General features: G+C 61.1%; 183 protein-coding genes, 2 tRNA genes, 1 other RNA gene and 2 pseudogenes (2 of these 188 only partly in view). 81 read left to right on the forward strand and 107 right to left on the reverse strand.

Going from position 1 to position 230,686, the window contains the following annotated elements; translation table 11 throughout:
- From GLS_RS02635 to GLS_RS02645, 3 genes are all read left to right on the forward strand, one after another.
- Positions 1-2,462 carry the 3' portion of a TonB-dependent receptor plug domain-containing protein gene (locus GLS_RS02635; protein ID WP_226986613.1) on the forward strand. 427 nt of this gene lie to the left of the window's left edge, so the window shows 2,462 of its 2,889 coding nt (coding positions 428-2,889); its start codon lies beyond the left edge, outside the window; it ends in the stop codon at positions 2,460-2,462.
- A 103-nt stretch (positions 2,463-2,565) separates the two neighbouring features.
- The gene (dacB, locus tag GLS_RS02640; RefSeq protein WP_052327426.1) at positions 2,566-4,080 is read left to right on the forward strand and encodes a D-alanyl-D-alanine carboxypeptidase/D-alanyl-D-alanine endopeptidase; all 1,515 of its coding nucleotides are present in this window, start codon (positions 2,566-2,568) and stop codon (positions 4,078-4,080) included.
- 24 nt (positions 4,081-4,104) lie between these two features.
- Positions 4,105-5,403, forward strand: a complete 1,299-nt coding sequence (locus tag GLS_RS02645; protein ID WP_148295878.1) for an exo-beta-N-acetylmuramidase NamZ family protein — start codon at positions 4,105-4,107, stop codon at positions 5,401-5,403.
- 182 nt (positions 5,404-5,585) lie between these two features.
- Here GLS_RS02645 and GLS_RS12900 read toward each other — a convergent pair whose 3' ends face one another.
- A complete protein-coding gene (locus GLS_RS12900) occupies positions 5,586-6,476 on the reverse strand; it encodes a helix-turn-helix domain-containing protein (RefSeq protein WP_052327427.1) in 891 nt (296 codons plus the stop codon).
- A 207-nt stretch (positions 6,477-6,683) separates the two neighbouring features.
- Here GLS_RS12900 and GLS_RS02655 point away from each other — a divergent pair, with 207 nt between their 5' ends.
- Genes GLS_RS02655 through GLS_RS02665 form a run of 3 tightly spaced genes read left to right on the forward strand, consistent with a single transcriptional unit; the run spans position 6,684 to position 10,324 of the window.
- A complete protein-coding gene (locus GLS_RS02655; RefSeq protein ID WP_041110983.1) occupies positions 6,684-8,684 on the forward strand; it encodes a TonB-dependent receptor in 2,001 nt (666 codons plus the stop codon).
- Position 8,685: 1 nt separating this feature from the next.
- Complete coding sequence (locus tag GLS_RS02660) at positions 8,686-9,939, forward strand: MFS transporter (protein WP_052327428.1); 1,254 nt, start codon at positions 8,686-8,688, stop codon at positions 9,937-9,939.
- Positions 9,905-10,324 (forward strand): cupin domain-containing protein, encoded by a 420-nt coding sequence (locus GLS_RS02665; RefSeq protein WP_226986614.1) that lies wholly within the window; start codon positions 9,905-9,907, stop codon positions 10,322-10,324. The genes GLS_RS02660 and GLS_RS02665 overlap by 35 nt, the downstream gene beginning before the upstream one ends.
- 54 nt (positions 10,325-10,378) lie before the next feature.
- On the opposite strand, the gene GLS_RS02670 is transcribed toward GLS_RS02665, so the two are convergent.
- The 5 genes from GLS_RS02670 to GLS_RS13060 all read right to left on the reverse strand — a co-directional run bounded on the left by GLS_RS02670 (position 10,379) and on the right by GLS_RS13060 (position 17,578).
- Positions 10,379-11,998, reverse strand: a complete 1,620-nt coding sequence (locus tag GLS_RS02670; protein ID WP_226986615.1) for a tannase/feruloyl esterase family alpha/beta hydrolase — start codon at positions 11,996-11,998, stop codon at positions 10,379-10,381.
- A 303-nt stretch (positions 11,999-12,301) separates the two neighbouring features.
- On the reverse strand, positions 12,302-13,087 hold the full coding sequence (locus GLS_RS02675; RefSeq protein WP_041112583.1) for a siderophore-interacting protein: 786 nt from the start codon (positions 13,085-13,087) through the stop codon (positions 12,302-12,304).
- 255 nt (positions 13,088-13,342) lie between these two features.
- Entirely contained in the window at positions 13,343-15,805 is a 2,463-nt protein-coding gene (locus tag GLS_RS02680) for a TonB-dependent siderophore receptor (RefSeq protein ID WP_041110986.1), read from the reverse strand.
- Positions 15,806-15,990: 185 nt separating this feature from the next.
- Positions 15,991-16,923: a FecR family protein gene (locus GLS_RS02685; RefSeq protein ID WP_041110988.1), complete on the reverse strand. Its 933-nt coding sequence runs from the start codon at positions 16,921-16,923 to the stop codon at positions 15,991-15,993.
- A gap of 148 nt (positions 16,924-17,071) precedes the next feature.
- Positions 17,072-17,578: an RNA polymerase sigma factor gene (locus GLS_RS13060; RefSeq protein ID WP_226986616.1), complete on the reverse strand. Its 507-nt coding sequence runs from the start codon at positions 17,576-17,578 to the stop codon at positions 17,072-17,074.
- A 379-nt stretch (positions 17,579-17,957) separates the two neighbouring features.
- Here GLS_RS13060 and GLS_RS02695 point away from each other — a divergent pair, with 379 nt between their 5' ends.
- The 5 genes from GLS_RS02695 (at position 17,958) to GLS_RS02720 (ending at position 22,076) form a co-directional block, all read left to right on the forward strand.
- The gene (locus tag GLS_RS02695) at positions 17,958-19,205 is read left to right on the forward strand and encodes a PepSY-associated TM helix domain-containing protein (RefSeq protein ID WP_041110990.1); all 1,248 of its coding nucleotides are present in this window, start codon (positions 17,958-17,960) and stop codon (positions 19,203-19,205) included.
- Between the two features lie 217 nt (positions 19,206-19,422).
- Positions 19,423-20,172 (forward strand): tonB-system energizer ExbB, encoded by a 750-nt coding sequence (exbB, locus tag GLS_RS02705; protein WP_226986617.1) that lies wholly within the window; start codon positions 19,423-19,425, stop codon positions 20,170-20,172.
- Positions 20,173-20,177: 5 nt separating this feature from the next.
- Positions 20,178-20,645: a TonB system transport protein ExbD gene (gene exbD / locus GLS_RS02710; RefSeq protein WP_041110991.1), complete on the forward strand. Its 468-nt coding sequence runs from the start codon at positions 20,178-20,180 to the stop codon at positions 20,643-20,645.
- A 77-nt stretch (positions 20,646-20,722) separates the two neighbouring features.
- Positions 20,723-21,502 (forward strand): energy transducer TonB family protein, encoded by a 780-nt coding sequence (locus tag GLS_RS02715; protein ID WP_226986618.1) that lies wholly within the window; start codon positions 20,723-20,725, stop codon positions 21,500-21,502.
- Between the two features lie 163 nt (positions 21,503-21,665).
- Positions 21,666-22,076 (forward strand): Fur family transcriptional regulator, encoded by a 411-nt coding sequence (locus GLS_RS02720; protein ID WP_226986619.1) that lies wholly within the window; start codon positions 21,666-21,668, stop codon positions 22,074-22,076.
- A 61-nt stretch (positions 22,077-22,137) separates the two neighbouring features.
- On the opposite strand, the gene GLS_RS02725 is transcribed toward GLS_RS02720, so the two are convergent.
- On the reverse strand, positions 22,138-24,432 hold the full coding sequence (locus GLS_RS02725; RefSeq protein WP_148295879.1) for a TonB-dependent siderophore receptor: 2,295 nt from the start codon (positions 24,430-24,432) through the stop codon (positions 22,138-22,140).
- A gap of 339 nt (positions 24,433-24,771) precedes the next feature.
- Between GLS_RS02725 and GLS_RS02730 the strand changes: the two genes are divergently transcribed.
- Positions 24,772-25,860 carry a DUF3500 domain-containing protein gene (locus GLS_RS02730; protein WP_226986620.1) on the forward strand — a complete coding sequence of 363 codons (1,089 nt, stop codon included), beginning with the start codon at positions 24,772-24,774 and terminating at the stop codon, positions 25,858-25,860.
- Complete coding sequence (locus tag GLS_RS02735; RefSeq protein ID WP_041110999.1) at positions 25,857-26,402, forward strand: hypothetical protein; 546 nt, start codon at positions 25,857-25,859, stop codon at positions 26,400-26,402. Before GLS_RS02730 ends, GLS_RS02735 begins: the two co-directional genes overlap by 4 nt.
- A gap of 11 nt (positions 26,403-26,413) precedes the next feature.
- Here GLS_RS02735 and GLS_RS12905 read toward each other — a convergent pair whose 3' ends face one another.
- Positions 26,414-28,108: a glycosyltransferase family 4 protein gene (locus GLS_RS12905; RefSeq protein WP_052327430.1), complete on the reverse strand. Its 1,695-nt coding sequence runs from the start codon at positions 28,106-28,108 to the stop codon at positions 26,414-26,416.
- On the reverse strand, positions 28,080-31,616 hold the full coding sequence (locus GLS_RS12910; protein WP_052327431.1) for a Hint domain-containing protein: 3,537 nt from the start codon (positions 31,614-31,616) through the stop codon (positions 28,080-28,082). The genes GLS_RS12905 and GLS_RS12910 overlap by 29 nt, the downstream gene beginning before the upstream one ends.
- Positions 31,617-31,928: 312 nt before the next feature.
- Between GLS_RS12910 and GLS_RS02745 the strand changes: the two genes are divergently transcribed.
- The 3 genes from GLS_RS02745 to GLS_RS02755 are packed head-to-tail and all read left to right on the forward strand — an operon-like array spanning position 31,929 to position 37,920.
- Positions 31,929-35,126 carry an efflux RND transporter permease subunit gene (locus tag GLS_RS02745; protein ID WP_041111001.1) on the forward strand — a complete coding sequence of 1,066 codons (3,198 nt, stop codon included), beginning with the start codon at positions 31,929-31,931 and terminating at the stop codon, positions 35,124-35,126.
- Complete coding sequence (locus GLS_RS02750; protein ID WP_024716543.1) at positions 35,126-36,337, forward strand: efflux RND transporter periplasmic adaptor subunit; 1,212 nt, start codon at positions 35,126-35,128, stop codon at positions 36,335-36,337. Before GLS_RS02745 ends, GLS_RS02750 begins: the two co-directional genes overlap by 1 nt.
- Positions 36,337-37,920, forward strand: coding sequence for an efflux transporter outer membrane subunit (locus GLS_RS02755; protein WP_041112587.1), 1,584 nt, complete (start codon positions 36,337-36,339; stop codon positions 37,918-37,920). Before GLS_RS02750 ends, GLS_RS02755 begins: the two co-directional genes overlap by 1 nt.
- A 26-nt stretch (positions 37,921-37,946) precedes the next feature.
- Here GLS_RS02755 and GLS_RS02760 read toward each other — a convergent pair whose 3' ends face one another.
- Positions 37,947-38,927, reverse strand: a complete 981-nt coding sequence (locus GLS_RS02760) for a GlxA family transcriptional regulator (protein ID WP_041111002.1) — start codon at positions 38,925-38,927, stop codon at positions 37,947-37,949.
- Between the two features lie 109 nt (positions 38,928-39,036).
- On the opposite strand from GLS_RS02760, the gene GLS_RS02765 reads away from it, so the two are divergent.
- Positions 39,037-39,501, forward strand: a complete 465-nt coding sequence (locus tag GLS_RS02765) for a nuclear transport factor 2 family protein (RefSeq protein WP_041111004.1) — start codon at positions 39,037-39,039, stop codon at positions 39,499-39,501.
- A gap of 18 nt (positions 39,502-39,519) precedes the next feature.
- On the opposite strand, the gene GLS_RS02770 is transcribed toward GLS_RS02765, so the two are convergent.
- The 5 genes from GLS_RS02770 to GLS_RS02790 all read right to left on the reverse strand — a co-directional run bounded on the left by GLS_RS02770 (position 39,520) and on the right by GLS_RS02790 (position 43,204).
- Positions 39,520-40,410: an aldo/keto reductase gene (locus tag GLS_RS02770; protein ID WP_041111006.1), complete on the reverse strand. Its 891-nt coding sequence runs from the start codon at positions 40,408-40,410 to the stop codon at positions 39,520-39,522.
- A gap of 42 nt (positions 40,411-40,452) precedes the next feature.
- Positions 40,453-41,166, reverse strand: a complete 714-nt coding sequence (gene bdcA, locus GLS_RS02775; protein WP_041111008.1) for an SDR family oxidoreductase — start codon at positions 41,164-41,166, stop codon at positions 40,453-40,455.
- Complete coding sequence (locus GLS_RS02780) at positions 41,163-41,615, reverse strand: SRPBCC family protein (RefSeq protein WP_041111010.1); 453 nt, start codon at positions 41,613-41,615, stop codon at positions 41,163-41,165. Before GLS_RS02780 ends, bdcA begins: the two co-directional genes overlap by 4 nt.
- Before the next feature lie 31 nt (positions 41,616-41,646).
- On the reverse strand, positions 41,647-42,408 hold the full coding sequence (locus GLS_RS02785) for an SDR family NAD(P)-dependent oxidoreductase (protein ID WP_041111011.1): 762 nt from the start codon (positions 42,406-42,408) through the stop codon (positions 41,647-41,649).
- A 157-nt stretch (positions 42,409-42,565) separates the two neighbouring features.
- A complete protein-coding gene (locus tag GLS_RS02790) occupies positions 42,566-43,204 on the reverse strand; it encodes a TetR/AcrR family transcriptional regulator (protein ID WP_041111013.1) in 639 nt (212 codons plus the stop codon).
- A gap of 106 nt (positions 43,205-43,310) precedes the next feature.
- Between GLS_RS02790 and GLS_RS02795 the strand changes: the two genes are divergently transcribed.
- Complete coding sequence (locus GLS_RS02795) at positions 43,311-44,549, forward strand: MFS transporter (RefSeq protein WP_052327432.1); 1,239 nt, start codon at positions 43,311-43,313, stop codon at positions 44,547-44,549.
- A 235-nt stretch (positions 44,550-44,784) separates the two neighbouring features.
- On the opposite strand, the gene GLS_RS02800 is transcribed toward GLS_RS02795, so the two are convergent.
- On the reverse strand, positions 44,785-46,014 hold the full coding sequence (locus GLS_RS02800; protein WP_052327433.1) for an acyl-CoA dehydrogenase family protein: 1,230 nt from the start codon (positions 46,012-46,014) through the stop codon (positions 44,785-44,787).
- 229 nt (positions 46,015-46,243) lie between these two features.
- On the opposite strand from GLS_RS02800, the gene pgm reads away from it, so the two are divergent.
- The 3 genes from pgm to GLS_RS02815 all read left to right on the forward strand — a co-directional run bounded on the left by pgm (position 46,244) and on the right by GLS_RS02815 (position 51,416).
- Positions 46,244-47,890 carry a phosphoglucomutase (alpha-D-glucose-1,6-bisphosphate-dependent) gene (gene pgm, locus GLS_RS02805; RefSeq protein WP_041112590.1) on the forward strand — a complete coding sequence of 549 codons (1,647 nt, stop codon included), beginning with the start codon at positions 46,244-46,246 and terminating at the stop codon, positions 47,888-47,890.
- Positions 47,891-48,459: 569 nt separating this feature from the next.
- Positions 48,460-49,851: an NAD-dependent succinate-semialdehyde dehydrogenase gene (locus tag GLS_RS02810; protein WP_041111015.1), complete on the forward strand. Its 1,392-nt coding sequence runs from the start codon at positions 48,460-48,462 to the stop codon at positions 49,849-49,851.
- A gap of 272 nt (positions 49,852-50,123) precedes the next feature.
- Positions 50,124-51,416, forward strand: a complete 1,293-nt coding sequence (locus GLS_RS02815; protein ID WP_041111017.1) for an NAD(P)/FAD-dependent oxidoreductase — start codon at positions 50,124-50,126, stop codon at positions 51,414-51,416.
- Between the two features lie 464 nt (positions 51,417-51,880).
- On the opposite strand, the gene GLS_RS02820 is transcribed toward GLS_RS02815, so the two are convergent.
- Both GLS_RS02820 and GLS_RS02825 read right to left on the reverse strand, forming a co-directional pair.
- Positions 51,881-52,966: a zinc-binding metallopeptidase family protein gene (locus tag GLS_RS02820; RefSeq protein ID WP_041111019.1), complete on the reverse strand. Its 1,086-nt coding sequence runs from the start codon at positions 52,964-52,966 to the stop codon at positions 51,881-51,883.
- A complete protein-coding gene (locus tag GLS_RS02825; RefSeq protein WP_080691985.1) occupies positions 52,953-53,843 on the reverse strand; it encodes a transglutaminase family protein in 891 nt (296 codons plus the stop codon). Before GLS_RS02825 ends, GLS_RS02820 begins: the two co-directional genes overlap by 14 nt.
- 381 nt (positions 53,844-54,224) lie before the next feature.
- On the opposite strand from GLS_RS02825, the gene GLS_RS02830 reads away from it, so the two are divergent.
- Positions 54,225-55,655 (forward strand): circularly permuted type 2 ATP-grasp protein, encoded by a 1,431-nt coding sequence (locus tag GLS_RS02830; protein ID WP_052327434.1) that lies wholly within the window; start codon positions 54,225-54,227, stop codon positions 55,653-55,655.
- Positions 55,637-56,686, forward strand: coding sequence for an alpha-E domain-containing protein (locus GLS_RS02835; protein WP_193363836.1), 1,050 nt, complete (start codon positions 55,637-55,639; stop codon positions 56,684-56,686). Before GLS_RS02830 ends, GLS_RS02835 begins: the two co-directional genes overlap by 19 nt.
- Here GLS_RS02835 and GLS_RS02840 read toward each other — a convergent pair.
- Positions 56,673-57,494 carry a DeoR/GlpR family DNA-binding transcription regulator gene (locus tag GLS_RS02840; protein ID WP_041111023.1) on the reverse strand — a complete coding sequence of 274 codons (822 nt, stop codon included), beginning with the start codon at positions 57,492-57,494 and terminating at the stop codon, positions 56,673-56,675. The genes GLS_RS02835 and GLS_RS02840 overlap by 14 nt on opposite strands.
- Positions 57,494-58,282, reverse strand: coding sequence for a triose-phosphate isomerase (locus GLS_RS02845; protein ID WP_041111025.1), 789 nt, complete (start codon positions 58,280-58,282; stop codon positions 57,494-57,496). Before GLS_RS02845 ends, GLS_RS02840 begins: the two co-directional genes overlap by 1 nt.
- A 313-nt stretch (positions 58,283-58,595) precedes the next feature.
- Between GLS_RS02845 and GLS_RS02850 the strand changes: the two genes are divergently transcribed.
- The 3 genes from GLS_RS02850 to GLS_RS02860 all read left to right on the forward strand — a co-directional run bounded on the left by GLS_RS02850 (position 58,596) and on the right by GLS_RS02860 (position 61,491).
- Positions 58,596-59,075 (forward strand): aminoacyl-tRNA deacylase, encoded by a 480-nt coding sequence (locus GLS_RS02850; protein ID WP_041111027.1) that lies wholly within the window; start codon positions 58,596-58,598, stop codon positions 59,073-59,075.
- 20 nt (positions 59,076-59,095) lie between these two features.
- Complete coding sequence (locus tag GLS_RS02855) at positions 59,096-60,292, forward strand: DUF2075 domain-containing protein (protein ID WP_041111029.1); 1,197 nt, start codon at positions 59,096-59,098, stop codon at positions 60,290-60,292.
- Positions 60,293-60,366: 74 nt separating this feature from the next.
- Positions 60,367-61,491, forward strand: a complete 1,125-nt coding sequence (locus tag GLS_RS02860) for an SMP-30/gluconolactonase/LRE family protein (protein ID WP_041111031.1) — start codon at positions 60,367-60,369, stop codon at positions 61,489-61,491.
- A gap of 21 nt (positions 61,492-61,512) precedes the next feature.
- Here the strand turns inward: GLS_RS02860 and GLS_RS02865 are convergent, their stop codons facing one another.
- Positions 61,513-61,812, reverse strand: coding sequence for a hypothetical protein (locus tag GLS_RS02865; protein WP_041111033.1), 300 nt, complete (start codon positions 61,810-61,812; stop codon positions 61,513-61,515).
- 300 nt (positions 61,813-62,112) lie between these two features.
- Here GLS_RS02865 and GLS_RS02870 point away from each other — a divergent pair, with 300 nt between their 5' ends.
- Positions 62,113-67,365: a Hint domain-containing protein gene (locus GLS_RS02870; protein WP_041111035.1), complete on the forward strand. Its 5,253-nt coding sequence runs from the start codon at positions 62,113-62,115 to the stop codon at positions 67,363-67,365.
- Positions 67,366-67,420: 55 nt separating this feature from the next.
- Here the strand turns inward: GLS_RS02870 and GLS_RS02875 are convergent, their stop codons facing one another.
- Positions 67,421-67,828: a tautomerase family protein gene (locus GLS_RS02875; RefSeq protein WP_041111037.1), complete on the reverse strand. Its 408-nt coding sequence runs from the start codon at positions 67,826-67,828 to the stop codon at positions 67,421-67,423.
- Between the two features lie 144 nt (positions 67,829-67,972).
- Positions 67,973-68,362 carry a winged helix-turn-helix transcriptional regulator gene (locus GLS_RS02880; protein ID WP_041111039.1) on the reverse strand — a complete coding sequence of 130 codons (390 nt, stop codon included), beginning with the start codon at positions 68,360-68,362 and terminating at the stop codon, positions 67,973-67,975.
- A gap of 201 nt (positions 68,363-68,563) precedes the next feature.
- Between GLS_RS02880 and GLS_RS02885 the strand changes: the two genes are divergently transcribed.
- From GLS_RS02885 to GLS_RS13230, 8 genes and pseudogenes are all read left to right on the forward strand, one after another.
- Positions 68,564-69,934: an NAD-dependent succinate-semialdehyde dehydrogenase gene (locus GLS_RS02885; RefSeq protein WP_041111041.1), complete on the forward strand. Its 1,371-nt coding sequence runs from the start codon at positions 68,564-68,566 to the stop codon at positions 69,932-69,934.
- A gap of 205 nt (positions 69,935-70,139) precedes the next feature.
- Positions 70,140-70,855, forward strand: a pseudogene (locus tag GLS_RS13065) (IS5 family transposase); the annotation flags it as partial.
- Positions 70,856-71,187: 332 nt separating this feature from the next.
- Positions 71,188-72,015: a phosphogluconate dehydrogenase C-terminal domain-containing protein gene (locus tag GLS_RS02900; RefSeq protein WP_041111043.1), complete on the forward strand. Its 828-nt coding sequence runs from the start codon at positions 71,188-71,190 to the stop codon at positions 72,013-72,015.
- A gap of 62 nt (positions 72,016-72,077) precedes the next feature.
- On the forward strand, positions 72,078-73,349 hold the full coding sequence (gene oiaX / locus GLS_RS02905; RefSeq protein WP_196756961.1) for a 3-oxo-isoapionate-4-phosphate decarboxylase OiaX: 1,272 nt from the start codon (positions 72,078-72,080) through the stop codon (positions 73,347-73,349).
- A 22-nt stretch (positions 73,350-73,371) separates the two neighbouring features.
- Positions 73,372-74,691 (forward strand): four-carbon acid sugar kinase family protein, encoded by a 1,320-nt coding sequence (locus GLS_RS02910; protein ID WP_041111045.1) that lies wholly within the window; start codon positions 73,372-73,374, stop codon positions 74,689-74,691.
- A 32-nt stretch (positions 74,692-74,723) separates the two neighbouring features.
- Positions 74,724-75,974 carry an MFS transporter gene (locus GLS_RS02915; protein WP_041111047.1) on the forward strand — a complete coding sequence of 417 codons (1,251 nt, stop codon included), beginning with the start codon at positions 74,724-74,726 and terminating at the stop codon, positions 75,972-75,974.
- A 92-nt stretch (positions 75,975-76,066) separates the two neighbouring features.
- Entirely contained in the window at positions 76,067-77,110 is a 1,044-nt protein-coding gene (locus GLS_RS02920) for a Gfo/Idh/MocA family protein (RefSeq protein ID WP_196756962.1), read from the forward strand.
- A gap of 26 nt (positions 77,111-77,136) precedes the next feature.
- Positions 77,137-79,065 carry a hypothetical protein gene (locus GLS_RS13230; protein ID WP_148295880.1) on the forward strand — a complete coding sequence of 643 codons (1,929 nt, stop codon included), beginning with the start codon at positions 77,137-77,139 and terminating at the stop codon, positions 79,063-79,065.
- A gap of 21 nt (positions 79,066-79,086) precedes the next feature.
- Here the strand turns inward: GLS_RS13230 and nanR are convergent, their stop codons facing one another.
- From nanR to GLS_RS13235, 7 genes are all read right to left on the reverse strand, one after another.
- Positions 79,087-79,794: a transcriptional regulator NanR gene (nanR, locus tag GLS_RS02930; RefSeq protein ID WP_041111051.1), complete on the reverse strand. Its 708-nt coding sequence runs from the start codon at positions 79,792-79,794 to the stop codon at positions 79,087-79,089.
- 221 nt (positions 79,795-80,015) lie between these two features.
- Positions 80,016-81,095 carry an IS5 family transposase gene (locus GLS_RS02935; RefSeq protein ID WP_041111054.1) on the reverse strand — a complete coding sequence of 360 codons (1,080 nt, stop codon included), beginning with the start codon at positions 81,093-81,095 and terminating at the stop codon, positions 80,016-80,018.
- 498 nt (positions 81,096-81,593) lie between these two features.
- On the reverse strand, positions 81,594-83,378 hold the full coding sequence (locus tag GLS_RS02940) for an endonuclease NucS domain-containing protein (RefSeq protein WP_041111056.1): 1,785 nt from the start codon (positions 83,376-83,378) through the stop codon (positions 81,594-81,596).
- Positions 83,379-83,764: 386 nt separating this feature from the next.
- Positions 83,765-85,195 (reverse strand): hypothetical protein, encoded by a 1,431-nt coding sequence (locus tag GLS_RS02945; RefSeq protein WP_041111058.1) that lies wholly within the window; start codon positions 85,193-85,195, stop codon positions 83,765-83,767.
- Between the two features lie 828 nt (positions 85,196-86,023).
- Positions 86,024-86,797, reverse strand: a complete 774-nt coding sequence (locus GLS_RS02955) for a hypothetical protein (protein WP_041111061.1) — start codon at positions 86,795-86,797, stop codon at positions 86,024-86,026.
- A 701-nt stretch (positions 86,798-87,498) separates the two neighbouring features.
- Entirely contained in the window at positions 87,499-87,864 is a 366-nt protein-coding gene (locus tag GLS_RS02960) for a hypothetical protein (protein WP_148295881.1), read from the reverse strand.
- A gap of 4 nt (positions 87,865-87,868) precedes the next feature.
- Complete coding sequence (locus GLS_RS13235) at positions 87,869-88,366, reverse strand: hypothetical protein (RefSeq protein ID WP_155721042.1); 498 nt, start codon at positions 88,364-88,366, stop codon at positions 87,869-87,871.
- 394 nt (positions 88,367-88,760) lie between these two features.
- On the opposite strand from GLS_RS13235, the pseudogene GLS_RS13605 reads away from it, so the two are divergent.
- A pseudogene (locus GLS_RS13605) lies at positions 88,761-89,024 on the forward strand (HipA N-terminal domain-containing protein); the annotation flags it as partial.
- A 60-nt stretch (positions 89,025-89,084) separates the two neighbouring features.
- A complete protein-coding gene (locus tag GLS_RS02970; RefSeq protein WP_226986666.1) occupies positions 89,085-90,005 on the forward strand; it encodes a type II toxin-antitoxin system HipA family toxin in 921 nt (306 codons plus the stop codon).
- Positions 90,006-90,298: 293 nt separating this feature from the next.
- On the opposite strand, the gene GLS_RS02975 is transcribed toward GLS_RS02970, so the two are convergent.
- Positions 90,299-90,384 (reverse strand) — tRNA-Tyr (locus GLS_RS02975).
- 69 nt (positions 90,385-90,453) lie between these two features.
- On the opposite strand from GLS_RS02975, the gene rlmB reads away from it, so the two are divergent.
- A complete protein-coding gene (rlmB, locus tag GLS_RS02980) occupies positions 90,454-91,302 on the forward strand; it encodes a 23S rRNA (guanosine(2251)-2'-O)-methyltransferase RlmB (RefSeq protein WP_172491939.1) in 849 nt (282 codons plus the stop codon).
- Between the two features lie 42 nt (positions 91,303-91,344).
- On the opposite strand, the gene GLS_RS02985 is transcribed toward rlmB, so the two are convergent.
- Positions 91,345-92,430, reverse strand: coding sequence for an alkene reductase (locus GLS_RS02985; protein WP_041111069.1), 1,086 nt, complete (start codon positions 92,428-92,430; stop codon positions 91,345-91,347).
- A gap of 126 nt (positions 92,431-92,556) precedes the next feature.
- On the opposite strand from GLS_RS02985, the gene GLS_RS02990 reads away from it, so the two are divergent.
- A complete protein-coding gene (locus GLS_RS02990) occupies positions 92,557-92,856 on the forward strand; it encodes an ArsR/SmtB family transcription factor (RefSeq protein ID WP_041111071.1) in 300 nt (99 codons plus the stop codon).
- A gap of 22 nt (positions 92,857-92,878) precedes the next feature.
- On the opposite strand, the gene GLS_RS02995 is transcribed toward GLS_RS02990, so the two are convergent.
- Together GLS_RS02995 and GLS_RS03000 are read right to left on the reverse strand one after the other, a co-directional pair.
- Positions 92,879-93,355, reverse strand: a complete 477-nt coding sequence (locus GLS_RS02995) for a TspO/MBR family protein (protein WP_041111073.1) — start codon at positions 93,353-93,355, stop codon at positions 92,879-92,881.
- A 76-nt stretch (positions 93,356-93,431) separates the two neighbouring features.
- Complete coding sequence (locus tag GLS_RS03000; protein WP_052327438.1) at positions 93,432-93,806, reverse strand: hypothetical protein; 375 nt, start codon at positions 93,804-93,806, stop codon at positions 93,432-93,434.
- On the opposite strand from GLS_RS03000, the gene GLS_RS03005 reads away from it, so the two are divergent.
- On the forward strand, positions 93,805-94,773 hold the full coding sequence (locus GLS_RS03005) for an RluA family pseudouridine synthase (protein WP_041111075.1): 969 nt from the start codon (positions 93,805-93,807) through the stop codon (positions 94,771-94,773). The two genes, GLS_RS03000 and GLS_RS03005, sit on opposite strands and share 2 nt — an antisense overlap.
- Before the next feature lie 244 nt (positions 94,774-95,017).
- Positions 95,018-95,911: an RNA polymerase sigma factor RpoH gene (rpoH, locus tag GLS_RS03010; RefSeq protein WP_011252084.1), complete on the forward strand. Its 894-nt coding sequence runs from the start codon at positions 95,018-95,020 to the stop codon at positions 95,909-95,911.
- A 382-nt stretch (positions 95,912-96,293) separates the two neighbouring features.
- Here the strand turns inward: rpoH and GLS_RS03015 are convergent, their stop codons facing one another.
- Together GLS_RS03015 and gap are read right to left on the reverse strand one after the other, a co-directional pair.
- On the reverse strand, positions 96,294-97,508 hold the full coding sequence (locus tag GLS_RS03015; RefSeq protein WP_041111077.1) for a phosphoglycerate kinase: 1,215 nt from the start codon (positions 97,506-97,508) through the stop codon (positions 96,294-96,296).
- Between the two features lie 3 nt (positions 97,509-97,511).
- Complete coding sequence (gene gap, locus GLS_RS03020) at positions 97,512-98,534, reverse strand: type I glyceraldehyde-3-phosphate dehydrogenase (protein WP_041111080.1); 1,023 nt, start codon at positions 98,532-98,534, stop codon at positions 97,512-97,514.
- Between the two features lie 187 nt (positions 98,535-98,721).
- On the opposite strand from gap, the gene GLS_RS03025 reads away from it, so the two are divergent.
- Positions 98,722-99,174 (forward strand): hypothetical protein, encoded by a 453-nt coding sequence (locus tag GLS_RS03025; RefSeq protein WP_011252087.1) that lies wholly within the window; start codon positions 98,722-98,724, stop codon positions 99,172-99,174.
- Positions 99,175-99,324: 150 nt separating this feature from the next.
- Here GLS_RS03025 and GLS_RS03030 read toward each other — a convergent pair whose 3' ends face one another.
- Positions 99,325-100,359, reverse strand: coding sequence for an exodeoxyribonuclease VII large subunit (locus tag GLS_RS03030; protein ID WP_041111082.1), 1,035 nt, complete (start codon positions 100,357-100,359; stop codon positions 99,325-99,327).
- 93 nt (positions 100,360-100,452) lie between these two features.
- Here GLS_RS03030 and GLS_RS13075 point away from each other — a divergent pair, with 93 nt between their 5' ends.
- Entirely contained in the window at positions 100,453-100,851 is a 399-nt protein-coding gene (locus tag GLS_RS13075) for a DUF4186 domain-containing protein (protein ID WP_080691881.1), read from the forward strand.
- Between the two features lie 4 nt (positions 100,852-100,855).
- Here the strand turns inward: GLS_RS13075 and GLS_RS03040 are convergent, their stop codons facing one another.
- Both GLS_RS03040 and GLS_RS03045 read right to left on the reverse strand, forming a co-directional pair.
- A complete protein-coding gene (locus tag GLS_RS03040; RefSeq protein ID WP_041111086.1) occupies positions 100,856-102,154 on the reverse strand; it encodes an amino acid permease in 1,299 nt (432 codons plus the stop codon).
- Between the two features lie 53 nt (positions 102,155-102,207).
- A complete protein-coding gene (locus GLS_RS03045; protein ID WP_011252091.1) occupies positions 102,208-102,669 on the reverse strand; it encodes an Lrp/AsnC family transcriptional regulator in 462 nt (153 codons plus the stop codon).
- A 134-nt stretch (positions 102,670-102,803) separates the two neighbouring features.
- Here GLS_RS03045 and GLS_RS03050 point away from each other — a divergent pair, with 134 nt between their 5' ends.
- On the forward strand, positions 102,804-104,279 hold the full coding sequence (locus tag GLS_RS03050; RefSeq protein ID WP_041111087.1) for an aminotransferase class V-fold PLP-dependent enzyme: 1,476 nt from the start codon (positions 102,804-102,806) through the stop codon (positions 104,277-104,279).
- 14 nt (positions 104,280-104,293) lie between these two features.
- Here the strand turns inward: GLS_RS03050 and GLS_RS03055 are convergent, their stop codons facing one another.
- Together GLS_RS03055 and GLS_RS03060 are read right to left on the reverse strand one after the other, a co-directional pair.
- Positions 104,294-105,184 carry a transporter gene (locus tag GLS_RS03055; protein ID WP_041111088.1) on the reverse strand — a complete coding sequence of 297 codons (891 nt, stop codon included), beginning with the start codon at positions 105,182-105,184 and terminating at the stop codon, positions 104,294-104,296.
- A gap of 77 nt (positions 105,185-105,261) precedes the next feature.
- Complete coding sequence (locus GLS_RS03060) at positions 105,262-107,733, reverse strand: membrane-bound PQQ-dependent dehydrogenase, glucose/quinate/shikimate family (RefSeq protein WP_041111089.1); 2,472 nt, start codon at positions 107,731-107,733, stop codon at positions 105,262-105,264.
- Between the two features lie 429 nt (positions 107,734-108,162).
- On the opposite strand from GLS_RS03060, the gene GLS_RS03065 reads away from it, so the two are divergent.
- A complete protein-coding gene (locus tag GLS_RS03065; RefSeq protein WP_041111090.1) occupies positions 108,163-109,068 on the forward strand; it encodes a helix-turn-helix domain-containing protein in 906 nt (301 codons plus the stop codon).
- Here the strand turns inward: GLS_RS03065 and GLS_RS03070 are convergent.
- On the reverse strand, positions 109,043-109,423 hold the full coding sequence (locus GLS_RS03070; RefSeq protein WP_041111091.1) for an ArsC family reductase: 381 nt from the start codon (positions 109,421-109,423) through the stop codon (positions 109,043-109,045). The genes GLS_RS03065 and GLS_RS03070 overlap by 26 nt on opposite strands.
- Positions 109,424-109,616: 193 nt before the next feature.
- Here GLS_RS03070 and GLS_RS03075 point away from each other — a divergent pair, with 193 nt between their 5' ends.
- Positions 109,617-112,928 (forward strand): Hint domain-containing protein, encoded by a 3,312-nt coding sequence (locus tag GLS_RS03075; RefSeq protein ID WP_041111092.1) that lies wholly within the window; start codon positions 109,617-109,619, stop codon positions 112,926-112,928.
- 108 nt (positions 112,929-113,036) lie between these two features.
- On the opposite strand, the gene GLS_RS03080 is transcribed toward GLS_RS03075, so the two are convergent.
- The gene (locus GLS_RS03080) at positions 113,037-114,347 is read right to left on the reverse strand and encodes a lipase family protein (RefSeq protein WP_041111094.1); all 1,311 of its coding nucleotides are present in this window, start codon (positions 114,345-114,347) and stop codon (positions 113,037-113,039) included.
- Positions 114,348-114,392: 45 nt separating this feature from the next.
- Positions 114,393-116,096 (reverse strand): gamma-glutamyltransferase, encoded by a 1,704-nt coding sequence (gene ggt, locus GLS_RS03085; RefSeq protein ID WP_041111095.1) that lies wholly within the window; start codon positions 116,094-116,096, stop codon positions 114,393-114,395.
- 224 nt (positions 116,097-116,320) lie between these two features.
- On the opposite strand from ggt (GLS_RS03085), the gene GLS_RS03090 reads away from it, so the two are divergent.
- From GLS_RS03090 to GLS_RS03100, 3 genes are all read left to right on the forward strand, one after another.
- Entirely contained in the window at positions 116,321-117,259 is a 939-nt protein-coding gene (locus GLS_RS03090; protein WP_226986623.1) for a LysR family transcriptional regulator, read from the forward strand.
- A 20-nt stretch (positions 117,260-117,279) separates the two neighbouring features.
- On the forward strand, positions 117,280-118,518 hold the full coding sequence (locus tag GLS_RS03095; protein WP_226986624.1) for an MFS transporter: 1,239 nt from the start codon (positions 117,280-117,282) through the stop codon (positions 118,516-118,518).
- A gap of 176 nt (positions 118,519-118,694) precedes the next feature.
- On the forward strand, positions 118,695-121,184 hold the full coding sequence (locus GLS_RS03100; RefSeq protein ID WP_052327439.1) for a TonB-dependent receptor: 2,490 nt from the start codon (positions 118,695-118,697) through the stop codon (positions 121,182-121,184).
- A gap of 42 nt (positions 121,185-121,226) precedes the next feature.
- Here the strand turns inward: GLS_RS03100 and GLS_RS03105 are convergent, their stop codons facing one another.
- On the reverse strand, positions 121,227-121,958 hold the full coding sequence (locus GLS_RS03105; protein WP_041111098.1) for an SDR family NAD(P)-dependent oxidoreductase: 732 nt from the start codon (positions 121,956-121,958) through the stop codon (positions 121,227-121,229).
- 136 nt (positions 121,959-122,094) lie between these two features.
- Here GLS_RS03105 and GLS_RS03110 point away from each other — a divergent pair, with 136 nt between their 5' ends.
- The gene (locus GLS_RS03110; RefSeq protein ID WP_052327440.1) at positions 122,095-123,783 is read left to right on the forward strand and encodes a SulP family inorganic anion transporter; all 1,689 of its coding nucleotides are present in this window, start codon (positions 122,095-122,097) and stop codon (positions 123,781-123,783) included.
- Here the strand turns inward: GLS_RS03110 and GLS_RS03115 are convergent.
- Positions 123,770-124,120 (reverse strand): zinc ribbon domain-containing protein YjdM, encoded by a 351-nt coding sequence (locus GLS_RS03115; RefSeq protein ID WP_041111100.1) that lies wholly within the window; start codon positions 124,118-124,120, stop codon positions 123,770-123,772. The two genes, GLS_RS03110 and GLS_RS03115, sit on opposite strands and share 14 nt — an antisense overlap.
- A 152-nt stretch (positions 124,121-124,272) precedes the next feature.
- Between GLS_RS03115 and GLS_RS03120 the strand changes: the two genes are divergently transcribed.
- Positions 124,273-125,202, forward strand: a complete 930-nt coding sequence (locus GLS_RS03120) for a Dyp-type peroxidase (protein ID WP_041111102.1) — start codon at positions 124,273-124,275, stop codon at positions 125,200-125,202.
- Here the strand turns inward: GLS_RS03120 and GLS_RS03125 are convergent.
- The 8 genes from GLS_RS03125 to GLS_RS03160 form a co-directional block, all read right to left on the reverse strand.
- A complete protein-coding gene (locus tag GLS_RS03125; RefSeq protein ID WP_041111104.1) occupies positions 125,178-126,044 on the reverse strand; it encodes an NmrA family NAD(P)-binding protein in 867 nt (288 codons plus the stop codon). The genes GLS_RS03120 and GLS_RS03125 overlap by 25 nt on opposite strands.
- A gap of 38 nt (positions 126,045-126,082) precedes the next feature.
- Positions 126,083-126,916: an energy transducer TonB gene (locus tag GLS_RS03130; RefSeq protein ID WP_041111106.1), complete on the reverse strand. Its 834-nt coding sequence runs from the start codon at positions 126,914-126,916 to the stop codon at positions 126,083-126,085.
- Complete coding sequence (gene exbD / locus GLS_RS03135; protein ID WP_041111108.1) at positions 126,916-127,350, reverse strand: TonB system transport protein ExbD; 435 nt, start codon at positions 127,348-127,350, stop codon at positions 126,916-126,918. The genes GLS_RS03130 and exbD (GLS_RS03135) overlap by 1 nt, the downstream gene beginning before the upstream one ends.
- A 6-nt stretch (positions 127,351-127,356) precedes the next feature.
- Positions 127,357-128,082 carry a tonB-system energizer ExbB gene (gene exbB / locus GLS_RS03140; protein WP_041111110.1) on the reverse strand — a complete coding sequence of 242 codons (726 nt, stop codon included), beginning with the start codon at positions 128,080-128,082 and terminating at the stop codon, positions 127,357-127,359.
- A 160-nt stretch (positions 128,083-128,242) separates the two neighbouring features.
- A complete protein-coding gene (locus GLS_RS03145) occupies positions 128,243-128,818 on the reverse strand; it encodes a DUF4405 domain-containing protein (protein ID WP_193363838.1) in 576 nt (191 codons plus the stop codon).
- Between the two features lie 58 nt (positions 128,819-128,876).
- Complete coding sequence (locus tag GLS_RS03150) at positions 128,877-129,482, reverse strand: O-methyltransferase (protein WP_041111112.1); 606 nt, start codon at positions 129,480-129,482, stop codon at positions 128,877-128,879.
- Between the two features lie 104 nt (positions 129,483-129,586).
- Positions 129,587-130,312 (reverse strand): tetratricopeptide repeat protein, encoded by a 726-nt coding sequence (locus GLS_RS03155; protein ID WP_041111113.1) that lies wholly within the window; start codon positions 130,310-130,312, stop codon positions 129,587-129,589.
- 76 nt (positions 130,313-130,388) lie between these two features.
- Positions 130,389-132,710 (reverse strand): TonB-dependent receptor, encoded by a 2,322-nt coding sequence (locus GLS_RS03160; protein ID WP_193363839.1) that lies wholly within the window; start codon positions 132,708-132,710, stop codon positions 130,389-130,391.
- A 285-nt stretch (positions 132,711-132,995) separates the two neighbouring features.
- Here GLS_RS03160 and pstS point away from each other — a divergent pair, with 285 nt between their 5' ends.
- The 3 genes from pstS (at position 132,996) to ppk2 (ending at position 136,550) form a co-directional block, all read left to right on the forward strand.
- Positions 132,996-133,985, forward strand: coding sequence for a phosphate ABC transporter substrate-binding protein PstS (pstS, locus tag GLS_RS03165; protein WP_041111116.1), 990 nt, complete (start codon positions 132,996-132,998; stop codon positions 133,983-133,985).
- Between the two features lie 90 nt (positions 133,986-134,075).
- Complete coding sequence (locus GLS_RS03170; RefSeq protein ID WP_041111117.1) at positions 134,076-135,530, forward strand: carbohydrate porin; 1,455 nt, start codon at positions 134,076-134,078, stop codon at positions 135,528-135,530.
- 102 nt (positions 135,531-135,632) lie between these two features.
- Positions 135,633-136,550 carry a polyphosphate kinase 2 gene (gene ppk2, locus GLS_RS03175; RefSeq protein WP_052327441.1) on the forward strand — a complete coding sequence of 306 codons (918 nt, stop codon included), beginning with the start codon at positions 135,633-135,635 and terminating at the stop codon, positions 136,548-136,550.
- Between the two features lie 70 nt (positions 136,551-136,620).
- Here the strand turns inward: ppk2 and GLS_RS03180 are convergent, their stop codons facing one another.
- From GLS_RS03180 to GLS_RS03195, 4 genes are all read right to left on the reverse strand, one after another.
- The gene (locus tag GLS_RS03180) at positions 136,621-138,927 is read right to left on the reverse strand and encodes a TonB-dependent receptor (protein WP_193363840.1); all 2,307 of its coding nucleotides are present in this window, start codon (positions 138,925-138,927) and stop codon (positions 136,621-136,623) included.
- Positions 138,928-138,993: 66 nt separating this feature from the next.
- Entirely contained in the window at positions 138,994-140,328 is a 1,335-nt protein-coding gene (locus GLS_RS03185; RefSeq protein ID WP_041111119.1) for an MFS transporter, read from the reverse strand.
- Positions 140,329-140,425: 97 nt separating this feature from the next.
- The gene (locus GLS_RS03190; RefSeq protein ID WP_041111120.1) at positions 140,426-141,580 is read right to left on the reverse strand and encodes a M24 family metallopeptidase; all 1,155 of its coding nucleotides are present in this window, start codon (positions 141,578-141,580) and stop codon (positions 140,426-140,428) included.
- A gap of 170 nt (positions 141,581-141,750) precedes the next feature.
- On the reverse strand, positions 141,751-142,395 hold the full coding sequence (locus GLS_RS03195; RefSeq protein ID WP_041111122.1) for a TetR/AcrR family transcriptional regulator: 645 nt from the start codon (positions 142,393-142,395) through the stop codon (positions 141,751-141,753).
- Positions 142,396-142,685: 290 nt separating this feature from the next.
- Here GLS_RS03195 and GLS_RS03200 point away from each other — a divergent pair, with 290 nt between their 5' ends.
- On the forward strand, positions 142,686-144,839 hold the full coding sequence (locus tag GLS_RS03200) for a TonB-dependent receptor (RefSeq protein ID WP_226986625.1): 2,154 nt from the start codon (positions 142,686-142,688) through the stop codon (positions 144,837-144,839).
- Between the two features lie 8 nt (positions 144,840-144,847).
- On the opposite strand, the gene GLS_RS03205 is transcribed toward GLS_RS03200, so the two are convergent.
- From GLS_RS03205 to GLS_RS03225, 5 genes are all read right to left on the reverse strand, one after another.
- Positions 144,848-146,056, reverse strand: coding sequence for a DUF1501 domain-containing protein (locus GLS_RS03205; protein WP_041111126.1), 1,209 nt, complete (start codon positions 146,054-146,056; stop codon positions 144,848-144,850).
- A 3-nt stretch (positions 146,057-146,059) separates the two neighbouring features.
- A complete protein-coding gene (locus GLS_RS03210) occupies positions 146,060-147,373 on the reverse strand; it encodes a DUF1800 domain-containing protein (RefSeq protein ID WP_080691883.1) in 1,314 nt (437 codons plus the stop codon).
- 107 nt (positions 147,374-147,480) lie between these two features.
- On the reverse strand, positions 147,481-148,680 hold the full coding sequence (locus tag GLS_RS03215; RefSeq protein WP_041111128.1) for a glutathionylspermidine synthase family protein: 1,200 nt from the start codon (positions 148,678-148,680) through the stop codon (positions 147,481-147,483).
- 9 nt (positions 148,681-148,689) lie between these two features.
- Positions 148,690-149,004, reverse strand: a complete 315-nt coding sequence (locus GLS_RS03220) for a hypothetical protein (RefSeq protein ID WP_041111130.1) — start codon at positions 149,002-149,004, stop codon at positions 148,690-148,692.
- An 81-nt stretch (positions 149,005-149,085) separates the two neighbouring features.
- Positions 149,086-149,880 carry a deaminated glutathione amidase gene (locus tag GLS_RS03225; protein WP_193363841.1) on the reverse strand — a complete coding sequence of 265 codons (795 nt, stop codon included), beginning with the start codon at positions 149,878-149,880 and terminating at the stop codon, positions 149,086-149,088.
- A 526-nt stretch (positions 149,881-150,406) separates the two neighbouring features.
- On the opposite strand from GLS_RS03225, the gene GLS_RS03230 reads away from it, so the two are divergent.
- Entirely contained in the window at positions 150,407-152,386 is a 1,980-nt protein-coding gene (locus GLS_RS03230) for a hypothetical protein (RefSeq protein ID WP_041111132.1), read from the forward strand.
- Positions 152,387-152,407: 21 nt separating this feature from the next.
- Here the strand turns inward: GLS_RS03230 and GLS_RS03235 are convergent, their stop codons facing one another.
- The 3 genes from GLS_RS03235 to GLS_RS03245 are packed head-to-tail and all read right to left on the reverse strand — an operon-like array spanning position 152,408 to position 157,827.
- Positions 152,408-155,485: an efflux RND transporter permease subunit gene (locus GLS_RS03235; protein WP_041111134.1), complete on the reverse strand. Its 3,078-nt coding sequence runs from the start codon at positions 155,483-155,485 to the stop codon at positions 152,408-152,410.
- 9 nt (positions 155,486-155,494) lie between these two features.
- A complete protein-coding gene (locus GLS_RS03240; protein WP_080691884.1) occupies positions 155,495-156,658 on the reverse strand; it encodes an efflux RND transporter periplasmic adaptor subunit in 1,164 nt (387 codons plus the stop codon).
- On the reverse strand, positions 156,655-157,827 hold the full coding sequence (locus GLS_RS03245; protein WP_052327609.1) for a TolC family protein: 1,173 nt from the start codon (positions 157,825-157,827) through the stop codon (positions 156,655-156,657). Before GLS_RS03245 ends, GLS_RS03240 begins: the two co-directional genes overlap by 4 nt.
- 268 nt (positions 157,828-158,095) lie before the next feature.
- Between GLS_RS03245 and GLS_RS03250 the strand changes: the two genes are divergently transcribed.
- Entirely contained in the window at positions 158,096-158,779 is a 684-nt protein-coding gene (locus tag GLS_RS03250; RefSeq protein WP_041111136.1) for a Fe2+-dependent dioxygenase, read from the forward strand.
- A 273-nt stretch (positions 158,780-159,052) separates the two neighbouring features.
- Positions 159,053-160,789: a putative bifunctional diguanylate cyclase/phosphodiesterase gene (locus GLS_RS03255; protein WP_226986627.1), complete on the forward strand. Its 1,737-nt coding sequence runs from the start codon at positions 159,053-159,055 to the stop codon at positions 160,787-160,789.
- Between the two features lie 29 nt (positions 160,790-160,818).
- Here the strand turns inward: GLS_RS03255 and GLS_RS03260 are convergent, their stop codons facing one another.
- Entirely contained in the window at positions 160,819-163,125 is a 2,307-nt protein-coding gene (locus GLS_RS03260; protein ID WP_041111140.1) for a TonB-dependent receptor, read from the reverse strand.
- 235 nt (positions 163,126-163,360) lie between these two features.
- Here GLS_RS03260 and GLS_RS03265 point away from each other — a divergent pair, with 235 nt between their 5' ends.
- Complete coding sequence (locus tag GLS_RS03265; RefSeq protein WP_041111142.1) at positions 163,361-165,709, forward strand: TonB-dependent receptor; 2,349 nt, start codon at positions 163,361-163,363, stop codon at positions 165,707-165,709.
- 15 nt (positions 165,710-165,724) lie between these two features.
- On the opposite strand, the gene GLS_RS13495 is transcribed toward GLS_RS03265, so the two are convergent.
- The 3 genes from GLS_RS13495 to GLS_RS03275 all read right to left on the reverse strand — a co-directional run bounded on the left by GLS_RS13495 (position 165,725) and on the right by GLS_RS03275 (position 166,981).
- Positions 165,725-166,048: a TetR-like C-terminal domain-containing protein gene (locus GLS_RS13495; RefSeq protein WP_226986668.1), complete on the reverse strand. Its 324-nt coding sequence runs from the start codon at positions 166,046-166,048 to the stop codon at positions 165,725-165,727.
- A complete protein-coding gene (locus GLS_RS03270) occupies positions 165,940-166,377 on the reverse strand; it encodes a TetR/AcrR family transcriptional regulator (RefSeq protein WP_226986628.1) in 438 nt (145 codons plus the stop codon). Before GLS_RS03270 ends, GLS_RS13495 begins: the two co-directional genes overlap by 109 nt.
- 127 nt (positions 166,378-166,504) lie before the next feature.
- Positions 166,505-166,981 carry a c-type cytochrome gene (locus GLS_RS03275; protein ID WP_041111145.1) on the reverse strand — a complete coding sequence of 159 codons (477 nt, stop codon included), beginning with the start codon at positions 166,979-166,981 and terminating at the stop codon, positions 166,505-166,507.
- Positions 166,982-167,145: 164 nt separating this feature from the next.
- On the opposite strand from GLS_RS03275, the gene petA reads away from it, so the two are divergent.
- The 3 genes from petA to GLS_RS03290 are packed head-to-tail and all read left to right on the forward strand — an operon-like array spanning position 167,146 to position 169,658.
- A complete protein-coding gene (gene petA, locus GLS_RS03280) occupies positions 167,146-167,778 on the forward strand; it encodes a ubiquinol-cytochrome c reductase iron-sulfur subunit (RefSeq protein ID WP_041111147.1) in 633 nt (210 codons plus the stop codon).
- A 12-nt stretch (positions 167,779-167,790) separates the two neighbouring features.
- Positions 167,791-168,969: a cytochrome b gene (locus GLS_RS03285; RefSeq protein WP_052327442.1), complete on the forward strand. Its 1,179-nt coding sequence runs from the start codon at positions 167,791-167,793 to the stop codon at positions 168,967-168,969.
- Complete coding sequence (locus tag GLS_RS03290; RefSeq protein ID WP_041111148.1) at positions 168,966-169,658, forward strand: cytochrome c1; 693 nt, start codon at positions 168,966-168,968, stop codon at positions 169,656-169,658. Before GLS_RS03285 ends, GLS_RS03290 begins: the two co-directional genes overlap by 4 nt.
- A 15-nt stretch (positions 169,659-169,673) precedes the next feature.
- On the opposite strand, the gene GLS_RS03295 is transcribed toward GLS_RS03290, so the two are convergent.
- Together GLS_RS03295 and GLS_RS03300 are read right to left on the reverse strand one after the other, a co-directional pair.
- Entirely contained in the window at positions 169,674-170,069 is a 396-nt protein-coding gene (locus GLS_RS03295) for an STN domain-containing protein (RefSeq protein WP_052327443.1), read from the reverse strand.
- A gap of 177 nt (positions 170,070-170,246) precedes the next feature.
- A complete protein-coding gene (locus GLS_RS03300) occupies positions 170,247-170,789 on the reverse strand; it encodes a cupin domain-containing protein (RefSeq protein WP_011252146.1) in 543 nt (180 codons plus the stop codon).
- A gap of 285 nt (positions 170,790-171,074) precedes the next feature.
- On the opposite strand from GLS_RS03300, the gene GLS_RS03305 reads away from it, so the two are divergent.
- Positions 171,075-171,425 (forward strand): hypothetical protein, encoded by a 351-nt coding sequence (locus GLS_RS03305; protein ID WP_011252147.1) that lies wholly within the window; start codon positions 171,075-171,077, stop codon positions 171,423-171,425.
- A 6-nt stretch (positions 171,426-171,431) separates the two neighbouring features.
- On the opposite strand, the gene GLS_RS03310 is transcribed toward GLS_RS03305, so the two are convergent.
- The 3 genes from GLS_RS03310 to GLS_RS03320 are packed head-to-tail and all read right to left on the reverse strand — an operon-like array spanning position 171,432 to position 174,875.
- Positions 171,432-172,199, reverse strand: a complete 768-nt coding sequence (locus GLS_RS03310; protein ID WP_041111151.1) for a sulfite exporter TauE/SafE family protein — start codon at positions 172,197-172,199, stop codon at positions 171,432-171,434.
- A 7-nt stretch (positions 172,200-172,206) separates the two neighbouring features.
- A complete protein-coding gene (locus tag GLS_RS03315; RefSeq protein ID WP_041111153.1) occupies positions 172,207-173,895 on the reverse strand; it encodes a bifunctional protein tyrosine phosphatase family protein/NAD(P)/FAD-dependent oxidoreductase in 1,689 nt (562 codons plus the stop codon).
- 53 nt (positions 173,896-173,948) lie between these two features.
- Positions 173,949-174,875, reverse strand: coding sequence for an MBL fold metallo-hydrolase (locus GLS_RS03320; protein ID WP_041111155.1), 927 nt, complete (start codon positions 174,873-174,875; stop codon positions 173,949-173,951).
- A 108-nt stretch (positions 174,876-174,983) separates the two neighbouring features.
- On the opposite strand from GLS_RS03320, the gene GLS_RS03325 reads away from it, so the two are divergent.
- The 4 genes from GLS_RS03325 to GLS_RS03340 all read left to right on the forward strand — a co-directional run bounded on the left by GLS_RS03325 (position 174,984) and on the right by GLS_RS03340 (position 177,711).
- Positions 174,984-175,631 carry a peroxiredoxin gene (locus GLS_RS03325; protein WP_041111157.1) on the forward strand — a complete coding sequence of 216 codons (648 nt, stop codon included), beginning with the start codon at positions 174,984-174,986 and terminating at the stop codon, positions 175,629-175,631.
- A complete protein-coding gene (locus GLS_RS03330; protein WP_011252152.1) occupies positions 175,628-176,011 on the forward strand; it encodes an ArsR/SmtB family transcription factor in 384 nt (127 codons plus the stop codon). The genes GLS_RS03325 and GLS_RS03330 overlap by 4 nt, the downstream gene beginning before the upstream one ends.
- A 127-nt stretch (positions 176,012-176,138) precedes the next feature.
- Positions 176,139-176,396: a hypothetical protein gene (locus tag GLS_RS03335; protein WP_080691885.1), complete on the forward strand. Its 258-nt coding sequence runs from the start codon at positions 176,139-176,141 to the stop codon at positions 176,394-176,396.
- A 241-nt stretch (positions 176,397-176,637) separates the two neighbouring features.
- Entirely contained in the window at positions 176,638-177,711 is a 1,074-nt protein-coding gene (locus GLS_RS03340; RefSeq protein WP_041111159.1) for a LacI family DNA-binding transcriptional regulator, read from the forward strand.
- A 20-nt stretch (positions 177,712-177,731) separates the two neighbouring features.
- On the opposite strand, the gene GLS_RS03345 is transcribed toward GLS_RS03340, so the two are convergent.
- The 5 genes from GLS_RS03345 to GLS_RS03365 all read right to left on the reverse strand — a co-directional run bounded on the left by GLS_RS03345 (position 177,732) and on the right by GLS_RS03365 (position 183,486).
- Positions 177,732-178,403: an HAD family hydrolase gene (locus GLS_RS03345; RefSeq protein WP_041111161.1), complete on the reverse strand. Its 672-nt coding sequence runs from the start codon at positions 178,401-178,403 to the stop codon at positions 177,732-177,734.
- Positions 178,404-178,465: 62 nt separating this feature from the next.
- The gene (locus GLS_RS03350) at positions 178,466-180,640 is read right to left on the reverse strand and encodes a family 20 glycosylhydrolase (RefSeq protein ID WP_041111163.1); all 2,175 of its coding nucleotides are present in this window, start codon (positions 180,638-180,640) and stop codon (positions 178,466-178,468) included.
- Between the two features lie 28 nt (positions 180,641-180,668).
- A complete protein-coding gene (locus GLS_RS03355) occupies positions 180,669-181,676 on the reverse strand; it encodes an ABC transporter substrate-binding protein (RefSeq protein WP_052327444.1) in 1,008 nt (335 codons plus the stop codon).
- The gene (locus GLS_RS03360) at positions 181,673-182,455 is read right to left on the reverse strand and encodes an ABC transporter ATP-binding protein (protein ID WP_041111167.1); all 783 of its coding nucleotides are present in this window, start codon (positions 182,453-182,455) and stop codon (positions 181,673-181,675) included. Before GLS_RS03360 ends, GLS_RS03355 begins: the two co-directional genes overlap by 4 nt.
- Positions 182,452-183,486: a FecCD family ABC transporter permease gene (locus GLS_RS03365; protein ID WP_052327445.1), complete on the reverse strand. Its 1,035-nt coding sequence runs from the start codon at positions 183,484-183,486 to the stop codon at positions 182,452-182,454. Before GLS_RS03365 ends, GLS_RS03360 begins: the two co-directional genes overlap by 4 nt.
- A 474-nt stretch (positions 183,487-183,960) precedes the next feature.
- On the opposite strand from GLS_RS03365, the gene GLS_RS03370 reads away from it, so the two are divergent.
- The 4 genes from GLS_RS03370 (at position 183,961) to GLS_RS03385 (ending at position 188,894) form a co-directional block, all read left to right on the forward strand.
- Positions 183,961-185,295: a cytochrome c gene (locus GLS_RS03370; RefSeq protein ID WP_041111168.1), complete on the forward strand. Its 1,335-nt coding sequence runs from the start codon at positions 183,961-183,963 to the stop codon at positions 185,293-185,295.
- Positions 185,296-185,321: 26 nt separating this feature from the next.
- On the forward strand, positions 185,322-185,798 hold the full coding sequence (locus tag GLS_RS03375; RefSeq protein WP_041111171.1) for a (2Fe-2S)-binding protein: 477 nt from the start codon (positions 185,322-185,324) through the stop codon (positions 185,796-185,798).
- Positions 185,791-188,106, forward strand: a complete 2,316-nt coding sequence (locus tag GLS_RS03380) for a xanthine dehydrogenase family protein molybdopterin-binding subunit (RefSeq protein WP_041111173.1) — start codon at positions 185,791-185,793, stop codon at positions 188,104-188,106. Before GLS_RS03375 ends, GLS_RS03380 begins: the two co-directional genes overlap by 8 nt.
- A 194-nt stretch (positions 188,107-188,300) precedes the next feature.
- A complete protein-coding gene (locus tag GLS_RS03385; RefSeq protein WP_011252165.1) occupies positions 188,301-188,894 on the forward strand; it encodes a DUF4339 domain-containing protein in 594 nt (197 codons plus the stop codon).
- A gap of 4 nt (positions 188,895-188,898) precedes the next feature.
- On the opposite strand, the gene GLS_RS03390 is transcribed toward GLS_RS03385, so the two are convergent.
- Positions 188,899-189,939, reverse strand: a complete 1,041-nt coding sequence (locus GLS_RS03390; protein WP_193363842.1) for a glycosyltransferase — start codon at positions 189,937-189,939, stop codon at positions 188,899-188,901.
- A gap of 50 nt (positions 189,940-189,989) precedes the next feature.
- A complete protein-coding gene (locus tag GLS_RS03395) occupies positions 189,990-190,526 on the reverse strand; it encodes a hypothetical protein (RefSeq protein ID WP_024716855.1) in 537 nt (178 codons plus the stop codon).
- A 165-nt stretch (positions 190,527-190,691) separates the two neighbouring features.
- Here GLS_RS03395 and GLS_RS03400 point away from each other — a divergent pair, with 165 nt between their 5' ends.
- Positions 190,692-193,406 (forward strand): M16 family metallopeptidase, encoded by a 2,715-nt coding sequence (locus GLS_RS03400; protein WP_041111175.1) that lies wholly within the window; start codon positions 190,692-190,694, stop codon positions 193,404-193,406.
- Positions 193,407-193,560: 154 nt separating this feature from the next.
- On the opposite strand, the gene GLS_RS03405 is transcribed toward GLS_RS03400, so the two are convergent.
- The 6 genes from GLS_RS03405 to aroA form a co-directional block, all read right to left on the reverse strand.
- Complete coding sequence (locus GLS_RS03405) at positions 193,561-194,601, reverse strand: CgeB family protein (protein WP_370543876.1); 1,041 nt, start codon at positions 194,599-194,601, stop codon at positions 193,561-193,563.
- Positions 194,602-194,649: 48 nt separating this feature from the next.
- The gene (locus GLS_RS03410; RefSeq protein ID WP_041111177.1) at positions 194,650-197,640 is read right to left on the reverse strand and encodes a glycosyltransferase; all 2,991 of its coding nucleotides are present in this window, start codon (positions 197,638-197,640) and stop codon (positions 194,650-194,652) included.
- 24 nt (positions 197,641-197,664) lie between these two features.
- Complete coding sequence (locus tag GLS_RS03415; RefSeq protein ID WP_041111179.1) at positions 197,665-201,012, reverse strand: glycosyltransferase family protein; 3,348 nt, start codon at positions 201,010-201,012, stop codon at positions 197,665-197,667.
- Positions 201,013-201,256: 244 nt separating this feature from the next.
- The gene (gene rpsA / locus GLS_RS03420) at positions 201,257-202,969 is read right to left on the reverse strand and encodes a 30S ribosomal protein S1 (protein ID WP_041112613.1); all 1,713 of its coding nucleotides are present in this window, start codon (positions 202,967-202,969) and stop codon (positions 201,257-201,259) included.
- Positions 202,970-203,223: 254 nt separating this feature from the next.
- Complete coding sequence (cmk, locus tag GLS_RS03425) at positions 203,224-203,865, reverse strand: (d)CMP kinase (RefSeq protein WP_041111181.1); 642 nt, start codon at positions 203,863-203,865, stop codon at positions 203,224-203,226.
- On the reverse strand, positions 203,862-205,190 hold the full coding sequence (aroA, locus tag GLS_RS03430; protein ID WP_041111183.1) for a 3-phosphoshikimate 1-carboxyvinyltransferase: 1,329 nt from the start codon (positions 205,188-205,190) through the stop codon (positions 203,862-203,864). The genes cmk and aroA overlap by 4 nt, the downstream gene beginning before the upstream one ends.
- 172 nt (positions 205,191-205,362) lie before the next feature.
- Between aroA and GLS_RS03435 the strand changes: the two genes are divergently transcribed.
- Positions 205,363-205,689, forward strand: coding sequence for a TIGR02300 family protein (locus GLS_RS03435; protein ID WP_024716857.1), 327 nt, complete (start codon positions 205,363-205,365; stop codon positions 205,687-205,689).
- Between the two features lie 43 nt (positions 205,690-205,732).
- Positions 205,733-206,236, forward strand: coding sequence for a chorismate--pyruvate lyase family protein (locus tag GLS_RS03440; protein WP_041112614.1), 504 nt, complete (start codon positions 205,733-205,735; stop codon positions 206,234-206,236).
- A gap of 4 nt (positions 206,237-206,240) precedes the next feature.
- On the opposite strand, the gene GLS_RS03445 is transcribed toward GLS_RS03440, so the two are convergent.
- From GLS_RS03445 to GLS_RS03475, 8 genes are all read right to left on the reverse strand, one after another.
- Positions 206,241-206,999 carry an SDR family oxidoreductase gene (locus GLS_RS03445; RefSeq protein ID WP_041111186.1) on the reverse strand — a complete coding sequence of 253 codons (759 nt, stop codon included), beginning with the start codon at positions 206,997-206,999 and terminating at the stop codon, positions 206,241-206,243.
- 2 nt (positions 207,000-207,001) lie between these two features.
- Positions 207,002-207,598, reverse strand: coding sequence for a recombination mediator RecR (gene recR, locus GLS_RS03450; RefSeq protein WP_041111188.1), 597 nt, complete (start codon positions 207,596-207,598; stop codon positions 207,002-207,004).
- Positions 207,599-207,623: 25 nt separating this feature from the next.
- Positions 207,624-207,947, reverse strand: a complete 324-nt coding sequence (locus tag GLS_RS03455) for a YbaB/EbfC family nucleoid-associated protein (RefSeq protein ID WP_041111190.1) — start codon at positions 207,945-207,947, stop codon at positions 207,624-207,626.
- A gap of 10 nt (positions 207,948-207,957) precedes the next feature.
- On the reverse strand, positions 207,958-209,916 hold the full coding sequence (locus GLS_RS03460; RefSeq protein ID WP_041111192.1) for a DNA polymerase III subunit gamma/tau: 1,959 nt from the start codon (positions 209,914-209,916) through the stop codon (positions 207,958-207,960).
- Between the two features lie 95 nt (positions 209,917-210,011).
- An RNA gene (gene ffs / locus GLS_RS13080) (signal recognition particle sRNA small type) lies at positions 210,012-210,108 on the reverse strand.
- A 74-nt stretch (positions 210,109-210,182) separates the two neighbouring features.
- Positions 210,183-211,982 (reverse strand): gamma-glutamyltransferase, encoded by a 1,800-nt coding sequence (gene ggt / locus GLS_RS03465; protein WP_041111194.1) that lies wholly within the window; start codon positions 211,980-211,982, stop codon positions 210,183-210,185.
- Entirely contained in the window at positions 211,979-212,779 is an 801-nt protein-coding gene (gene map, locus GLS_RS03470) for a type I methionyl aminopeptidase (protein ID WP_041111196.1), read from the reverse strand. Before map ends, ggt (GLS_RS03465) begins: the two co-directional genes overlap by 4 nt.
- A 91-nt stretch (positions 212,780-212,870) precedes the next feature.
- Entirely contained in the window at positions 212,871-213,917 is a 1,047-nt protein-coding gene (locus GLS_RS03475) for a D-alanyl-D-alanine carboxypeptidase family protein (protein WP_011252184.1), read from the reverse strand.
- Between the two features lie 243 nt (positions 213,918-214,160).
- Between GLS_RS03475 and clpS the strand changes: the two genes are divergently transcribed.
- Both clpS and clpA read left to right on the forward strand, forming a co-directional pair.
- Positions 214,161-214,604, forward strand: coding sequence for an ATP-dependent Clp protease adapter ClpS (gene clpS / locus GLS_RS03480; protein WP_193363843.1), 444 nt, complete (start codon positions 214,161-214,163; stop codon positions 214,602-214,604).
- 129 nt (positions 214,605-214,733) lie between these two features.
- Positions 214,734-217,049, forward strand: coding sequence for an ATP-dependent Clp protease ATP-binding subunit ClpA (gene clpA, locus GLS_RS03485; RefSeq protein WP_041111199.1), 2,316 nt, complete (start codon positions 214,734-214,736; stop codon positions 217,047-217,049).
- Between the two features lie 56 nt (positions 217,050-217,105).
- Here clpA and GLS_RS03490 read toward each other — a convergent pair whose 3' ends face one another.
- Positions 217,106-217,600, reverse strand: coding sequence for a DUF3465 domain-containing protein (locus GLS_RS03490; RefSeq protein ID WP_041111201.1), 495 nt, complete (start codon positions 217,598-217,600; stop codon positions 217,106-217,108).
- 119 nt (positions 217,601-217,719) lie between these two features.
- Complete coding sequence (locus tag GLS_RS03495; protein WP_226986629.1) at positions 217,720-218,412, reverse strand: bactofilin family protein; 693 nt, start codon at positions 218,410-218,412, stop codon at positions 217,720-217,722.
- Positions 218,413-218,710: 298 nt separating this feature from the next.
- Here GLS_RS03495 and GLS_RS03500 point away from each other — a divergent pair, with 298 nt between their 5' ends.
- Positions 218,711-219,691, forward strand: a complete 981-nt coding sequence (locus GLS_RS03500) for an adenosine kinase (RefSeq protein ID WP_041112616.1) — start codon at positions 218,711-218,713, stop codon at positions 219,689-219,691.
- A gap of 32 nt (positions 219,692-219,723) precedes the next feature.
- On the opposite strand, the gene hpnK is transcribed toward GLS_RS03500, so the two are convergent.
- From hpnK to GLS_RS03520, 4 genes are all read right to left on the reverse strand, one after another.
- Positions 219,724-220,560, reverse strand: a complete 837-nt coding sequence (gene hpnK / locus GLS_RS03505) for a hopanoid biosynthesis-associated protein HpnK (RefSeq protein ID WP_041111205.1) — start codon at positions 220,558-220,560, stop codon at positions 219,724-219,726.
- 75 nt (positions 220,561-220,635) lie between these two features.
- The gene (hpnJ, locus tag GLS_RS03510) at positions 220,636-222,060 is read right to left on the reverse strand and encodes a hopanoid biosynthesis associated radical SAM protein HpnJ (protein WP_011252191.1); all 1,425 of its coding nucleotides are present in this window, start codon (positions 222,058-222,060) and stop codon (positions 220,636-220,638) included.
- Positions 222,057-223,268: a bacteriohopanetetrol glucosamine biosynthesis glycosyltransferase HpnI gene (hpnI, locus tag GLS_RS03515; protein WP_041111207.1), complete on the reverse strand. Its 1,212-nt coding sequence runs from the start codon at positions 223,266-223,268 to the stop codon at positions 222,057-222,059. Before hpnI ends, hpnJ begins: the two co-directional genes overlap by 4 nt.
- A gap of 58 nt (positions 223,269-223,326) precedes the next feature.
- Complete coding sequence (locus tag GLS_RS03520) at positions 223,327-223,995, reverse strand: ABC transporter substrate-binding protein (RefSeq protein WP_041111209.1); 669 nt, start codon at positions 223,993-223,995, stop codon at positions 223,327-223,329.
- Positions 223,996-224,318: 323 nt separating this feature from the next.
- On the opposite strand from GLS_RS03520, the gene hpnH reads away from it, so the two are divergent.
- A complete protein-coding gene (hpnH, locus tag GLS_RS03525; RefSeq protein WP_011252194.1) occupies positions 224,319-225,512 on the forward strand; it encodes an adenosyl-hopene transferase HpnH in 1,194 nt (397 codons plus the stop codon).
- A gap of 155 nt (positions 225,513-225,667) precedes the next feature.
- Positions 225,668-226,960: a hemolysin family protein gene (locus tag GLS_RS03530; RefSeq protein ID WP_041111211.1), complete on the forward strand. Its 1,293-nt coding sequence runs from the start codon at positions 225,668-225,670 to the stop codon at positions 226,958-226,960.
- Between the two features lie 9 nt (positions 226,961-226,969).
- On the opposite strand, the gene GLS_RS03535 is transcribed toward GLS_RS03530, so the two are convergent.
- From GLS_RS03535 to GLS_RS03545, 3 genes are read right to left on the reverse strand one after another with little or no spacing between them, the layout of a single operon-like run.
- A complete protein-coding gene (locus GLS_RS03535) occupies positions 226,970-227,404 on the reverse strand; it encodes a flagellar protein FlgN (protein ID WP_041111213.1) in 435 nt (144 codons plus the stop codon).
- Positions 227,401-227,703 carry a rod-binding protein gene (locus tag GLS_RS03540; protein WP_011252197.1) on the reverse strand — a complete coding sequence of 101 codons (303 nt, stop codon included), beginning with the start codon at positions 227,701-227,703 and terminating at the stop codon, positions 227,401-227,403. The genes GLS_RS03535 and GLS_RS03540 overlap by 4 nt, the downstream gene beginning before the upstream one ends.
- On the reverse strand, positions 227,703-228,845 hold the full coding sequence (locus GLS_RS03545) for a flagellar basal body P-ring protein FlgI (RefSeq protein WP_041111215.1): 1,143 nt from the start codon (positions 228,843-228,845) through the stop codon (positions 227,703-227,705). The genes GLS_RS03540 and GLS_RS03545 overlap by 1 nt, the downstream gene beginning before the upstream one ends.
- A 234-nt stretch (positions 228,846-229,079) precedes the next feature.
- Here GLS_RS03545 and dksA point away from each other — a divergent pair, with 234 nt between their 5' ends.
- Together dksA and GLS_RS03555 are read left to right on the forward strand one after the other, a co-directional pair.
- Complete coding sequence (gene dksA / locus GLS_RS03550) at positions 229,080-229,493, forward strand: RNA polymerase-binding protein DksA (RefSeq protein ID WP_041112617.1); 414 nt, start codon at positions 229,080-229,082, stop codon at positions 229,491-229,493.
- Positions 229,494-229,545: 52 nt separating this feature from the next.
- Positions 229,546-229,620: transfer RNA gene (locus GLS_RS03555), tRNA-Thr, on the forward strand.
- Positions 229,621-229,852: 232 nt separating this feature from the next.
- Here the strand turns inward: GLS_RS03555 and GLS_RS03560 are convergent.
- Both GLS_RS03560 and rnd read right to left on the reverse strand, forming a co-directional pair.
- Positions 229,853-230,545 (reverse strand): GcrA family cell cycle regulator, encoded by a 693-nt coding sequence (locus GLS_RS03560; RefSeq protein WP_041111217.1) that lies wholly within the window; start codon positions 230,543-230,545, stop codon positions 229,853-229,855.
- A 135-nt stretch (positions 230,546-230,680) separates the two neighbouring features.
- A protein-coding gene (gene rnd / locus GLS_RS03565; RefSeq protein ID WP_041111219.1) for a ribonuclease D crosses the window boundary here: on the reverse strand, positions 230,681-230,686 show its 3' end. Its footprint extends 1,185 nt past the window's final position; only the last 6 of its 1,191 coding nucleotides appear in the window; its start codon lies beyond the right edge, outside the window; it ends in the stop codon at positions 230,681-230,683.

Consider the following 230,686-nt stretch of genomic DNA (forward strand, 5'->3'; position numbering starts at 1 on the left):
GCGCCGTCCGTTCGCTCGTGCTGATGGATGGCCGACGGATTACGCCCTCTGCCATCACCGGCATCGTCGACATCAACACGATCCCCCAGCAGTTGATCAAACGCGTGGACGTGGTGACGGGCGGTGCTTCCGCGCAGTACGGTTCCGATGCCGTTGCGGGTGTCACGAACTTCGTGCTCGACAAGACCTATACGGGCCTGAAGGTCACGGCGGATTCCGGCATCTCGGATTATGGGGACGGAGAGAACGAACATGCCGCCATCGCCGGTGGCTTCGGCTTTGCCCACGGAAAAGGCCACGTCCTGCTCAGCGGCGACATTGCCCATCAGGACGGCATTTTCCATGTCTCCCGAAGCTGGAACGTGAACGGCGACCGTATTGTCAACAATCCTGACTATGTCGCCGGAAATGGTCAGCCTTACTATCTCCGTGTCAGCGATGCCGGCACCAACAACGTCATGCCTGGCGGCATCATCAACGCGTCCACGGGCGGTGTAACCAACTCCCTGCGCGGAATCTATTTTGGTCCCGGCGGAAGCGTGAACCATTACAATTACGGCTCCCTCTCGACCTCCAGTGTGTCTGTGGGGGGGGATCAGAACCTGGCCAACAACAACAAGGACATCGGCCTGGAGCCCCAGAGCGACCGCAAAAATCTCTTCGGACGTCTGAGCTACGACGTCGCCCCCTGGATGACCCTCTATGCGGAAGGCGCCTACAACGATAGCGAATACGTTTACAACTCCGGTCCCCAGTATCTCAGCTCGATTTCGCTGAAGGGAACAAACCCCTATCTCGTGGACGCTCTGGGCGCCGATGCCCTGCAGGACATCTCGTCCGTCACGGTCGGCACGACCGCGCTCGACATGCCTTACCGCCGGACCGACAACCGCCGCAACGTCCAGCGTTATACGTTTGGCGGCGAAGGCAATTTCCAGATGTTCGGAAAACGGGCATCATGGAGCGCTTACGCCCAGTATGGGGTCACCCATACGCATGAGCAGATCTATAACGTCATGAACACGGCAAAGATCGCCAACGCGACCGACGCCGTGCGCAATTCAGCCGGACAGATTGTCTGCCGCTCATCCCTGACGGATCCCGGGAATGGCTGTTCCCCCATCGACTGGCTGGGAACGGGCGTCATGTCCTCTTCGGCCATCGATTACGTCCTTGATTCGCCGTGGCGGAACCAGCGTTTTCAGGAAATCGTCTCGGGCGTGAACCTCTCCACGATCCCGTTTGCAACCTGGGCAGGCGATGTGAACGTCGCCGTGGGTGGCGAATACCGTGACGAACGCGCCTCGGGATATGTCCCGACCGAATACCAGTCGGGCTGGTCCGTCGGCAATTACCGGCCGACATTCGGCCATTATAACGTCAAGGAAGCCTATCTCGAGACCGCGGTCCCGCTAGCCAAAGGCCTGTCCTTCAACGGCGCCGTCCGCGGAACGGACTACTCGACCTCCGGTTATGTCACCACCTGGAAAATCGGTGGGACCTGGCAGCCCATCAGAGATGTCCTGTTCCGTGCCACCCAGTCGCATGACATCCGCGCACCCAACATCAACGAACTCTACAATGCCGGAACGTCACAGACGACAACCGTGCTCGATCCGGTCACGGGCAAGACGGACACCGTCCTCGCCACAACGACGGGCAATACGAAACTTCGCCCTGAAACGGCCAATACGACAGTCGTCGGCGCCGTCATCACACCGCGCTATGTGTCCGGTCTGGCCGTCTCGGTCGACTGGTTCCACACCAAGATCAAGAACGCGATCGAACAGTTCTATCCGCAGTCCATCATCAATGAATGTTACTCGGGATACACCACGTTCTGCTCGGCCATACGCGCCGATCCGACAGGGACGCGTGATCTTCTGATCAGCGCCTCTCCCTTCAACTTTGCCAAACTCGAAACCAGCGGCATCGACATTGACGCCTCATACAGCTTCCCGCTCAGCCGCTTTCTGCGCGATGCCGACGGGACATTTACGATCCATGGGCAGGCCACGAACTACCTGAAATATATCTCTGATTCCGGCATGGGCTATACGGTCGATACGTCGGGAGACATCGCCTCTGGGCCGCCGCGCTGGATCTACCGTTTCTCGGCCACGTACAGGACGTCAAAATACAGCCTCACGGCCATCGCCCGGGGTATCAGCGCGGGAAATTACTCCAACAGCTACATCCAGTGCTCGGGAACATGCCCGGCCTATAACGCCAACTATCCCACGATCAACAATGATCACGTGACGGGCATTTTCTACTTCGACATGAACGCAACCTATAATCTGCCCGTCGAAAAAATCGGTAAAATGCAGCTCTTCCTGACTGTCACCAACCTCGCAAACACTTCCCCGATCCTGCTGCCGGAAGGGGGACTTGAGGCCGACGAAACCTATAGCAGCCTGCTCGGCCGGTCCTATCGCGGCGGCATCCGCATGGAGTTCTGATCCGAACCCTCACTTGACCTACCCACGAGGCTGCCTGTTCACCCGATACAGGCAGTCTCGTGTCTTTTCAGCCCCTCACAATCTCCACTCAGACAGGGCCTTCATGCGTCAGCTTTCCAACCATGCTCCGGGATTTTCATCCCGGCTCTCCCGAAAGCTTCTCCCGTACGCAGCCGCCGGACTTCCCATCGCCCTGAGTGCCTGCGCTGTCCAGAACTCCCCGCCCCCGCTAGGCCCGCATGCGCTGGCGGAACGCCTTTCTCCCATCCTGCAGACCTCGCAGGACCAGGGCATGCGCTGGGGGATCGTCATTGCCACTCAGGACGGCAAAGTCCTGTTCTCCCGCAACCCCAGCGGACGCTTCATCCCGGCCTCGAACACCAAACTGTTCACAACAGCCGCCGCAATGGCAGAGCTTGCAGAACTGGACCACGAAGCAGCCGAACACCCCACGACACTCCTGCTCGCACCCCGCCGTCATGGAACACCGGATCTCATCCTGCGCGGCTCGGGCGATGCCGTCCTGTCCGATAATGCGGCCTGCCAGACCGACTGCCTGAAAACACTGGCGGATGCCGTCGCCGCCAAGGGACTCAGACGCATTCATGCCATCATCGCAGATGACCAGCTTTTCGCGGACGAACGCTGGGGTGATGGTTGGAGCTGGAACAACCTGCCAACCCAATGGGGAACCGCCGTCTCCGCCCTGACGCTGAACGACAACACCGCCGAACTGACCGTCCAGCCCGGAATATATCCCGGTGACCAACCTTTGCCCAAATGGTCCGCACCCGACGAAGGACTGATGCTGGTCAATCAGGCCCTGACAGTCCCGGACGGCAAACCCGAACTGGGCCTTGAAAAGAAGCCCGGCGACACCCGCGTCGTCCTGACAGGAACACTTCCGATAGGCGCGCCCGTCCAGACACTGAAAATCGGGATCGACGATCCGGCCCTCTCAGCCGCCCGACACTTCAGGTCCCTGCTGCGCGAAGCAGGGATCCGGGTCCAGACCATACAGGTCAGACACCGCCTGACGAAAACCGCTGTCGACACTCCTGGGGCAGACGCCCGCATCCTCGCCACCCTCCCCGCCCCGGATCTGAAAGACGACATCCGCCATCTGCTGAAAGTCAGCCAGAATCTCCATGCCGAACTCCTTCTGCGCCGTCTGGCCCTTGTCCATGGCAACGGTTCTGTCGAGGACGGCATCGCCGAACGCAAACAGGTTCTGACCACTTTGGGCCTGCCCGCTGCAGGCTTCTCGCTCTATGACGGCTCGGGAATGTCTCCCTACAACCGCGTGACACCCCAGACCATCATCCAGCTTCTGCGCCTCTCCAACAACCAACCTTGGGGCGCAGACTGGCGGGACGATCTCCCTCTCGCGACCCGCGACGGAACGCTCGCGCACCGCTTCATAGGCACGTCCGTTGCGGACCACCTGCACGCGAAAACAGGCACCCTCGCAGCCACCCATTCCCTGTCCGGCTACCTTCAGACCACACGCGGCCAGACCCTCCTGATCGCCATCTTCGCAAACGACATCCCGGACGATCTGCCTCATCCGACCAAAATCATGGATGATCTGGTCACTGCCGTCGCCGAAGCCGAATAGCCAAATCCCGGAAGCCCGCACGACATGCCTCACCGTCCTTCCGCGACACCCGCCCGAAAAACGTCCATTAGCCGCCGTACCTTCATGGGTCTGTGCGCAGGAACCGCCGTATCCTCATGGGCCACCGCTTCGGGAATGCCCGCGGGATGCCCTTCCCCGGTCAAAGTCCGAACCGGCTATGACGCTCTCGAAGCCGATGGCTATCAGGCGCTCAAAGGCCGGAAACTGGGCCTGATCGCCAACCCCACAAGCGTGGACCGACAGCTGCGCCATATCGCAGACCGGCTGCACGCCGCCCCCGGCGTAAACCTCAAAGCCATTTTCGGCCCTGAACACGGCTTCCGCGGATCAGCGCAGGCGGGCCATTCCGAAGCCAGAAGTATCGATCCCCGCACGGGTATCCCCGTTTACGACATGTACACGCTCTCCGGTCCGAAGCTGGATGCGCTCCTGAAATCAGCAGACATCGATCTTCTCGTCTTCGACATTCAGGATATCGGCGCCCGGTTCTATACCTATATCTGGTCCATGTTTGACGCCCTCGCCGCCTGCGCGCGCTGCGGCATCGCGTTCATGGTGCTGGACAGACCCAACCCCATCACGGGCCTGCACGCCAGCGGCCCCACCCTCGACCCAGCCTTTTCATCCTTCGTAGGCAGGGTCCCGCTCCTCCTGCGACACGGTATGACCGTGGGCGAACTAGCCCGGCTGTTCAACAGCCACTTTGTGCCGCAGCAGGCAGGACGCCCTGCCCGACTGAGTGTCATTCCCATGACCGGCTGGCACCGGGATCTCTATCAGGATGAAACCGATCTCGTCTGGGTACCTCCCAGCCCCAACATGCCCGACGTGACGACAGCCATCGCCTATCCGGGAACCTGCCTGTTCGAAGGCACGACCCTCTCGGTCGGGCGCGGCACAGCCTCCCCCTTCCTGACACTCGGCGCCCCCGGTCTTGATGCAACCCGCTGGGTGGGAGAGCTGAATAACGCTGACCTGCCAGGTTGCCTGTTCAGGGAAGACTGGTTCACTCCAGGGTTTGAAGTCGCAAAAGACCAGCTCTGCCACGGGCTCCAGCTTGCCATCACCGACCGGAAATCCTTCGATCCCCTGCTAACGGGCGTGACGATGCTTCAGACCGTGCTGAAAATATCAGAGAGCCCGATATGGAGAAAATCCGGCTCAACCTTCGACATTCTGGCGGGCAGCAACACTCTCCGCAGACAGCTTTCACAGGGCATGTCGGCACCCGATATCCTGACCAGCTGGAAACCGGATGAAGCCGAGTTCAATCAGCAACGCCGCTCCTTCCTGCTGTACTAACGCTGCAGGTTCTATCTTTCAGGCTTGGAACTTATCACCAGAACATAAGATTTACTGTGAGACAGAGGTCCGAGAAAAACGGTGGGGCATCTGTGCTCCCATCAGCGAGAAGAAATCACTCATTTGCTCTTCTCGCAGAACCTGAATCAACGTCATGCTCCCAAAATCAATACATCAGGCACCTATCGTATCTGACGCTGCCACTGGCTTGGGGTGCATCCGAACTGCCGCTGGAACGCGGCGCTGAAATGGCTGATATTGCTGTAACCCAGTTGCATTGCCGTTTCGGTTACATTCTTCCGACATAAAAGCTGACGTGCATATTCCATACGATGCGCCTGATAGAAGGCATAAGGAGCGCATCCGAACTGCTGACGGAAAAGCTCCTTGAAGCGCGTCGGACTCAGGCCACAGAGCGCAGCCAGTTGCGGAATGGTCGGAACCTTGTCGAAGCGTTCCAGCAGGACCTGACGGGCGGCTTCAAGACCCGTAGCAGTCTTATCCACCCCCTTGCTTCGGTGGTCCTGCCCGTCTTCAGAAAAAGCATAGCCCAGCGTCGTTATGGCCAGTCCATAACCCACCAGCACATGCGGACTGGTAGCCGTAGCCGGGCTTGAAGACGTCGCGCGCAGATATCCCAGAAGCTGCCGGGCGGTCTGCAGACCTGGCTCCTGACAGCCCAGAAACCGGCTGCGAAGCCCGGCGGGCGGCGCAATGTTCATCTGATCGAGGATCCCCTGCGGAACATGCAGTTCAAGTGCTGAGAAATCCGCACTGTTCTCGAACGTGAATGTCTCCGCCGACGTGGGGGCCAGCACGAGATCACGGGCCTGGAAATGATAGGTCCGTCCCCTGATCCGCATGCTGCATGCTCCGGACAGGATAACCGTGCAACGGGTGGTCAGGCCCGGCTCATCAAAATATCCCTTCAGACCGCCAGCCTGAGCGACCAGAAACGCACTCGCCTGCAGCCCACCGGAAAAACTGCGCGAATACGGGTAGCGCAAGGCCGTTCCGGCCAGATTGCAAGGATGAGGCTGATGGACCTGCGTTGAGCTGATGTCTGCCGGCACGGCATGGTCTTTCCTGTCCGATCGGGGCAAGGCGGCCGATCCGGGTAGCGGAGATAATGAGAATTATTATCATCTCACCGCATGAAAGAAAACCTCTCCCTTCCAGAGCGCAGAACCGGCTCCAGCCTGCGGGGCGTTCGATCCGTCACGGTTGTCTGTACCGCCCTCACGGCGTTTCCCGTTTCTGGTTGGGCGGCAGGCGGGTCATTGCCCGCATGCGTTCAGAAGCCGGCTGCAGAAAGCCCCGCCACCTGTCCGTCCGGCACGGAAAACCTGACCGTCTGGGGCAAACATGCGGCGTTCACCACGCCCGTCAGCACAACACATATTTCCGCCCAGGACATGGCTGCTTACCGGATGCAGACACTGGGGGATATTGCCGAACGGGTACCCAATCTCTCCTTCACCAACACCACGCCCAACAATCCGGTCCTGATGGTGCGCGGACTGGGCGGGGCGGAAGATGAAGGCCCGGTCCTTTACACACCGGTCCTGATCGACGGCATTCCCGTTCCTGGCTTTGCCATGGGGCAGATGTTCGACTTCAGTAACGTCGATGTCCTGCGCGGCCCCCAGTTGACGGAAGGGATCAACGCGTTTGCCGGCATGGTCTCTGCCCAGTCCCGCGATCCCGGGAACAGACTAGGGGGTGCACTGGATTTCGAATACGGGACCGGTAACCGCAAACGGGCAACGTTTTCGGGTGACCTTCCCATTGATGCGTCCACCAGTCTGCGTGTGTCTGTCGGTGGCGAGACGGCCGATGGTTACATCCACAACCGCACGCTTGGCCGCCGTGACACGGGCGGCTGGCACGGATGGTTCGGGCGCCTCAAGCTGCTGCACAGGGATCGGGATGGCGGCGAATGGCGTTTCAGCCTGCATCGCATGCTCAATCACGGCGGCAACGATTATTTCGAAACGCCTGCGAACGCGCGCAACCATATTTCTTACAACACGTCGGAAGGCGTGAACGACACCGCATATCTGCTCGGATCCGCCCAGTATCATCGGCGCTTCAACCCACGCATGATTCTGGATGTGACGTTCGGTGGCGTCTCGACCGACTGGACTTACAGCAACCCCTATTCGGTGTTTTCCGCCAGTTCCGGCTTCACACTGCCCACGCGACAGATTGGTGGCTCCGTCATGCTGTCAGGAGCATCCGGAACGCTTGACTGGAAAGGCGGCATCTACGGCCAGCAGGTCAAACGCTGGGCTCCCTATGAATTCGACATGTCTCCCACTTACGCCAGCCGGACCACGGCGACGCTGGGGACAGCCAATGTCGCTTTCATGGGAGAACTGGGCTGGCATTTCGCGAAAAGCTGGCGGCTGGTGCCGTCCCTACGCATCGAGCATGTCGACAGTTCGCTGAGCCACTGGACAAGCTCCATGAGCGGCGACATGCCTTATGCCTACAGCATGCAGGACAGCCTGCCCCGGCAGAACCTCTCGAAAACAGCGCCTCTTCCGGGTCTGAAACTGGAATATAATCCACAGCCTTCGGGGGTACTCAGCCAGTTTGGCTGGCTCAGCTACACGCGATCGTTCCTGCCGCCGAATTACAGCCCTTATGGCTCGTATGGCAGCACGGTGTCGCTTCCCTATGCTTCCAGCTACGGCAACACGGTCGAAGCAGGCTACAGGCTCGGGGATCTGGCAGGGCGCTGGTCCGTGGAAGCCACGGGGTTTGCGAGTTTCCTCTCCAATCTTCAGGTCGCCGCAACAAACGGCGCAGGGGAATCCCTGATCGGGACGGCCGGCACAGCCCATTCACGCGGCATGGAAGCCTCCGCGCACTGGAAGCCCGTCGGAACGCTTCAGCTCAATGCGTTTGTCGGCCTCACCTATGCCGCCTATGACCGGTTCGTATTCGGCGGAACAGATTACAGCGGCAGGCAGATGGCCGGGACCCCGCGCAGCAGCTTCGGCTTTTCGGGCGACTGGCATCCGGCCGCAGGATGGACGGTCAACGCCAGTGTCGTCCGGCGCGGCAAGACAACGCTTTACCCCAGCAGCAGCATCCAGAACGCCCCTTATGTTCTCGTCGATGCGCAGATCGAGAAGCGCTGGAAACACTGGAACGTGGCGCTCTACGGGCACAACCTGACCAATTCGAGCTATTTCACGCGTGGCCTGTCAGCCGGCTATGTCGTGGCCGCCAATCCGCGGCAGCTCGGGTTCCGTGTCGGTCTGGATTTCTGACATGGACACGCCTCCGCCAACCGCGCCGCACGCGGTGTTCAGACGGTTTCTGGCCATCAGCCTCATGTACGGCTCCCAGGGGATTCCAGCAGGGCTGGCGTTCAGCGCCCTGTCCACCATCCTGCGCCACAGCGGCGTTCCCCTGAAGCAGATTGGCCTGACGGGACTGCTGTTCCTGCCCTGGGCACTTAAATGCTTCTGGTCGGGCTGGACCGATAATGCCGGCAAGAAATGGGGCTATGGGCGCCTTGCCCTGTGGACGCATGCTGCGGCAATCATGCTGTGTCTCGTGCTGGGGCTGATCGCGCCCGACCGGCACTTCCTTCTGTCGCTGTCAGGCGTGCTCCTGCTGAACACGATCTTTGCCACGCAGGATATCCTGACCAATGCCTGTGCCGTGTCTCACATGAAGGGACGCAACGCAGGGCTGGCGAATGCATTGCAGGTCATTTCCTTTCTGCTGGGAATGGTGGTGGGCGGGGCCGGATCGCTCCTGATCTATGACCGTCTCGGCTGGGCGGGTGCGATGTGGAGCATCGCCGGCGAACTCAGCCTCCTGTGGGCGGCACTTCTGCCGCTCCGGGACTGTGTGGAACCCGCCCTCCGTCACACACGGCAGATCCCCTCGCGACTGGCAGACCTTTTCCGGCGCCCCGATTTCCGCTGGGCGATGCTTCTGTCGGTAGCTTTCAAATTCGCCAGCTCGGCACTCGCCATGCTGCTCCAGCCATGGCTGATCGACCGGTCTTTCAGCCTCGACTTCGCAGGCACATTGCAGATGTCCAATATCATGTGCGGTGCGCTGGGCGGCGCTTTGATCGGCTTTCCGGCCGTTCGGATAATGGGGAGCCGTCGCGCTATTGGCCTGCTGATCTGGCCATCCACCCTGCTTCTCGGAACCCTGTTTCTTCTTCAGGCCACGGGAACGCCAAGCCGCTGGCTCCTCTATGTCGGCCTGGGAGCGGAGAACATGCTGGATGGCGGATTTTACGTCTCGGTCTGGGCCCTGCTCATGGACTGGTCATCAGACGAGCGCCCTGGAACCGATTACAGCTTTCTTCAGTGTGGAGAGAGCCTGACCAATGTCTTTGCCGGTCTTTCGCTCGTACCTCTGGCCTCCCTGATCGGATACAGCCAGACGCTTCTGATCACCTGGATCACCGGCATTCTCATGCTGTTTTTCGTCATGTCTGCCACCCGGAAACTTGAGGGCCAGAGACATGACGGCCGTGTTCTTTCAAAATCACCCATGTGAGATCGTTATGAAAATTTCCAATATCCTTCAGGAATCTTCCGATCTGTCGGTTGTCGATATCGGCAAAAAAACCGAGACCGTTTCGATGAACGGTCTGAAAATGCTTTTCCCGTTCGGACATCTCGACGTCGGACTTCTACGCTTCAGGGGGGCCACCCCTTGGGAAGAACATCCGAACGAGGAGTTCCTTCTTGTAATCGAAGGAGAAACAACGCTGACCCTCCGCACTGAAGACGGCGAGATCAGTTCGACCGCCAGAAAAGGCGATGTGCTGGTGGTCCCCGCAAACACCTGGCATCGACAGGATGTGCCGGATTCAGTGACCGTCATGTTCATGACCAGTCATGAAGGCAACCGCCACAAGTCTGACTTCTCTGCAGCCTGAGGGAGAAGGAGGGTCAGGCCGCCCGATCTCTGACGTCGGGCGGTACGGTTGCTCTTACTGTGCGCCTTTCACGACAAGCTTTCCGGCACGGACAGCATATTGTTTCTGGTTATCCGGCCCAATCAGCGGCGTGGCATGACTTGTAAATACCATCGGCAGGGACACAGGTGATTTTACCGGCCGATAGTTCTGAGCCTCGTTCACGTCGCCTGCTCCGACATATTTGGCGATATACGGGTACGGATAAACCGGACGGCTTGCGGTCGCCGTGGCATTGGGGCGCGCATAGGGCTGGCTGGGCATGGGAGCCATGTGAATCTGCCCACCTGCCGGCGGCTTGCCCGAAGCGCCAGGAGGCGGGCCCATCGGCCCGTCACCCTGCGCAGTTCTCTCGGTGCAAATGGCGGCAGGTGCAGTACCCGTTTCGGTCCATGCCATGAGTGGAGAAAGAAAATCGACCTGCGGGAAACCCTCGCCATTCCCGCAGTGCCCCACTCCGGGAAGCAGATAGAATTTCAGGAAACTGTCCGTCTGCTCCACGCCCATTTCTTTCTGCACACCCTGATAATAGGCGATGGTGTTGAGCGGAGAAATCGACTGATCCGCCAGACCATGCCACAGGATCAGGCGACCACCATGCTTGCGGAACGGACGCAGATCCGTGTTCTCGGCATTATACAGCGGAGCCAGTTCGCTCATGTTAGCGAAAGATGGGTCGTCAAAATGGAAACGGTCCAGATTTGCTGCTTTTTCATCCACGTTTCGCGGAATGATATAAGCAATCGCAGAGGCCGCGATGCCCTGACTCATGGACGTTCCACGTTCCGTCGCAGGGAGCGCCCACTGCAATTCCGATCCCGGCAAAGGGCCGCCGATAATATACGGATGGCCTGAAGCATCCGTCGCTCCGGCATAAAGGCGCACTGCCGCCTGCGTTTCTTCCGCTGTCAGGCAATGTGACGTGTCGCTCTGGCCTGCGGGACACTGCACCCATGCCGGGTCAAAATGACAGGTACGGGGCTCCTCCAAAATACCGTCTTTTACACCGGAAAGCGTCCCGCAATGCTGGATCACCGCGTCATGTAACACACCCACGCGCCCTTGCAGGAGGATGCTGCTGCCATCCGCTCGCTGATTCCCGCGCACGTTCCACGCATGGTAGAAAGAGTTCTGTACGGTAAACAGGGCAGCCGGCGCGCCAGCTGAAATCCCGTCAAAATCCTCGGGGAAACGCTGGGCTTCCATCAGCGCTTCACGGCCTCCATCGGAACAGCCAACAAAATAGGAATATTTCGGGGCCTGTCCGTAGAAAGCTGCCGTCAGCGCTTTGGCAGCGAGAGCGGTCACATGGTTCGCGCGATAGGCGAAATCGATCCGCTTTTGCGGGTCCCTACCGAATTCCCCCTGCACAAGACCCATCATCGGGCCAGTATGACCCATGTCATCGCCTGCCATGACAAATTCCCCGTTCAGGGCTGGAGCACAGGCCCCGGCGTTACTCACGCCCACACGCGTCATGCCACACAGACCACCACATCCGCCCTGCAGGAAGCGCTGTGTCCAGTGCTCCATCGGCAGATCGACTTCAAAGGAAATCGCTGGCGCAATCTGGCCTGTGACTTTGCAGAACCCGCCTTTGGGGGTGTCGAGCACACTTGCTTTCTGGGTATGCACGGGCGCTCCGACACTGGGCGCGAGGTCAAAATGAGCGAGAGCGTCGCAGGATATGACGGGAGCCACCGCTGGAAGGGCGGCCCTGTCCGCGGCCCGGGCCGAAGTAGCAAGAAGCGGTCCAGTTCCTGTACTCAGGATCGCGAGAAAAACAGTCAGCGTCAGCAGTATTTTCTTCATATCAGGCGAAATGTCCTGTTCAGTCATTGCCTCTTCATGCACCGAAATCACGTCATGTCACACGGAACGGAATGTATGAATTTGTAAGGGGAGTGCCAGAATCCTGGCACTCCTGCCGCCTGGCGTTCAGCGGCCCTCTCCCACATCCTTGACGGAAGCATCCGCTTGTCCCTTGCTCCAGTAGCCGGATGCCTTGATCCATTGGGCTGAAATCCGGCGCTCATCCAGAAGATACTGACGTACAGCTTTTGCCACATGGCTTTCAGCACCAACCCAGACAAAAGTCCGGTCCGGAATCTCCAGATTTTTCAGAGCAGCAAGAATGTCCGCAGCGTCATCCGCCTGTTCCATCGGTCGATGAACCCAATGGGCGACATGACAGGCTGTAGTGGCAAACACCTGTTCGTCCTCTTTCCCCGGCACTGTTACAAGAGTGGTGACAGGCATTTGAGCAGGCAGTTCCTCAACGCGTCGCCCGATCGCGGGAAGCGCCGTTTCGTCGCCGATAAGAAGCCAGTGTTCAATTTGACCGGAAACAATCTGCGACCCACGCGGACCGCCGATTTCCAGATAATCACCGGGTTTGGCTGCCCTCGCCCAGGCCGCAGCCGGTCCGCCAGGGTGGTTGACGAAATCCAGACATAACGTCCCCTTCTGCGGGTCATACTGACGCGGTGTATAATCACGCCGGGTCAGTGTCCCATCCGGCCCCGGCACAAAGATCTTGATGTGATCATCAGGAGCCAGACTGGTAAAACCGGCAAGCTCTCGTCCCCCCAGAGTAATACGGATCATGTGGGGAGTAAGATGCTCGACAGCACGGACCTCGAGATGACGTCGGACAATTTCATGTCGCACACGCCGGATTTCGGGACAGGCACCACGATTTGAAAAAGACTGGAAAAGCTTCATGACCATGTATCCCTATCTGCCGGCAAACCGGTGACTGTGGATACACAGACGCACAGGCTGCCAGCATACTGCTGTCAGTTTCTGCGCGTTGTTTCACGTTAACGCATACGAAAGTGCGGTCGTACAAAGACCACCCTTAACTCCCCAAGCAAAGCCTTCAGAACCAGTGTCTGTCAACGATTTTCCTGGCATTCCCTTTGCCGCTATCAAGGCCAATGGGGAGCAATAGAATGTGGATATCGAAGCGCTATAAAATTACCACCGATAACCAATCTGCCCCGTCACACGGCGAAGCTGTCCCCAGGCACAAGATGTACTGGATGAACATTCGACCACGTACTGTTTGTTAAAGCCGTTGACGAGGCTTGCCCGCACATTGAGCCCCTTGAGACGTCGGCTCAGTTTTCCGAAATCGTAACTCATGCCCCCGTCAAACACTGTGTAGGCCGGAACATGAAATGAGTTCGCCTGGTCACCCATTGAAAAGCCCACGTATCGCATTCCCGCATTCAGAGACAATCCATCCAAAATGCCGTTCAGGGTATTTTTCTGGAACTTATAATCAACGAAAAGATTGAAGGTGTTGCGAGGAAGCTCAGTGGGTGACTTGCCTTGCAGTGATACTGTTTTTCCGTTGATATCTGTCGATGTCAGCGTCGTATGACTGTTATATATCGACATGTAGGTATAGTTGGCATTCAGATTCAGACCTTGCGTAATATTGACATTCGCTGACAGTTCAACGCCGCGCGCACGCACCTGACCAATTTCAAGATAAAAATTTGCGTGGTCCGGATCGCTTTCGAGAACATTGTTCTCCTTCATGTCGTATGCAGCGGCAGTAAATAGCATTTTCGTATTAGTCGGCTGGTATTTCAGCCCCACTTCCCACTGCTTTCCTTCGAGCGGATCCGCAATTCCTTTTCCATAGATATTTGATGTCTGAGGAAAAAATGACGTCGCATAAGAGAAATAGGGCGCAAGGCCAAATTTCGTCTTGTATGAGACACCGACATGCCAGGTAAACGCCTTTTTAAACGTGCTGTAATAATCATCCCAGTCCTGACGACCACCAATCATGACACTGAGTCCTTTCCATTTCATCTGATCCTGGAAATAAACCCCTGTCTGAGAGAGGGAGTCGTTCTCAGTGTACCATTTGTTACCAGTCTGCTTGATGAAATCGCTATAATTGTACTGATAATATTTTGGACTCAACAGATTCAATGTCGGAACAGTAGAAAAGTCAAATGCATAAGTCCCTGCGTCCGGTTGATCCCTGTAATCAACACCTACCAGCAGCGTATGATGGATGGGTCCCGTATCGTAGTCACCTTGGAGATGGGAATCGAGTAGAGCAGCCCAGCCCTTGAAATGATCAACGAGCGCATAGCGCTTCATATTGGACGTTCCTGCCACTATTCCACTACTGAAAAGTTGGGCAAAATAACTATCATCATATTCGTACCGGAAATTCTGGCTGAACTGGAGATGACGATTGAATTTATGAGAGAAAATATATTCAAATAAGTGGCTCTTGTCGTACGATCGGTCAAAACCCGGATCACCGGTATCAACAGTCGGGCTGTATCTTCCATATTTCTGCGGAAAAAGAGAACCAATTGCCGGGCCACCCGCAGCATATCTTAAAGATGGCGTATAGTTATACTGCCCGATCAGTGTAAGCTTCGTATTATTGTCAATGTTCCATGTCAGGGCAGGCTGAATGATCAGTCTTTTATATTTTACATACTGGACCTGATCGCCCTGCGTGTTTCCAACTGCTACAACACGATAGAGAAGCTGGCCATCCTTTGTAAGCGGCCCACTGCTATCGAACTGTCCTTCATAACGACCATAACTGCCGAACCCCACGTTGAACTGATGCTGTGCCTGTTCCGTCGGGCGTTTGAGATCCTCATTGATGATTCCCCCTGGCGCTGCCTGTCCGTACATCACCGAGGCCGGCCCACTCATGGCCTCTATGCGATCAAGCATGAACGGCTCTACCGTGGAAGGCGCGACACCTGTCATCAAGCCATCCACAAACGTATCAGTCTGGAAGCCACGCTGGTAAATGTCGTGCGAATTGATTGACGGAATCCCACTTCCTCCCATCGGATCCGTAATTCCGGGCATATAGCGAAGAACTTCATCCACATTCAGCGGTTGCAGGTCATCCATCTGCTGCCGTCCAATTACGTAAACGGACTGGGGAATATCGACGATGGCTGTATCGGTCTTGGTCGCCGCAGTTGAATGACTCACAAAAAATCCCTCACCCGGACCATAAGGCGCCTGGGGATTGGACATACGAGCGGCCGTCCCGCCCACACGTACGGGACCCAGCGTGATCGCTGCTGATCGGGTCGCAGGGACAATCTGGACAGCCGCCGATCCCACAGACCGCCAGGACAGCCCACTTCCCTGCAAAAGACGGGCCAGAGCTTCATTAGCCGTGAAGCTGCCATGCAGACCGTTTGTTCGATGTCCCGCCAACGCGGGCGCCTGTGACGTAATCTGAAGACGGGATTGCGCGCTGAAAACAACCAGCGCATCCGAAAGTGAGCCGGCGGAAATATCGAAACGGGATTTTGACTGCGCCGGTTCAGTCTGCGCCAGGGCATTTCCGCAAACAGCCACGGTCAGGGCCGTCGTAGCGCCAAGCATCAGAACCGATGCAACAAGAGGTGTCTTCAAAAATCCTGATGAACGCATGGGCGCAGCACTTCCTGTCTCTGCGGCTTATTGATAATGCAAGTCATTTGCATCTTTTGCCTGTGACAGTGAGATGCTTGCCGTCATCTTTTTTTCGAAAAAAAATACTCTTCGAAGATCATTTCCCTTCGAAGATATTGATTCATATCAATTTTATTTCTGACCGCACCAAGATTCCATCGGTCTCAATGCCCTGTCACGATCGCAAGCCACGGAGAAAAAGACGCAACCTCTCCTCCATACGGCCTCACGATCAATGCAAGAGATTCTTTCGGGTGGTGCAGATCGTAAGATCCCGTTACGCGCTTTTCCGTCAGGCTCCCATGTGCCACCACAATCCGTGCGGGTGTCCAGGGCTGAAGGGCTGCCACCATCTCGCCTATGGTACTGTCCCGGGCAATGAGCGTACCGTTACGCCAGAGCGCAACCATGTCCGGACTCTGGCTTCCTGTCACGGCCTGTGTGGTTCCCACATGCGCCCAGTTTCCAGCCCGCAGGTCCTGCTCGAAAGGAACTCCGCTTCGGGCAGAAACATGCACTTCCCCTTCCTTTACAGCGACCGTCGTATCCGCACCGTCCGTCCGTGCATCGAACTCCGTTCCGATATCCATTGTCGTAACGCGCCCTGCAGTCACGGAAAACGCTCGGGCCACGTCATGTTTCACGACGAAATAGGCTTCTCCTCGCAGAAGTTCGATACGTCGTTCCCGAGACGTAACATGCACCGCGAGCGCTGTTCGGGGAGCCAGAACAACCTTGCTTCCATCCGCCAGACAGATATCACGCGTCATCCCGGGGGGGGCGTAATAATCCGCCCGAAGCCGGAGCATCACGTCGGGCACCAGAAACATGATCGCCAGACAGGCGGCGGCCAGCCCACCCATCGCAACATACCACCTGCGATGCCGCCGGCCACGCTGCACTTCCCCGCGTTGCACAACTGGAACAGCCGCCATCAACCGGGCCGTAACATTCATATCCTCCCAGGCCTGGCGATGTTGGGGGGCCTGCGCGAGCCATGCCTCGAAAGCACGTTTCAGTTCCGGATCATCACTGTCCTCACGCAGTGCGATATACCACCCCGCCGCCGCTTCCTCGGCACTTCGATAGTCACCCATGGGCCATGCTGTTCCGATCAGACTGGGGTCCCTCAGGCGCAGGGCCGTACCAACGCGTCAGGAACGAAAAGGCGGACAATGACAGGTCATGCCTACAGGATGCGCGAAGCCGCGCATTTTTCATGAAATTCGTGATGCGCACCGAGGCTTACTGCCCTTCCCTGCGGATCCGGTTACAGACTGCCATGCCCTCCGCAATCAGGCCATGCACCAGAGGTATGGAAATTCCCAGAAGGGCAGCAACCTCGCGCAGCTTCATGCCCTCGAAATGATACATGCGGATTGCCCGGGCCTGACGATCCGGCATCGCATCGATTGCCTCCATGATCCTGACGACGATTTCACGCGCCGCCACGGTATCCTCCGGTGAAACCGTATTATCGACAATGGTGGAGACAGTCACGTCAAAGTCACTGGTACTGACCCGTTCAATCGCGGCCCGGCGCAGACGCCCCAGCAGCAGATTGCGAATAATGGTCCGCAGGTAACTGACCGGCGAAACCACACTCCCGACAGGCTGCCGGGAAAACAGCAGCCATGCATCATGGACGATGTCTTCAGCCAGCACGCCGTCTCCCGAGAGACGCCGGGCATAAGCCAGAAGCCCCGCGCGATGGGTTTCGTACAGATCCACAGGCAAGGATTCAGATTTCAAGAGACAGCTTCCCGGTGCCAGACTCAAACCGGCAGAAGGCAGTTGAGAACGACTTGCAACTCTGATGACACACAGTTCTCCATTTCGCAAGATGTCTGACCGCGGGGCTTCTCCAACCAGCACTCCGGACTGTTTTTTGGCCGGCCAGTATCACGTCCCCGTTATTTTTCATTCTCAAGCGTGAAAAAAGAGGCTGCCCGAACGTCTGAAAAAACAGGGGCATACAATGGCCCATCCCGGTCTCCATGCTGCAGGCCGCCTATCGGATAAGGCAAGAGAAGGTTCAGATGACGGAAAGGTGGCTTTTTCTCCGGAATATAGATGCAAATAAGTATCATTATAAAATCTGCATCAAAGTTCCTGGCACGGTCCGCCCGTCATGACCACCCGGAGCCTTCGCCGCTGGTTCGTGGTGCACAAATGGACGAGCCTGATTTGCACCCTGTTCCTTTTGGTTCTCTGCGTAACTGGCCTGCCGCTGCTGTTTTCGGAACAGATCTGGGACACTTTTGTCGGCGACGACGATCCTCCTTACGAGACAGTGCCGCCCGGGACACCGAACGCCAGCCTGGATACGATCGTGGCGAAGGCACGCAGTCTGTTCCCCGGCCAGATCATCACGGACATCTCCCCCGACGATGATGAACCGGCAGTTCTGGTTTCCATGGCCCCAAGCTGGCAGGCCCTGAAGGACGACGAAAAATATCCTGACCGGAATTCCGGCCACTGGATCAAGTTCGATGCCCGGACCGTGAAAGTCCTGAAACTGTCACGGCCGGCAGATGCCCCGCGTCCACCCCAGACCTGGACCGGTCTCATCATGGGAACATGCAGCCGGTTGCATGTCAGCCTGTTCGCATATCTGCCCGGACGCCTGTTTCTTGGACTGATGGGCGGTGTTTTCGTTGCATCGCTTGTGTCGGGTACCGTGCTGTATGGCCGCTTCATGAAGCGGCTTCCCTTCGGGGCTGTCCGGCGCGATCGTGCACGCCGCCTCACCTGGCTGGATCTTCACAACCTGCTCGGCGTGGCCACACTGGTCTGGGCCAGCGTGGTTGGGTTTACCGGACTGGTCAACGAACTTCAGACACCGCTGTTCGGTCTGTGGCGCCTAACGGATGTCCGACAGATCCTGAGACCCTATGCGAGCCTCCCGGTTCCCTCCCAGGACCATCTCTCTTCCGTTCAGAAAGCGTTTGAAACTGCGGCGAAAGCAGCTCCTGGGAATGTGGTCACCGGATTGTCTTTCCCTGGTGCCTCTTTTGGCAGTCCGGTTCATTACGTTCTCTGGACGCATGGAGCCACGCCACTGCGCGCCCGTCTCTTCACCCCGGTTCTGGTAGATGCCCGGACCGGAGAACTGACCGGTGCCTATCCCATGCCATGGTATCTGCGCTTCCTGGAAATTTCTCGTCCCCTGCATTTCGGCGACTACGGCGGAATGCCGCTGCGCATCCTCTGGGCACTGCTGGATATCGTAGTGATCGGCGTGCTGGTCAGCGGTCTCGTTCTATGGGCCGCCAAACGCAGGATCAGCCCCGATACACGCCTGCGCGCGCTTGGTTATGAACTCGACGGCGATACGGGGCTGGCCGTCCATCGCATCCCGACGCGTGCCGCTCCATGAATACCGGAGCCAGACCTTCATCCCCTTCAGCGCCTGCTATCTGGCCGTGGCCGGTGGTGCTTGGGGGGCTCACCCTGTTTGGCCTCATGTCCGCACTTCTGGGCCAGCATGGCATCTGGCTTGTCCTGTCATGGACCAGCCTCTCCACACCCCTGGCAGTCATGACCCTCTGCCTGATCCGCGCCTGGCGCAGACCGTCTTCCAAAGGAGGTCCCCTGTGACCGATCTCACAACGATGTCTTTCTCCCCCTGGGAGATGTTTCTCAATGCCGGCCCCGTTGTGCGCGGCGTGATGACCCTTCTGGCAGTGGCCAGCCTCCTGACATGGACGGTCTTCATCGCCAAAACGGTTGAGCTGCTTCGTGCATGCGGGCGGCTTCGGAAGGCTGAGAATGCTCTCGCCGAAGCCGACACGCTTGATCTGGGAGAAGAATGGACCAGGGAGAACAGATCCATTGCCCATGCGCTTGTTCTTGCGGCGGAAACCGAACGCCAGCGTTCGCAGGATATCCTCGATGACCGTGACGGCCTAAAAGAACGTATCGTCCTGCATCTCGAACGTCTGGAAGCCGCGGAGGGACGTCATCTCATGCGCGGGACCGGCCTGCTGGCGACCATTGGAGCCACGGCCCCCTTCGTCGGGCTGTTCGGCACGGTCTGGGGCATCATGACCTCGTTCACCGGCATTGCCGCCAGCAAGGCGACCAGTCTGGCCGTGGTTGCGCCTGGCATCGCCGAGGCCCTGCTGGCGACGGCGCTTGGTCTGGTCGCGGCCATCCCGGCCGTCGTGATCTACAATCATCTGGCGCGGCAGTCCGCCGCCTGCCGGGCGCAGGTCGCGGATCTGACGTCACTCGTCATGCGGCTTGTCTCGCGTGACCTGAGCCGGATGCAGCCACCGGGTCCCGGCGCGCAGGTGGTCCGCCTCGATATGTCGCGTGACGCGCGCTCTCTTGCCGCGGAATAAACAGCATGATCCGCATCCGCCACGCTGATGAAAGCCCGCATGAAGCGAGCGAGATCAATGTCACGCCGTTTATCGACGTGATGCTGGTCCTCCTCGTGATTTTCATGGTGACAGCCCCGCTGACCACAGTGAACGTGCCTGTGGACCTGCCATCTTCCAGTGAAAAACCCGCCCCGCGACCTGATGATCCCGTCTTCCTGACGGTCAAGGCCGATCACAGTCTGGCTCTCGGCGAAGATCCGGTGGAAACCAGCGGACTGAGGCCTGCACTGGAGCGCGCGACAAAGGGAAATCACGACGAACGGCTCTTCCTGCGTGCGGATAAGAGCGTTGATTACGGAACGCTGATGGGCGTGATGGACAGGCTTCGTTCGGCTGGATACCTCAAGGTGGCGCTCGTCAATCTGCAGGGACAGGAAGAAGGCAGCGAGGCCGCTTCGCAACCAATCTCGGCCGCAGGTGGCGCACCGTGAGCGGGAGAGTACAGGCGCCGGGAGAGCCCTCTGATGGGCTTCCTTCTTTCAGCAAATGGCAACGCGACCAGTTCAGGTTGACCCGTCGTGAAGACGCACTCCGCTGGGGACTGTCCTTTCTCGCTGTTCTTGGCGTCAGTGGCGGCACCATCTGGTACGTCATGCGCCTGCCGCCCCCGGTCATGGCGATCCCTGCGCCTCCGCCCGCCGCCATTGCCATCGACATGGCACCTGAACCGGTTTCCACCCCCACTCCGCCGACGGATGTTCCCCCCGGCCCGCAACAGACACAGTCCATTCCCGATCCGGCTCCCGTAGATCCGCCCAAGGTCACAGCGCCACCATCGCCGGCACCTCACCCACCGGTGCCCGTGCCAAAACCGGAAAAACCCCGTAGGCTCGTGAAGAAACACCCGCCTGTCCCGCCGCACAGAAAGCCGATCCCGGACAAGACACCGCCGGCAGACCGGACAACCGCGCCACCATCATCGGAGGCACCCCCCGCTCCGACACAGGCCGCTCCTGCACCAGGCGCATCCTCGTCCAGGGCATCGCATGACCCCGTCACGTGGCAGGGCGCGCTGCTGGCGCAGCTTGAGAAATTCAAACGCTACCCGACCGATGCCATGGCCGATCATCAGGAAGGCGTCCCGACCGTTACTTTTTCAATGGATCGCAAGGGCCATGTGCTTTCGGTGACCCTCGCCGGCAGTTCCGGTCACACGCTTCTGGATCAGGAAGCCGTGGCTCTCCCCCGGCGTGCCCAACCTCTTCCCCCACCGCCCGATACTGTCGAAGGGGATCCCATCACCCTGACAGTTCCGGTCGAGTTCTACATTCATCCCGACAGGAACTGAGGTTTCTCGTCATTTCTTTGATCGTGACAGGATCATCGCCATGCCCGCTTTCCCCGAACATCGCCGCTCACCTCCTGACATCCGGCAAATCCTTCCCGGCATGGGGGCAAGCCACACGCGGGTTCGCCAACTGGAAGAGCGATGCCGGGACGGTGGCTTGAAGATGACTGATCTGCGTCGGGTACTGCTGCATGGCATTCTTGAAGCAGGAAAAGGCGCAACGGCTGACGAAATCTGGAAAATTCTGGATAGGATGCTGGGCGGTCATGCACCCAGTCATGGTTCAATCCAGCGTAATCTCAACCTGCTGGTCCAACATGGCGTATTGCGTCGCAATGTCGGGCCAAACCGGGTCTGGCGTTACGACATTGCCTCGGCATACAGGAAAACGTCTCCAGCCATTACGTTTGTCAATGCCGAGACAGGCCGCCACATTCCTCTCCGCTCCCTCAAGATCGCCGCCCTGTTATATCGCGCTGCAGCCGAATACGGCCTGATCCTCAAAAGCGCAGCCATCACAGTTGCACCAAGCAGCGACGAGCGGGACTGTCAGGCTCCTTCCCCATCGATTTGAGCAGAAAAAACCACTTCAGGCTCTGCGGGGTCAGTTCCCGGAGGGATACTCACCAAAGATTTCAGAACGTGCTGCGCAGTGTGGCCATGAAATTCCGGGGTTCTCCGTAATAATTGTAGTAATAGATATTGCCGAGGCGCTGATAGTAGCGTGTGTTGGAAATGTTGTTGATGTTGACGGCGACATCCAGTCTGGGATTGAACTGGTAGCCGATCTGGGCATTGGCGACCACGTAGGCGCCCTGTCTGACGGTGCGTGTCGTGCCGAAGGTGCTGCTCTGCGCGGTCAGGCCGCCGCCCACGCTCCAGACGTTTCTGGTCTGCTCGGGGGCTGCGAAGCGGTAGTGGCTCCAGAGTTTGAAAAGATGCCGGGGTGAGTTGGACGCATAGGGCTGGCCTTCCAGGGACGCCGTGCTGTCTTTCAGGATGACATTGTCATTATAGGTGTAGCTGGCGTTGATATCCCAGCCTGGCAGGATACGGCCGATCATCTCCGCTTCCGCGCCCTGGCTGCGCACCTTGCCGGCCGCACGGTAGCAGTCGCCGGTTCCGCTGCGGCCGCAGGTGGGGGCGAGATCGCCATCGATCATGGCCTTGTTGCGTTCGATCACGCGGTAGCCGGCCAGCGTGACGCTCAGATTATGATGGAAGAAGTCGCCTTTCAGCCCTCCCTCGATCTGCTGGCCGAGATCCGGTTTCAGGCGGCCGGTCGGGGTGTAGCCGGACTGGGGGGTAAAGGTGTCGGTGAAGCTGACATAGGCGGAGATCCCGGATGTCACGTTCCAGACCAGTCCCAGATACGGCGTCGGGACGGCGTTGTTCTTCAGGCTGGTGACATAGGGGCTATTGGTGGAGATGTTTCGGTATTTGTATTCGTAAAAGCTGATTCGGCCGCCCAGGAGCAGATGCAGTGATCTGAGCAGTTCGATCCGCAGGGACCCGTAGACGCCTTCCTGACGTGTGGGTTCGCGGTACATCGTGGTGATGTCGGGCTGGATTGTGCTTGAAATGACGGGCGAGAAGATGTCGAGCCCCGCGAGGCCGGTATTGACGCGCGAACTCTGCGTGGCGCCACCGTCTGTCATCACGTCGGAATCATAATTCCCGCCGATCACCAAGTCATGCTTGCGGTGAAAGGCATGGATGGGGCCGGTGACATACAGGTCCACGCCATCGTACTGGTCATGGATCAGGGAGTTCGCGACGACGAAATTGGCGGTTTTCTGAGCTGTGACGGCACTGTTGAGGTAGGTGTAGTGCAGGCTCGTATCGGTCACGCGGTGCCGGCCGGTCAGACGCGCGCGCCATCCGCCACCGAAACGGTGTTCCAGTTCGCCGCCGAGTTCATACATGGGGGACGTCGTATGGCCCCAGTCGGCGCCGACAAAGCTGTTGCGGCTCAAGTGCAGGTCGCTGCCGTCGGCCGCGCGGGGAAGGCCCATGAAACGGGTGGTGTCATTTTTCTGCCCGGTTGCGCTCATGGACAGGGTCGTATGGTCGGTGATGTGCACATCGACATCGGCATAGGCCGTCCAGCGGCGGTCATGGGCGTGCTGATAGAAGTAGCCGCGGTCGGTTCCGGCGATCACGAAACGGCCTGTCACCCGTTTGGACGCGCTTAATGGCCCGGTGACATCGGCATCGGCATGGTAATTGCCCCAGGAACCGCCGCTGAACGATCCCTGAGCCCTGAACTGGTCCAGGGGGCGTTTGCGGACGAAGTTCACGCTGCCGCCCGGGGGAGCAGAGCCCTGAAACGTGCCGTTGGGGCCACGGAGCACTTCGAGCCGGTCGTAAATCGCGAGGTCGAACTGCTGGGCCATCTGCAGACCGCCGGTTGAGGGCACACCGTCGAACTGGGGCGTGAGCGCATAGCCGCGGGCCGTCATGCCGGCAGTGCCATCCCCGTAGAGATTGACGTTCACGCCGGGCACCTGTTTGAGCGCGTCGTCGACGCTGTTGAGGTTCTGGTCGTGCATCTGCTGGCTGCTGAGCACAGAGACGGATTGCGGGATTTCGTTCAGGCGCAGGAGCATCTTGCCCATGGACACCGCCTTGACGACGTAACTCCCCGTCCCGTCGGTGGTCGCGTTTTTGCGTCCCTCCCCCCAGACAACCAGACTTTCCACGCTGGAGGGCATCTCGTTTGTTGTGGAGGACTGCTGTGCCTGCAGAGCCTTTGCCGGGCCTTTCTTTTGGGCGTTGCCCGTGGCGTAGGGAGAGGTGGCTTTTTTGTCCTCTTTGTCCGGGAGGTCGGCGGCGTGGGCCAAGGTGACCGGAAATCCGGCGCTGACCGTCCACAGGAGAACGCCGTAGCGGTACAGGCTCTGTATCGTGCTGCTGGTTTTCCCGTGCATGTCCACCTGACCGCTCCGCCGTGATTTCTGCAAATGAAATTCGCAAATGAGAATTAGTCTCATATAACGGAGATGTGAGGTTTGTAAATTTTCTTACTTTTGCTGGCGCGTGGCTGGACGGTCTGCGGCCCGGACGGGCGGGTCTTGATCGCTCCATCGGGGGCATGCAGTGTTGCGCGTCCGCCTGATGGAACAGGATGCGGGCGGCAGGAAAACCAGCGGGGTCAGAGCAGCGTGAAGAACAGATTCTGGATGTTGGGCGGGCTGTTTCTGGCGGTTTTTCCGGTTGTGGGAGCCGGATTTTCCCAGGCCCGGGCGACCTCGCCGTCAGGAGAGACCATGCCTGCGAACCAGACCCATGATGCCGTCATTGCGGCCCGCGCATTTCTCGCCAGCTTCGATTCACAGGGCCGGACGAAGGTACAATTTCCATTTGTTGCACAAAAATCCGGCACGCTTGCCCGCTTCCGCAGGAGTGCTCCGGGGCAGCCCGTTGTGCCTGTGACGGGCGATCAGACGGCGGCTCCGGCCGCGCGCGGACCGGGTATGGGGCCGCCGGGAGGATTTGTCGGAGAGCGTTACGGCACGTCCGTGTGGTCCAATTTTCCGGTCAGTGACGTGCTGCGGCCCGGGCTTCAGATGGGACAGTTGACGCCGGCCCAGCGTGCGGCGGCATTTCATCTTTTGCAGACGCTTCTGAGCGCACGGGGCTATCAGAAGGTTCAGGACATCATGGACGGGGATCAGGCACTGGCGGATGCCGGGACCGATTTTGCGTCCGGCAGGGCCGTCTACACCATTGGCATTTTCGGGGAGCCTTCGGAAACGGCGCCCTGGATGGTGCAGTTCGGCGGGCATCATCTGGGTCTGAACCTTGTGATCGATGGTCCGCATGGCGTGATGACCCCGACCCTGACCGGCGCGCAGCCTGCGATCTACAAGCGGGGCGGCAGGACGGTGCGTGTTCTGGCGGGGGAGAACGACAAGGCCTTTGCGCTGCTGGATGCTCTGGATGCGCAGCAGCGCAAGCAGGCGATCCTGCCCTATGCCGTGGATGATCTCGTGGCAGGGCCCGGGCATGAGGGCGAAACCATTGTGCCCGAAGGCATCAAGGGGTCTGCGCTGAATGCGGCGCAGAAAGAGATGCTGATGGACATCATTGGCGAATGGGCCGGGATCATCAACGACACCTATGCCGCGCCGCGCCTGAAGGAAATCCGCGAGGGGCTGGACGAGACGTGGTTTGCCTGGAGCGGTCCGACCACTCATGAGCCTGACCGCAACGGCTCATCCTATTATCGTATTCAGGGCCCGCATCTGCTGATCGAGTTTTCTCCGCAGGGCGTCGGCGGCGATCCGACGCTGCACGTTCATACGGTTTACCGGGACCCGACCAACAGTTACGGCAGCCGGTTTACAGCGCCATGAGCAGGATACGGAGCATGGTGCTGGCGGGTGTGGCCCTGCTGCTGCCTGTGGCGGCTCCGGCGCATCGGCTGGACGAGTATCTTCAGGCCACGACGATTGCTCCGGCGCGTGATCATATCGCCCTGCATCTTCGGCTTGTGCCGGGGGTGGATGTGGCCGGGGCTGTGATCGGGCAGATCGATACCGATCATGACGGTCGGCTGTCTCCCGCGGAACAGCAGGCCTATGTGGCGCGGGTTGCGCACGGCCTGTCCGTCTCCCTGAACGGGGAGCCTCTGGCGGTGGTGCCGGAAGCTGCGACCTTTCCGTCACTGGAGGCCATGCGCGGGGGGACAGGTGTTCTGGATTTCCGCTTCCGGGTGCGTGCCGCGCTGAAGACCGGGGCCAATCATCTGGCGTATCGCAATGCCGGGGCCGGCCCTGATACGGTGTGGCTCGTGAACTGTCTGGTCCCGCAGGATCCGGGGCTGCATGTGTTGCGGCAGATACGTTCGCAGGACCAGTCGGATTATCAGCTGGATCTCATGGCCGATCCGGCCTGAGTTGTGAGGCTTCAGCGGGGCTGTCGCGCAATCTGGATGGCTTTACGCAGGGCGGTCTGGGTGTGATCGGCGCTGAATGTGCGGGCGACATGCGCCTGAGCCGCCTGCCCCAGTGTGCGGCAGGCATCGGAATCGGCATACAGGGCGCTGATGCGGGCGCTCTGGCTGGCGGCGTCCTCCGCGACGAGTGCGTTCAGAGACGGCGGAAGGTCCAGCCCTTCAGCGGCGGTCGGTGTCATGACGCAGGGGATGCCGGCCATGAGGCTTTCCAGAACCTTGCCCTTGATCCCTGCCCCATATCTTAACGGCGCGACCGTCAAACGCACATGGTCGAAAACGGATGTCTCAAGGTCTGCGACATGGCCCAGCACCCGGACACCTTCGGGCCAGTGCAGATGGGGCGGCAGGTGCGGGCCGACCAGCCAGAGTTCGCGTTCCGGATCTGCGGCGCGCAGCTCCGGCCAGACCTCACGGGCGAACCAGAGGGCGGCATCAAGGTTCGGGGCGTGGCGGTAATTTCCGATGAAAGCGATGTGACGTCGGCGTCGGGCCGCGAAGTCCGACGTCCGGTCGCGTTTGCGGATTGCCCAGGGGACGCAGGCGACGCGGGCCTGCGGGACGGCCTGACGGAGCCATGCGGCTTCTGTGGGCGAGTGCGTCAGGACGGCATCGGCCTGCCAGGCGGCCGTGCATTCCTCAAGGCGGGTTCTTCTGCTGAGCGCGTGGAGTTCGGGGCGTTTTTCGGTCTCGGCCTGTCCCGCGATGCGGCGGTGGTGCAGGTCGGCGACGCTGTAGAGCACCGTGGCACCTGGCTGGTGATGACGGGCGAGGCTCAGATAGCGGGAGGCTGTGCCGATCCGGTGCAGATAGACCAGATCGAACGCACCGGACTGACGCCGCAGGATTTCTTCCACCGAGGCGTAATGCGGCGCACGCCAGATTGTGAAGCCTTCTGCTTCCAGCGCGTGCTGCACACCGGCTGGCGGGGAGAGGTCATCGGCGGCGACAAGGCTGACGTCGTAGCCGAGCGCCTGAAACGCGCGGGCGTGGGACAGCAGGGCCTGTGAGCCGGCATCCTGCCCGGCCACCGGCAGGTGTTCGTCAATGAGCAGCGCGCGCGGGGCCCGGGGTTTTACGTCGATTTCGGGGCCGTGCCGACGGGCCAGTCTGCGGTAATGGTCATGCTGTTCCTGACCGCCCTGCGCACGGGCGTGATCGGTCAGCAGGTCGTCAGCGATCCGTGCGAGAAAGGCCAGGATGGTCTCGCGCTCGTCATTCGTCTGGGCACCGCCTGCGACCTGCCGCAGGAGTTCGCGCAGGTCGTCGTCGAATGTGCCGGTGGCTTCGAGGACGACGGGGGAGCCGATCAGCTCCGTTCCGTCGGCTTCGCGGCGCACCTGAATGATGTGCCGTTCATGGGCGCTCAAGGGCGCGGGGATCAGCAGGTCGAAGCCGAGGCGCCCATCCCCGAACCCCGCCTGTTTCAGGTCAGGACGATGCTGGTTGGCGATGACCCGCGCGATCAGCCTGCCGTTATCGAGAACCTGCAGGGCGGCGGGGTCTCCGCTCTCCCCCGCCTGCGCCCAGCCCGCGATCCGTCGGCGCGTTGCAATGTCCAGATAGCCAGGCAGCACGGTGGGGCGCGCCGGGACGACATACGGCTCGGCCATAAGCTCTTCAGGCTGCCAGGCGGACGGGGCGCGCATCCGGGACCGGCTCGACGACGAGGGCGGCAAGCTGCTCTTCGGACAGGCCGCCGATGAGGTCGATGTCGAAGGCATGAAAGCCGTCGCCCTTTCCGGCGGCTTGCAGATCCGCACGGTGACGGTCGGCCGTTACTTCGCACAGGACCAGCTCGTTGGTGCGGATTCTCAGGCGCAGTCTGCTGTGAGGGCGCAGGGTATCACGCGCCCAACCCGCGACCCGGCCGCGCGTGGCGAGATCCACGTAAAGCTCGATCGATGACGTGTCGGTACGCGGGGATGCAGCATCCAGTCTGCGGCGGATGGCTTCGAGCTCTTCCCCGCTCTCCACACGCGGGGCGCAGTAGCGGGCGGCGACGGGTTCGGCATCGGGGTAGAGTTCGGCGTATTCGCGGGCGTTGTGGAACATTCCGCGGCTGCCATCATCAATGAAGGTTTCGGATGCGGCCCCTTCAGCGAAGATGATGTCGTGAGTTTCCAGCTCGATATGGATGTATTCGACGACATCGACCTGTTCGGCCTGTGTGATGGTCCGGTTGTTGACCAGCGCGTGGACGGGGACCAGCACGCCGTCGAGGAACATGGCGTGCAGCGGCGAAATGACCAGATCGCGGCGCGGCAGCCCCTCGCCCAGAGCGCCTGCGGCAATGCGCACGGGCATGATGTCGCTGCGACCGGCGGCAAAGCGGCCGTCATAGGCGCGGCGTCCGATCCAGCGGATCGGGCGGATGGCGCCATTGCGGGTGATGAGGCGATCTCCGATTTCCAGCGTTTCGACCGGGCGTTCTCCCGTTTCGGTCAGGATGGCCGTGCCCGGGCAATAGCAGGGCGTGCCTTCTGCCGTAACGGTCAGGCCGCCTGCACTGTCGGCGCCCAGGACGAAGAAGTCAGCTGCGTAATCGCCGGCGAAGGTCAGGGTTTCGCTGGTCTTGCCGTCCATAACCGTGACGAGGGTGTTGCCGCCGGAGGTGACGCTGCTCAGGGTCGCGGCGGACCCCATGCCTTCCAGATCGATCGTGTCGTCCGCTTCGAAACCGGAAATAACGGCCTGCACGCCATAAGCCGTGGAGGACGGGGCGACGCTCTGGATCAGGGTGCCCGCACCGGCAAATTCCAGGCTTCCCGTGACCGAGGCCTTGGGGGACAGGAGATCGAGCGTGCCACCGTCTTTAAGGACGGTATTGTTGGCGACGGAATTGCCATCGATGGAGAGGCTTCCCCCGTCGAGCGTGATCCCGGTTGCCGTGACGCCCTTGATGGTAATGTCGACCGTCCCGCCCGACAGCACGGTTTCATTGCTGATCGAAGCGCCGGAGGTGGCCAGTGTCTGCGTGCCGTAGACCGTGCCGCCCGATGCGTGGCCGGTGATGTTTTCCACACCGCCCGCCGAGATGACCGAGCCGCTGTCCGTGCCTGCGACGTCGAGCATGCCGCCGGACAGGACGGTGGCGCCGACGATGGTGCCGCCCGCGCTGACGGTCAGGGTGTCACCGCTGGAGACCACCGCGCCGGAGAGTGTGGCTCCGCTGGAGACGACGTTTGAACTGTCGCTGCCGGACGAGGCGGCGGATGAGGTGGTGAGTTCGACGCCGTCCGTGCTGTCTGCTGAAAGTGTGAGGGACGCGGCGAGTGCGCTGCCTGCGAAGGTGAACTGCTGGCTGACCGAGCCGCTGCTGAGGGTGGCGATTGTGTTGCCGCCGCTGACCGTTGTGTTCAGCGTCGTGCCGGTTCCCATGACCCTATCGTCGATGACGTCTGCGGCGCCGAAGCCCGAAATCGTGGCCAGCGTGCCGTAGCCGGAACTTGCGATGCTGTCGATCTGAAGCGTGCCCTGTCCCGAGAACAGTACCGTTCCGGACAGGGTAGCCTTGGCGGATTCAAGTTCGATGGTGCCGCCGGACAGGATGGTGGTGTCCGTTGCTGCGGCGTTGCCGTCGATCGAGAGGATGCCGCCGTTGTTTAGCGTAATACCGCTGGCCTGAGCACCCTTGATCGCCAGGGCGACCGAGCCGCCGTTATAGACGGTCTCGTCCGATACGCTGGCCCCGGCAGCGCTGACGATCTGGGTGCCGTCAATCTGCGTCCCGGAAACCGATCCGAGGACGGTTTCGGTAGCGCCATGGGCCAGTACGCCGCCGGATGCGGAACCGCCTGCCGAAATCGTGGCGGAACCGCCGGACAGAATGCTGGCACCGGTGGCCGTGCCGCCCGACTGCACGACGATCGAACCGCCATTGGAAATGGTGGCGGAAGTGCTGGTGCCGCCATTGGCGACCGTGACCGCGCTGGCTGTAGACGTATCAGTCGGGGCGAAGGAGACGCCGCGGATATTGGTGTCGGCGGCGGCTGTTACGAGCGTCGTGAAGCTCTCATCCGCCGGCGCGGTCGTCGCATCCAGGTCATCGGTGATGGTGAAAAGATAGGTCTGATCGAGGTCGCCGATCGTGGCATTCGTGGCGTAGAGAACGACGTCGTCCCCTTCCACTTCGCCCGTCAGTCCGATCAGGCCCGTGGTCCCGGATGTGGAGGTGTTCGAGACGAGATTGAGTCCCACCGAGAGCGTGTAATCGAGGGTCCAGGCGGTGCCATTATAGGTCCATTTCTGCAGGCCGCCATCGCCCACGCCGCCTGCCTTGGGGTTGCCGCTATCGGCCACATACAGGACGGTCGGGCTTGCGAAGAAATAGGATTCCGGGCTGAGGCTGACCGTTGTGCCGACTGCGGAAGCGTTGAGGGAGTTTTCTTCGGCGGCCGTCAGGGTGACCGATCCGTCAATGGCGGGCAGGACTTCGGACTGCGTGGCCGAGACCGGGAGGGTTGTGCCGTAGCTGGCGATATTGGACGTCCCGCCGCTGCCCTGTGTGCTGTCGCGCGAGACATAGAGGACGCCGTTGACGATCTCGGTCACGCGGGTGTCGGTGGATGTGTCGATGGCGGTTGCAACGCTGGCGCCATCGTCCGCATAGAAGACGCCCTGGGTCGTATCGCCCTTCACGCCCTGACCGGTGATGTAAAACGAGGTTCCGTCCACCGTGGCGACGCTGCGGATGTTGTTGGTGTTGAACACGCCATACAGGGCCGTGCTGGTATCGACCGTTCCGTCATAGCTGATATCGGCGACGACGCGGGGAACGGCTGTATAGCTTGTTCCGGTCAGGCTGGTGGACTGGGCCAGACGGGCATCGCCGTAAACGGCCGCGCCGCCTGCGTTATAGGTTGCGGCATTGATGCCGTAGCCGCCGATGACAAGGGATTCTCCGTCCTGCGAGAGCTGGAGTTCGCCTTCGGACGAGGAGCCGTATTCGCCTGAGACCGCATATTCCGTGACACCATCGACCACCGTGGTGGTCTGGGGCAGGACCATCGTGCCGACGACTTCACCGGTGGTCGTGATTTCTTCCAGCGTAATGGGAGACGCCTGATTGTCCGTATAGGTGCCACTTCCGTCACCATCACCGACTACGCTGATGACAAGATCGCCTTCAGTGAAGGATTTTAGCGTCGAGGACATGCAGGGTCTTCCATTCCGGGATTTATGACTATCCCGTTACTCCAATGACCCTTCTTCATCGTGTGAAATTAATTTGACACATATCCAGTCCGACAGGCTGATGATTTCATTTATGAAAATAGGAAATTTCTGTTTATGAAAAAACAGTCATGACTTTATAAAAAATTGGAAATGTTGGTATAAATAATTTGTTACTTTAACAACAATAGTAAAAAATATTCCATAAATCACGATTTAAAAGACGTTGTATTTCAAGGCCCGTATCGTCCCGGTTTCCCTTCCTTGCTGAAACCCTGTCGGGAACCGAGCTGAATGAATGCCATTGTCATCACCGCGCTGAGGCGACCGCTCACCTTTGTCGTCCTGTCGATCATGATCGTGATGCTTGGCGTCATGTCCATTTTCAAGACGCCGACTGACGTCTTTCCGAACATCAACATCCCCGTCGTCTCGGTCGTCTGGACCTATGGCGGGATGCTGCCAGAGCAGTTCGCCGGGCGTATCATTTACAATTACGAACTCAATGTGACCTCGACCGTCGAAGGCATCGAGCACATGGAGTCCAACTCCTATTACGGACGTGGAATCGTCAACATCTACTTCCAGCCCGGGACCGATATCGGTCCGGCGGAGGCGGATGTCGTCGCCATTTCCCAGACCGTGATCCAGCAGTTGCCGACGCATATTCCCGCCCCCATGGTCATGCGGCTTGAAGCGTCGTCCGTGCCGGTCATTTCGCTTCAGATCACGTCCGACAAGCAGACGCCGTCGGACCTGTTCAAGCTTGGCGTTATTTCCGTAAGGCCGCTTCTAGTTACGGTTCCCGGTTCTGTCGTGGCGCATCCCTATGGCGGCATGGACAGCTTCGTGATGATTGCTCTGAACCAGGCACAGCTGAGGGCGCATCATCTGTCCGCCATGGATGTTCAGGCCGCGATGCGTGACCAGAACATCGTTCTACCGGCCGGTGACCAGAAGATCGATGCGACCGACTGGATGGTGCAGACCAACGCCACCCCCACCAGCATGAAAGCCATCGGCGACATTCCGGTGAAGCGCGTGGGCAATGCGGTCATCTACATCCACGACGTGGCGGATGTGTATCGCGGGGGCCATCCGCAGACGAACGTGGTTCTCGTCAAGGGGCGTCAGGGCGTGGAAATCGTCGTCATGAAGGGCGGCGGGGCCTCGACGCTGGATGTCGTCAACGGTGTGAAGAACCTGCTTCCCCGCCTGCGTCGTATCCTGCCGCCTGACGTGCATGTCTCGGTCCTGACGGATGCCTCGACCTTCGTGAAGGATTCCATCAAGGACGTCGTGCGTGAAATGGTCACGGCCGCGTTCCTGACGGGGCTTGTCGTGCTGCTGTTCCTGGGGTCCTGGCGTTCGACGATCATTATTGCGACGTCGATCCCGCTGGCCATTCTGTGCTCCATCATCGGGCTGGGCTGGGCCGGGCAGTCCATCAATGTCATGACGCTTGGCGGTCTGGCGCTGGCGGTTGGTATTCTCGTGGATGACGCGACCGTCATGATCGAGAACATCGACACCCATCTTGAAATGGGGAAGGGCCTCGAGGACGCCATCATCGATGCGGCAAACCAGATCGTGGTGGCGACCTTCGTTTCCACGACCTGCATCTGCATTGTCTGGCTGCCGCTGTTCGAGCTGGATGGCGTGGCGGGCTTCCTGTTCCGGCCGATGGCGATGGCCATCATGTTCGCCATGATCGCGTCCTTCATCCTGTCGCGGACGCTGGTCCCGACGATGGCGAAATATCTGCTGACGGATCACGTCAACAGCGGTCTGCATGGTCAGGAGCATGAAGCCCTTCACATGGACCAGACGGTTGCGGGTGGGCCGCGCAAGGGATTCCTAGGCCGCTTCCAGCAGGGGTTCGAGCGGGGTTTCACCCGCTTCAGGGAAGGCTATAACCGCATCCTGACCCGCTGCGTCGAGCGTCGTATCGCCTTCGTGGGCGTGTTCCTCGGCGTTTCAGTGCTTTCGCTTGGGCTTTATGCCACGGCGGGGCGGGACTTCTTCCCCGAGACGAAATCCGGCCTTCTGCAGATGCACATGCGTGCGCCTCTGGGCATGCGGATTGAGGTTGCGGGGCGGATTGCGGCACTTGTGGATGACCGTATCCACAAGATCCTGCCCGGCAAGGTCGAGGATATCATCAGCAACTGCGGCCTGCCGGAAGGTCCGCACAACCAGGCCTTCATTCCGACGCCCAGCATCGGAACGCAGGACTGCGACCTGACCATCACGCTCAAGGACGAAGCCTCGCCGGTCTGGGATTATCGCCGCCTGCTGCGCAAGGATCTCTCGGCGCAGTTCCCTGGCACGGTCTTTACGTTCCAGCCGGCTGATCTGACGGCCAAGATCCTGAATTTCGGGGCACCGTCTCCGATCGATATCCAGGTTTCGGGTCCGGATATCCGCCAAAACTATGCCTATGCGCGCTCCATCCTCGGTCAGCTCCGGCATATTCCGGGGGCGGCGGATGTCGTGATCCAGCAGACGATGAAGACGCCGACCCTTATGGTTCAGGGCAACCGGACTTTCAGCCAGGCGACCGGCCTGACCGAGGCTGATCTTGCCAATAACGAGCTGATGGCGCTGTCGGGAAGCTCCACGGTCGATCCGCAATACTGGCTGGACCCGAGCGACAACGTCACCTTCCCGCTCAATGTCTATGTCTCGCAGGACCAGCTGACCCATCTGACGGACCTGATGACGATCCCCGTGGACAAGGGCGATGGAGACCCGAGCGGTACCCAGACCCAGCTTCTTGGCGCCATCAGTGCGATCAAGGCGACGGGCACGCCGGGTGAGGTCTCGCACTACAACTCCATGCCGGATATCGACATCTATGTGTCGGCGGAAGGCACCGATCTGGGCTCCGTTCTTGATGGGGTGCACAAGGTCCTGAACGACACGGCAAAGACTGTTCCGGTGTCTGCACAGGTGGATGTCCGCGGTCAGGCCACGACCATGCACGGGGCTTACAACCAGCTCGTGCTCGGGCTCGCCGTCTCGGTGGTGCTGATCTATCTGCTGATCGTGGTGAACTTCCAGTCCTGGCTGGACCCGTTCATCATCATCACCGCCCTGCCCGGCGCGCTAGCCGGGATCGCCTGGGCGCTGTTCCTCACCCATACGCGCCTCTCCGTTCCTGCGCTGACGGGTGCGATCATGTGCATGGGAACCGCGACCGCGAACTCGATCCTTGTCGTGTCCTTTGCCCGTGAGCGGATCGAGGAACATGGCGATGCCCTGCGCGCCGCCGTGGAAGCCGGTTACGGGCGTATCCGTCCCGTCATCATGACAGCTCTGGCCATGGTGGTCGGTATGGTGCCGATGGCGATTTCCAACTCCACCAATGCTCCGCTCGGCAAGGCCGTGATTGGTGGGCTGATCGTCGCCACCATCTCGACGCTGCTGTTCGTCCCCTGCGTCTACGCAATCCTCCATAACCGTCCCGCGCGCCACAAGGAGACAGTCTGATGGCCTCCCTTTCCCGTAAGTTCATTCTTGGCGCGGGAGCCTGCGCCGTGGGCCTCTACGTCGCATTTCTCGTCGTCGACCGCGTCCATGCCGTCAGCACTCTGCGCGCCGAAACCAATGCCGGTGCCATTCCTGACGTGTCGGTCGTCTCGCCGCACCGGACCAGCCCGAAAGTGTCCCTGACGCTGCCTGGCAATATCGATGCCTGGTATCAGGCGCCGATTTATCCGCAGGTCTCGGGCTATGTGAAGATGTGGTACAAGGACTATGGCGCGCATGTGAAACAGGGCGATGTTCTGGCGGAAATCAACGCGCCAGCGCTCGATGCCGAATATGCGCAGGCCAAAGCCAGTCTTGCCTCCGTCATGGCGAAATACAATCTGGCGTCCGTTACGGCGAACCGCTGGCGTGCGATGGGCAAGTCCCAGTCTGTTTCCGGCCAGTCGGTTTCGGTCGCCAATGCGAATGAACAGTCCGCCAATGCCGAAGTGCAGGCCGCACAGCGCAATGTGGATCATTTCGAGGCGCTCGAACGCTTCAAGCAGCTTGTCGCTCCGTTTGACGGGATCGTCACGGCGCGTTCGGTCAATGTTGGCGATTACGTCCATAATGGTGGCGGTGGCCTGAATGCCACGGGGAGTGCGTCCGAACTCTTTACCGTGGCGGATACGGACAAATTGCGCCTGTTCGTTTCCGTACCGGAAGTTTTCTCGTACGTCCTGCAGGACGGCATGACCGCGCAGGTCACCGTGCCGCAATATGCGGGGCGGACCTTTACGGCGAAGTATCTGACGACGTCCAAAGGCTATGACCCCAACACGCGCACGGCCATTGCGGAATTCGTGCTCGACAATCCGGGCAATCTGCTCTGGCCCGGCACCTTCGCTTCCGTCGCCCTGACAGCGAAGAACACCGATGCCAATCTGTATGAAATCCCGAGCGGCAGCCTCGTTTTTGAAGAAAAGGGCATGCAGGTCGCGGTCGTGGATGCCACCAGCCATGTCCATTACGTCAATGTGCAGGTGGGGCGCATGGCGGACAGTTCGACGGAGATCCTGAGCGGCCTCAAACCGACGGATCGCATCATCAACAATCCGCCTGCCGATCTGCTGGAAGGCGATGTGGTGCATGTCGTGACCCCGGCGCGGGGCTACAATGAAAGCGGCTTCGCGTCTGACACGGACTCCTCCGACAATGACGGGGACGAATGATGATCCCAGCCACCTTCCGACGCCTCGCGCTCACCGGTGGATCAGTGCTTGCGCTGATCAGCCTCTCTGCCTGCGATCTGGCCCCGGCTTACAGAACCCCGAACTTTGTCGTGCCCTCGAACTGGCAGGGACAGGCGCCTTTTGCCGTGGCAACGCCTGCGGATACGGCACTGCCCGCTGACTGGTGGACCATGTTTCAGGACCCGCTGCTGAATGATCTTGAAGCACGCGCCACGGCCGATAATGGTGATATTCAGGCCGCGGCCGAGCGCTTCATTCAGGCGCGCTCGCTCGTTGTGGCGGCACGGTCCGAACTGCTGCCCCATGCCAGTCTGGATGCGGGGGCTTCGGACAACAAGCAGTCCGCCGACCGGCTGTTCCGCAATGGCGCCACCCTGACGCAGACCAGCGAGGATTATGGTGGTCTGGTGTCGTGGGAACCTGATTTCTGGTCGTCCATCCGCAACCGCGTGCGGGCGCAGAAGCAGTTCGCCCAGCAGCGTGCCGCCGATTTTGCCATGGCGCGTCTGAGCACGCAGGCCGAACTGGCCCGCGACTACATCCAGCTGCGCGGGTATGACGCGCAGGATGCGATTTATGAGCAGTCCATCGGATACTATGAACGCGCCGTTCGCATTACGGAAAATCAGGTCCAGAATCAGGCGGCGCCGCGCCTCGATCTGGCGCGGGCGCAGGCGCAGCTCTACACAACGCAGGCTGCACGGCTGGACATTCAGGCGGCGCGGCAGGTCATGGAACATGCGATCGCGGTGCTGACCAATACATCGCCGTCGAGCTTCCATATTCCCGCCAGCCCGGAGTTCCATTTCATCCAGCCGACGATCCCGACGAACGTGCCTTCAACCCTGCTTCAGCGCCGCCCGGACATTGCGGCATCCGAGCGTGAAATGGCGCAGGCCAACCGGGAGATCGGCATTGCGCGTGCGGCGTTCTATCCGCATATCGCGCTCAGGCTGAATGGCGGGTTTGAAGCCAACGGATTTGATCTGGCCAACCTGGCCAACTCGCTGTGGACCTATGGGGCGAGCCTGCACATGCCGCTGTTCGATGGCGGGCTGCGCCGGGCGGAGCTTCAGAGAACATGGTCGGCCTATCGCGAGACCCGCGATACATATCGGATGAAGGTCCTGTCAGCGTTTCGCGAAGTGGAGGACGGTCTGTCCCTCACCGAGCGTCTGACGAAGGAAAACGCGGCGCTGGAACAGGCGGTGAAGGCCAATCTCGCCACGCAGAACATGACCATGACGCTCTATCAGGGCGGTGTTGGCACCTATCTTGAAGCCATCGTCAGCCAGGAAAACACGCTGGAAAGCCGCATCCATCAGGTCGAGGTCGCAACCCGGCTGTATCACGCGGATGTGGACCTGATCCGCAGCCTTGGGGGCGGCTGGAACGTGAAGGACCTGCCGACCATGGACCAGACCCTCTCGATCACTCCGCTGCAATACGACAACCTGCACCACCCGAAACCGGTTGGAGACGTCACGGCATCCCAGCATCCGGAACAGTTCGAAAACCTGACGCTCCCTGCCGGGGCCTCCGGTTTTCAGCCCCGGAACTAGGCTTTGAGGTTTCGTAGCGCCCGATCCTAGACTGCGCGCAGCCTTGGGGGAGTGCAACCACGGCTGTCCGCGGCATTCCGCCGGACGGCCTGAGGCGGCTGGTGAAACTCGCGCAGGAAGGCGCGACGCATCCGCTCGGGATCATGAAAGCCGGTCATGACGGCAATGGCTTCGATGGGGAGTGTGGATCGCTCGACCCGCTCGCGCGCGGCTTCCAGACGCAGTTTCTCGACGGCTCTGGCGGGGCTCATGCCCACCGCGCCCCGGAAACTGCGTGAAAAATTCCGCGGGCTCATACCGACCTGACTGGCAAGAACATCCACGGTCAGGCGCTGCTGAAGGTTGGACCGGATCCATCCCAGAAGCCCGGAAAAGCGATCCTGGGTGCTGGCCATTTCCAGCAGGGCCGAGAACTGGGACTGCCCTCCGGGGCGGTGATAGAACACCACCATCTGCTGCGCCGTACGACGCCCGATCTCCGCCCCGAGATCTTCGGTCACCAGCGCCAGCGCCATATCAATACCTGCGCTGATGCCAGCCGACGTCCAGACCGGACCATCCTGAACATGAATGGCCTCTGCCGAGACCCTGATTCCGGGAAACCGTGCTTTCAGGGTTCCGGCCTGTTGCCAGTGCGTGGTTGCCCGACGTCCATCAAGCAGTCCGGCCGCCGCCAGCAGGAAAGCGCCCGTACACACGCTGCAGATCCGCCGTGCTGTGCCGGCGTGATGGCGGATAAAACCCTGCAACGCCGGGCAGTCCATGGCCGTTGCATGACCCTCGCCCCCGACAACGACGAGCGTGTCGAAGAAGCCCGCCTTCGCAAGCGGGACAGTTTCGAGCGCCATGCCCGAAGACGACCGGACCAGCCCTCCATGCCGGGAGACGGCCATCGTCTCGTACGCAGCCTCCCCCAGCGTCCCGGCGATTTCGAAAGCCGCGGTAACTCCGGCGGCATCGAGCAGCTGGAAGTCGGGATAAAGCAGGAGACCGATCCGTATGGGCATGGCCTGAAATGAGGGATCATTGTCCTTTCGTCAAATGCTCTTGTGGAAAACACTGACAGGCACCGGGTCAGCCCGTGATCCATTCCCGAACCAGAGGCGGAATTTCCCAATGTCCCGACCCCCTTTCCCCTCCTTCAATGCCGAAACCGCTGCCCAGAAGGTCCGCCTCGCGGAAGACGCCTGGAATACCCAGGACCCTGAAAAAGTGTCGCTGGCCTATACGCCCGACAGCCAATGGCGCAATCGCTCGGACTTCATCCGGGGGCGGGAAGAAATCGTGACGTTCCTGACGCGGAAATGGCAGCGCGAACAGGGGTATCGCCTCATCAAGGAACTCTGGGCTTTTCGGGATAACCGGATTGCAGTCCGCTTTGCGTATGAATGGCGGGATGCGTCCGGGCAGTGGTTCAGATCCCATGGAAACGAGAACTGGGAGTTCGATGAAAACGGGCTGATGCGTTACCGCGCCGCATCCATCAACGACCAGCCCATTTCAGCCGACAGCCGCCTGTTCCACTGGTCTGAAACGAGACGCCCGGACAGCCATCCCGGCCTTTCGGCGCTGGGGCTGTAACGGTTCCCAAGCGATCTCCTACGGTGTGGAGCGGAACGCCTTGCGGCCTTCCGCATCCAGGGCCGCGAAGTCCTCGTCGGAGAGTGTGATGCCGGCGGCGGCTACATTCTGTTCAAGGTGGGCGACCCTGGACGTACCCGGAATGGGCAGCATCACCGGGCTGCGTTTCAGGATCCAGGCCAGTGCGATCTGGCTCGGCTGAGCCTCATATTTCCGGGCCATGACATCGAGGATCGATCCCGGCTTCGCAAGATCACCGGCCGCCAGCGGAAACCACGGGATGAAGCCGATGTTCCGGGCGGCACAATAATCGAGCACGTCCTCACTGGTGCGGTCGACGAGATTGTAGCGGTTCTGAACGGTCGCCACGTCAAAGAACTTCGACGCCGCCTTGATGTCATCGACGGAAACCTCACTCAGCCCCGCATGACGGATCAGTTTCTGGTTGATGAAGGATCTGATCGCATCGAACTGCTCGTCCGCCGGCACTTTGGGGTCAATCCGGTGCAGCTGCCACAGATCGATCTGTTCGACGCCGAGATTGCGCAGGCTTTTGTGCACCTGCTGGAGCAGATATTCCGGCCGCCCGACCGGCTTCCAGATATCCGGCCCAGAACGGGTCAGACCGCCCTTTGTCGCGATCACGAGCCCCTCGGGATACGGATGCAGCGCCTCCCGGATCAGCCATTCCGAGACATCCGGGCCATAGGAATCCGCCGTGTCGATGAAGTTGACGCCGAGTCCGGGAAGACGTTTCAGCGTGCGGACAGCCTCATCATGATCGGCGGGCGGGCCCCATATCCCCGGCCCCGTAATGCGCATGGCGCCGAAACCAAGCCGGTTGATCTCAAGATCGCCACCAATCCTGAATGTGCCGGATCGGGAGGCGTTGGAAGCTGAAGCGGTCATGTCTTCGGTCCTTGTTTCCAGTAGGGGAAAGCAGCCGTTCCGTCAGGCTGCGAAGCCACCATCGATGTTGTACGCGGCGCCCGTGATGATGCCAGCCTCGGGCCCGGCAAGATACGCCACCAGCCCCGCGATCTCCGAGACCGTGGCATGGCGTTTGATTGCCATGAAACCATGCATCACGTCCTTCAGCGGACCCTCGGCAGGGTTCATGTCGGTATCGGTCGGCCCGGGCTGGACGACATTGACGGTGATTCCGCGCGCGCCGAAATCCCGCGCCAGTCCCCGGGTCATGCCCTGTAAAGCCGATTTGCTGGCGCTGTAGGCCGCAAGCCCGGCCATCGGCATACGGTCGGCATTGGCGGAACCGATGAAGATGATGCGCCCCCCGTCAGGCATGGTCCGGGCGGCCGCAACGGCGGCATGATAAGGCGCATGGATGTTGATGCGAAACAGCCGGTCGATCTCATCCGGGGGGATCTCCAGCGGATCGCCCGCGCCAAGAATGCCGGAATTGACGACCAGAACGTCGAGCGGACCAAGTGAACTAATCAGCGCGATGAGAGCGTCACGATCGCCACTATCGACACGCAGAGCCTTGCTGCCGGTCTCGGCAGCAAGGACTTCAGCATCGTCCGGGGAAGACAAATACGTAAAAAGGACTTTCGCTCCATCCGAAGCGAAACGGCGCACGATGGCGGCTCCAATCCCGCGACTGCCGCCAAGCACGAGAACGGATTTACCCTCAAAACCGCTCATGACTGCGTCTCCAGCGAGATCAGAATTTCTGCCAGTCTGTCGAAAGCCGGCTGATAGATTTCTGTCGGCATCCGGGCCTCCATACTGGCGGCATGTTCGACGGGTGCCTCGAACTGCCCCCGCCACTGAATGAACGTGCGGTCACCATCCGTTATGGGAAGAAGGCTGATCGTCGACCGATAGTTCCCAACCGGCAGGGCAGACTCAATAATCGAGAACGTCACCGCATGATCCATGTCGGACAATGCAAGAAGCTGTTCCCGGATCACACCAACATCGCCCATTTCAAAACGGCGGATCGCGCCCACCCGGTCACCGGGCTCATCGCCCTCAATCACGCAGCTTTTCACACCCGGCAGCCAGTTCCCAAGAGCGCCGAAATCCCGGATCACCCCCCAGACGGACGAAACGGAGGCAGGAAGAACGCTGCTGGCCATCACATGGATCATGACGCGTCTCCCGATCGTGTCTGTCCGGCCGTCATAGCGACTGCCCTCCCGTCACTTCGATGCGCTGGCCATTCACCCAGCGCATGTCGTCAGACAGAAGCGCACGGACCGCGGCCCCGATATCATCGGGTTGCCCGACACGTCCCAGCGGCGTGATGTCTGCAAGGCTTTTGTTGACCGTGGCATCGTCGCGGACCAGCCCCCCGCCGAAATCCGATGCGACCGCACCGGGTGCGACGGCATTGACGGTAATACCCCGCTCCCCCAGCTCTTTCGCCATGTAGAGCGAAATGACTTCGGTCGCGGCCTTCATGGCCGAATAGGGACCATGATCCGTCAGATAGAACCGGGTCGCGGCAGAGGTGATGTTGAGAATACGCCCACCATTCCGGATCAGGGGCAGAAGGGCCACTGTCAGCAGATAGGGGCCCTTGAAATGGATATTGTACTGGTTGTCGAGCTGTTCGGACGTCGCGGCATCGAAACGGGTGTGAATGATGTTGCCCGCGTTCTGCACCACATAACGCAGCGTCTGCTGTCCGAACTCACGGGAGAGAAGCGCCTCGACCTGCCCGGCAAACGCCACGAACGACGCATGATCCGCAATATCCAGCCGAAGCATCCGCAGTTTCGCACTCACACCGCCCAGCGCGGCTTCAGCCGCTTTCGCCTCGTCTTCGTTGGAATGATAGGTCCCGATCACGTCGATGCCCGAGGCGATCAGATGCTTTGCGATACTGTATCCGATGCCACGATTGGCCCCCGTGACGAAGGCAATGTCCTGTCTGCTCATAACCGGATTCCTTGGCCGAGTGCGGCGATATGTTCCGGAATTCAATTTCCGTATCGATCAGTCCATAATAGGCGCACAGGACAGCGTCAAGGAATTATGGATCGGACGATACGGAAAAGGATTATGGAACTCCGGCGCCTGCCATTGCCGCAAGGCGTCAGGAGTTTTTCGGGTGTTTCCCTGTTCCGGACACCACGGCACTGGCATCCCACAGCGTCAGGAGAGAGGTGATGGCCGCATCCAGATTGTCCGACGTCACCCCGTCGCGGGCTTCGCAGGTCATGCCATGCAGGAAGGTCGTGAAAATATCGGGCAGCACCTGTGTTGCCGCGCAATCCCGCAGTTCCCCGCTGGCAATGGCGCGTTTCACGCAGGCCCTGAATCCGGCCCGCGTCCTCTGCCGCTCTTCGGCGAGCAGGGCCTGAACGGGTTCGTTTTCGGGCGAGCAGTTGCTGGCACCTGCGACGATCAGACAGCCGCAGGGATGCGTCCGGCCCGACTGCATGCGCGCCGAACCGCGCAGCGTCCGTTCGATCGCATCACGCGGCGCCAGACTTTCATCCCCCAGCGGCGCCATAACCTGCCCGTAAGTCGCCAGATAATGCTGCACGACTTCACGGAACAGGGCTTCCTTGGAGCCGAACGCGGCATAGAAACTCGCGGGCGAAATATTGCCCATGCAGGACTTGAGCTGCGTCAGGGACGTCGGTTCGTAACCCTGCGACCAGAACAGCGCCATGGCGGCGTCAATCGCCCTGTCCCTGTCAAACTCACGAGGACGCCCTGTCCGCGCCATGCTGCCGCTCCTTCCGAAAAGACTTCCATATTAAGTGATCCAGAAGTAATTGCCAAGATTTTGCGGCTCTCATATATGTACCAATCGATCCATATATGAGAGCCGCATGACCCCCGAGACAACATCTCCCCGCAGGCACCCCGATGACGGACTGCCTGTCGCCGGCCTGCTCGCGCTGGCCATGACCGGCTTCATCTGCATCATGACCGAAACCCTCCCAGCGGGTCTGTTGCCCCAGATCGGAGCCGGGCTACACGTTTCCCCCGCGCTGGCAGGACAGATGGTCACGGCGTATGCCCTGGGCTCACTGAGTGCCGCGATCCCCCTGACACTCGCCACGCAGCGATGGCGGCGACGGCGGGTCCTGCTGCTGGCGATCATCGGCTTTGTGCTCTTCAATTCCGTTACGGCATTTTCAACGCATTACGGTCTGACCCTTGTGGCCCGCTATGGCGCCGGTGCGGCCGCCGGGCTCGCCTGGGCCCTGCTGGCGGGCTATGCGCGCCGGATGGTGACACGTTCCCAGCAGGGGCGCGCCCTGGCCATCGCCATGGTCGGCACGCCAATCGCGCTCTCGCTGGGTGTCCCGGCGGGAACATGGCTGGGCGCTGCCGTGGGATGGAGACTGGCCTTCGGGGTCATGTCGGCCTCGACGTTGCTGCTGATCGTCTGGGTTCTGGCAAAAGTGCCCGATTTTCCGGGCCTGGCGCATCATGAGCGCCTGCCGTTCGGGCATGTCCTGCGAACGCCGGGTGTGCGGTCTGTCCTGGGCGTCGTGATGACATGGATGCTCGCGCATAATGTGCTCTACACCTATATCGTGCCGTTCATCGCACCCTCCGGACTCGCAGGACAGGCCGATCGCATCCTACTGCTGTTCGGTCTTGCCGCCCTTGCCGGCATCTGGCTGACCAGCCGCACGGTTGATCATGCCCTGCGTCTCTCCGTTCTGGCCAGTCTCGCAATTTTTGCCGCTGTCGCAGGTGTGTTTGCCATCGGGTCCGCATCGCCTGCAGTGATCCTGATCGGTGTGGCGATCTGGGGCCTGACATTCGGCGGTGCTGCGACGTTGCTTCAGACCGCCCTCGCGGACGCGGCCGGTGATGGCGCGGATGTCGCCCTGTCAATGAATGTCGTCGCCTGGAACAGCGCCATCGCAGGCGGCGGCCTGCTGGGCGGGATCATGCTGGACATCTGGGGAGCAGCCTCGTTCCCCTGGGCCGTGGCAATACTCGCCGCCGCCGGTTTTCTGATCACATGGCAGGCCCGCACGCACGGCTTCCCCTCAGGCCACCGCCTCGGACAGAGGCAGACGCACGAGGATCGGGACCCATTGATTTTATAGAGCTGACGGACGAGCAAAATGGTACGACTTGAGCCATATTGGCAGGATCCGCCGAAAGCCTATGGACCACACAAAACGCTCTACAATCACTAAAAGCGCTGAGATGAGAAGAGCATCTTCCTAAGACAAGGTCTGGCGCCGCGTTGAACCCCACTATGACAGACGCTCCACCGCCTTCTTCTCCGCCATTGCGCTGCACTTCTGATTTCAAAAAAGTCGCCCGGGCCAGCTTTTCCTACTGGTACAGGCCCGGTGCCGGGTTCCAGCCGGTCAGGAGGTGGCGGCCGATTTCTTCGTGTTTCCATTCCACGGGATCGTGCAGCGAGAGTGTTCGCGCGTCGCGCCAGTAGCGGTCGAACCCGTACGTCGCATCCGTTACGCGCGCACCGAGGGCTGACATGAGGTCTGACCCTGCCCGCAGGGAGGCCCGGGATGCCGAGGAGCGCGCGGCGTAGACGGGGATGGCCACATCCGTCCGCGAGCAGCCGCCATGTTCGAAAACATCCAGCAGTCCGGCTGCTGTCCGCGCACTTGCGCAGGCCGCGGCCAGTTCCGCGCCGATCTCTCCGAACAGGCGACGGACCAGCAGATCATCCGCGGCTTCATTCACCCCCGCAGACGCCCAGGGGCGGCTGTGTTCACGCACGAAGGCCGCCGCCGCCTCCAGCGCGGCCAGTCCGATCCCCACGAGGATCATCGAAAAACCGTTCTGATAGCGCAGGGGGGCATGGACCTGCGGCGCGGACTGTGGGGTCAGTACCGACCATTCCGGTCTGGTCTGGACACGGTCCAGAATGACGCTGCCGGACTCCGTTGCCCGCTGTCCCAGCCGGTTCCAGTCTTCCTCGAAGCTTACGCCCGGCGTTCCAGAAGGCAGCAGGTCCAGACGCATCGTCTGCGCGACCACGTCATAGGACGACACCAACAGCAGATCCGCGCCCACGGCCCCTGTCGCATAGATCTTGCGGCCGTCGATGAGGTGCCCCTCGCCTTCGGGACGCGACACGACATGCCCGAAATCGACCGCCCGCTTTCCGTTTTCCGCCAGCGCCATGCCGATCATGGCCTGATCCGCACAGATCCGCTCCGCCAGATGGCGGCACATTTCCGGCGTGGCCACGGACAGCAGTTCCCGCACCGCGTCGTCATGCACCTTGTAAATCTGAGCTACGGACGGGTCCGCCATGCCAAGTTCCAGAAAAACTTCCTGCGACAGAGCCTGCGAAAACCCGAGCCCTCCGAGCGCCACTGGCAGAGGGGCCTTCATCAGAGCGCAGCGTTTCAGCGCCTGAATGGACGCGTGCGGATAGCGCCCTGCCCGGTCGTTTTCCGCAGCACGGGGAGTAATCTCGGATCGGATCACGTCTCTGAGGGTTCGGAAAAACGCTTCCAGAGCGGGCGGGGTGGAGCAGACCGGCACAAGACTGCGCAGTCCGCCAAAAACATTCCCACAGGAGTGTCGCATCAGTCCGTCTCCGTTTCTGGCTGTTTCGCGGGGCCATCATGCACCCTGCATGGCGTCCGTTCCAGCCAGGCTGCTCGCGGTGCAATCTTCACAGAACTGACGCGCCTCTCTGGACATCGACCCGGATACAAGTTTTCCTGCCCGAACGACGCGCCCTGACCGGGCGTTCATGCGTTACGGCCGTTAACCGACGGCAATGCCCAACGGCGAATGCAAGGATTTTGAAGCAATGGCCCATCTCAGCCCCCTGGCCGGCAAAACGCTTTCCCCCGACCAGCTGACCGATATTCCCGCCCTAATCGCGGCTTATTATGACCGCAAGCCCGACCCTTCGATTGCCACGCAGCGCGTTTCGTTCGGCACTTCCGGCCACCGGGGCTCTTCGTTCCATACCAGCTTCAATGAAAACCATATCCTCGCCATCTGCGAAGCCATCTGCCGCCATCGCAAGGCCGAAGGCATCGACGGCCCGCTCTTCATCGGCATGGACAGCCACGCCCTGTCCGGCCCGGCGCAGAAATCCGCCATCGAGGTCTTTGCAGCCCACGGAATCGACGCCCGGATTGACGAAAACGGCGGCTACACGCCGACGCCCGTCATTTCCCATGCCATTCTGACCTACAACAAGGGCCGCACCACGGGTCTGGCCGATGGTGTGGTCATCACACCGTCGCATAATCCGCCGTCCGATGGCGGATTCAAATACAACCCGACCAATGGTGGACCGGCTGATACGGCCATCACCAAAGCCATTCAGGACATGGCCAATGACTTCCTCGCCAACGATCTGAAGGACGTCAAACGCCTGCCCTACGAACAGGCGCGGCAGGAAGCCTGCATCAAGGGCTACGACTTCATCACGCCCTATGTGAATGACCTGGATTCCGTCATCGACATGAAGGCGATCCGCGATGCCGGCGTAAAGATCGGCATTGATCCGCTGGGCGGGGCTGCCGTGGCTTACTGGAAGCCCATCATCGACCGCTACGGCCTGAACGCCACCGTCGTCAGCGATGTGGTGGACCCGACGTTCTCCTTCATGACCGCCGACTGGGATGGACAGATTCGCATGGACTGCTCTTCGCCTTATGCCATGGCGCGTCTGATCGAGATGGGCGACCGTTTCGACGTTGCATTCGCCAATGACACCGACGCGGACCGTCACGGCATCGTCGCCATGCCCGACGGGCTGATGAACCCGAACCATTATCTTGCGGTGGCGATTTCCTACCTGTTCCGGAACCGCCCGGACTGGAGCCCGGAGCTGGGTGTTGGCAAGACGCTCGTCAGCAGCGGGCTGATTGACCGCGTTGCGAAAGACATGGGCCGCAAGCTCGTTGAAGTACCGGTCGGGCTGAAATGGTTCGTCCCGGGGCTGATGGATGGCTCGCTGGGCTTTGGCGGTGAGGAAAGCGCGGGTGCCACGTTCCTGCGTCGGGATGGCACCGTCTGGACCACGGACAAAGACGGTCTCATTCTGGGGCTGCTGGCGGCGGAAATCACGGCCAAGACCGGCAAGAACCCCAGCGTGCATTATCACCAGATCATCGCCCGCCTTGGCACGCCCTATTACGAGCGCATCGATGCCGCCGCCAATCCGGAACAGAAGGCCAAGCTCAGCAAGCTCACGCCCGAGCAGTTCCCGCTGGAGACGCTGGCAGGCGACAAGATCATCAGCAAGCTGACCCGTGCGCCAGGCAACGACGCGCCCATCGGCGGGCTGAAGGTCGTGACCGAAAACGGCTGGTTCGCCGCCCGTCCGTCCGGCACGGAAGATGTTTACAAGATCTATGCCGAGAGCTTCGTCAGCGAGGAGCATCTGCGCGCGATCCAGCAGGAAGCGCAGGACGCCATCTCCAAGGTTTTTGCTTCTTAAATCACGCCTCTCCCCGGGACATGACGCATGTCCCGGGTCACACCGGCCTGATCGCGCGCCTGCATCTCCGCAGACCGGCGACTCCCCTTTTCGACTCTGAAAACCTGTCCTGCGCCCTTTAAGGCGCGACCCGATCCTCTCCTGCGATGAGAAAATCCCGCATGGCTGGACGATCGGATTTTCTGCGCATTTTCAGCGGTCTTGCATTTCCTGCACCACTCCCGGTCCCCGGTTCTGCCGCTGAGCCTCACACCCATGTGATGCTCGCGCTCTGGTCATCATCCGCGATTTGGATAATACCCGTTTCTGGCACTCGGTGTCATATTTTGACAACAACCTGTTTCTCGACAGTCTATCTGTTTTCAATCCGGATAAAGGACGAAATGGATGTTGAAGATCGGCCATAATCCCGTGAGGTCTTTTTGCCCACGACATGATCTTCGTCGCTCCATTATTCCATCCGGGGCCGCGTATACTGTCCTTTTCCAGCATAAAATCCAGAAACAGAGCCTCTCACGCCCGGACGCCCTGCGCCCTGTCGCCTTCTCCCAATCGGTAACGAGGTAAAAATGGCCTACGCAACGACAAATCCCCTTACTGGCGAAGTCCTCAAGACCTTCCCCAACGCAACGGATGAAGAAGTCCAGGCGGCCCTTTCCGAAGCGCATGCGGCTTTCGAAAGCTGGCGCGACACCCCCTTTGCCGAGCGGGCAAAGATCATGAATGCCGCCGCAGCCATCCTGCGCCGCGACATCGACAAATACGCCCGCCTCGGCACGCTGGAAATGGGCAAGCTGTTCACAGAGTCGAAACTGGAGATCATTCTCTCCGCCGAGATCTTTGAATATTACGCCAAATATGCCGAAGAACTGCTGAAGCCCGAGACGCTTCCGGTCGCCAATCCGGCCGAGGGCAAGGCCACGCTGGTTCACGAACCTCTCGGGATCGTGCTGGCCATCGAACCCTGGAACTTCCCGTTCTATCAGGTCGTGCGCATCATCGCGCCGCAGCTTTCGGCCGGTAATGCCGTGCTGCTCAAGCACGCATCCAACCTGCCGCAGTGTGCCGCCATCTGCGAGGACCTGATGAACGAGGCCGGACTGCCCAAGGGCCTGTTCCGCAACCTCTATCTTGCCCGTCCCCATACGGAAATGATCCTGAACGATCCCCGCGTGTGTGGCGTGGCGCTGACGGGTTCTGAAGGGGCTGGCGTCATCATCGCGGGCACGGCCGGCAAGGCGCTGAAGAAGGCCACGATGGAACTCGGCGGCGCCGATGCCTTCATCGTGCTGGATGATGCGGACGTCGAAAAGGCCGCGAAATGGGCCGTCATGGGCCGCCACTGGAATGCCGGTCAGGTCTGCGTTTCGGCCAAGCGCATCATTGTCGCGGATGCGATCTATGACCGCTTCCTGGAGCTCTACAAGAAGGGCGTTTCCGAGCTGAAGGCCGGTGATCCAATGGACCCGTCCACCACGCTTGCCCCGCTCTGCTCGCAGGGTGCGGCGGATGATCTGCGCAGGCAGGTCGAGGAAGCCAAGAAGCATGGCGCGACGGTCGAACCCATCGGCGCACCGGTTCCCACGAAGGGTTCCTTCTTCCAGCCGCTGCTGATGACCAACCTGCACGAGAATAATGAAGCCCGTCACTGGGAATTCTTCGGCCCGGTCACGCAGCTCTATCGCGCCAAGGACGAGGCCGATGCCATCCGCATCGCCAATGACTCCCCCTATGGTCTGGGTGGTGCGGTCTTCACGAAGGACGAGAGCCGCGGTGCGCGGGTGGCGTCGAAGATCCGCACGGGCATGGTCTACATCAACCATCCCCTGATCCCGAAGGCCGATCTTCCGTTCGGCGGCATCGCCCGTTCCGGCTATGGCCGCGAGCTGGTGGGGCTGGGGATCAAGGAGTTCGTGAACCACAAGCTCATCAACATCGTGGATATCGACGCCCCGATCTGAGGACAGCAGGGATGTGCCGGGAGACTCCTTCCCGGCACATCCCGCCCCTGGCACATCACGTTCATTTGAGTTCTTTACTGAATTCGGGAAAGAATTCGTCGCTCTTTATTACAGTCACCTGAATATGATTTTCGGCATATCCGGAATTCCCATAACAGTCTGTGCGGACTCTACCGTTTAATAAGCGCGTTTACTGCCGCCATGCGCGGTAAACGTCTCTTCCCTCGTGTCTTTTTCTGTTGCCCATCCCCTGAACGGAGGCCTGAAAACCGATGGCGTCTCGATCTGAAATTCTGATTGTCGGTGGCGGTGTTGCCGGTCTTTCCCTTGCAACCCGCCTCGGCAAGTCAATGGGAAAATCCGGAAAGGCGCGCATCACGCTGATCGACAAGAGCTTTTCCCATGTCTGGAAACCGATGCTGCACTGCTTTGCCTCCGGCACGGTCAGCAACGAAAACGACAAGGTGAACTTCATCTCCCAGGCCAGCGGGCACCATTTCGAGTTCTGGCCCGGCGAGGTTGCCTCCATTGACCGCGAGAACCGCGAGGTCGTTCTCAGCCCGCTTCTGGAAGCCGACGGCACCGTCATTCTGGAAAGCCGGCGCATGAAATACGACACGATCGTCATCGCGATCGGCAGTACCGCCAATGATTTCGGCACGCCCGGCGTCAAGGAACACTGCATGTCCATCGACAATCTCGTGGACGCCAATGCGTTCAACGAGAAGTTCCGGATGGAGCTGCTCCGCGCCTTCGCCAACAATTCCGAACTGGACATCGCGATCGTCGGCGGCGGGGCCACCGGTGTGCAGCTCGCCGCCGAGCTTCACAAGGCGCTGGAAATCGTGGGGCCATACAACCTGCATGCTTTCGGCAAGGCCCCGCCCAAGCTCCATGTCACGCTCCTGCAGTCCGGCGCGCGCATCCTGCCCGCTTTTCCGGAATCCGTCTCCGCCGCGGCACAGCAGGAACTCGAACATATCGGCGTTACCGTCCGCACCAATGCGCGCGTCGCGGCGGCCGATGAGCATGGTTTCACGCTCAAGGACGGATCCTATGTTTCGGCCAAGCTGCGCGTCTGGGCGGCTGGCGTCCGAGCCCCTGAGGTCACGACTGCCTATGGTGGCCTGACGATCAACAAAACCGGTCAGATCCTCGTCAATCCGAACCTGTCCTCCATTGATGACGAGCGGATTTTCGCCATGGGAGACTGCTCCTTCATCCAGGACGATCCCCTGCCCGCCACGGCGCAGGTTGCCCGGCAGCAGGCCCGGCATCTGGCGCGCCATCTGCCGGCCTGGATCGAGCATGGCCAGAAAGTCCCGGGCTGTATTTTCCACAACAAGGGCGCGATCGTGGCTCTGGGAAAATACAATGGCTGGGCGGCTCTTCCCGGCGGTACGGTCTGGGGAGGAGGCATTTCGCACGGCTTCTCGGCGCGGATGGCCCATCTCATGCTCTATCGCCAGCACCAGATCGAACTGTTCGGCTATTACCGGGGGCTGATGTCCTTTTACTCCGACTGGGTCGAGACCTTCGTCCGGCCTTCCGTGCGGCTGGACTGAGCACCATCCGCGCCTGAGCAACCCGCCTGACAGCAAAAAAAAAGCCCGCGGCCTACGCCACGGGCTTTTTGTCCTAGAAGTCCGCCCGTACGCTGCCGAAGAACATCCGGGGTGCGCCGATCTGCATGGACTGATCCGTCAGCGCGCCCGAGGCGATATCCGCCGGATTGCCGTTCTGACCCATCGTGGAAATGTAGCGTTTGTTCGTCAGGTTGGAGCCGGGACTTTTGACGTCTCCCGGTAGCTGTAATTGCGCGTGCCGGTGTGCTGATAGCCGATCGCTTGGGGGCCGCTTATCTCGGGGGAATTGAGAACTTCAGCTCGTCATAGGCAGTCCAGGAGACTGCAAAGGGTGAGTTCGAGAGCTTGTAGCCCGATGAAGGACTGCGGCCATGAGAAACAGAGAAAAAACGGCAGACCGCAGCGTCATCGCTAAAAATGCGAAGTGCAGGACACCGGGTCGTTTAGTCCCGCTGAGCGGGCTGGCTCTCGCGGATCAGGCGGTGGATGAAGGCCAGCTTGTGCATGATCCCGGCCGTCAGCACGAACGGGTAGAAATCCGCCAGCCCCATGGAGCGGTTCAGACTGTTCACCGCATAGGTCAGCGGCAGCCAGGCCTGCATGATGTCTTCGAAGGAGGCTTGCGTGTACGGGTCACCCAGTGTGCGGCCCGAGGCATGGCCGATCCCCGGCACCCGCGGATCCACGCTCACGCCGAAGGCACAGGCCGTCTCCAGCGTGGAGACGATATGCAGGTAATGCGCCCAGGTCTCGGCAAAGTCCTCCCAGGGGTGGGACGTGGCGTAGACGCTGACATGGCTGTCCTGCCAGTCGGGCGGTGTGGGGCTGTCGTAATAGATCTGGAGCGCCTTCTGGTAATCCGCGCGGTCATCGCCGAACACAGCCCGGCACTCATCGAGCCGCCCGGCGTCGCGCACCAGCACATTCCAGTAATAATGCCCGATTTCGTGCCGGAAATGCCCCAGAAGGGTGCGGTAATATTCCCCCATCTCGACGCGCATCCGCTCACGCGATGCATCATCGGCTTCGCGCATGGCGATGGTGATCATGCCGTTGGCATGTCCGGTCATGACGGAGGATGAGCCGTCCGGCGCGTCGTCGAGGAAATCGAACACCAGCCCGTTTTCGGGGTCCTGACGCCGGTCCTTCAGCGGCAGCTTCAGCCGCAGCAGCGTGTAGAACAGGCGGTGCTTGGCGACCTCGATCTTCCGCCAGCGCTCAAGATTTCCGGGGATGTCGAGGTTCGGGATCGTCCGGTTGAACCGGCAGGCCAGACAGAACGACCTGCCCCCTGTCGCATCCGGGGTCGTCAGCCAGTTGCAGACGTCATCGTCATGATTGGAACAGTACAGAACCTGTTCGTGTTTCACCGATGGCTCCAGCGGATGCCACAGCCGGTCCCCGGCCGGGTCCAGCGCCGTCAGCAGCGACTGCTCGGGCAGATATCCGACGGCACGGCGGCAATGCTCGCAGACCGTATTTTCAAAAAAGAGGATCTGGCCGCAGGACTGGCACTCAAAGAGCTTCATGGGATCGCATTACACCGGGTTGCCCGATCATGGCCAGTTCCGGGGCCAGTTCCGGGGCCTCGTGCCCGGACAGAAGGGGCTCCGCGCGCATCGTCACGTCGAACGTGGCGCGACAGCGGTCCAGCATTCCGGAAATGGGCGCGGCTTCCTCGGGTCGGCCAGCCACCGCCAGCGGAATGTGATGCTGCGCCACCACCAGCCCCGAGGTCGTATCAAAGCCGACCCAGCCGTCTCCGGGGATCCAGGCTTCGGCCCAGGCATGCAGATCGCAGTTCAGGCCGTCGGTGACGTCCGACTGGATCAGATAGCCGGACACGAAGCGCGCCGAAAACCCCAGATGGCGCAGGACTGTCACCAGCAGCCACGCACTGTCCCGGCACGATCCGCTTTGCCGCTGCAGCGTCTCTTCAGGCGTCCAGACTCCCGGCTCAAGCCGGCGCTGATAGGTCAGGTGCTCCGCCACGGCGCGGTTGAGATCCGCCACTGCTTCCGAGGTCTTTTCCTCTCCCGCCATCCGCCAGGATTCGACGAAGCGCGACACCTGCGCGCCGGCCGCGTCCACATCGCGATAGGCGGTACAGACCGGCGCTTCCGCAAGCGCGGACAGGGCCGGCCGGGCGCCCAGATCCACATCCATGCGGACCGAAACATCGAAACCCGTCACACGCTCCGGGACCCGCACTTCCGCCACCCGGTTGCCATAGGCGTCCTGCCGCCAGGTCACCTCCGCGTTCTCCGGGGAAACCTCGAGCGCGTAATCGCGGATCGCGGAGCGCACCCGCGGTGCGGGGCACAGGCGCACGGTCTGACGTCCCAGGAAGACGGGCCGGTCATACTGATATCGGGTCTGGTGGCGCAGTATGACGCGGGAATTCATGCTCAGGAGGCCCTGTGGAAACGGTTTCAGATACTCGTATTCAGACACGTGATTTTCGGGCCATCCCGTTCCGGCAACCATTGGGTCTGACAGCAGTCGAAACATTACCCTATCAGTCTTCCCGGGAACCGCAACAATTTCCGCCGGACTTTTCCCGATCCGTCCAAATGGAAAATTTCACGCTTGGCAAAGCGCTGGAATCTTGCTCCGTTAATAAAATATCGTAATGAACCGGCACGGCTGATCGGGTTTTCCATCGGCACAGGGCCGGCGATGAACAGGGTTGTGAGGCAGAGAATGAACAGGCCGGTTTTGCAGTCTCCCAGTCCCGCTTCTGCCAGCGCTTCTCCGGCCAGTGCTGCTCCCAAAAGTGCGGCCGGGATGTTCGCTGCCTATGACACGCCGGATTTCTTCTGCGAACTCATGAACCGGACGGATGCGCTCCCCCCGAGCCTTCAGACCGTTCGTGACCGTCTCGCGGGGTTCGATCTTGCCGAACTGCGCCACCGCACCAACACGGCGGAAGCGCAGCTCTATCGTCTGGGCATTACTTTCACGGTCTATTCCGACCGCGAAGCGATCGACCGCATCCTGCCGTTCGACATGATCCCGCGTGTCCTTACGGCTGCGGAATGGGACCATATCGACCGTGGCGTGCAGCAGCGCGTCAAAGCGCTCAATCTGTTCCTGCGGGACATCTATCATGAGCGCCATGTCCTGCGGGATGGCATCATCCCCGCCGATCTGGTGCTCAACAATCCGAATTACTGCGAAGCCATGGTCGGCGTGCGCGTGCCTGGCGACGTCTATGTCCATATCAACGGGACCGATCTGATCCGCGACCGCAGCGGGCGTTTCATGGTGCTCGAAGACAATGCCCGCACGCCGTCGGGTGTGTCTTATGTCATCGAGAACCGGCACATGATGCTGCGGCTGATGCCGGATCTGGCGTCGGGCATGCCTCTGCGATCGGTCGAAGAATATGGGCTGAGGCTGCACCAGACGCTGTGCGAGGTTGCACCCGAGGGCGTGAGTGATCCGCAGGTCGTGCTGTTCTCGCCGGGTATCTATAATTCCGCCTATTTCGAGCATGTTTTTCTGGCGCGCGAGATGGGAGTGCCGCTTGTTGAAGGGCGGGATCTGATCGTTGAGAACCATCGCGTCTATATGCGGACCGTGGCAGGACTTCGCCCGGTCCATTCGATCTACCGGCGCCTGAACGACGAGTTTCTGGACCCGCTGGCCTTCAACCCCGACAGCATGCTCGGCGTGCCGGGGCTTGTGGAAGCCTATCGGCGCGGGAATGTCACGCTGGCCAATGCGCTGGGAACGGGTGTGGCGGACGACAAGGCCGTTTATGCCTATATGCCGCGTCTTATCCGTTACTATCTGGGGGAAGATCCCATTCTCGACAGCGTGCAGACCAATATCTGCGCCGAAGAGGAAGGTCTCGCTTACACTCTGGCCAATATGGACAAGCTGGTCATCAAGCCGGTTGGCGAGTCCGGCGGTTATGGTCTGCTGATCGGCTCGCAGGCCACGCAGACCGAACTGGACGAGTTCCGCGCCAAGCTGCTTGAGGACCCGTCCAACTATATCAGCCAGCCCGTCATCGATCTTTCCGTCTCCCCGACGCTGTGCCCCAGCGGTGTCGAGGCGCGGCATGTGGATCTCCGGCCGTTCGCCCTGACCGGACACAACACATGGGTTCTCCCCGGCGGACTGTCCCGCGTGGCCCTGCGCAAGGGCTCGCTGGTCGTCAATTCCTCTCAGGGCGGCGGCTCGAAAGATACATGGGTGATGGCCCGATGACACAGACCGGCACACGTTTTCCCGCCATGCTCGCCAATCTGAACATGCTGCTGTCGCGCTATGGCGAAAGCATGATGTGGCTTGCCCGCTATATGGAGCGGATCGAGAATCTCGCGCGTCTTCTGGAAGTCACGGAAGCCTTCGTCCGCAATCCCGATGGCAGCCCTGGCTGGGATTCGATCCTTCAGATCAATTCGGACGAGGAGCGCTACGCCGCGATCTATCCCCTTCCCGCGACGGAAGAGAACATCCTCGCCTTCTACATCACGGAAAGTGCGAACCCGACCTCCATCCGCGCCATGGCGCACATGGTCCGCGAGAATGCACGCTCGGCGAGGCCGCTGATTTCCACCGAGATGTGGATGCAGCTCAATGTTTTCACCCGGAGCATGATGGAGCTCTCCACCCCCGATATCCGGCGCAACGGGTTGTCCGGGCTGTGCAACCGCCTCAAACAGGACTGCCAGACGCATTTTGGCGTCACGGAAGGCACGCTGTACCGCGATCAGGCCTGGCTGTTCTATCTGCTGGGGAAATATCTCGAACGGTCCGACCAGATCACCCGTCTGATCGACATCCGCTACCATACGCTTCTGCCCGGCGGTGAAACCTCGGGGTCGCAGATGGATATCACGCAGTGGGGCTCTGTCCTGCGCTCGGCGGCTGCGTATCACGCGTTCCGGCGTCTGCAGCCCGTTACGACGACGCCGGCCAATGTGGTGGGTTTTCTGCTCAAGAACGAAGGTTTTCCGCGCTCCCTGATGCTCAATCTGCGGCAGGTGGACAACACGCTCAACGCGCTGTCCACACATTATAACCTGCGTCACCAGTGCAGCCCGCTTCAGGAGCGCATCATCAATCTGCGCGCAACGCTTGAGGACCAGACGGCCGAGGACATCATTTCCCGCGGGCTGCATGAATACATGACCTATATCCAGGACCAGCTTGCGGCCCTGCAGGCGGAAGTCTCGGTCACATTCTGGCCCGCGGCCCCGGTCATGACGCGTGAGGAGACGCTCACCCCGCAGTGAGGGCGTTCTCCACAGGCGGGGATACGGCTGCGATCTTCAGCGTTACACCGGCATCGCGCAGCATTGCGGCGTAAGCGGGATCGATGCCGTCATCGGTGATGACCACGTCGAACTCGGAAAGTGACGCCAGCCGGCTCATGGCCGAGTTGCCGAACTTTCCGCTGTCCACCAGAAGCACGCGGGAGTCCGCCACTGCCATCAGGGCCTGCTTGGCGCGGATGACTTCCTCGACCTGATGATAGGCCGTCAGGCCGTGGATGGCGGCAGCGGAGACGAAGGCCAGGTCGATGCGCATGGACATCACGCTCTGTTCGCAGACCATCCCCACGAAGGCTTCGAATGTCGGGCTGTACCGTCCGCCCAGGCCGATCAGGCCGAGCGTCTCGCAGGCTCCCAGACGCGTGCCGAGCCCCAGGCTGTTGGTCACGACCGTCAGCGGCGCGATGGCGGAAAGGCTGTCTGCCATCGCCCGCACCGTTGTGGAATCATCGAGCGCCACCGTATCGCCCGGGCTGATCAGGGAGGCTGCGAGCGCGGCGATGGCCTGTTTCTGCGCAACGGCCTGCCGCGCGCGGTACACCACGCTCCCCGATGAACTTGCGCTCGGCAGGGCCGTGATGTCCGGCCCGATCCGGCGGAGCAGTCCCTGGGCGGACAGGGCCAGAAGGTCCCGGTTGATCGAGGCCCGGCTTAGCGAAAACCGCTCCAGCAGGTCCCCGACCGGCACCACGCCCCGCTCCGTGACATAGTCAAGGATCCCGCGCCGGCGGCCAGACAGAACCTGCCCTTCCACGAGCACGGCATTCATCAGGCATCCACCCTGGCAGAGACCAGCGTGCTGACGCTGTCGATCAGTTTCATGAAATCCGCAGGCTCCCAGCCTGCGCGGCCGATCAGCACTCCGTCCACGTCCGGCAGCGCGACATAGTCGCGGATATTGGCCTGCGACACGCTGCCGCCATAGAGCAGCGGGATCCGCACGGTGCTGTCGGGGCCGGTGATGTCCTGCATCACGGCGCGCAGTTTCGTATGGATCTGCGACACGAACGGGGCTTCTGCCGGGCGGCCTGCCGCACCAATGGCCCAGACCGGCTCATAGGCGATCAGAACCCGGGCGAAATCCTCCTGCGACAGCCCGTGCAGTGCGATTTTCGCCTGCCGGGCCAGCGTTTCCTGCGAGACCCCGAACTCGAACTCGTCCAGCGTATCGCCGATGCAGACCAGCGGCTGCAGACCGTGTTTCAGCGCCGCGCGGACCTTGAGGTTCACCGTCCAGTCCGTCTCTCCGAAATGCTGCCGGCGTTCCGAATGGCCGATCACCACCATGGACGCGCCGCATTCGGCGATCATCGGCGCGGAAATTTCCCCGGTCCAGGCGCCGCTGTCTTCCCAGAACATGTTCTGCGCGCCCACGATCATAGGGCTGCCCTGAAGGACCGCGCTCACGTCTTTCAGGGACGTGAACGGCGGATTCACGAAGGTCCGAACGCCCTCGGGGGGACGAAAGGCCGCAAGGGCCCGGGCCGCCGCAACAGCTTCGGCGGGGCCCTTGTTCATTTTCCAGTTCGTCCCGATCCAGACGGTCTTCTGATCCACGGTTAACCTCACGACAGGGTTTCAACTGGCCGGGCACTCATGCCGATTCTCCCGGATCCCGACTTCTCCGGAATATCTTTACCGCTAAACCATAACAGAAAAAATGGCAGCCGTCCCATGAATAACGATACATCTCTCCGCCCCTGAAACAGGCCCCGGGGCGGGGATGCTCCCTGAGTAAAGCGTCGTGTTGCCAATCCGGTTCCAGGCCTCCATATAGATGTCAGAATATTGCAGGTCCTGCCGGGACTGATCCTGACCGGTTTCAGCCGCCCGGCCTGTGGAGACCTGTTTCTGGCAACGGAGCGCTCACATGACCCGCGAAACAGCTGCAACGGCCTTTCTGGCAGCGAAAAATATTCCCTTCAGCGTCCATGATTACGAATACGCCCCCAATGGCGGGCTGATCGGGATGCAGGCGGCCGAGGCCATCGGCGTAGCCCCCGAAGACGTGCTCAAGACGCTGGTGGTCGAAGTGGACAAGAAGCAGCCGGTCTGCGTGGTGGCCCCGGCCCATCAGCGAATGAACCTGAAGAAGGTGGCGGCGCTGTTCGATGGACGCAATGCGCGGATGATGAACCCCGAGAAGGCGCAGGAACTGACGGGGTTCCAGTCCGGCGGGACCAGCCCGTTCGGTTCGAAAACGCCGATCCCCGTGGTGATCTCGCAGGCTGCCATGCCGCGTGAACATGTCTATATCAATGCGGGCGGTCAGGGTTTTGTGGTGCGGATCACGCCGGCAGATGCCCAGCGCGCCACGGATGCCAAAGTGGCTGATATCGCCGCGGACTGAGCCGCGTGACCGCTTCCCCCATGGCGCTGGACAATGCCGCGACGCACAAGCTCTCCCCCGAGCTTGCGCTGTCCGGGCCGCAGACAGAGCTGCTGCATCGGGTGGTGTCGTTCTGCGAGCGGCATCAGGCGGATGACAGCGCGCTTTTCGTCATCGAGGGTGCGGCGGGCACGGGGAAGAGCGTTGTCCTGAACGCGATCTTCAATACGCTCCAGACCCGGGCGCGAAGTGGCGCGGCGGATGATCCGCTGCGCGGTCTGCGGAATATGGTGATCGTCAACCATCCGGAGATGCTCAAGCTCTATCGCAATATCGCGGCCACCATGCCCAACCTGCGCAAGAGCGATTACGAACGCCCGACGACCTTCATCAACAAATCCGCCAAAACCGGGAAGCGCGCGGATATCGTTCTGGTGGACGAGGCGCATCTGCTGCTGACGCGGCCGGACCGTTACAACCATTTCGCACAACAGAACCATCTGGAAGAAATCCTGCGCTGGGCGCGGATCGTGGTGGTGGTGTTCGATCCGTTGCAGGTCCTGAAGTTCAAGAGCCACTGGTCCACCGATCTGCTGGAGAGTTTCCGCAAGGGGCGCCCTTCGGAGACGTTCCATCTCGACACGCAGTTCCGCGTTTCGGCCAGTCCGGCGACATGTTCGTGGATTGATGCGCTGGGCCAGGGGGAGATCCTGCCGCGGCCGGAAGATCCTTCTTTTGATCTTCGCATCTATGATGACTGCGCGAAGCTCTATGCGGATCTGTGTGCGTGCAATGCGAAATACGGCCTGTGCCGCCTGCTTTCGACCTATGACTACCCCTACACGCTCAACGGTGAGGATCATTTCATCACCGAAGGCGATTTCCGCCTGCGCTGGGACCGTTCCCTGCCGAGCGAGAAACTGCCCTGGGCCGAGCGGCCGGATACGATCGACGAGGTGGGGTCCGTCTATACGATCCAGGGCTTCGATCTGAATTATGCGGGCGTCATTCTCGGGCCGTCGCTGTTCTATGACGCGAAGAATGACCGGATCGGGGTGCGGCCGGAGCGTTACGAGGACAGCGCGGCGTTTCAGGGGCGCGACGGGATTGCGACGCCGGAAGAGGCGAAGAAGCGCGTCATTCTCAATGCGCTGAATGTCATCCTCACACGCGGCATCCACGGGCTGTTCCTGTATGCCCATGATCCCGCCCTGCGTGAGCGCCTGCTGCGAACCTGACCTCTGTGCTCGCGTTTGCGTGAGTTGTCATCATGCAGCCGCTCTGGTCCTGTGCGGCAAAGGAGATTTCACCCATGCCCCGTCAGACACTTCTGGCCCTCACTTTCAGCGCCGGTCTCGCCGCGCTGTCCGCTGCGTCCCCTGCCCTCGCCGCACAGACGGTGGACAAGGGCACGCTCCCTTCGGGCAATGTGCAGATCATCGGGCGGTTTTCCAACGCCCAGCCGTCCGGCATTGCGGTCCTGCCCGACGGGCGGCTGGTGCTTGGCTTTCCGCGCAGTGCGCATGAACATTCCGGGCCGCGTCTGGCGCTCTATGCCAATGGCAGGCTGACGCCCTTCCCCGATGCGGCCGCGCAGGAGCAGTTTGTCTCCCCGCTTGGCATGACGGTTGATGCGAAGGGGCAGCTCTGGGTTCTGGATGAAGGTATGGTCGCGGGAACGGGGACTGTTGCGGGCGCGCAGAAGCTCTTCCGGATCGATCCGGCAAGCGGGAAGATCGCGCAGGTCATTCCGCTGGGAGCGCCGGCCCTGCTGCCGGACAGCCACGTCAATGACGTGCGCATCGATCTGACGCATGGCGCCGCTGGAACGGCCTTCATTACAGATACGTCCACCGATGTGCATCCGGCGCTGATCGTCGTTGATCTGGCGACGGGGCATCAGCGGCGTATTCTGGCCGATACGGTTTCCGTCATGCCGGTGCAGGGTTTTGTTGCCGTGATGGACGGTGTTGCGGGGCGTTATGACCCGAACCATGCCGTGGTGCCGCAGGGTGGTGTGAACGGCATTGCCATCAGCCCGGACCAGCAGACGCTCTACTGGCAGCCGCAGACCAGCCGCCGCCTTTATTCCGCACCGACGGCCGTGCTGTCCGATCCCAAAGCCAGCGAAGCGACGCTGGAGCGGGCCGTGAAGGATGAGGGCGAAACCGGTATGGGCGATGGCATGGCGACCGGGCCGGACGGGTCGCTCTACATCACGGATGACGAGCGTCATGCCATCCTGCGCCGCAAGCCGGATGGAGAAATGTCCGTCGTGGCCCATGATCCGCGCATGACGGAGCCTGATGGCCTGACCTACGCCAATGGCGCGCTGTACGGCACGATCGGGCAGTGGGCGCGGCTGCCGGTTTTCCATGGCGGCAAGGACTTGGAAGTCATGCCGTATATCGTTGTGAAGATCGCCCCTCTGAACTGAGGGCACGCAACGCCGGGGGCTTTACCAGCTCTCCGGCGTCAGCCCCATCCCGCCCGTACCGGTGCCCGTCATGCTCCCCAGACCGGACTGCAAGCCGGACTGGGGGCCAAGGCCGTAATTTCCCCCGCCGCCGAAACCTGTTCCGACGCTGACGGCGCCATGGATCTTGTGGTCCGACCTGGTGGTGTCTTTCTGGTTGTCCGAACCGCTGGTCGCGAGGGGGCGCAGCAGCGCCGAGCGGCTGTCGGCCGGTTGCGGGCGCGGATGGGAACATCCCGCCAGACCCGCCAGAATCATCACGACAAAAATCCGCTGTGTCACACGCTGCTCCTTCCCGGACCGGGGCTGATACGGGGCGTCTGTCATAACCGACATGAACCGTTGGCACAGCAACGAACAATGACACAGATTTACGGCAACAGATGTCCCGACGTCAGAAACCATGCCGGAACGTGACACACAGGATCATATATTTGAAATACAAAGTCACATAATGAAGGTTATGTGATTCATTTCGTATTTTAAATGAAACATATTGACTCTTTACTTCACATTCCTCCGAATAGGCGTTTACCGTTTAGTAACACTTACGGAAAACCCCTTTCGTCAGGATGATATGCAATGGCGTCAAAGCTTCTCATAAATGAGTTCATGTTCAACCCAAGTGTAGCCGGTGATCCTGACGAATTTATTGAAGTAAAGGGCGATGCCAGCACGGATTACAGCGCCTGGTCCCTGATTGTCGTCGATGGTGACGGCACTGCGGCGGGCAAGATCGACAATGTCTTTACACTGGGCGTTACGAACAGCGACGGTTACTGGGTCACGCCTTTCCAGACGAACACGCTGCAGAACGGCACGCAGACTGTTCTTCTCGTCAAGGATTTCACCGGCAAGGTCGGCGATGACCTCGATACGGCCAATGCGGGGACGTTCACATCCACCCCCTGGTCCGAAATCGGAGACACGATTGCCGTGTCCGATGGCGGCAAGGGCGATCCGACCTATGCCGGCGCGCCTGTCCTGACGGGTTCGATCATCAACGGCGCCTCGCGCATCCCCGACGGGACGGATACGGACAGCACCTCGGACTGGGTTGCGGATGATCCGTCCCTCGCCGGGATCGACGGCTATGGCACCGTTGCCGCGGCAGGCAAGGTTCTGGTCACGCCCGGTGCGGCGAATGACGGTACCTCTTCGGGGGGCAGCACCGGTGGATCGGGCGGTTCGGATACGGGTGGCAGCGGTTCTGGCGGCAGCGACACGGGAGGAAGTGACACGGGGGGAAGCGGGTCCGGATCGGGCAGTGATACGACGACGCCGCAGGACCTGACGATCCAGCAGATCAATGGCACCGGCTATTACAGCCCGTATGCCAACACCTCCGTCATGACCACGGGCGTTGTGACGGCTGTGGACACGAATGGCAGCATCGGTTTCTGGATCCAGCAGACGAATGCCGACAAGAACACGGTCGGCAGTGCGGGCATCTTCATCTATGCGGGCAAGACGGCGACGCTGCCGACGGTGGGCGAGACCGTGTCCGTCACGGGAACGGTCACGAACTATTCCGGCACGTCATGGAGCAAGTCCCTCACCCTGCCGGAAATCAACCTCGTCTCCTATACCGATACCGGCGCGGCCTATGTGAACGTGACGCCGACGGTTGTTGGCCAGGGCGGTCTGACGGTTCCGGCGGCGTCCTATCTGGGCGATCTGACGCAGGCGATCGACCTGAACAAGAGCACGGCCTCCCTCAGCCCCGACACTAATGCGCTCGATTTCTACCGCAACCTGATTGGTCAGGTCATCACGATCCATGATGCCGTGGCTGTTGGCGCCACAGCCTCGAACGCGACCTGGGTCGTGCCCGATGGTGGTGATGGACTGCTGACGCCCACTGGCGCGCTTCAGGAAACGGCCGACAGCGTCAATACGCAGCGGATCGAGCTTTATTACGACAGCGGCGTCACGCCGGGGTCTGCCATCAGCGCGGAAGTCGGGGACAAGCTCGGCGACATCACGGGTGTGCTGACCTATTATAATGGCGTCTATGAGCTGGTCCCGACCACGCAGGTCACGGTTGTGCATACCGACACGCCGGCGCCGGTCACGTCCCTGCACAAGGACGACCAGAACCTGCTGGTCAGCGACTACAACATCGAGAACTTCAACGCGCTGGACCCTGCGAATGCCGACCGTCTGAAGCAGGTCGCGCAGATCATCGTCAACAATCTCGACAGCCCGGACGTGCTGGCGCTTCAGGAAATCCAGGACGACAGCGGCACGACCAATGACGGGACGGTCAGCGCGGAACAGAACCTGGCGGCCATCGTCAAGGCCATCGCGGATGCGGGCGGTCCGACCTATTCCTGGGCCGAGGTGGACCCGACCAACAATGCCTCGGGCGGCGTTTCGGGCGGCAATATCCGCAGCGTCTTTCTGTACAATCCAGAGCGCGTCACCCTTGCCGCGCCCGTCACGACCATCGGTGACGAGGAACTGGCCAGCGGCACTTTCAAGAATACCCGTCTGCCGCTGGTCGGCACGTTCGAGTTCAATGGCCAGTCGGTCACGCTCGTCAACGTACATCTGTCCTCGCAGGCCGGCAGCAGCGAGCTTTATGGTTCGACCCAGCCGCCCGTGAACCATGGCGGCACGACGGGGACGGTCAACAACCGCATCGCCCAGGCGCAGTACATCACGAACTACGTCAACGGACTGCTGACCAGTGACCCGACCGCCAAGGTGGGTATCCTCGGGGATTTCAACGACACCGAATGGAGCGATGCCCAGCAGGTCTATGCCAATGCCGGCCTGACGGACATGAGCACCACGGAAGATCCGTCCAACCGCTACACCTATATCTTTGAGGGCAATGCGGAATCGCTGGATCACACGATCGGCAGTTCGGCTTTTGCCAGCGCCGGGAAGTTCGAGACGATCCACGTCAACACGGGGTCGCTGACGGGCGAGTCCGATCATGATCCGTCCGTTACCCTGCTGGAAATGACGGATTACAGCGCAACGAACGGTGCGGCCCTGTCGAATGTCAGCCTGGCTTCCGGGCAGACTGCCGCCGTTCACAGCGGCAGCACGGCCTCCGGGATCACGGTCGGGGATGGCAGCCGCCTTGCCCTGTATGCGGGCAGCACTGCCAGCGGCATCACTCTTGCCAGCGGAGCAAAGATCGACCTGCCGGAGATGGCCTGGTCCAGCGATGCCACCGCGACCCTGACGGATGCGTCAACACTCACCGTCACGAGCGGAAGCAGCACGTATACGATCAGCCTCGATGGTTCGTATGACGCCGATTTCTTCAGCCTGGCCGCCGATGGGTCCGGTGGTACGATGCTGCTGGCGGAAGGCACGCCCTGCTATTGCCGGGGGACGCTGATCCTCACAGATCGTGGCGAAGTGCCTGTCGAGACGCTGCAGATCGGCGATCTGGTCCAGACAGCCACCAATGGTCTGCGCCCGATCCGCTGGATTGGCCGCCGCAGCTATTCCGGCACGTTCGCCAATGGCAACCGCGATATCCTGCCGGTCGTGTTCCGTCGCGGATCGCTCGGGCATGGTCTGCCGCATCAGGATCTGTCGGTTTCGCCGCTGCATGCGATGTATCTGGATGGTGTTCTGGTTCCGGCTGTTCTGCTGGTCAATGGCAGCACCGTCGTGCAGGCCGAGCGCATGGATGAAGTGGCCTATTTCCATGTCGAACTGGAACAGCACGACATCATCATCGCCAACGGCACGCAGTCCGAAACCTTTGTGGACGATCATTCGCGCGGCATGTTCCACAATGCCGGCGAATATGACGTCCTCTATCCGGATGCGGGTACGGTGGCGGCCCGCTACTGTGCGCCGCGCGTCGAGGAAGGCGCGCAGCTTGAGGCCATCCGCCGCCGCCTGAACCCTGCTGCCCGGAAAACCGCGGCACTGGCGCCGCTTGAAGGGTATCTGGACGTCGCCACCCACAGCCATGTCAGGGGCTGGGCCCGCGTGCCCGGCAGTGAGCGGCCCGTGCGGCTGCAGATCGTCGATAACGGTGTGGTTCTGGGCGAAGTTCTGGCTGATCGCATGCGGGACGATGTCGGCAGTGCCTGCGGTTTTCATTTCGACATTCCGGGTGGCCTGTCCGCTGTGGAACGTCACGTTCTGGAAATCCGCCGGGCCGATGATCATGCCCTGCTCGGCCATTGCCCCTGGATGATGGATCAGGCCGCACAGCAGGCGCGCCAGACCATTGTCGCAACCGTCCCGGCCGCACCGCTGGACGGCTGCATCGATATTGCAACGCGCAACCGTATCGCAGGCTGGGTCTGCAACCCGGCCACGCCCGATGAGGCCGTGACGCTGCAGATCGTTGATAACGGTGCCGTTCTCGCTTCGGTTGTCGCCAACGGGCGTCGTCCGGACGTGGCGCGCACCGGCCGGCCGGTGCTGTGTGGTTTCGACGTTCTGCTGCCTGGTGGCCTGTCGCCGATGACCCGCCATATTCTGGAGATCCGGCGCACTTCTGACGGTGCGCTTCTTGGCGAGCCCCAGGTTATCGAACCGGCGAACGCTTTCGACGCCGACATGACCCGCAGTGTTGCGCGCGCCGTGGCTGCTGCTGCGGAGGATCAGGACGGCGATCAGGTCCTGTCCTTCCTGCTGGCACAGGTGGAAAAGCTCCGTCAGGCGCGCTCGGATGCCGCGAGCGGCATGGCGACGGCCACGTTCGATGCGGCCCTGCGTCGCCGTGGCCTGTCTACGAAAGACAACGTGACGCGCAAACGGGCGCTGGTTATCGACGGGCAGCATCCGGACGCGAAACGCGATGCCGGATCACAGGCCATCCTGTCGCACATGACGGCTCTTGAAGCACTCGGCTACGACGTCTGCTTCGTCGCTGCCGACCAGATGGACCGGACGTTCCCACTGGACGGACTGCCCGGCGTCACCGTCCTCGGGCAGCCGTTCTTTGCGTCGGTGGAAGACGTGCTGCGGCGTCAGGCCAACAGCTTCGACGTCGTATATCTGCATCGCGAGGACATCGCGACGCGCTACATGGCGCTGGTGCGCCGCAACCAGCGCAGGGCCCGCGTGCTGTACAGCGTCGCGGATCTGCACTTCTTGCGTCTTGCCCGTCAGGCCGCCGTTCAGGGACGGCCCGAACTGATGGCGCAGGCCAATCAGATCCGTGTTGCCGAATACAGGGCGGCCCTTCAGGCCGATGCTGTCCTGACGCATTCCGAAGCCGAGGCAGCCCGGCTTCGCAAGGATCTGCCGCAGGCGAATGTGCATGTCGTGCCTTGGGCCATTCCTGCGCAGAACGGTTCTTCTGTCCGTCGCGATGGCGTGGTGTTCGTTGGCAATTATGCCCATGCGCCCAACGCCGATGCGGCACGCTGGCTGGTGGACGAGATCATGCCGGCCGTCTGGGCGGCTGATCCGACCATCTGCTGCACGCTGGTCGGAGCGGACATGCCCGAGAGCCTCCATGCGCTCGCGGATGAACGCATCCGGGTTCGCGGACATGCGCAGGATCTCGGAGCGGTTCTGGCGGCCCATCGCCTGAGCGTCGCTCCGCTGCGTTTCGGGGCGGGCATCAAGGGCAAGGTGATTGAAAGCCTCGCCTCCGGCCTGCCCTGCGTCATGACGCCGGTCGCAGCCGAAGGGCTCGCCCTTCCGGGTGCGCTTGAGGACCTCGTGCAGGGGGATGCGGCGGCTCTGGCCGCGCAGATTGTGGCCCTGCACAACAGCCCGGACCTGTCCGGACTGATCGAAGCCGGTCAGGCCTTTGCGGACGAAGGCTTCTCCAGCCGGGCTGTTACCACGGCGCTCGAACTGGCTCTCAGCGAGAGACCAGCCCTGCAGAAAGCCGGCTGAATCCGGTAGGTCCGGACGGGTTCTTCCGTCCGGATCACGGCTCAGCGCGTTCCGGTCAGGACGCTTTGGGAGTGCCCAGTTTTCCGTTCAGGAACTGGGCCTCCCCGTTGCCGAAGGACCAGTCGGCATCCGTATTCTCAACGTAATTCACCATCACGTCGCTGGGGGCAATGCCGCATTTTTCGGACAGTGCTTCGGTCAGGATGCGGAAGAAGGCGGTCTTTTCCTCCCCGCTGCGCGGGCGCGTCGTAATCGAGAGGATCATGACGTCATCGGTGCGGGGGATGCCCAGCCCCGTATCCTCGATCCGCACCCGGCTTTTCCTGTGTTCGTAAACAATCTGGTACCGGTCACGGGGTGGCACGTGAAACGCGTCGAGGACGGCCTGATAGGCCGTATCGAGGATTGCGGCCAGTTCCGTTTCGGAACGGCCTTCCAGCAGGTCAAAGCGGATGAGAGGCATGGGGTGTCTCCTGTCTTCAGGCAATGAAAACCGGAATCCAGAATGACGGCGCACCGGCTTGGTCAGGAAGTAAATTCATCCTGATCGTCCCGGGTACGATTATTTGGGAACTACATCCGAAAGGTGCTGCAGAAATCTACCGGTTCATGCGGTGATTTGCGCAGACTGATCCTGTTTCAGTCTTTTTTCTCTTTCGGGGGAATGGGCATACTGATCCCCCCATGTCTTGAGGGCCTGGATAACGGGTTTCAGGGTCTTTCCCAGATCCGTCAGCCGGTATTCGACATGCGGGGGGACGACCGGGAACACAGTCCGGGAGACGAGACCATCCGCTTCCAGTTCACGGAGCTGGTTGGTCAGCATGCGCTGCGTGACATTGGGCAGGCGGTGGCGGAATTCTCCGAAACGCAGCACCGGTTCTTCGAACAGATGATACAGGATCAGGGCTTTCCACTTCCCGCCGAACAGTTCGAGCGTGGCTTCGACTGTGCAGCCCGGACTACAGTTGAGGGTCGTGTGACGTGTTCGCGGCATGGTATCATTCCTGACACTAATGGCGGTTTATGTGCGTTCTTGCGCGGCAAAGTCAACGGGACAATCCTGAATGACAGGACCAATAGCGTATTTCTATTTTAAACCCGGCCTGATCACCTGCTTTCTTTGCCCTGACCACACGTATTAGTGAAGAAGCGCCTGGCTACAGTTCCAGTTATTTCATGGAAAGGAAAAGCCGACATGATCGTCTATCAGACTTTTAATCCAACGACGGAAACCGTCGAACGCAGCTTTGACCTGCACACGCCGGCGCAGATGAAGGACATCACGGACCGTGCCCAGCATGTCTGGAAGACGGACTGGAAGCTTCGGAGCATTGCCCAACGCAAGGAGATCGTGTCCAGAGCCGCTGATCTGCTGCGCCGGGACCGGCAGCATCATGCCAGCCTGATCGCCACGGAAATGGGCAAGGCCCTGCCCGACGCGCTTGAGGAAATCGACGTCACGGCTGATATCCTGTCGTTCTATGCAAACGGCGCGGAAGAATTTCTTGCTCCCACACCTCTCAAGGTGAAGACCGGCCAGGCGAAAGTCATCAACCAGCCGCTCGGGATCATTTACTGTATCGAGCCATGGAATTTCCCGTATTACCAGCTGGCGCGTGTCGCGGGCCCCAATCTCATGGCGGGCAATGTGGTCATTGCCAAGCATGCGCCCAATGTGCCGCAATGCGCCCTGGCGTTTGAGAAACTGTTTCACGACGCAGGCGCGCCCGTCGGGGCCTATGCCAATATTTTTCTGGATAATGACCAGTCCGCAGAGCTCATCAAAGATGATCGGGTCCGTGGGGTTGCGCTGACGGGAAGTGAACGCGCCGGCCAGGCCGTGGCGGCCCAGGCGGGTGCTGCGCTCAAGAAGGACACGATGGAACTGGGTGGCAGCGATGCGTTCATCGTGCTTGATGATGCCGATCTTGAGCTGGCCGTGAAATGGGCTGTCTGGGGACGGTTTGCCAATAACGGGCAGGTCTGCACGGCGGCCAAGCGCATGATCGTGCATGAGAAGGTTTACGATGCCTTCCTCGATGGGCTCAAAACCGCCATCACCCGTTTCCGGATCGGGAACCCGCTCGACAGGGACACCACCCATGGTCCGATGAGCAGTCTGCGGGCAATGGAACTGGCGCTCGATCAGACGGCGGAAGCGGTCAAGGGCGGCGCGACGCTTGTGGCCGGCGGCAAGCGGATGGACCGCAAGGGGTTCTTCATGGAGCCGACCATCCTGACGGATGTGTCAAAGGACAATCCAGTCTTTTATCAGGAGATCTTCGGCCCGGTGGCAGTCGTCCATAAGGTCGCATCGGAGCAGGCCGCGATCGATCTGGCCAATGATTCGCCTTACGGGCTTGGAGGTGCGGTTTTCTCACGGGATATCGCGCGTGCGGAAAAGGTCGCCGAGCAGGTCGAGACCGGCATGGTCTTCATCAACACGGCCACCGCAGCCGCACCGGAACTCCCCTTCGGTGGGATCAAGAATTCCGGCTTCGGACGGGAACTGTCCTTCCTCGGCATCGAGGAATTCATCAACCGCAAGCTTGTCCGGATCGGATAAGCCACTTCGGGCATCTGTCACGTCAGACAGGTGCCCGACAATCGGTTCCTGTCCGGGAGTTCCGGAAAGGCGCAGCCTTTATAAAGAAACGTCCATTTTCACTATTATAGAATCTACATCCGTGCGCAGAGTCATTCATAACTCTCCATATTGCCAGCATTCAGTGATTTTCTCCTAAATTGCCAGGAACCTTTGAAGTTAATACAAGAGCCACGGCAAACCTCGCGTCGATGACCGCCGTGTGCTGAGCGGCATCATTTTTGTGAACCGCAATGGGATGCGCTGGCGTGATGCGCCCCGGGAATACGGTCCACACAAGACGCTCTACAACCGCTGGAAGCGTTGGGGCGACATGGGCATTTTCATGCGGATGATGGATGGCCTGTCTGCTGCGAAAACCGGGCCTCAGACGATTATGATTGATGCGACGTATCTCAAGGCGCACCGCACGGCTTCGAGCCTGCGGCTCAAAAAGGGGATCCGGGCCGCCTGATCGGTCGCACCAAAGGCGGTATGAATACGAAGCTGCATGCGATCACGGATCAGAACGGACGACCGCTGAGCTTTTTCATGACTGCAGGGCAGATCAGCGATTATACCGGTACCGGTACCGGTGCCGGTGCCGCTGCCTTGCTGGACAGTTTTCCTGCAGCACAATGGATGCTGGGAGATCGCAGGTATGACGCCGACTGGTTCAGGGACGCCCTGGAAGAGAAAGGGATAAAGCCCTGCATTCCAGGACGGAAATCTCGCGGAAAACCGGTCAAATACGACAGGCGGAAATACAAACGCCGAAATCGCATCGAGATGATGTTCGGAAGGCTCAAGGACTGGCGGCGTATTGCAACACGCTATGACAGATGCCCGAATGTCTTCTGCTCCGCCATCTGCCTCGCCGCAACCGTCATCTTCTGGCTATGAGTCCTGAGCCTAACGACCGGCCTACGTCCCTCAGTTCGCGGGTGTCTACATTGGCGTGCCGTCAGAACAGACGGTCGACCACGGTGTTTCCCTGCCAGACGGAGCAGGTAATAGCTCTGATAGTTTTTTCGCCTTACTGCCTTGAGCCGCAGGATGGAAGAATGACGCGGGGCGCCGCGCGCTTCCGCCAAACCGATAAAATTTAAAACGCAAAGATAACACTGATATGGTTTGTTCGTAACAAATACGAGAGATGTTAAATTGCCAGTTGCCCGCATTGTATGATCATCATACCAGTCTAGTGTTCCCAACTTTGGTGAAGCAGACGTGGCATGACAAAAATTGCACTGTTCGGTGCTGGCGGAAAAATGGGTTTCCGGCTGGCGTCCAATCTACAACATTCGGCGTTCCAAGTGGCGCATGTCGAACCCGGAGCATCCGGGAGGGAACGCCTCCAAACGACCCTGGGAATCGAATGCGTCTCCGAGGATGACGCTCTCACCCAAGCGGATGTCGTGATTCTTGCTGTACCCGACACCTTGATCGGGCATGTATCCGCGTCACTGGCCGATCGGCTCTCGCCCGGCACGATGGTGATCGCTCTGGACGCCGCTGCACCGTTCGCCGGGCATCTCCCGCAGCGGGACGATCTAACCTATTTTGTCACGCATCCGTGCCATCCGCCCATTTTTAACGATGAGACCAGCATGGAGGCCAAGCGGGATTTTTTCGGTGGCATTCACGCCAAGCAGCACATCGTCAGCGCCCTGATGCAGGGTCCCGAAGAAGCATTCGCACTGGGCGAAGAAATCGCAAAGGTCATCTGGGCCCCCGTGATGCGTTCGCATCGCGTTACGGTCGAGCAGATGGCACTTCTTGAGCCTGGTCTCTCGGAAACCGTGGCCGCAACTTTGCTGGTCGTCATGCGGGAGGCGATGGACGAGGTGGTGGCGCGAGGTGTCGACAAGGTCGCCGCGCGCGATTTCCTGCTGGGCCATTTAAACGTGCTTGGCTCCGTCATTTTCGAGGAAACTCCAGGCGTGTTCTCCGACGCCTGTAACAAGGCGATCCAGTTCGGAAAACCCATGCTGATGCGTGACACCTGGCGCCGCGTTTTTGAGCCCGAGGAAATCGCCGCCAGCATCGAACGTATTACCTGACGAGCAGTATTCCTGTCTCGCCAGATTCCTGACCTCATTTCGCGATCAGAGAGTATTTGAGCATGTCCTGTCTGACCGACATGGTCGTTGTGACCTACCTCATCGAAAGCGCTGGCGATCCCGAAGCGCTCGCGTACAAGATCGCGCACGATCAGTCGACAGGCACATTCGTGCCACTGGCGGGTGAAACGCCAGAACTCAAGGCACGCGTCTCCGCTCGTGTGGTGGATATCCGTCATCTTTCGCCGGTTGGAATACCCTCATTTCCTCAGGAAGCCGGAGCGCGAGAGTATCGTCGCATTGAGGCCGATATCGCCTACCCCGTTGCAGCCGTGGGCCCCGATCTAGCGGCCATCATGACGATAACTATGGGAGGCGTGTTTTCGATACGTGGCTTCAGTGGCATTCGAATTCGCGATATCGCGCTGCCCCAATCGTTCCGGAACGCTTACGCCGGTCCACAATTCGGCACATCGGGCACCCGCATGCTGACAGGCGTGGAAGGACGTCCCGTTATCGGAACAATCATCAAGCCCGCGCTGGGCTTGCGCCCCCACGAGACGGCAGACCTCGTGCGCGATCTTGTCGACGCCGGGGTCGATTTCATCAAGGACGATGAAAAACTCATGTCCCCTGCCTACTCGCCGCTCGAGGAGCGTGTGAAGGCCGTAATGCCTGTCATCTTGGAGCATGAGCAGAAGACCGGTCGCAAGGTCATGTATGCATTTGGAATTTCCGCGACCGATCCGGACGTGATGATGCGAAATCACGACATCGTCGCCAATGCGGGCGGCAACGCGGCCGTCATCAATATCCAGTCGGTCGGCTTCGGCGGAATGGCCTTTCTGCGCAAGCGCAGCCGTCTTGTTCTGCACGCTCATCGCAATGGATGGGACATTCTGACGCGGCATCCGGGTCTGGGGATGGATTTCAAGGTATATTGCAAATTCTGGCGTCTTCTGGGCGTCGATCAGATGCAGATCAATGGTATTCGCGCGAAATACTGGGAACCCGACGAATCTTTCGTTCAGGCTTTTTCCGACTGTACGACGCCGATCTTCGCTCCCTCCGACGTATGCATGCCGGTCGTGTGTTCAGGACAGTGGGGTGGTCAGGCCCCGGAGACATGGAAACGCACGGGCAAGACACTCGACCTTCTTTATCTCTGTGGCGGCGGCATCGTCAGTCATCCCGACGGGCCGGCCGCCGGCGTGCGCGCGGTCCGACAGGCCTGGGACGCCGCGGCACGCGAAATTCCGCTCGCAGTCCACGCAAATACCCACTCCGAACTTCGCCATGCCCTGGAGACATTCGGGCAACTCGACCTTGCATAGTGCAAACGATCGGAAAATGGTCATGAAACTCATGATAGCCTATTATGGCGATGATCTGACAGGATCAACGGATGTCATGGAGGCTCTCAGTCTCGTTGGCGTACCAACCGTGCTCTTCATCGACCCCCCGACGGAAAAACAGCGCGCCGTTTTCGCAGACGTGCGCGCCATCGGACTCGCTGGCACAAGCCGAAGCGAAACACCTGAATGGATGCGTGTGCATCTGCGCGCCGCCTTTCAGTGGCTGCATTCGCTGGATGCGGAAATAACCCATTACAAAGTGTGCTCGACTTTTGATTCCTCACCAGAGGTCGGCAATATTGGCACTGCGTTGGACATCGGCCGCGAGATTTTTGGTCATGCGCCCGTTCCGATCGTCGTGGGAGCGCCTCAACTGCGTCGCTACACGGCGTTCGGTCATCTGTTCGCAGCCTTCCAAGATCGGACTTACCGCATTGACCGCCATCCTGTGATGGCGCGCCACCCTGTGACGCCAATGGCAGACTCGGATCTGATAGCCCATCTCTCAAAACAGACAGCCGCCCGTATTGTGCTAGTCGATTTTCCGACTTCACATTCCGACGCAGCCGTTGATCGGATCGCCGCTGACGCGGAAGCCCTCCTCTTCGATGTGCTCGACACAGCCAGTCAGACGGCCGTCGGGCGTCAACTCGTGCGGCTGCAGCATAACGGCAGTCGCTTCGTGATCGGTTCGTCGGGCGTCGAATATGCACTCGCGCATGCTTGGAACGTGCACAATTGCGATCTGCACGCGCTTTCTTTCGAGGCACCGGGTGCAGTGGAAAAAATCGCCGTTGTCTCGGGCAGTGTCTCCCCGACAACGGCCCGTCAGATCGAGCACGCGGTCAGTCAAGGCTTCGTCCGCCTTTCTCTGGACCCGCGGGCATTTCTAGACCACGGCGCCAGGGATACCCTGATCGACGTTACACAGGCAGCGCTGGACGCCCTGGATAAGGGACAAAGCGTGATCGTCCATACCGCGCTCGGCCCCGATACTGATTTAGGCGCCGAGCTCGCCGCCTCTGCCATGGATGGACGTCATGCTATCGGACGCGGCCTCGGCCAGCTCCTTGCTCAGTTGGTCCGACAAGCAGGATTGAGACGCGCCATCATCGCTGGTGGCGATACTTCCAGTCATGCTTTGAAGGAGATGGGGATTTACGCGCTAACCCTGTGCCTTCCCATCCCGCAGACGCCCGGCTCGCCGCTGTGCACGGCACATTCGGATGACCCTGATCTGGACGGTCTCCAAATCGCCCTCAAAGGCGGTCAGGTCGGGAACGACGCCTATTTTTCCAACATCCTGCACGGTCTGGCCTGAAGCCAGGCGAACCGGAACAGAAGAGAACGCTCATGGATTCGAAAATCGCGTATCGGAGCCTATCCTCAAGCCCGAAATATATTTTCTATCTTATCGTGGTGGCATGCGCCGGGTGGGCGCTGGCTTCATACGATGTCAATCTTCTAGTTCTTGCCCTGCCAGAAATCGCCCAGAGCCTTGGCATCAGCGAATATGAACTCGGCATTCTCGGCTTCGTTGTCTACGGCGCACAATTTATCGTCACCCTCTTCGTAGGCTACGGTATGGACCGCTACGGCCGCAAGCGGATGTGGATGATCTGCATGAGCGGCACGGCCATCTTCACTGGAATGACCTGCTTTGTGCATAATTTCTGGGAACTTGCCACGGTCAGAGCACTGGCATCGGGCCTTGCCTACTCCGAACTTGCCGTCTCCATCACGATCGTCAACGAGCAGTTGCCTGCGCGCAATCGCGGCCTTCTCTACTCGATCGTGCAGGGTGGATGGCCGCTGGGAGTTTTTCTTGCCTCCGGGGTCTACCTGATTTTCGACAGAATGGGTTGGCGCTTCGTGTTCCTTCTAGGTGTATTACCCATCCTCGCTGTGATGCTCGGCCGCGCTTTCATAAAGGAATCAGAACGGTTCGAGGAAGAAAAAATACGCCAGGCGACTGAGGGAACGAAGCCCACACTCCGGGAACTTTTCCTCATGCCGGGCGATATTCGGCGTCAACTCGTGATTTTGTCGATCGGGTGGATTTCATACGGCACAAGTTACGTGGCCACGAATTTCTACATCACCTACTGGCTGACGGAGCACAAGAACTTCACAAGCCATCAGGCGAGCTTCCTGATGCTTCTGTCGGGAGGCGCCGGTTTTTTCTTCTATGTCGGTGGTGGATGGCTCGGCGAACGGATAGGGCGCAAGACTGTCATCGTCCTTTCTGCTGCCCTTGTGGCACCGCTGAGCCTCATTTTTCTCTATGCTCAGACTTACTGGCTCATCGTTCTCGACTACTTCTTCCTGTATCAGATCACAAACGGCGTTTGGTCGGCTGCAGGATACGCCTACCAGAGCGAGAGCTTCCCCACACGCATTCGCGGAACCGCCGTCGGTTTTCTCGCTGCCATGCTGGTGTTGGGGTTCGTTTCCGGAAGCGTCCTCTGGACAGCGGTCGCCGGCCAGCACAATCCGACACTGACGTGGGTCGTCGTTGCCGTGCTTGGATCACTTGGCATGCTCGTCACTGCGCTGCTCCGGCCCATTTCGCCGGGGCAGGAACTCGAAGCCATTGTTTCATGACGTAACCATTGGCCAGGCAAGAGCGCTTTTTCCAATCGTCGCATCGGTCATTAGCCCCCGTACCTCGTTTTTCGCCCATGGAGAAACCTATCGTGACAAATACGGGTTCATCGCCGAAGATTTTGCAGGGCGCTGTTGTAGGGTGTGGTTTTTTCGCTCTCAATCAACTTGAAGCATGGCGTGCGCTCGACGGTGTCGAAATCGTCGCCCTCTGCGACACCAATGAAACGCGTCTGGCCGAAACTGGTGCCCGCTTCGGAATAACGCGCCTCTATACGGATATCGAGGCTTTGCTGGACGCCGAAGCCATCGACTTTCTTGATATCGCCACCACCCCACCCTCTCACAGAATTCTCGTGGAGGCTGCGGCCCGGCGCGGAGTGGCGGCGATCTGCCAGAAGCCGATCGCGCCGTCTCTGGCCGATGCGCGTGCGATGGTCGAAGCGATGACGACCTCCGGCAGGCCCTTCATGATCCATGAGAACTTCCGCTGGCAGACACCTGTTCTCGCCCTCAAGACGCAGATCGCGGAAGGGGCCATCGGGCTGCCATTCTGGTGCCGCATCAGCTTCCGGTCCGGATATGATGTCTACGCTCAACAGCCCTATCTCGCCAAAGGCGAACGTTTCATCATTGAGGACCTCGGCATCCATCTACTGGACGTGGCTCGCTTCCTGATGGGGGATGTCGCATCGCTTTGGGCACGCACACAACGTGTGAACGAGACGATCAAGGGTGAGGATGTGGCGACCATCATGCTTGGGCACGTGAACGGCACCACCTCTTTGATCGATTGTTCCTATGCCAGCACCTTCGAACGCGACCCGTTCCCGCAGACCCTCATCGAAATCGACGGCACCTCCGGATCCCTGCGCCTGACACAGGATTACAAGCTGCTCGTCATGAACAAATCCTCAAATCGCACGCTCGACGTCACGCCGCTCCTGCTCGACTGGGCGCAGAAACCCTGGTTCAATATTCAGGAAAGCGTACTCAATATTCAGCGACATTGGGTCAAATGCCTCCAAACCGAGGCGGAGCCATCCACGAACGGACGAGACAACCTGAAAACTTTTGCTCTCGTCGAAGCCGCCTATGAAAGCGCCTCTGCCGGGCGAATTATCGAGATCTCCTGATCATGCCACGCACTCCGGAAAGTCTGTTGGTCCGGCGCTTCGGCACTACGGAACCTCCAGCTGAAGCGCGCCGTCTTTGTGCCGGACGTCTTGAAGCGGATCTCGCAGACGGTCAGTTGCGGAGCATACGATACGACGGCATCGAGATTATCCGGGGGATCAGCTATGTCATTCGCGACAAGGACTGGGGTTCTTACACGCTTAATAGCAGCGAGCTGCACGTCACAGAAACACGTGGCGGTTTTTTTGTCCGTTACGAGGCGTCCTGCGTCGATACGGAGAACAGCGAACAAACGATCAACCTCTCCGCGCGCATAGAGTGCTTCAATGAGCATGATCTTATATTTGAAGTGACGGCTTGCCCCGTGAAGGACTTCATGACCGCACGTTGCGGTTTTACGATCCTGCATCCCCTCAACGGAACCGTTGGGCAGTCGGCTCTCGTCGATCATGCAGACGGGAGCGAAGAAAAGACACATTTCCCTGACCTCATCGAACCTTGGCAGCCCTTCAAAGATGTCAGAGCGATCACTCATTATCCCAAGGACGGCCTATGCGTTTCGTGTCGCATGGAAGGCGATGTCTTCGAGACGGAGGATCAGCGGGCGTGGTCAGACGCATCATTCAAGACATATGTGCGCCCTCTGGCATTGCCTTGGCCTTATATTCTGCCCGAGAAAAAGCCGTTCAAACAATCCGTCAGGCTACGTATTCGTGACGAGAGAAATGGTATAAAGGAAGGCGAGGATCAGTCCTTATCCCCTGCCACCCTAAAGCTGGGTCCACCCATTGGCCGGATGCCGGATATTGGCCTCATACTCACGCCAGAGGTCGCGTTATCACAACAGATGACGAGAGAACGAATTCGCGAAATCAATCCGCGCCTTCTTCTGCTGCATTACGATCCCGCCGCAGGGCATGATCGCGCCGCGCTCCAGCGTCTCAAAACCCTCACGGACCACCTGGGAGACGACCTTTCCTTTCACAAGAGGCTGGAATTCGCGGTTCCCGTCGACGAGGACCCGCAGATTGTCATAACCAGACTGCGCGCGGATCTGGATGCAACAGGCCTCGATATCGACTCACTTATGCTTTGCCCGGATGTAGATCGACAATCAACGCCGCCGGGAAGCGCCTGGCCCGCATGTCCTTCACTGGAAACGATCTATGAAGCCGCGAGGACGATCTTTCCGGACCTGTCACTGGGCGGCGGCATGATGAGTTATTTTACCGAACTGAACCGCAAAAGGCCGCCAAGGGAGCCTCTAGACTTCGTAGCCCACGGCACGAGCGCGATCGTGCATGCGGCTGATGACCTCTCTGTCATGCAGACCCTGCAAACGCTGCCGGATATTACCCGCTCCACGCGGCAAATCATCGGCGTGTCCATGCCTTATCATATCGCACCCGCATCCATCGCCATGCGTCAGAACCCCTATGGCGCGCGACTGATTCCTAATCCCTCCCGTCATCGGCAGCCCATGACGGATCGTGACCCCCGCCAGGCAGGGACGTTCGCCGCAGCATGGCAAGTCGGCTATTTCGCAGGAATAGCGTCGGAAACCGTTGAAAGTGTGACGGTCGGTATCATCGATACGCCGATGAGTCTTTGGGACAGGGAAACGATCTTTCCCATCTATCATACGTCGCGCGTTTTGTCTGAAGCGTCTGGAAGGACGTCATATGCATGCCAACTGGACAACTCGCATATTTTTTCAGCACTTGCATTCGTGAAACCGTATGGAGCCCGACGCGCAGACGGCGTTTCCTGCCCGCATTTGTTACTTTCGAACCTGACGAACGAGCCACAGGAGCTTATCATCGACGACCACAGAGAAGCGAGGATCATCATGCGTCTTGATGATGAAGGGGATGACTTTTCAGAAAGGCCCCTCCCCGATGGATATGTGACGCTCTCGCCCTATGCCACCGTGCTGGTCGTTCTGGGCCTCTAAACTTCGGACTTTGTCCCGCTGTCAGAGACGATGGGGATGCACAAACAGATCGGCACTGCGGTCAAGGTGGCGAATCATCGCCTGCTCGGCAGCATCAGGATCCCGTTGAACCAGAGCCTCGAGAATGTCCTCATGCTCAACGATGGTGACATTCTCCTTTCCAGACCAATGTAGCATTTCAACATGAAACGTCTCCAGCCAGCCCAACATATTCTTCGCGACGCTATAAAGCAGGGGATTTCCGGCGATACGCGCAATCTCGAGGTGAAAGTTCATGTCGCATTGAATGAACTGCGGGATGTCGCTCAGCGTGGCCCGTTGATCCGCGATCTTGGCGGCAAGGCTGTCGATATCGCTTTTTGTCGCTCGCTCCGCCGCTACCCGTATCAATCCACGCTCGAAGAATTTGCGGGCCTCAATGAGATGCTGAAGAGACGTTTCGGAAGACGCCAGCAAAATACGCGTCGGGAGATCAATCTGCCGAAAAATCGACGTTTCATCTGGATGAGCAATCCTCGCTCTCTCACCGTGTGCGATTGTGATCAGTCCATGATGTTCCAGCCGCTGGAGGGCCTCGCGTATCGCAGGCCTCCCGACACCGAAAACAGCCATCAGTTCCCGCTCCGAGGGAACAAGGCCGTCATTTGAAAGCGTTCCGTCAAAAATCTTCGTCTTGAGACGGTCGAAGATTTCGTCGGACAGCTTTTTCCGCTCTATCGGTTTTTCCATTCTTTAAGTTTTATCTGAAAATCAACAAAGGAATAAGACGAAAATAACCGCCTTCATGCAGAACCTGCGGATTAGCTTACACCACAGATGGAGGGATCGAAGAACTGTTGATTGGCGCGGCTGGCTCCTGATTTCAGGGTTGTGGCGTGCTGATTGACGGTTTCCGGGATGACTTTCGCTCTGCGTTTTGAGCGGATCGCGAGCTATCGCCATTGGGATGGCTACGCGCTCGCGTTCAACCTCTCGAGGAAGAGGAAGCGGCGCATATTGTAGACAATATTGGCCAGGCCGATCCGCATGGTGGCCCGGGTAATACCCACGGTTCGGACGAACAGCCCCATCTGCGATTTCTGATCGGCAAAGACATGCTCGACGCGCGATCGGATCACCGACTTCCCTGCATTGCACCGCTGGATATGGCGGGGCATGGGTTTGAGATGCGGCTTTTTCCTGTGAACTTTCGAGACGAAACCCTCTTTGTCCATGAAGTCCTCATTGGCTTTCGAGCGATACGCGGTGTCTGCCCAAACGGTTGAGGCCGTATTGGTTTTGTCCAGCAGCCCCTCGCGCAGTCTGGCACCATCACTGGCAGCGGCATCCGTTGTCTTCCATTTTCGGATCAGTCGGAACTTCCGGTCGATGGAAACATGCGATTTATAGCCAAAGAACGGAATGGCGAGGTCCGTAGCCGGGAGCGTCCCGTCCTCCTGCCGCTTTGCCTTCGTGAACTTCAGCGTCCAGCGGGCGTGCCTGTCCTTGTGGGACAGCTTTACCGGCTTGTCTTCCCAGCCTTCGGGAATTCGTCCTGCCCGAAGATCGGCTTTCTCTCCGTTGGTATTGCGCTGCTTTGGCGCTGCCACCAGTGTTGCATCCAGGATCTGGCCGGACATCGGCAGATACCCGGCGTTACGCAGGGTGGCGTCAAAGCGCTCGAACAGCTTCTGAACGGCACCAGCCTCGGTCAGACGTTCGCGAAACAGCCAGACCGTTTTGGCATCGGGTACCCGGTCCGACAGTCCCAGACCGAGGAAACGCATGAAGGACAGGCGGTCGTTGATCAGATATTCCGTTCGCTCGTCGGAGAGATTGTTCAGCGTCTGGATGACCAGGATCTTGAACATCATCACCGGATCGAACGGGGGGCGGCCGCCTTTGCTCCTGTCTGAATAGGCCAGAGCCTTCTCCAGATCAGGGCGGAACGCCTCAAAATCCACAGTCCGGGAAAACGCCTCGAGCTGATCGCCAAGCCCGCTTAACCGGGCAAGCCGCTCGTCAACATCAAAGAAACCCGGCTGCTTCATGAGCCATCCCTCCAATCATTACACAAGATAGGGAATTACAGCCAACAATTCAGAGCCAAGGGGTTTTTCGAACCCTCCATGTGAAGAGTTTTCGACCACTGTGAAAGAAATTCGACCGCTCGCCACATCCTGCAGGATGAGTACAAAGGGATTTTTCGATCGAGCGCTTCAGTTAGCAGTTCACTAACGATGATCAATCCGGATGAAATGGCTGCTTTGGGGGGGGGAAAACGGAATGTCTGTTTCTGAAGAGCGACCAGAAAAAATAGTCGTTTAATGATTTGGCACTTTCGTCGCTTTTGCACCCACGGGCATAATTCCCGATCAACTGGATATCATGCAGCCACATTTGTATGAGGTGAGGATTGATTTCGTCTCGATGGCGTATATGGAAGCGCGGCTTCTGTTTAGAAATTATTGTAATTTTTATCCGGCAATGTATCGCCAACCTTTGGTGCTTGCTTCATAGACTTGGCCCAATCCAATGCCGATACCACGTCATTTTTGAAGGAAGCAGGCCGCACAAATATTGGCACCGAAACCGCCCGGTAAAATCGCATCAACCATAAAGCGCATTAGAGAAAATGAGTGAAAGCAAAGGTCGCATTTTTCAACGTCGCCACACCAATATATTTCTTTTTTAGATTTTACTTCACCTTCTAGAATTTTCTCTAGCCTTAATTCAGCCATATCGTATTCATCGTCAATAAATTTTTTAATTGTATTAGAGAAACCTTGGTCTTTCATGAATATGTTAACAATCTTACCAACCTCTTCTTGGTAATTGTCGATAATGTGGTTAATAGAACGGATATCTCCTTTAACCTGAACTATCGAACTACCTTGGACACGAACTCGCTCAAGGCCAGATTTACCTTCGCGGAACACACCATAGCGTAAGCCAAGATCCGCCATAATATCGTGATTCATTGATCTATTCTCGCCAAAATGGCAGGCGATGAAATAACCGAAGCCATCGCCTGAGAAATGCTCGGCAATCACCTTGCCGAAGTTCGGCGTCGAACCATTCCACTCTGGAAGCCCAATGAATTGCTCAACATCTCCATCATGCTCAATAACAAGATTGAAGGTTGGTAAGTAACCGACGAAACCGAACGCAGAAGCAGCTAATGCGCGCAGAATATCTTCCGGGCTATATGCAATGAGTTCGACCCGCGCGCGAGAGCTCTTGCGTTCGGCATATCGAATGAGTTGCATGACGGACCCAAGCCATGTTTCATTAAAGAAAAAGATATTCTCGACCCGTTGACGGAGCGCTGCCATTTGCGGTGGTGAATCCGTATGCGCTGCAAATCGCAGGCGGAAGTCAGATTCTCCGCCATCACCGCGGATTTCATCGATAATAGTGTAATCGTCTAACCAAGGGTCGACGAATCGACCGAAGCGATGAATGATTATATCTTCCTGTGCACCGTCCTTGAACCATATGTTTCCCTTTTCAGGATGGGAAATTTCGACCGTGTCAGATCCGATCTCCATGCGACCAGGCACTCCTCCATGGAGTTCCCACATTGCATCGGATGCCTCGGCTACCCGATCCTCAAGCTCTGTAAGATCAGCTATGCGATCGTTAAAATCTTTAAGTTCAACTTCTTCAAAACTAGCTTCGATCAACTTCATGTATTCTTCGAAGCGTAATTCGCGTTGCGCGAAATAGAGGAAGGAGCGCCCGCACAGGTTCGGGCTAGTCGCCCGGCTCTGAATGATTACGAAGTCGGCCAGACCAAAACGCTGTAGCCGTCGCGCAATCACGGGAACGGCTTTTGATGCAGCGGCTTTATCCGGAAACCCCCAGAGAAAATGACGAACCCCGATCTTTCGCTCGTTAGTACTCAAGTTCGGCTTCACGGGTTCGATTGCGACTGGTGTGCCGTCCGTGTCGAGAATAATCGCGCCTGCGGTCACTTCGAATGGGGCTGAGCTGGCAAATTCGGCATAGGGTGTTGAAAGCTCACGCCACTCTACTGACAGCAAAATTAAGCGGACCTCTGTATTTTTGACTAGGAATTTTTCGCGCAGCAGTGGCACATACTTATAGAGTTCTTGGATAGCCTCCCGTGCAGCCGCATTGGTACGCTTGATCTCGATAATCACGAGCTTGCCTGCTGCATCACGCGCAAAAATATCGAGAAATCCGACAGATCCCATCTTGTTTGGCAAATAAAATTCTGTACCTACCAGTACCAATCTCGGCTCAATCAAGTCGAGGTTAGCGGAAATATAATCGCGAATATTAGCTTCGGTGACTTTTTTCTTATCCATATCTCTCCGTCGAACCTCACGCCCTCAGCTATCGTTAAGTTAAAACTTAATTGATGGCTGGGTGAACAACAATCGCGGAATTATAGCTTGAAACCCAATAGTTCATTTGCGCCTACGCTGATCCGCAAGGAGCCGCAGAGGTTATGTCCGCTACGCGAGAGCATCATTCGCAAATTTGTATGTCCGAGATGAGGCGGCTGCCGCCCGTCTGCTCCTGTATCGCTGAGCACGCAGGCGAATTAGGAGGAACGGCAGCAGGTCAAATTTTTGCGGGGCGATCAGTAAAACCGGACATTTACATGGACGACCCTCGCGAAGGCGCTCAAGGACACCCCCTACTTCCAGCCGGCGGTGAACATCGGCTTCACCAGAAAATTCACCAATGCCTAGCCGATCGTCGAAGGAGGTTGGCTCAAAGGTCGGTGCTCATGGTTTGGCGAGGCATAATCAATGTACTGCTCCGCCGCGTTGGTGATCCGCAGCAGTAGACGCTGAAACAACCCTCTTAACAGCTTCATGTCGCGGATCGCCGCCACCTCTTGACCCTGAGGGATGGGCATGCCGTGGGCGGCCTTGTTCCGCCGGCGCCAAGCGGCGTCCTCGTCTTCACCCAGTTCGAGGTTCAGGGTGGCCATGACGCCCTTCAGCCGCTGACGCTGATCGATGCCATTAAAGGTGAGCAGTTTATCCTTCAAGGCCGCCTTCACCTCAACGGAGACATCGGCGCTGGCGATGACGTCGCTGAGCGCCGCTCTAAGGATTTTCCATTCGTCTTGTGTAGCCCAGCCCTTTCGTACCTTTCCAGAGTTGGCTTTGGTGTATGCACTCTGCAGGCCCTCGATCGCCGCGCCGAAGTGCACGGGTGCGATATGCGGGGTGGCGGCGCAGGCATGCCAGAAGGCCCAATGCAGGTTCGCAAGATCTAGGACGTCAAACGCGGTCACAAACGCCTGGATCGCCCTTGTTAGCTGCAGGGCACCTAACTCGTTCAAGAAGCGGTCGCCGAGCGGCGCTAGCTGGAGAGTTTCAATGTCGAAGGCATGGCGGCGAAGGCTGTAGGCGCTTCGCGCTAATGTGGACACGACGTTCCATTCGGCGTCGTAGTGGGTTGTTCCGAGATCGATCAAGTAAATGCCCATCGCGAAGGAAAGGCCTGTGCGGACCTTCTTTCGGAACTCGTCATCGGGGACGCCATCGTAAACAATGCACCCGGGCTTGATGGCACCAGTCCGGTCTTTTCCGTCGAGCGCGCAAACGTAAAAGGTTATTCCATCCACGGTCAGTTTGGCGGAGTTCCGCGAGGAGCTGAACCGTTCAGTATCGCTCGCAATGGTTATACCGTCGTGGAGCGAAATTCTCCGAGTTGTAATGGTTTTAGTAACCACGTCAGAAGCCGCGGGCCACGTGTATGGGCTCTGAGGCAGGTTTTCGAGCCAATCGATGACGTATAGCGCGGACGCCCCGGAAGGGTTGTTGGTCTTAGCGATCTGAACCTGGGCGAGCTCCTTTAGGGGCTGGTCAGCCCCGGCTTGGAACTGGTGGTACTGGCTGTAGGGCACTAACCCGAAAAACTCTCCTTCGAGGCCGCCTACACTGCGTAGAAGTGCCCGCTCAGTGGCCAAGCGAACCGTGCCTGACGCCTGATCGACCGCCGCCGACATCGCATTTGGGTCAGCCTCAGTCTCCAAAACGAGGCGCAGCTTTTCGTCCCTTCGGATTGAAAATCTACGGATCGGCTGATGGAGGGGGCCAGGATCGATGATCTCGAAGAGGCTATTGTTCAGGATGCAGAGACATTCCTCAGTTAGGTCGTGCATCAGCTTGCGCCCTCTCGAAGAGTCTTAGACCGGATGAATTCGCCGATAAGCAAGGTCATGTGCCTGTCGAACAAACCAAACCTTCTGAGGCGCCATCGCGGAATGATGTGCTCGTCGTTGAATGTGTTTTCCCTCGGCGCGGCACTACAAACAAAGCAGGCGTCGCCCATAACGATATCATCGACGAACCGTATACAGCTCATTAGGAGGATGCGGCTGTCACGGCTGACGAACGTTACATCCCGCTGTTCAGGGGCATTGCTCAAAGTTTCTCTTCTCCTAATCACAATTTTAACCTGATCGAAGACTTTTATAATACAGAGTGCGCAATGCTGTTCTCTACCATAGATACTTAAATGGCACCTAAACATAGTTCCTGCATACAATAAAATATCATGTACGATTACGTTTTTATAATTTCGCGCGTAAATCCTGGTCACGATGCAGTTTCCGTTTTCGCTCCGTCGGGGCTCACGAACGACGGCTTTATACGGAACACGTTATTCATCGGCAGGTGTCTAAACGGCAGCTATGTCCCAAAAGCGGTCTATTGGAGGTTTGCCGAACAATGTCGGCTTTCGGGCAACCGTCATCACTGCTTGGGTGTCTGATATAAGGCGACTCCCGCCTGTCTGCTCCTATTCGACTAAGCGGCCAGGCAGATCAGAGGGAGAAGCGGAACGTTCGGTTGGGGACAAAATTTTACAGGAGCGAATATAAAAAGAAGTCATAAATTAATTGGTGATCTGTCTAAAATTACGCATTACACTGGCTGAAAATATATCTATTTTTAAGTATATATTAATTTTTATACTATCGCAGTATTGTCTAAATGGGGATGGGAATAAGGTCAAGATTACCGTATCCTCGAAACCACAAACGCTCAAAATCAAGCCGACTACAGTCAACTGAGATTTCTGTTGTGAAGGGCCTAAGATAGGTCGCGGCATCGAAGCCCTTGAAACCTATTTCTGCCGCCTTCATGGCCTTGAATACTTTGCAGACGGCCGACACAAAAATGGGCATTAGATTCAGATAGATTTGGTCGTTTGGATAACGATCTTCGGACGCACGTTTGCGTATTTTAGCGAGGTTCAACTGGCTATTGATGACTTCAAACTGCGCGATAGCTTTCTCCGGCTTGTTCGACCTCTTGGCGATGTATGGTGACGCGAGAGATGGATCGATACGTGCATCCAAATCGTCCAAACGGATATAGTGGGACATCGGAAGGCGCCCACCATGAACAGTAGGATGACTGGCAAGGAGAAAGGACGCACCAAGCCAATTTTTTCCTCCACTTTCAAGGTGCAGGCGCCAATTTAAACTGTAGAAAAGCGGGTGATCACGATGATGAATTGCATTCCGCACCAAGATTAATAACGCTGTATCTCCATAATCAAAATATTTGAATACGTCCTTTGAGACGTCATAGAGAGTGTGGAAGGCTTCCAGTTTCATCTCGAATAGCCGATCAATATTGTTTATTGCCTCCTCCGGATCTATTTTAAATAGATGTGCATATTTCCAATGCGCCTCACTATAAATACGCATAGCGTTCGCCAATTTGCTTATCGCTTCTTCAATAAGGTTTTTATTCATAAATTTTTCGTCTCATTATAATTTAAATTCTGCGTTTATACATAATTCAATCGGCGGAAAACGTGTATATCGAGAAACCATGACGGCACAAGGTCTGACAAATTTTTTCACGAACTTGAATAATGTTCGCAAGAATTTTTGTTGTTTGAGTGAATAGTGGAAGTGATCAAGCTCTCGGGGAACTACAGCGAGTGAACACTTTTCAAACGAATAGACGGCTTCTTTTAGATCGAGGAATGGCTATTTTAGGAAAACGTAAAAGGCCGTTTGAATGTCCGCGATGAGGCGAGAGCAGCAGGTCCGCTTACGCCTACAACTCGGACGTCTTGACGGTTTTGACAGTTTCCCGAAAGCTGACATTGCTACACTCACGTCAATAGACCGAGTTTGGGACAATGCTGCGGCTAGAACTGAGTTTGAGGAACGGCGGCTCTATCTGAAAGTTGTCGTTCGACATGGCGGTTGGATTCAACCCATCGACTGCAAGTGGGAGGCTTCTCAGCTCGTTTTTAAAGGAAATGAGCGCGCTTGAAGGCTCTTCATAATCGCCACAAGCTTCGATTGGGAAGGCTGCGGAAGCACGAGTGGGCCAGGTCCCGGAGCATAATGTAAGCTATATTTGCTCGCGCATTGGCATTTCACGGACTGACAGATTTAAACATCTAAAGTAGACGATTTCAGCTAATTTCGAAAACTCAGATTCAATTGATAGATTTATTTTTATTAAGAAAACGCATTGCTTCTGCAGCATGTGTAGCAGAGGGCTCTTCAGTGATCGAATCCTCGAAGTCGGCAATCGCGCTAAGGATTCGATAGACCGCCTCCTCATCCAGCTCTGATGCCGGAGCGCCAATCTCTTGTTCGACGTTAGCTATTACTTCAAGAGTTATACCGCGTATCCGCTGGTCTGCCTCATCATCGAAAAAATCAACAACGATGTCTTTGAATATGTCCTTGCCACCTAACTCGAGGCTGAGCGCCCCTTTGAAGTATCTTGTCAGATAATATGCAATACTTCGCGCATCATCCGCACCGAATTTAGCCAACAAATTATGAAAATTCACCATCACGTTATCCAAACTTAATTATATCGAACGCTTCAGTCGGCACGTCTGCAACGATATATTCCTGCGAAAGTGGGTTGGCTTTCGCTTTAACTGGAACAGTTTCAATGTAAGGAATAATATCCGTCTTGGGCAAGACGCACATGATAGGCCTAAAATGCTCTGGCGTAGCTTTTTTACAAATCGCCCTGATGTCATCCCTGATGTCAGCGGTGATCTTTCCCCTCTTAAGCATAACGTCTGCTCCGCGTCGAATGCCGAGCCTCTTTACCTTAATAATAGTTCCATGCAGATCGCCCCCATCAACTTCCTTCTTAAGATCGAGATATATTTGCAGCGGAGATGAGCTTGGAGGCACTGTAAACACCGGAGAATTAAAATCTGATCCAAAATATGGTGTGCACCAAGTATAGTGCAGACCTCCATAGTATTGTAGATTTATATTGTAAGCTAGGTGTGTCATGGTCGAGTATAAAACTGGCTTATTTATTATAACGCTAGCCATCAATCAGTTCCGGTGCAGCCAAATTGCTTCAGAAGCATCCTACTTCCAATGTATCCTCGAATCCACCAAAAACTGACCTGTAAGCTCGCAGAACGGTCCTCTCCCGTGGCAGGTCGCGTGCGAACTTTGCAGACGGCATCACTTGGGTCCACTGGCAACCTCAAAAAGCGGCTACTGTTGCTAGGTTCGGACGTTAGCGTCACCAGATTTGAACGACCGGGTGGGATCGGCAGTAGTCATGAACGTGATTACTACGAATGGCTGCTTTTGGTCATCCCTTCCCAAGAACAGACATTCCGTTTACCCCCCATAATGGACAGTCCCTAATGGCATACTAAGATCCACACCCTGCGAACGTGAATAGAGATTTTGAGAAAGCTGATATCATTGAGGAATGTCTGATTTTGAAGTTCTGATTGATCTGGAAAAACGCCAGCATCCAGTCGGTCTCCTGCGATGCAATGCGACAAGGGGCAGCGAGAGCATCCTGTTCGAATACCATAAAAGATGGCTTGACCACCCCGCCAGCTTTCCTCTGGAGCCCGGATTACCCTTACAGTCTGGCATTTTCGCTCCACCCTCAGGACAGAGTATTTTCGGATCCATAGGAGATTCCAGTCCAGACAGCTGGGGTCGACGATTGCTTCAACGCGCAGAACATCATCAGGCAACCCGTCAGGGCTTGGCGGCTCGGACATTGTCAGGAACGGACTTTCTGATGGCCGTAGCAGATGATGCACGCCTTGGCGCTCTACGATTCCGTCCCGTGACAGAAAAAGGGTTTCTCTCTCCTTCTGGTGGTTACGCACCGATCAAGGAATTCCGTAACCTGATGGAAATCGCAGATCGCTTTTTTAGCGCCGAGGAGACCGAAGACGATCTACAGTCACTTCTTCCGGTCGCCACGTGTCTGGGAGGAGCAAGACCTAAGGTCTCCGCTCGAGATCAGGACGGGCATCCGGTCATCGCCAAATTCCCCAAGGAAACGGACGATTATTGCATCGAGACCTGGGAAGCGATTGCCCTCAGGCTTGCAGATCAGGCTGGAATCCCTACCGCTCCACACCAACTGATTGAAGTCTCAGGAAAACGTGTGCTGCTGACGCAACGCTTTGATCGGGTAAGGGAACAGCGCATCCCTTTTCTGTCTGCCATGGCGATGCTGGGACGTCAGGACGGCGAAAGCGCCAGTTACCCCGAAATCGCAGAGATCCTTTTTCTTCAGGGCTCACAAGGGAAAGCAGAAGCTCAGGCGCTCTATCGACGCATGACCTTCAATGTCCTGATCTCAAATGTGGATGACCATCTGCGCAATCACGGCTTCCTGTGGTCCGAAGACAGGGGTTGGCATCTCTCTCCGGCTTATGACCTCAACCCCGTCCCTTCCGACATCAAGGCACGGGTCCTGAGCACACATATCGATCTGGACGACGGCACCTGCTCTCTGGATCTTCTCGAAGCCGCCTCTGGCTATTTTGAACTGTCTTTGCAGCAGGCGCGCAGCATCATCCGGGACGTGGCCACGGTCACTGCCAACTGGCGTAACGTAGCCAAAGCCGCAGGTGCACGAGGAAGCGAAATCAATCGAATGGCCAGCGCCGTTGAACACACGAAACTTAGGCGTGCCCTACGCCTATAAGGAACCTCTATGCTTTATCGCTTGAAGCCATAGACATTGTCTTACGCTACTAACCATCTGATCCTAGATAGCATCAAAGCCACTCTGACGAGTACCAAGGCAATTTGAGAAAGAGAAAATAGATTTTTGCCTACTATCTAGGCACGGACATTTTCTGCGACAAAACGATCGATTGTTCCTAGACGTACCCATACATCTCTCTGAAACCCAGACTTTAACGTGGGTTTCAACAGGGGTCAGATCGACGCTCTAACCACTAAGTAATTGATTTTTATGAGAAAAATGAGGGGACCTGGTGGAGAGAGTTGGATTCGAACCAACGTAGGCGTACGCCAGCGGATTTACAGTCCGCCCCCTTTAGCCACTCGGGCACCTCTCCGGGTCGGCGGTTGGGATATGGCGGATTGACGGCTATGTCAATTGCCAGTTGTCGATTATATGCTTTTTTATGGCCAGAAGATCTCCCTCCCGTTCCGCTCCCGATCGTTCCACGGACCGATCCGCTCCTCACGCCGGCAATGCCGAGCACGGCTCTTCCCCGTCTGGTGGTCGCACCAGGGAACGGGGGGGCCGTTCCGGTCGTGGCCATGCGGCCAGCTCCGGCCCCGGCTACTGGATTTACGGTCATCATGCCGTGCAGGCCGCTCTCGCCAATCCCGAGCGTGTGATTCACGATTTCCTGGCGACGCGAGAAGCTGCGGCTTCTTTTGAGAATGCGTCCCGCAAGCCGCAGATCGTGGACCGTGAGCGTCTCGACCGGCTGTGTGAGCGCGATGCCGTGCATCAGGGTGTCTGCCTGCGGGTCGAACCGCTGGAAACGCTGGCCATTCCCGACATCGTCGAGCGCAAGGGGCCGGTTCTGGTGCTGGATCAGGTGACGGATCCGCGCAATATCGGCGCCATTCTGCGCTCTGCTGCGGCGTTCGGTGCGGCTGCGCTGCTCGTGCAGGACCGCAATGCACCGCAGGAAAGCGGTGCGATGGCGAAAGCGGCCTCGGGCGCACTGGACGTTGTACCCATCCTGCGGGAGGTCAATCTCTCCCGAGCCCTGCAGGCGCTTCAGGCCGAGGATTTCTGGGTTGTCGGGCTGGATGCCGGGGGCACGCGACTGGATGGCAAGAGCTTTGCCGGACGTCGTGTGGCGCTGGTTCTGGGCGCCGAAGGTGCCGGGCTGCGTCGTCTGACGCGCGAGACGTGTGACGAGATCGCCAGCGTCTATATGCCGGGCGACATGGAGAGCCTGAACGTCTCCAATGCCGCGGCCGTCGCACTTTACGAGCTGGTTCGCCCGGTCTGAGCCATGTTCCGGGAGCACTGGATGCTCCCGGAAATCTGACGGTCAGTTGGGGCCGGAGGTGGCGGACGGGTAGTCCGTGTATCCTTCGGAGCCCTGGCTGTACCAGGTTTTCATATCATCCGGCTGCAGGGCGATGCCGCGGGCGAAGCGCTCCGGCAGGTCGGGGTTCGAGATGAACTTGCGACCGAAGGCGATCGCATCAGCTTTCCCTTCTGCCAGCGCGGCCTGTGCTTCCTCGAACGTATAGTCCTGATTGAGCACCAGCGGGCGCAGGAACACCTTGCGGATCTGCGGGGACAGTTTGGGCTGGTCTGTCTTGCCGAAGGTCCCGTTCGGGCCGGGCTCGCGCAGTTCGAGCCAGGCCACGCCCAGATCCTGAAGCAGCTTGGCCGCCGGGACGAAAACCGTCTCAGGTGCGCTGTCGATGCAGCCCTGCGTATCGCCGTTGGGGGACAGGCGCACGCCTGTGCGGTCGGCACCGATGGCGGCGATCACGCGCTCGGTGACTTCCTTCAGGAAACGGATGCGGTTTTCGGGGACGCCGCCGTATTCGTCCGTACGGTGATTCGTGCCGTTTCGCAGGAACTCGTCGATGAGGTAGCCATTGGCGGCGTGGATCTGCACCCCGTCAAAACCGGCGCGGATCGCATTGCGGGCGGCGTTCTCGTAATCGTTCAGAATGCGGCTGATATCTGCGGCATCGATTGCGCGGGCCTGCTCGAACGGCTTCTTGCCTTCATAGGTATGGACCTCGCCGGGGGCCGTGGTCGCGGAGGACGAGACGGGCTGCGTTCCGGTCACGGACGAGTGGACCATGCGGCCCATGTGCCAGAGCTGGCAGACGATCTTTCCGCCCTTTGCATGCACACCGGCCACGATCGGCTTCCAGGCTTCGACCTGCGCATCGGACCAGATTCCCGGTGCGAACGGCCAGCCCAGACCTTCGCGGGAAATACCCGTGGCTTCCGTGATGATCAGCCCGGCACTGGCGCGCTGGGCGTAGTATTCCGCCATGATGGGGGTCGGAACGGCCTCCTTGTCGGCACGTCCGCGCGTCAGCGGGGACATCACGATCCGGTTTTTCGCGTGAATGGGACCGAAATCAATGGGATCGAACAGGGTTGGCATCACTTGTCTCCTCTGGACAGGTCCTCATATTGTTCGACATAAGTCGAACAAGGCAAGCTTTTTGTTTGATGCGAGTCGAACAAAGCAGGTGTTGCGATAAAATCTCAGGAAAGGGATAAGACCCCCATGGCTGCCTACGACCATCCTGATCCCGCGACGTTCGAACTGACTGTGGTGCTGCGCGCCCTCGCCGATCCCGCGCGTCTGGAGATCGTGCGGCATCTGGCGCGGGTCGGGGAAGCGAACTGCGCCACGCTGATCGGAACGCGGCCCAAATCCAGCATGTCGCATCATTTTCAGGTTCTGCGGGACAGCGGGATCCTGCGGACCCGCATCGAGGGCGTCCAGCATCGCAATTCCCTGCGCCGCGAGGAACTCGACACACGGTTCCCCGGGCTTCTGACGGCTGTCCTCACCGCCCCCTGAAAGACGACACGGAGGCCGGATTTCAGTTCCGGCGCCAGATCTGTTCGTGGATGCAGGTTGCGAAAATCAGCCAGACGAAGAAGGGCACCTGCATGGCGGCGGCCTTGCAGTCCACCTTGTGCGCCGTGCGGATCGAGGCGCCGGACGTCATGATCAGGCCGATGCAGATGGCCAGACCCGTGCCGAGCTGGCGCTTGCGGAACACAAAGAACGGAAAGCCTGCCACGCCTGCGACACACAGCGCCCATAATGTCAGCGCCGTCGTGCGGGCACAGGACTTCTCGGCCCGCAGGAGCCGGTAGCCCGACCAGGCCAGCAGCCCGTCAAGCATCGTCCAGATCACGGCATAGGCCGGGCCGGGCGGATTGAAATGCGGCTTGTTCAGATGTTCGTACCAGCGGCGGGTCGCCTTGTCGTCAGCCGGGCTGATTTCCCGGGCAGCGTACTGAACTCCGAAAACCGTGCCGGCGGCGATGACCGCATCAACCAGACGTCCCATAATCACTGATCCTTCATAAATCCTGCTGCCTTAACGCGGCAGCAGGGCTCACGGTTCAGCGAGCTTCAGGATCAGGTCAGGGCGTGGAGGGCGCAGGCGTTCCGAAATCGAGCTCGGCGGCGATCTTTCCGGCTTCCGGATTCCACAGCAGGACACGGTCACTTCCCGCTCCGCTCAACGTCACGGCCATCAGACCATCCGGACGGGATGTGACTGCCGTGATGTGCTCCCCTGCACCCAGCGGAAGCGCGAGACGGGAAAAGCCGCCCTCAGCCAGCGGGACTGTCGCCGTCACGCTCGGGCGCGGATGCAGAAAACGATAGGCAATCACGCCGATCAGCCCGAAGACGGCCGCGATGATCAGCACGCCCATCAAAATCACGGCGGCCAGAAGCGCTTTTGGTGTCTGCGACTCGCTGTTCGCCATTTCCTCGGCTACACCCTGTGTCATGTCTGATCCTGTTTCCCCATTCCGTCTTGTTGTCGATGCGTCCACGGCTGGCCAGAGGGCCGACCGGGCGCTGGCGGACGCCATCGGCACGGTTTCCCGCTCCCGGGTCAAGGCCCTGATTGAAAGCGGCAATCTTTCCGTCAATGGAAAGACGGTCTGCGAGCCTGCGGAAACGCTGCGCGATGGCATGGAAATGGTGCTCACCTTCCCGGCTCCTACCCCTGCCCGACCGGTCGCCGAGCAGATCCCGCTCAATATCCTGTACGAGGACGACGATCTGATCGTGCTCGACAAGCAGGCCGGACTTGTTACCCACCCCGCGCCGGGGAACGAGACCGGCACGCTGGTCAATGCGCTGCTCGGGCATTGCGGGGAAGGATTCGAGGGCATTGGTGGCGAGAAGCGTCCGGGAATCGTGCATCGTCTGGACAAGGACACGTCCGGCCTGATGGTCGTGGCCAAGACGGCGATGGTGCATAACGCGCTGTCCGAAGCCTTTGCCGCCCGTGACATCGACCGCGCCTATCTGGCGCTTGCCTGGGGGCTGCTTCCTGCCGAGGGTGAGTTCGACGGCAATATCGGCCGCGACAAGCGGGACCGCAAACGCATGGCCGTTGTGGGCAGTGGCGGCAAGGTTGCCCTGACACGGTTCAAGCTGATTGAGCCCTATCAGGCCGCCGTCTCCCTGATCGAATGTCGTCTGGCCACTGGACGGACCCATCAGATCCGTGTTCACCTTTCGAATGCAGGCCACCCCCTGCTCGGAGACCCGGTCTATCTGCGCCGGATTCCAGCAGCAGCGCGCGGTCTGTCGCAGGATGCGAAGGAAGCTGCCCTTGATTTCCCCCGTCAGGCGCTCCATGCGACCCGACTCGGATTCATCCATCCGCGGACGAAAAAGCAGCTTTCTTTCGAAACTGCCCCTCCCGAAGACTTCCAGACCTTGAAAAAGCGACTGATCGGCTAAACCTTCAAAGGCCATTGACTTTTTTGGCTGAGCCTGTCATAAACAGCTCATCCGACGAGCTGACGCGCCGCCGGAATGGATCGTACCACCAGAGGTCGCCCAGTCCGGGGACTGACGGTCGGGGACGTGAAAGTCCTTCCCAATGCGTCACCTGGGTCAGACGGAACTATCCCGTCGCCGGTCCGTATGAGTCTCCATCTCATCCGGATGCGGGTTAAGCCCCGGGCGAAAGGAGTCGAAGATCATGGCATCCCCAGCCGTCATTTCAGTGGGTCCCGAAAACAACCTGACCCGCTACCTTCAGGAAATCCGCAAGTTCCCGCTGCTGACGCCGCAGGAAGAGCTCGATCTCTCCCGGCGCTGGCGCAAGGACGAAGATACGAGCGCGGCCCACCGCCTCGTCACCTCCCATCTGCGTCTCGTGGCCAAGATCGCCATGGGCTATCGTGGTTATGGCCTGCCGGTGAACGAACTCATCAGCGAGGGCAATATCGGCATGATGCAGGCCGTGCGCCGGTTCGATCCGGAGCGTGGCTTCCGTCTCGCCACCTATGCCATGTGGTGGATCCGCGCCGCCATGCAGGAATACATCCTGCATAGCTGGTCGCTGGTGAAGATGGGCACGACCGCCGCGCAGAAGAAGCTGTTCTTCAACCTGCGTCGCCTCAAGGGGCAGATGCAGGCTATTGATGACGGCGATCTGAAGCCCGAGCAGGTCAACTCCATTGCCACCACGCTCGGCGTGCCGGAGCAGGACGTGGTTTCGATGAACCAGCGTCTGGCCGCGCCTGACCACAGCCTCAATGCGCCGCTGCGCATCGATGGTGAAGGCGAATGGCAGGACTGGCTCGTGGACGATCACGAGAACCAGGAACAGACCTACGCCGCATCTGAAGAGTTCACGGGCCGCAAGGCGCTGCTGGATCAGGCCCTGATGACGCTGAACGAGCGTGAGCGTCACATCCTGAGCGAGCGTCGCCTGAAGGAAGAGCCTTCCACGCTGGAAGAGCTGTCCCATCATTACAACGTCTCGCGTGAACGTATCCGCCAGATCGAGGCCCGTGCGATGGAGAAGCTTCAGAAGGCCATGGCCGCTGAAGTCGAGCATCGCCGCCGCGAAAACGGGCTTCAGGCCTGAGGAAACGTCTTTCACGAAAAACCCCGCCGGAGCCATGCTCCAGCGGGGTTTTTTAGTGTTGGAAGACCAGTCGGACTCCGCTACAGGCCGGAACGCCGGGGTCAGAAGCCGTCGTTCTGGCTTCCATCAGCGTTGAACCGGTTGGAATAAGCGGCTTGCGATTCAGTTCTTGGAGGAGACAACAGCATTCCCTCCGGACGACCGCTCAGGACAGGTTCTCCAGTCGAAGGCGCAGCGGGTGATGTCGGGGCGCGGTCATAGGCCTGACAGGCGGCGAGACCACAGAGCAGAAACCAGCCCGACACAAATTTCCGCAACATCCAACGCCCTCTCTCACCGCGCATAAAAAAAGCCGGGGAAGTCACCTTCCCCGGCTTTTGTCTTATTCGAGCCCCAGATCGTGGCCCGCGGAGCGAAGGACCTCGATGCCCGGGAGGATCTTGCCCTCCAGCCATTCGAGGAAGGCCCCGCCTGCCGTGGAAACATAGGTCATCTCACTCGCGACGCCTGCATGACGCAGGGCCGAGACCGTGTCACCACCGCCGGCGATCGTCTTGAGCTTGCCTTCTTCCGTCAGCTGCGCGGCATACTGTGCGACCTCGACCGTTGCCTTGTCGAACGGTGCGATCTCGAACGCACCGAGCGGGCCGTTCCAGACCAGCGTCTTGAGCGTGTCCAGACGGTCCCGGATCAGCTCGACCGTGCGCGGACCGGCATCAAGGATCATGGCATCGTCCGGGACTTCGCCGATCAGGCAGGTCTCGGTCGGGACATTGGCCTTGAACTCACGCGCCACGACGGCATCGACCGGCAGGACGATCTCGCAGCCTTTTTCCTGCGCGAGATGGGCGATCTTGCGTGCCGTCTCATGCATTTCGGCTTCCTGCAGGGACTTGCCCACATTCATGCCTTCAGCCGCAAGGAACGTGTTGGCCATCGCGCCCGTGATGAACAGCGTGTCCACCTTCTCGATGACATTCCCGATCAGATCGAGCTTCGTCGAGATCTTGGAACCGCCGATGATCGCACCGACGGGGCGCTCCGGGTTTTCCAGAGCGGCGGACAGGGCGCTCAGCTCGGCCTGCATCAGACGTCCGGCGAAGGACGGCAGGTCACGGGCCACGCCTTCGGTTGAGGCATGGGCGCGGTGCGCGGCCGAGAACGCGTCGTTGACGAAGATGTCGCCATTCTGCGCCAGAGCCTTGGCGAACTCGGGATCATTGGCCTCTTCACCCGCATGGAAGCGCGTGTTTTCGAGGACGATGATATCGCCGTCGGCCATGGCGCCCACAGCGGCTTCCACGGTCGGGCCGACGCATTCGGCCACGAAGCCAACCGGCTGGCCCAGGATCTGACCGAGCTTCAGCGCGATCGGACGCAGGGACATGGCGGGGACGACCTGCCCCTTCGGGCGGTCGAAATGGCTGAACACCACGACGCGCGCGCCCTTGTCGGCCAGTTCGCGAATGGTGGGGGCAACCCGCTGCAGACGGGTGTCATCGGTGATGACGCCGTCATGCATCGGAACGTTGAGGTCGGCGCGGACCAGCACGCGCTTGCCGCGTGCGTCCACACCATCAAGGGTGCGGAAGGCCATCACTCAGAGGCTCCCGAACAGGGCGGCCGTGTCGGCCATGCGGTTGGAGAAGCCCCACTCGTTGTCGTACCACGAGCAGACGCGCACCATCTTGCCGCCATCGACGAGGACCGTCTGCGTCGCATCGAAGATCGAGGACGCCTTGTCATGGTTGAAGTCGGAGCTGACGAGCGGCGCCGTGTTGTATTCGAGGATACCCTTCAGGGGGCCTTCGAGCGAGGCGGCACGGATGGCTTCGTTGACAGCTTCGGCGGAGGCCGGCGTGCGCGTCGGAACGAAATCCAGCGAGACGACCGAGACATTCGGCGTCGGGACGCGGATGGAGGTTCCGTCCAGCTTGCCCTTCAGATGCGGCAGAACCAGACCGACGGCCTTGGCGGCACCCGTGGAGGTCGGGATCATGTTCAGGGCGGCGGCGCGGGCGCGGCGCGGATCCTTGTGCAGGGTGTCCACCGTACGCTGGTCGCCCGTGTAGGAATGGATCGTGACCATGTAGCCACATTCGATTCCGAAGGCCTTGTCCAGAACGGATGCCACGGGGGCAAGGCAGTTCGTGGTGCAGGACGCGTTGGAGATGATCTTCATGTCCGGCGTCAGGACGTCGTTGTTCACACCGTAAACGATCGTCGCATCGACGTCCGTGGCCGGAGCGGAAATCACGACGCGCCTGGCACCGGCTTCCAGCAGGGCAGACGCCTTCTCACGGGAGGTGAACAGGCCCGTGCATTCCATCGCCACATCGACGCCCTGGAACGGGACCTGTGCCGGGTTGCGCTCGGCGGACACCTTGATCGGACCATAGGTACGGCCATTGGCTTCGATGATCAGGCTGTTGCCTTCAGCGCGGACAGTTCCCGGAAGGCGGCCATGCGTGCTGTCATAGGCCAGCAGGTGCGCGTTGGCCTCGACCGAACCCAGATCGTTGATGGCGACAACTTCGACATCCGTACGTCCGCTTTCGATGATGCCACGCAGCACCAGCCGTCCGATCCGTCCGAAACCGTTGATCGCGATTTTTACAGCCATGACCTGCCCTACTCCGTTCCTTGAAAACTCGGGCATCTTCCATAGCACCGCCACAGCGGAGCAACAGGGGGCATCAACAGTTTTTCATGAAGTTGACTCTATAATCTTGCTCAAAGCCTCCGTTCCTGCGACGGTTCCGCGCGATATGGCACCTTTTGTCCGACATTTCCGTTCGCCGCGGGGTCCTTTGCCCCGGTCCGCCCTCCTGATGGGAGGGCTGCTGCTGGCTGCGCCCCTGCTCTCGGGGTGCAAGCTGCTGGACCAGCGCACGTTCAACCCGAATGCGGGCAAGCCGCCTCATCCCTATATTCCTCCCGCGCCGCCTGCGCCGCCGCCGCATGCCCCGTTCCTGGCGATTGCAGGCGGGACGCCGGAATCCGAATACGGCCCCGTCGTGGAACGTGCCGCAAAGGCCGCCCTGTCTCGCAAGGCGAACGTGCTCTTCATCGTGCAGGCCTTTGCCCCGCCGCAGCCCACTCCCGATGCCCAGGCACAGGCCCTGACGGACGTGACCAATCATCTGGCGGCGGTTGTGGCGTCCCATCTTGAGAAGGCTGGCGCGCAGCCCATCCAGATCGAAATGCACGCCATCACCGATCCGTCGGCCACCAAACCGTCTGTCCGCGTCGACGTCCGCTGATCTCCGACGGCGTATGCAGCAGTCCTTTCCGGACTGCTGGCCCTGGATCAGGACCGTAGGTATGGGCGCCTCGGTCTGTGCATGTTTCCTGGCGCCATGGCCCCTCGCTGTCCTGCGGATGACCGGAACACTTCGGGAAACGTCTGTTCCTTAAAGCAGCCGGGTCAGAAGCAGCCCCAGCGCCACGCCAATCGCGAGCAGGATCAGCCCGTTGCGCAGACGTGTTCCGATCGGCGTCCGCTCGGGCACGACAGTCTGCGTCACGCTGTCGCGCAGTGCAGCCATTTCTTCCTGCTGCGCACGGGCTTCTTCCTGTTCCTGCCAGACCCGGCCGCTCATGCGCCGGATGTAATGTCCGGCATCGGCGGGCGTTGTTGCGGCATGGTCCACGACGCGTTCGGCCAGGGTCCGGTTTGCCGTATGGCCCAGCCCGAGAACGCGATGCGCGGGACAGACGGCCAGCGCTTCCAGCACCAGCGGGTTTTCGAAGACCACGAAATCGGACACGTCCCCGCCCCCGCGGATCAGGACGATGATGTCTTCCCGGCAGGTGCGGATCGCCTCCGCCAGACGGCCGGGATCGTTCATGGCCGTGGGCAGGCTTCGCACACGTTCCGGACGCCAGGCCCCGCCGAGAGCCTGAAGGAAATCCTCCGCCACCAATGCACTGGATGCCGCCGAATGGATCAGCAGGAGCCGCGCATCCGGCCGCGTGGGATAGGGATGAAACGCGCAGGGCAGTCCGCGCAGGACGTCCAGAACGGAACGCTCGACGCGCTCGACTTTCTGGCGGTCGGGATCGTGAAGTTCCACAGCCACGACCTCGAAACGCAGCACGACCTGCCCGCGATACTGCCGGGCACGCAGCATGCCGGTGACATGGACATGATCACCGGGGCCGACTTCCGCCCGCGCCAGAATGGATTTCTGCACTTCGAGAGCCAGGGTGGTTCCGAACTGCGGATCGGTCAGGGGAAGCTGGTAATATTTGGGATAGGCATTGGGCGCGGCGTCCCCAAGCTGTCCCGCCACGACCAGCGGAAAGCCCCATTCGTCGAAAGCAGCGCAGATCTCATCCAGCCGGGCAGAGAACAGGTCCTGCACCTGAAGCGGAGAGAGGACTGTCAGTGTTGTTGTATCTCCCGCCGCGGAAGATGAGCGGGAGCGTCTCGGAAAAGCGTCCATCCGTTACCATATGGAGAAAGAACAAATGTTCTTACAGAGGGCTGACGCCCTCTCACGCGATTTTTTGCATGTTTTTCAGAAGGTTGTGGGCTGGTGAGCCGATTTGATCCCGAAGAGCTGTTTGAACGTCTTGCCCGGTCCCGGTTCCGCACCCGCTTTCATCTGGACGATCAGGCGCGAGTCTATCTCGAAAGCCGGGGCCTTGATGCCGTCATGGAACATGGTGCGGCCTTCATCGCCGAACGTCTGGCTCCGGCCCACCCGCCCCGCGACGGCAAGCAGACGCCCATGCGTGGTCATCCGGTCTTTATCGCGCAGCATGCCACCGGTGCGTGTTGCCGGAGTTGCCTGTCCAAATGGCATGGCATGGCGCCGGGAAAGGCGCTGACGCCCGAACAGCAGGCGCAGATCCTGCTTGTGCTGCGAAGCTGGATCGAGCGGGACTTTGGACACACGGTCCCCAGCAGCCCGGCGCAGGGGGCGCTCTTCTGAAGCCTCAGTCTGGCTGACGGCGCGGCACGAACCGCTCCGCCAGGAAGATCAGCAGGAGTGCCGCAGCACCCAGCACGATCTGCGAGCGCGTTTCGGGCTGGATCATCATGGCAACCAGCGTGCATCCGATCAGCACTAGGGCGGCATAGGCCTTCCAGGGCGATTCCGGCACGAGTTTCAGACGTCCCGCCACGATCATGGTATTGTTGAACACCATGAAGCCGCCCGTAAGACTGACCAGAAGGCCGAAGATCAGCGTCGGCGAGAGCACGGCCACGGCGGCCACGAGAATAGATGCAAACGCACTGACCAGAATGGCACGGCGGGGCAGTTTCGTGGACGCATCCACGGTCAGGAACAGTCCCGGAGCAGAGCCGGATTCCGCCAGTTCGTACAGGATGCGGGACGTCACATAGATCCCGGAATTGAGGCTGGAAAGCGCCGCAGTCATGACCACGACCGCCAGCGCCACATCTGCGAACGGGACATGCAGCCGGTGCAGCACCAGCAGGAACGGGGAATACCCGGACACCACATCGCTCCACGGCACCAGACACAGCACGAGCGCGATGGAAACGAGATAGAACCCGCCGATCCGCAGCGCGATGGAGCGCGTGGCGCGGACGATGTTCTGTTCGGTGTTGTCGGACTCAACAGCCGCGACGGTGGAAATTTCGCTGCCGCCCATGGAGAACAGGATGGTCGGGATCACGGCCAGAAGCGCCAGCCAGCCATGCGGCAGCAGGCCACCATGCGCGAACAGGTTGTCATGAACGGGAATGGGACGGCTCAGCAGCGCCCAGACGCCGATGCCGATGAAACAGACGATTGCCAGAACCTTGATGGCCGAAAACCAGTATTCGAACTCGCCATAGCCTTTGACGGACATGAGATTCACGCCGGTCATCAGCGCCATGATGAGGATTTCGAGCACGGCATAGGGCAGCGGAATATAGGGTGCGAGCATCGTCGCCACGGCGATGACTTCCACGGCGATCGCGATGATCCAGGTCAGCCAGTACGCCCAGCCGGCGACGAAGGCGGCGCGGTTGCCGAGCGCATACTGGATCTGCCGCAGGAAGGACGCGCGGCCCGGTACTTTCAGCGCCAGATCACGCATCATCAGATTGACCAGGAACACCAGCGTTCCGGCGAGCGCATAGGACAGCAGCACCGCAGGGCCGCCCAGCGAGAGTGCCGCGGACGCCCCGATGAAATATCCAGCCCCGATCACCCCTCCAAGGGCGATCATGACGACATGGCGCGTACGCAGACTGTGGGCAAGCTGGTCGGGCTGGCTCATGGACAAGAAGTTTCCTGCTGTGGACGGGAGAGGCGTTTTGGAAGAAGGACGCTTCAGACCGGAAGGTCCCTGTTGTCCGCCAGGGTTTCCATGGTCATGTACGAGGTGATGGCATCAAGCTCCACCTTGCTGATGATCTGCTGATAGACACGATCGAAATCGTTCATGTCGCAGGCCACCACCTTCAGAAGATAATCGTATTCACCCGCGATCCGATAAAAATCAACTATGTTCGGTATCGAACCGACCACCTTGCGGAATGTCTCGAACCATTCGCGCGAATGATGGCGTGTGCGCATCAGCACGAATACCGTCAGGGTCAGACCCAGCGCGGAGGCGTTGAGCCGCACTGTGTCATGGGCAATCACGCCGTCCTCGCGCAGGGCATTCAGCCGCCGCCAGCAGGCATTCTGCGACAGGCCGACTTTCTCGGCGAGTTCACGCTGGGAGGGGGTGCCCTGCTTTTGCAGGATTCTCAGGATCGCCCTATCCGTTTGATCGAGTTTTCTGGCCATATCGCTTTATATGACCACAAAAAGGATTTTTCACCCTCAAAAAAGAAGCGGTTTTCACTCTTTCCGTCGGTCTATCGTCTTTTCATCACGAGGGTCATCACGCAGGGCCAGCACGGACGGGGAAACATCGCGCCATGGAAACGATCGGCAATCTCGACAACAGCACCGCCATTCTCGAACAGTTCGAGCAGACGCTGCGCAATAACGGGCTGGCCGCGCTCGCCAAGGGTGTGATCGGGGATGGCGCGAAGTTCTCGACGCCGTTCGGTACGCAGTCCCTGCTCTATGCCGATTATGTTGCCTCAGGCCGTGCGCTGAAGCAGATCGAGACGTTCATCATGGACGAGATCCTGCCGTTCTACGCCAACAGCCATACCGAAGCGTCTTTCTGCGGCGCCTACATGACGCGCCTGCGCAACAGCGCCCGCGCCATGATCGCCCAGTTCTGCCATGCCCCCTCCCCCGATTTCACGACCATTTTCATGGGCAATGGCGCCACGGCCGGGCTGAACCGTCTTGTCCATCTGCTGGAAATCCCGGCCCTGTGCGAAGCCGGAAAGCGCCCGACCGTTTTCATCGGCCCTTACGAACATCACTCCAACATCCTGCCCTGGCGTGAAAGCGGTGCGGAGATTGTCGAAATCCCTGAGGCGGCCGAAGGTGGGCCGGATCTGGGTGTTCTGGAACAGGCACTGAAGGCCTGCCCGGCGGATCGGCTGAAGATCGGTTCCTTCTCGGCTGCGTCCAACGTGACGGGCATTCTGACGGATGTGAACGCCGTCACGGCCCTGCTCAAGCGTTACGGAGCGCTGTCTATCTGGGATTATGCCGGGGCTGGTCCGTACTGCCCGATCGACATGCAGCCGGGTACGCCGTTTGAAAAAGATGCGGTTGTCGTGTCCTGCCACAAGTTCATCGGTGGCCCGGCAGCGTCCGGCGTGCTGATCGTGCGCAATGCCGCCATGCCGCGCACGACGCCTGTCCTTCCAGGCGGTGGCACGGTCCGTTTCGTCTCGCCCTGGAACCACGATTACACCGCGAACCTTGCCGCACGCGAAGAAAGCGGCACGCCAAACGTGATCGGGGACATCCGCGCGGCGCTGGCGTTCATCGTCAAGGACGTCATCGGGGAAGCCTATATGGCGCAGCGCAATGCCGAACTGCGCACGCGTGCCGTGAAGGCCTGGAGCAGCAATCCCGCCATCGAGATCCTTGGCCATCCCACCGCCAATGCCCTTCCGATTTTCTCGTTCCGCATCCGCGACGTGAAGAATGGCGGTTTCATTCATCAGCAGCTTTTCACGCGCATGCTGTCGGACCGTTACGGCATTCAGGTCCGTGGTGGCTGTGCGTGTGCGGGGCCGTATGCGCATCGGCTTCTAGGCATTGATGAGGATGAGTCCGGTTTGATCCGCAACGCCATTCTCTCGGGTCAGGAAATCGAGAAGCCCGGCTGGACGCGCCTGAATTTCAGCGTGCTGATGGATGATGGCAAGGTCGAGCGCATTCTGAACGCCGTCAATGAACTCGCCAGCAATCCCTGCGAGACGGCGGCGCAGTATGACTGCGACATCACCACGGCGCGTTTTCGTCCGAAGGCCGCAGCCTGAAACAGGGCACGGTCTCAGAAAAGATAGGCGATCTTCATGTAATAGGCGTTCGTTTCCGCCACGTTGCGGCCTTCGACAGAATGGGAATAGCGCGGCGTGATCGACAGGCGCTTGGTGACGTAAATCATCGCACCCACACCTAGCGCGGTCTCGCGGCTGCTCGAATTGGCGACCCAGAGATTGGACGTGTTGTCATGCATGCCGCCGCTGTTCTGCCAGTCGAGCGAGAAGAACGGCTCAAAGCGTGACGAGGCTTTCCAGCTGAAACGCAGGTTTGTGTAGAACACGTTGCCGGCTGAATAGCTGTGCTCGCCGTTGCGGTGTTTGGTCGAACTCACGACGCTGCCCAGATCGCCGTCGAAGCTGAAATGCTTCCATTCGTAATCGAAAATGATGCTCGACAGGTTGGCCCAGTAATGAGACGCCAAGGAATCCCGCGTGCCTGACGGAGTTTCCATGAAGGTCTGGATCCCGAGCGTGCTGTGCTTGTTGGGCTTGAACCAGGCTGCCGGTCCGACGATCGTCGTGCCCAGACCACCCCAGTTCTGCCCGTTGGCCAGCGTGTAGGCCTCGGACTGGATCAGCTCGAAGGCAAAGCTGACATGTGGGATCGCGTCGAAACTGCGGAAATGCACATATTTCGTCATGCCGCTCCAGGTATGACTGCCGCCCCGCGCCCGGCGCTGTCCGCCACTGTCATAGACCGAACCGGCGGCGTTTCCGTCACCGTACTGCACGACCACATTGAACGGCTTGAAGTCCACCGGAAGGTCGTATTCGTGCGGTCCGATAATGGCCAGGGGGATATCGGCGGCATGCGCGGCAACGCCCGGAACGAGAGCAACAGCAGGCATGCAGGCTGCCAGGGCACCAAGGCGCACTCCGAGCGTGAATTTGCGACGCATGACGTGAATTTCCATAGAAATTAATGAGGATGTGGAGCGTGCCCTCAGAGGGGCACGCTCCATCCATGATCCGGCGATCAGTGCGCGGCTGCGCCCTGTTCCCCGTTCAGGGTATAAGCGATGATATAATCACCGCTGCGGGTGCCAAGGCCCCCATGACCGCCTGCGGCGATCACAACATACTGCTTCCCGTCAATTTGATAGGACATCGGAGTAGCCTGTCCGCCTGCGGGCAGACGGTCACGCCAGATGACCTTACCATTCGACATGTCAAAGCCGCGCAGATAGTCGTCGGCCGTAGCGCCCATGAAGGCGACGCCGCCCTTGGTCACGACACTGCCGCCGATGTTGTACATGCCGGTCGGAAGCGGAAGGTTGTTATGCGTCCGGAAAGGACCCGTGTCGCGCGTGGTGCCGACGGGGTGCTGCCAGACGATCTTTTTCGTCACCAGATCGATGGCCGTGATCTTGCCCCAGACCGGTCCCTTGCAGGGGATCTCGAGCGGGTTCAGCCACGGGCTGGTGTAGGCGATGTACGGCGTGCCGTAATCCGGGGACACGCTCAGCGCATCGCCCTTGGCTTCCGGCTTGTCGCCCTGACCGTTCCACTTCGGCAGGATGCCGGCGTTTTCGGCCTTCTGACGGTGCTCCAGACGGATCCGGAACGGCAGATAGCTCGCATTGGCGATCAGCAGTTTGCGCTGCGGATCGATGGAGGCGCCCTGCCAGTCAACCACACCATAGAATGCCGGATAGACGATCGTCGTCTTGCCAACATGCGGCGGGGTGAACTGACCTTCGTAAGCGGACTGGCGGAACTGGATGCGGCAGATCATCTGATCCAGCAGCGTCGCGCCCCACATGTCGCTTTCCTTGAGGTCCGGCGGCGTCAGGGACGGCAGACCGACAGCGAAAGGCTGCGTCGGGGAGACATGGTCATCCGCTGCAACACCTGCGGTCGGAACCGGACGTTCCTCAACCGGATAACCCGGAACCGGCTTGCCGGTGCGACGGTCCAGAACGAAGAACTCACCGCGCTTCGTGCTCTGGATCAGAGCCGGGATGTTCTCGCCATTCGGGCCCGGCAGATCGACCATGGACGGTCCGATGGCCAGATCCATGTCCCACAGATCGTGATGCACGGTCTGGAAGGTCCAGCGGCGTTCACCCGTCTCGATGTCGAGGGCAATCGTGGCACTGGAGGTTGCGTCGTCGAACGGACGGCGCGAGCCACCCCAGTTGTCCGGCGGGGAGTTACCGGTCGGGATGTAGAGCAGACCCAGATCCGGATCGGCCGTGTAGACGCCCCAGGCGTTCGGCGTGTCACGCGTCAGCTCGTCGTTCGGGCCGGGCTTCCAGTTTTCCGGGTTGTGACCGGCATCCCAGGCCCATTCGATTTCGCCCGTGATCGGGTTGAACGCACGGATTGCACCGGAGGGTTCGAAATTCGCCTGGTTGTCGAAGATCCAGCCGCCCAGAACCACACGATCCTTCACCACCAGCGGCGGCGACGTCACGAAGTGGAAGCCATGCGGAACATGACCGAGATACTGGCGCAGGGAAATGAAGCCGTGCTCGCCGAAGTCTTCACAGGGCTTGCCGGTTTCGGCATCGACAGCCAGCAGGCGCACGTCGCCAACCGGGGAGAAGATGCGCTTCTGGCAGGCCTTGGACCCGTCCGGAGCCTGATAGTCGTCAGCGGCCTTGTAATAGGAGACGCCACGGCAGGCCAGATAGACGTTCGCGGCCAGGTCGGCGGCAGCCGGCTTGGGATCGAACTTCCACTTCACCTTGCCGGTCCGGGCATCGAGCGCCATGACCCAGTTGTGCGGCGTGCAGAGATAGAGCGTGTCATCGACCTTGATCGGGGTGACTTCGAGGTTGAACTCGTGGCCCTGATCCGGTCCGGCAACCACACCTTCATCGGCCTTCTGGACGTCACCCGTACGGGTCACCCAGGCGCGCTTGAGGCTGCTGACATTCGCCGGCGTGATCTGTGCCAGCGGGCTGTAGCGGTCACCGCCCACCGTGCGGCCATAGGCCGGCCAGTCAGCTTCCGGGGTGTCCTTGGCCGTCAGGTCGGACTGACCCGTCGCCGCCATGCGGTCTGCGGGAAGCGTGCCGTCGATGGAATAGGACGTGAAGCAGCTTGCAATGATCGCAACCATTGCGATGGCGGCAGAGCCGAGCAGTTCGCGCTTGTCCGACAGCCAGTTATGACCGGTGCGCCAAACCCATGGCAGCAGCATCCAGGCTGCGATGCCGACGAGCGTGAACAGACGGACTTCCAGGCCCCAGATGTCGAAGCCGACCTCAAGAACGGACCAGACGGTCGCCACCAGCAGAAGCGCTGCGTACAGACGCGCGCCCAGCAGCGGGTTACGGAAGCTGATACCAGCAGCCGCGAGCATCACGAGGCCCGCAAGGGCATAGAACCACGAACCGCCGAGAATGAGGAGATATCCTCCCCCTCCCAGCAGGAAAAGCCCGACAAGCGCGAGCAGGATAGAGGTTAATGGAGACATTACCCTCTGGAGTGAAGCAGACATGACACCTCGTTCTTGCGAAAAACGAAAACCATTCCCTCTGAAATGATTTGTCTTTCCTGATCATCGGCGGAACGCGATACCGTTTGCGCTCCGTCATGGCTGTGGCGGACGGGTCAGCCCTGTTCGTACGTCAGGAAGGACAGTGACCGGCGCTTGCAAAAGCTCCGGCTTCATGCCTGCTTCCCTTCCGATCCACAGCACTGAACCGGAAAAGACAAGGAGCGCTGCGTTACCGATGGTTTGCGAAAAAACCCACCTGACACACAACGTTTTACCTTTTCCGGGACCCGTCATTCCTGATTCAGTTCGCCGGGGGCTATCCCACATCGTTGAACCCTCACCCGATTGTGACCGTCCGCGTCGCACCTGTCGCAGAACTGCGACAGGTTTTCGACACCCGGTGTCTTATGTCGCCGCCCGGGGGGCGCGATGAGCACAACCATGGCCCGCACCTGCCTGTCCGATTCATGGGCGAGGTGTTCCACGAACTACAATCTGGATCCGTCCGAGCGCTGGGAAACACAGGTCCTCAGCCAGCCGGAGCTGCGCTTCGTCAGCGGCCGCACGCAGCGCCTGATCCAGAGTGCGCTGCCCGAAATGCAGCATCTGCACCGGCTGGTGGATCCGCTGGATTTTACGGTGATGCTGGCCGACCCCACGGGCATCGTCCTCTCCCGCCATACGCAGCGCAGCCAGCTCAGCGGCTGCCGGCGCTGGCGCTTCCAGGCCGGAGCGGTGTGGGACGAGCAGAATGCAGGGACCAATGCCATCGGCACCTGCCTGCGTGAGGAACGGCCCGTCATGGTCGTGCATGACCAGCACTGGCGGCTGTGCTTCCGCAAGCTCACGGGCATGGCCGTGCCGGTCTATAATTCCATCGGCGAACTCGCGGGCGCGATGGATATCAGTTCATTTACGGCCGAGAACGTCGTGCCTGCCGCACCGCTACTGATGGACGCGCTCCTGACGACGGCACGGCGCGTGGAGGAGAAACTGTTTCATGACCGCTTCGGGCAGGACATGATCGTGACGCTCGGGCCCTCCACGTCATCCTCGTCGATGCTGGTCGCTCTCGACCGGGATGGTCATGTCCGGGGGGCGACACATGCCAGCCGGCGGCACATGAAGTGGCCCGAGGGCGAACTGTCCAGCCTCCCGGCCCTGCTGCCGCTGCTCGATGCGCAGGAAGAGCCGAGTTTCCGCAGGGCTGAAGCGCAGGTCATTCACTCCGCGCTGGCGACGGTCCACGGAAATGTCAGTGCCGCCGCTCGCCTTCTGGGCGTGAGCCGCTCCACGCTGCACCGCAAGATCAGGGCGCTGGGTCTTGAGCGCTGAAGTCTGACAGGGCCGCCGCATAGTCGTCCGGGCGGAAGCCCACCAGAAGAAGGCCCGGACCTTCCAGAACCGGACGCCGGATCATGGCCGGATGTTCGAGCATGAGCGCAATGGCCCGCTCCGCATCGAGGCCCTCCCGAAGCTCCGGCGGCAGCTTGCGGAACGTCGTTCCCGAACGGTTCAGCAGTTTTTCCCATCCCAGCCGGTTCACCCAGCCTTCAAGACGTGAGCGATCCACACCGTCCCTGCGATAGTCGTGGAAAGTGAACGCGACGGCATGGTCGGTGAGCCATGCGCGCGCCTTGCGCATCGTGTCGCAGTTGGGAATTCCATAAATCGTGACGGATGCGGCCATGAATCCTGTTCCTCTTTTCCCGCCGCAAAGGGGGCGATCGCGATCATGAAACCATGCGCCGGGCGTTCTCACAAACCTGTCGAAAGATGTCCCGAGCAGTCACGTTTTGTTGGAAAAGCCAAAAACCGGTTGTTAATTTTTTTGTGGAGTGCATAGTTAACAAACTATTAACCTCCTTCGTGGCGGCTATCTCATGAGCGAACAGACAGTTACATCTGGCAAGTCAGTCAGCGGTTCCACCGTTTCCAGTGGCGACATCCTGATCGTGTCCTCCGGTGGAAGCACGGTTTCGACCACCGTTCTCGACGGCGGTTCGGTTGCCGTTCTCGATGGTGGCGTGATTTCCGCCACCTCCATTTCCGGCGCGGCCGGAACCGAGGACCAGAGCCAGTCCGTCATCGTCCGCAGCGGCGGTTCGGCGGTGGATACGACCGTTTTCCATGACCAGTTCATCGTCCTGAACGGCGCAAGCGCCTCGGGTGTTGTCCTCAACGACGGCGGCATGACGGTCCAGGGCACGGGCTCGGCCACGAACGTCACCGTGAACTCGCAGGGCAACTACGCGGTCTATGTCGACGGCGGCACGATGACCAACACCGTCATCAACAATGGCGGCGGCATGGTCGAATACAGCGACTCCGGCGACACGACCGGCAAGGGCGGCTCGTCCTACAACACGGTCGTCAACAGCGGTGGCTTCGACGTTGTCCTGAGCGGCAAGTCCGTCAACGAGACCGTCAATGCCGGTGCCTACGAGCAGGTTTATGCCCATGGCGTTGCCAGCAGCACGACCCTTTCCGGCGGCAATCTGTATGACGCGGGTTCGGCGCTCGGCACCACGCTCAGCGGTGGCACCCTGACCGTCGAGGCCGGTGGCGTCGCGGTTGGCACGCAGAACACCAGCGGCTGGTCGGTTGTCGAATCCGGCGGCGTGACGAGCGGGGCCGTCATCAGCGGTCGCGCCGCATTCCAGAGCGTCGCTTCGGGCGCCGTGGATTCCGCATCCACGATCGCCAACGGCGCCAAGGAATGGCTGTCCGGCACGGCCGTCAATGACGCCGTCTCCGGCGTCGGCGAGCTGCACATCGCATCCGGCGCAACGGCTGCCAACACGACCGTCAGCACGCATGGCCATGAGTATGTCAGCGCAGGCGCCGTCGCTTCCGGTACGACCGTGTCCTATCAGGGCATGGACTATGTGGATGGAACGTCGCAGGACGCCACGCTGTCCACCAACAGCCTCCAGATCGTCAACGCTGACGGCCTGGCCGACCATGCAACGCTGTCCACCGGCGCAGTCCAGTACGACAACGGGATCTCGCAGAACACCGTCCTGAACGCAGACGGCACCGAAGTCGTCGGCCAGTATGGCATGTCCTTTGACACCACGATCAACAATGGTGGCGTCGAGAAGATCAATGCCAGCGGCACGGGCGCCAGCGAGACCGTCAACGCAGGCGGCGTGCTCGATGTCCTGTCCGACGGCAAGAGCTACAATGCCAGCGTGACCGGCGGGACGGAAACGGTCGAGGCCGGTGGCCGCAGCGTCAGCACGAACCTGATCAGTGGCAGCGAAGTCGTCAGCGCCAGCGGTCAGGCCATCAACACGGCTGTCAGCGGCGGAACGCTCCTTGATGCCGGCCTTGCGGAAGGCACCACCATCACGGGTGGTTCCATGACGGTTGCAAGCGGCGGCTTTGCCAGCGGCACGACCGAAACCAAGGGCAACATCACCGTCCAGTCCGGCGGTTCGACGGTCAGCACGCTGCTCAGCGGCAGCCAGGCTTACGAGACGGTTCAGGCCGGCGGCGTCGAGAATGGCGCGACCATCATCCGCGGTCAGGACACGGTTGCAGGCTCGGCCTTCGGTGACACCGCCACCACGCTTGGCAAGATCAACGTCCTCTCCGGCGGTTACACCAGCGGCAGCACCGTCACGCGTCATGCCCATGAGACGGTCAGCGCAGGCGGCACCGCCGTCGGCACCGTTCTTGACCAGCAGGGCATGGACTACGTGTACGGCGCCTCCGTCAGCGCCACGGTGAAGGGCGGAAGCCAGCAGTTCATCAGCGCGGGCGGCACGGCAAGCGAGACGACCGTCGGCAGCGGGTCCACCCAGTATGATGCGGGTCGTACCGATCACACCACGCTGCAGCAGGGCGCTTTCGAGACGGTTCTGTCCGGCGGCGTGGCTGACGAAACCACCGTGGCTTCCGGTGCGTGGCTGACGGTGGATGCCGGTGGCGAAATTGACGAGACGGTCCTTGCCGTCGGCGGTCATATCGACATCGACAGCCTGCAGTATGGCGGCGTGGCCAAGGCCGCCATCAATGGTGACACCCTTGTCGTCACGGAAGGCGATGCGAGCTACACCATCGATCTCGAAGGTGATTATTCCGACTATCACGCCGAGCTGACCGAAGACCGCGACGGCAGCACGGTTGTCACGCTCGCCAAGGGCAGCGAGATCTGCTTCCTGCCGGGCACGATGATCACGACGCCTTCCGGCACTGCGGCCGTCGAAGACCTGCGCATCGGCGACGAGGTTACGGCCTGGGTCGATGGCAGCCCCGTCAGCCGCAAGGTCACCTGGGTCGGCAGCAAGCGCGTCCGTGCACAGGGTGGCGCCTCGGCTGACCTCTCCGGTCATCCGGTGCGTATCCTCAAGGATGCGATTGCCGCGAACGTGCCGAACAAGGATCTGCTGGTCACGCCGGAACACTGCCTCTTCATCGATGGCCGTTTCGCCCCGACCCGCATGCTCGTCAACGGCCGCTCGGTATTCTACGACCGCTCCATCAGCGTCTATGACTACTTCCACATCGAGACGGAAAACCACTCCGTCATCATGGCGGACGGCATGCTGACCGAGAGCTATCTCGACACCGGCAACCGTCGCAGCTTCACCCAGCACGGTGAAGTCGCAAGCCTCGGTGGCCGTCAGAAGAGCTGGGAACAGGACGCTGCCGCAGCCCTGACCGTGGACCGCGCAACGGTGGAGCCGATGTTCCGCCAGATCGCAGACCGCGCCATCGCTGCCGGTCTGGAAAGCCATGAGGCTGCTGCCGAACTGACCCAGGATGCAGACCTGCATCTCGTGGCCGATAACGGTACGGTCATCCGTCAGAGCCGTGAGGCCGCTGGCCGGGCGATCTTCATGATCCCTGCCGAGGTGAGCGCAGTCCGCGTCGTCTCCCGCACGGCCCGTCCGTCCGAGACGGTTGGACCGTTCGTTGATGACCGTCGTGAACTGGGCGTTCTGGTCGGCGATGTCGTCCTGTACGACTCCCGCGCCACGCGCTCCATCACGTCGCATCTGACGGATGCCGATCTGGATGGCTGGCAGGTTGCTGACGACGCCACCTGCCGCTGGACGGCTGGCAATGGCCTGCTGACGCTCGGTGAGCGCGATCAGGACAGCCTGGCCCTGCTCTCCATCGAGATCCGCGCCGCTGGTCCGTATCTTGCAGACCGCGCAGTCGAGACGGCCGCGCAGTTCGCCTGATCCTTCAGGCTCCGCGGTGTTCCTTCACGGGATGCCGCGGGACAGAAAAAACCCGGGAGAGGCCTCGCCTTTCCCGGGTTTTTTCATGCCTGACGAAGTAGCACCCGATCAGTTGTTCCAGCGGACACCGGCGAGCGGCTTCTCCAGCTTGGAGATCGGCTTGATGGTCCGGCAGTTCCCGCGCGGCTTGACGCCCTTGAGCAGGCTGAGCGCGAAGGGCACGGAATCATCAGCCGAAACATTGACCGCGCCGTTATGGGTCAGGCCCGGATACTGCTTCCAGGTCACGGGCGTTCCGGCGTCGCACATCGCGGCGACCGCATCATACTGCTGGGACACGCCGGCCTCGTCATCTGCGAGCCCCGTCCCCACGAAGACCGGCATTTTCAGATGCGCGTCCGGAATGGTGAAGGCCGTATCGAAGCCCTGTTCCAGCGGCGAGCGGTCGCCGGTGAAGACGTTCTCTTCCGTCATGTCATGAGCGTTGGTGTATTTGAACAGATCACCCAGACAGGACTGACGGGCCTGATGGGAGAGCTCTTTTCCCTTCTCCGTCATGAACTGCCGCACATCCGCTTCCGGATGCAGGCTGGTCATGGAGCCTTCGACGGTCAGGATGCCGTAGGACGCCGACATGTGCGGGGATTCCGGATTGTCCCGCGTGATCTGCGGGTGAGCCGTGTTCGCCGGGACATGGAACGCGATCACGACACCCGTCGCCACCGTGCCCAGAACATGCAGGTCCGGCGCATATTGCGGAGCGAGCCAGCCGGTTCCAAGCGCCGCACCACCGCCCTGCGACTGCCCGACAAGGACGATCTGGTTGCGCAGCGTGCCCTTGTACTGCTGAAGCGAGGCCCGCAGCCCGTTCAGAACACTATAGCCTTCGGGGCGATACATCAGATACGGATGCGGCCCCGGCGTTCCCAGACCCTGATAATCACTGGCGACCACGGCAAAACCTGCGGCCAGCCAGCGGTCCAGATACGCCCGGTCCCGCGAGAAATAGCCGCGCCATGACGGAGCGCAGATATCGGCAATTCCGGTCGTGCCATGTTCCCAGGCCACGATCGGCCAGCCCCCCTTCGGCGGGGTGCCCTTCGGGAAGATGATCTGCCCGGAGACGGCCACCGGCGCGGGCTCGCCGACACCGCTGACGGATGTGTAAAGCGTGCGGACAGCCAGACCGGCATTGTCCGGCAGGTGCTTGCCCTGGATTTCCTCAGTGCGGATCATGTTGCCCGGCCCCGCCGGAAGCTGCGCCGGCGGCTGATAGAAGGCGCTGACGCCACCATCGCCGTGCGGGCGGTCCGGCTCGGCCACAGCGAACTGCTGTTTCGGTGCGGGCTGCGGCGTGGCGCAGGCGGCGAGCGTTCCCAGTGCGCTGGCACACAGGAAAAGACGGGCAGGAAACTTCATGAGGCTCTCCAGCGGATGGGAAGGATGTCGTTGAAGGTCAAAGGCTTACTGGCCGAGGGCGACACCGTCGCGATGGGGATCGCCCCAGCCGGTGAGCCCGTCCGGGCCAATGGTGATGGCCTGCACGGCGGCATTCATCACGGCAGCATGCGGGTGATGGCCCATGCTCTCAAGCGCGGATTTCAGTTCCGCGGCTGACGTGCCGTGTTCCAGTTCTTCCGCGCGGTTCTGCGCGCCGATACGCGGCTGTTCGATGGCCGTGCGGATGTTCTGGCCCCAGGCGAGATGACCGACCAGCGTCTGCACCACGGAATCAATGATCCGCGCGCCACCGCCAGCGCCCACGATCACTTCAGGCTGGCCATCCGCACCAAATACGATCGTCGGTGCCATCGTCGTGATGGGCCGCTTGCCGGGGGCCGCGATATTAGCGACCGGCTGCCCGTCCACGACAGGATGCGTCGCGAAATTGGTGATCGCGTTGTTGAGCACGACGCCGCCCACCACGATATCCGCCCCGAAGTTGAGATTGATGGTCGTGGTGAAGGACAGCGCGTCTCCGGCCGCATCGCGAATGGAAAGATGCGTCGTGGCGGGCACTGTCATGGCGTCCGAAACCGGAAGGCTGGCCAGACGGTTCTTCAGCACGCCCGGATGGACCTGACCTGCCGCCTCACCTTTCGAGACGAGAGCCGCACGCGCGTCCAGATAGGCGGGGCTCAGCAGTTCGTCTGTTGCAACGGGTGTGTAGTCGGGATCAGCAGCATATTTGCGACGGTCGGCCTCTGCCAGACGTGAAGCTTCGAGCAGAAGATGCGCGGCCTGCACGCTGCCGGGACGATACTGGCCGATTTTCAGACGATCGAGGATCGCAAGCTGCTGAAGCACGGACAGCCCACCCGCAACAGGAGGCGCTGCGGAGCAGATGCGGCGGCCAAAGGCCTCGACACAAAGCGGCGCGCGTTCGCGGACCTTGTAGGCTGCCATATCCTTCGGAGTGATGTGCCCCGGATATGGCCCTGTCGCCACGGCAGCGGAAATCTTCCGGGCGAAAGCGGGGCCATAAAAATAGTCCGCGCCCTTTGCCGCCACCTGCGTCAGCGTCTCGGCCAGAGCAGGATTGTGCAGGATCGTGCCTTTGGGCAACGGATGACCGTCCGCATCGAAATAGGCCTTGAAGCTGGCTTTCTGCGCCAGTTCCGGGCGTTCTGTCAGGACGAGATGCAGATAGCCGGGCATCGCATAGCCATTGCGGGCCGTGGCGATGGCAGCCTGAAACAGGTCGGCCCAGGGGAGTTTGCCGTAACGTTTATGCAGAAGCTCCAGCGTCCGCAGCGTGCCCGGTACGGCGACGACGCGCCCGCTGCGCTCCAGCAGGGCGTGGGGAATGGCGTGCCCGTCCGCGTCATGTGCGTAATCCTGCGGCACGATGGCAGGAGCGGCGGCCAGACCGTCATAGAACGAGAGCTTTCCAGCGCCCTTGTCCCAGTACAGGATCGTGGACCCGCCCCCCAGACCCGAGGCCTGCGGCTCGACCACGGCCAGCACCATCTGGGCCGCAATAGCGGCATCGACCGCGCTGCCGCCGCGGCGGATCACGTCCATCGCGGCCTGCGAGGCCAGCGGGTTGGCTGTGGCGGCCATGGAGGTCGTGGCCGTGCTGGGCGGCGCGACCGGAGCCGGACTGACAGCCGCATGATCCGTCTGCGCACATCCGCCCAGCGCCAGTGTCTGCATCAGTCCCATCATGCCGAACACTCCGCACAGGCTGGCCCGGCGCCGGCTGAAAAGAGGGTTGCGAGCCAATGGACGGGATGCAGGAAATGCTCTGGAATGCATGATGCAGCACATACTTTCATGGTCGGAACGGAAAACATCGTAACAGGATCGTTACGGCCTTCAATCGCCCCGATAAATGCTGCTATGATGGAAACATTATCAACCAGCGGTTTGCAATGAACGTTTTTCAGGCCATGACCACCTTCATGGCGGTCGTCGAGACCGGCAGCATGACCGCTGCCGGAGAACGCTGCGGTATTTCCCCCACCATGGTGGGCAATTACGTGCGCCTTCTGGAGGAACGTCTGGGCACGAGCCTGCTGCGGCGCACCACGCGCAGGCAGAGCCTCACGGCGTTCGGGGCCGTCTATTTCGAGAAATGCCAGTCCATTCTCAAACTGCTGGACGAAACCGAACATCTGGCACAGGCCGCGCAGACCCTGCCCTCCGGCACCCTGCGCGTCACGGCTCCTGTCACTTATGGCACCCAGAGCGTTACGCCCTGTCTGGCGCGGTATCTGGCCGAAAATCCGTCCGTGGATGTTGATCTGGTGCTGACGGAACGCAGCGTGGATCTGACGCATGAGAAGTTCGACATCGCCATCCGCCTTGGGGTGCCGGAACCGTCCTCGCTCATGTGCCGCCGGCTGACGGATTACCGCATGACGCTGTGTGCGTCCCCGGACTATCTCGACCGCCGGGAAGAGCTTCTGGTGCCGCAGCAGCTTGCGACGCATGATGCGCTGGCCTTTGCCTACACGTCCTCATCGCCCTGGCACTGGGCGCGACATGAGTGGCATTTTGAAAGCCCCAAGGGGCGCGTGACGGTGGAAATGCGCCGGCGTGGGCTGTTCAACAGCACGCAGGCCATGCGCCGCGCGGCTCTGGGCGGGCTGGGCATCGCGATGCTGCCGACCGATCTGGTGCAGGAAGACTTGAAAGCCGGGACGCTTCAGGCGCTCCTGCCCGATTACACGCTGCCCTCACGGCCGATCTATCTGCTCTATCACAAGGAACGCTACAGCGCGCCGACGCTGCATTCCTTCATCCGGTTCATCATGCGCAATCTCGGGGACCGCCCAACCGCATCAGGACAGGGCGGAGCGGGCTCTGGTGGAGCCGGAGGATCATGAACGCGGATGGCAGGCCTTCCGTGCGTTTCAGGATGACGCTGCCTGTCATTGCTTCCATTCTCGGCAACATCATAGAATATTACGATTTCGTTATTTACGCATCGTTCTCAAGCTCCATCGGGCAGACCTTCTTTCCTGCCGGGCTGGCCTTCTCCCAGATCGCGCTGACCCTTGCGACCTTCGGCTTCACCCTGCTCGCACGCCCCGTCGGCGCCGTTGTGCTCGGGATCTGTACGGATCGCAGGGGCCGGACCTTCACGATGATCCTGTGCATTGCGCTCATGGCGATCGGCAGTCTGCTGATTACCTTCACGCCCGGCTATCAGAGCATCGGCATGGCCGCCCCGCTCCTGATCGTGACCGCGCGTCTGCTGCACGGGTTTTCGCTGGGGGGAGAGTTCGGAAGTGCCACATCCTTCCTGATCGAACAGGCACCGGGACACGAGGCACGGGCCGCAAGCTGGCAGGCCATCGGGCAGATCGTCGCCTCCCTCGCCGCCGCGATCGTCACACTAAGCCTGACGCTGCTGCTGCCGGCGCAGGGTTTTGACAGCTATGGGTTCCGGATCGCAGCCGGTCTGGGCGCCCTGGCGGGGCTGCTGGCGCTGGTCCTGCGTTTCCGGCTGATTCGGACGCGCCCCTCGCCTCCCGTTGCGAAGGTCATCGCCCCGTCACCGTTCCTGAGACGGGAGAACCTGCTGCGCACGCTCGCTGTCATGGGCGCCGTCGCGCTGGGAAGCGGCATTACCTATCTGGGCATCTACATGCCCCATTATGCCCGGCTGCACTTCCATGTCGCGGCCCGTCTGGCCTATGCGTCGGCGCTGCTGACCTATGGGGGGCAGCTTGTGTTCACGCCCCTGCGCTGGAAGCTGGCGGATTATTTCGACAGGACCCGCAGCATCACGCCGATGCTCCTGTCCTGCGCCCTGCTGTTCTGCCTGCCCTGGCCGATGTTCCGGCTGGTCTCGATATGGCCGGAGAGCATCCTTGTCATGCCGCTTCTGTTCAACGTTACCGGGCTGCTCTATTTCGCGGCTCTGGACGGCTTCATCGGCCTTCTGTTCCCGGACCGCCTGCGCGGGCGTGGCCTGACGATCGGCTATTCCTTCGGCGTCGTCCTGTTCGGCGGTCTCGCACCGCTGACGAACGCGGCCCTGATGTCCTGGAGCGGTACGGAACAGGCCCCGGCGTTCTATCTGGGGCTGACCGCCCTGATCTCGGCGAGCGCGATTTTCGGGGCCAGACGCCTGCTCTGAAGCGGGAACGTTCCGGCGCACCCATATTTCCGGACCGGAATGGACATCCCTGCTTTACGACAGACTATGAAACTATCAATTATTTCTTCGGAATGTTCTTATGATCATCTCCTTTATCTTCAGCCCCAGATTCATAACGGTATCGTAGCGTTAGTTTTTTCAGGATCCCGCCAGACATGTCTTCCAGAATCCCCGCCCCGTCAGACCCCGTGCGTCCCTGCCGACTGCCCGCGTTCTCTTTTCTTGCCGGGCGCGGAAAAACCATTCTGGCGGCTGCCACGATCCTCAGCAGCGCAACCGTTCTTGCAGCCAATGCCGCCTGGGCCGAAGACACCACAAAGACCAGACACGCCCGCAAGACGGCCCATCACGCCGCGCCCACCTCGACGGAAGCGAAGGGCGGACAGGAATCGATCAGCGTTCTCGGACAGCGGAGCCAGGCGCCCGGTGGCGGCATGATGCGGGCGGAAACGGCGGCGCGCTCGGTCCAGTCGGTCACGCAGGCCTATATCGAGATGCAGAGCCCGACCAGTTCTCCGCTCGACCTGATCAAGAACCTGCCCAGCGTCAATATTTCGACGCCAGATCCTTCCGGGAACGAGGGCGGATCCATCAGCAGCCGCGGCCTGTATGACAACGACATCGGCTTCCTGCTCAATGGCATGCCCATCGCGAACGGCTCTTCGACGGCCGCGTCGAACTTCATCCAGAACTACATCGACAGCAACAACATCGCCTCGGAATCCATGACGCCGGGCTCGATCTCGGTTGAAGATCCGCTGACGTCCGCCGCGGCCGGTGCGCTGAGCATCACCACCCGCGCGCCTTCGCAGAAATTCGGCGGTTTCATCTCCGGAAGCTACGGCTCCTTCAACACGTCGCGCGAGTTCATCCGGCTGGACAGCGGCGAGATCGGCCATTCCGGCATCACGAGCTATGCCTCGTTCTCAAACATGCATTCGGACGCCTGGCGCGGCTCGGGCACCAGCGAGCGCAAGCACATGGACTTCCGGATGACCAAGACGATCGGCGAGCGCAGCTCGATCGACCTCTTTGTGGGCTACAACCACTCGTTCTATTACCAGAACCGCTATCCGACGATGGCGAACTTCTATGCGGACAAGAACGGCCTGCCGGTCACGACCCCGATCAGCTACAACGCCACCTTCAGCGCGACGTCTCCGAGCAGCTATTACGGCGTGCATGGCTCGGACAAGGACCAGTTCTACGCGTCCCTGCCGATGAAATTCGCGCTGAACCATCTCTTCAGCGTCACCATCACGCCCTACTACCAGCGCGGCGCCATCACGCTGAACAGCGCCTCGCGTCTGCAGGAAGGCCATACCTATGCGGGAACGGCCCTGCAGAAGGTTGACCTCAACGGTGATGGCAAGATCAGTACGGCCACGCGCGCGGCTGTCTCGACCAATGCCATGTCCCTCAACCAGCAGGGCGGCGTCGTCGCCAGCCTTCACTGGCATGGCGAGAACAATGACGGCCAGATCGGCTACTGGCATGAGGAGAATTCCTATTCCCTCAAGACGCCTCTGTCGCGCATGAACCAAGTCACGGGGGCGCAGCCTTCGGACACGGATACGGCCGCATATTACCGCACCACCAGCGGCAACATCTATTATTCGACCAACTATGTCGGCTCCTACAGCCTCAATTCCGGCTTCATGGAAGACACGCAGTTCTTCCTGAACCACAAGATGTCCCTGACGGGCGGAATCAAGGTTGTGTCCGAGACGCTGCGGGGTCAGGACTTCCTGGCCAGCACGGCAAGCAGCTCGAACCATACCTTCGTCTCCCCGATGCCGCGCATGTCCTGGTCGTGGGACTTTGCTCCGCATCATCAGGTCTACATCAATGCCGAAGGCGACTTCCGTGCGCCTTCACCCGTCAATCTGATCACCCGATACAGCACGAGCACGGGCGCTATGACGACCTCGGGGGCCAATGCGAAGCCGCAGTATTCGATCAAGGAAGAGCTGGGATACCGCTATACGGGTGACGTCTTCCTGGCGGATGTCAGCGTCTACAACTTCAACGTCACCAACCGCCTGCTGTCGCTCAACACATACAGCAACGACGTACCGGTCAGCGAGACGCTCAACACGGGCGGCGAGACGATCCGCGGCGTGGACCTGATGCTGTCCACCAAGCCGCTGTTCCATCGCTTCCGGCCGTATCTGTCGTTCGAATACCTGCACGCCACGATGGACAACAACCTGCCGATTGCAGCCGATAACGGGTCGATCGACTATCTGAAGACGCGCGGCAAGACGCCGATCATGACGCCGAAGTTCATGGGCAGCATCGGCCTGACCTATACGGAAGGCCCGTTCTTCCTGAATGCCAGCATCCGTTACACGGACAAGCAGTATTCGACGTTCATGAACGACCAGGCGATGCCGTCCTATTTCTCGGACTCGCTGTCCCTGGGCTACCACCTGCCGAAGTTCTTCATTGCGCAGTCGCCTGTCTTCAAGCTGAACTTCACCAACCTGACCGGCCAGTACAAGCTGGGTGGCGTCTATTACTTCGCGGAGAATGCGAAGGCCACGACGGGTGTGTATGGCAACAAGATCTCGGCGGATTCCGCACCGTCCTATTACATCCAGCCGCCCTTCTCGATGATGGGCTCGCTCTCCACCAGCTTCTGAAGCAACGACGGCTCCCTCACATCGAGGGAGCCGTTTTCGGTCTCAGGCGACGAGACCGCCATCCACCAGGATGGACGCACCCGTGATGTAAGACGCATCCGGGCTGGCGAGGAACGACACGATGCGGGCAATGTCGTTGACCTTGCCGTAGGATTCCGTAGCCGTGAACTTGCGGATGACGGCAGCCGCCGCGCCATCCTCGGGGTTGAGATCCGTTGCGATCGGGCCGGGCTCGACGACATTCGCCGTGATGCCCTGCGGACCGAGATCCCGTGCCACACCCTTCGTAAAGCCGATCAGACCGGCCTTCGTGGCCGAATAGAGCGAGATGCCCGGGAACGGCGCACGCTCACCGAAGGCCGAGCCGATATAGATCAGGCGGCCACCCGTCTTCATGTATTTCAGGGCCTCGACCGTTTCGACCATCGCAGCACGCAGGTTGAGGTTCAGGACATCCTCGATCTGCGTGACGGTCATCTGGGCGATCGGGCCGTAGGGGTAGATACCCGCGTTGCACACGAGTGCGTCCAGACGTCCGAAGGCTTCATGCGTCTTCGTAATGGCTGCGATATTGCCGTCCGTGCTGCCGCCATCGGCCTGAACGGCGACGGCCTTGCGGCCCAGTGCCTCGACTTCTGACACGACTTTCTGCGCAGCTTTTTCGTTGCGGGCATAGGTGATGGCGATATCGAAGCCATCCTGCGCCAGCTTCAGCGCGATGGCCGCGCCGATACCGCGTGATCCACCGGTAATGAGCGCTACTCTGTGGGTCATGATCCTGTTCCTTTTGACTGCGCTGACGAAAGATCCGTCTTTGAGCTGCCAGATCATGAGGCATTTTCGGGCCGGACCCAACCACCTGTTGGACATTGTGAAGACATCCTTCCCGCAAAGGCCTAGAACACATCTCATGTTGGAACAGCAGAACCCCACCGGACCCCGTCGCGGCTGGACGGATATTGTCGCAGGTCTTTCCCTTGCCTCGGTGAATATTCCGCAAGTTCTGGGCTATACGCGCATTGCGGCCATGCCGGCGGTCACGGGGCTTTATACGGTCCTGCTGCCACTTGTGGCCTTTGCAGCGTTCGGTTCGTCCCGGCATCTGGTCGTGGCCGCTGATTCCGCGACGGCGGCCATTTTCTCAAGCGCGATCGGCAAGATGGCACCGCCCGAAAGCGCGCATTACATCGCGCTCGTCAGCATGACGGCGCTGCTCTGTGCGGCACTTCTGCTGGTGGCGCGGGTTTTCCGGCTGGGGTTTCTGGCGGATTTCCTGTCCCGCACCGTGCTGACGGGATTTCTGGCTGGTGTGGGCGTGCAGGTCTGCATTGCCATGCTGCATGACATGCTGGGCGTATCGGTCAGCGCGCATAATCCGCTGGTGCAGGCTTACGAAACTCTTCGGCAGATCCCGCATGGGAGCCTGATGGTCGCGGGTCTCTCGGCGGTGACGGTCGGCATTCTCATGACCGGGCAGCGCCTTGCACCGCATCTGCCGGCCGGACTCTGCGTCGTGATCGGCAGCATCGCGCTGAGCATGGGGCTGAACCTGTCCCATCACGGTGTTCCGACACTGGGGCATGTCGCGGGCGGGTTGCCGCATTTCGGCCTGCCGGATGTTTCGTGGAACGAGCTTCTGGCCCTTCTGCCTGTCGCGGCGTCCTGCGTGTTCGTCATCATCGCACAGAGTGCGGCCACGTCACGCGTCTTCGGGGAGCGGTTTCATGAAACCGTCGATGAGGACCGCGATCTTCTGGGGCTGTCGGCGGCCAATGTTGCCGCGGGACTGAGCGGGACCTTCACCGTCAATGGCAGCCCGACCCAGACGGCCATGGCCGTGCGGTCCGGTGCGCGCACGCAGTTGGCGCAGGTGACGTTCGCCTGCGTGACGCTCATAGTGCTGCTGTTCCTCACGCGCCCGCTCGAAGCCCTGCCCCGCTGCGTTCTGGCGGGGATCGTCTTTACCGTGGCGGTCGGCATGATCGATCTGAAAAGCCTGCGTGCGATCCGGCAGGAAAGCCCCGGTGAGTTCTGGCTGGCCATTACGACAGCCGCCGTCGTTGTGGGTGTTGGCGTCGAGGAAGGCATTTTCCTTGCCATCGCGCTGTCACTGTTCCGCCATGTCCGGCACAGCTACGAACCGCATACGATGGTGCTGCAACAGTCCCCGACGGCCGGCGTTCTGGAAGCCCTGCCCGCAAAAGACGGGCTGGAAAGCGCGCCGGGGCTGATCGTCTTCCGCTTCTGCGCGGATCTGTTCTACGCCAATTCGACGCGCTTTCGTCAGGATCTTCTGGATCTGGTGGAGCATGCGCCCCATCCCGTCCGCTGTGTCGTGCTGGATGCAAGCCCCGTCACCGACATCGACTATTCTGCCGCCGCCGACCTGCGGGACCTGATCGCACAACTGCATCAGCGCGGCATTGCGCTGCTCTTCGGGCGGGTGAGCGTCTATCTGCGGGCCGATATGGACCGGCACCACATCACCCCGGCCCTTGGGGACGGCAATATCTACGCCGAACTGCATACGGCGCTGAAAGCCGCCCACCATATCCTTGGGGACACCGCAGCGTCCCCGTCGCCCGTCAGGCCTTCCTGACGAACTCGGATTTGAGGTTCATCGCGCCGATTCCAGGGATCTTGCAGGCGATATCATGCCCGTCGCCACCGTCCGAAAGGCGGATGTTCTTCACCTTGGTGCCGCCCTTGACGACCATGGACGAGCCTTTGATCTTCAGATCCTTGATGACTGTCACGCTGTCGCCATCGGCCAGGACATTGCCGTTGGCATCGCGGATTTCAGCAGAAGCCTCGCTGCTCTCTGCTGCCGTGTCGGCCGGGTTCCACTCATGCGCGCATTCCGGGCACATCCACAGCGCACCATCCGGATAAACGTGTTCGCACCCGCAGACCGGGCATTTCAGATTACTGTCCATGATGACCTTTTTCCGTTTGTGGCCGGACACTACTGCACGCAGTCCGTATTTCAAAACGGAGCTCAGTCGTTTTCGTAACCTGTTCGTTCGACATGGAGCGCGCTATCAACGGGGCAGACATATATTGCCACGCTGATGGAAAGACTGTTTCGATGTCCGACACCACGCCCCAGCCCGTTGCCGCGCCCCTGACCCGGGCTGCCATTTTCCTGGTCCTGAACATCAATCCCGGCACGGACGCGGAAAAGACCATCCGCAGTCTGTGCGCGGACCTTTCGGGCCTGCGTCGCACGGTGGGTTTCCGGGACCTGAACGGGCAGCTTTCCTGTGTTCTGGGTTTTGGCTCTGCCGCCTGGGACCGTCTCTTTCCCGGTCCGCGCCCGAAGGAACTGCACCCGTTTCAGGAAATCAAAGGCGTCCATCACGCCGTCTCCACGCCCGGCGACATGCTCTTTCATATCCGCGCCACGCGCATGGATATGTGCTTCGAGATGGCCAAGCTGGTCATGGATCGCCTGCGCAGCGTGTGCACGGTTGTCGATGAAGTTCACGGCTTCAAGTATTTCGATGACCGGGACCTGATCGGCTTCGTGGACGGTACGGAAAACCCGGAAAACGCCGCAGCATGCGAAGCCGCAATCATCGGCGATGAAGATCCGGCTTTCAAAGGCGGCAGCTACGTCATCACCCAGAAATACTTCCACGATCTCGACGCCTGGAACACCCTGCCGATCGAAATGCAGGAAAAGATCATCGGCCGCAGAAAGCTCTCCAATGTCGAGCTTGATGACAAAACAAAGCCCGCTTACGCCCATAACGCGCTGAATGTCGTGACGCGCAACGGCAAGCAGGTCGATATCCTGCGGGACAACATGCCGTTTGGTGAAGCCGGCAAGGGTGAATTCGGCACCTATTTCATCGGCTATGCCCGCTCCCCGTCCGTGACCGAGGAAATGCTGCACAACATGTTCGTCGGCAAGCCGGAAGGAAATTATGACCGCCTGCTGGATTACAGCCGCCCCGTCACGGGCACACTGTTCTTCGTTCCGTCAGCCGATTATCTGGACGATATCGACGCCTGATCGCGCAGGCAGGTCTGAAGGTCCGTCGCACCCCGCAAGGGCGTGCGCGGACGGTCATAGCGCCCGTCCACAAAAATCCCCGTCATCGTGGCATAGGACTGAGCGGCTTCGGTGCAGAAGCCGTGACTGCGGTAGAACTCCGGCCATTGCGGACGCGGGATTTCGTCGACCTTCACATCCCGCTCCAGCACGGCGCTGAGTGCTGTTGCGACATCCTCAGGCGTGTAGGTTTCGGGGCCTTCGATATTGTAAGTGCCCGTCTCTTCCACTGGCGCGACCAGAAGACGGGCCGCCAGTTCGCCCACATCCTGCGGCGCGACCATCGGGGCTTTAAGCCCCTTGGGAAGCAGGCTGGGAAATACCCCTGACTGCCGCGCAGTGGACAGAGCGCCGTACCAGTTGCTCATGAAATACGCCGCTCTCACGATACAGAGCGGCACTCCCGTTTCCCGCGCGCCTTGCTCGAAAGTGTACAGGCTCCCCAGATCCCCACAATGCGGGTTGTCCTGCGCGCCATAGGTCGATTGCACGACGATCTTTTCCAGAGAAGCTCCCCGGACGGCATCAAGAATGGACTGGATCGTGCGGCGTTCTTCGCAGTCCACATCCAGCGACGGGCTGGCGGGCGGGTTCAGCAGAAATGCGCGCCGGGCATTGCAGAAAGCCGCCGTCAGGGCCGCCGTGTCATGAACATCGAGCACGGCCACGCTGGCCCCGAGGGCAGACCATGCAGCGGACTGTTCCGGACGGTGCAGCACGACCGTGACCGCCCGCTTCTGTTCCAGCAGACATCTGACGACCGTGCCGCCCACATGCCCTGAAGCCCCGAGAACGATATCCATGTCATTTCCCCCTGCACGCTGTTTAGGGGGAAAGCGGATCAGTGTTCCAGATAGAACTCGATGGGAACCGTCAGGGAGAGCGGATCGCCCTGCACACTGTCGGGCGGAATGGGCAGCGGTTCGGCCCGGTGGATCAGGGCCAGCGTCTCCGCGTCCAGCAGGTCATGCCCCGCGCTGCGCTTGAGGCTGGCGCTCAGGACATGGCCTTTGCGATCCATGACGAAATGCAGCAGGGACGTTCCTTCCTGATGCGTGGACTGGGCAGCTTCCGGATAGCGCTTGAACCGCTCCAGACGTGCCAGAAGCTCCCCCTGCCAGGTGACGGGATCATGCGATGCATGACTGGACGTGCTGGCCGAAGCGGCGCTCGGGCTGGTCGTGGGCGGGGCTTCCACAGTGCGCGGGGCCGTTGTCTTTTCCGCAGGCGGCGCTTTGACCGGAACGGGCGGGAGCGGCTTGTGCACACTCGGCTTGTGCGGCCTGATCTTTTGCGTTTTGGGCACCGGGACCGGCGGGTTGGGCGCGGGGCTTGGCGGCGCTTCAACCTTGGGCGGATCTTCCGGCTGCGGCTCCGTCGAGGCCACTGCCTGCTGCGGACCGGGATCGACATCCTGCTGCGGGGCCGGAACCGGCGCGGGCACAGGGGCGAGATCGATGCTGATCGCCGCCGGGGGCGGTTCCGCTGCCAGAATGGGCTGGGGATGGGCGGACGTCACTGCCCAGAACAGGACAGCCCCCGTGAGGACGACAACCCCCAGCGCGGAGCCACCCCAAAGCCTTACGCTCCGGCGGTCTTCCAGACGGCAGGTCGCGGCGTACCATTCCCGAAAACTCGGCAGCGTCGCTTGCGCGGAGATCAGCCCGTCCGACATCAGGGCGTTGTTCCGGTTGTCTGGCCTTGCAAAGTCACGAGAGCCACCTTGAGATATCCCGCACTGCGCAGATGATCCATGACGTCCATGAGCGTGCCGTAATCCACGGTCTTGTCGGCGCGCAGGAAGATGCGTTCGTCGCGGTTGCCCTTGGTCGCAGCGGCGAGCGCTTCCGTCAGTTGGGCCGCAGGCACGTCATTTTCGCCGAGGGCCAGATTGTGATCCGCCTTGACGGTCAGGAAAACGGGCTCGTCCGGCCGGGGTGCCGTCTGCTGCGTGGAGGATGGCAGATCGACGGGGACGTTGACGGTCGTGAGCGGAGCCGTGACCATGAAGATCACGAGCAGCACCAGCATGACATCAATGAACGGCGTGACGTTGATTTCGTGCGCTTCGAGCACGGTTTCGTCCGCATGGCGGATCCGGATGGCCATGGAAACTTACTCTGCCGCAGCCAGCGTATCGCGGCCAAAGCGGAGCACCTTGCCACCGCTGATCCCGCGAGCCAGATCCCGCGAAACGAGGCGCATGACGAGCGACGTCAGATCCGCGACACAGGCTCGGCAGGCTGCCGTCTGGCGGGCGAGATGGTTGTAGATCACCACGGCCGGAATGGCGGCGACGAGGCCGAGTGCCGTGGCCAGAAGTGCTTCGGCAATGCCTGGCGCCACGACGGCAAGGCTGGTGGCATGGGCGGCCGCAATGCCCGTGAAGGACGACATGATGCCCCAGACCGTGCCGAACAGCCCGACGAACGGAGACGTCGCACCGATGGTCGCAAGAACGCCCGTCCCCCGCATCAGGCGGCGGCCTTCAGCGGCTTCCAGCCTTTCCAGATGCAGAACGATGCGCTCCTTGATGCCCTCGCGATCGCCGGGAATGTCCTGCGAGCGCTGACGCTCCACTTCGGCCGCCATGACCATGGCATGGGCGATGCCGGAGCCCGATCCGGTGCGCGTCCATTCCTCGCCGATATCCAGCGTCTCGGCGTCTTCGAGCGTGATTTCCGACTTCTTCAGACGCGAGCGCAGGCGCTGCAGTTCAATGGTTTTGGCAATGAAGATCGTCCAGGTCACGAGCGAGGCCATCGCAAGGATTGTCATGACGCCCCGCACGACCGGGCCGGCGTCGAGAAACATCTGCCAGGGGGAAAAGCTAAGGGACATCACGGCACCTGTTGGAACTGCGGGAATACTGAATCGACGATAATGAGAGTCATTCTCACTATCAAGGATGATTCGCATCCTCTTGCATGTCGTTTCGTGTCCGGGGGCCGGATTTCAGGCGGATATGAAAAAGCCCCGGTCTGACCGGGGCTTTTGTGTCTCAGTCCTGATGCTGTTCAGGGTGTTGGTGATGGCCCCCATGGCCTGATCCGTCTCCCGGACCGCCATGGTCATGCGGGCGCTGAAGGGCTGCGACCACCGTATCATTGACGGGATGTCCGGACGCTTTTGCGATATCGTCGAGCGTCTGATCCGCCGAGCTGACCGTATAGCCCTGTGCCTGAAGACGGTGCATGAGAGCGTCTGCATCCGTATGGACCAGAGGCGCCAGCAGCGTGAGCGGCGCATGTTCCAGAACCGGGAGCGCCATGAACGCGGTCTGTCGGTTGCCCGCATGGCCGCTGGGCGCCTGGAAGAAGAACGGGATGCAGCCCGCGAACGCGATGATCAGCGGCACATACAGCGTCTTGCGACGGGCGTAATTGACCAGCGAGGTCCAGTTCTTCACCAGATGAAGGATGAAGGGTGCGAGAAGCACCATGCTCAGCCATTCATGGATGGGATGAAACGCTGTCGGCCCCCAGTGGAAGAACAGCGCCACGCCCGTGACGCCGGAGACAATGAAGAACCCGGTCGTCAGTGGGGTTCCGTATCGGTTCATGAATGTCTTGAACATGTTGCTTTCTTGTGCCGGCACAACGCCGGACGCAGGTTGATGTCAGAAAAACAGGGATTTAAGCGGGGAGATACCGGCTGACTTCGAGCCCTGTCCCCACGGGCAGCGGCACGCTCAGCATGTGCGGGATGGCGCGGACGGCCTGCTGGTATTTGCGCGCGTCTTCGCCACCGGGAACGCGCATGTTGTCCGCAACGATGATGGCGCCCGGGTTGAGTTTTGGCAGGACGGCCTCAAGGCAGGGCACATAGAGGTCTTTCCACAGATCCATCAGGACGAAGTCGATGCCGTCGTCCATCCGACCGATCAGGTCCAGCGCATCGCCGTGGCGGAAATCGACGTAATCGGCCAGCCCCGCCCGCTCCGCCATGTCGCGGGCATAGGCGATCTTGTGCGGCTCCAGCTCCATTGTCACGAGCCGTCCGCCCGCAGTCCGCGCCGCCTCCGCCAGCCAGATTGTGGAATAGCCGTAGGACGTTCCCAGTTCGAGAATGGTCGGCTTGTCCAGAACCCGCGCGAGAATGCTGATGAGCTGTCCGGTCCGGCGGCCTACCGCCAGAAACCGTTCGGAATTGGGGCGGTGGATCCCGGCATTGCGCTCTTCGCGCTCGGCCTGAAGCCGCTCGTGATAAAGCTCCAGAACCTGTGCGACACGATCATCCATGCAACCCGATCCTTCCCTGAGACCAATATCCTGTCATGGTTTCAGGCGCTGTCACCTCACCATTCTGTATGAAAAACGCACGGTCTGTAAGGCGATGTTTCAGCTCAGGCGGCATGGGAGACGCCCCTCGCCGCCTGGGCCTCCAGCAGCGCTAGGCAGCGGATCATGACGGCCTGGAACACCCGCTCCCGCGCATGGGGGCGGATCAGGGCCAGCACGGCGTCGGGCACGCCGATGATCGCGCAATCCAGCGCTTTTTCAAGCCCCAGCGCGGCCTCGGACCAGACGCCCCGCTCCAGCGCCAGACGCGCCAGATTGAGCCAGGCCCAGCAGTCTCCGCCCTCGGCCGCGGCCTGATAGAACTGATGGGCCGTGTCCGGATCAGGCTCTCCCGCCGGGGCTGAACCATCCTCGTGCATGATCCCCAGCATGTTCAGGGCCTTGGCGTTTCCGGTCCGGGCGGCGTCCACATAGAGCCGGTAAGCCCGCTGTGTATTCTTCGGCACTCCGTCCCCGGCCAGAAACAGATCGGCCAGATTGAACATGGCCCAGCCGTCTCCGCCCTCGATCGCGGTTTCAAAACAGCGCGCCGCCATGGCAGGGTTGCGCTTTACGCCCCAGCCGCGCTCGTAAGCGCGGCCGAGCATATTCAACGCCACGGGATGGCCGCTGCGCGCCGCGATCGCGAAACAGGAAAAGGCGTCTTCCCGACGCCCCGCATCCAGATGGGTCTGCGCCAGAATCAGCTGCGCCTTCACCTGTTCGGGAACAGGCAAAGGCACAGGCCGGGCGGTCCCGTTATCCTGATGCGCTCCTGACACTGATGACATCGCGTTCCTTTCTGGTCCGGTCTTTCACACGGGGTGAAAGACCGGGGTTGTTTGCAGGACAGGAGAATGGTCCGGATCAGAAACCGATGCCGAAATTGCCCATGAAGGTCCGGCCGGACTGCGGCACGGCACGGCCCGTACTGAAGGCCGAGGCATAGTTCAGGTGATCGGACAGGTTGTTGGCGTTGAACTGCACATGATACCGGCCGTACTGGTAGGAAATCATGGTGTTCAGCGAGAAATTATACGGCATGCGGGCCGTGTTCGCCTCGTTCGCCCAGTAGCCGGAGCTGTACTGCGCGCCCCCACCGACACTCAGCTTGCCCTGACCTGGCTTGAGCAGCACCGGCGACAGATCATAGGACGTCCAGACCGAGAAGTTGTTGTGCGGGAGCTGCGGGGCCTGCTTGCCGTCCGTCGTGGTGGAATTCGTTACCTTGCCGCCCATGTAGGAATACGCGGCATAGATTTCCCATTCCTTCGTGATCTTGCCCGTCAGGCTCAGTTCCGCACCGCGGATCTCACGCCCGGTTCCCGCGTCCTGGAAGCCGGTAATGATATTGCCGCTCTCGTCATAGGTGTACGAGTTGTTCTGTTCGATCTGATACAGCGCCGCCGTCATGCCCAGATGCTTGTTGAGGAAGTCCATCTTGGTGCCGACTTCGAACAGGTCGCTGCGCTGCGGCTTGAGGTTCTTTCCGTTGACCGGGACGTCTCCAACGCTCGCCTGATTGGTGATTTCAGACGACGCATCCGTGCCGACCGGCTTGTAGGAGCGGGAGAACGTGAAATAGACGGTCTTGTTGTCGTCCAGGTCATACATCAGGCTCGCGGACGGGCTGAACTTGTTGGACGACTGGGACTGCACGCCCGAAGAAGCTGCCGCCGCACTCCAGTATGTGCTCTCGAAGCTGTCCCAGCGGAACGTTCCGAACAGGGACAGACGCTTCGTGATGTGGATCTTGTCTGCCAGGAAGAGACCCAGATCGCGGAAATCCGCCGTCCGGTGTCCGCTGGAGGGCCAGGTGATATAGGTGCCCGGCGAGGAATAGGACGGGTTGCGGATCGTCTGGTCGTTCACACGGTTCACATATGTGCCCATGATCCGGTTGTCCTTGGTGTAGTTGATGTCCACACCCGCACTGACGTCGTGACGCAGGAAGCCCGTGTTGAACTTCGCCCGCGCCATCATGACGTTCTGGATGCCCCAGCCATCCTGCTGATAGGCCACACCACCGCCGGCGCCGTAGGGCAGCGTCGGATTGCCACCTGACAGGAACGACGTGACACAGGTCCCGGTACAGGCATTCGGGGTCGTTGCGGAATAGTCACGATGGTAGTGCGTAAAGCGCGTATCGTTGTTGAACGTCAGCCAGCGCGCGATTTCCGACGAGAACTTCGACGTCACCATGTGGATGTTCGAATTGTCCATGTTGAAGCTGCGCGCATAGCTCGTATCGCGGTTCAGACCATGGCTCGTGATCGGGGAATAAATGCCGCCGATCTGGATCATCGGAACACCGTAATCGGGCGTGCCACGGCTGCCGAGCCACTGGTAATTCAGGTGATAGGTCGTCTTCGTCCCCAGCCCGAAACCAAGATCCGCCGCCACGCCATAACGGTCCGTGCGGATGTTGTCGCGGTCGGCTACGTCCTGCTTGTTATACATGCCGTTCACGCGCAGGGCGGTATGCTTGCCGAGCTGGTAGTTCACATCCGCCGTGCCGCGATACTGCATGCCGCTGGCGAAGGTCTGGTCCAGATCGTAATGGTTGCCCAGATGCGCCTTCTTGAGCGTCTGGTTGATCACGCCACCCACATTGCCCGCACCGAAATACTCGCCGCTCGGTCCCTTGATGACCTCGACGCTCTCGGTGTTGAACGTGTCACGCACATAGGTTCCGAAGTCCCGCAGGCCATCTTCATAGATGTCGCCACGTGCCTGCTGGCCGCGGATGCGGAACTGGTCGCCGTTCAGACCGCCATTGCCCTCGCCCGTGGACATCGTGATGCCCGGAACATTGGCGAGCGCCTGATCCAGCGTGAACAGGCGCTGCTGGATGATCAGCTCTTTCGGCACAACGCTGATGGTCTGCGGCGTGTCACGGACCGTGCCCGGCATCCGTCCGATATCAAGGGACGTGTTGTTCGTATTGCTGCTGTCAGCGTCCACCTGACCGTGAACGCGCACGGCGGAGAGATTGATCGTGCTGTCGGTCGCGGTCGTGCCCGTATCCGTTCCGTCCTGTGCCTCGGCGTCCCCGGCTTCTGCGACACCCAGACCTGCGCCGAGCGCGAGCATGACGAGGGCCGACCATTTCTGGCCCGAACCGTCGCGGGATGACCTGAGGGATACGCCCGATGGCGATGGGATCGAAAAATCGTTTTCTGAAGGCATGCAGCACCTGAACTCTGGAAACTTCACAAATCTTCCGCCGGCTTCCGCCTGATCCCGAGGGGACCACGCGTCAGGCAAAACCGCCGCGACGTTCTGACTGGGGTCTGTTTCCCGCATCCCAGATGTTAATGCAAATGATTCTCATTAGCAATATTGTGTAATAATGACATTGTTGCTTCGCGGCCACAGGTGGCCGCTTAAACCTTGATGACAGGCATGGTCACGACGTTCCCCGCAATGATACTGACAGGGCAGCCGGAGCATCAGAACGGAGCGTGGTCAGGCATGTTGCATCGTGTGGGGTTTATCGCGCGCGGCCTTGCGGGCGCCCTTGCCATCATGGCCTTCGGGCCGGCGCATTCCGCCGCTCTCACAGGGGGCGGATCGAGCTTCGCCGCGCCCCTTTACCGGGCCTGGAGCGCTGAACTCCACCGCCAGACCGGCTTTTCCCTGACATACCGCAGCGTCGGTTCCGGCGAGGGACAGAGGCTCGTCATGGCGGGAGCCGTGGATTTCGGGGCGTCGGATCTTCCGCTTTCGGGGGACGTTCTGGAGAAACGGGGGCTTTACCAGTTCCCGACGGCGATCGGCGCGATCGTGGTGGTCATCAATGTTCCCGGCATCGCGTCCAACCAGATGAAGCTGGACGGACCAACGCTTGCCGCCCTGTTTGACGGCAGGATCACGTCATGGGCCGATCCGCGCATCCGTGCGCTCAATCCCGGCCTGCGCCTGCCGGATCTGGATGTGCTGCCCATCCATCGTGAGGAGGCCTCGGGCACCAGTCAGGTTTTCAGCGACTATCTTCATGCCGTCGCCCCCGACTGGAAAGCCGGGATGTGGGGTGATGGCTCGGAAGCGCGGGGCAATGACGGGGTGGCGGCCAGCGTGCGGCAGTCCATCGGCGGGATCGGCTTTGTGGAATACGCCTTCGCGCGTCGGGACCGGCTGAATACCGTACGGCTGAAAAACCATGCCGGGCAGTTCGTCGCCCCTGGCAAAGCAGCTTTCACAGGTGCGGCCAGCAGCGCGGACTGGCTCCATGCGGACCATTATGCCGTCCATTTTCTGGATGCCCCGGCCCCGCAGGCCTGGCCAATCATGAGCGCAACTTTCGTTCTGGTTCCCGCCCATCCGGCGGACAGAACGGCAACTGCGGCAGTGAAAACATTGTTCCGGTATGGGCTGAAGCAGGGGGATGATATCGCGCGGGATCTGGATTACGTGCCGTTGCCCGCGCCCGTAAAGGACAGGGTCCTGCCCGACTGGCCCTGAACCGACGTCATAATAACTTCACTTCCCATCCCTCTCCCCTTGCTGTGAATGGTCGGGACATTCCAGCACCTTGGGTAAAGGGGACCCGTCTTGTCAGACCGCGTTCCGGATCGTTGGCATCTGGCCGGTCTGTGCAGTGTTCTGGGTTTACTGATCGGAACGGGACATGCGGCCACAGCACCGCTGGTGACGGATGTTCTGCCTTCCGGTGTGCCTCTGCCCTCCCCTGCACCCGGTTTTGTCCTGCCGCCTGAAGATACCGGCACCGAGCTTCTGGGCGATGCAGGTGGGGCGCGGTCCTGGCTGGCCCGCAAGGGGATCCGGTTCAATCTTCAGGATGTCGAGGAAATCTGGGGCCTGACCTCGGGCGGACAGCATCCCGGCCCGACTTATGACGGCATGACGGCCGCCACACTCCTGCTGGAAACGCGGCGCGCTTTCGGCTGGCATGACGGGCTGCTCAATATCAGCGCCATTCAGGTGCGGGGACGCTCGCTTGCCGGAGAGCGCCTTGGTTCCCTGAACCCGGTCAGTGGTTACGATGCGGGCCGCACGACCCGTCTGTTCGAACTCTGGTACGGGCAGGGATTTTTCGGAAACCGGCTGGATATCCGCGTCGGCACGATCGATCTGGATACCGAGTTTCTTGTCAGCCAGAACGCGTCCCTGTTTCTGAATGCCAGTTTCGGCTGGCCGCTCTCGACCTCCAGCAATCTCTATTCGGGCGGCCCGTCATGGCCCTTTTCCGCCGTCGGCACACGGATCAAATGGTCCCCCGCCTATCCGCTCGTGCTCATGCTGGCCATCACCGACGACAATCCGACCAAAGGGCCGTTCTACAGCGACATCAGCCCGACCCGCATCGACCCGTCGGGCACAACCTTTTCCACCAGTGGTGGCACGCTGTTCATGGGGGAAGCCCAGCTCTGGGTGGATGCAGCCCAGAGCCTTTCGGGAAAGGACGCGCCAGCCCTGCCCGGAACATGGAAAATCGGTGGTCTGTACGATACCGGGCGCTTCCCCGACCCGCGCTACGACAGTCATGGCGGCCTGCTCGGCAGTCCCGACAGTACGGGAAAACCGCTGTATCATTCCGGAACCTGGCTGGGATATGTCGTGCTGGATCAGGCCCTGTGGCGCACGGTGAGCGAGCCCGTCAAAGCCATCAACGCCTTCGTCCGCGCCACTCTCGCCAGCGGGACGCGCAACCGCTTCACGACGGAAGTGGAGGCCGGTCTGACCTTTCAGGGTTTCGTCCCGTCCCGCCCCAATGATGTGATCGGGATCGGCTGGGGCACCGGGTTTTACAGTCATCGCGCAAAGGAAAACGCGCGGGACGTCATGCGCCTGTCGGACAGTTCGGGCCGACTTCTGGTGCCGGAACATCATATCGAACTGACGTGGCAGCTCCCCGTGCGCGACTACATCACCCTTCAGCCGGACTTCCAGTATTTCTGGAACCTTGGTGGACAGGAACCGGAAAAAGGGGCGGTTTCCGCATCCCGCGGCGCCGTTCTGGGACTGAACATGACCACGACATTCTGAAAACCTGCATTATGATTTCAATTAACTTTCAAACTTCGGCGGCCCTGTGCCCGGTAAGGTTCCGTTCACGGCCCGTGATGCCGATGACAAAGGAACCAATCCATGACGCAGGACAACGATTTCGTGGGCCTTTCGCCAGACGAACAGGCCCGGGAGCGCATGCGCTACGAAATCATCGATGACCTGGACGAGGAATTCGAGCTTTCCCTGGAAGAAAACGAAGGGAAAGGCCTCGATCCTGCGGAACGTGCCTTCCGTCGCACCTATTTCCGCGAGCTGATCCGCCTTCAGGGCGAGCTCATCAAGCTTCAGGACTGGGTCAAGGCCACGGGCGAGCGCATTGTCGTCGTGTTCGAGGGGCGTGACGCTGCCGGCAAGGGGGGCGCCATCAAGCGCATCACCCAGCGCCTGAACCCGCGCATCTGCCGCGTCGCCGCCCTGCCCGCCCCGAATGACCGCGAGCGCACGCAGTGGTATTTCCAGCGCTATGTGGCCCATCTTCCGGCCGCGGGTGAAATCGTCCTGTTCGACCGCAGCTGGTATAACCGCGCCGGCGTCGAGCGCGTCATGGGGTTCTGCACGGAGGAGGAATACGAAGAGTTCTTCCGCTCCGTTCCGGAATTCGAGCGGATGCTGGTCCGCAGCGGCATCCGGGTCATCAAGTTCTGGTTCTCGATCACGGACGAGGAGCAGGAATCACGCTTCCGCGCCCGCATCGAGGACCCGCTGAAGCAGTGGAAGCTCAGCCCGATGGACCTTGAAAGCCGCCGCCGCTGGGAAAACTACACGCTGGCCAAGGAAGTCATGCTGGAACGCTCCAGCATTCCCGAAGCCCCGTGGTGGGTCGTTCCGGCCGTCGACAAGAAGCGCGCGCGCCTGAACTGCATCGCGCATCTGCTGTCCCTCGTGCCCTACGAACCCGTCAGCCGCCCCGAGGTCGTCCTGCCCGAGCGCGTGTTCCATCCGGATTACGAGCGCGAACCCACGCCCGATGACATGCTCGTGCCCGAGCGCTACTGAAAACCGCTGGTCCTCTTCCCGTTCGACGGGGCGGGAAGAGAACCAGCATCGCATCTGGCGGAGCGCAGGTTCAGAAATCCACCCGCAGCCGTCCGCCCACCATGCGCGGCGTTCCCGGAATGCCGAAAATCCCGTTCAGCCCGGTCTGGCGCGTCACGTCATAGCGGCGGTCCAGGATGTTGTTGACATAGGCCCCGAGAGACCATTTTCCGCTTTTCGGCGCGAAAGTCAGGCCGACATCCATCAGAAAATACGCCGGCATCCGGTACAGGTTGTTCCCCGGCACATCGAGCTGCGATCCGCGATAGCTGTAGTCAAGATACGGCGTCAGCGTCCACCGCGTCCCGAGCTTCGCCTTGTAGGATGCCGAGCCTTCGAGCGTCAGTTTCGGGATCCCCATATCCACCCCGGCATAGCTGCGATACAGCGCCACCAGCTTGCCGGTCCTGATATAGGTCGCCGCGACGGCCGTGGAATCGATTGCGCTGTAATCCTCGTAATTTCCGCGCTCGTAACCGAAGTGCTGATGCAGCAGCAGACCCGGAATGGGATTGGCGTCGATCTCCATTTCCACACCCCAGATCCGGCTCTTGGGAATGTTGACGTACTGGCCGACCACACCATAGTTCGACACCACGGCAAGCCCGGCCACCTGCTGCCCGTGATAGTCGTACCAGAACGCATCGCCATTGATGCGGATTTTGTGGTTCCAGTAATCGGACTTGAAACCGACCTCATAGGCCAGCAGGGATTCCGGCTTGGTCGGATTGAGCTGCGAGGCCACAACCGTATTGTTCGCCGTAAAGCCACCTGGCTTGAAACCCTTGCGGATGGAGCCATAGAACATCAGGTTGTCGAGCGCCTGATACTCGATCCCGCCCATCCCTGAAAACTGGTTCGTCAGCGCCCCGCGACGCCCGTAATGGTTGTCGAACGGTGTGGGATAGACGGCCGTATTATAGCGCATCGTCTGCATGTTATAGAGATCGCGGTCATCGGATTCATGCGTGATCCCCGCCAGCAGATGCAGCTGCTTCGTGACCGTCAGCCGCAGATGCCCGTACTGGCTGAACGCCTGCTGATCCTGATTGTAGCTCGTCCGCTGGATATAGGGCCGCGAGCCTGACCCGGTATAGTCGTTGTAAATGACCGAATGCATCTGCGTGCGGTCATAATACATGCCGACATTCCATTGCAGGCGGTCATGCGGATTGCGAGACGCCAGCTTTACTTCCTGCGAAAACAGGTTCGCATCCGTATTGACGTCGTCGTCATAGATCGCATAGCGCGTGCCATCCAGATCCATCAGGTTATGCACATACATCTGCTGGAACGCGCTGATGGTGCTCAGATCGGCAAAGCCCAGATTGCGCGTGAAATTGACGCCCGCCCCCCAGAACGTGTTGTTGTAGGATGGCTTCGTCCCCGCGGAATTGCCCGTGATCTTCAGGAAGTCCGGCGTAAAGCCCCAGCCCGTGTTCCGGTTGTTCTGATAGGTGGGCGTATTGCGCGCCAGATCCTGGATATTATAGGCGCCCATCGCCTGGGAATCATCCTGCATCCAGTTGCCACTGAAGACGATGTTCGTCCTGTCATCCGGCTGCCAGGCGACCTTGGCGCGCAACCCGCCCTTGTTCGCATTCCCCAGCGACTGCCCGGTATTGATGTTCTTCTGAAAGCCCCCGCCCTGCTGCGTAAAACCCGCAATGCGGTACTGCACATTCGACGACAGCGGCCCCGACACATACAGGTTCGTAATGCTGCGATCATAGGTCGCAATGTCTTCCGACGCCCCGTAATGGAACGTCTTCGTCGGATCGGCCGTCTTGATGTTGATCTCACCGGCCGTCACCGTCTGACCATGCGTGAAGCCCGATGGGCCGGTACTCACATCAACGCCAGCCATGTCGAACATTGCAGCACCCGCCATATATCCGATGGGGAGCGCCACGCCGTCTACATAAGTCATGACCGACGGCGTGTTGTTCGCCGTAAAGTCGTTCAGCCCCACACCACGCAGCGTGAAGTTCACCGCCGAACTCGAGCCCTGCGGCTGCACTGTCAGGTTGGGCGCAAGGTTCATCAGCCCCTTCACATCCGTCACCTGATGCCGCGCCAGTTCGGTTGAATCGATATGCGTGACCGACACGCCCTGATGCTGCATCGCCAGCTGCCCGAACGCATTTTTCCTGCGGTACACCTGGATCGATTCCGGATCCGAAGACGGCACGACATGCCGCACCCGCACAACCGAAGGCGGGACAGCAGGGTGACCTTTCGTTCCATGCACGGCCTTGCCCGACGTCGTTGCCGCAACAGCCGGCAGCGTCAGAACCAGCGCGCTCGTACACAGGAGAATATTGTTAAGTCGGAACATTTCAGGTCTCCCCGGGACAACTCCGGTTTCAGAAGATGTGGCAGTCATGCGGAAAGCATGGAAAACTCAGTACGCGTCCCCGATCTCTTCCAGAGACCGGTTCACGGTTGAGGGTCCGAAGATCAGGATGCTCAGCGCGCCAGCCAGCAGGATCAGCGCCGTCAGTCCGAACACCCCGGCAAACCCGGCCCGCGGATACAGCGCCCCGATCAGCAAAGGGGCGGCGATCGCGCCGGTCCGTCCGACAGCCGAGGCGCTTCCCATTCCCGTCGCCCGCAGGACGGTCGGGAAAATTTCGGGCGTGTAGGCATAAAGTCCGGCAAAAGCGCCGTTCATGAAGAAGGAGAGCAGCATCCCTGCCGCAAGAATGCCGCCGGATGACGACACGAGCGCCATCGCGACTGCACTCAGCATGGCAGCAGCGAGATACGTCACGACCGTTGCCTTGCGGCCGAAATATTCGTTGCAGAACCCCGCGCTGAAATAGCCAGGGATCTGCGCAATACAGATGGCAATCGAAAACCCGAAACTGTGCGTAATGGTGAACCCACGCGCGATCAGAAGCGTGGGAAGCCAGGAAAAGAACGCGTAATAGCTGAACGTGACCGACAGCCACAGAACCCAGCTCATGGCCGTCACCCGCCGCAGACCGGCGCCCCACAGCCGCGCAAACTGCCCACTCACCGACGCGCGCTCCAGCGTCACCGCACCCGGTTCATAAGCCGGAGACACAACGCCAACGCTCTTTTCGATATTGCAAAGAACAGAATGTGCGACCTCATCCCGGCCCACGCTTTCAAGCCAGCGCGGAGATTCCGGCAAAGCCCGACGCCACCACAGCAGCATGACCACCGGGCACGCCGTCAGCCCCACCGCCCAGCGCCAGCCATTCGCAGAACCCGGCACCAGCGCATATCCCAGCAGCGACGCGCCCACGAACCCGAAGGAGAAAAATCCTGCCAGCGCGCCCGTAAACACCCCGCGATATCGCCGCGGCACGAATTCCGACAGATACGGCGCAATGATCGCAGATTCAGCACCCGTCCCAAGCCCGGCCACCACGCGCGCCAGCACAAAACCATGCCAGCTCACACAGAACGCCGAGACGAGAGACCCCACGCAGTAACACGCCAGCGCCCACATCATCACGGACCGGCGGCCCCAGCGGTCCGCCACCAGCCCCGCGGACAGCGCACCGATAAAATATCCCAAAAACGCCCCGCTCCCCAGCAGACCAAGGTGGGTCATCGACAGCCCCCACAGATGCTGCAGGGCCGGCATAACGAAAGCGAGGATGGCGCCGTCCAGCCCGTCAAAACAGTATCCCGCGCCCCCGAGAAACAGGAGCCGGTAGTGAAACCCGGAGAACGGAAGACGCTCCAGTCGATCTGCAATGGACATAGGTTTCTATCCCGGAACGAAAGGCAGCAAAGGAATGCAATTTCTTCTGGCCTGCGCCCCCAGCCTTTCACGGCAGGGGGCGCAGGCCAGAAGGGCTTTACCCGACGATCAGATCTTCTTTTCTGTCAGGATATTGCGTGAGGATCTCGTACCCGGTCTCCGTCACCAGAACCGTGTCGGAATGGCGATATCCGCCCTTGCCTTTGATGTAGATCCCCGGTTCGATGCTGAAAATCATGCCCGGCTGGATGACGTTGTCCTCACCCAGCGCCAGGAACGGCGCTTCATGGCTCGTGACGCCGAAGCTGTGCCCCGTCCGGTGCAGCGGCGTTTCATAGCCGGCCCCATGCGCAATCGCCTGACAGGCGGCATCGATTTCCGAACCGATCGCCCCGGGTTTGAGCATGTCATAGGCCTTGTAACGCATCTTCATCATCGTATCGAAAGGCCGCTTCGCCTCTTCGGGGATCGTCTGAAGGAAGAACGTGCGTTCGATTTCCGCCCCATAGCCGTTGATCTTGCCAGCCACGAGCCCAAGGAAGGGCCCACCCGGCTCACAGGTCGCTGTCAGGCACGAAAAATTATGCGGATCATCCGTATAGGCCGGCGGCTGGATCAGGCCGGCGGCATGGCTCGACATGACGTTGTACTGCGGGGATTCCGTCAGGCAGCGCTGATAGAAATACGGCGTCACGTCACCAATGGCATGCGCCACCATCACACCGGGCTGCACCTTCCCCAGCATCATCGCCAGCGCCTTCGTCATCACATCGCTCGTCCAGGCAATGCGCGAAATCTCATGCGCCGACTTGATCTCACGGACCTCGTCAATGATGTTCAGCACCTTCACCGGATTGGGGATCTGCGCCTGCAGATAAGCAGGGCAAGCCCCCTCGATCCCGATTGTCCCCTGCTTCGGCAGCGCCTCGGCAAACCGGTCGGACCAGCGCGATCCCACGACCGCCGGGAACTCCGCATAGCTCAGCAGCCTGAAATCCCCGACCTTGTGACGCAGCACATGCGGCACTTCGAGCGCCGGCACGACAAAGAACGTCTCGGTCATCGTCAGAACGAGCACAAACGGCCGCTCATGCACGAAATTCGCAAAATTCGTCAGGTAATAGACATTGTTCGGATCAAAGGAGACATAGGCCGAAAGCCCGGCCTTCTCCATTTTCTCACGAACCTTCCGGTGGCGTTCGGCGATCTCGGGTGCGGAAACCTGTGCGGCAGTCAGAGGCGGCATCGTCATGTTTGACCTTATCTGTCCGGAACAAGCGCCTTTTCCCTTACGGGGCAGGCCGTTCGTGAATCCAATATAAAAGCAATACAACCTACTTGTTTTATGAGCGTCAAGAAAATTATTCTAAAAATGCAATGATCCCTTAGCCGTCACACCCTCTGTTCCCGAACCATACGGCTTCAGGCTGACGGGTCCGCAATCCTCAGAAATTCTGCTCTGGAGAAGCGCCGCCAGACTTCAAAGGACCGCGCCAGATCCTCCAGCGGAACACCCCGCGCGCGCTCGACCGCCAGTCCGCGCAACAGCGCAGAATTGAGCAGCCGCAACTCGACGAAGCGCGGGTCCGGCGGGGCCATGCGCCGCCCTGAAAGCCAGCGGGTCATGAACTGATCAATCCGCGCCAGAACCGGTGCCGTCACTGCTTCCAGATCCGGATCGCTCCGTCGCGCCAGTTCGATCTCCACGGTCGCCAGGAATTCCGGCCCGTCCGTCACCAGCCGCCACATCGTGTCCAGCATGGCATCCACGCGCGCTTCGGGACTGCCTTTCATGCTCAGCGCCCGCCGGTACAGCCGCGCGCGCTTGACCGCATAATGCCGCAGCACCATCGCCATGACCTGCGCCTTGGTTGGAAACTGGTGCTGCAATGCCCCCAGACTGACACCCGCCGTCTTCGCAATGCGCTGGACAGTCGTTGCAGCATAGCCCTGCGTCTGCAGCAGCATGACGGTTGCCTGAATGACCTTGCCGCGCGTCTCCGCACTGCGATCGGCCTGTGTCCGACGACGAACGACCACAGGAGCGGGAGGGGATGAAACAGTCATAGGCCTGAGGAAAATTCCCTGACGAAAAACAGTCCGGAACGAGGTTCCCTCTTACAGGCACTCCCCCCGATAGGAAATGCCCCATCGACCAGCGCCCTGCCCCGAAACCCCCTGCCAATCAATATAGCATATTGCATATCATAACGCAGATGCTTTATTCCTGACGGACTTCCATCATCCATGATGCCCCAAACCCCGTTCGCAGGCCGCCTTCCATGCACACCACCAGATATAGCATAAGCTATATAATAATCAGTTTACTATCGCGGAATAAGCGCTCCTGTGCGTGGATGACCGTCAGTCTGACCGTTCTCGGGACGGCGCTTGCAGACCCAGCATTGCCCGAAACAGAACCGCAGACCGTCAGGAAAGCCGCCTCGTCCGAAAAGCCCCCTGCTCCCGAGCAGATCAGCGTCACAGGGCATCTCAACCGCGAACGGGCCCGCATTTTCCCGGGCCTTGGCGCGGTGGATTACACCATCGACCAGCACCAGATCACGACCACACCGGGCGGTCAGAACGCGGCCTTCAACCAGATCCTCCTGCGCGTTCCCGGTGTCGTTCTCGACAGTTATGGCGAGGTGCATGTCCGGGGTGAGCATGGCGGGCTGACCTATCGCGTCAACGGAGTTCTGCTGCCTGAAGGGCTGAACGGTTTCGGTCAGGAACTCGACACCCGCATCATCCAGTCCGTAGACCTGCTGACCGGTACGCTCCCCGCGCAGTTCGGCTTCCGCACTGCGGGCGTGGTGGACGTAACGACCAAGACCGGTGACAGCCTCAAACACAATCAGGTCTCGCTTTACGGGGGGAGCTACAACACGTTTGTCCCGTCCGTGCAGCTTGGTGGACAGCATGGAAAGCTGGATTATTTCACCACGCTGTCCTTCACCCGCAACAACATCGGCATCGAAAATCCGAGCAATACGTTCCGCGCGATCCATGATGTGACCGAACAGGAGAAGGCGTTTTCTTATCTGTCGTGGCATCTGGACGAAGCGAGCCGCCTCACGCTGCTGACCAGCGCCTCTTACGCGGATTTCGAGATCCCCAACTCCTTCAAGACCTTCGATAAGAACAGCCCGGATTACACGACGCTTTATGATGTCGCAGGCGTAAACCCGCATGATCCGGCCATGAACTGGGCCAGCCTGAACGACAGCCAGACCGAACAGAACTACTATGCCGTCCTGTCGTATCAGCGCACGACCGACCGGCTGAATCTTCAGGTCTCACCCTATTTCCGCTACGGCCGGATCGACTACACGCCGGATCGTGACCGGGACCTGATCTATCAGGGCGTGTCCGAACATGAGGTCAACGATTTCACAACCGGCGGCCTGCAGGCTGACCTGTCCTATGACATCGCACGCCATCACACCTTGCGGGCCGGACTTCTGGGACAGTACACGTCCGAACGTCTCGATACCGATACGCTTGCTTTCCCTGTGGATAACCTGAGCAACCAGACCGCGAACACGCCCGTGCGTCTGATCGACAATACCGGGAACTGGTCCGTCGAAGCAGGTGCCTATATCCAAGACGAGTACAGGATCACGCGGAACCTGACCTTCAATTACGGCATCCGTTACGACCGTTTCGCGTCAGCTTTCGACAATGAAGGCCAGTTGAGCCCGCGTGCGAACATGGTCTGGAAACCAACGCGCAGCACGGCCCTGCATCTCGGCTATTCGCGCTATTTCGCCCCGCCTTCCCCGCAATATGTCTACCCGTCCACCCTGACCCGCTTTGCGGGGACGACGAACGCAGCGGCCAATACCATCGACAGCGCCACGAAGGTCGAGAAATCGCATTATGTGGATGGCGGCATCCTTCAGCGCATCAGACCCGAGTTTCAGATCACGCTCGATGCCTATGCCAAATGGGCGCATGACCTTACCGATCTCGGGCAGTTCGGCCGTGCGGTCATTCTGGCCCCTTTCAGCTACAGGCGCGGGCGCGTTTATGGCGCCGAATTCGGCAGTTCCTGGCGGCATGGGCCGTGGTCGCTTTTCGGCAATTTTTCCTACGTCAAAACCTCGGCCCGCGATATCAATTCCGCGCAGTATCAGTTCGATCCGGCTGAACTGGCCTATATCCGCAATCACGCGATCCAGCTTGACCATCAGGGCGAATTCACCGCTACGGCCGGCGCCTCATGGACCACGAAACACGACATGGCCTATGCCGATTTCGTCTATGGCTATGGCCTGCGCAGCGGCTTTGCCAATCTGGAGAAGGAGCCGCAATACGACGTCTTCAATATCGGCTACCAGCACAGCTTCATGAAGGTACCGTTCGGACATGACATCAAAGTCCGCGCTGATGTCGTCAACCTGTTCGACAAACGCTACCAGCTTCGGGATGGCAGCGGGGTTGGCATTTATCAGGCGCAATATGGACAGCGCCGGGGTACGTTCTTCGCGGTCGTCTCGGAGTTCTGAAAACGCGTTCAGACTGTCTCGACCAGCCCTTTCATGGGATCCACGGCCGGGCCCGGGAAGACCGTAGCAACGGCACGCGACGGCAGATGCAGGTGGTCGCAGAGAACGCCTGCCGCCACCGCCCGCAGATCCGTTGTGGGGGCAAGATCCCGGTTCTCGAACAACTGACTGCTCCGCAGACCCGGCCAGGTTCCCCCGACTTTCCCGCCCGCCACGGCCCCACCGGCCAGAAAGGCAACCGTGCCCGTTCCGTGATCCGTTCCGCCCGTGCCGTTGATGCGGACCGTCCGTCCGAACTCCGTCATCGCGAGAACCACCGTGCGTTTCCAGCTCTCGCCAAGTCCCTGACGCAGCGCCCCGATACCGCGATCGAGCTGCGCCAGCGGACTGCCGAGCCGTCCGAGCTGCCCCGCATGCGTGTCCCATCCGCCGATTTCCAGAGCCGCGATCCGGGGACCATGTGGCGTAGCCAGCATCTGCCCAGCCGCCGTGGAGAGGCGCGTAAAGGCATCGGGCTTGCGGGACTTTTCCGGAACCGCTGTGCCGCCCATGTCCATCCGGGACGCCTCGGAAAATCCGCGGGCCTTCAGGGCGTTGCGGAAAGCGGGGCCTGTCACGGGGTCATGGGCATTCAGGGCAAGGATCTGGCTGTAGAGATCGGCGTCCGGATGCTGGCTTCCGGCCGGGGCATAGCTGCCCACCCGCGCCGCCCCCCGCAGCAGAAGCGGCACCGTCAGCCCCATGGCCAGCCCGTAGCCATCCGGCCGGTTGGCTTTCCCCTGAAGCACCGAAACGGCACGGTTCAGCCACCCGCTGTCCAGACGTTCATCCGCGCCGCTTTCCAGATAGTCCTGGGCCTCGAAATGCGACCGGCTGCGATAATGCCCCGCCACCGCGTGGATCGGCAGCATCTGGCCTTCTCCGTACAGCCCGTGGAGGGTCGCAAGAGACGGGTGCAGACCGTAGAAGCCGCCCAGATCGAGCAATCCGCCCTCCTGTCCCGGTTCAGGGAGGACGAGCGCCCGGCGATATGTCACGAGGTCGGGGTCACCATAGGGGGTGACGGCGGACAGGCCATCCAGCGCGCCGCGAAGGATCACGACGACCAGACGCGGATCATCCGGCCCACCGGACGAGCCCGCAAAGGCCAGTGAAGAACGTCCCAGTGTCCAGCTTGCAGCCAGACCGAGCAGAGCAGTACGACGGGGGATCATCATGACTCAGCGCCTCTGGAATTCGGGGGAAGAAAACAGCAGGGCCAGCGCATCCTGACGCGAGCCGGCGTGATGCATGGCGGTGCGCGTCTGCGGGCGCAGGGCGGGGCCCAGGGCGATATCGGCGATGTCCATCGGATCACCGCTTCGGACATGCGCGGCCACCCGCCACGCCCAGTCCGCCCGGGCCAGCATGTCCGCGGGCGCGCACCAGTCCGCGGCATTATCGCTCCAGCCATTGGGCAGCGGTGCGGTCCACAGCGGCTGCCCCAGTGTGCTGAAAGCCGAGGCCAGCTGATGGGCGGGGGAATGCGGATCGTCCGGCCGGCTGGGCTCTCCACCGATGGATAATGCCCGGAGCACGGCCGTGGCATAGTCCATGGGCGAGCGGAACTTGCCCCCGCCAGGCCCCGGATCGGGCAGGTCCGCCAGCGCGAGGGATGCCGCCTGCAGATCGCCTTCACTGTCCCGCAGAACGGTCTCGACATGCCGCACGGAAGCGGGTGACGGCGTATCGGACACGAAATGCCGGACCATCTGCGTGGCGATGTGGCGGTAGGTCGCCGGATGCGTGCCAAGAAAGTGCAGGGCCTGCACGCCGCCGTCCTCGCCTTCCGGAAAGACCTGGCCCAGGAGCGTTTTCGGTCCCGGTTCGTGTGCCTTTTCCCGGAACACGAAACCCGGCTGGTCTGCCTTCATGTCCACGCCCCAGCCTGTCAGGATCGCGGCGAAGGACGTCACATCTCCCTGGCTGTATCCGGCGGCGGGCGAGACGGTATGCAGCTCCAGACATTCGCGGGCCAGGTTCTCGTTCAGCCCGTGATGGCTCCTGCGCCCGGCCGCGCTGTCCGGCCCGATGGAGGACGCATTGTCCAGATACATCAGCATGGCCGGATGACGCATGACCGCCAGAAGCATGTCCGAAAAACGCCCGGTCACATGCGGGCGGATGGCCTCGCGCATATAGGCGCCGATGACAGCCCGCGTGCTGCCCTGCCGCAGGCTCACGGTGAAATGGTTGAACCAGAACCACGCCAGACGCTCCCGGAAAGGCTGATCCGTCAGCAGCAAAGCGTCCATCTGCGTGGCGACTTCCGCCTGGAAGATCGGCTTAACCACAGGGTCACCCTGAACCTTCGTGCGACGCTGTTCCCGCAGTGCGATCAGACCATCCGCACATGGAGACACGCCTCTGAACGTGGCCGTGTCAGGCCCAGTCAGCTGATGCGCGAGCCAGTCATGCAGTGACAGGCCCGCGCCCTCCCGCGCGCTGTCCCGCTGGCCCCACCCAAATCTGTTGATTGCACTGACAGGTCGCATGGCATCCTCACGATGTCGGAAGTCGGCACCCTAAGGGACGCTGATCCCATCATGTGGCAAAACCGGGGCGGTGTTGTGTGAAGTTTTCAGACACGCTCCGCGATCGCTTACCCCGGGCGCAGCAGTCTGCGCATGAAGCCCGGCCTGCGGACCAGATGCGGCACGATCGGCGAGGTGTGACGCACGATCGGGTCCTGGCTCTCCCGCATGGTCAGACCGGCAAAGCTGTCCCCGACAATCCAGGCTCCGACCGATGCCGTCACCCCGTCAATGCGGTGATCGGCGAATTCCTGATAGATTTTCAGATACTCGCCATAGGTCCCGGCCTCGGCACAAAGGGTGCGGCCATCGCGCAGGATGCGCACATTCTCGCCCCCGCGCGCATGGATCGGCTTTTCCACATAGGCGCGGGGAGAAGATCGCCCGTGCCTGCCGGTCACGTCCTGTGGGGCATATCCGGCCGCCAGCAGATTGGGATGCCCCGGATAGCGCTTCCACAAGGCGGGCAGCAGCGCCTTGTTGGACAGCAGCGCCGTCCAGGGCGGGTTCAGAAACGTGCAGCCACAGTGCTCAAGGTGTCGGGCGCCGGAATCGCGGAACATCAGCTCCCACGGATACATCCGGATCATGCTCCGGACGATCCGCCCGCGATGCAGAAGCTGGCCGCCATGCGTGATGTCCAGATCGCGCAATTCGCAATGGATCGCTTCAAGTCCGGCCTGTTCGGCCCATTGCCGGTAATAGACGGCATGCGTCGTGTCTTCGAGATTGTCCGGATAGGGCACGATGTGAAGAGTGCGATCAATCAGCCCCTTCCGTCGCAGACCCACCAGTCGATTTACAATGGCCTGCGCATCCAGAGGTGCGTGAGCATACGGATGCCCTCTCTGCCGATGCCATGCGGTCTGCATCCGCGTGCTTTCGGGAAGTGTTGCGGGCGTATCGGCATTATATTCGATCAGCCGGGGCTGGCCGCCGCACCAGGCAAGATCGAAGCGCCCGATCAGGAACGGATCACGCCGCGCCCAGGACTGGCGCACCACGTCCTGCACGGCAGGCGGAATGTGAAACGCATCCAGTCCGCCCGGTTGCCTGACGGCGTCGTCCACGACCGACAGGCAGAGCCGGTGCAGCGTTTCGGAGACTTTCCGGATGAGCGCGACCGCAGCCGCATCAAACTCGTAGCGGACGTCCTCGCGCCACGCGAAGCTGCCATCGGCATTGCGGTAATAATGATAGCCGAGCCGGTCCGCCTCAGCCTGCCAGTCCGGCCTTGCGGAAGAGGTCAGGCGGCGAAGCTGAACCATGCGCGAAAACTATTCGCCCCCGCCCGCATGGGCGCCCGCGCTTTCGCCAAAGCCGGCATGTCCGGCCGAGCCCTCATCCCCGTCACCGGAGCCACCACGCTCATCGTCGGACCTTCTGGTGGATGTTGGAACATACACAGCGCCCGAGGAATGGCCGGAATCCGGACAGTTCTGGGGACGCTGGGCCTGCGCGGCCGCAGAAGCGCACGGATCAGGCGTGGCCGCAGCCTGCATTCCCTGTGGATTTCGCAGGCTCAGCCCAAGCACGCCGAGCCCCATGATGAGAGCACCGGCCCCTACACCCCACGCGATACCGTTTTTCATTGTTCTCACGAAGTAATGTTCAGCAGAAACTTACCGTAACATATCTGATCGCAGAAGATAGATCCTCGGCCCTGACGCGTTTCAGTTTTTCAAACCGGCCAGAACGGGTGCCGCAAAGCGCCGGTTTTCCAGGACCGGCAGCACCTGTCGGGCATGAGCGATCCGCTCCCGGTCCAGCGTGGCAAAACCGAGAGCCGGCGCCTCGCCCAGAGCCAGCGTCACGACGCCCAGCGGATCGACCACCATGCTGAATCCGGTATTGCGCGCGCCACATTCCCCGACCGCCACGACATAGCAGGTGTTTTCCAGCGCCCGCGCCACGGACATGATTTCCCAATGCCGTTCCTTGCCCGGTCCGCGCACCCAGGCGGCCGGCAGCAGCAGAACTTCCGCCCCCGCCAGTGCCAGATGACGTGCCAGTTCCGGAAAACGCACGTCATAGCAGGTCATCAGACCCACCTTCATGTCCCCGATCTGCACAACGGGCGGCAGTTCCAGCCCCGGCGAGGTGCGCTGGGATTCCTTCATACTGAACGCGTCATACAGATGCAGCTTGCGATATGTTGCGATGAAGGCTTCGTCGCGCAGCACGAACTGCGTGTTGTAAAACCGTCCATTCCCATCCGGCACATTCACGCATCCCGCCACGGCAATGCCCTGACTGGCCTTGCGCAGTCCCTCCATGAATGGACCATCCAGCGGCTGCGCCGTCTGGGGCAGGAGTTCCGGATTATTGATGTCCTGCGCCAGGATCCCTTCGGGCAGGACCAGAAGCTCGGCCCCTCCCTCCCGCGCCCGTGTGATCAGGTCGAGGCATTGCCGCTGGTTGGTTTCCCAGTCCGGCGCAACAGCAAACTGTCCCAGAGCAACTCTCATCACCGCATTCCATTTCCAAAAAGCCGCATGGACCATCATGCCCGTCGGCACAGCATGCCTGAGCGGCAGGATGGGGTGAAGACGGAATGCAGACCCCGTGCAGGCGATCCTGTCAGACCCCCAGCACCCCGAGCGGCCTCTGATACTTTTTATTACAGAAGAAAGATCGTCATATCGAAAAGAAAATGAAGCAATAATCAAAATGCCGCGCAGGACACAAATCAAGATCGAACAAGTTATGAATAAAAAATTATATTTAATCTGAATTTATTTAAAAATATATTTAATGATTTTGCATTCAATTTTCCTGAATCCCTGTTTGTTCTTTCAGGAAATACCGCTCCCCTCACGGGAAACAACTTCACGATTCCGTGACTTTTCCCGAAATTCAGACGGGAATATTGCGCGTTCCCCGCACTTCTCTGCGGTCTGCGGCGCGTCAGAGCCGACCTGAAAATCTTTTTAAAAGCTATCGCGCCCGAGTTCATGCACATGTTCAGGACATCTTTTGACATGGGGGAATTAGTTGAAACTGCTCACCTTCCGCACGCTGCGCTCCCTGCGGTTATCGGGACGCGGATATCTGTTTCTCGGCACGACACTGGGCGCCATCATGCTGGGCACAGCGGCTCGTGCCGATGACGATATCGTTTCAAAAATGGAACAGGAAATGAGCCGCCTTCAGGCCGCTCAGGCCCATGTGCAGGAAGAACAGCGCGCCATCAATCACGACATGGCCGTGCTGAAAGCGGAAATCGCCCGACACCACGCCTCGGGCAGCTCTGCCTCCCATGCCTCCGCCTCCCATGACGGACAGATTGCCACCGCCCGTCCGGACGCCCGCAGTGACGTCCACGCAGAGCATGGCGAGCGGATCACCACCGCATCCGCGCGCCGTCATGGCCTTAAAACTGCCGAAGCTCCCCAGTTTGCGGCTACGCCTGGCGAAATGACCGCCACCGTCGGAGCCGAGCCTGTCCGCGGCGCTGTGGCACGACGCGACCGCGTTTCCCTCTCCCCCACCGGACGCGGGGTGATCGACACCGACAAGGGCTCGGAACTCGCAGTCGTCGGCCATCGCGCCGAAGACGTGCTCGTCCATTTCGCGGAAAATGGCGTGGGTCCGCATCCGCGAGAGACGCTGGGCGCGCAGTCCGCGGGCGCCGTCGGCGATCACGGCGTGTTCCATCTGGGGCCGGTCACGCTCATGCTCGGCGGTTTCGTCGATACGGCCGCCGTGCTCGAGAACCGCCATGTCGCATCCGATACGTTCAACTACTGGCAGGACATGCCGTATCCGAACGAGCCGCGCTATCACACCAACAATTTTGACGGCGGCGCCCGCTACAGCCGCCTGTCCCTGCTCGCACGCGGCAACATCAATTCCGAAGCCACGATCTCGGGCTTCTTTGAATCCGATTTCGGCGCTGGCGCCGTCACGACCGACCCTTACGAGAGCAACAGCTACTCCTTCCGTCTGCGCCAGGCCTATCTGGCCTATGACGACAACAAGGAAGGCTGGCATTTCCTCGGCGGTCAGGCCTGGAGCCTTCTGACGCCCGGCCGTGCGGGTATCGTCGCACGACAGGAAAGCCTTCCGGAAACGATCGAAGCCTCGATGCTGGCGGGCCAGACCTGGTCCCGCCAGTGGCAGGTCCGCATCGTGAAGGATTTCTTCCATCACCGTCTGTGGACCGGTCTTTCGATCGAAAACCCCGCCACGCTGTATGACACGACCGGCTTTTCCGCCAGCAACGGTGCGGTGTCGATGCCCAACGGCTCCACCGTCACGATCGGCGAGAATGGTGTTGGCCTGACCAATGACACGGCCAATTTCTCCAATGAAATTGCGCCTGACGTCATCGGCAAGGTCGCCTACGATCCCGTCTGGGGCCATTACGAAATGGAAGGCATCCTGCACTTCCCCCATGACCGCGTAACCATGGGCAATACCGGCCATAACAACACCGCCATCGGCGGCGGCGCGGGCGGCTCCATGATCCTGCCGCTCATTCCCGGCAAGGTGGAACTGCGCATGGCCGGCCTCGCAGGCTGGGGCATCAACCGCTACGGCTCCGTCCTGCTGCCCGATGCCACGCTCAAGGCCAATGGCAGCCCCGATCCGCTCTTCGGCGTCCAGGCCCAGGCCGGTGTCATCGCGCATCCCAACCCGCGCATCGATGTCTACGGCTATTTCGGCACGCAGCGCGTCGGCCATTCCTATTTCAACGAAAACGGCAGCTCCTACGGCTACGGCAACCCGGGCTATTCCAACGCGGGCTGTCTGCAGGAACTCTCCACGCTCTCCTGCACAGCCAATACCCGCAGCGTTTCGGAGATCACGATCGGCGGCTGGTGGCGCTTCTTCAAGGGCAAGTTCGGCACCGTGGAAGCGGGCACGCAGCTTGCCTATTCACGGCGGCAGATCTGGTCCGGCATTGGCGGCGATCCGCATACCAGCATGAGCCAGATCTTCTTCGACTTCCGCTATCTGCCCTTCCAGTAAGGGCTTCCGCTCCGGATAGGCTCATCCCCTGTCCGGGGCGCTTTCGTTTTCACGGCCAAAGAACCGCGCATACAGCGTCGGCAATACGAACAGCGTCAGGAGCGTCGAGGACACCAGCCCTCCAATCACAACCGACGCCAGGGGCCGCTCCACTTCCGCGCCCGATCCGCCAGAAAATGCCATCGGAAAGAACCCCAGACTGGCCACGGACGCCGTCGCCAGAACCGGCCGCAACCGGCTGCGCGCCGCCTGAAACGCCGCATCCGCCGCCGCGAGACCTTCCTGCCGGAAGACCCGGATCTGGCTGACCAGAACTACACCGTTCAGGATCGCCACGCCAAACAGCGCAATGAACCCGATCCCCGCCGCAATGCTGAACGGCAGGCCCCGGAGCGCGAGTACGAAAATCCCGCCCGTCGCCGCCATCGGCAGATTGGCAAAGACCAGCGCCGCCGCCCCGAACGAGCCCAGAGCCGCCACCAGCAGCAGGAAGATCAGTGCCAACGCAATCGGCACGACAATGAACAGCCGGTGAAGCGCGGATTGCAGGTTCCGGAACTGCCCGGCCCATACCATCCGGTAGCCCTGCGGCATCCTGACCTTCTGCGCCACGGCCTGCTGCGCCGCCGCCACGAACGAACTCACATCCCGCCCACGAATATTGGCCTGCACGATCACCCGACGGTGGATGTTGTCCCGGTCAATCCGCGATACGCCGTCCGACAGCACGATATCCGCCACCTGCGACAGCAGAACCCAGCCCTGCCCGTCCGCCCGGCGCACCTGCAGATGCCCGATCCGGTCCGCCGAACTGACCGCATCCTCCCGCAGACGCACCTGCGTCGGAATAATCGCGCCCTGAACTGTCACCGGCTTGCCAACATGCCCGCCCACGGCTTCCACGACCGCCAGAATATCCGGCACCGACATCCCCAGCCGCGCCGCCGCATCGCGATTGACGTCGATATGCAGGAACGGCACCGTCCCGCTCCCCTGCAACGCTACATCCGCCGCGCCGCGCACGGTCCGCAGCGTCTCAACCACCTGCCCCGCAATCCGGTTCAGCTCCGACAAATCATCGCCATAGACCGAAATCGCAAGCTGTGTACGCACACCAGCCAGCAGATCATCCATCCGCATCTGGATCGGCTGCGACCAGGAATACGCCGCATCCGGCCGCGTCTTTTCCAGCACGTCATTGATCTTCGTGACCAGCCCAGCCTGCGTGGACGCCGTTTTCCATTCGTCATGCGGACGAAGGAAAATGAACGTATCTGTCTCATTCGTCCCCATCGGATCGGTCGGGATCGCCGCTGTTCCCGTACTACTCACAACCGTCTGCACTTCCGGGAACGACCGCAGAATTTTCTCTTCCGCCGTCACCCCGTCCAGCACCGTATCGAGCGATGCCCCCGGCAGGCGCGTCGAGGTCAGGACCAGCGAGCCCTCCTCAAGCTGCGGCACGAATTCCCCGCCCAGACGCCCGCCAACCAGCACCGCCAGCAGAAACGCCGCCACGGTCACGACCAGAAGCCGCCCGCTGTGATGCTCCGTCCAGCGCAGCGCCGGCTCGTAATACCGCCGCACCGTCCGCACAAACCAGGTCTCCCGGTCCGGCTGGGCATTGCGCATCACCAGCGTCGCCAGCACCGGCACACAGACGAAGCAGTAAGCCAGCGAAGCCAGCAGCGCCATGATGACCGTCTGCGCCATCGGCCGGAACATCTTGCCTTCGATGCCCTGAAGCGTGAGCACCGGCAGATAGACCATGATGATGACGAAGATCGCAAAACTGACCGGCCGCACCACAGCTCGTGCAGCATCCGCCGTCAGCGCGGCAAAAGACTCCGACGCCCGACGTTCCCCACGCTCGACCATGATGTGCTCCACCACGACGAGCGAACTGTCCACGATCATTCCGAAATCAATCGCACCCAGACTCAGCAGATTGGCCGACACGCCAAACAGCCGCATCCCCGCCATCGCCGCCACCAGAGACGCCGGAATGACGGACACGATCACCAGCGCCGCCCGCCAGTCCCCCAGCACGACGACCAGAACGAACAGCACCAGCGCCGCGCCGATCAGCAGGTTTTCCTTGACCGTATGGATCGTCTGCCCCGTCAGGCTCGCCCGACTGTAGAAGGGTTCGAGCGTCACACCCGGCGGCAGGGACTGCCGGATCGCCGGCAGCACGTGGCCGATCGCATCCAGCGTCGCATTCGAACTCGCCCCGGTCTGCATCATCACGACACCAATGACCGCCTCGCCCTGCCCATCACGTGTCACGGCTCCAAGCCGCGTCCTCGGCCCGGCGGACACGACGCCCATATCCCGCAGCCGGATCACATGCCCGCCTGTTCCCAACTTCACCGGAATGGCGCCAAAATCCGCCAGACTGCCCACAAGTGCGCGGCCAACCACCACATTCTGCTCGGCATGATGCGCGATCCAGCCCCCGCCGGAGGACGCATTGTTCGTATCAACAGCCTGCACGATCTCGCTGACCGAGACCCCGAACGCCCGCATCCGCGCCGGATCAACCGCCACCTGATACGTCTCGACCGACCCGCCATTGACGTTGACGTCCACAACACCCGGCACCAGCCGCAACTGCGGCACGACCGTCCAGGTCATGAGCCGGTTCAGCTCCATCAGAGAAAGCCCGGCGCCCCGGATCTGCAACTGCATGATCTCGCCCATGCCCGTCGCCAGCGGTCCCATCGAGACGCTCACACCCGGCATGGTGATGCTGTCCCGCGCCGCCTGCAACCGCTCCGAAACCCGCGTCCGGTCCAGATCAATATCCGTTGCGTCATCGAACTGAAGATAGACCGCCGACACGCCCGTCCGCGACACGGAGCGCAGATCCGTTACACCCGGAATCCCCGTCAGGCTCGCCTCAACCGGAAAGGTAATGAGCTTTTCGACTTCTTCCGTCGCCAGCCCCGGCGCTGTGACCGACACCATGACCTGCTTGGGCGAAATATCCGGCACCGGTTCGACCGGCAGGCCCGGCACGGTCATCACCCCGCCGATCATCAGCGCAACAAGCAGGCCCAGCAGAACAAAACGGTTGGACTGGAAAAAATGCAGCATGAAACCCGGTCAGTCCGTATCCAGCCCGCTGACGAGCGACATGGATTTCAGGGCAAAACTGCCTTCCGTCACCACATGGTCCCCCGCCTTCAGATTGCCTTGGACGACGACACTCTCATCCGTCGCCAGCCGCACCCGGACCTCACGCGGCGCATACTCCCCCTCGGCGGTCTGCACATAGACAAGATCATGCCCCTCGATCGTCTGCACCGCACTCGACGGCACGATCATGCCGTCCACGGCCTCGCTGGTTTCAAGCGCCGCATCCAGCATGATCCCCGGCCGCAGAAACGCCACCGGCCGATCCACGACACACACTACCCGCACCAGTCCCGTCACCGGATCGGCTACGCCATCAATCGTCGTAATCTTCGCCCGGAACGGCTCAGCCCGCGCATTCCCCGACGGACGAACCATCACAACGCCACCCGGCACCAGCCGCGACACCTCATCCGGCCGCAGATCCGCGACAATCCACACACCCGACAGATCCACGACCGTAGCCACAGGCTGCCCCGGCGTCACATCCGACGCCACGGAAGTCTGGATGGACTGCACGACACCCCGCACCGGCGAAATCAGCGTGGAGGCCTCATCCTGCACGATCTTTTCCGTCACGGAGGTGAACTCCTCCGTCAGCCGATGCTGGATCAGTCCGATATCCGCTTCCCGCGCCACGACCGTGCTGCGTGCCTGCTGCACCGCCGCCTGACGGCGCCGTACCTCCCCGGCCGACACCGTACTGCCCACAAGCGACTGCCCGCGCCGATAGGCCAGCTCGGCTTCCCCCAGCGTCGCCTTTGCTGACGCCAAGGCTGCCTCGTCCTGCTCTAACTGAAGATGCAGCACGTGAAGGGAATGATCCGTGTAATCAATAAGCGGCTGCCCGGGCACCACACTCTGCCCCGGCGTCACCCGAACAGCCGTGACCTTCCCGTCCCCGCTCGTGCGGATCACCACCGTCCGCGACAAATCCGCGCTCACCCGCGCCAGCGCCGATACTGTGTCATGCAGCGTCCCCTGCCGCACCACCGCGGTCTGAAGATGCTCTCCGTCCCGCGCTTCGGCCCCGAGCGTCAGCGGCTGCATCCAGCCTGGCGCTTCCGCCGCGCCCGCACGCGACAGAGCACACAGCGCCACCCCACAAACCAGAAAACGCACAAACCGGCTCATGGAATGGTCCCCGTCGCAATACCCATCCGGATGATCGCCGCATGCCAGGCAATTTCCGCACGGTTCAGATCCAGCAGCGCCCGATACGCATCCATCCGCGCCCGCAAAGCCTCGATCAGCGGCGTCTCACCCACCCGCCAGGACCGCTCCATCCCATCCGCCCGGCGCAGCATGGAACTCGCCTCGACCCGCGAATTCGACAGCGATCCCGTCGCCGCGACCAGATGCGCCCGCACCTGCGCCATTTCGTTGCGCACAGCCCGCCGCGCCTCGACTTCCTGCCGCGTCGCCGCCGCCATCCGGTCGCGGGCCGCGGATTCCTGCGGCGTATTCGTCACCGCACTCGGCAGCGGCACCCGCAGATTGACGCCCACCTGCGTATCCCAGGGACTGTCATACTGCCCCTGATCAATCGCATCGACGCCGATTTCCGGATTGGGCATGAAGCTCTTGCGCGCCAGTTTCATCTGGTTCTGCGCCGCAATCACGGCCTGACGTGTCGCCCGCACCCGCGGATCAACATCCTCAACCCAGCGCGCATCATTGGCCCGCGTCAGCGCCAGCCAGTGCTCATCCGCCTGCGTGATGTCCGGCACACCCGGCAGCCCCGTCAGCGTCCGCAACTGGCTTGCCGTAGTTTCGATCTCCTCGGCGGCCATGTCGGCTTCGCTCCGCGCCTGCGCCAGCTGCGCCTCCACGGCCTGCTGATCCGATACCGCGATTTCACCCACATGCCCGGCCCGCTGCACATCCGCTTCGATCCGCCGCAGAGCGGCCACCGTTGCCAGCGCCGCCGTCTGCCGACGCATGGCCATGATCGCAGCCCCGGTCGCATCCACGACCCGCACCGCAATAGACATGCGCTCCACATCAAGGCGAACGGTCGCCGTCTTCGCCTCGGCCTTTGCCACGTTCTCGGTCGCCGTGCCCTGCCCCGGCAGCCAGAGCGGCACGGAAACGCCGCCCTGCCAGGTGATGTAGCCATGATTGGAACCGCTGATGCGGTCATCATAGTAGTCGCCCGTCAGCGTCGGACCACCCGCAAACCAGGACTGCGCCGCCTTCGCCCGCGCATCGGCGGAATCCTGATTGACTTCCAGCTCGGCCCGTACGGGGTCCGCTTTCCAGGCCGCCGCAATCGCATCATGAATGGACAGCGGCGCCCCCATCCCTTCCGACGCCCAAACCGGCGCCGCACCACAGGTCAGCACAGCAAGACACGCAGCAGCCACCTGCCTGCGCGACAGTCCCGCACACCACGCAACGGAAAGGGAATGAAATGCCATCCCCGTCTCATCCCCCGCTCTGCCAGACGTGTCAACGGAAGGAAGCGCGACGCTCACCCCCGCCCCCGATTGCCGCCCTTCACAAACAGCCTTATGAGTCGAAGATAAGAGTCATTCTCAACTAATCCTCCCCTTCCAGAGATCGAACCCCATGCTCGTCCACATCCCAAACATCCTCTCTCCTGAAGAAGTCCGCTACTTCCGCGACAGACTGGAAAACGCCGAATGGACTGACGGACGTGTCACCGCCGGCGAACAGTCTGCCAAGGCCAAGCTGAACCTCCAGATCCCTCAGGACTCCCCCGAATGCCGCGAACTCGGGGAGTTCGTCCTGCGCGCGCTTGGCCGCAACCCGACCTTCAACAGCGCCGCCCTGCCCCTGCGCGTCTATCCGCCGCTCTTCAACCGCTACGACACCGGCATGCATTTCGACGCCCATGTGGACAACGCCATCCGCCCGATCCCCGGTGCGGGGATGCGCATCCGCACGGACGTCTCCTCCACGCTCTTCCTCACCGGCCCGGATGAATATGACGGCGGCGAACTCGTCATCCAGGACACCTACGGCACCCAGAGCGTCAAGCTCCCCGCCGGCGACATGGTGCTCTACCCCTCGACCAGCCTGCACAGCGTCAACCGCATCACGCGAGGCAGCCGCTGGGCCTCGTTCTTCTGGTCCCAGTCCATGGTCCGCGACGATACGAAGCGCCGTCTCCTTTACGAATTCGACTGCTCCATCATCGAAACCCGCAAGGCGCTGCCTGACAGCCATCCTGCCGTCCTCGGCCTGACCTCGACCTATCACAACCTGCTGCGCCAATGGGCCGAACTGTAAGAAAAAGGGCGCCCCATTAAGGGTTCTGAAAGGGCTGGGGACGCCTCATTCTGTTAAAAAAATCCTCTCACGAAACAGTCAAAATAAAACTGACATTTCCGCAGGAAGAAAGAAAAACTCCGAAACAGACCTTCAAAAATATACCTGAAAACAGCAGGATATCCTTTTAACGAACGCTTAATTATTCTATGATATTACTCAGATCTCCTATCGAGAGAGCCAGCCTGGGTGATGGAAAAGCAAGAGGATGATTTCAGGAGAAGCCTGGATTATGTGAAGAACTGGCCTCAGGGCCCCCGCGACGATTTCGTTCTTCATGCCCTGGACTGTTCCGCCATTGTCGCCATTACCGACACCCGCGGCCGCATTCTTTCCGTCAACAGCCGGTTCGAGGAAATCAGCGGCTATACCCGCGACGAACTCATCGGAAACGACCACCGGATGCTGCGTTCCGGCCAGCATGACCGGAAATTCTTCCGGGAGATGTACCGGACGATCGCCTCAGGCCATGTCTGGCACGGCGAGATCTGCAACCGCCGGCGAGACGGCTCCCTTTACTGGGTCGACACCACGATCGTTCCCCATATTTCGGAAAGCGGAAAGGTCACGAGCTACGTGGCCATCCGCTTTGACATCACGGCGCGCAAACAGGCGGAAAACCACCTGAAATCCAGCCGCCAGAAGCTCCAGCATGCCGTCAATACGGACTTCCTGACAAAGATTTCCAACCGCCTGCACTTCTCCCATACCCTGCGCAGAACCCTGCGCCAGAGTAGCGCTGGCTATATCTGCCTGGCCCTCCTCGACATCGATACATTCAAGACGATCAACGACACGTCCGGGCACGATTCCGGAGACCGGCTGCTGCGCAAGGTCGCCGAGAAGCTTCAGTCCTTCCAGAATGACAGCTGTTTCATTGCCCGTATCGGCGGGGACGAATTCGCCATCCTCCTGACAGGCGACTGCCCGGCGCTGTTCGAGAAGATCCTTCTCGAAATCCACGAGCAGATGCGTTTCAGCTTCCGCAACCGCACCATGACCCATGCCTGCACCGTCAGCATCGGCTATGTCCGCGTCCCTCTGGTCGATGCGCGGGAAAAAGCCCTGCTGAAATGCGCCGATCTCGCGCTCTATGCCGCCAAGACGAGCGGCCGGAACCGTATCCGGGAATATCATCCCGTCATGGAAGAGAAACTGGACCATGCTGCCCGCCTGCGCAGGCGTGTCCAGACCGGACTGCGCAACCAGAGCATCACGGTCTTTTACCAGCCCATCTTTTCCCTGAGCACGCCCGGCAACATTTCCTTCGAGGCTCTGCTGCACTGGGACCATCCGCAGCACCGCGTCCTCTCGCCGCAGCATTTCCCCGAAGTCTTTGAAGACCCCCGCCTGACGCTGACGCTGAACACCTTCGTTACGCGGCAGGTCATGCAGGACATGCGCAAGCTGCGCGAACAGAACATCCGCTTTGAACGCATCGCCATCAACATCACGTCCTGTGATTTCGAGGGCAGCGATTTCTTCCGGAAAGTCGCTCTCCTTGCCGGGGAAATGAATATCCCGCTTACCTCCCTGGCGCTCGAAATCACCGAGAACATTTTCTCGCGCCCACATCACAGGCAGATCGAGCAGGAACTCGACACCCTTCACTGCCAGGGCATCCAGATCTCCCTCGATGATTTCGGGACGGGATTTGCATCCCTGACGCATCTCAAGACCATCACGTTCGATGCAGTGAAGATCAACCGGGCCTTTGTGGCCGGTCTGGAACGCCATGGGACAGATGCCGCGATCATCAGGGGCGTGATCGACATCGTCCACAGCCTCGGGCGCAAGGTCGTGGCCGAGGGGATCGGAAACGCCACGCAGGTCCGTGCGCTTCTGGAGATGGAATGCGATTTCGTGCAGGGAGATTTTCTGTGCGAGGCCGTGCCGGTCATGGACATCCCGGCCGCCCTCGAAAAGATCCGCTACCAGGCGCTTCTGCCCCCGGCAGCCGGACCAGCCTGACGGATCGTCCGACCCGTCAGGCACCAGCATCAGAAACGCTGGTCAATACCGGTGAGGATCGTCCGGCGCAGACCATACTGCGGCGCACCCACACCGATGCCACTGCCGTCACGCAGCAGATAGGTCCGGTCGAACAGGTTGGTCACGTCCAGACGCAGCTGTGTGCGCTTGAGGAACGGCACCTGGAACAGATCCTTGAAGGACTGGACCAGCGACAGGTTGAACGTGGCGTACTGAGGCACGGAATCCCCGTTCGGCGTCGCACCATCGGCCCGCAGACCGCTGCCGTAGACCATCGTGGCGGACAGACGCAGCGGATGGCCGGTTCTGTGGAAGAACGAGTAGCTTGCGCCGGCAGATGCGGTCCAGCGCTGGTCATGATCCAGATGGATCCAGTGCTTGCTGGTATAGGCCAGATCGTCGGGATCAAAGTTCCACTGCGCCGTGGTGATGTCCTTGCCGATGGCGCGCGACCAGGAGAAATTGCCGTACACGCTGAAGGCGCCGCGGGTGTAGTCCGTGGCGAATTCATAACCATGCACCTGACCGCGACGGTAGTTGAACGCCGACAGAATGACCGGGGAGCCAAACTGCCCTTCGTCGATCATGTTCTTGGCGAGCTTCACATACGCATCGAAGGACGCATGCCAGCCCGGCAGGATCGTCTGCGAGAAGCCGGCGTCGAAGTAATGATCGCGCTCGGCCTTCACATTGCTGTTCAGGAACGTCCCAGGAGCCGCTGACGTATTGGCGAACTTGTTGAGCGACGTCCCGCCCACGAGTTCGAACGGCGGCGGCGTGAAGTAACGCGAATATCCCGCATGGAACGTGCCACCGTGCCAGGGCTTGTAGACAATGTTCAGGCGCGGGCTGACCTGCTTGGCATGGGTATATTCATCCACACCGTCAAACCGCAGACCGTAATTGATCGTCAGGTTCTTCAGCGGGCGCCACTCGTCCTGCGCATAGAGGCCGTACATCCAGCCCGTCCGTCCGGTGCCGTCATGGATGGTCAGCGGATTGTCGGAATAGACCGCATTGCCATCAGCATCCTCGCCGCTCTGCGGATAGACGGTCGAATCCGATTTGGAAACGTTCCGTTCCACATAGATCTGATAGCCGAAGCGGACCGTATGATCCTTGGCCGCCTGCCAGGTGGCATCGGACTGCGTTCCCGTCGAGAAGACCGAACGTGCCGCACGCTGGGCGATACCGTTATAGACCAGATCGCCCAGCGGATCGGGCGAGTAACGCAGCGAGCTGTAACGCAGCACGGCGGACGTCTGGAAGCTCAGCTTTCCCATGTCCTTCTGCAGGGACAGGATGCCGAAATCCGTGATTTCCTTCTGATGTTCGGTCAGGCTCGAGCTGTCGCCATTACCATAGAGCTTCTGCGACAGGTCACTATTGGCAAAGGACGGATTGGCGAACTGGCGCTGCTGTCCCGGATTGTTGGGAAGCTGGTATTCGGCATTGGACACACCGGCGGTCAGGCTGATCCGCGTGTTCTCATCCACCGTGTAACGGGCATGACCCAGAAAGTGATACTGGTTCGTCAGATCGTGGATCGCGTTGAAGCTCGGCGTGGTGTTTTCGATACCGACACGGTTGTGAACGAAGTCACCCGTCGCAAACCAGTCCCACTTGCCGTGATGCCCACCGAACTGCGCGGACGGGAAGAAATAGTCGCGCGCACCGCCATAGATCGAAACATCACCGCCGGCATCCGAATAGCCGTTCTTGGTGTTGATATCGATCACACCGGCCTGGAGGAAGCCGTACTCACTCGGCAGCGCGCCGGTCGTCAGCGACATGGAATGTGCAAACCGGGTCATGAGCGTCTGTCCGAACACGCTCATGCCTTCCGGAAGCGCCACACCATCCAGACGGAACTGCACTTCGTTATGGTCGCCACGGATATGGATCTGTCCGTAGCTGTCCTGCGCCACACCCGGAGCCTGCAGCAGCAGCGTGTTCAGACCTGCATTGTCACCGCCGGGATTCGTCTCGATGGCCTGCCGCGAGAAATTATAGGTCGTCGCACCCGTCGAAGGCTGAAGGGCAGCGCGGGCGCGCTCGAGATGGGCGTTGACGGTAATGTCATCTTCGCCCGTGCGACTGCTCTCCGTCGTTGTCGTACCATGCTGGTCGTCGGCATGACCGAAGCTGGCGCGGGCGGTCGTGGACTCATCATCCGTCTGGGTTTCAGCGGTGGCCGCGGCAGCCTGGGAAGACGTTACGGACGGGGTCACCGACTGTGCGAACGCGGAATCGGCAAGGGCGGTAGTGCAGCCCAGAAGCAGAAGAAAGGAACGGGCAGACACGATAGACGGCATGAAGCCTCCGGACAGGGGGATACGGCAGAGACGAAAGATTGTCAGAGCGGAATGCTTATTATGTTATATCATAACAGTTCAAGCAAAATCTGCGCCTCTGTGTGCCATTGTGCATCGAGCGTTTGCTCTGTTGCATGAGTACAATATAAGCACGGTGATTTTTCGGGCTTTGCTGTCCTTTTTCAGGCAGGCTGCCCGCTCGGAACGCCCCTTCTTCAGGAGAACCGCCCTTTCCATGACGCTTCGCAAGGCCCTTCTCCTGAGCGCCAGCCTCGGTGCCAGCTTCAGCGCCAGTCTCCTTGGCCCGTCCCTCGCCCTGGCGGCATCGCCGGAAAAGGCGAAGCCTCTGGCAGGCAAGAGCGAAGCGTCCCATCACGCCAGTGCCCATCATCCGGCCGCAAAGCCTGTAGCCCGCAAAGCCGCCCCCCAGTCCATCCAGGCCCGTGACACCGAAACGATTGCCGTCACCGCCCGCCGGACAGACTTCGCCTTTGCTGCCGCCCAGCACAGCCCCGATGCCGACACGCGCCTGACCGCCGACCGCCTGACCCAGCGCGGCGTCGTGACCCTGCGCGATCTGGAGCGCGTGGCGCCGAACCTGACGATCCAGTCCATCAACGGCACGGCCTCGACCAATTTCTATCTGCGTGGCGTCGGCTTCAACGACTTCACGATGAACAACATTCCCACCGTCATGACCTATTTCGATGACGTGCCCTTCGCGTTATCGACCATGTCGAGTGGGTTGATGTTCGATCTGGCGGACGCCACCGTCACCCCCGGCCCGGTCGGCACCACGCACGGACAGTCCGACACCGGCGGTGAAGTCCGGCTGCGCACCGCGGACCCGACCAGCACCCTGCATTACGGCGCCAGTCAGGACATCGCCTCCTATGCCCGCAGCCGCAGCGAGGCCTATATTTCAGGCCCGATCGCCAAGGGGCTGGATTTCCGTCTGGCCGGACAGATCCGGCAGGGTGGCGGCTGGCAGACCGATCCGCAGAACGGCGCCCATCTTGGAGACGCAGATTCCTATGCCCTGCGCGGCAAGCTGCGCTGGCACTCGGATGACAACCGCACCACGATCCTGCTTTCCGGTCATTTCGTGCAGGACAACAGCCAGGTTGTCACCAGTCAGGCCATTCACCGCCTGATCGGCACGACCGGTCTGCCCCAGCTCAGCCAGACACAGGCCGAATGGTCCTCCCGCCCGCAGTTTGCCAATCTGATCGGACGCCCCGAAGGCCTCAAGCCCAGCGAACACAACCAGTTCTGGGGCTGGGACCTGCACATGGATCATGATTTCGGCTTCGCGAAACTCACCTCCGTCTCCGCATTCGAGACCGAGCGGCAGGGCGAATACACCGATCAGGACGGCACGTCCCGCTCCGAAGCCGACACTTACCGCACCATCAGCGCCAACGCTTTCACGCAGGAGCTGCGTCTGGGGTCCAGCAACCCCGACAGCCGCCTGCAATGGGTGGTCGGCGCGTTCTACCAGCGCAGCCGCATGAAACAGCGCTTCTTCTTCGATTACACAGACTATGCGGCGCGCGGTTACATGATGGCCACGTCCTTCTCCATGAATCAGGAGAGCACGTCCGAATTCGGTCATATCAGCTATCGCCTGCCGCATAACGTGACGCTGTTCGCAGGCCTGCTGCACGAAATCGACGACCGCAGCCTGCCCGGCCTGACATCGGAAATTTTCGGCGGCAAGACCACATCCTTCCACGGCGAAAGCACGGCCTCGGCCCAGTTTGCGGGACAGGTCGGCGTGTCATGGCAGGCGACGAAAAGCACGCTCGTCTATTACAAGATGAGCAAGGGCTTCAAACCCGGAGGTTTCAGCGCCAACAACACCCAGATCCAGGCCCAGCTCGACCCGTTCGGCCCCGAGACGGTGCTGACCTACGAACTCGGCTTCAAGAGCGACCCCATCCCCAACGTCCTGCGCCTGAACGGGGCCGCTTTCTACAACGACTTCCACAACCAGCAGGTCGTGGGCACGGTGCTGATCCCGAATTACGGGCCGCTGAGCGAAATCACGAACGTCCCCAAATCCGAAAGCTGGGGCTTTGAGGGCACGATCGAACTGCACCCGGTGCGCCATGTCTTCGTGACGCAGAATATCGGCTGGCAGCGCGGTAACTATCAGGACTTCCTGAACGTCAACCGGGCCGCGACCAACGCCGCCTATGCCAAAACGGGCGTGTGGCAGGCCGTGAACAGCAATTTCGCGGGTGTGGATAACGGCCAGCCAAAACTGACCCTGAACGGTCAGGCGGAATGGCGGCAGGCGCTGACGCCGGGGCTGGGCTTCGATATCGGGCCGGACTGGTCGTATCGCGGCAGTCAGGCCATCGCGGTTGGCGGCACAGGGTTCTACCGCCTGCCGCCCTATTTCCTGCTCGGCGCCCATGCGACCCTGCGTCCCTCATCGGGGAAGTGGGAAGCCACGGTCTATGCCTCGAACCTGCTCAACCGCAGCTTTTTCGAGAGCGGTGGCATGGCGACAACAACCTATTTCTACATCCCCGGACCGCCCCGTTTCATTGGCGGCCGCGTATCGTACGGCTTCTGAGGCCTCTGTAAGCGCTCAGCCGGCAATCAGGCTGCGCGCCAGAGACCGGATTTCCTTAAGGGTGCTGTCGGCATCCATGGGCTCACGCCCCAGAAGATTCATGGCGCGGAAATGGATCGTGCTGAGCAGCATGTCCAGGACCGTGTCGGGATGCTGGCAGAAAACCTTCTCGCCGCGCCGGCTTGCGCGCTCAAGGAAAAGCGCCATCTGTGCGCGCGCCGGTACCACACTCACTTCCCACAGGACCTGGCCGAATTCCGGGTCATGTACGGCTTCGCCCAGCAGGGTTCCGTAAGTGCGGCCCAGAGGGGTGGCCAGAAACCGGATGCGGGCGGCGATGAGTTCATCCACGTCACCGGCGAAGCTGCCGTATCGATCTGCGGGGTCAGATCGTCACGCCACAGACGCATCGCATCAAAGAACATGGCCTGCTTCGTCGGCCAGCGTCGATAGACCGTCGCGGTCGAGACACCAGCAGCCTTGGCGACGCGGCTGATGGTAAGGCCCTGATAGCCCTCTTCCACGAGCACCCGTGCGATCGCCGCAAGGATATTGTCCTTGAGCCTCAGATTGACCGGCCGGCCCGGTGCCCGGGTAGCCGTCCGGTCCCGAGCGGGAACGTGGACGTTCTTTAGCGGTAAAGTATGCGGCACTATGGTCTGTGACATGGTCGTTCCCCTCTCTGGCCATTTCACCGGCTGGCATCACTTGGAATGAACGCAGCTAGTCAGATATGGACGCGCCGTTACAAGACGCATTTACGTTTGTTTGGTAACAAAATATGTCCGTTTTCGGTCAGGGGATCACATGAGCCGTCTGAAGGGCGGCCCGTTTCGCCTGAACCGCGGCCGCATCCATCGGCACAGCCCTGACGGAGGCCACATCCTGGGCGGATATCCCCGCAGGCGCCGCGCTGTTACCCAGAGTGCTGACATAGGCCAGAACGGCTGCGATATCCTCATCCGACAATGCGCGGAATGAGGGCATGAATCCCTTGTAGGGCTGTCCGTCCACCGTGATCGGACCATGCAGCCCGTTCACCAGAACCGCCGCCAGATACGCTTTCCCGTCCGGATTGCCAGCAATCTGCCCGACCCGACCCGCCAGCGGGGGAAAAGTCCCCGGACGCCCCGCGCCCGCAGGTCCGTGACACATCGCGCATTTTCCCCGGTACAGCGCCGCTCCATCCGCCGCCATGCCTGGAGACGCCATGAGCGGCATCAGGCCCAGAAGAGCCGCAAGCATGATCCTGAAGCGGGATTTCGTTGTCATGTCCGGGGCCCTTCCGCAATTTGCGTCGTTACATCAGTTCGGAAAACACTAGCTCCCAAACGCCCCGAAAGCTACCGCACGCCGCCTTTCTCGAAAGCGCAAAGACGCCTATCCTGCTGTCATCTTTCCTGCCGGGCATCCGGCGCAGCCGGCAGAGGTTCCGCATGACCCAGAGCGAGACGCCCCCTTCTTCGGATGGCACCAGACGGCGGGATCTGCTGGCCACCGGGACCGTGGTGCTCGGCTGTGCGGGAGCCTGCGCTCTGGCCGTCCCCTTTGTCGAGAGCCTGAAAAACCCGACAGCAACTTCCCTCTCCGACCGGCTGCTGGACGTCGATCTGTCCTCCCTGACACCCGGACAGGACATGACCGTGCGCTGGCGGGAGTGGCCTGTTTTCATCCAGCGCCGCACGCCTCAGATGCTGGCTGCGCTTCAGGCTCCGGACCATCTGGCCACCCTGCGGGACGCGGACTCAAAAATCCTCCAGCAGCCCAAGGACGCGACGAACTGGCACCGTTCAGTCCGCCCGGAGTATGGCGTGCTGATCGGGGTCTGCACCCATCTTGGCTGCGTGCCCTCTTTCGAAAAACCCGGCTCCACGCCCCAAGCGAAGGGGGGATATTTCTGTCCCTGCCACGGATCACACTTCGACGCTGCGGGCCGTGTTGCCCGTCGCGCGCCCGCGCCCTGCAACCTGCCGGTCCCGCCCGTGACGTTCCTTTCCGACACGAAACTCCGCATCGGCCACAGCGTGGGTGATCCGGGCTTCAGCATGTCCGACATCCAGCAGATCTGAAGACCGGCCCGCATGACTTCGCCCCTGAAAACGCCCGACACAGATCCGCGCGGCTGGCTCGAACGCCGCTTGCCGGTCATGAGCCTGCTGCGCCGCCAGTACGTTGCCTTCCCGATGCCCCGCAACCTCAATGCGTTGTGGAGCTTCGGCGCGTTCCTAATCGTCACAATGGCCTTCATGATCGCCAGCGGCCTGTTCCTCGCGATCAACTACACGCCTGACATCACCCAGGCCTTCGCCAGCGTTGAAGCCATCGACCGGCAGATCTCTTCAGGCTGGTTCATTCGCAGCCTGCACATGGGCGGCGTGACGATGCTGTTCGCCTGCCTTTACATCCATATCGGACGCAGCCTGTGGTACGGCTCCTACAAGGCCCCGCGCGAACTGCTCTGGCTGACCGGGCTTGGCCTGATGCTGATGGTGATGGTCACGGCCTTTGCCGGTTACGTCCTGCCCTGGGGACAGATGTCCTACTGGGGCGCCACAGTGATCCTGAACGCCGTCCATGCCATTCCCCTGATCGGACAGCCGCTGTCCGAACTCCTGCTGGGCGGGGACACTTTGGGAAACGTGGCGCTGCATCGGCTTTTCGTGCTGCATTTCACGATGGCTTTCGCAATCATCGCGGCCATAGCCCTGCATGTCGCGGCGCTGCATGTCGTGAAATCGAACAATCCTTCGGGCATCGATCCCGTCAGCCCGAGCCAGACCCTGCCGTTTCATCCCTATTACACCAGCCGCGACGGCTTCGCGCTCTGCCTGTTCCTGATGGTCTATGCCGGGCTGGTCTTCTTCCTGCCCGACCTGCTGACGCTGGCCGACAACTACGTTCAGGCCAACCCGCTCGTCACACCGCGCGACATCCGGCCGGAATGGTATTTCGCCCCGTTCTACGCGATCCTGCGTGCAGTGCCCTCACGCCTCGGCGGGCTTCTCCTCGCTTCGGGGAGCCTCGCCGTCCTGTTCGTGCTGCCCTGGCTGGACCGCTCCGCCATCCGCCCCGCAACACGGCGACCGATGGTGCGCCTGTCGCTGCCCCTCGCCTTCGCAGCCTTCATCCTGCTCGGCATTGCCGGAATGCACGCGCCCACCCCGGCATGGCTGCTCGCCAGCCGCGTGGCGATGGCCTGGTGGTTCATCCATTTCCTGCTCGTCATGCCACTGGCCTCCGAACGAGAGATGTCGTCATGAGGCGCTGGACCCGGAACCTCATACTCGCTGCCAGCCTGACAGCCCTGCCCGCCTGGGCGAGCACGCCCGCCCAGCGCGGCCTGATGGTTTTCCAGCAGGTCTGCAGCGCCTGCCATGGCATGGAACACGTCACGTATGGCGACATGAGCAGCCTCGGACTCTCGCCGGATGAGATCCGTAAATGGGCCGCCGACCAGCAGATGCCCAATGGCACGGACGATAATGGCGATCCGAAAACCCGCCCCGCCACAGCCACCGATCCCATCCTGTCGCCTTACCCCAACGAGGCCATGGGGCGCCTCGCCAATCACGGACTGCTCCCCCCCGATCTCTCCCGACTGGCCCTGACGCTGCCCGGTGGCGCCGAAGAAATCCGGCAGATCCTGCTCTCTTATGCTCCCACACCTGCGGGCGTGACGCTCGACGAAGGGCGCTATTACAACACCGCCCTGAAATGGAAGCATATCGGGATGCCCCCGCCCCTTCAGGACGGCATGCTCACCTATCCCGACGGCACACCTGCGACATCCGCGCAGATGGCTGGCGACGTCTCGGCCTTTCTCGACGGGGTTGCCCATCCCCATCAGGCCGAACGCAGACGGATCGGCGTCTATGTTCTCGCCTATCTTGCCCTGATGGCGCTCCTGACCTTCCTGCTGCAACGCCGCATCTGGAAAGGGCGCCGCTGACCGCGCCTTCCAGAGCTACATCCGTTCAGCATGGTCCATGCGATGCGCGGCCCGATAGCTCAGCGGCATGACGGCCAGTCCCTGAACGGTTTCGATCACATCCAGCTCGGCATTGCCCAGAAGCCGGATCAGAGCCTCGCGCGGCGTATAAACTCCGGCGACGGCAATGCTGTTCCCGCCGCGCAGAAGCCCTTCATCCATCAGCACGGGGCATTTCGTCTTGCGGGACAGTTCTGCCACAGCCGCGGCAAGGGTCTTCGTTTCAATCTGAAGCATCGCCCGCTGAACCGGGCAGATGTCCCGCGTCCGCGTCACACTCGCTGCCGCAGCCGGACCGCTCAGCAACAGGACGCAGACCATCGCCCCCGCAACCAGCCCCCTGCGCAAAGAAGCAGCGACCGCACGGAACATGATGTTTCTTTCTGGGTACGGACGGTCTGGCATGTCCGTGGCTCTCCGCTGGGCACACCCGCCCTGGACCACAATACGGACAGGCATAGTCCCACAACACAACGCCGCAGCCTGCGGGAAAGCGCGCCCCTCCCGTTCTTTTGAACGCGGGGCTTCTGAAGGTTCGGGACGGAAATCCTAGAACGTCGGCGGCGTACAGGCGCTGATGATCTCGCAGCCTTCGGAGCTGAGGCAGCGGAAACGATGCGGCTGACGGCTGTCGAAATGATAGGCATCGCCCGGGCCCAGGATCTCGCGCCTGTCTCCCACCGTGATTTCCACCTGGCCGTGCAGGACAAACCCGCCCTCTTCGCCTTCATGGGCATAGACCGTGGCCCCGGTATCCGCCCCGGACGCATAGGTCTCGCGCAGGATCTGAAGGCTCCGGCCAAACAGAGGGGCCCCGACCTGCCGGAAGGTCACACCGCCCTGCTCGAACGTCATCAGCTCGTCCGCCCGGTAGAAGATCTTTTCACCGCCCTCGGGGGCAATGCTGAAAAACTCCCCGAGCGTCACGGGAATCCCGTCCAGAATACGCTTGAGCGTTCCGACGGAGGGATTCATGTCCCCTGATTCGATGAGGGAGATCGTGGAATTGGTCACACCGGTCCGCTTGGCCAGTTCGCGCTGGGACAGGTTCCGTGCCGTCCGCACAAATCGCAGGCGTGCTCCCAGATCCATCCCTTTGTATCCTCCCCGGCCTCTTGCGTGTCACCAGTATGTCATATCGAAACAGAAAGGAAACCTTGAAAATCAGAATACCGGGGGGTGGTACAATTTTTCTGCGCCACTCAGGGGAGAAAGCGCCCTCCATGCGGGAACGTCTGGCCCAAAAGGCCGTTCTGGAGTAAATACGCAGTCGGAGCAACGTGTTCTGCAAGACCTGAGGAACGCGGAGACTTCCGAATATTCTGGTCACGGCTCCGAGAGTCTGCGCAGGGACATCAGGAACAGGGTGGATTACAGATGCTGTACGCTTCGACGGGATGTTTCACTCTCACGGTGATCATGGGCGTCTGGCTCGCCATTTTCGCGGCCCGGTACAAACGCCCCTTCAGCTTCCTCACGCCCGTGCATGTCGGCTCGGCCATTGTGGGCTCGGTCTTTCTGGTCATCGCCATCAGCAACGGCGACAGCCGGCTCATGCTGAACGTGGCGCTTGCCGTGGCCATCGCCGCCTTCGGTGTGCTGATGGCCTTCTTCCGCAGGCGCGGCGCCATGATCGCGCCGCTCTATATGTGTCACATCCTGCTGGCGGTGATGTTCTATTTTTCGATGGTCTGCTTCACCATCTTCCCGAATTTCGGCCTCGACTGATCGTTCTTACAGAGCCGAAAGGCTCTTCCAGATCATATAGGCCGCAACAGTGAAAATGACGCACGCAAAGAACGTCGTCAGCGCTGCACCGGAACCCGACAGACGCTTCGCCGCCCGGGTTCCGAGGAAACTGCCCACAATTCCCCCCGCCACGAACAGCGCACCCATCACCCAGTCCACATAGCCCGAGAGCATGTAACTCAGCGCCGTACTGGCCCCCAGCGCGGCCACGGCCACAAGAGACGTCCCCACCGCATTGAGAATGGGCATCCGCGTGCAGGCAATGAGCGCGGGTACGATCAGAAACCCGCCGCCAATCCCGAAAAACCCGGACAGCACACCCGTCCCGGCCCCGGCCATCATGACGCGCGGCATGTTCTGGCGGTTACACGCCGCCCCCGCCTCACCCTTGTTGCGCCGCCCCCGCAGCATGAGAACGCCCACCACGACCATCAGCAGCGCAAAGCAGAGCAGCAGCTTCTGCCCGTTCACCGCCTTGCCGAATGCCGCCCCGATGAGCGCACCCACCACACCGCAGGGCGCGAAAATGGCAGCGCATTTCCATTTGACCGTTCCCGCCCGGGCATGGCTGACCAGCCCGGTCAGCGCGTTGACCGCCACGGCCATCGCGCTCGTCCCGATCGCGACATGGGGGTTTTTCACCCCCACCACATAGACCATCAGGGGAACGGCAAGGATGGAGCCGCCACCGCCGATCAGGCCCAGCGTAAACCCGATCAGGACACCGCAGGCCAGTTCAAGCGCAATATGCACAACCGGTTCAGCCGCCCTTCTTCACGTTCAGCGGCTTGGGGGCAACCATGAGTTCGCGCCCCTTGAGCATACCGTCCCAGTACATCAGCGGCATGACATATTTCTTGAGCCACCAGGCCAGACGCGTCGGCTTCTGCCCGTTGAGCAGCCATTTCGGCAGCGTCGGCGCCAGCTTGCCGCCATAGCGGAACTCGGCCAGCACGATCCGCCCGTTCTCCACCGTCAGCGGACAGGCACCATAGCCCTCATATTCCGAAACCGGAGCCTGATGCTTCAGGAACGCCAGCACATTGGTCGCAACCACAGGCGCCTGCACCCGGACCGCGGCAGCCGTCTTGGCCGAAGACGTCCCGATCACGTCACCAATGGCGAACACATCCGGAAAACGCACATGCTGCAACGTCGCCGGATTGACCTCGACGAACCCGTCCGAACCCGCCAACGCACTCTCGCGGATCACCTGCGGCGCACTCTGCGGCGGCACGACATGCAGCATGTCGAACTTGCGCTCCACGCGCTCCACACCGTCCCCGACCTTGCGTTCAAAGGTCGCCGTGCGGTTCGGGCCGTCTACCGCCACAAGCTTCGATCCGGTGTGCAGCCCGACGTGATAGCGCTTGATGTATTCCATCAGCGGCGGCACGAATTCCTTCACGCCAAACAGCCCCGGCGTGGCCGTGTCGAACTCGACCGAAATGCTGTCCAGCACGCCACGGCGCTTCCAGGCGTCACAGGACAGATACACGGCCTTCTGCGGTGCACCGGCACATTTGATCGGCATGGGCGGCTGCGTGAAGATCGCCGTCCCGCTCTTGAGCTGCTGCACGAGCTGCCAGGTATAGGGCGCCAGGTCGAAGCGGTAATTCGACGTCACACCGTTCTTGCCCAGCGTCTCCACCAGACCCGGAATGGCATCCCAGTTCAGCGTAATCCCCGTCGCCACGATCAGCGCGTCATAGGAGACGACCGAACCGTCTCCCAGAACCACTTCCCGCACATCCGGCCGGAACAGCTTCGCCGCCTGCCGCACCCAGACAACGTCCTTGGGCATGACGTCCGCTTCCTTGCGGCGCGTCTGGGCCGCCTGAAAAACGCCCCCGCCCACAAGCGTCCAGCCCGGCTGGTAAAAATGCTCGTTCGACGGCTCAACCACACCGATGGACAGATGGCTGTTGCGCTTGAGCAGGCTGCCCGCAACCGACAGGCCACCCGCACCACCGCCAATAATCAGCACCTGAAAATGCGCTGCTCCCTTGCGCGGAGCCGCGGACGGTGCCGCAACACTTTCGATCCGCCCCCGCAGACCGCTGATATCCACCCCGGCCTTGGCCGCCGCCGCGAAAATCTCCGCAGCCGGGCGCTTGCCTGCCTCGGCCAGAGCCCAGATCTGCGCCGCCCGGGTCCCGGAACGGCAATAACCGACAACCGGGCCCGGAAGCGTGGCCAGAGCCGTACGCGTCTGCGCGACCTGAGCCTCATCCGGCACTGTTCCAGCCTTCACGGGAATTGCGGCGAATGCCAGCCCGGCCTCTTTGGCTGCTTCTTCAATCACCGTCATTTCCGGCTGGTCCGGGGCTTCCCCGTCAGGACGGAAACACAGGATCGTGCGAAAACCCTCCGCCTTCAGATCCGCAATATCCTGCACGGCAATCTGGGGGGAAACGGCGTAGCTGTCGGTCAGATGACGGGTTGGCATGGGAACTCCAGAAACGGCTAAATCTTGGGGAATAAGGTACAGGCGCGCCCAGGTCAGACGCGATTGACGGGGATCTTGATGTAGCTCACGCCATCAGCTTCGGGTTCGGGCAGATGTCCCCCGCGCATATTGACCTGCACGGACGGCATCAGCAGACGCGGCATCGCCAACGTGGCATCGCGCTCCGTCCGCATCTTCACGAATTCCTCTTCGCTCACGCCGTCATGAACATGGATGTTGTAATCCCGCTCATGCCCGACAGTCGTCAGCCAGGCATACTCATCCCGGCCGGGCGCCTTGTAATCGTGGCACAGGAACAGACGCGTCTCGGCCGGAAGCGACAGCAAACGGCGGATGGAGCGGAAAAGCTGCCGCGGATCACCGCCCGGGAAATCCGCCCGAGCCGTGCCGAAATCCGGCATGAAGATCGTATCGCCCACAAAGGCCGCATTGCCGATCACGAAGGCCATGTCGGCCGGCGTATGGCCCGGAACGTGCAGCACCGTCACAGGAAGGTCACCGATCCGGAACGTCTCGCCGTCGGTAAAGAGATGATCGAACTGCGATCCGTCCCGCGCAAACCGCGTCCCGGCATTGAAGATCTTGCCGAACACCGCCTGAACCCGCGTGATATCCGCGCCGATCCCGAGCTTTCCGCCAATCTTTTCCTGCAGCCAGGGGGCCGCAGACAGATGATCGGCATGGGCATGCGTCTCAAGCTGCCAGTCGACGGTCAGACCTTCGCGCTCCACGTAATCGACGATCGCCTGCGCCGATCCATGGGACGTGCGACCGGCGGCCGCGTCATAATCGAGCACAGAGTCGATAACGGCTGCGCGCTTCGTGACGGGACAATGGACAACGTGGCTCGCGGTATTCGTGGCTTCGTCGAAAAACGTACAGACAACGGGAGCGGGCGCCGCGCCTTCCTCGGTTCGCCGGATCTGCGCGGTTGCGGCCTGGACTGCTGCATCATGCATGGCGTTCACCTTCTGGCTGTGGAATGCCTTTACGACACTTTCATTAACTGTTAAGTTAATATTGTAAGTGTTGCATGTCAAGCGCCCTGATGCTTTTGGAACCGGATCATGAACGTATCCCCTCCCGCTGAATCCTCCCTTCCGTTTCTACGCATTGGCGACCGGGCTCCGGATTTCAGCGCCCGGACCACGCATGGCGAATTCATCATGAGCGCCCTGCGCGGACACTGGGTCCTGCTTTTCGCCCATCCGGCCGACTTCACGCCCGTCTGCACCAGCGAGTTCATCGCCCTGGCCCGCAGCGCGGAAGAGTTCCAGAAGCGGGACTGCGCCCTGCTCGGCATCTCGGCGGACAGCCTCCCGGCCCATCTCGCCTGGGTCGAGGCCATCAACACGCAGTTCGGAATCCAGATCCCCTTCCCCATCATCGAGGACCCGTCCCTCGCCGTCGCCCGCGCCTATGGCATGCTGGACAGCGCGGCACAGGACAGCGCCACCGTGCGCTCGGTTTTCGTGATTGACCCGTCAGGCATCATCCGCGCCATCCTGAACTATCCAGCCACCGTCGGCCGCTCCGTCCCCGAACTGCTGCGCCTGCTGTGCGCGCTTCAGGAAGTGGACCGCGCCGGCGCGCTCACGCCCGAAAGCTGGCAGCCGGGACAGCGCACCGTCGCTCCCCCGCTCCAGACACAGGCCGCCGTGGAAAAGGCCGGCGCAAAATGGTTCTTCCAGCCCATGACCCGGGAGCGTTCATGACCGTCCTGCTTCCCCTTGAGAAAAGCCGCGAACTGGCAGAATGGCTGCGCATTCTCGCCCAGCCGCAGCGCCTCATGATCCTCTCGGCCCTGCTCGACAGCACCCATGCCGTCAGCGAGATCGAGACCATGACCGGCATCGGACAGCCCACGCTGAGCCAGCATCTGGGCGCGCTCAGACGTGCGGGGCTGATCGAATCCCAGCGCGAATCCCGTGCCATCCATTACTGCTGGACCGACACGCCGGACGCCCGCCGCGCGCGCGCCCTGCTGATGAGCCTGCAACCCGGCGCACTTCCGCCAGAACTGCCTTCTCCCACACCTGAAACCACACCCGGGCCAGCAGCCTCGGCGCGTTTTGCCCGTATTCTTCACCCCTGACAGTCCTTAATCAGGAATTGTCCGGTCCTTATTGAAGACAGCAGGGGAAGTGTAGTTGCGATAAAGTTATTCGGGACTGAAACCGTAAAAAGTCCCATACGCTTACCTGTAGGTAAGGAGAAAGAATATGATCCGTTATTTCATCGCTCTGACCGGCCTGACATTTGCACTGACGCAGGCCGCTGGCGCGGCCACCCGTGAAGAACAGAAGCAGGCCTGCCAGGGCGACGCCATCCGTCTGTGTACGCTGGCCATTCCCAACGAAGCCAAGATCACCGCCTGCATGAAAAAGAAGATCGACCAGCTTTCCCCGAAATGCCGTGCGATGTTCACCCCGGTGCCGCAGGCCAAGAAAGCACCCGCGCCGAAGCCCAAACAGGGCTGACCTCCGGACTGACCGGCACGGACGGCTTGTGGAGAGATGTGGAGAGACCCGCGGGAGACCGTGGGCAAAGGCAAATAGGAAATTTTCAATTTTCGTAAATCCTCCCGCGCCCGTGACTGGTTTCTGTCCGGCAGAATGGGTATGGTGTTTTCAGTGATTTTTCGAAGAGCACTGACACCATACTGCGAGCGTCAGGATCTGACATGACGGGTCTGGTGTCGTTACTGGACAGACCATACCCATGACCAGACAGCATGACCGCCGCAAAGTAACCCTCAAGGATGTGGCAGCGCAGGTCGGCGTCTCCCATACAACAGTCTCAAACGCCTATATCCGTCCAGGCCAGCTCTCGGCCGCTTTGCGCGAGAGGATCCTCGCCGCCGCACAGGAGCTTGGTTACACCGGCCCCGATCCGGCCGCCAAGCAGCTCGCCACCGGCCGTGCCGGCGCGCTGGGCTTCCTCTTCAGCGAGGACCTTCCCTATGCCTTCACCGATCCCGCGATCCTCAGCGTCCTCAACGGCGTCGCCCGCTCCTGCGACGAGCTGGAAACCGATCTCGCCCTGATTTCCGCGGGCAGCAACCTGCGTAACCGCACGGCCCCCGTCTCGCTCGGCAACGCTGCCGTGGACGGTTACATCCTCTATTCCGTCGCCCCCGACAGCCGCTGCGTCATGATGGCCCAGCAGCGCAATGTCCCCCTCGTAGTGGTGGACCAGCCCCGCCTCAACGGCGTGCCTTATGTCGGGATCGACGATCGCGGCTCCGCCTACCGCGCAGCCAAGACCCTGCTCGATCTCGGACACCGGCATTTCGGCATCCTGTCACTCAAGACGGCCCATGACGGCTATTTCGGCCCGCTGACCGCCAAACGCCGCGCCAATATCGCCCACAGCACCATCGCCATGCGCCTTGAAGGCTATGTGCTCGCGTTGCAGGAAGCCGGGATCGCGCCCGAGGACGTTCCGACCTGGGAAATCCCGATCAATTCCGAGGACATGGGCGCCCAGGGCGTGCGTCATCTCCTCAACCGCGCCCAACGCCCGACCGCCATCCTCGCCATGAGCGACCGCGTGGCCATCGGCGCCATGCAGACCATCCGTGCGCTTGGCCTGAACATCCCGCAGGATGTGTCGATCTTCGGCTTTGACGACATCCCCGCCGCAGAAGGCGCGGATCTGAGCACGATCCGTCAGCCGCATGAGCGCAAGGGCACGGAAGCCGTCCGTCTGCTGAGCGCCGCCACAGGCAGCAGCGAAAACGTCATCCTCGAAACCGAACTCGTCCTGCGCGACAGTATCGGCCCCGCCGCCTGAGCTTCCCTTTCGGGAGACCTTCAGCCCCGAAGCGCCGTCGGCAGGTCCGCGAAAGCGTCAATCCGCAGATCCGGCCCCAGCCCCAGTGCGGCGCATTGCTGCGACGAGCCATGACCGTAACTGGCCCAGCATGAGGCAATCCCGGCGTTACGGGCGAACTGGAGGTCGGCCACGGTATCGCCCACCATCAGGAAAGCCGAGCGCGGCAGATCGGGAAAAAGCGGAAGAACGCGCTCTTCCATCACGCGCGGATCGGGCTTGTGCGGAAAATTCGGCTCCGACGCCACAACACCGCTGAAAAATGGTTCCAGCCCAAACCGCGCCATGCTCGCATGAACCGTGGGCGCATGCTTGTTGCTGAGAATGGCGAGAGTTTTCCCCTGTTCCTTCAGAGCGGCCAGCGTCTCCACCACGCCGTCGAACAGAACCGTCTCTTCCTCGTCGGCCGCCGGATAGAACGCCCGGTAGTGCCGCACGAATGAGGCGGCATCGCGTTCGTCGCTTTTGGGTGCGATCGCCTGGAACAGGGTCTGGAGCGTCCCGCCCCGCGTCAGTTCCTGTTTGAGGACGTCCGCGGAAGGCGCTGTCACACCCACCGCATCAAAGGCCTCTTTCAGGCTGCGCAGAATGGCTGGCTGCGTCTCCGCCAGAGTGCCGTCATAGTCGAGGAGAAGGATCGGAAAACGTGTCATATCCCCTTTTCCCCTGCCCGGCGCCGGAAATCCATCCCCCCGCACAACAACAGGCCGATGTCTTACTCCGCGCGCTCTGCCACACCCGTCAGGAGCGCTTGGATTCCCGGAAGGATCGCAATCAGCAATCCTCCCGGCGGCTGCGGGCTGTGTGCGGATGCCAGCATGCTGGCCGAGTTTTCAAAGGCCGCCTGCTGTTCCTGAAGCAGCCGGTTCGCATCCATCCGCCAGGCCGAACCGTCCCGCCCGTCCAGAACCCCGAGCCCCGCGCGCGACAGCAGAGCGACGGCATGCGACACCGGCACGACTGCCTCAAGCACCGGAATGCCCTTTGCGCTTGTCACAAACGCCGCATCATTGTCCGACCAGCGCTGCAGCATCTGGCGCAGAGGGGCGGCAAGCGCGTGCTCGCCCCGGACATACCGCGCGGCCATCGCATTGAACCGCAGTGCTACGAACGCATCCGGGTCCGTCACCGCAACAGGCGCTGACAGCATCGCATCCCCGCTGGGCGCAGCAAGATGGTTGAGAGCGTAATTGCGGACGGGGACCGTCACTTCGGTCAGGATCTTCAGCGGTTCCGAATGTCCTGGCGCCATGGCCTCGCGCATGGCCTCCCGATGCTGCGTTGCCTGCAGTCCGGTCGCCTCAAGCTCAGCCATCACAAGCGGCAGACGCCGTTCCAGATCGGGAACGTCGCGTACATCCTGCGCGGACCAGAACCGCTCGGCCAGCGCCGCCATCCGGGGCCACAGCCGCCCATCCAGCATCGGCTCGGACACCATTTCCGCCCAGAGCGTGCCTTCCGCCCCCATGACCAGCGCCTTCTGTCCGTCATCCAGCGGCGGAGCATGCTCGTCCATCACGAACGGCACCGAAAATTCGGGATGTTTGGGCGGATATTTCGCCAGCTGCTCCGCCGTGATCCCTTCGGCCTTCGTATCAAACGGATCGACCGCATAATGGGCGGCAGACGGCCGCAGCAGATCCAGATAATACCCCGCCGACACCACAACCGGATGCCCGGCCTGCGTCGCCGTTCCGGTCCATTTCGACGCCCGCCAGGGCTCGACGACGACATTCTTCGGGATCGGCGCCTCGCTGACCTCATCCCAGCCCATCATGACATGACCCTGGGCGGAAACGATCTTCGCGACCTCTCCCGTAAAAGCCGCCTGAAGCGCAGCGGCCGTCTCGAAGCCATGCGCCTTCATATAGGCCGCAATAGCCGGATTTTTCGTCCACTGGGAGGAGACGACTTCATCGCCTCCGGTATGCACATACCGGTCCGGGAAAAGTCCGCCCATCTCCCCGTACAACACGCGCACAAAGCGCAATGTCTGCGGATTGGTCGGGTCCAGCGCGGCATTGTTGAGGTTCAGCCCCTTGGCGGTCACATCTGGCAGAGGCTGGGCCGCCAGCTCGGGATAGGCCTGAAGGATCGCCAGCGCATGACCGGGCACGTCGATTTCCGGCACGACACGGATGCCGCGATCCGCCGCATAGGCCACGACCTCGCGGATCTGCGCCTGCGTGTAATACTGACCGTGCGACGCCACGGTCTGAAGCTTCGGGAACATCCGGCTCTCAACCCGGAAGCCGGCTCCATCGCTCAGATGCCAGTGCAGGACGTTGAGCTTGACCAGCTCCATCGCATCGAGCTGCCGCTCGATGGTCTCGACCGTGTCGAAATGCCGCGACACATCCATCAGCAGACCGCGCCAGGCAAAGCGGGGCGCGTCCTCAACATGCACACGCTCGACCAGCGCCCCCTGCGGCGTCACCCGGACAAGCTGAAGCAGCGTCGACAGCCCGTGGATCACCCCCGCCGGGCCCTCCGCTTCCAGCCGCGCGCCAGTGGCGGACGTCGTGAGCGCATAACGCTCCTTTTCGTCCACACTCAGATAGGCCCGGTCCTGCCCGGCCGAGATATGCAGCACATAAGGCGCGCCCCGGCCCGCAGGCCCGGCGATCGCGGTCAGACGTGTCGTAAACCGCGCCACGGCCCGCAGCAGCAGAGGCGAGGGCCGCGTGTCCCATACGACCTGAATCCCGCCCCCGATCGACGCCACGCCATTGGAGACCGAAACGGTCTGCGGCACGGGCAGCAGGGGCTCTTCCGCCCGCGCAACACTCCCCAGCCCCCCGGCCAGCACACTTCCCGCAAGAAGCAGCCACGCCGTGCGGGCAAACCTGCGGGGAGAACTCAGGCCGCGAGGCGGGGCGGTATGCGTCATACGGGGCTTTCCTTGGAAAATCGGAAGATCAGTGCGTATCGTCGGTAGCGGGCGGCAGCGCATCGAGCATCCGCTGCGCATCATCGGCTGAAAGCGCGATGCCATAGAAATCATGATAGAAAGACCGGATCGACCGGATCATCGCCGGGACATCCACCTGCCCGGTCTGCACGATCTGCCGGGCCCAGATCACCTGAAGCATCAGCTCCGGCCCATAGCGGTCCCAGGGGAAAAGACCCGTCGGATTGCGATAGACGCGCCCAGACTGCACGGCCTTGATCTTCGACCAGACCGGATCCTTTTTCAGGGCTGCCGGATCGCCCGCATTGGCAGCAACGATCAGAATATCCGGGTTCCAGGACAGGACCTGCTCGATGGAAACAGGCTGCTTGTTGCCGTGAATCCCCTGCGCCGCATTCTGCCCGCCCGCACTGCGGATCCACTGGTCGATGATGCTGTCATCGCCATCCACCCGCAGTGGCTTGAGAGACTCCACATGCAGCACGCGCGGCCCCTGCGGGTTGGTCGGGGCCTGCGAGACGACCTGAAGGAACGCCGAGCGGTAAGCCTGCGCACGCTTGGCGGCCATCGGCGTCTGAAGCAGGGTCGCGGTCCCGTCCACGCAGTCAAGCATCGCGTCGAACCGGTCGAACCCTTCGGGCGCCACATTCAGCCCTGCCCGTGTCAGGGCCTCGGCGGAATGGCCCGAGTTGGTGACGAACACCAGATCGGGATGCAGCGCCAGCAGTTCTTCCGCGTTCAGATTGCCCGGATCCAGCGTCTCGGCCTTTGCCAGTTCCGGCACCAGGCGGAACATCCAGGGCAGCATCGCGGGACGCGCCACGGTGCCCACGATCCGGTCCTGCGCGCCCAGCATGATGAGCGTCGCATTATGCGCGTACCAGCCTTCAACGATCCGCTCGGGAGGGGCGGCATGCGCCACAGGCGCCGGCAGGGATATGGCCAGTGCCCCGCCCAGCAGGGCTGCCGGGAGTGTGAGGGCCGAAAACCGCTTCAAGAGTTGTGAGAGTGTCATTTCTCGTCCCTTCCATGATGGAAAAAGCGGTTTCCGGCATGGTCCGTCTGGGTCAGAGGCACACCGTAAAGCGCTGACATCCGTTGCGCCGTCACAACATCCTGTGGCGGCCCGTCCGCGTCAATCCGGCCGTGATCGAGGACCAGAACCCGGCTTGCGCGGACATACAGTTCTTCCGGCCGGTGCGAAGTGAGCATAACAAGCCGGCCTTCCCGCGCAAGATCCGCCAGCAGCGCCATCAGACGCAGCTGATACCCGTAATCCAGCCCGGTCATCGGCTCATCCAGCAGCAGGCCCTGCGCGTCCTGCGCAATGGCCCGTGCCAGCACGACCCGCTGGCGTTCCCCGCCGGAAAGCTCCGTCACCGGCCGATCCGCAAATCCCGCCAGCCCCATCCGCTCCAGCGCCGCATCAACGGCCAGCCGGTCTTCCCAAGACAGCCGCCCCGTGAGCCCGGAATAAGGCACACGCCCCAGCTCCACCATCCGCCGCACCGTATAGGGAAAGGTCGCGACATGACTTTGCGGCACATAGGCCAGATGTCGCGCAATGGCGGAGGCCGACCACTCCCGCAGAGAGCGGCCTTCCAGAAAAACATCCCCGACCGAAGGCGTCAGAAACCCCATCAGCAGCCGCAGCAGCGTACTCTTGCCCGCCCCGTTCAGCCCCAGAAGCCCGACCAGCTCGCCCTTCTCCAGCGAGAGATCAATGCCCTCCAGCACGGGAACAGTCCCACGCGGCTGACGAAATCCCAGGTTCCGGCACGACAGCAGCGTCATGCCACCCCACTCCGCAGACGCCGCAGCACCAGCACGAAGGCCAGCGCCCCGAAAAGCTGCGTGACGATCCCGAGCGGAACCTCCCCCGTCGTCAGACTGCGCGCACAGGTATCGGCCAGCACCAGCCCGGCCGCTCCCAGAAGCGCCGTCACCGGCATCATGCTCCGATGTTCCGCCCCGGCCAGAAGCCGCGCGACATGCGGCACCAGAAGCCCGATCCAGCCAATGATGCCCGCCATCGAGATTGTCATCGCACAGGCCAGCGTCGCCAGAACGATCAGCGCCGGACGCATGACCCGCACCGACACGCCCAGACTGCGCGCCTCGTCATCCCCGAGCGACAGCACATCCAGCACAGGCGCACACAGAACCAGCGCCACCGTCAGAACAATCAGCGGCCCCGACATCCAGGCCAGTTCCTGCCATCCGCTCGGCGCCAGACTGCCCAGAAGCCAGTTCACGATGGCCGGGAGCTGATCCATCGGATCGGCCAGATATTTCACTAAAGACAGTAAGGCCGTGAAAATCGCATTCCCGATCAGCCCGCCCAGCAGCAGCGTCAGGATACCCCCGCCCGGCAGCGTCCTGCTGATCAGCAGTCCCGTCCCGACCGCCAGCAGACCGCCGCCGAACGCGCCCATCTGCACCACAACCGCCGACCCGCCACTGACGATACTGAGCGCCGCGCCAAAAGCCGCCCCGCTCAGAACGCCGAGCAGATCGGGCGAGACCAGCGGATTACGGAACACCGCCTGATAGGTCGCGCCCCCGCAGGACAGCGCACTCCCGACCAGCAGCGCCGCCAGAATACGCGGCAATCGCGCCTGCATGACGACAACCTGCGCCACGGGATCACTCGCGGAAGACAGATGCAGCAGAGACCCGAACACCCCCATCACGCGCAGTGGCGACAGCGGATACCGCCCCAGACAGAGCGCGCACAGCACGCTCAGGATGACACAGGCCAATGCGAGAGACCGGATCAGGGCAGGACGGGCGGAAATAACGCTTCCTCTCGGCAGAACGGCCAATCTGCCGCCGGGAAATCATAAGCCAAGCCTTCCCACATCACCAGAACCCCACCGGGGGATAGGCCAGGGCAGAAGTCAGGGGAGAAATCGGAGCCCGAACCGCCTTGGGAACGGGTTCTGGAAGTCCGTCAGAAGCATAGGAAGTTTTTGACACCCGGTGTCAAAATATTCATCGTGGGACATACTTGCCGCGAAAACAATGTAACAGACCCTCACGACGATCCGTCAATATCCCTCCCCTATCCGCGCAGAGTCCACCTCGGGGAATACTGCAATCAGGACCAAGAATATCCCGGATTAACGCTGAAACATCGCGAAATCTGTGTTATTTTCATGACAAAGGCCGCATTTATTTCCCGAAACACCCGGTTTTGAGATAACGCAATCTTTCCTTTCACGGCTCCGTGCACTAGGTTGCACGCAACAGCCACCTTTTGTGGCAAATGATTTCAAACCTGCCGGGACAGTTTAAGCATGCTCAAACGGATAGCTGCCGCCGTCATTGGCCTTGGCGCAGTGGGAGGCATCGGCTTTCTTGCCTATGCCTGGTACCCCGCCATTGCCCCGATCCCGCGGCCAGCCGCATCGTCATTCTCCGCAGACGCCATCAGCCGTGGCGAAATCGTGGCGAATGGCGGCTACTGTGCGGAATGTCATACCCGCGTGGATGGCAAGCCCGGCCCCGAACTGGCCGGCGACTTCAAGATGGCCACACCCTTCGGTGACATCTTCTCGTCCAACATCACGCCTGATGAAGAATGGGGAATCGGCAACTGGTCGCTGGCCGCGTTCAAGCGCGCCATGAACAAGGGCATCGCCCGCGACGGCTCCCAGCTCTATCCGGCCTTCCCGTTCGACCATTTCACGAAGGTCAGCGATCAGGACGTCTCGGACCTGTACGCCTATCTGATGACGCGCCCTGCCGTGCATCTGAAGCCGCGTGACAACACGGTCCCCTTCCCGATCAACATCCGTCTGATCGGCCAGGGCTTCTGGAAGCTGCTGTTCTTCACCCCGGGCCGCTACCAGAACGATCCGAAGCATGACGCACAGTGGAACCGCGGTGCCTATCTTGCCGAAGGTAACGAGCACTGTGGCGCCTGCCATACGCCGCGTAACCTTCTCGGCGCCGAGAAGATGAGCAGCGTCTATGACGGTGCGGTCATCGACGGCTGGATCGCCCCGCCGCTGAACGACCACAACCCGACGCCCGTCGTCTGGACCGAAGACGAGCTGTTCCAGTACCTGCGCTTTGGCGTGGCCCCGCTGCACGGTTCCGCCGCAGGCCCGATGTCGCCCGTCCCGCACCGCTTCCTCTCCAAGATCCCCGAGGAAGACGTGCATGCGATCGCACATTATTATGCAGACGTGGACAAGGCCGCCCAGCGCAGTGCTGGCGATCAGGCCGCGATCTCCCGCGCCATGCAGATGTCCGGCCGTGACCTGACGGGTCCGCAGCCGCTCGACGAAGACGCACGCCTGTATCAGGGCGCCTGTGGCGCCTGCCATTACAATTCCGGCCCGAACCCCGTTCTGGGTCGCCCGGAACTGGCCCTGAACAACGCGCTGTGGCTGGATGAACCGAACAACCTCTATCAGGTCATGCTGCACGGCATCACCGCGGAGGAAGGTCAGGACCACATCTCGATGCCGAGCTTCTATTCCGGCCTGTCCGATCATGACATGGCCCGCATCGCCGCGTATCTGCGTCGCACACGCACCACGCTGCCCCCCTGGACGGATCTGGAGAAGAAGGCTGCCAGCGCGCGCGCCACGCTCGAAGCTCCGCCCATCAACGCTTCGCACTGATCCGGGCAGGACTGGGAAAACAGGACATGACCACGAAATTTGAACTCAACGGACAGCCCGTTACGGTCGACGCCCCGGCAGACACCCCCCTGCTCTGGGTCATCCGTGACGACCTGAACCTGACCGGCACCAAGTTCGGCTGCGGCATCGGTGAATGCGGCGCCTGCACCGTCCATGTGGGCGGCCGCGCCACACGCTCCTGCATCACGCCGCTCTCCGCCGTCGAAGGGGCTTCAGTCACGACGATCGAAGGTCTGGACCCGGCAGGAAATCACGTCGTACAGGTGGCCTGGCGTGACCAGCAGGTGCCGCAGTGCGGCTACTGCCAGTCCGGTCAGATCATGCAGGCCGCAAGCCTCCTGAAGGACTATCCGAACCCGACGGACGACCAGATTGACGGCGTGATGGGCGGCAGCCTCTGCCGCTGCATGACCTATATCCGCATCCGCAAGGCCATCAAGGAAGCTGCCTCAAGGCAGCAGGAAGGCGCCAACAATGGCTAAAATCGAACAGATTGCGAAAAAGAGCGACGCCACGCGCCTCTCCCGCCGCAACTTCCTGATGACGGCGGCCGGCGCCGGGCTGATGTTCGGTTTCGCCCGCAAGGCCGGCGCTGCCACGACGCTGCCGTCTGCCATGCCGCCGGAAGCTGCGTTCGAGCCGAACATCTGGTGCGCCATCGCCCCGGACGGGTCGATCAACGTCAACATCGTCCGCGCCGAAATGGGCCAGCATGTCGGCACCGCCCTCGCCCGCATCATCGCGGATGAAATGGACGCCGACTGGGACAAGATCAAGATCACGCAGGTCGACACCGCCCCGAAATGGGCCGGCAAGTACGTCACCGGCGGTTCCTGGTCCGTCTGGGACACCTGGGACACGTTCCGTCAGGCCGGTGCCGCCGCCCGCAGCGTGATGATCGAGGAAGGCGCGAAGCTCCTCGGCACCACGCCGGACCGCTGCACCGCGCATGAAAGCGTCGTCTCCGCTGGCAGCAAGAGCATTTCCTTCGGTGACATCGTCGCCCGTGCCAAGCCGACCCGGACCTTTACGCCGGAAGAGATGGCCAAACTGCCGCTCAAGCCGACGGGCAACCGCCGCCTCATCAGCAAGCAGGTCCCGGCGCTCGACATTCCGGACAAGACGACCGGCAAGGCCATTTACGGCATCGACGTCAAGCTCGACGGCATGGTCTATGGCCGTCCGAAAATGCCGCCGACCCGCTACGCCGCCAAGGTCATCTCCGTGGACGACAGCGCCGCGAAGAAGATCCCCGGCTATCTGCGCTATGTGGTTCTGGACGATCCCTCCGGCATCGTTCCGGGCTGGGTCGTGGCCCTCGCCAAGACCTATCCCGCTGCGATCCGCGCCGCCGACGCCCTGAAGGTCCAGTGGAATCCCGGCCCGACGATCAACGTCTCCGAAGCGGACATCATCGAGCATGGCCGCAAGCTGGCCGCCGATCCGAAGAACGGCACCCGCGTCTTCAACGACAAGGGCGTGGACGAAGCCCTGACCATCCATCCCGGTCAGGTCTTCGAGCGCAGCTACACCTGCGCCTCGGTCGCGCATTACCAGCTTGAGCCGGTCAACGCCGTGGCCCGCCACATTGACGGCATGTGGGAAATCCACACCGGCAACCAGTGGCAGTCCCTGATCCTGCCGCAGCTCGCCAAGTCGCTCCAGGTCCCCGAAGAGCAGGTCGTCATGCGCACCTATATGCTCGGCGGCGGCTTCGGACGTCGTCTGAACGGCGATTACTGCATCCCGGCGGCCCTTGCCTCCAAGGCCATCGGTGGCGCACCGGTCAAGCTGATCCTGACCCGCTCCGACGACATGGAGCTGGACTCCATCCGCTCGCCGTCCATCCAGACGATCAAGGTTGCGCTCGACAACGACCGCAAGAAGATCGTGGGCATGGATTATGTCGCGGTCGCCGGCTGGCCGACGCAGGTCATGGCTCCGGCCTTCCTCGCCACCGGAGAAGACGGCAAGAAGTACGATCCGTTCGCCATCGCCGGCGCGGATCACTGGTACGAAACCGGCCCGACCCGCGTCCGCGCCATCAGCAACGATCTGGCCAACGCAACCTTCCGTCCCGGCTGGCTGCGCTCGGTCAGTGCCGGCTGGACGCCCTGGGCGCTGGAATGCTTCCTCGACGAGCTGGCGCATTCCACCAAGCAGGATCCGCTGGCGTTCCGCCTGTCCATGTTCACGGCCCAGGGCCGTAACGCTGGTCAGGCCCCGAACTCCGTGGGTGGCGCGAAGCGTCAGGCTGCCGTGCTCCAGCGTCTGGCCGACAAGATCGGTTACGCCAACAAGCAGCTCCCGGCCGATACCGGCATCGGCATCGCCACCAGCTTCGGCCAGGAACGCGGCATGCCGACCTGGACCGCCGGTGCGGCGCAGATCCATGTCGATCGCAAGACGGGCGTTATCACCTGCCAGAAGCTCTGGCTCGTGCTCGATGCCGGCACCATCGTCGATCCGGGCGGGGCCCTCGCCCAGACCGAAGGCGCGGCACTGTGGGGCCTGAGCATGGCGCTGTTCGAAGGCACCGAGATCGTCAACGGCACGATCAAGGACCGCAACCTCAATACCTACACCCCGCTGCGCATCCCCGATGTGCCGGATATGGACATCGAGTTCATCCAGAACACCGAAAAGCCCACGGGCCTTGGTGAGCCGGGTGTCACGGTCGTCGCACCCGCCATCGGCAACGCGCTCTTCAATGCCGTTGGCATCCGCCTGCGCCACATGCCGATGCGCCCCGCCGATGTCCGCCGCGAACTGAAGCAGCATACGAGCTGATCCAACCCGCACATCACGACAAAGGCCGCAGTCCCCCCGGACCTGCGGCCTTTTTCATACGTGGCGACAGGGCCACATCCCACAATCCGGACGGGATAGGTCTTGCCAAAAACCCCAAAAGTCGTGAGAGACTGAGCCGTTCAGGAACCAGCAGGAGCCGGAACGACGATGCGCCGCCGGAAAAAGGACAAACTGTGAGCTGGTTTTACGAAGAACATGGCACCCGCAAGGGGCCGGTGTCCGCAGACGGGATGAAAGCCCTCGTCACGGAAGGGATCATCGGACATTCCACCCTGTGCTGGACCGAAAGCTTCGGTGGTGAATGGCACCCGGCTGGAAGCTGCGTGTTCTGGCCACCCCAGCCCGAAGGCGTCCCCCCGGCTCTTCCCGCAAGCCTGATCTCAAACCGCTGGCTGTGGCTCAGCCTGATCGGCCCGTTCTTCGGCAGCATGGCGATCGGAATCCTGGAAGGATTCGGCCTCATTCCGGAGTTCGCGAGCAATATCGGTACCATGGTCGTCAGTGTCGGGATTTTCTACTGCGCCCTCATCATGGACCGCCGCAGCCTGCTGGCAGCGGGCTTCCGTCCCGGCACGATCCTGTGGATCCTCCTGCCCCCGCTCTATTTCTGGCGCCGCATTCAGATCGTGGGGCACGGCATGCTGCTCTTTTTCCTGTCGGTGCTGGTGTTCCTGTGCGAGTTCATCCCCGCGATCACCAATGGCTGGCACATCATGCCGGACGAAGGCCTCTCCAGCTACGTCTCCCGCCGCTACTACGAGCTGTAAGCCCTCAGCAGTACCGGCGGTAAAACGCTTCGACCCTGCTGGCTGCCGCACCGATCCTGTAGCGCGACATATCCCACTGGCGGGGCGCCGCACTTTCCAGACGCCGCAGCCCTTCCGTCAAAGCCTCCAGACTGTCCGGCGCCACCAGGCAGTCCGGCGCATCGGCCAGAATATCCTTCACGCCACCAGCCGCCGTGGCACAGACCGGCAGGCCGGCTTCCATGGCCTCCAGCAGCACCAGCCCGAACGGCTCATGACGTGAGGGCACGATAAACGCATCGAACGCCGCCAGAAGATCGGGCATGTCCGTGCGATATCCGGTGAAGATGATGTCCGGCCGCCCCTGTGCCGCCTGTTGCAGCGCATCGCGCTCCGGCCCGTCGCCCACCATAACGAGACGGGTCCCGGGCTTCAGCTCCGCCTGCTTCCAGGCCTGGATCAGAAGCCCGAAATTCTTTTCCTCAACCATCCGTCCTGCCGCGCCAATTACGACGCCCCCGTCCGGAATCCTCCACTCCCGCCGCATCCGCTCCCGCAGAGCCGCGCGCGCTTCACAGGTTGATGCCGGAGGCACTGTCCAGTTGGGAATCAGCGCGGAGGCGTCACGCTGTTTTTCCGGCAGGGCCTCCCGCTGCCAGGACGCGATGCAGACCAGCCCGTCATGCGCACCATAACTGCGGCCGCGATAGGAGGTGTGCAGCGTAGCCACCACCGGAACCGACCCCGCCAGTCCAGCCCGGCGCAGCCAGCTCACGCGGGCGGAGGCACGGCCGAGATGGGTATGGACGATATCATGCCGGCCGCTGCGCAGTTCGGAGGCCAGTGCGGGAAGATAGCCCGCTCTCCCGGCCCGCACGACCTTCACCTCGGGACAGAGAAACCCGCTGATGTCCCCGCCCGTCAGCGGATCGACCGTATTGCGGTCCAGCAGGAGCGTAACGTCATGACTCTGTGCCTGAATGGCGGAGAGTTCCGCAAGATGACGCTCCGTCCCCGCGAATTCCCGGGTCGAGAGGCAGTGCAGAATTCTCAGTCGGGAAGTCACGCGCTTTTTCCTTGATGGGCGTGGGAGGAGCGTGGCGGGAAAACCGGGCGTCAGGAGTTGATCCGGCCCCCGGCTCTCCAGACACCCTCGATGATCGGGCCGCTGCGGGTGGACATGCGCTGATACGGCGGCCGCGGCTGGCAGGCCACGAGATAGAGACCCACCGTGAACAGAAGCTGGGAAATCGTGGTCATCTGGGTCAGCAGCCAGATGAAGCCCGGAGCCCCCATGCCCCGGAACAGCTGGTAGACCAGAAACGCCAGAGACAGCAGCCGCATGGCCCGCAGCAGCGGTCGCAGCGGATTGAGCATCCCGGGACGAACGAGCGGCGCCGAACGTTTCATGCCGAGGAAGAACGCCAGACTGATGCACCAGATCAGCGCGCTGTCGATCATGTTGGCCAGGCTGGCCCCGAACAGCAGCATCGGCAGCACGAGGGAAAGCCCGTCCAGCATCAGCGCACCGAGCTGACAGCTCAGGCCAAGCTGCAGCGCCGTCAGGCGCCCGGGAAGGCGATCTGCCACAGGCTGGAACAGCCGGTCGAGCAGCCAGTCATCCACATGGGCAATGCGTTCAGGTAAAGTCATCACAGACACTTTATCCGGCCAGACGCCCCCCTGCATATAATTTTTTCTTCATCCGACAGTCAGATACAGCCCGGCCAACGCAGGCTACACATGCTGGACAGGGACCGGCACAACCGGTTTACTCTTTTGTGAAGATACGTTTCTCCTCTGGAAAGTTCTGAACACATGTCCGCACTCTCCCGTCTGTCCCGCCTGTCACTGCTGGCAGCCACCATGCTGGCGCCTCCGGTCCTTGCGGGAGCCCAGGCCGCACCGGCCACGGCCCCCACGACGAACGCGGCAGCAACGAGTGCCGCCCCCGCGACGGTCACGCGGGCGACCCTCTCCAACGGCCTGCGGGTCATCGTGGTGCGCGATACCCTCGCCCCGGTGGTGCAGACGATGCTGAACTATGAGACGGGCTCGGTGAACGCACCGAAAGGCTTTCCGGGTACGGCCCACGCCCTTGAGCACATGATGTTCAACGGCTCACAGACCCTCTCGCGCGACCAGCTTTCCACCATCAGCGCGCAGCTCGGCAACAACGACAACGCCGACACCACATCCGACGTCACACAGTATTATTTCAAGGCCCCCGCCAGCGACCTCGACGTCCTGCTGCGGATCGAGGCCGGGCGCATGCGCGGCCTGAACATCACCGAGGCCGAATGGGCGCATGAGAAAGGCGCGATCGAGCAGGAAGTCTCACGCGACCTCTCCAGCCCGATCTATCGCTATCTCTCGCAGATCCGTGCCGCCCTCTATGCCGGCACGCCTTACGAGCAGGACGCCCTCGGCACCCGCCCGTCCTTCGATGCCACGACCGCGCCCCTGCTGAGGAAGTTCTATGATTCCTGGTACGCGCCCAACAACGCCGTTCTGGTCATCACCGGCGATGTGGACCCGCAGGACACGCTGAAGAAGGTTCAGGCCGCTTTTGGCAACATCCCCGCCTCCACCCTGCCCGAACGCGGCACCGTCTCCCCCACCCCGGCCAAGGCCCAGAGCATCGCGCTAGACACCGACCTGCCGATCGGCCTCGTGACCATGGCATGGCGCATGCCCGGCCAGCGTGACCCCGACTACGCCGCAACCACCCTGCTCGCCGACGCCATCAGCAGCCAGCGCGCCGCCCTGTTCGACCTCGTGCCGTCGGGCAAAGCGCTGGATACCGGCTTTATGTATGACCCCGAGGCGCAGGCCGGTCTGGGCGTCGTCTATGCGGGCTTCCCCAAGGGTGCCAACCCGGACGCCCTGCGGACCAGCGTCGCCACCATCATGGAGAATTTCCGTACCCACGGCATCCCGGCCGAGCTGATCGAAGCCGCCCGTCGCAAGGAAATCGCTGCACTCGAGTTCAACGCCAACAGCATTTCCGGCCTTGCCGAAAGCTGGTCGCAGGCCGTCGCCATCCAGCACCTGAACGACCCACAGGACATGCTGGCCGCCTTCCGCAACGTCACCAAGGAACAGGTTGACGCGCTGGCCAAAAAGCTGCTCGATCCCGCCCACGCCATCACCGCCACCCTGACGCCGAGCCCTTCGGGCAAGCCGGTCGGCCAGAAGGGCTTCGGCGGCGCGGAATCCTTCAACACACCGCCTTCGGGCAAGGTCGCCCTGCCCGACTGGGCACAGCAGGCCCTCGCCCGCCTGACGATCCCGGCCGCAGCCCCGCTCCCTGCCGCCTATACGCTGTCAAACGGTCTGCATCTTCTGGTCCAGCCCGAGCATGTCAGCCACACCGTCGAACTGATCGGCCGCATCCGCCAGAACGCGGATCTCGAGCAGCCCGCCGGTCAGGAAGGCGTGGCGGACGTCACCGAGGAGATGTTCCTCTACGGCAGCAAGACGCATGACCGTCTGGCCCTCGCCCGCGCCCTCGACGACCTTTCGGCTGACGAACAGGCCGGGCCGTCCTTCTCGCTCAGCACCCTGACGCCGAACTTCGAGAAGGGTCTCGCCCTGCTGGCCGATCACGAGCTGAACCCGGCCTTCCCGGAAAAAGCCTTCCGCATCACCCAGATGCAGGCCGCACAGGCCCAGGCCGGCGAACTCCAGTCCCCGGGCTACCGCTTCGGCCGCGCCGCCCGCAAGGCTCTGGTCCCACCGCAGGACCCCACCCTGCGTGAAGCCACCCCTGCCACGATCGGCAAGCTGACGCTTGCGGACGTGCAGGCCTATTACGCCCATGCCTACCGCCCGGACCTGACCACCATCGTCATCGTCGGCGACATCACCCCCGAGGCTGCGAAGGCAGATGTCGAAAAGGCTTTTGGCGTCTGGAAGGCCGTGGGACCGAAGCCCGTCGTCGATCTGCCCGACATCCCTCTGAGCCGGGCCTCTCAGGCTGTCGTCGCGGATCCGGGCCGCTCGCAGGATGAGGTCAAGCTCGTCGAGACCATCGGCATGAAAGTGACCGACCCTGACCGCCATGCTCTCGCCGTCGGCAATACGATCCTCGGGGATGGCTTCTCCTCGCGCCTGATGCAGGACCTCCGCGTGAAGACGGGCTATGTCTATGGCGCCGGAAGCGGCTTTACCTATTCCCGCACCCGCAGCGGCTTCGGCATCACCTTTGGCGCCGATCCGGACAAGGTGGGCAAGGCCCGTGCCCTTGCCGTCAAGGACGTCGAGGACATGCGCAACACCCCCGTCTCGCAGGAGAGCCTCGATCTCGCCAAGGCGTCACTGCTGCGCAGCCAGCCCATGTCCCGCGCCAGCTTCAGCGCGCTGGCCGGAAGCTACCTGTCCCTGATCGCCCTGGACCTGCCGCTGGACAGCCCGGCCAAGGCCGCTCAGGCGATCTACGACATGAAGCCCGAACAGGTGCAGGCCGCCTTCCGCAAATGGGTCCGCCCCACCGATCTCGCCCAGATCGTCATGGGCCCGCAGCCGAACTGATCTTTCCCTTCCGGCACAACAGCAAAAAGGCCACGGACTGCTCCGTGGCCTTTTTTCATATCCGTCCTCGAACCCCGGACACAAAAAAAAGCCGGAGACACGCTCCGGCTTTTTGCAGGATCAGGCAGGGAAAAGCATCAGGTCAGACCGGCCCTCAGCCGATCAGCCCCTCATCCTTGAGCACACGCAGCGCATACTGGATGCGATGCTTGTACAGATGCTCGGCCTGCGTCCGCGCCTGCGCCTTGCGGGCCATCTTCACGCGCAGATCGTTGTTGTCGAGATACGTCGTCACCAGCCGCTCGAAATCCACGCGGTTGGAGAACACGGGGATCTCGTCGGCGGAGTAATAGCGGCGGATCTCATGCGTATCCTCGTGGAACACCTGGAACGCCCCGGCCAGAGCAGCCTCGAACGTCCGCGGTCCCGGCGTGGACGGCGCAATCACGAAGCGCTTGTTCTCGAAGCTCAGCGAACGGCCGAGGTTCAGCACCAGCTTGGAGCGACGATAAAGCTCCACAAGCTGGGACTTCTCGATCCGCGCATCGGAGAACCCGATCCCAAGCTCACCCCAGCCCGGACCAACGATCTTGATGTTCAGGTCCCGCAGAACAGGCAGCAGGTTGCGGACGATGTCCTTGCGGTTCGTGAACGCCACGCCGCAGAACAGGACATCGATCGTCTTTTCGGAATCCGCTTCGATCTCGCCGTAATGCAGCTTCGGGCTGGCTGCCAGCGGCAGATGGAACACCCGCTCGCGCTGATAAAAATTATGCCCCCAACGGTCGCAGGAGAAGATCACGTCGAAATCATCGGCGATGCGATAGTTCGCATCCTGCTCGTAGGGATCTTCCGTCGCCCAGAACACCGTCACCGCGCCGATCTTCTTCGCCTCGCGACAGACCTCGCCGAAATACGTGCTTTCCGGAAGATAGGAGCCGATAGCGAATACGATCGTCGGCTTCAGGATCCGGATGGAACTGGCCGCGGCCGAAATATGGACGGCCGTGACGTTGTCCTCACCAAAACAGTCCGCCCAGCCATCCATGATGGACTCACGGATCTGCGCATTGGCCTGGCTTTCATACCGGCCACCACTGCAGACAAGAACGCGCCCTGTCAGGCCACTCATTCCGCTGGCCGTCCCGCTGCTGGCGCTTCCGGCTTCCACGATCGTTTCATTCACTGCGTCCATAACCTTCCCTGCTCTCCCAAACTTTTCAAACCGGAGTTCCCCGGCACGTCATGCAATGCAGCCCTGAACAATCCCTGACAGCGCCTGCCGGAAATGGACCGGAGAACAGTCCCGCTCGACAGCCGCGAGCGCGCCAGCCCTCAGAGTCTCCCACAGTTCCGCGTCCTGATAAAGCCGCTCCACAGCAGCCGCGAACGCCTCGGGATTATCCGATGGAGCCGCCAGGATCTCCGCACCATCCGTCCAGCCGACTTCTTCCTGAAGTAGCGTGGTCACAACCTGCGGCAGGCCATAGGACGCCGCTTCATGGACCTTGAACGGAATCCCGCCCGCAAACCGCGTGGGCGCGACGAATACCCGGTGCCGGTCGAACAGTTCCCGCGGATCCCCCACAGGCCCCACGATTTCCACCCGGCTGTTCGTCGAAAAAACCGTCATATCCACATCCGGCCCCACATAACCGGCGATCGTGAAATGGACATCCGGCGGCAGAACCCCGTCCAGAATCGGCAGCACACTGTCCACAAACCAGACAAGACTGTCGTGGTTGGGTGCACCCTCGTCATGGATCGCGCCAAAAAAGAGGATGCTGTGCCGGGTCTCGAATGGCGCCGGCGTCGGCTGGAGCTGCAGTTCATGCCCGAGCACCGAAACATTCTCATAGCCCGCGCGACGCACCAGATCTGCATCATGGGACGTCACCGCGATGATCTGCTGGCAGAACCGGGCACAGTCCAGTTCCTGCTGAAGCATGTCATCGAAGCTGATATCCGGCTCTGGAAGGTCCAGAACCCGGATGCGCTCCAGCGTGCGGGGCGTGGCGATCACTTCCGTGTCCAGGATCGGACCGGCGGAAGGCAGATAGCGGCTCGATTCATTAAGCAGGGGCAGGAGACGCGCCAAATTGTGCGTGCGCCCGATCCAGACCAGATCGTAATATCCGACCCGCTCCTGAATGAAATCGGCGAAACTGGACAGATCCCGATCCACGATCAGTTCCACCGTCTCCGGAAAGTCCCCGAACAGGTCGATGGCCGTCTGATCCCTGGGCAGGACAGGGAAAACCGTGACCTGATATCCCAGCGCCGTCATCTCATGAATGATGTCGTTCGAGCGGACATAGCCGGACCCCAGACGCCGCAGAGGCAGACGGTCCTCGATGAAGAGAATCCGTTTGCGCTGGCTGACCCGGTGTTCGCGCGCCAGAACGGCGTTGCGGATATGGGCCGGCTGCTGATGACGCAGGAAATCCTGCTGCAGACGGGAAAATGTCTTGAGATTGCCCCGGATCAGGGCATGGGACCCCGCCGCACCGGAGCTGCCGAACTCCAGATGTTCGATGACCACGTCCGGGTCATAGACAATGCGCATTCCCGCCTTGAGAATCCGCACGCACAGATCGGCATCTTCGAAATAGGCCGGCGTGTAGCGCGGATCATACCCGCCCAGGCGGCGCAGCAATGTCGTGCGGACCATCAGGAAAGCGGCCGAACAGTAATCGACGTCCCGGACGAAATTGGCCGTCGTCAGGTTCGGATCATCCTCCCGCAGATAGCCGTAAGTCGCACCGTCCCGCCAGATGATCGATCCGGCTTCCTGCAGGCGCATGTTCGTGCGGATCAGCTTGCCGCCCACCGCCCCGATCGCGGCCTCGGAGCGCAGACGCTTCAGCGCGTTGACAATGGCATCAGGATACAGGCGGATGTCGTTGTTCAGATACAGAACAAACGGGGCTTCCGCTTTTTCCAGCGCAAGATTACAGCCCAGAAGATAGCCGATGTTGTAGCGGTACCGCAGGATCGTGGCGCCCCGCACCATCCGCCCGATATGGCGGGTCTGGTCATGCGAACCCGAGTCCACAAGTATGAGCTGGATGGCTCCGGCATAGTTGGCCCGTAGCGAGGCCAGGGCCTGCGCCGTCAGGGCAACCCGGTCATAGACGACCATAAGGACGCTGATTTCAGGAACGCCGTGAACCGTGAAGTCCAGCGGATGCCGGACCAGAGACGGCAGGATGGCTTCGGCTTCACGTTCAAACAGAAGTCTGGACTGTTCCTCAGGAATCTCGGGCACGGCCGCAAGCGCCGCCATTCGCCCCTCACCCAGCCCCGTCCGGCCGGCGACGAGATGGGCGAACGCACTGTCATACAGGCGATTGCGCACGTCATTGCGGACCTGTGCCTGCGCCATGTGGGCGGCGAGGTCCACGTTTTCCTGTGGCGTACGTCCTTCCTGCGCGCCGTAACGGACGAAATGATCGTAGCCGTTACGGAAATATCCATGCTCCAGAGACGGCACCATATCCGGATGGGCCTGCCGGTAGAACTCTTCGGAAAAGAATTCCTGTGGATCGAAAAGACGCGGGGTCTCGTTGGTCAGATAATGATGCAGGGCGCTTGAATAATGGCCTGCGGCAATTTCCTGCCGGACCTCGGGATAGCGCGTCAGATACCAGACCGGATCGAAATACCACGAGACACGCCCGGCATCGGCAACATGGGCCGGCAGTCCGAGCCATGACCCGAAAAGTCCGATCCGGCTGTCGAAACAGTCCGGAAAAGTCAGGGCGAGCTCGCGGCAGAGTTCATCATCGAAGAAATGATGCCCCCGGTAATAATGGCTCTCTCCGATTTCGAGATAATGATCGTAACCGTTACGGAAGCCGTTCTCGCTCAGAAAACGCTGCGTCAGTTCGGGATAACGGCGCCGATAGCCCGGCTCGTCAAACAGCCAGTGCGGCGAATGGGTCTTGTATCCGGTTGCGGTATAATGTTCGAAACCCGACGCCCATTCTTCCCGGATCAGCCCCTGACGCACATCCTTGTGCGCGTCGCGATACCAGATCTCATCGAAATACCGATTCGGAGAATGCCCGTAGCGCTGGCCCGTCTGCAGATAGAACGCATACGGATCGTCCTGCCCTTCTTCCCGCATCCAGTCCCGCACCTCGGGATAGCGCAGCAGATACCACTGCGTATCAAAGCGGGACCACCGGGGTTCCCGCGTCTCGGATAACGGGGCTGAAACGGTTTCGGACATCAGGGCAAGCCTCCTGCTCGCAGGTCAGGAAACGATTTTTCCCGCGAGAAGACGTTCCCCGCGTTCGACGTTCTCGGTGTGCAGGTCGACATATTCCGCAGACAGGATCGCACCATTGTCGAACGTCACGGCAATATTCGTCATCCTCGATCCGTAGACGTCTCCCACGACATTTACGAGAATGAAGCGATAGACGCCATCGAGCGGACGGGCATAGCCTTCGCGCGGCATGAACGTCCCGCTGAATCCGGCACAGATCGGCGCATCACGATGCGCTGTCCCGACATCGGCGCGGATCACACGTTCCAGCGCAAAGAACACGATCTCGTCACGGCTTTCCGACACCAGTCCGCCATAGGCCTGACCAGCACGGGACAGATTGCGGAAGAACATCCAGCCACGGACCGACAGAGAACCATCCGGTGTCAGTTCAGCAGGCGGATCACCAACCAGACCCGTGAAATCATCAATGGAATAATCCAGCGCCCCGGACGTGTAAGGATGCATCTGGTGCTTGCCGACACCCGACAGCTTCACGCCACGCATCAGACCGTCACTATGGGAGACCCGGCGGAAGTCGGACAGGATGAGGTCGTTGGAAGGAGCAGAACGGATGATCTTCCGGATCTGCCCGCCTTCGACTTCGATCTGCATGGACGTCAGTTGGAACGCGCCCTGACCGTTGACCACGTTGATCAGACCGATGCGGAAACGTCCCTCACACCATTTGCCGCGCAGGGCCACCTTGCCCGAGAAACCGGAGCGGCGTGGCGCATTGGCGAAAAGCTCTGCAATGTCCGCACGGATCTCGCGCTGGCATTCCAGGAAGATCATGGCACTGTCAGGATCTTCGCCCAGCAGGACCGTGAACATCTGACCTGCTGAACTGATCCCGGGCAGGATCATCCATCCGCGGATATGGAACTCGGGAGCGCCCTGGAAGGGCTTTTCTTCCACACCCGCGAAGACATGGTGACAGATGTCATCGATATAGCATTCGGCACCCTGCACCGAGAACCAGTCCGAAACCGGGACCGGCATTTCCACCGACAGGTCACGCGCGGTCGGCGGGTCGAAGATATGACGCGGCGGTGCCTGGTGGCGCCAGGTGGGGTGGGCCAGAAGGTGAACCTGCCCCGCATCCAGACGAAGCTCCGACACACCCATTTCACGACGTGGCGCCGTATCGTGATAGAGCGCCAGCAGTTCGTCGGCATAGTCTCGGGCATGGGTCCAGAGCGCAGGCGTGATGTTCTGCATGATCTGACGGCGCAGGGGCTCGGACGAACGCAGCAGTTCCAGACGCTCGAGAACCATGCTTGGACGGCTGATGGGAACCTTGAAACCATTAACACCGTCTTCGACGCGGTCTCCCAGAGCGCCCACATCAGTCACGATGGGAATGAGACCATTCTGCCAGGCCTCGGACAGGGAGATGCAGTAGGTCTCGGGCCAGATCGACAGGTTCAGCGCTACATCCGCCACCTTCAGCGCATCGATATCCCCCATCTCGTAACGGCCGTAAATCTTGACATGCGGACGCGGGACCGAGGTCAGGACCGCTTCATATTCCGGATGCACATAACCGAAGATATGGAAGACGAAATGGTCAGGATGGGCGATATCGATCAGGTTAAGGATCGTATCCGCACCCTTGGTCCGCAGGAAGTTTCCGACGATCGCAACACCAAGAGGACGGTCCCCCAAAGGCTCGTAGGGCTTCATCACGACCGGAACGGTGTTGTCCGGGCTGGGAATACCCATCACGAGGCTGCGCTTGCTATCGAGCACCGGATAGATTTCGTGCGTCAGGTTCCGGGAATGGACCGTGCCGAACAGGATGGCGTCGACGGAATGCAGCATCTTGGCCACGAAGGCACGACGGGTCTGCTCCCCGCCATGATCCACATTTTCAGAGGCTTTGAGCGTGATGTCGGCCGCCAGAACGGAGCGCACCTCGTCCTCGACATAGCGGAGTTCGTGGTTCAGCAGGTTGTACCGGGCGGAAACCAGCCAGAAATCATGGGCGGAGAAAATCACGCCCGCGCCATTGGCCTTCGCAATGATTGGCAGCGACAGTGCGTGATGGCCCAGATGCTGGAAATGGACGAGATCGATGTTGTACTGGCTGATAACGCTGGAAAACGCCATTTCTTCGGGCGAATCACACATCGCGTCCTGCCAGCCCACTTCCGGCACGTCGAAACGCTCCAGTTCGTGGCCATTGGCCGTGGTCAGACGGCAGAAGCCGCCACGACGCAACCAGTAGAAATATTCCACATCACGCGACAGAAGCGCGCACAGGCCCTGCTGATAAACTTCAACGCCACCCCAGGCCTGTTCGTGAATCGTGGAATGCGTGCACATCAGCACCCGCAGACGACGACGGCGATGCAGGGGTGCCAGGGCCTGCGTCCGGCGCCCGAAATCGGCTCCGGTAATGTCACGCATCTTCTCGAGACGGTGCTCGTAGAGGTGCTGCGACACGACAGATTTCTGCGCCGCCAGAGCCGCATTGCGGCGTGTACCCTTCTGCTGGAGCAAACGCGCAATGGCATTTACGACCTGATTGGCATCCCGGGCCAGGGAAATGCCATTCACGGTCTCGAAATGCTCGGCACTCATGCTTTCCGGAGCTTCCACGACCTGGGCAGCGCCTGCCAGGGCCAGTTCGAAGAAGCGCGGCCCCGGAGCCGTGGCCTGACTGACATCACCGTGGCTGGCATAGTCACGGAACATGGTCAGGGTGACGGCGCTGACATTCGCGAAATCGATGAAGGCTTCGTGGCTGATCGGGCGCTGGATGGCCAGCGCAGCCAGATCGGCCGGCAGGGGCGGAAGGAATTCGTTGGTCGGGCAGACGAGCTTGAGGCGGGCATCCGGGAACGCTGCGATGACCTTGCGGAGGGTATGGACGCGGTTGGGCCACATCGTACCGGCAAAGAAAATATCATATTCCAGCTCGGCAGCGGGAAGTACGGGGCGCTCATGAATCGACGGACTTGCGGCCAGCGGGAGGTAATGGCCCTTGCCGTGATAGTATTCGGCACAGGAGGGATCATTCGTAAAGACGTAATCGAAGAGTTCGGCATTCTCGACATTGAAGTCCCGCATGAAGGGGTCTTCGAAAGTCCAGAGAATCATGGTCTTGAAGGCAGGACGCACCCGGCGGATCAGGGGCAGATTGATGCGCTGGGCATCCAGGCAGATCAGGACATCATGTTCACCTGAAGCCGCGATACCGGCCAGGCTCATGTTGTCGGCGACAACCACCTGCTCCTTTCCGAAAAGCGTCTGGGCTGCCCGCTGAACGGCAAGCGTCAGATAGGAATTGGGATTGTGGGTGTAGTTTGTGTTGTAAATGACCGCCATCAATCTCTTGGGCTCGGACGCCCACTCCCATATTCAATATTGGCCAGTCGTCCGGATTACAGCAGGGCATGCCCTCCGTTCACGACATTTCCGTCTCAGCGCTTTTTCTTTTGTAGCGGATGGCGCCGTTAAGAAAAAGCCCACCCGGGAAGAATGAATTTTCAATAAAAAAGGGCCGCCGAAGCGACCCTTTTCATATCCGACCGGGAGAGGAGATCCTCTCCCGACTCACCAGAGCGAAAACTCAGGCGTCCGTGTTACGGCGACGGATGGCGGCACCCAGGATGTCACCCAGGGACGCGCCGGAGTCAGAAGACCCGTACTCGTTGATGGCCTGCTTGTCTTCCTCGACCTCACGGCCGCGGATCGTCAGGGCCAGCTTGCGGGACGCGCGGTCAACGGAGACGACCTTGGCGTCAACCTTCTCACCGACTGCGAAACGCTCCGGACGCTGCTCGGCCTTGTCACGGGCCAGCTCGGCGCGACGGATGAAGCCGGTCAGAACGTCGTCGACCTTCACTTCGATGCCGTTGCTCTGAACAGCCGTCACGACGCAGGTAACGACAGCACCCTTCTGGACGCGGGACAGGGTGTCAGCTGCCGGATCTTCCTGAAGCTGCTTGATGCCCAGGGAGATACGCTCCTTCTCGGGATCCACGTCGAGAACCTTGGCCTTGACGACCTGTCCCTTCTCATAGTGCGACATGGCGGTTTCGCCCGGCTCGTCCCAGGACAGGTCGGACATGTGAACCATGCCGTCGATGTCTGCGGAAAGACCAACGAACAGACCGAATTCGGTGATGTTGCGGATCTCGCCTTCGATGATCGAACCGACCTTGTGCTCTTCCTCGAACTGCTCCCACGGGTTGCGCTGAACCTGCTTGAGGCCGAGGGAGATACGGCGCTTGGCGCTGTCCACATCCAGAACCATGACGTCGACTTCCTGCGAAGTGGCGACGATCTTGCCCGGATGGACGTTCTTCTTCGTCCAGGACATCTCGGAAACGTGCACCAGACCTTCGACGCCCGGCTCCAGCTCCACGAATGCACCGTAATCGGTGATGTTCGTGACGCGGCCCGTGAAGCGTGCACCAGCCGGATACTTGATGGCGACGTTTTCCCACGGATCAGCTTCAAGCTGCTTCATGCCAAGGGAGATACGCTGCGTGTCCGGGTTGAAGCGGATGACCTGCACGCGGACCGGCTGACCGATCTGCAGGGCTTCGGACGGGTGGTTGATGCGCTTCCAGGCAATGTCGGTGACATGCAGGAGGCCGTCAACGCCGCCGAGGTCAACGAACGCACCGTAATCGGTGATGTTCTTGACGACGCCGTCAAGGATCATGCCTTCCTTCAGGCCCTGGATCAGCTCGGAGCGCTGTTCCGCACGGGTCTCTTCGAGAACGGCACGACGCGAGACAACGATGTTGCCACGGGCGCGGTCCATCTTCAGGATCTGGAACGGCTGCGGCTGGCCCATCAGCGGTCCGACGTCACGAACCGGACGGATGTCGACCTGGCTGCCCGGCAGGAACGCCATGGCGCCGCCGAGATCAACCGTGAAGCCGCCCTTGACGCGACCATAGATCGTGCCGTTGACGCGCTGGTTGTTGGCGAATGCACGCTCCAGGGCGGTCCATGCCTCTTCGCGGCGAGCCTTTTCGCGCGACAGGACGATGGAGCCGTCACGGTCTTCGTAACGCTCGACATAAAGCTCGACGACATCGCCCGGCTTCACGTCCGGAGCAACGCCGGCCGGACCGAATTCCTTGAGGGACACGCGGCCTTCGCTCTTGAGGCCGACATCGACGATTGCGAATTCGTCGGTCAGGCGGACAACGCGGCCCGTGACGACGGAGCCGTCAAAGCCGGTGTCACGGCCCAGGGTCTCTTCGAGAAGGGCTGCGAAATCTTCGGTGCCGTGATTGGCCGTGGGGGTCTGAGTGGCTGAAGCCATGTAGATACTATATTCCCGGATGCCCGTTCCCTTGGCGGAGCGGATATCCACGTCTGCGCCAGATCCATGACGGACCGGACGTCTCCCCGCTGCCGTTGAACGGTCAGATCGGGTTGTTGGTTGTTTGACCTGCCTGCCAGACGCAGAACAGACCATCTCCCTGCCCTTGCGGCTGGGTGATACGGTGCACCAACACCCTGTGAGGGCGCGGTGTCAATAAAAAAAGGCGCTTTTTCGGGCGCTACGGCGTCAGATCAGTTTCGCGCGCAACGCAGGGCAACGGTTTCGCAGGCCTTATCAAGGACCTCGGCGGCAGAGAGCGTGTCGGTCTCGATCAGGATGGCGTCGGGAGCCTGCACCAGCGGAGCGGTTTCACGCGATGAGTCGCGCTCGTCCCGCGCCACGATCTCGGCCACGGCAGCCTCCAGGGCGGCCTCGCCCAGCGGAGTCCCGCCATGGACCTGATGATGCCGGCGCAGCGCACGGGTGCGTGGGGAGGCCGTGATGAAGAACTTCACATCCGCATCCGGAAAGACAACGGTGCCGATGTCACGGCCATCCACGACCGCGCCCGTTTCGGACGCAAAGACACGCTGGCGTTCGAGCAGGGCCGCGCGGACGGCGGGCTGGGCCGCCACGAGGGAAGCGCCCCGGTCGATCTCGGGGACGCGCAGATCCGTGCGCGCCAGATCGGCCTGTTGCAGGGCCTGTGCCTCCGCCGACGCATCGCCAGCCGGGTCCAGCCCGGCATTCACCATCCGGCGGGCGACGGCGCGATAGAGCAGACCGGTATCGAGATAGGGCAGCCCCAGCTTCACAGCGAGCGCCTTGGCGAGCGTGCCCTTCCCGGCCGCAGCGGGACCGTCAACGGCAATGACAAGCGGGCGCGATGTCACGGCGTCAGCCCTGCGCCGAGAGCGTTCATCAGGTCCACGAAGCCGGGGAAACTGGTTTCGATGAAAGCCGTGTCGTCCACGTTCACGGGCTTCTGGGCGGCAAGACCAAGCACGACGGCGCTCATGGCGAGGCGATGATCCATCTGGGTCTGGACCGTGCCGCCGCCGAGCGGGCCGTGATAGCCCTTCACGATAAGATCGTCACCGATCACCTCGGTTTCGGCGCCGTTCACGTTCAGCAGCGCAACCGTGGACGCCAGACGGTCGCTTTCCTTCACGCGCAGTTCTTCCAGACCGCGCAGACGGGACGCGCCCTCGGCAAAGGCGCAGGCGACGGCGAGAACCGGATATTCGTCGATCATGGACGGCGCGCGCTCGGGCGGAACATCCACGCCCTTGAGCTTGCTGTAGCGCACATGCAGATCACCGACTGACTCGCCGCCTTCCACGCGCTCGTTTTCGATGGAGAGACTGGCTCCCATTTCGATCAGGGTCGTGAACAGCCCCGTACGCAGCGGGTTGAGCCCCACGCCTTCGAGCCAGATATCCGAACCCGGAACCAGCAGAGCGGCAACGATCGGGAAAGCCGCGGAAGACGGGTCGCCAGGGACGGTGACGTCACGGGCCGTCATCCGCACCGGCCCCGTCAGGGCGATTCGGCGGCCGCCGGCATCAATGCGCGAGACATCCACCTCAACGCCGAAATGGCGAAGCATGTTTTCCGTATGATCGCGCGTGGCGACAGGTTCTTCCACGACCGTGGTGCCGTGAGCGTTCAGACCAGCCAGAAGAATAGCGGACTTGACCTGGGCGGACGCGACCGGGAGGCGGTATTCGATCGGCTTGGCCTCACCGGTGCCGCGGATCGCCATCGGTAGACGGCCGCCCTCGCGGGTCAGGAATTCGGAGCCGTTGGCCGCCAGCGGAACCGTCACGCGGCGCATGGGACGCGAGCGCAGGGACGCATCGCCCGTCATGATGCTGTTGAAAGCATGGGAGGACAGGATCCCGGAGAGCAGACGCGCTGCCGTGCCGGAATTGCCCATGTCCAGCACATCCGCCGGCTCGGTCAGGGCGCCCACGCCACGCCCCTCAATCACCCAGTCCGCACCATCGCGTGTGATGGTGGCGCCAAGCGCGCGCATGGCGTCTGCCGTCCGCAGCACATCCTCGCCTTCGAGCAGGCCGGTCACATAGGTCCGGCCAGAGGCGAGGGCGGCGAACATCAGCGAGCGGTGGCTGATGGATTTGTCACCCGGGACACGGGTGCGGCCGGAAAGTCCCTTGGGGGACGCGGAGACGGTCAGGGGGCGCGAAACTTGCATGGCAATGTTCTTGCTGGGGCTCCCCTCACCTGTCAATCACCTCGTGAATCATGCCGGGGTGGCACAGTCATGCGCCTGAAAACTGTCAGGAATTACGCTTCGGGATTTGACAGAGCGCGCACAAGCTGGCATGGCCGCGTTCCTTATTCGAGGCATTAGCAGGCTCCGCACAATGGCAAAACCCGAACTTGGTCTGAAACGGACATGCGTTGAATGCAGCGCCCGCTTCTATGACCTGAACCGCGTCCCTGCGGTGTGCCCGAAATGCGGCACAACGCAGCCCGACGATTCCCGTCTCAAGCGCAGCGAGGTTCCGCTGCCGGAAGAGAAGGATCCGAAGCCCAAGGCCGCCGAGCTTGAGGACGATGTGGATCTGGAAGTCGCCGAAGACGAGGACGATGATGATGTGATCGCCCCGGACGACGATCTGGACGATGACGATGATCTCAGCAATGACATCGAAGTCCCGAACGACAAAGATGACCGCGACGACAACTAAGGTTGTCTCCAAAGTCCTCTGGGCTGTTTTTCTGGCGGTACTGATGAGCGGCTGTTCTGATCCGGAAGGTGTTTTTGCCCCGGACAGCGCAGCCGTTCGCGCATTCAGGGCCCGGCTCGACAGCCAGCCCAGCGCCACGGCAGCACTTCAGGCCCGCTGCCCCACCCCGGTCCGGGTACTGCGCCTGAGCGTGGACCGGCCGGTGACGGAAGAAATCCTGACCCTGCTGCAGGTCACCGAGACGCATCAGGTCATGACACGGCATGTCCGGCTGCTGTGCGGCGAGACCGTGCTATCAGACGCCTGGAACTGGTATGTGCCAGAGCGCCTCTCCCCCGCCATGAATACCCTGCTGGAACAGACTGACACGCCGTTCGGACGCGTTGTGCAGCAGACGGCTTTCCGGCGTCAGAGACTCGAAACACGTTTTCCGGGCCAGGCATCGGGAATCGTTCTGGAAAACCGGGCGCTGCTGCGGCGTGGGGTCGATGACGCGCCGATTTCACTCGTCGTGGAAGATTATCTTCCGGCCGCGATCCGCCCCTGAGGCTTCAGGAGGCGGGCGACCAGTTCAGATGCTGACCGCCGTCGAGTGCCAGCATCTGGCCCGTCACGGATGGAAGCGCGAACAGCGCAAGCGCGGCCTGAGCGATTTCCTCGGGCGAGGAGCCGTGTTGCAGCGGGGTTCGCGCACACATGCTGTCAAAATGTTCCTGGCTCTGACGCACGGCCGGCAGGACCGGACCGGGACCGATCGCATTCACCCGCACCCGGGGCGCGAGTGCGAGGGCCATGGTCTGCGTCAGGGTCCATAACCCCGTGCGGGACAGGGTATAGCTGACGAAATGCGGGGTCAGGTTCCAGACACGCTGGTCCAGCATATTCAGGATCAGACCCTCTGCCTCTTCGGGAAGTGCCTGCGCCATGGCCTGTGAGAGAACGAACGGCGCGCGGAGATTGGTTTCGAGATGCAGGTCCCAGCTTTCGCGGGTCACGCTGCCCATCTCGTCGCGGACGAAGGCAGAGGCGTTGTTGATGAGGATGCCGACCGGCCCAAGCGCGGCGCTGGCACGGGGCAGAAGCGCCTCGACGTCCTCTTCGCGTTGCAGATCCGCCTGCAGGATACAGCCTTTGCCGCCGATCCGCTCCAGCAGGGCTTCAGCCTCGTCCGTGCTGTCACGGCAATGGATGGCGACCGCGAATCCCTGCTTCGCCAGCATCTCCACGAGAGCCGCACCAATACGGCGCGCGCTTCCCGTGACGAGTGCGACACGGGGGACGCGCGGCGAAATCCGGAAAGGCGCAACCATGGTCAGAGAGACCGGCGGGCCGTGAGGGCCGCCGCCAGTGTGCCGTCATCCAGCACATCCAGCGCGCCGCCCATAGGCACACCATGCCCCACACGAGTAACGGTTACGCCCGTGGGTAGCAGACGCTCCTGAAGCCAGTGCGCGGTCGTTGCGCCTTCAACGGTGGCGCTCAGGGCAAGGATGACTTCCCTCACCCCGCCTTCCTCGATCCGCTCGAACAGCGGGCGGACGTTCAGGTCATCCGGCCCAAGCCCGGCCAGCGCGGACAGGGTGCCGCCCAGAACCTGATAGACCCCGCGATGGACGCCTGCGCGTTCGAGTGCCCAGAGATCGCCCACGGTCTCGACCACGCAGATCAGGCCCCGGTCACGCCCTGCATCCGTGCAGATATGGCACGGATCGACCGTATCGAGATTGCCGCACAGGGTGCAGGTCTTCACGCTCGTGGCCGCGCGCTCCATCAGATGGGCGAGCGGCAGCATCCGGCTTTCCGGCTGACGCAGAAGAGCCAGCGCGGCCCGGCGGGCGGAGCGTGGCCCCAGTCCCGGCAGACGCGCAAGCATGGTGATCAGCTGGTCGATGTCGCCGTGGCCCATCATGGGCGTGCAGTCCCTGTCAGCCGGATCAGAACGGCAGCTTCAGACCGGCCGGAAGGTCGAGCCCACCGGTTACGTCACGCATGGCTTCAGAGCTTGCAGCTTCAGCCTGGGTCTTGGCATCCGTATAGGCGGCAACGATCAGGTCCTGAAGCGTTTCAATATCGCTCGGATCGGCCAGCTGCGGGTCGATCTTCAGATCACGCATCTCGCCCTTCCCCGTCAGCTTGACCGTCACCAGACCCGCACCGGCAGAGCCTTCGACAATGAGAGACGCCAGATTGCTCTGGGCGGCTTCCATCTTGGCCTGCATCTGGCTGGCCTGCTTCATCAGTCCGGCAAGGTTCTTCATCGGTATCGTCCTATCGGTTCAGGTTCAGATCGTCTTCATCAAGGAAATCGGCATCCAGGGGCGCGAATTCCAGATCGGGCGGCTCGTCATCAGTCAGCGGCACGGTGATTTCCGGCGGCAGACCGTATTCATCCAGGGAATGATCCTGCACTTCCCCGATCTTCGCGCCTGGAAAAGTTTTCAGGATGGCCTGCACCAGCGGGTGCTGCTCCACCGAAGCCTGATTGAGGGCCACGACTTCGGCACCCTGCTCGTCCAGCGTCGGCTCGCCCGGAGCCGTCGAGGCACTGACGCGCCACTGACCGGGATAGACGCGGTCCAGCAGTTTCTGAAGCTGGCGCTCGATGCGGGCCTGCGGCTCTTCGGCGCGGATCTGCACATCGGGCGGAGAAAAGCGCACGAGATGAACGGCGTTGCGGAGCAGGCCGTGCAGCACGGGTTCGCGCTCACGCGCCACCATCGCCACCATTTCACGCCATGTGCGCGGCGGAGGCGGAAGCTCGGGTTCGGGCTCTGGTTCCGGAACAGGCTCGGCGTAACCGATGCCGGGCTCGACGATCTCGCCCCCATTGGCAACCAGCCGGACATGCGCGCGGGGCCCGTGGCCACCAGAGGTTTCACTGACACTGCTGGACGCGATGCCGCTGACCGCCCCGGACGGCGCAGCGGAAGACCCGCCACCCGTCGGGCCGGATGGACCAGCCGGAAGCGACAGATCCTGCCCCCCTTCCGTCAACTGGCGGATCAGGCGGTCCGGCGTGGGCAGCAGGCTGGCATGACATAGACGGATCAGCACCATCTCGGCGGCCTGACGGCGATCCGGAGCGGTTTCGACTTCCTGCACGCCCTTGAGCAGGATCTGCCAGGCACGCCCCAGCACGGCATTGGACAGCCGGTCGGCCAGAGCCGCACCGCGCGTGCGCTCGGCTTCCGGCAGATCCCGCCCTTCCCGCAGAGACGGAATGGCCTTGAGGCGCGAAATCAGGTGCAGCAGGTCCAGCAGATCCGCCAGCAGGACACCGAGATCGGCACCACGGGCATAGGCCTGATCGGTCAGGTCCAGCGCGTCGGCGGGCTTGCCGGCCATCAGGGCATCCAGCAGATCGAAGACCAGACCGCGATCCGCCAGGCCGAGCATGTCGGCCACGGCATCGGCGTCGCTGGCCCCCTGGGCGATGGCCTGATCGAGCAGCGAAAGCCCGTCACGCACGGAGCCATCAGCCGCGCGGGCGATCAGGGCGAGCGCGTCTTCGGAAAGGGTCGCCCCTTCCTTGACCGCGATATTGTGGAAATGCCCGGCCAGCAGAGACTGCGGCACGCGGCGCAGGTCGAAACGCTGGCAGCGCGACAGGACCGTGACCGGGACCTTGCGCAGTTCGGTCGTAGCGAAAATGAACGTGACCTGCGGGGGCGGCTCTTCAAGCGTTTTGAGCAGCGCGTTGAAAGCGTTACGCGAAAGCATGTGGACTTCATCGATGATGAAGACCTTCATCCGCGCCTGCATCGGGCGGAAGCGCGTGGCCTCGATGATTTCGCGCACATCATCCACGCCGGTGCGGGAAGCGGCGTCCATTTCCAGAACGTCGGGATGACGGTCAGCGAGGATGGCAGTGCAGTTGGGGCAGACGCCGCAGGGATCGGCCGTCGGGCCACCCTTGCCATCCGGACCGACACAGTTCAGGGCCCGGGCGATGATGCGGGCGGTCGTTGTCTTGCCCACGCCCCGCACGCCGGTCAGCATGAAGGCATGCGCCACACGCTTGAGCTCGAAAGCGCGGCGCAGGATGCGGACGAGGGAATCCTGACCGATCAGGTCATCGAAAGTCTGCGGACGGTATTTGCGGGCCAGAACGCGATAGGGCGTGGCCTCGGCAGCCGGAGGCGTAGACATTTCCGGCTCTGGCGCGTCTCCAAAGAAGCCGCCGCCACTTTCAGGCGGCAGGGGGAGATCGTCGTTTTCATCAGTCATGGAATTGTCTGACCCTCAGCACTGAGGATGGGACCGTAAAGGAACGGTCGGGACGCTGCGTTTAACAAACCGGAGCGTCCGGTGATCTGTGTGAGGTAGGAGGCCGGACATTCAACCCGGATAAAACTCACTGCGGCTGCTTCCTTCCGGACCTGACCGGGTTGGCAAGGTATCCGTCCAAAGCCGACCTCCCGGCGCTCTCCTAACACGGAGGGAGGGGTGTCTGACAACCCCCAATCATCAGAGTGCGCCCTCATTATCCCGTCTTATTCTCCGACAGCTGCCCCGCCCATGTGCCGCGGATCAGCCGCACCATAGATCAGGCCTGTCTTGGCCGCGGACAGGCTTGGGTGATCGGCAAGAATGCCTTCGGCCACACCCCAGGGGCGATGCGGCGACAGGGCATAGCCTTCGGCCTTGAGGGTCTGCATGGTCTCGTCAGACAGCGCACCGGGTTCCAGTTCGACGGCCGAAGGCTCCCACTGCTCGTGGATTCGCGGCAGATCCACGGCCTGACGGATATCCAGCCCGTAATCGATCACACCCAGAATGACGGACAGCGTGATGGTCGGAATCCGCGACCCACCCGGGCTGCCGATCACCATGACGGTTTTACCATCACGCGAGACGATGGACGGGGACATCGACGACAAAGGCGTCTTACCCGGCGCAATCGCATTCGCTTCCGAACCGACAATGCCGAACATGTTGGGCGCACCCGGCTTGGACGAGAAATCGTCCATCTCGTCATTCATCCAGATGCCGGTATGCCCGCCCATCACACCCGCACCGAACCATCCATTGAGAGTATAGGTCGCGGAAACGGCCATGCCATCATGATCGAGCACGGAGAACTGCGTCGTCTCGTGCTTTTCCTGCGTGTCAGGTGCTGCTTGTGCCACGGGAGCGGGAAGCGGCTCCCCTGCCCTGAGCGTGCTGGACGCGAGAGCGTGATCGGTCGGGATGCCCTGACGGATCTGATAGGCATAGGCCGGGTCGATCAGGTGCTCGACGGGATTGTGCACGAAATCCGGATCGCCCAGGTCGCGACGGTCCGAATAGGCGTGACGCATGGCCTCAACTTCACGCTGCACGGACGGCGCCGTGTGCAGGCCCAGCGCATGCATGTCGTAGCCGGACAGGATGTTCAGGATCTCGCACAGCGCAACGCCACCACCGCTCGGCGGCGGGGCGGTATCGATCGTGTAGCCGCGATAGGTGCAGCGGATCGGTTCGAGATGCCGGATGTGATAGGACGTGAAATCGGCAGGCTGAAGCAGACCGCCGCCTTCCGTGCTGGCACGTACGATTTCCTTTGCGATCGGACCTTCATAGAAGGCTTTGGGGCCTTCCTTTGCGACCAGTTCGAGGGAGTTGGCCAGATCCTTCTGCACCAGACGGTCACCGGCCTGAAGCGGCGTGCTATCGGGGCGCAGATAGAACGCCCGGGCATACGGGTCCTTTTGGAAATAGCGCGTAGACGTGTGCAGGAGATCCGCATCACCCTGATTCAGAATGAAGCCGTCACGGGCCAGCGCAATGGCAGGCGCCATAACCTTGGCGCGCGACAGACGGCCCCATTTCTGCAGGATGGCGTCCAGACCCGCCACCGTGCCGGGGATGGCAACGGCCTTCCAGCCCTCGGTGGAGAGGCCCGGAATGACCTTACCCGAAGCGTCCTGATACATCGTGGCCGTGGCCGCACCCGGAGCATGCTCGCGGAAATCAATGAAAACCGTCTGGCCGGTCTTCAGGCGCAGGGTCATGAACCCCCCACCGCCGATATTGCCGGCGGCGGGATAAACCACGGCCAGCGCGTATCCGACAGCCACAGCCGCATCGACCGCATTCCCACCCTGCGCCAGAATCTTGGCGCCCGCATCGGAGGCAAGATGCTGGGCCGAGACCACCATGCCGTGACGCCCCGAAGCCAGAACACCGGCGCTGACATGATCCGGGCCAAAGGCCAGCGGATCATGGGCGGAGCTGAGCGCCTGAGGCGCGGCATTGGCGAGCGTCGTGCTGCTGATCAGGAGCGTGGCGAGAAGAAGCGGAAACGCTCTCATGCAGTCTCTCCGTAGGGTGGCTTGGTGTAGCCTTTGGGGGACAGGGTGAAGATTTCGCAGCCATCGGCCGTCACGCCGACCTGATGCTCGAACTGGGCGGACAGGGTGCGGTCACGGGTAACGGCTGTCCAGCCATCATCAAGGATCTTCACGTCCGGACGGCCAATGTTCAGCATCGGCTCGATCGTGAAGACCATACCTTCCACGAGCTTCACGCCCTCGCCCGGCCTGCCGTAATGCAGGATGTTCGGCTCGGAGTGGAAATCGCGGCCGATGCCATGACCACAGAAGTCCCGCACGATGGAGAAGCGGTTGGCCTCTGCATATTCCTGGATGGCATGGCCGATATCGCCAAGCGTGTTGCCGGGACGGACCTGGGCAATGCCGCGCATCATCGCGTCATAAGTCACATCGACCAGCTTCTCGGCCTTCTTGGGCGCCTTGCCCACGACATACATGCGCGAACTGTCGCCATACCAGCCATCCAGAATGGAGGTGACGTCGATATTGACGATGTCTCCGTTGGACAGCTTCTTGGAGCCCGGAATGCCGTGGCACACGACGTGGTTGATCGAGATGCAGCAGGATTTCGGATAGCCGCGATAGTTCAGCGGGGCCGGCGTGGCGCCATGAGCGATCGTGAAGTCATGGATGAGCTGGTTGAGCTCTTCCGTGGTGACGCCAGGCTGAACATGGGGGGTGATCATGTCCAGCGCCTCTGCCGTCAGACGACCGACGCGATGCAGATGTTTGAAATCGTCCTGATCGTAGAGAACGATACCCCGTGCCTTGTCCATATCTGCTGCCCGATCCTTCAATCTTCAAAAAGCCCGGACAAAATGCGTCTGTCCGGGCTGGATCGCAAGGCGGCAGGTCAGATTTTCGGCATCAGCTGTGCCGGGAACGCTTTTTGTGGGCGACGACATGACGCGCGCTGACCATCCGGACGGCCGCGCCATGATGGGAAATCCGCCCATAACGACGCGGAGCGGTCGGGGCATCGGCCACTTCCATCGGACGCGATGACGCGAGCAGGACAGAGTGACGGAAATGACCGCGACGACGGGCCGAAGCCATCAACACGCCGGACGGTGCCACAGGGTGAAGAAGCGGCTGGGGCGCGACGCCCTCATCCGCAAAGCCCTTGTCGAGCAGCGACACCATTTCCATCGAACGGCGGGTATTGTTCGGCGCCCCCATGACCACACCGATCAGGCGGACATTGCCGCGCTGGGCAGACGTGATGAGATTGTGGCCTGCAAGATCGGTATAGCCGGTCTTGAGACCATCCGCGCCCGCATAGATCTTCAGCATCGGGTCATGGTTCGGGACCATGCGGCGATGGAAGTAGAACGAAGGCACGTTGAAATAGTGATAATACTGCGGGAAATCCGAAATCAGATGCTGTGACAGCAGGGCCAGGTCATGGGCCGTGGTGACCTGATCGGGATCCGGCAGGCCGGACGCATTGCGGAAGGTTGTGTTGGTCATGCCGAGGGCACGGGCCTGCTGCGTCATGAGCTGTGCGAAGCGGACCTCGTCCCCTCCACCGAGAAACTCGCCAAGGGCGCAGGCGGCGTCATTGGCGGATTTGGTGACGAGTCCCAGAATACCCTGTTCCACCGTCAGGCGCGTCCCCGGCACGAGCCCGAGCTTGGAAGGCGCCTGAACGGATGCGTGGATGGAGACCGGAACCTGCTCGTCCAGCGTGATCTGATGGGCCTCAAGGGCGCGGAAGGTCAGATACAGGGTCATGAGCTTGGTCAGGGAGGCCGGATAGCGCTGCAACTCGGCATCCGTTGCCGAGAGAACCGCGCCCGTGCGGGCATCCATCACATAGCTGGAGATATGTCCGGCATACTGCGCTTTGGCAGATCCCAGACCCATGGCTGTCATGGCGCACAACAGAAAAGCTTTCTGGAACGGGAAACGCATTTGTCTGACAGCCTCTGAACGGAACATCGTCGCGGGAAGGGTTTCGGGCTCTAAAGCCACCTGCATTGCAGATACTCTAGGCGCATTGAAAACTCCCCGTCCACCAGCTTTGAAGGACTTTCCTTAATTTTTCGTAAGCAGACGGCAAACGCGGCAGCATCATGGCAGAAGGCGCATAAAAACCTCATTTCAGAGGCGTGCGGCCCTTCTCAAGACCGAAATTCGCACCATATCATACCGGTCATGTCTTCTTATGATCTTCCCCCCTGTCCGAATGGCCTTCCCCGTGCCGCATTCCCGCGGCTCGCATCCCGCATGGGGCCGGAGTCTCCCGACTCCATTCCGCCCCATGGGCCCGGGAACGGACCTGGGAACGGAGACGGGGATCAGGACCTTGACATCGGGGTGGTGGTGCGGCCGCGAACCCGGACGCGCAAGCCTTCCATGTACAAGGTCCTGATGCTCAATGACGATTACACGCCGATGGAGTTCGTGGTGCATGTCCTGGAGCGTTTCTTTGCCAAGACGCGCGATGAGGCGACGTCCATCATGCTTCAGGTCCATCAGCGTGGCGTCGGAATCTGCGGTGTGTTCACGTATGAAGTGGCCGAGAGCAAGGTGACACAGGTGATGGACCTGGCGCGCCAGAACCAGCACCCCCTTCAGTGCACGATCGAGAAAGACTGATCCGTCTGACAGACAGAAAAGCGCGGACGCAGGATATTTTCTTGTTTCCATCTGCGTTTCTGGCTGGCGTTACACGTTACTCCGCGACAAGATACCTTTCCTACGAGAGGTCGAGAGGAGCGCCATCACATGCTGTCCCGTACGCTCGAACAGACGCTCCACCGCGCCCTGACATTCGCAGGTGACCGGCGTCACGAATATGCAACCCTCGAACATCTTCTGCTCGCGCTGACAGAGGACGACGATGCCCTGACGGTCTTCCGGGCCTGCGGCATCGACCTCGACAAGCTGCGCTCCGACCTGACAGATTTCCTGGACAAGGACCTGGCGGGACTGGCGGCAGAACGCCCGACAGAACCCAAGCCGACCGCGGCCTTCCAGCGCGTGATCCAGCGTGCGGCGATCCACGTCCAGAGCACGGGTCGCGACGAAGTCACGGGTGCGAACGTCTTGGTGGCCCTGTTCGCCGAACGCGAGAGCCATGCCGTCTATTTCCTGCAGTTGCAGGACATGACGCGACTCGACGCGGTCAATTTCATCTCCCACGGCATTGCCAAGGCTCCGGACCGTGGCGCAGGCCGGCGTCCGGCCGCGGCTTCCAAGGACACGTCCGAGCGTGAGGAACGCAAGGAAAGTGCCAAAGAAGGCGCACTGGCGACTTACTGCGTCGATCTGAACGAGCGTGCGCGTGAAGGGCGGATCGATCCGCTCATCGGCCGCGATCAGGAAATCGAACGCACGATCCAGATCCTGTGCCGCCGCACCAAGAACAACCCGCTCTATGTGGGTGATCCGGGCGTGGGCAAGACGGCCATTGCCGAAGGTCTGGCCAAGCGGATCGTGGAAGGCGACGTGCCGGAAGTGCTGCTGAACAGCACGATCTATTCACTCGACATGGGCTCGCTTCTGGCTGGCACACGGTATCGCGGCGATTTCGAAGAGCGGCTGAAGGCCGTCGTGACGGAAATGGACCAGACCCCTGGCGCCATCCTGTTCATCGACGAGATCCATACCGTGATTGGTGCCGGTGCGACGTCGGGTGGGGCGATGGATGCGTCCAACCTGCTCAAGCCTGCGCTTGCCGCGGGAACGCTGCGCTGCATTGGATCCACGACCTACAAGGAATTCCGCCAGCATTTCGAGAAGGATCGGGCGCTTGTCCGCCGGTTCCAGAAGATCGACGTGCCGGAGCCTTCAATCGAGGATGCGGTCAAGATCCTGCGCGGCCTGAAGGGCAGCTACGAGAAGCATCACAAGGTCCGCTACACCGACGAGGCCCTGCGTGGTGCGGTCGAACTGGCAGCCAAGTATGTCCATGACCGCAAGCTGCCGGACAAGGCGATCGATGTGATCGACGAAGTCGGTGCCGCGCGGATGCTCGTGCCCGAGAACAAGCGCCGCAAGACGGTGACGCTGAAGGACGTGGAAGAGGCCATCGCCAAGATCGCCCGCATCCCGCCCAAGAGCGTCTCGGCTGATGACCGCGAGACTCTGCGCCATCTGGAGCGGGATCTGCGCAACATGGTCTTCGGGCAGGACAAGGCGATCGACGCGCTGGCCGCGGCGATCAAGCTGTCCCGCGCCGGACTGCGCGATGCGGAAAAGCCGATCGGCAACTATCTGTTCTCCGGCCCCACGGGCGTCGGCAAGACGGAAGTGGCCAAGCAGCTTGCCAACTCGCTTGGGATTGAGCTGATCCGCTTCGACATGTCCGAATATATGGAGCGTCATTCGATCTCACGTCTGATCGGTGCGCCTCCGGGTTATGTCGGCTTCGATCAGGGTGGCCTGCTGACGGATGCCATCGACCAGCATCCACATGCAGTCCTGCTGCTGGATGAAATCGAGAAGGCCCATCCGGACCTGTTCAACGTCCTGCTTCAGGTCATGGACCATGGTCGCCTGACGGATCACAACGGCAAGGTCGTTGATTTCCGCAACGTGATCCTGATCATGACGACGAATGCGGGTGCGGCGGACCTGTCCAAGGAGACGATCGGATTCGGTCGCACCGTGCGGAGCGGTGAGGATGAGGAGGCAATCAAGCGCCTGTTCACGCCGGAATTCCGCAACCGTCTGGATGCGATCATTCCGTTCGCCAACCTCACGCCGGAAACGGTGGGCCGTGTGGTCGAGAAGTTCGTACTGCAGCTTGAGGCCCAGCTGGCCGACCGTCACGTCACGATCGAGATCTCCTCGAGCGCGAAGGAATGGCTGGCCGAGCGCGGATATGACCGCCTGTATGGCGCGCGTCCTCTGGGGCGTGTCATTCAGGAGCACATCAAGAAGCCCCTGGCGGAAGAGCTGCTCTTCGGACGGCTGGCTCAGGGTGGCGCCGTGAAGATCGGCATGAAGAACGGTGCGCTCGACTTCGACATCATCGAAGGCCGGGACAGCACCAAGGGCGAAGATGGCGCTTCGAAGAAAGACGAAGCGACCAGCTGAAGCCCGGCTTCAAACGGAAAGGTCCGGAGAGACAGCGTCTCGCCGGGCCTTTTTCGTTACTGGTACCGGGTGCCGTTCACGACCACATAGCCGGGCCAGCGCCATTTGCGGCTCGTACCGTGATGGGTCCAGTCCACGCCCTGACGACGCAGGCTGTCGTAATAGTACCGGCCCTGCACCTCGACCTGATCGCCCTTGTTGACCCAGGGCCATTGGGGAGCGTTCATCTGGTCCAGATCGGAGACGATCCGGATGGAAACGCCCTGCCCGACCGACACATAGAAATAGCCATGCCAGCCGCTGCGGGTCCGTTTGGCTTTTGGGGAAATGGCGAGAACCTGCCCGCACAGATGCTCGGGAAGATCGATGCGAGTGGGGCCGGACTGCTCAAGACCCTGCTGATCCGCAAGAAAACGGGCATTATCGCAGGTGGCCGGCATGTCATGGGTGGTCTGGCCTGTCAGAGCCTGACCGAAAAGACCCTGCGCGGAAGCGGCGAACGGGCCGCACAGCAGGGCTGCGGCAACTGCGGGGAGCAGACGGAATTTCATGGAATTTCTCCTGTCTGGGCGGCCCTGTGCAATGTTCTGCCGCCGGCGGAAAGGACCCGGACACAAAAAAGCCCGCCCCGACACGGGAACGGGCTTTCCTGCTGGGCCGGGAAAACAGATCAGGGTGCTTCGCTGGAGCCTTCACCAGCAGCCGGCTCGGCCTTGGCGGCTTCGCTGGCAGTCGGGCGTGCGGGCGCACCATCCGTGATCATTTCGAGCTGACCGGTGATCTGGCCACCGTCCTCCACCTGCAGGCGACGGCACTTCACCTTGCCGATCAGACGGCCGGTGGAGCGGATCGTCAGGCTGCCATTGACGGTCAGGGTCCCGTCAATCGTGCCGGCCAGTTCCGCGTCCTCGACTTCAACACCACCGCGGAAGACGCCGCCATGCGTAACCTGAAGCTCGCTGGCCTGGATCATGCTGGACTCGACGGTCCCCTCGACCACGAGGCGCTCGGCGTCCTGCACCGAACCCTGAACGCTGATGCCGCGGCCCACGACGAGCGTGCGGCGCTCCGGACCGGTCTGGCGCGGTGCGCCCGGAACAGCGGCCGCACCGGGGCGCGGAGCCCCTGCCGGCATCGCGCCCGTCGGAGAGTTGGGGGACGGCGGTGCCGGGAAAGGGGTACGACCCATGGGAGCGGGGTCCTTCTGCTGGTTGGGCTGCTGGGGACTGGTAGGCGATCCGGATCCTGACGCGGGAGCCGTCTGGCTGGGAGCGTCCGGCCGGTTGGGGAAAATGGGCTGTCCTGCGAGCTTGCTGTTCTCTGCAGGTTTGGAGTCATCTTCCGGTTTGCGTCTTCTGAACAAGGAAACCCCGCTGCGGATCTGGAAAAGAACACTCTCTGTCTAGGACGTCTCCCGGATGTTCCATCGCGAGGGCGGAACAGTCAGGGCGGGCCTTTCGACAACGCTACACGCTCACCACCCGGCGGGACAAGACGCGCATTTCCATAAATGTGACGAATGGCCACACATGAAAACGGCGCCGGGCGGACCGGGAGTTGGCGTGAACCCAGAGGGGACCTATGATCGTGTTGATTTAATGGCGCAGTCTGCCCGTTAGATGTTTTTTTCCGAAGTTTTCAGCGACCTGACCGGAGTTCCAATGTCTGCACCCCAGCATGACCTTCTGTGTATCGGCAATGCCATCGTCGACGTCCTCGCCCCTGTGGGCCAGGATCTGATCGACGGGCTTGGCGCCGCTGCCGGGAGCATGACCCTGATTGACGCTCCTACGGCGCATGCCATCGAAAGCCGCGTCGATATCGAAAACGTGACCGGTGGTGGTTCCGGCGCGAACACGGCCGTCGTGGCGGCCCGCATGGGCGCAAAGGTTGCGTATCTCGGCAAGGTGACGGCTGACGAAGCCGGCGACCACTTCACGCGCGACATCCGCGAGCAGGGCATCACCTTCCCATCCGAGCCGCTGCCGGCCGCCGATGGCACCCCGACCGCACGCTGCATCGTTCTGGTCACGCCGGAAGGCCAGCGCACGATGTTCACCTATCTCGGCGCCTGCACGGAGTTCACCCCCGAGGACGTACATGAATCCGTCGTGGCCGATGCGGCGATCACCTATCTGGAAGGCTACCTGTACGACAAGCCGCAGGCCCAGGAAGCCTTCGAACACGCTGCCCGTCTGGCCCGCAAGGCCAACCGTCAGGTCGCCCTGACGCTGTCCGACACGTTCTGCGTGGAACGTCACCGCGCGGCTTTCCACGAACTCGTGGCCGGTCATGTGGACATCCTGTTCGCCAACGAGGCCGAGCTTCTGGCGCTGTACGAAGTCACGGATTTCGAAGAAGCCGTCACGCAGGTCTCCGCCGAGACAAAGCTGGCCGTCATTACGCGTGGCGAGAAGGGTGCGGTCGTGATCGGCGACGGAGAGCGCCATGACGTGCCGACGACCGAAGTGAAGGTCGTGGACACCACGGGCGCTGGTGATGCCTTCGCTGCGGGCTTCCTCGCCGGTCTGAGCAAGAAACATGACCTCGTGACCTGCGCGAAACTGGGCAACCAGGCCGCCGGTGAAATCATCACCCGTTACGGCGCACGCCCGACCGAGGCATTCACGCTGACGGCCTGAGCCTCGCCCTGCCCCGTCAGTCAGGGCCGGTCTTACAGATCGGCCCACCCGATGCGGGTGACGCCATACCGGTCGAATGATGCCCGGACAGCCGGGTCCAGAAGGGCGGCGAGTTCGCTTTCCTGCTCATAGCCCGGCATGAAGCGCTTCATCATGGCATTCTGGGCCGTGGCGGGGTGGAAATAGATTTCGCTCGTGCCAGTCGGCAGGCGCGGAATGAGGCCGCGGATATGGTCCGGCGTCATATGGCCGGACCAGCGCAGACCGAAACACCAGTCATTGGTTTTCAGGCCGGCCTTGCGGATCTGGTGGCGCAGGACGCTGATCCAGTGACGCAGGGCACGGTCTCCCAGCGTGTCGTTGGCTTCGACAGGCCCCGGCGGCTCAAATGGTGAGCGGACAGCCTGCAATCCATTCTCCAGACCGGACTCGATCAGTAAGCGCCCCACGGTCGGATGCAGATGCATGTGTTTGTGGGCATTCGCATGATCGAGCGTCAGCCCGGTCGCGGCAAAGGCCCGGAACTGTGCCTCGATCTCGCGGCGCAGGGCATGGCGCGCGACCGGACAGAAGAAATACTCGACACCCAGACGCAGCTGGTTGCGGCCGAACCAGCCCTGCTCATCCGTGATGGCAGGGAGATCAAGGACGGACTTGCCCTCGATCGCCACGACATGCAGCCCAACCTTCAGATCCGGCATGGTCTTTGCCCGCCGGATGGCATCTTCGGCGGCATCGCCGGCTACCATCAGGCTGGTCGTGGACAGGATGCCGTTGCGATGGGCCTGTTCGATGGCCTCGTTGACTTCGAGGCTCATGCCGAAATCGTCGGCGGATACGATGGCGCGGCGAAGGGGGCTGGATGTCATGGCTGGTCTCACGAAAAAGGGGCCATGACACAGATGCCATGACCCCTGGGTAACGTCCGGTCAGGCGCGCACCGTTCAGGCGGCGTGACGGTCCTTGAGGAACTGGAAGAATTCCACGCCCTCGCGCAGACGGCGCTTCATCATCTGCGGGCTGCGGACCATCTCGTTGACGATCGAGGCGATCTTGGATCCGCGGAAGTAGAATTTGCGATAGAATTCCTCGACGCTTTCGAAGATTTCCGTGTGCGACAGGTGCGGATAATGCAGCGGCGCGATCTGGACGCCGCTCTCATCGATCAGCTCGGCTTCCGCCTCGTTCAGCCAGCCGTTTTCCGTCGCCTGCTTGTGCAGGAATGTGCCCGGATACGGCGCGGCCAGGGAAACCTGCAGGGTGTGCGGGTTGATTTCCTTGGCGAACTCGATCGTCTCCTGGATGGTCTCTTTCGTCTCGCCCGGCAGGCCGACGATGAAGGTCCCGTGGATCTTGATGCCCAGCTTGTGGCAGTTGCGCGTGAATTCCTTGGCGGTCTCGACGCGCATGCCCTTCTTGATGTTGTGGAGGATCTGCTGGTTACCGCTCTCATAGCCGACCAGCAGCAGGCGCAGACCGTTTTCCTTGAGAACCTTCAGGGTCTCGTAAGGCACATTCGCCTTGGCGTTGCAGGACCAGGTGACACCGAGCTTGCCCATTTCGCGGGCAATGGCTTCGGCGCGCGGCAGGTCGTCCGTGAAGGTGTCATCATCGAACATGAATTCCTGCACTTCGGGGAAGTACTGCTTGGCCAGACGCACTTCGGCAGCCACATGCTCGGGGCTGCGGGTGCGGTAGCGATGGCCGCCAACCGTCTGCGGCCACAGGCAGAACGTGCAGCGCGACTTGCAGCCACGGCCCGTATAGATCGAGATATACGGGTGCTTCAGGTAGCCGATGAAGTAGTCGTTAATGTTGAGGTCGCGCTTGTAGACCTCGGTCACGAACGGCAGACTGTCCATGTCCTCGATCATCGCGCGATCCTTGTTCGCGATGATCTCACCCTTCTCATTGCGCCAGGTGATGCCGTCCACTTCTGCGAGCGGCTTGCCTTCGGCAATTTCCTTGATGGTGAAGTCGAATTCGTTGCGGGCCACGAAGTCGATCGGGCCGCCCTTCTCCATGCTCTCCATCGGCTGGACGGCAACCTTCGCGCCCACCATGCCGATCATCAGCTTGGGGTTCGCATCCTTGAGCATCTGGGCGACGCGGACGTCGGATGCGAAAGACGGCGTGGAGGTGTGCATGACGACGAGGTCACGGTTCTTCACGTCTTCGAGAATGGGATCCATGCCCATCTTGGCCGGAGGAGCATCGATCAGGCGCGATCCGGGCACGAGCGCGGCAGGCTGCGCCAGCCATGTCGGATACCAGAAGGACTTGATCTCACGCTTCGCCTGGTAGCGGGAGCCAGCGCCACCATCGAAGCCGTCGAAGGAAGGAGGCTGGAGAAAAAGGGTTCTCATCATGATCGGACACTCCTGTGGGTGGCGCCGGCCTGGAGCGAGGGGGCGCAGGACGCGGAATTACGTTTTCTTCGGGCGATATGGACCGTTCTGCCCCGCCATGCAACGCGTGATCCGCGCGCACTGCCCACCATAATGGCAGCAGACAGCCAGTCACGGACGACCAGAAGCGGGATTGCGGCCGGGAGCGGGCACTCGGTGGCACGGTCCATGATGCGGCTTCCGATGGCGCGCACCAGCCATGTCAGAAGCAGCATGAACCATGTCCACCAGGCGTTCGGACGGAACAGGACAGCCGTCACGGCCCAGAACAGGGGAAGCTGGATGGCGGACAGTCCGTAGCCGACAGGCGCGACGTTCTTGACGGTCCGTCCCCAGCGCAGTTCATGGGCCAGCAGGTCGCTGATGGAGTGCTCGCCCACAGTGGTATGGGTCAAAGTGGGCGCAATGGTGATGTTCTCACCCCGCGCCCGGATAAGCTGGCCCAGTTCGGCATCATCGGCCACGTGATCGACCAGCGCCTCAAGGCCGCCGATCTCCTCAAGGGTCTGACGCCGCAGGGCCATCGTGGCCCCGAGACAGTCCTGACGTCCCAGAAAACGGGACATCATAACGCCGGGCAGGAAGTTATGATTGATCTGACAGGCGCCGAGCTGCTGCACGATCGTCCCTGCGGCCGGACGACCTGCATACAATGTCGTAACCAGGCCCGTCCCCTGCTCTTCCAGACTCGTCACGACGTGACGCAGATAGTTGGGACTGGCGTGAATATCGGAGTCGGAAATCACGATAATGTCATGACGGGCTTGGCCGTACATGTTCATCAGATTGCCGACCTTGCGGTTCGGACCGTGTTCCTGCGGGTTGATCACCACACTGACCGGAATCCGCGGATGACGCGCCCGAAGGCGCTCAATGACGGCCAGGGCGGTATCTTCCCTGTCCTGAACGCCGAAGACGATTTGGAAATCCGGATAGTCCTGCGTGAACACGCTTTCCAGCGCATCCTCCAGCAACGGCTCATTGCCATGCAGCGGCTTGAGAACCGTGACTGACGGCCAGGTCCGGTCCGACAGGCGCAGGGCATCGTCCGCTCTGCGCTCCGTCCGGCGGAACCGTGCGAGCAGGGTTGCGCCCGCCAGCGCCTGCAGGTTGCCGGCGGCGGAAACAAGGGCGCAGAAACCGGCCGCGATCGTAAGAGGTAAGGGCACGACGGTCTTCTAGCCTTCCCGAACGTTTTTGGGAAAGGGTGCCGTCGCGGGGGCGGACTCAGTCATGCAGGAAATGGGCAGTCTTGCTGTCCAGATGATCAGCCAGACCGCTGGCACCACCCTGACTCAGAGCCCCGCCGAAATCGGCGCGCTGGGCGGCGACCTGGCTGATATGGGCGTTGAGCAGGACGTCGGTGATCCGCCAACCGGAGGTACCATTCGTCATGATGTAGTCGATCGGCGTGACATCACCCCCATCCGTGCCGCCGATCGTCGTATCGACAATCAGACCGCCGGTCGGGTTGGGGCGCGTCTGCGGGTTGACCGTGAAGGCAGCCTGGGCTTCGGGTTTGAACGAAGAGGCGTAGCGGGCAATCGTGAACTGGCGGAAAGATCCCAGCAGACGGGTCCGGTCTGAAGGGCTCAGGCTGTTGTAGCGCACGCCGACCGAGCGACGGAGAATCGCTTCGAGGTCAAAGGCACGATCCACGGCCGGCGCGATCATCGTCGCGCGCTGCTGGGCGGTCTTTCCCGTCTTCTGGGCCGCTTTCAGGGCGTCATACAGGGCCGAAATCGGCGTTACCGCAGATGCCGCATCAGCCGGGGAGGCTGCGCCGGCCGTCTGGGCCAGGGCGGCCGGGGAAAGCGCCGTCATGGCGACAGGCCCCGTCAGGAGGCAGGCGGACAGAAGGGACAGGGTCACTTTCGGGGAAAAACGGCAAATCATGATCGTGCTTTCGTCCTGTAGACAGTTCCGTGCGTAGAGATCAGGTTCATGACACACTGTATCAAGTTCCCTGTAACAAGTTCTGGCATCCATAGATCGATCTGTGCTCGATTAGCCACAGCCCTGATGCGAATTATGCAGCCTGACATTGAGGCGAACACGACAATGGGTCTATAGGCAGTCAATCTAATGCTCGATGGTCCTTCATGTTTCCCGACTTTCCGGAGCCGGGACAGGGAAGACAGCCACGGGCCATCCACGATGTGCAAGGCCCCGGGCGCCCTATGGACGCACCTTCCGGAGGCTAGAACCAGAGGATTATAATGGCCGTTCCTTTGATGCAGGCTGTCCGAGTCGGACGGTACGTTGTCAAGCAGCACCTCACGGGCCGCAAGCGCTATCCGCTGGTCCTGATGCTCGAACCGCTGTTCCGCTGCAACCTGGCGTGCGCCGGCTGTGGCAAGATCGACTACCCTGCGCAGATCCTGAACCAGCGTCTCAGCCTTCAGGAATGCCTGGATGCCGACACGGAAGCCGGTGCCCCCGTCATCGCCATCGCCGGTGGTGAGCCTCTCCTGCACAAGGAAATGCCCCAGATCGTCAAAGGTTTGATCGGGCGGAAAAAATACGTCTACCTGTGCACGAACGGCCTGCTGCTTGAGAAGAAGCTCGACGATTACGAGCCCTCCCCGTTCTTCTCCTGGGACGTGCATCTGGATGGCGACCAGCTCATGCATGACGCCTCCGTCTGTCAGGAAGGCGTTTTCGAGCGTGCGACCGCCGCGATCCGTCTTGCGAAGTCCCGTGGTTTCCGCGTCTCCATCAACTGCACCCTGTTCGACGGCGCAGTTCCGGAACGCGTTGCGGCCTTCTTCGACGAAGTCATGGCCATGGGCGTGGACGGCATCATGACCGCTCCGGGCTATGCCTATGAGCGCGCACCGGACCAGGCACACTTCCTGAACCGCCAGAAGACGAAGCAGCTGTTCCGCGACATCTTCCGCCTCGGCAAGGGCAAGAAGTGGCGCTTCACGCAGTCTCCGCTGTTCCTGAACTTCCTGGCCGGCAACGAGAACTATCACTGCACGCCGTGGGGCAAGCCGCTTCGCACGGTCTTCGGCTGGCAGCGTCCGTGCTATCTGCTCGGCGAAGGTTATGCCAAGACCTTCAAGGAGCTGATGGACGATACGGCCTGGGAGCAGTACGGCACCGGCGCTTACGAGAAATGCGCCGATTGCATGGTGCATTCCGGCTACGAGTCCACGGCCGTCATGGATGCCGTCGCGCGTCCCTGGCATATCGCCAAGGTGGCTCTGTTCGGACCGGAAACCGAAAAGCCGATGGTCCCGGAAATCTCGCTCGCCAACCAGCGCCCGGCCGAATACGGCTATGAGGAGCAGGTCCAGCAGCAGATGGAGCGGATCTCCACGGGCGCCAAGCCGGCCCGCGGTCCGCGCGTCCGCGTGAATGGCCGTCCGGCCAACACGGTTTCGGATGTGGCTGACGCAGCAGACTGAGTACCCGTTTCCTCCCAGGAGACGAAACAGAAAACCGGCTCTTCGCGAGCCGGTTTTTTTATGGGGAAAGTCTTTCCTCTGCGGGGGCACAATCAAGGGCATGGCATCCGCCAGTCGTCCTGTTATGATTGTGTCTTCATTATTCTGGCCGGATCATGCTGACCCCTATCCTCGTTATCTGTCTGCTCATTTTCCTCAATGCCGTGTTTGCCATGGGAGAAATGGCACTCATCTCGGCAAAGCGGCCACGGCTGGACGTGCTGGCCAAGCAGGGAGTCCGGGGGGCCACGACCGCAATCCGGCTGGCAGAAGATCCGCACAGCTTCCTGCCGACCGTTCAGGTGGGCATGACGCTGGTTTCCATCCTTGAAGGTACGTTTGGCGGCAGCCAGATGGAAAGTACCGTCACGGCATGGATCGCCAATATTCCCTCGCTCCGTCCGATTGCGAGCGAAGTCTCGATCGTGCTGGTCGTGGCGATGATCACCTTCGCCATGCTGGTTTTCGGTGAACTCATTCCCAAACAGATCGCCTTGCAGCAGCCAGAAGCCATTGCTTCACGGCTGGCATGGCTGCTGGTCGGCGTGGCCCGGATCGCCCAGCCGATTGTCTGGCTGCTCAGCGGCACCTCTTCGCTGGTGCTCCGCCTGCTCCGTGTCGGCCCTCTGACACGCGCAGCGGTGACGGAAGAGGAACTGAAAGCCGTTCTGGCCGAAGGTGCCCGCGCAGGCGTTCTCGAAACCGACGAACAGGCCATGATCGAACGTCTTCTGCGTCTGGCAGACCGCCCTGTTCGCGCCATCATGACCCCCCGCAACGAGCTTTTCTGGATCGACAGACATGCGGATCAGGAAACGCTGGTCCGCAAACTACGCCAGTCTTCTTACGCCCGGATTGTCGTCTGTGAGGGAGACGTCGATCATCCCGTCGGTGTCATTCTGGCCAAGGACATCATGGACCGGCTGCTCCTGAAGCTTCCGGTTTCCGTCGATGCCGTCCTGCGTGAGCCGCCGGTCATCCCGGACAGCCTCAGCGCCCAGGACATGATCGAGCGCATGCGCGGCGTCAATCTTGGCATCACCTTCGTCCTGGACGAATACGGCTCCTTCGAGGGCATCGTGACGCCCTCAGACGTTTTCGAAGCCATTGTCGGCGAGGAAAAGACCGAATCCTCGTCTTCAGAACTGCAGGCGGCCGAAGGTGAAGATGAATATATTTTCGATGGCTTCATGCCGGCGGACGAACTGCGCTCCCGTCTCGACCTGCCGGAACTGCCAGGCGCCGGCGGGTATCATACCCTTGGCGGCGTGATGCTGGCGCTTCTGCGGCGCGTTCCGGCCCGGGGAGACAAGGTGGCGTTCGGGGGCTGGCTGTTCGAGGTTCTGGAGATGGATCGCCGACGCGTCGGAAGGGTCAAGGTCAGTCATCAGGTTCTCGCCGAAGACTGACCCTGCAACTCAGACCTTGCTGACAAACAGGGCCGGCCTGTCAGTCACAGGGGCATAGCCGCCCTGATTGCCGTAATTCTGCGGCTGAGCCGTCATCGGCGTGGATGTCAGCAGTTCGATGACGCGCTTCTGGGCTGTAATGGCCCTTTGCAGAAGCTCGCCATTGCGATTGCCCAGTTCCGTCATCTGTTCCAGCAGATCGCGATAGGGCAAAGCCGGCGAGTCTTCCCGCGCCACAGCCTCATCGTCCTCCGGGCAGCACGGACAAAGATTCTCCCTGCGGTCATTGGCCGCGGAAACTTCCTGCTCCAGCGTTCTGGCTGCATCCTGCTTTTCCGGAAGAAGAGCCAGAGCGTCCGGAATCCGCGCCTCTTCCAGTGCAGAGTTTTCCGCTTCGAGAATGGCAATCAGCCGCTGCATGGCCGGAATAATGGAAGCGCTCATTTCTGCTCCTGCATGGCCAGCATCTGACGGTCAATCGCGTCCGTCAGGCCTATTCCACCGTTATTTTCCATCTGCTTGGCGATCTGTTCCACCAGCATGGGCCGGAACTGCTTTTCCCCTGCTCCACCGCTGAACATATTCTCGCTGTTGTCATCGGTCGCGAACATGGGCTGAAGCATCTGGTTGATGGCCATCGACTCGAAACTCTGAGCCGACTTCAGGGTCTTGGCCGGATCTGCCTTCTGCCCGTGCAGTGGCAATCCCTGCGATACCGTGGCGGTGGTCGAGGATACTGTCATCAACGCATCTCCAGTTCTGCCTGCAGGGCGCCATCGGCCTTGATGGCCTGCAGAATGCTGATCATGTCTCTTGGCCCTACTCCCAGCGCATTCAGCCCTGAAACGAGCTCCCGGAGCGTGGTGCCCCCGGGAACGACCGCAAGATGATGGGTCTTGCCCGTGTCCACCTTGACGTTTGTGCGGGGCACGACGGCCGTCTGACCGCCGGAGAATGGCCCAGGCTGGGAAACCTGGGGCGTCTCCGTCACCTGAACGGTCAGGTTGCCCTGCGCCACGGCAACCGTACTGATCCGGACATCTGCCCCCATGATGATGGTGCCACTGGCTTCGTCTACGACCACCTTGGCCGGCGTATCCGGAGTGACCAGAAGGTCTCCGATTCGGGAGAGCGTGGAGACAGGATCATGATTGCTCAGATCCAGCAGGACTGTCCGTGGATCCTGAACGATCGCAATCGGCCCGAAGGTCCGGTTGATGATGGCCGCAATCCGACTCGCCGTCGTGAAATCGGGGTTACGCAGACTCAGATGCAGGTTCGAACGATGGCTGAGGTCGAAAGGGACTTCCCGTTCGACGATACCGCCATTGGCGATATGCCCGCTGGTCGGCACGTTGCGGGTAATGGACGCAGCTGCACCACGGGCCGAAAAGGCATTGGTCGCCAGAGACCCCTGAGCAACGGCATAGACCTCACCGTCAGCGGCCATCAGCGGCGTTACGAGAAGCGTTCCGCCTGTCAGGGAAGACGCGTCACCCGCAGCCGAGACCGTCACATCGATGCGGTTGCCCCCATGAACGAACGCTGGAAGGTCAGCCGTCACCATGACAGCGGCCACATCATGCGTCTGGAGCTGTGTTTCCTGATCGCGGATGTTCACACCCAGACGGTTCAGCATGGAAATCAGCGTTTCGCGGGTGAAAATCGTATTGGTCAGTCGGTCGCCCGTCCCGTTCAGACCCACCACCAGACCATATCCGATCAGCTGGTTGCTCCGGACACCTTCCATGTCCGTAATGTCCTTGATGCGAACGCTGGCAGCCAGGGTAAAGCCTGGCAGGAGGAGCAGTCCGACACAGACAAACGCAGTCAGTCGCCGCGTCAGGGTCCGGAGGGGGAACGGAGATTGCGTGAAAAAGCGCATGGGCGGCGGGGTGTATCCTGATGCCTGCAAGACAGGTCTGGGGGTCTCAGGTGTTGAGGATGGGCGTACAGGGTAAAGAAACCCCTAACAGAGACGCAGATTTCCGCGCTTTCCGACAAACGGGCAAAGCATGTTCGGGGTTGGCGGATGCGGCTGGGGTGGCTATAAGCCGCGCGTTATCGCCTGCGGCTGTTGGAAGCGGACGTTGGCAGATCAGCCAGGGATTGGATGCGCATGATTACGCTGCCGCCGGATTATAGACCCTCCGACAATGAAGAGTTCATGAACCCGCTTCAGGTCGAGTACTTCAGGCAGAAGCTTCTGCGCTGGCGTCTGGATCTGCTGAAAGAGGCGGACGGAACCCTTGCGAGTCTCTCGGAAGGCGGAATTCATGAATCAGACATCACCGACCGTGCCAGCGTCGAAACGGACCGGGCCTTTGAGCTCCGTACCCGTGACCGTGCGCGCAAGCTGATCACCAAGATCAACATGGCCCTCGAACGTATCGACGACGGAAGCTACGGTTTCTGCGAAGAGACGGGAGAGCCGATCGGCCTGAAACGCCTTGAAGCGCGCCCGATCGCGACCCTGTCCATCGACGCGCAGGAACGCCACGAGCGCATGGAAAAGGTCCATCGGGACGATTAAGGCTTGCGCTTGGCGCGCTGACCCGTTACGAAGCGCGCCAAGGCAACGGTATGCTGCTGTAGCTCAGTGGTAGAGCACTCCCTTGGTAAGGGAGAGGTCGACAGTTCAATCCTGTCCAGCAGCACCATTTTTCCTTCTTTTCAGAGACTTGGCAGTTCGAGCAGTCTCAGATCCCCCATCATCCCAGACCGTAGCACATGGCTGTCGTGGATCACTTCCGCAAGCGGGAGGGGGATCATCTTGGCGAAAGCCATCTGCAAAACTCCCCACCATCAATGGATGATGCCCGTGCAGAAGCACCGGCGTAAAAAAAGCCGCCTCTCCAATAGGAGGGCGGCTTTTTCGGGCTAGTGCGCCTTTTAATCGCGACGGTCGCGGATCTTTACATACGCAATAGCTGCATGCTCAGCGCAGTAGGGCTTTCCGGGAAGCGGTGTCGCGCCGCAGAAATGAAAACCCGGTGTGCCAGGATCGCCGATGGGCCAGCAGCAGGACGGGCCACGGCGGGTCGGGCGGTCGATGCCAGCGGTCGAAAACCGGGGCGGCATGGCCGGGCGCGGTGCAGGCGCGACGCGGGGTTCCGGCTTGGGAGCTGCAGCAGGCTCCCGACGGGCTGCGACGGGTTCCTTGGCGGCCGCCGGGAGGGGACGTGAGGCAGCGGCCGGCTGGGGCGTCGGCTTCGCGGCTTCCGGGGCAACAGACGGTGCTTTGCGGACCGGAGCAGCAGGCTTTTCTGCCACCTTCTCCGCAACGCCTGCAGACACCTTAACGGGAGCTGCATCCTTGTCCGTAAACAGGTCCGCTGCCGCAGGTTCGGCAGCCTTGGCGCGAGAGGGGCTTTTACGACGGGGGGTGGCTTCCGTCGTACCCGTTTCGCCGTCCTTGACCTTGCGGTTGCGGATGGGAGACGGACGCGGCGGCAGGCCCAGACGGTGCGCCTTGCCGACGACGGCATTTTTGGTGATGGAGAGCTGGCGGCCGATTTCGGCGGTCGAAAGTCCCTGACTCCACAGATCGCGAAGTCTGGCGATCGTCTCGTCCGTCCACTCCATATGTTCGTTTCCCTGTCCCGCTTCGGTGCCTGAACCGGCCCGATATCCTGTTGATTTTCAATCCCGGACCACCGGACCCGGAACATCTTCGGGACGTTTCTTACCAGAAACTCCCCGCCACGTCGAAGGCGGTTCTTACGA

Source organism: Gluconobacter oxydans DSM 3504, from assembly GCF_000583855.1.
Lineage (GTDB): Bacteria > Pseudomonadota > Alphaproteobacteria > Acetobacterales > Acetobacteraceae > Gluconobacter > Gluconobacter oxydans.

Excerpts from the sequence above, each read along its gene's own strand:
- GLS_RS02675 (WP_041112583.1), bottom strand. The coding sequence starts at position 13,087 with ATGAAGCTTTTCCAGTCTTTTTCAAATCGTGGTGCCTGTCCCGAAATC.
- GLS_RS02815 (WP_041111017.1), top strand. The coding sequence starts at position 50,124 with ATGGCGTCTCGATCTGAAATTCTGATTGTCGGTGGCGGTGTTGCCGGT.
- GLS_RS03545 (WP_041111215.1), bottom strand. The coding sequence starts at position 228,845 with ATGCGCTTTTTCACGCAATCTCCGTTCCCCCTCCGGACCCTGACGCGG.
- exbD (WP_041110991.1), top strand. The coding sequence starts at position 20,178 with ATGATCCGCATCCGCCACGCTGATGAAAGCCCGCATGAAGCGAGCGAG.
- oiaX (WP_196756961.1), top strand. The coding sequence starts at position 72,078 with ATGTCCTGTCTGACCGACATGGTCGTTGTGACCTACCTCATCGAAAGC.
- GLS_RS02955 (WP_041111061.1), bottom strand. The coding sequence starts at position 86,797 with ATGAATAAAAACCTTATTGAAGAAGCGATAAGCAAATTGGCGAACGCT.
- GLS_RS03300 (WP_011252146.1), bottom strand. The coding sequence starts at position 170,789 with ATGGATCTGGGAGCACGCCTGCGATTTGTGCGGACGGCACGGAACCTG.
- GLS_RS03380 (WP_041111173.1), top strand. The coding sequence starts at position 185,791 with ATGGCTAAAATCGAACAGATTGCGAAAAAGAGCGACGCCACGCGCCTC.
- GLS_RS02830 (WP_052327434.1), top strand. The coding sequence starts at position 54,225 with ATGTTCGCTGCCTATGACACGCCGGATTTCTTCTGCGAACTCATGAAC.
- GLS_RS03000 (WP_052327438.1), bottom strand. The coding sequence starts at position 93,806 with ATGACACAGGGTGTAGCCGAGGAAATGGCGAACAGCGAGTCGCAGACA.
- recR (WP_041111188.1), bottom strand. The coding sequence starts at position 207,598 with ATGATGGGCCACGGCGACATCGACCAGCTGATCACCATGCTTGCGCGT.
- GLS_RS02730 (WP_226986620.1), top strand. The coding sequence starts at position 24,772 with ATGCCTGCGAACCAGACCCATGATGCCGTCATTGCGGCCCGCGCATTT.
- GLS_RS02695 (WP_041110990.1), top strand. The coding sequence starts at position 17,958 with ATGACCACCCGGAGCCTTCGCCGCTGGTTCGTGGTGCACAAATGGACG.
- clpA (WP_041111199.1), top strand. The coding sequence starts at position 214,734 with ATGCTGTCCCGTACGCTCGAACAGACGCTCCACCGCGCCCTGACATTC.
- GLS_RS03070 (WP_041111091.1), bottom strand. The coding sequence starts at position 109,423 with ATGGCCGCATCCGTCACGATTTATGGAATTCCCAACTGCGACACGATG.
- GLS_RS03435 (WP_024716857.1), top strand. The coding sequence starts at position 205,363 with ATGGCAAAACCCGAACTTGGTCTGAAACGGACATGCGTTGAATGCAGC.
- GLS_RS03330 (WP_011252152.1), top strand. The coding sequence starts at position 175,628 with ATGACCGTCCTGCTTCCCCTTGAGAAAAGCCGCGAACTGGCAGAATGG.
- GLS_RS03265 (WP_041111142.1), top strand. The coding sequence starts at position 163,361 with ATGACGCTTCGCAAGGCCCTTCTCCTGAGCGCCAGCCTCGGTGCCAGC.
- GLS_RS02915 (WP_041111047.1), top strand. The coding sequence starts at position 74,724 with ATGGATTCGAAAATCGCGTATCGGAGCCTATCCTCAAGCCCGAAATAT.
- GLS_RS03065 (WP_041111090.1), top strand. The coding sequence starts at position 108,163 with ATGAGCACAACCATGGCCCGCACCTGCCTGTCCGATTCATGGGCGAGG.
- GLS_RS02680 (WP_041110986.1), bottom strand. The coding sequence starts at position 15,805 with ATGCGTTCATCAGGATTTTTGAAGACACCTCTTGTTGCATCGGTTCTG.
- GLS_RS12905 (WP_052327430.1), bottom strand. The coding sequence starts at position 28,108 with ATGCGCGCCCCGTCCGCCTGGCAGCCTGAAGAGCTTATGGCCGAGCCG.
- GLS_RS03030 (WP_041111082.1), bottom strand. The coding sequence starts at position 100,359 with ATGGACGCTTTTCCGAGACGCTCCCGCTCATCTTCCGCGGCGGGAGAT.
- GLS_RS03405 (WP_370543876.1), bottom strand. The coding sequence starts at position 194,601 with ATGGACGCAGTGAATGAAACGATCGTGGAAGCCGGAAGCGCCAGCAGC.
- GLS_RS03090 (WP_226986623.1), top strand. The coding sequence starts at position 116,321 with ATGACCACCTTCATGGCGGTCGTCGAGACCGGCAGCATGACCGCTGCC.
- GLS_RS03415 (WP_041111179.1), bottom strand. The coding sequence starts at position 201,012 with ATGGCGGTCATTTACAACACAAACTACACCCACAATCCCAATTCCTAT.
- GLS_RS03050 (WP_041111087.1), top strand. The coding sequence starts at position 102,804 with ATGGAAACGATCGGCAATCTCGACAACAGCACCGCCATTCTCGAACAG.
- GLS_RS03155 (WP_041111113.1), bottom strand. The coding sequence starts at position 130,312 with ATGTCATCAGTGTCAGGAGCGCATCAGGATAACGGGACCGCCCGGCCT.
- GLS_RS03185 (WP_041111119.1), bottom strand. The coding sequence starts at position 140,328 with ATGTCCATTGCAGATCGACTGGAGCGTCTTCCGTTCTCCGGGTTTCAC.
- GLS_RS03120 (WP_041111102.1), top strand. The coding sequence starts at position 124,273 with ATGTCCGACACCACGCCCCAGCCCGTTGCCGCGCCCCTGACCCGGGCT.
- GLS_RS02720 (WP_226986619.1), top strand. The coding sequence starts at position 21,666 with ATGACTGATCTGCGTCGGGTACTGCTGCATGGCATTCTTGAAGCAGGA.
- GLS_RS03130 (WP_041111106.1), bottom strand. The coding sequence starts at position 126,916 with ATGTCGGACGGGCTGATCTCCGCGCAAGCGACGCTGCCGAGTTTTCGG.
- bdcA (WP_041111008.1), bottom strand. The coding sequence starts at position 41,166 with ATGAGCGGTTTTGAGGGTAAATCCGTTCTCGTGCTTGGCGGCAGTCGC.
- GLS_RS03305 (WP_011252147.1), top strand. The coding sequence starts at position 171,075 with ATGCTGTACGCTTCGACGGGATGTTTCACTCTCACGGTGATCATGGGC.
- GLS_RS02760 (WP_041111002.1), bottom strand. The coding sequence starts at position 38,927 with ATGCCCATACGGATCGGTCTCCTGCTTTATCCCGACTTCCAGCTGCTC.
- GLS_RS02840 (WP_041111023.1), bottom strand. The coding sequence starts at position 57,494 with ATGAATGCCGTGCTCGTGGAAGGGCAGGTTCTGTCTGGCCGCCGGCGC.
- GLS_RS02970 (WP_226986666.1), top strand. The coding sequence starts at position 89,085 with ATGGCCGTAGCAGATGATGCACGCCTTGGCGCTCTACGATTCCGTCCC.
- map (WP_041111196.1), bottom strand. The coding sequence starts at position 212,779 with ATGGACAAGGCACGGGGTATCGTTCTCTACGATCAGGACGATTTCAAA.
- ggt (WP_041111194.1), bottom strand. The coding sequence starts at position 211,982 with ATGAGAGCGTTTCCGCTTCTTCTCGCCACGCTCCTGATCAGCAGCACG.
- GLS_RS03360 (WP_041111167.1), bottom strand. The coding sequence starts at position 182,455 with ATGACGCTGCTGTCGTGCCGGAACCTGGGATTTCGTCAGCCGCGTGGG.
- GLS_RS03145 (WP_193363838.1), bottom strand. The coding sequence starts at position 128,818 with ATGTTCAAGACATTCATGAACCGATACGGAACCCCACTGACGACCGGG.
- GLS_RS02770 (WP_041111006.1), bottom strand. The coding sequence starts at position 40,410 with ATGACCGCTTCAGCTTCCAACGCCTCCCGATCCGGCACATTCAGGATT.
- ggt (WP_041111095.1), bottom strand. The coding sequence starts at position 116,096 with ATGATGGGACTGATGCAGACACTGGCGCTGGGCGGATGTGCGCAGACG.
- GLS_RS03195 (WP_041111122.1), bottom strand. The coding sequence starts at position 142,395 with ATGACTGTTTCATCCCCTCCCGCTCCTGTGGTCGTTCGTCGTCGGACA.
- GLS_RS02960 (WP_148295881.1), bottom strand. The coding sequence starts at position 87,864 with ATGGTGAATTTTCATAATTTGTTGGCTAAATTCGGTGCGGATGATGCG.
- GLS_RS03180 (WP_193363840.1), bottom strand. The coding sequence starts at position 138,927 with ATGTTCCGACTTAACAATATTCTCCTGTGTACGAGCGCGCTGGTTCTG.
- GLS_RS03535 (WP_041111213.1), bottom strand. The coding sequence starts at position 227,404 with ATGAGCGCTTCCATTATTCCGGCCATGCAGCGGCTGATTGCCATTCTC.
- GLS_RS03410 (WP_041111177.1), bottom strand. The coding sequence starts at position 197,640 with ATGTCCGAAACCGTTTCAGCCCCGTTATCCGAGACGCGGGAACCCCGG.
- GLS_RS03040 (WP_041111086.1), bottom strand. The coding sequence starts at position 102,154 with ATGAGCCAGCCCGACCAGCTTGCCCACAGTCTGCGTACGCGCCATGTC.
- GLS_RS03210 (WP_080691883.1), bottom strand. The coding sequence starts at position 147,373 with ATGCGACCTGTCAGTGCAATCAACAGATTTGGGTGGGGCCAGCGGGAC.
- rpoH (WP_011252084.1), top strand. The coding sequence starts at position 95,018 with ATGGCATCCCCAGCCGTCATTTCAGTGGGTCCCGAAAACAACCTGACC.
- GLS_RS03060 (WP_041111089.1), bottom strand. The coding sequence starts at position 107,733 with ATGTCTGCTTCACTCCAGAGGGTAATGTCTCCATTAACCTCTATCCTG.
- GLS_RS03285 (WP_052327442.1), top strand. The coding sequence starts at position 167,791 with ATGACTTCGCCCCTGAAAACGCCCGACACAGATCCGCGCGGCTGGCTC.
- GLS_RS03395 (WP_024716855.1), bottom strand. The coding sequence starts at position 190,526 with ATGACTTTACCTGAACGCATTGCCCATGTGGATGACTGGCTGCTCGAC.
- GLS_RS03055 (WP_041111088.1), bottom strand. The coding sequence starts at position 105,184 with ATGCGTCGCAAATTCACGCTCGGAGTGCGCCTTGGTGCCCTGGCAGCC.
- GLS_RS02800 (WP_052327433.1), bottom strand. The coding sequence starts at position 46,014 with ATGCGACACTCCTGTGGGAATGTTTTTGGCGGACTGCGCAGTCTTGTG.
- GLS_RS03540 (WP_011252197.1), bottom strand. The coding sequence starts at position 227,703 with ATGACAGTATCCTCGACCACCGCCACGGTATCGCAGGGATTGCCACTG.
- GLS_RS03290 (WP_041111148.1), top strand. The coding sequence starts at position 168,966 with ATGAGGCGCTGGACCCGGAACCTCATACTCGCTGCCAGCCTGACAGCC.
- pstS (WP_041111116.1), top strand. The coding sequence starts at position 132,996 with ATGTTGCATCGTGTGGGGTTTATCGCGCGCGGCCTTGCGGGCGCCCTT.
- GLS_RS03440 (WP_041112614.1), top strand. The coding sequence starts at position 205,733 with ATGAGCGGCTGTTCTGATCCGGAAGGTGTTTTTGCCCCGGACAGCGCA.
- GLS_RS03295 (WP_052327443.1), bottom strand. The coding sequence starts at position 170,069 with ATGTTCCGTGCGGTCGCTGCTTCTTTGCGCAGGGGGCTGGTTGCGGGG.
- GLS_RS02645 (WP_148295878.1), top strand. The coding sequence starts at position 4,105 with ATGCCTCACCGTCCTTCCGCGACACCCGCCCGAAAAACGTCCATTAGC.
- GLS_RS02780 (WP_041111010.1), bottom strand. The coding sequence starts at position 41,615 with ATGATCCATGTGATGGCCAGCAGCGTTCTTCCTGCCTCCGTTTCGTCC.
- hpnH (WP_011252194.1), top strand. The coding sequence starts at position 224,319 with ATGGCCGTTCCTTTGATGCAGGCTGTCCGAGTCGGACGGTACGTTGTC.
- GLS_RS13235 (WP_155721042.1), bottom strand. The coding sequence starts at position 88,366 with ATGGCTAGCGTTATAATAAATAAGCCAGTTTTATACTCGACCATGACA.
- aroA (WP_041111183.1), bottom strand. The coding sequence starts at position 205,190 with ATGCAAGTTTCGCGCCCCCTGACCGTCTCCGCGTCCCCCAAGGGACTT.
- GLS_RS03560 (WP_041111217.1), bottom strand. The coding sequence starts at position 230,545 with ATGGAGTGGACGGACGAGACGATCGCCAGACTTCGCGATCTGTGGAGT.
- GLS_RS02810 (WP_041111015.1), top strand. The coding sequence starts at position 48,460 with ATGGCCTACGCAACGACAAATCCCCTTACTGGCGAAGTCCTCAAGACC.
- exbB (WP_041111110.1), bottom strand. The coding sequence starts at position 128,082 with ATGTCCCTTAGCTTTTCCCCCTGGCAGATGTTTCTCGACGCCGGCCCG.
- clpS (WP_193363843.1), top strand. The coding sequence starts at position 214,161 with ATGTCTTCTTATGATCTTCCCCCCTGTCCGAATGGCCTTCCCCGTGCC.
- GLS_RS03160 (WP_193363839.1), bottom strand. The coding sequence starts at position 132,710 with ATGCCTTCAGAAAACGATTTTTCGATCCCATCGCCATCGGGCGTATCC.
- exbD (WP_041111108.1), bottom strand. The coding sequence starts at position 127,350 with ATGGCCATCCGGATCCGCCATGCGGACGAAACCGTGCTCGAAGCGCAC.
- dksA (WP_041112617.1), top strand. The coding sequence starts at position 229,080 with ATGATTACGCTGCCGCCGGATTATAGACCCTCCGACAATGAAGAGTTC.
- GLS_RS02870 (WP_041111035.1), top strand. The coding sequence starts at position 62,113 with ATGGCGTCAAAGCTTCTCATAAATGAGTTCATGTTCAACCCAAGTGTA.
- GLS_RS03125 (WP_041111104.1), bottom strand. The coding sequence starts at position 126,044 with ATGGATATCGTTCTCGGGGCTTCAGGGCATGTGGGCGGCACGGTCGTC.
- gap (WP_041111080.1), bottom strand. The coding sequence starts at position 98,534 with ATGGCTGTAAAAATCGCGATCAACGGTTTCGGACGGATCGGACGGCTG.
- GLS_RS03080 (WP_041111094.1), bottom strand. The coding sequence starts at position 114,347 with ATGAAGTTTCCTGCCCGTCTTTTCCTGTGTGCCAGCGCACTGGGAACG.
- GLS_RS03520 (WP_041111209.1), bottom strand. The coding sequence starts at position 223,995 with ATGATTTGCCGTTTTTCCCCGAAAGTGACCCTGTCCCTTCTGTCCGCC.
- pgm (WP_041112590.1), top strand. The coding sequence starts at position 46,244 with ATGGCCCATCTCAGCCCCCTGGCCGGCAAAACGCTTTCCCCCGACCAG.
- GLS_RS02735 (WP_041110999.1), top strand. The coding sequence starts at position 25,857 with ATGAGCAGGATACGGAGCATGGTGCTGGCGGGTGTGGCCCTGCTGCTG.
- GLS_RS02875 (WP_041111037.1), bottom strand. The coding sequence starts at position 67,828 with ATGCCTCTCATCCGCTTTGACCTGCTGGAAGGCCGTTCCGAAACGGAA.
- GLS_RS02835 (WP_193363836.1), top strand. The coding sequence starts at position 55,637 with ATGGGTGATGGCCCGATGACACAGACCGGCACACGTTTTCCCGCCATG.
- GLS_RS03240 (WP_080691884.1), bottom strand. The coding sequence starts at position 156,658 with ATGAGCCGGTTTGTGCGTTTTCTGGTTTGTGGGGTGGCGCTGTGTGCT.
- GLS_RS03475 (WP_011252184.1), bottom strand. The coding sequence starts at position 213,917 with ATGCGTTTCCCGTTCCAGAAAGCTTTTCTGTTGTGCGCCATGACAGCC.
- GLS_RS02850 (WP_041111027.1), top strand. The coding sequence starts at position 58,596 with ATGACCCGCGAAACAGCTGCAACGGCCTTTCTGGCAGCGAAAAATATT.
- GLS_RS02995 (WP_041111073.1), bottom strand. The coding sequence starts at position 93,355 with ATGGGACGTCTGGTTGATGCGGTCATCGCCGCCGGCACGGTTTTCGGA.
- GLS_RS03005 (WP_041111075.1), top strand. The coding sequence starts at position 93,805 with ATGTCTGATCCTGTTTCCCCATTCCGTCTTGTTGTCGATGCGTCCACG.
- GLS_RS03205 (WP_041111126.1), bottom strand. The coding sequence starts at position 146,056 with ATGATGATCCCCCGTCGTACTGCTCTGCTCGGTCTGGCTGCAAGCTGG.
- GLS_RS03275 (WP_041111145.1), bottom strand. The coding sequence starts at position 166,981 with ATGACAACGAAATCCCGCTTCAGGATCATGCTTGCGGCTCTTCTGGGC.
- GLS_RS02795 (WP_052327432.1), top strand. The coding sequence starts at position 43,311 with ATGACCCCCGAGACAACATCTCCCCGCAGGCACCCCGATGACGGACTG.
- GLS_RS03220 (WP_041111130.1), bottom strand. The coding sequence starts at position 149,004 with ATGAAAAACGGTATCGCGTGGGGTGTAGGGGCCGGTGCTCTCATCATG.
- GLS_RS02880 (WP_041111039.1), bottom strand. The coding sequence starts at position 68,362 with ATGCCGCGAACACGTCACACGACCCTCAACTGTAGTCCGGGCTGCACA.
- GLS_RS02885 (WP_041111041.1), top strand. The coding sequence starts at position 68,564 with ATGATCGTCTATCAGACTTTTAATCCAACGACGGAAACCGTCGAACGC.
- GLS_RS03350 (WP_041111163.1), bottom strand. The coding sequence starts at position 180,640 with ATGACGCATACCGCCCCGCCTCGCGGCCTGAGTTCTCCCCGCAGGTTT.
- GLS_RS03260 (WP_041111140.1), bottom strand. The coding sequence starts at position 163,125 with ATGCCGTCTATCGTGTCTGCCCGTTCCTTTCTTCTGCTTCTGGGCTGC.
- GLS_RS02660 (WP_052327428.1), top strand. The coding sequence starts at position 8,686 with ATGGACACGCCTCCGCCAACCGCGCCGCACGCGGTGTTCAGACGGTTT.
- GLS_RS02985 (WP_041111069.1), bottom strand. The coding sequence starts at position 92,430 with ATGCCAACCCTGTTCGATCCCATTGATTTCGGTCCCATTCACGCGAAA.
- GLS_RS02940 (WP_041111056.1), bottom strand. The coding sequence starts at position 83,378 with ATGGATAAGAAAAAAGTCACCGAAGCTAATATTCGCGATTATATTTCC.
- GLS_RS02820 (WP_041111019.1), bottom strand. The coding sequence starts at position 52,966 with ATGAAGCTCTTTGAGTGCCAGTCCTGCGGCCAGATCCTCTTTTTTGAA.
- GLS_RS02860 (WP_041111031.1), top strand. The coding sequence starts at position 60,367 with ATGCCCCGTCAGACACTTCTGGCCCTCACTTTCAGCGCCGGTCTCGCC.
- GLS_RS02910 (WP_041111045.1), top strand. The coding sequence starts at position 73,372 with ATGAAACTCATGATAGCCTATTATGGCGATGATCTGACAGGATCAACG.
- GLS_RS03530 (WP_041111211.1), top strand. The coding sequence starts at position 225,668 with ATGCTGACCCCTATCCTCGTTATCTGTCTGCTCATTTTCCTCAATGCC.
- GLS_RS02725 (WP_148295879.1), bottom strand. The coding sequence starts at position 24,432 with ATGCACGGGAAAACCAGCAGCACGATACAGAGCCTGTACCGCTACGGC.
- dacB (WP_052327426.1), top strand. The coding sequence starts at position 2,566 with ATGCGTCAGCTTTCCAACCATGCTCCGGGATTTTCATCCCGGCTCTCC.
- GLS_RS03500 (WP_041112616.1), top strand. The coding sequence starts at position 218,711 with ATGTCTGCACCCCAGCATGACCTTCTGTGTATCGGCAATGCCATCGTC.
- GLS_RS02750 (WP_024716543.1), top strand. The coding sequence starts at position 35,126 with ATGGCCTCCCTTTCCCGTAAGTTCATTCTTGGCGCGGGAGCCTGCGCC.
- GLS_RS02755 (WP_041112587.1), top strand. The coding sequence starts at position 36,337 with ATGATCCCAGCCACCTTCCGACGCCTCGCGCTCACCGGTGGATCAGTG.
- GLS_RS03460 (WP_041111192.1), bottom strand. The coding sequence starts at position 209,916 with ATGACTGATGAAAACGACGATCTCCCCCTGCCGCCTGAAAGTGGCGGC.
- GLS_RS03320 (WP_041111155.1), bottom strand. The coding sequence starts at position 174,875 with ATGCATGATGCAGCAGTCCAGGCCGCAACCGCGCAGATCCGGCGAACC.
- GLS_RS03270 (WP_226986628.1), bottom strand. The coding sequence starts at position 166,377 with ATGTCACAGACCATAGTGCCGCATACTTTACCGCTAAAGAACGTCCAC.
- GLS_RS02945 (WP_041111058.1), bottom strand. The coding sequence starts at position 85,195 with ATGCACGACCTAACTGAGGAATGTCTCTGCATCCTGAACAATAGCCTC.
- GLS_RS03345 (WP_041111161.1), bottom strand. The coding sequence starts at position 178,403 with ATGACACGTTTTCCGATCCTTCTCCTCGACTATGACGGCACTCTGGCG.
- GLS_RS03375 (WP_041111171.1), top strand. The coding sequence starts at position 185,322 with ATGACCACGAAATTTGAACTCAACGGACAGCCCGTTACGGTCGACGCC.
- GLS_RS03015 (WP_041111077.1), bottom strand. The coding sequence starts at position 97,508 with ATGGCCTTCCGCACCCTTGATGGTGTGGACGCACGCGGCAAGCGCGTG.
- GLS_RS03455 (WP_041111190.1), bottom strand. The coding sequence starts at position 207,947 with ATGAAGAACCTTGCCGGACTGATGAAGCAGGCCAGCCAGATGCAGGCC.
- ppk2 (WP_052327441.1), top strand. The coding sequence starts at position 135,633 with ATGACGCAGGACAACGATTTCGTGGGCCTTTCGCCAGACGAACAGGCC.
- GLS_RS03335 (WP_080691885.1), top strand. The coding sequence starts at position 176,139 with ATGATCCGTTATTTCATCGCTCTGACCGGCCTGACATTTGCACTGACG.
- hpnJ (WP_011252191.1), bottom strand. The coding sequence starts at position 222,060 with ATGATGAGAACCCTTTTTCTCCAGCCTCCTTCCTTCGACGGCTTCGAT.
- GLS_RS02665 (WP_226986614.1), top strand. The coding sequence starts at position 9,905 with ATGACGGCCGTGTTCTTTCAAAATCACCCATGTGAGATCGTTATGAAA.
- GLS_RS03490 (WP_041111201.1), bottom strand. The coding sequence starts at position 217,600 with ATGAAATTCCGTCTGCTCCCCGCAGTTGCCGCAGCCCTGCTGTGCGGC.
- GLS_RS03370 (WP_041111168.1), top strand. The coding sequence starts at position 183,961 with ATGCTCAAACGGATAGCTGCCGCCGTCATTGGCCTTGGCGCAGTGGGA.
- GLS_RS03190 (WP_041111120.1), bottom strand. The coding sequence starts at position 141,580 with ATGACGATGCCGCCTCTGACTGCCGCACAGGTTTCCGCACCCGAGATC.
- nanR (WP_041111051.1), bottom strand. The coding sequence starts at position 79,794 with ATGGAAAAACCGATAGAGCGGAAAAAGCTGTCCGACGAAATCTTCGAC.
- GLS_RS03340 (WP_041111159.1), top strand. The coding sequence starts at position 176,638 with ATGACCAGACAGCATGACCGCCGCAAAGTAACCCTCAAGGATGTGGCA.
- GLS_RS02990 (WP_041111071.1), top strand. The coding sequence starts at position 92,557 with ATGGCTGCCTACGACCATCCTGATCCCGCGACGTTCGAACTGACTGTG.
- GLS_RS02765 (WP_041111004.1), top strand. The coding sequence starts at position 39,037 with ATGTCCCGACCCCCTTTCCCCTCCTTCAATGCCGAAACCGCTGCCCAG.
- GLS_RS03250 (WP_041111136.1), top strand. The coding sequence starts at position 158,096 with ATGCTCGTCCACATCCCAAACATCCTCTCTCCTGAAGAAGTCCGCTAC.
- GLS_RS03075 (WP_041111092.1), top strand. The coding sequence starts at position 109,617 with ATGAGCGAACAGACAGTTACATCTGGCAAGTCAGTCAGCGGTTCCACC.
- GLS_RS03215 (WP_041111128.1), bottom strand. The coding sequence starts at position 148,680 with ATGGTTCAGCTTCGCCGCCTGACCTCTTCCGCAAGGCCGGACTGGCAG.
- GLS_RS03245 (WP_052327609.1), bottom strand. The coding sequence starts at position 157,827 with ATGGGGGCGCCGCTGTCCATTCATGATGCGATTGCGGCGGCCTGGAAA.
- GLS_RS02855 (WP_041111029.1), top strand. The coding sequence starts at position 59,096 with ATGGCGCTGGACAATGCCGCGACGCACAAGCTCTCCCCCGAGCTTGCG.
- GLS_RS03445 (WP_041111186.1), bottom strand. The coding sequence starts at position 206,999 with ATGGTTGCGCCTTTCCGGATTTCGCCGCGCGTCCCCCGTGTCGCACTC.
- GLS_RS03100 (WP_052327439.1), top strand. The coding sequence starts at position 118,695 with ATGTCTTCCAGAATCCCCGCCCCGTCAGACCCCGTGCGTCCCTGCCGA.
- GLS_RS03105 (WP_041111098.1), bottom strand. The coding sequence starts at position 121,958 with ATGACCCACAGAGTAGCGCTCATTACCGGTGGATCACGCGGTATCGGC.
- GLS_RS02685 (WP_041110988.1), bottom strand. The coding sequence starts at position 16,923 with ATGGGTGACTATCGAAGTGCCGAGGAAGCGGCGGCGGGGTGGTATATC.
- GLS_RS02900 (WP_041111043.1), top strand. The coding sequence starts at position 71,188 with ATGACAAAAATTGCACTGTTCGGTGCTGGCGGAAAAATGGGTTTCCGG.
- GLS_RS02785 (WP_041111011.1), bottom strand. The coding sequence starts at position 42,408 with ATGAGCAGACAGGACATTGCCTTCGTCACGGGGGCCAATCGTGGCATC.
- GLS_RS12910 (WP_052327431.1), bottom strand. The coding sequence starts at position 31,616 with ATGTCCTCGACGCTAAAATCCTTCACTGAAGGCGATCTTGTCATCAGC.
- GLS_RS02935 (WP_041111054.1), bottom strand. The coding sequence starts at position 81,095 with ATGAAGCAGCCGGGTTTCTTTGATGTTGACGAGCGGCTTGCCCGGTTA.
- rpsA (WP_041112613.1), bottom strand. The coding sequence starts at position 202,969 with ATGGCTTCAGCCACTCAGACCCCCACGGCCAATCACGGCACCGAAGAT.
- GLS_RS03235 (WP_041111134.1), bottom strand. The coding sequence starts at position 155,485 with ATGCTGCATTTTTTCCAGTCCAACCGTTTTGTTCTGCTGGGCCTGCTT.
- GLS_RS02745 (WP_041111001.1), top strand. The coding sequence starts at position 31,929 with ATGAATGCCATTGTCATCACCGCGCTGAGGCGACCGCTCACCTTTGTC.
- rlmB (WP_172491939.1), top strand. The coding sequence starts at position 90,454 with ATGGCCAGAAGATCTCCCTCCCGTTCCGCTCCCGATCGTTCCACGGAC.
- GLS_RS03315 (WP_041111153.1), bottom strand. The coding sequence starts at position 173,895 with ATGCCAACCCGTCATCTGACCGACAGCTACGCCGTTTCCCCCCAGATT.
- GLS_RS03225 (WP_193363841.1), bottom strand. The coding sequence starts at position 149,880 with ATGAGAGTTGCTCTGGGACAGTTTGCTGTTGCGCCGGACTGGGAAACC.
- GLS_RS03150 (WP_041111112.1), bottom strand. The coding sequence starts at position 129,482 with ATGGATGATCGTGTCGCACAGGTTCTGGAGCTTTATCACGAGCGGCTT.
- petA (WP_041111147.1), top strand. The coding sequence starts at position 167,146 with ATGACCCAGAGCGAGACGCCCCCTTCTTCGGATGGCACCAGACGGCGG.
- GLS_RS02825 (WP_080691985.1), bottom strand. The coding sequence starts at position 53,843 with ATGAATTCCCGCGTCATACTGCGCCACCAGACCCGATATCAGTATGAC.
- GLS_RS03115 (WP_041111100.1), bottom strand. The coding sequence starts at position 124,120 with ATGGACAGTAATCTGAAATGCCCGGTCTGCGGGTGCGAACACGTTTAT.
- GLS_RS03355 (WP_052327444.1), bottom strand. The coding sequence starts at position 181,676 with ATGACACTCTCACAACTCTTGAAGCGGTTTTCGGCCCTCACACTCCCG.
- hpnK (WP_041111205.1), bottom strand. The coding sequence starts at position 220,560 with ATGACATCCAGCCCCCTTCGCCGCGCCATCGTATCCGCCGACGATTTC.
- GLS_RS03400 (WP_041111175.1), top strand. The coding sequence starts at position 190,692 with ATGTCCGCACTCTCCCGTCTGTCCCGCCTGTCACTGCTGGCAGCCACC.
- GLS_RS03045 (WP_011252091.1), bottom strand. The coding sequence starts at position 102,669 with ATGGCCAGAAAACTCGATCAAACGGATAGGGCGATCCTGAGAATCCTG.
- GLS_RS03110 (WP_052327440.1), top strand. The coding sequence starts at position 122,095 with ATGTTGGAACAGCAGAACCCCACCGGACCCCGTCGCGGCTGGACGGAT.
- GLS_RS03325 (WP_041111157.1), top strand. The coding sequence starts at position 174,984 with ATGAACGTATCCCCTCCCGCTGAATCCTCCCTTCCGTTTCTACGCATT.
- GLS_RS03200 (WP_226986625.1), top strand. The coding sequence starts at position 142,686 with ATGACCGTCAGTCTGACCGTTCTCGGGACGGCGCTTGCAGACCCAGCA.
- GLS_RS02790 (WP_041111013.1), bottom strand. The coding sequence starts at position 43,204 with ATGGCGCGGACAGGGCGTCCTCGTGAGTTTGACAGGGACAGGGCGATT.